The sequence below is a fragment of the Nitrospira sp. genome, from assembly GCA_024760525.1.
In the GTDB taxonomy this organism is placed as follows: Bacteria; Nitrospirota; Nitrospiria; order Nitrospirales; family Nitrospiraceae; genus Nitrospira_D.
Genome location: CP060499.1, coordinates 230,687 through 461,372, shown reverse-complemented (window position 1 = coordinate 461,372; position 230,686 = coordinate 230,687). Strand labels below are relative to the sequence as shown.

Sequence of the window (230,686 nt, the reverse complement as noted above, 5' to 3'; positions counted from 1 at the left end):
CCGGAGAGAACTGACCAGCGCCTACCCGCATTATGTGCGCCCTCGGAAGAACCGGTAGAAGCTCGACACACAAACTATACTGGGTCAGGCATCAAAACGGGATAAAAACCAATGCCGCGACTGTAAGGACGGCGTCAGGATCGGCCTCAGATCATTCTGTCCGGAGTCGATATCCAACTCCAAGCTCCGTGACAAGATAGCGGGGATGGGCGGGGGTCTTCTCCAGTTTGTTTCTCAACTGGCGCATATACACACGCAGATAATGACCTTCTTCCACATGGAGCGGGCCCCAGACTTCCTTCAACAGCTGACGGTGGGTCAGCACCTTACCGGCATACCGGATCAAGGTGGTGAGCAGCTTATATTCGATCGGGGTCAGATGAACTTCTTTCCCTGAAACAAACACCTGCCGACGCCCGAGATCTGCCTTCAGATCACCGAGGGTAAACACTGATTCACCGCTTTCGGCTGTTCGGGACGCATGGCGAAGCGCCGCCCGCATCCGCGCAAGGAGTTCGTTCACTCCAAACGGCTTAGTGATGTAGTCGTCCGCGCCCAGGTCGAGCGCCGCCACTTTCGCCTGTTCCTGGTCTCGAGCCGACAGCACGATAATGGGAATCTGCGTCCACTCCCGCAGTTGGCGAATCATCTCGGTTCCATCGAGATCCGGGAGCCCGAGATCCAGAAGGATGAGATCCGGGTTTCTCGCCTTGGTTTCGATGAGCCCATCCTTCCCCGTCGCGGCTTCGTGGAGTCGGAAACCATGCGCCGGTAAGGAAGTTCTAAGAAACCGCCGGATCTCCGGTTCATCCTCGATCAGGAGTATCGTTGCTTGTTGTGACATAAGACCTCACACTTCTCGCGTCACCCCTTCCCGGTCAACCTGCCGAATTTGCGTCGGCCTCTCGTTCGACAGCCGGTTGCTCGTCCGGCAGGGGGATCGAGAACCGAATCAGCGCACCCCCGCCCGGCCGATTTTGAGCCCAGATCCGTCCGCCATGCGCTTCAACGATGCCACGACAAATGGTCAGCCCCAGCCCGACTCCTCCCTCCCGAGCGGATTTTCCACGATAAAACTTATCAAAAATCAGTGCCTCTTCTCCGGCTGGAATGCCGGGTCCCCGATCAGCGACTTCCACGACGACCTGGTGGTCGGTCGTCGACGCCGTCAGACCAATTTCGGTTCCGACAGGCGCATACTTCACCGCATTCTCCACAAGATTGATAATCACTTGCTCCAGGAGTACCCCATCGGCCAACAGCAACGGCAGTTCGGCAGGCAAGTCAGTGTTGACGATATGTTCGGGGAATCGTCCCTCCAGCCTCGAGAGGGCGGCACCGATGATTTCATCCAACGGGTGCCACTCTTTGCTGAGCCGTACGGCTCCCGCTTCCAGCCGCATCATATTAAGAAGATTCCTCAGTAATCGGTCCAGTCGATCAGCCTCTCGATAGATGGATCGAGCGAGATCCTGCCGAGCTGCGACAGTGAGAGCTTCCTGCCCCGCCACCAAACTGCTGGCGGCACCGCTGATGGTCGCGAGCGGCGTTCGCAGGTCGTGGGACACGGAACTGAGAATCGCGCTACGCATGCGCTCGGTTTCGGCCGCCACGTGCGCTTGCTGAGCTTCTTCGGATAACCGAGTCCTTTCGATCGCCAAGGCCGTTTGATTCACAAGGGATTCCAGAAGATGAAGTTGTTCGGGATCGAGCAGGAGTGCAGAGTCCTTGGGCCGTACGGCAATGACGCCGATCGCTCCGCCTGAGCCGACCAACGGGAGATATAATGCGCTGGTCCCCGGCAGCGTATCGGTACCGAATCCGGCTCGCTCATTGTGGTCGAACACCCACTGCGCGACGCCTGACTCCTTCGGGTCCAGCTCAAAATACAACTGTTCGCCGCGCTGGAGCTGTACTCTCTTGTTGGCATCCGCCAGAAAGATAGCGATCTGTGCGTCGAATACCTCTCGGAGATGCGCGACCGCAAGCTGGGTCAGCATGTCCGTTCCCCGATGCGTGGCGAGATCTCGACTCATCGCGTACAGAACTCCGGTGCGTCTTTCCCTGTACCGAGACAAGGCCGCCTGATGATGCAACCGCACCGTGAGATTACTGATGACCAGCGCCACCACTAACATGACTCCGAGGGTCAACAGGTATTGAATGTCCGAGACGGAGAAGGAGTAATACGGCGGCACAAAGAAGAAGTCGAACGTTGCGACACTCAAGGCTGAGGCAAGCACCGATGGACCGCGGCCGCAACGAATCGCGATGGCGATCACGGCGATGAGATACATCATGATCAGGTTCTCAGCCGAGAAATACGGGAACATCAACCAGTCGATGGCCGTCGCGATCAGCACTCCGAACAACGCGTTGACATACCCGTCCGTTTTACTGGTTCTCGCGAGACTCCGTCGGGCAACCGGTTCGCCTTCGCCCGCTTCACCCGTGATGACGTATACGTCGATGTCCCCGCTCTGATGGACCAGTTCCGATACCACTGAGCCGAAAATCCATTCCTTCCAGAGAGGCCGCACCGGTTTTCCAACGATGATCTTGGTGGCATTACGGCTTCGCGCATAGCTCAGAATTTCCTGGGCGACATGTTCACCGGCTATCGTCACCGCTTCGGCCCCCAACTGCTCAGCCAACCGTAACGTCTGTACCAGACGATCCCGTTCGATTTGCGGTGAGCGCAGGTGCCGGGGAATCTGCACATACACCGCGATCCACTTGGCATGAAGATCCGTGGCCATCTGACGGGCGGCGCGGATCAAACGCGGACCGCGGGGTTTCATGTTCACGCACACCATGATGGTTTCTGCCGCCGGCCAGGTTCGCACCACCGCATGATCGCGTCGGTACACTTCCATCTGCTGATCAACCCGTTCGGCAGTGCGCCGCAGGGCGAGTTCACGAAGCGCGAGCAGATTGCCCTTCGCAAAAAAATTCTGAATGGCGTGCTGAATCTGTTCCGGAACATAGACCTTGCCGTCTTTGAGTCGTTGGAGGAGGTCATCCGGGGGAAGGTCAATCAACTCCACGTCATCCGCCCGCTCGAGCACAGAATCCGGGATGGTCTCCCGCACGCGCACACCCGTAATCTGCGCAACCACATCATTCAGGCTTTCCAAATGCTGTACGTTCACCGTGGTGTACACCGTGATGCCCGCTTTGAGGATCTCCAGCACATCCTGCCACCGTTTGGCGTGGCGTAAACCCGGTGCGTTGCTGTGTGCGAGTTCATCCATGAGGATAACGGTTGGACGGCGCGCCAGCGCCGCATCGAGATCGAATTCCAGAAGTGTCGTGCCGCGATACTCGACCGCGCGGCGCGGTATGACTTCCAGTCCGCTTACCAGCGTCTCGGTCTCCGTGCGACCATGTGTCTCGACGACACCGATGGCGACGTCCACGCCGTCGCGCCGCTGCTCATGAGCCGCCTCCAGCATGGCATAGGTTTTCCCCACGCCGGGGTTGGCGCCGAAGAACACTTTGAGCTTTCCTTGAAGCTGCCGGGCCTCTTCAGCCTGCACACGCTTGAGCAGCGCGTCGGGATCCGGACGTTGTGTATCCATCGCTGATGTCTAGTCCTGGTTGCCTGAGATATTCCGGCAACGTTCAAACCATTTGCCTGAGGAGTCGGGCGCCCTCCCGCCAATTTTACGTCACTTGGATAGACTTCGGAAATGCTTATGGTTTGGCGAAGGGATTTTGAGGGGGGCGGCGCACCCGACCGCTTGGTGGCAGCCATTTCCACAACAGCCAGATCAAGCAGGCCATCGCCCAAATGGTCAGTAGAAACAGGATGAACAATGACCACACAATAGATCCTCACTGTGTCGAAGAGTTCAACGAGGAATTGGTTCAACGGGGTAACGCATCGAGCGCAAGATTCAACAGTAGAACATTGATTCTGCGTTCACCCAGGAATCCGAATTGACGTTCCTCTATGTGTTGAGCCACGAGTGTTCCCACGATGATTTCATCCAGGCCTCTCACACGGGCCACACGCTTGATTTGGTAGAAGGCGGCAGCCGGGCTGATATGGGGGTCCAACCCGCTCCCCGAGGCGGTGACCAGCTCGACAGGAATGGGCACGTCGTTACCGGGATCTGCGACTCGTAAGGCGGCCACTCTGGCTGTGACCGTTTCGATCAGGGCCGGGTTGGTAGGTCCGAGGTTCGACCCTCCCGACGCTGCGGCGTTGTAAGGAAACGGCGCGGTCGCCGACGGACGGCTCCAAAAATACTCCGGTTTGTCAAAATACTGTCCGATCAGCCTGGACCCGATCACCGTGCCTTCATGCACGATCATGCTGCCGTTCGCCTGATCAGGGTGGAACACGCTGGCCAATCCTGTGATGGCCAGTGGATAGATAAGCCCCGTCAGGATAGTCAGCAGTAGCAGCATGGTCAGGGTGGGTCGTATGTGTTCCTTCATGCTTTTCCCTCTTTCTCGGCCACCCGGTCGACGTCCCGATTACACCAAATGCAGGGCCACCAAAATCATGTCGATCAGTTTGATGCCGCCGAATGGCACCACCATCCCGCCCAATCCATAGATCAAGAGATGCCGCCGAAGCAGCAACTCTGCTCCGATCGGTCGATACGTGATGCCTCGTAACGCGAGCGGAATCAGCGCGATGATGACCAGGGCATTGAAGATGACGGCGGACAGGACCGCGCTCTGAGGTGTTGCCAGCCGCATGACATTCAATGTGTTGAGTACCGGATACGTCGTGGCGAAGGCCGCAGGAATGATGGCAAAGTACTTGGCCACATCGTTGGCGATACTGAAGGTGGTCAACGCGCCGCGAGTCATCAGCAACTGTTTGCCGATTTCCACGATTTCAATGAGCTTGGTCGGATTGGAATCCAAATCGACCAGATTCCCGGCTTCCTTCGCCGCTTGCGTTCCCGTATTCATGGCGACCGCCACATCGGCCTGTGCCAGGGCCGGCGCGTCGTTCGTTCCGTCTCCTGTCATAGCCACGAGACGACCTTGAGATTGAAGGTCGCGGATCAGCTGCAGTTTGGCTTCCGGGGTTGCTTGCGCCAGAAAATCATCGACCCCGGCCTCTGCCGCCACGGCCGCGGCGGTTAGCGGGTTGTCGCCGGTGATCATGACCGTCTTGATACCCATTCGGCGCAACTCACCGAAGCGCTCCCTAATCCCCCCCTTCACGACATCCTGCAGCCGGATCACGCCGAGCACCTTGGCCTTCTCTGCCACCACGAGCGGTGTTCCACCTTGTTTGGCGATCGCTTCGACATGGAGCTGGACAACGTGGGGAAAGCGTCCTCCCTGGGACGTCACATAAGCCTCGATGGCATCCGCTGATCCCTTGCGTATGTGCCTTCCATCCAGGTTGACCCCGCTCATCCGCGTCTGGGCGGTGAAGGGAATGAATGTGGCACCCATCTCCTGGATGTCTCGCGCGCGCAATCCATACTTCTCCTTTGCGAGCACGACGATGCTGCGGCCTTCCGGCGTCTCATCCGCCAGCGACGAGAGCTGGGCTGCATCCGCCAGCGTGTGGGCGTCTATTCCTTCCGCCGGAAGAAAAGCGGTCGCCTGACGGTTGCCCAAGGTGATGGTCCCGGTCTTATCAAGCAACAGAACGTCCACGTCGCCGGCCGCTTCAACAGCTTTTCCCGACATCGCGATGACGTTGGCTTGCACCATGCGGTCCATTCCGGCAATCCCAATGGCTGAGAGAAGAGCCCCGATGGTCGTCGGAATCAGACAGACCAAGAGTGCGACCAACACGGTGACCGTAATGGGCGTCCCCTGTCCCATGGCCTGCACGCTGTACAGAGAGAACGGCAACAGGGTGACCGTAGCCAGCAGGAACATGATCGTAAGCGCTGCCAGCAGAATGGTCAGGGCGATTTCATTCGGCGTTTTCTGGCGCTTGGCTCCTTCGACCATCGCGATCATTCGATCCAGGAAGCTCTCTCCGGGGGTGGCCGTGACACGAACGATGAGCCAGTCGGACAGTACCTTCGTGCCCCCCGTCACAGCGCTCCGGTCACCGCCGCTTTCTCGAATGACGGGCGCGCTCTCACCCGTGATAGCGCTCTCGTTCACTGACGCCACCCCCACCACGACCTCGCCATCGGCGGGGATGAAATCTCCTGCCTCCACGAGGAACACATCTCCTTGCTTGAGTTGATTCGCTGACACGATGCTGAAGGTATCGCCTCGCTGAAACTGACGGTTCCGCACGGCACGATGCTCGCTGTCGAAATCAACCGAACCAAGTTTCTTGGCGCTGAGCTCCCGGCGCGCGCGCCGCAGCGAATCGGCCTGAGCCTTTCCTCGACCTTCCGCCATCGCTTCCGCAAAGTTTCCGAACAGGACCGTGAACCACAACCAGAGGGCGACGGCAAGAATGAACCGGGCCGGAGCTTCCCCCGCTCCGGCCATCGCTTGCAGAAACAGGAGGGTCGTCACGACACTTCCAACCCACACCACGAACATGACGGGGTTTTTAACCTGGTGGCGGGGATCAAGTTTAAGGACGGCGGCCTGCAACGCCTGACCGACGATCGAGGTATTGAACAATGAGCGGGACGCTTTGTGTGAGGCAGCCATGTTCATACCGATCATTGTTACCGTCCCCTCATCATCAACTCCTCAACGATCGGCCCCAAGGCCAAGGCCGGTAGAAACGTGAGGGCGCCGACCATCACCACGACGCTGATCAGGAGAACAGCAAACAACGGGGTGTGGGTCGGCACGGTCCCGGGACCAGTCGGAACCAGTTTCTTGCGGGCCAAAGAATTTGCAAGCGCCAGAGTCGGAATAGCGAGCCAGAACCGGGATGTCAGCATCGCGATCCCACCGGTGAGATTGTAAAAATGAGTATTGGCGTTGAGCCCTGCGAACGCGCTTCCGTTATTGTTGCCCTGGGACGTATAGGCATACAGCACTTCGGTGAATCCGTGAGGACCGGCATTCAAGATCGATGATCGACCTACTTCAGTGCTGACCGCGACTGCCGTGAGACCCAAGACGACAATGGGCATGATCAAAATCAGTAGTGCGGCCATCTTCATCTCGTAGGGCTCGATCTTCTTCCCCAGGTACTCCGGCGTCCGTCCAACCATCAATCCCGCAACGAACACTGCGATGATGGCGAAGACGATCATGCCGTACAGTCCCGAGCCGACTCCGCCGAAGACCACCTCGCCGAATTGCATGAGGAACAGCGGCACGAGTCCACCCAATGGAGTATACGAATCGTGCATGGAGTTCACCGCGCCATTGGACGCCGCCGTCGTCACGGCAGACCACAGGACCGAATCGGTAATGCCGAATCGCGTCTCTTTTCCCTCCATGTTGCCGCCGGCTTGGCCGGCTTGAGGCTGCTGATCCACACCGAGATCGGCAAGCAAGGGATTGCCGCTTTGTTCCGCCCACCACCCTAGGGGAACAAAACACAGCAGAAGAATGGTCATGACGGCGAGCAGGACCCAGCCTTGGCGGGTATCGTTCACCATCCGGCCGAACATATAGCAAAGCGCGGCAGGGATGAGGAGAATGGCCAAGAGTTCAATGAAGTTGGACAGAGGTGTGGCATTCTCGAACGGATGGGCGGAATTCACGTTGAAGAACCCACCGCCGTTCGTGCCGAGTTGTTTGATGGCGATCTGAGAAGCCGCCGGACCTACTGCAATGACTTGCTCGAGCAGAATCGTGTGTTCGACCTTCGGTTTCCCTTGCTCATCGAGAATCGCTTGGCCGTTCCCATCTATCACGGCTTTGTCGTAACCCGATGGCTGCAGCAAGGTCACCGTCCGATATGAATCGAAGGTCTGGACAACTCCCTGGGACACCAGGAGGAGGGATACGAGCAGAGCAAGCGGCAGAAGAATGTAGAGCGTGCTACGAACCAGATCGCACCAGAAATTTCCAAGCGTCGTTGATGTGTGACGTCTGAGGCCTCGGATCAATGCGACGAGTACCGCCATCCCGGTGGCTGCGGAGACGAAGTTTTGCACGGTCAGGCCAAGCATCTGGGTCAGGTATGTCAGGGTGGTTTCTCCGCCATACGCCTGCCAGTTGGTGTTGGTCACGAAACTCACGGCCGTATTAAAGGCCAGGTCGGGAGCGACGGCACCAAGGTGAGCCGGGTTGAGGGGTAAAACACTCTGCAGGCGCTGCAAGCCATACAGCAGCAAGAGCCCCCCTGCATTGAACAGCAACATGGCCGTCCCATAGCTTTTCCAATCCATTTCATCAGCCGGCCGAACGCCGCAAAGCCGATACATGGTTCGTTCAACGGGAGCGAGGAGATAGTCCAGGCCGCAGGGCGTGCCTTCATAAACTCTCGCCATGTACCAGCCGAGCGGTTTGACGAGAGCCAGCAGCACGGTAAAAAATACGAACACTTGCAGAATGGCATTCATCGTCATCAGAACCATTCAGCCTTCAGTAACGAGACCATGAGATAGACCAGAAGCCCCGCCGACACTACTCCGCCCAGTGCATACATCACATCCGTCTCTATTTCCCGTGCAGGCGATCCAACCCAGATATCAGCCAGGCGCAGAACAGAAAGAACCCGATCGACAGCCCGATGGTGACGATGTCCATGGCGGCGTGACTTCCTTTCACAATTACCCTACAAACTTCGCCGTAAAAATGGTGTCAAAATAGACGACCGGATCGCCAAGAAGGGATTAAGACTCGTGCAAAACAAGAAGGCATTGGCGGATGGCTCGCACTTTGACCACGAAAAGGAATGGTATCGGAGCAGTGAATGTGAGGCGAGTTAGGCGGACAGCCGGCTGTACTGGCGTAACAAGAGGACACCTCCCCAGAGGAAGGAACCGAGCATGAAGAGAATGCCCACGTTATACGTGAGATGAGCCAACCGGTGATCCCATTCCAATACGTCCAGCATCGTCAGAATATTGTTCCAATCGTGCCCGTCGGTTTCCTTGCCGGTCACTCCGCCGATGAGCATGAGGTCCAGCGCCCGCGCGTCGTTGATATAAGGAGCGATATCCATCATGCTCTCGGCCGTCCACCACAACGCGACAGAAGCGCCGAACGGGTCTCGGGTCTTGAGAAGAAATGTGGCGAGACAGATGACCGGCATAAGAATCTGCCCCAGAGTCCCTCCCAGAATCGTCATGAAATGACCGAATGGAATGAAGATCACATGTCCGGCTTCATGAAAGGGCAGATTGATCAGGTGGAGAAATGATTCACCGGTGTAGTTCGTTTCCAAGGGCGTCACGATGAACTTCCAACCCCACCAGAGCATGACCACAAACACGGCTGCCCGACCGTAGAATGTCATCGAATCGGTCGTCGTGTCCGATTCGATCAACCACTGTTTGGCCGTCAGAAGCCATTGAGAGCGATCGACCGATGGTGAGGATGCCGGAACACGAGCCCTCACCGGATTCGGCCGATACTTGGCGAAGATGATGCCGCAACGCACGCACTCCTCTGCCTTCAGACTCTGTTCCGCCTGACATTTCGGACACTGGGTCGTGGAAGTGCTTCCTGTGATCATGGACACACTCTAAGATCGTGAGGTGAATCGGACAAGGAAATCCGCAGAACGGGACGAAGTGTTGTTATGCCATTTCCCAATGCGGCAGAGCGAAGCTGGAGGGCTTTTTCAACAGCCTGTTAGTGGAAGGAAAAGGGGACTGGGGCAAAGGTCGTGACAAACACCGCGAGCGCAATCCATCCGACAATCGTCCGGTTGCGACCCAGCGGAACATGAGGATCCATGACCGGAGGATGGCCGACGCCCCACAGTCCCGCCATAAACGCCCACAAGAACCAACCCGACCAGCCGAAGAATCCCAGGATCAACAAAATTGGGAGAAAGGCGAGCGCCATTGTCCGCTGGCGCGAGCCCCATAACGCATATGCGACATGGCCGCCGTCAAGCTGACCGATCGGAATGAGATTGAGGGAGGTCACAAAAAGCCCGAACCAAGCGGCGAAGCCGATCGGATGCAGCACGACGTCAGCTTCAGGCGGTAACGGCCCGATCACCACCCACGACATGAACTGAAGCAGCAAGGGCTCACCCAAGTGCAAACCATACGTCGCCGTTCGCTCGACGACCGTGGACAAATTGAGCCCGACGATCAGCGCGATGACGGCGACCACGAAGCCCGCCAGGGGGCCGGCGACGCCGATGTCGAACAACGCACGACGACTGAGAATCGGTCCCCGCATGCGGATGATGGCCCCGAAGGTACCGATAAAATGAGGCGGCCCCGGAATGAACAAGGGCAAGGAAGCGGGCACCCGGTGGATCCTGGACAACAGATAATGCCCCAACTCGTGTGTGGTGAGAATAAAGAGCAACGCGCCGGCAAACGGAATTCCCCGCCAGAGCGTCTCAGGAGAGGTCAGAAGGAAATTCAGGGGGCCGCGCGCCGGTCCGTTGTAGACTTGATAGGCACCGGCCCACAGAGTCGTAAAGACGGTCAGGGTAAAGAGGACGATCGGCAAGGCCCACTGTGAAAAAAACGACGGCGCTACGTCGCCGCCGCTCTCCGCCTCCTCCACAGGCGGTAGCGCCGACTCTTCTCTCGTCTCAATGACGAGACCGTTATCCACATTCTGATGTTCATTCCGCCCGAGGCCGTCCATAACAATCTCGCTTACTGCATCATCGCAAACGGATTGTGATCGAGTTCTTCCTCCACGGTTGTGGCAGGGCCATGTCCGGGCAAGAGACGATAGTCCGGGGAGAGCGTCAGTACTCGGCGGCGCACTGAATCGAGATGAGTTGAATGCAACTCCTTGGGATTGGACCGGCCGATTGATCCGGCAAACAGCGTATCACCGACGAAACAGACCGGCAACTGTGCATCATCCACCCGATAGCAGATCCCGCCCGGTGTATGCCCCGGCGTCGTCATACATCGGACGACACGGCGCCCGACTTGGATCGACAAGCGATCGCCCGGCACAACCAGCAATTCCGTTCGTGGCCGCCAACTCAATAGGCTCACATCCTCCGGTCCCAGATACACCGGGACTTCATGTTGGGCCAGAATCTGCTCGATCCCGTCCGCATGGTCCGCGTGGCCATGGGTCAAACAAATGCCGATGAGACGCAATCGGTATCGACGAAGCAGATCCAGCATGGCCGGCGCGTTATAAGCCGTATCGACCAATACTGCCTCACCCTCATCATGCAAGAGGTACCCCTGCACACCATACCCGTTGACGGACCCGTGCACCATTTCCACCCACGGCGGCATGTGCTGCGCAACCGGTTCCCACTTATCGATCGCAATCTGTTCGAGCGACTCAGCTCGCAGGCCCAAGGCCTTCGCCAAGGCACGCACTTCCGAACGATCCCGCGGCTGATCTCCTCGTTCCAACGCGGTAATATCGCCACCGGGCAATCCCGTCACTCTCGAAACATCGCCGACCGAGAGGCCTTGCCCGGTGCGTGATTTTTTCAGAATGTCGCAGAATTCATCTTCGAGCGGCATACACGAGCCTTCTCCGATCAGCGTTCAAAATAGAGTTATCGAACCTCCTCAGTCACCGCTTCCCCAGTCGATCAATCCGATACAGAGTACCACGACTCTGTCCCTTACGTGAAACAACCGTCCCTCGTTGCATACACCCTTCACAGTACCGCGCCATGCGGCCGGTGATCAAGGTGATGAAGTGGTGATACGATATGACGTTCGTCGCGATGTCGCGGCGGTCCCGGAAGCGTGAGGGGAACGAGAGTCAAATGACTTTAAGCAGCAGTGCGCTCCGAGGAGGAAAGCCTATCTGCAAGGAGCGCGCGTTTAAGAGAGAAATCGTCTCGGCGGTCACGTGGCCGAATCGCATCAGGACAATGCCGAAGGTGGTCGCTTTTCGTCAGCCGAGCGGACGCTTAGCCCTCCGGCACCGGTTTGATTTCTTTCACGTCTCCAAACGTTGACAGCGCTTTCGGCAATGCCTCACCAGAGCCGACGGCAAGGATCTTCAAGCGATCGGGGCGCAAGTGTTTCTTGGCGGCCGCTAAGACATTCTCCTTGGTCAGCTTCACCACCTTGGCGCGCAGCTGTTGAAGAAAGTCCTTCGGCAACCCGTCGTATTCCAACTCTATCAACCGGCTGACGATGGCCGACGGGCTGGAAAATGAGAAGACAAACGAATTCACATACGCTTCCTTCGCTTCGGCAAGCTCGGTATCGGTCACCGGTTCGGCGCGTATGCGTTCGATGTTCGCCACGAACCGCTCGATCACTTCCTGCGTGGAGGTCATCTTGGTTTCCGCCCGCATCAGCCAGACCCCTTGATCGTGCATTCCCGTATTGAGCCGGCTGCCGACCGAGTAGGCCAGCCCCCGCTTGGTCCGCACGTCGTTGAACAGGCGGCTGCGAAACGAACTTCCGCCCAAAATATCGTTCGCAATGGCTAATGCGACATAATCGGGATCATTTTCCTTGATCGAGAGATGCCCCACTCGAAGATGCGTCTGAGAAGTGTCCTTATCGACGAACCGGACGATCGGGCGAGACGCACCCGATTCCTGTGCATCCGGAATCTTCAACTCGGGCACAGACCCTCGCTTCCAATCTCCGAACGTTTTTCTGAGCGAGGTCAGCATGTCGTCTCTCTTGAAGTCACCGGTCACACCGAGGATCATGCCGTTCGGGTGAATCGTATTGTGATGAAACGCGACAAGATCGTCCCGCGTGATGCGCGAGATCGAGTCCACTGAACTTTCTCGCGCGGTCGGATGGTCCGTTCCATAGAGCAACTTGGCAAATTCCCGACTGACGACGGAGCCAGGGTTATCTTGCCGGCGACGGATCCCCTCCATGGCCTGTAACTTGGCCAGCTCGACACGCGCAGGTTCGAACGCCGGGGTTCGGATAAGACCCGCGAAGATCTCCAACCCCCGATCCACATCCTTGCTCAGAACGTCCAGGGATGCTGATCCGGATTGTCTGCTGATTCCGATGCTGACATCGATCGCAAATTGTTCCAACTCTGCATCAACCTGCTCTGCCGAAAGACTTCCCCCGCCGCCGGTGCGCATCACCACCCCGGTCATGGCCGCCAGTCCGACCTTATCGGTTGGATCAAGCCAACTCCCTGTTCGCATGGTGGCCGTCACGGTGACCAGCGGTAATTCATGGTCTTCCAACAGGTAGACGACCATGCCATTGCCGAGGACAACCCGCTCCGGCTCGGGCGGGGAAAACTCCACCGGCTTGAACGTCATGGTTCTGGGATCGCCGAAGGGCTGGTCGGCCGCACAAGCGATAGCTCCATCCATCAGCAACACGGTCGCCATGCAGAGCAGCATTCTCAACCGGGAAAGACTCCCCGCTTCTACCCCTTGTCTCTTTGCCCTCTTCATGGTCTCACCTCACCGGCCGGCACCGCCGCAATCGCCTTCGTGTTTTCCTTCTTCACGAGGACTGCGACAGTCCGATTCGACTTTGTAAAGTATTGCGTGGCCACTCGCTGCACATCGGCGGCCGTGACGTTGGCGACCTTGTCACGTGAGGTCAGGATATAGCGCCAGTCACCGGCGACTGCCTGATGCAACGCCAGTTGAGATGCCAAGCCGCTATTCGATCGCAGGCCCCGCACCAAATCGGCATCCAAATTGTTGAGTACCTTTTCCAACTCTTGGGACGAGACCGGCTCTCGTTTCAGGCGCTCAATCTCTTCATAGATGGCGGTTTCTACTTCTGTCGTCGTATGGGGGGCCAGCGGCGTCGCGGTGACGACGAACAGATTCGGCGCGCGCACTCCCGGATGACTGGCATCAGACCCGACTGAGGCGGCCAGTCGCTTCTCTCGCACCAACTTCTGATGCAAGCGAGAGGTGAGTCCGTCGCTCAGCACCGCGTCGAGCACATCGAATACATCGTCATCCGGATGCCTCAACGTCGGCTTGTGATACCCGATGACGATGGCCGGTTCGGCATCAAACTCCACTTCGACTCGCCGTTCGCCTCGCTGTTCCGGCTCAACCGTCACCAACGGCGGAGGCGGGGGCGCGGCAGGAATCTTTCCGAACGTGTGTTCAATCAACGCGATGACTTCCTTCGGATTGATATCGCCGACCAGCGCAATGGTGGCGCGATTCGGGCCGTACTGGGCCTTGAAAAAGGATTCGGTGGCGGCGGGTGTCAATGCCAGGATATCAGACCCCCATCCGATGGTGGGAATCCCGTAGCCGTGAGCGCGGAACGCGGTAGAGGTGAAGGTTTCGAACAGCAGACCGTTCGGACTGTCGTCGTTGCGCAGGCGCCGTTCTTCCATCACGACGCCGCGTTCTTTATAAAATTCGCGCAACACCGGATTGGCCATCCGATCCGATTCAATCGCCGCCCACAAAGGCAGCCGGTTGGACGGCAAACTGATCATGTAGCGCGTCAAATCTTTTCCAGTCGACGCGTTGAGTCCGACTCCGCCATGACGCTGGTACAGGAGGGCCATTTCATTGCCGACGACATACTGCGCAGCCTGCGTCTGCAGATCCAGGAGGCGCTTCTGCAGCGATTCGATCGCCGTTCGCTCCTCTACTGTCTCGCTCCCGTTTTTTGCGGCCGCATCACGCTGACGCAGGTCGAGTTCCGTTCCGACCAGTGTGATTTCATCCAAGATCGGCTTTTCTTTTTCATAGTTTGTCGTGCCGACCACACGCGTGCCCTTGAAGGCCATGTGTTCATAGAGATGCGCGAGACCGGTTTGGCCGACCTGCTCATTGATGCCGCCCACTGCGAACGTGATGTTGATCGAAACGACAGGCGTCTGATGCCGCTCCACCATGAGTACGGTCAGCCCATTGGCAAGCCGGTGCTCGATGACTCGCTCGGCAAGACCCGACGTGGCGGCGTACGACAGGGTGATGAGTAAGTGGAGGCTCAGCGTACTGAGCACGCAAACCCTAAGGACAAGACGACCAAATGCATGAACCGAGGTCCTGCTGCCGCCGTGTACTCTCATCCTCAACCTCTCATGACAGGTTATGTAAACAGCTCCATGAGTTGTTCCGGTTTTTCGATGAACCAATCGGGCTGACACGCGGCCATCCTCTCTCGATTCCCCATGCCATACCCGACCGCGCAGACGCGAATACCTGCGTTATGACCTCCATTGATATCATTGGTGCTGTCTCCGACGAGAACGGTTCGCTCCTTCGAGGCCCCCACCGTTTCTATGATATGCAGCAACATGCCGGGTTCCGGCTTGAGTCCGAATCCATTGTCTCCACCGACCATATACCGGAAATGTTGCGGACCTAACCCGTTCAAGATGACGCGCGTATATTCGATCGACTTGTTGGTCGCAATCGCTTTGTACGTATGGGTAAAGTGTTGCAGCATCGGTTCGATGCCGGGATAGAAGGTCGTCCGGTCCAAACAATGTTCGAGATAATGGCCCCGAAATACTTTCAAGGCCTCTTCGAATCTGACCTGATTGCCCTCACCGACCGCCAAACGCAGCAGTCGCTTCACACCGTCGCCGACGAACCCGAAAATTTCTTCGATGGGGCGCTCCGGCAATCCCAACTCGGCAAGCGTAAAATTGACGGATTGCGCGATATCCCACTTGGATTCGATGAGCGTACCATCCAGATCAAAAATCAAGAGATCTACGGGGGTCTTGACCATCATTGAGCCTTTCTCAAGGAGTCGATAAGCGCCGCGAGCACCATGCGTTGCGCGTCATCCTGCTCATGGGCTGCCGCGTCTCTCGCGAAACTCATCATCCGTTTCAGTCCGACGTGGGGAGGGATGACCGGCGAGATGATACGCCAGTAGTTCCCCACCACTTTCACGTGGAAACGAACCTCCTCGGTGGTTTCTTCAGACACGAAAGTGGCCGTCTCCAAATAGACCGAGCCCCGTACTTGAAACTTGACCGGAATGACTACTTCCAGGTTGCTGAGAATTTCCCATTTTCGATAATCATCCGGAACGCTGGTGTCCTGGACGACCACCACACGACCCCATGCCGGCTCCTCCTTCCAATCGATATAAGGCGTCAACGTGTCGAACGAGGGGGCGTCCAAGCGCGCGCCCCTCTGATCTAGGAGAACGTAGCGCTTGACGACCTCCGCCGGAGATCGTTTGATCGAGCCGCTGGGAGTGAGCTGTGCATTCGATACCGCTGCCGGAGTGAGGGCAACCAGCACGAGAAAGACATGCGCCAGACACTTGCGCAAAGCATTCACGCGTCCGAGCGAGCCGCTTTCACCCACAGCGTGTAGACTCCGCGCACTGGTTCATACAAATGACTCGGGTTCCTTTTTCTTTTGATGCAGACATCAGCCGGGTCATTCTAGCAAACAGCGCTGGATACATCCAGGCAACGACGTGAATGCCCGCTAGGGTGTTTGACCTTCCTGAAAGGAGGATGCTACGGTCGGTTCTCTGCATGGTCACGAGAGGAACCTGTGCTCAACCATCAGCAACGGCGGAATCAGCTCATTGGGCTTCTCGCCATCCTGTTATGCGTGATCGGCATGGTGTCCGCCGTCTCAATTCCCGCTGCCGACACCGGCGATGGTCCGTTTTGGGGCGACACCTCAACCAATCTTCCTTCTCCAATCGACAACCCATTCTCCCTCACAACCCCTCCCCAGAAAGCATACGATCTGCTCAAGCAGTTGGAAAATCGACGCGGTGCGCCTCTCCCCGGGTACATCGGTGGGCGCGATTTCCAGAATCGAGAACGGCTTCTTCCACGAGGTCGCTACCGAGAGTATGATGTCAATCCAAAGATCCCGGGACACAGGCGCGATGCTGAACGGATCGTCATCGAGCAGCGGACCGGAAAGGCGTACTACACGGGCGATCACTACCGAACATTTGTCCCTTTGAATTGAGGAATGTCCAAACCGGCGGATTCTGTATGACAGGGAAACCGACACTGTACACGCATCTGAGCAACGCCACGCCGCCTTGGTCAGGACTGCTTATTGTTCCTCGAGGAGCCCCGATCACAACGTTGGTGAAGGTTCCACCGGAATTCGTCGTGCGCACGATCCAAGGGAAGAAATGCCGGACTTCACCCGGTCTCTTTGATGAGTTCGCGCGGGTGCTTGCCTTTCCGGAGTACTTCGGACACAACTGGGACGCACTGGAGGAATGTCTTGCCGATTTTGAGTGGCTTCCGGCCAAAGGCTACATTTTCCTGATTACCGACGCGCACGCTGTGCTTCCCGATGATGAAGAGGAGTATGAAACGTTGTTGGAAGTCCTGAGTGACGCCGGCGAAGCCTGGAGCAAGGGGCAAACGGCCGATGGCCGGCGCGCGCCATTCCATGTGTGCTTTTTGGTGACTGAACAGGACAAATCGAGTCGGAAGCGCTGGGAATTAGAAGAGTTCTCCTCCGCAGAGCGGAAGGCGCCTAAGACGAAAGCCCGCTCTAAACATTCGGCCAAACCCTCCCAGAAATAGACCGCCGTTCACGTGCTTCGGAAACAGGTCACAATAGGATTGGGACGCTAGAAGCGTGATTTCGAGGCGAAACCCTTAAGGCCAACATAGAATTGAACAGCCGACAACACCACCCGGCGGACACGCGAGGGTCGCGCTCTCATCCCAGTGATGGATGAGAAGGATCGACTTATACTCCGATGCGCCGTCCAGCGAATTCGCACCGCCTGCTCATGCTCAAGACAAATACTGTGGGTCTCACGCTGGTCGTCCAGCGGCGCCTTTTCTCCAACCCACCCGTCTCGACCTTCTCCGCGACACCAGGAACAGATGACCTTCATGTCTCTCACCCTCTTGATCACGCATGAACACAGCAAGAATTACGCCGTCATGCGTGAGTACCGATAGAGAAGAGAAATCAAAGGAATATTCGGCTTCCAATCGAAGCTCCCATCCGTCCGCTGTATCGAAATTGAGAGAAGTGTATCTCTTACGACATTTTTTGACTTTGATCGGTCGCCTCCCAACTCATGGCGCAATGATGCGTTTCTTGACCATCTCTCATACCACGTGATAGGGTGCGCCCCCGTTATGAACACATCCCGTTCCGCCAAGCTTTTCACCGAAGCGCAGCAACTCATCCCTGGTGGCGTCAATAGCCCTGTTCGGGCCTTTCGTTCGGTCGGTGGGCAGCCGCGATTCATCGCACGCGCAAAAGGATCACGGCTCTATGATGTGGACAAGAACGTCTACATTGACTATGTCCTTTCTTGGGGGCCGATGATTTTGGGGCATGCCCATTCGGCGGTGATTACCTCGATCAAGAACGCGGCTGGGCGAGGGACCAGTTACGGGGCTCCGACTGAATCGGAAGTCTCACTGGCCAAAGAAATCCGCAACGCCTTCCCTTCCATGGAAAAGATTCGGCTGGTCAGCTCCGGGACCGAGGCCGTGATGAGCGCGATCCGAGTGGCGCGGGGGTTTACCAAACGAACGGCCGTCATGAAGTTCGAAGGGTGCTACCACGGGCATGGCGATTACCTGCTGGCAAAGGCCGGATCAGGGTTGGCAACATTGGGGATTCCGGACTCACCGGGCGTACCTGAAGACTTTGCCAAGCATACTTTGACGGCTCCCTATAACGACATTCGGACAGTCCAGCAGCTTATTGCCGCCAACCGCGACCGGCTTGCCTGCATTATCGTTGAGCCGATCGCCGGCAACATGGGCGTCGTCCCTCCTGCTCCCGACTTCTTATCCACACTCAGACAACTGACCACCGACCACAACATTCTCTTGATTTTCGATGAAGTCATCTCCGGTTTCCGCGTCGGTTACGGAGGCGCGCAGGCGCTCTACGGCATCACGCCTGACCTCACGGTCCTTGGGAAAATTATCGGTGGTGGATTACCGGTCGGTGCTTATGGCGGGCGGAAAGAGATCATGGATCTCATCGCGCCGGTCGGACCGGTATATCAAGCCGGTACGCTCTCCGGTAATCCGCTGGCAGTCTCCGCGGGATTGGCGACGCTCAAACAGTTGCGGGCACGAGGCATTTACAGGCAACTTGAGGAGCGATCTGCCGCCCTGGATAAAGGGATCGGCGAGGCTGCAAAAAAATCAGGAATTCCCGTCACACAAACCCGGGTCGGATCGATGCTGACGACCTTCTTTACTCCGGGTCCGGTTGTGGATTGGAATACGGCGAAATTATCGGACACAAAGCGGTACGGCCAGTTTTTTCACCGCATGTTGGAGCAGGGAATCTATCTCGCGCCTTCTCAATTCGAAGCCGCCTTTCTCTCCACTGCCCATAGCGCGCAGGACATTGAGAAGACCATCAGAGCTGCCCACACCGCCTTCAAAAAACTCTAATCGAGTCCCTCCTGAAGCGCCGCTCGTATCTCGTAGGATACATAATCAATCTATTTGGATACAGTAGACGCTGGGAGTTCTTTCGCGCTTCACGTTCGCCTATTCGTCGTCATCGTCTTCTGCTTCCAGAGCCTCCTGCCTCTTCTGTTCTTCCATCGCGTTATGGAGCAACATACGGATAAACATTGAATACAGCGACCCTTTCTCCAACGTTCCGCCCGGCGGGATGGCGATTTTCCCTTCCTTGATCATGCGGTCCATCCAGACTTTTTGATCCGGGGCAATCAAGACAGGAATCTCAACCAGCCCCACACGTCCCATCATATCCATAGCTTCGACCTCCGTGATCTGTATCTCGTTCCTCGTGAAGCGTATCTCGTGGGACAGACTCGTTCCAAAAGCGAGATACGAACCCATTCCAGCATGCTGTTTTGAACATTGTCAATCGATCAAATTTGGCACGACACCTGCGTACGTACACAGGCTATGAACCCGCGCCCAATAACGATCCTAGCCAGGTTGCTCGTCTGCGGGATGTTGTGTGTCCCATCTCCACCTGACGCCCACGCACAGCGCCTACAGAAATCCGACATCGGTTCAACGCTGGAACCGCAGTGTGACCTCTGCTGGTATCCATCGCCGAACGAGCCACACTCGGATCGCCTCCCCACATACAGGCAGCGTCGGCCCCCACGTCCCCCGGACAGCCGACCACAACGCTATCCCAAAGGCCGTTACAAGCTAGGTCCCATACATAAGCAGTCTCGGCTCTCAACCCTTCGAGCGCGGTCTAGGCACGAGATGCGACTACTGAGTACCTTACACGTGCGGGCAGTCGATGGCGATACCATTCGCGTCGGAGCCGAGCGTATCAGACTTCGTGGGATTGACACGCCGGAAATGAGTGAGTTCGCCGGCCCGGCAGCCAAGCAACGACTGGAAGAGTTGCTTCGCCGAGGACCGATCCGCATCGTCCCCAAGGGCCGAGATGTCTACAATCGTCTCGTCGCCGACGTGTTCGTGAACGAACAGAATGTGGCGGAGACGTTAATCATAGAGGGATATGAAAAGCCACGGTCATAGGGAATCACATCGCATCATACTAGAGCACGACTAGCAAAGTTACGGGGCTGTACAAGCAACATGGCCCCCCGAGATTTAGTCCATTGTTCCTTAGTCTGAAGCAGAGTAGATGAATCCATGTCGCGCTGCTACTGTTCGCACCGTAAAATACCCTGCGAAGCGCTAATAGATGACCGTGTTCTGACGATAGTTCAGTCGATGAATGAGCAGGGGAAATAGGAAATGACGGTCGGAACAAGCAGAATTGGCCATTGGCAGCAGTCGAACGCATTCAGTCAGTTGTAATGACACTGTATTTCATTCTTTCGATCAACAAAGGGTTTCTGGCAACGTGACGCTCATAAACCGCTGCTGGTTGATTTTGCCTCGCTCGATTCAAAAGGATTCAACAGGGATGTTCTCCGATTCTCCGACATCCTCTGTACCTATTCCGATTCATGGTGGAATCAATTCAGATACAGGCGCATACTGTCCAACTTCGAAGCACATCGTTCAGGCTATTGAAATGCCTCGCTTTCTATGTGGCAACACACGTGGCGCAAGAAATGCTATGGCTGATTGCTTGTACACGCGCCGTGACGCGACATCACCGTACTTGAACTAGATCGAGCTTCCTTAACGTGAAAACATATCGGGAGTGAGTGTGTTCCTCCATATAGCCCTGCAAGAAGGATTCAAACAGGATGCGCTTGAGATCCGTGTCAATGGGAAAGAAGTATACAAAAAAGAGGGTGTAACCACGCGCCTACAGACAGGTTTCGCTGATGCCATGGAAACTGATGTGCGGACGCCTCACGTCACCATTGAAATCAACCTTTCAAACAAACAGATTTCTCAGATGCTTAATCTCGATATCGTCCAACCGACCTATCTCGGTATTTCTATGACGGCCGAAGGCCGGGTCGAGCATCGGATCTCATTTGAACCGTTTGGCTATCTGTAGCCCTCACGTGAATGTTTGTCGACCTGATGACCAGACAACTGAAACGGAGACTTCAGTGACAGAGTGTGTTTCCCGATAGCTGCAGACCCACGCATCATTCTAGCGGAAAGGAGATTCCCATGAATGAACATGAACAGTTCTATGAAGATGACGACGCAGTGTCGGCGGAGGCGGCACCCACTGCCGATACTCCACTTTTGCCGATCTTTCCTTGGCCGCCACGATTGAGAGTCAGCGGCCTCTATACCGCGCCACAAATCAAGTTCCCGCCGATCCCCATTCCCACGCCGATTCCGGTGAGTCCCATTCCGATACCGCAGCCATCGTCCGACGACCAATTTCCTGCCGGATTGAGCCACGAAGTCGATGCATTATCTTCCAAGATCTTCAGGCGCGAAGAGTTGCGTCTCGATGTGGATGGGAGATACCCGCAGATGACGGCCAGCGGAACAATTTCTGGTTCGTTGGCCAAACGGGTGCATTGGATCGCGAAATTGACTGCAACAGGGACGGGCGCATGGTCCGGATCCATCTGGTACAAGGACGGCGATGTGTCCACACTATTTCCTTACACAACGGTGGATATTAGTGCCAGCGGAAGTCTTCTCCCGACTGCCAAAACTGCAACTGTTCGCTTCTACGGCGGAGGAACGGCCGTTCGTACCAGAATCTTCAAGTACAAATCGCCCTACTTCCGACGAGTTGAGTTCGAGTTCGACTCTGCCACTGGAGTGACCGCAACAACGAGCATCAACACCCATGCCCATCCAAATCGGCCGGCCACGCTGCCGAATGAAACCTTGTCGATCGAAACCGTGTACCGACGGGCCGGATTCGACGTCAAGAGATCAGGAGATTCAATCGTACCCATCGCTGGAGCCGGTTCGAATGCACAATGGAGTGACAATGAAATGCACGATGCAATGCAGGTCTACTGGTCGCGCTTTTCAGCCAAGGCTCAGTGGTCGCTCTGGGTATTGTTCGCCTCGCAGCACGAGCAGGGGACGAGCCTTGGGGGCATCATGTTCGATGACATCGGCCCGAACCATCGGCAGGGAACGGCCATGTTCAACGATTCCTTCATCTCGACGCCACCTGCCGGCGACGCGGCTCCAGCGGCCTGGATCCAACGGATGCGATTCTGGACCGCGTGCCACGAAATGGGGCACGCTTTCAATCTCGCCCACTCCTGGCAGAAATCCCATCCCCCAGATTGGGGCACCCCGTGGATTCCTTTGTTGAATGAACCGGAAGCCCGCAGCTTCATGAATTATCCATACAATGTATCCGGAGGACAAACCGCATTCTTTGCTGATTTCGCCTATCAGTTCAGTGACAACGAGTTGCTGTTCATGCGGCATGCGCCTGAGCGGTTTGTCCAGATGGGAAATGCTAATTGGTTCGATCACCACGGATTTGAACAAGCAAATCGCTCTCCAGAACCTGCTCTGAAACTCAACCTTCGCGTGGATCGGGCGACCGCGATGTACCAATTCCTTGAGCCTGTCGTGCTGGAGTTGAAACTCACCAATATCTCATCACGCCCCGTTGTCATTGAGAAAGAATTACTCTCCATGACCGACCACATGACGGTTATCATCAAAAAGCGGGGCAAGGAAGCCCGGCAGTACATCCCCTTCGCATCGTACTGCTACGACCAGCAAGCTCGCGCTTTGATGCCTGGAGACTTCATGACGGATTCACTTTTTGTCTCCGTCGGAAGAAATGGGTGGGACATCGCCGAACCCGGCTATTACACCATTCAGATCGCCCTTCATATGGAGACGGAGGATATTGTGTCTGACCCGTTGACCATTCGCGTTGCACCTCCCCGTGGCTATGACGAAGAATTCCTGTCACAAGACTTCTTTTCAGAAGTTGTCGGGCGGATTCTCAACTTTGACGGTAGTCAGGCCCTCCGAAGCGGAAACGATACATTGCGCGAAGTCTGTGATCGACTCAGCGACCGTGCCGTCTCAACGCATGCGCGGATTGCACTGGCTGCCCCGCTCGCTCAAGAGTATAAAGCCCTGGATTTGGGAGATCGGACGGGACCGATCCTATCCGCCAAGGACGCTGGTGGCCGTATTCTCATGACGCCGGCAAAGCTTGAGGAAGCAAAACAGCTTTACTCGGACGCGTTGCTCGATAAGAAAGACCGCGCCATTTCAACCCTGGGGAGGACCGACTATGAGCATTACCTGGGGCGATTCAGCCGCTTCTTGGAAGGCCGCGGTGCCGTACCCAACAAGGACGCAAAGGACAGCAGGCGGGAATCCAAGAGAGAGAAAAGCAGCGACGTTGACCGCATCCTAAGGGTGGTCAAGGAAACCCTCTCGGAACTTAAGGAACACGTGCATTCTTCTTAGGAGTCGAAGCCTAACGCTCCACACGCAGGGCTGGCGCGAACACGCAGCCGGCCCTGCAACCTCAATTGAGGCAAGGAGAAGTTGCCCACACATGGAAGAACTTACATGCCTGGATTTTTTCTGGGGTTGAACTGTATACCTGGGTGTGCGAAGCAACCCTACCAACCCCGCAACACCGCATGGACATGCGTACGGGGTCCTAATCAGACGTCAGTCACATCCGTCGATGTCTATTTCGCGATGGAGTGCCGGCCGCGCAACTAATACGTCAGATAGCGTGAGCAGCATTCGTATCCTCTGCAACCGGTTCAGCCCTGAAAAACGCATGGGGCTGCATCGATGGACAGACTATTGAACAAGCAGCCGGCAATGAATACAATTCCACACCTATGTCCGTTCTCTATCTCATCGTCATCGGCGCATTCCTCATGGCACCATCTACCCACGCGGCAAGTCCTCTGGCCGCTCAAGTCTGTAGTCTGCTGTCATCTCCCTCGCTCGTATCCATCCAGGCCAGGATGGGTACCGGTGAGGGCTGCGCATGGCAGTGGCCAAACGCGCAGACGTTGTCGGTGTATGTGCACATCGATCAGCAACCCGAAACGGTGGCTATGATGAAAGAGACGATGGAGACGATTCTGAAGAACCCGGTGTTCAAAAAAACGGCGTTCCCAGTCTGCACGGAAGGTGACCTGGTGACCGGAGATTTTCGGAACGGGACCGGTCCGGGTGGGACAGGGTACACACAATGTTCCGGGTTCGTGCTGACTTTCAGCTTCCAGGGCGCTGTTGCACACAGCCACCTGGCTGAAGTCGCGAAGCAACTTTCCAGCAAACCTTTCGCCCGTTAATTTGCTCGATCCGACGACTGAGATACTCTTTCACGGTTGAGGTGAATGGGAAATACGGCGAGATGGCATAATCCTAGTACTGAAAGGGTGTGAGCATGAAGAATGTCGAGATGAGCGTTGAGGGATCTATGTTGACGATCAGGGTGGATCTCTCGAAGGAATTCGGTCCGTCCTCAACCGGCAAAACGATTATCATCGCTTCGACGGAAGGAAATGTGACAGTTCCGAATCGGCAAGAGAAAGTCGGGCTCAATGTGTATAGGAAAAAGTAGCTCTTCTCGCAGCCATTTGGCCCTATCTTCTTCACTACCAGGGTGCCTTCTTTTTTTAACCAGCCCTTGACAGATGCCAAACATCGCTCCTGGCCTATGGATTAGGCTGTGATCCCCAGAAAATTCAGGAGGCTGTGGATAGCGATCCAAATAGTTGCACTGATAACGACTCTGTTACGGTCAACTTTTCGGCACCAAGCACAGATTGCTAGGAATGCGGTGAAAACGTTTAGAAGGAACCCTTGGACCACTATTAGTTGTGCCTCAACTGTTCTGGTACAGACGCCTAAATAATAGGCAGTTTGATAAATAAATACGCCATTGGGGCACGCTTTTGTATCCCGTGTGAGTTATTCACACGGTTATCCACAGAAGGTGGGGACTAAATTTCGTGGCAATCACAGCTTGCCCAGGAACCGTGAGGATCAACCGTTCCGGAGATTTTCTTCTCGTTTCTTGACACATTCCTTGTGTTTCTCCGACAATCTCACAACTTTCATGAGCTCCGAACACGTCCCCTCACGGAAGTAGTCGGGCAGATGTGAGGGTGCGCCGCAGCTCAGACGAGGGAAGCTGTTTTTAAATGGGAAAGTTTGGCAGGCTCCCAACCCCACCAATCTCCCCAGACCTTGCCCCTTGAGGTCCATCATAGCCATCAGCCGGTAGTCACATGAACGATCGCTTGAGGTAACGGTGAAAACATTTCGTCTTATGGCACTTGGCATTGTCTCATCGCTATTCCTCGTCGCCTGCGCGTCACAGACGAAGCAACCGGTAGGAGATCCATCCGCAAGGATCACCGCAACCGGGTACTCACAGGATGGCTGTTTGCTCAATCTGAAACTGGAAGCGCGCCAGAGGAACCTGCGGTTGAATCCCGAGGATGTGGAAGTACACACCAATTGGGTCTCCTTTTTCTTCCCAATTTTGAATCATGAAGGCTATAAATGTTCGGCAAGTGGAATTGAACGGGACAAGCGGATTTTTGGCAAGGATCCTTTCTACCCTGTTGAGTGATACGGACCAAACGCCGACCGTTGCCCACCGTTATCCCGCTTGATTAAACCGAACAAAGCCGAAATGACGCGCTCCCGGAACGCGCGAAGACCTTGATTGAAAAGTGATTCTGGAAGGGAATAGGATAGGGCGAATGTTTTCGTTCGCTGTCTCACTGATGAAGAGGCGCATCGACGTTTTTCATGGTAGAACTCTGACTCTTCAACGGTTGTTGCAGTGCGGATTTCTCCTGAATAGCGTTCTGGAGCCCTGAGATCCGACGGAGATCCTCCCACTCTATCTTGCGATCACTGTACGTTATTATCCAAGGAAGTGAGATACAGCCATGAAGTTACTTGCGTTGGCCCTGGCATCGACCTTCACGCCGATCAACGGACACGTTCCGAGCATCGCAGCCGGCTTTCAGGCGACAAGTGGCACCTCGACATGGAGTCTGATCGCAACGCCTCTCTACAAGGTCCACGACGACCATTTCCCCCAGAATAAGTATTCGTTCCCGCCCCAAACCTCGAAAGGCCAAGCAGAGAAGGAGCCGTCGTTGGACAAGCTTCAGCAACAGCTCTCAGCGAAAGAGAAAGAACTGTCTCTACTGCGGGAGAAGGCAGGAGCGACCAATGATCTCCTGAATGTCGAAAAACAACGCGCCGGTGTTTTGGAGACACAGCTTGCCCAAAAAGAGCAGGAGATCAAAGCACTGCGTGACCGAGAAGATTCGCACAAGCAGCCGTCCCAAGAGCTGAGCATGACGAAAAGCGACCTGCAGCAAGCGAAACAACGCATCGACGATCTCGAGCGACAACTTGCGGTCAGCAGTCTCGAGAATGCAAAACGCCGAATCGGCGAACTCGAGCGTCAGCTCGATGCAGAAAAGAGAGAGACCACAGTCCCACGATCAACTTCCGACGACAATTCCACACTCAACGGGGATATGTCCGCACAGACGGAAGAGTTCACGCAAGCCAAGAACAGAGTGGTTGAGTTAGAACAACAACTTGCAGGAAAAGAGCAGGATCTGGCACGGGTCAAGGACAACCTCAGTCAAGTCACGCAAAAGCTGGCTGACCTTGACCCACAGCTCACGGCGAGAAATGCAGAACTCGCGCAGGCGAAGCAATTGCTCGCAGAGATGGAGCGTAATTCTGCGAAGCAAGGCGACGCGGCCCCTGCTCAAGATCCCCACCCAGTTCGTCCGGAGGATGCGAAAGCCATAGGAAGTGATCTCATCAAGGTCAGTGAAAGTCTCAGCAGCGCACTCCAGGATGAACTGAAGAAAGGTCGTGTGGGCTTACGACAGCGGGGCAATAAACTGACCTTGGCGTTGGCGACCGGCGAGTTATTCGGTTCAGGCGAAGTGACGATGACCCCGGGAGGCACCTCGTTGCTCGAACGGATCGGGGCGATCTTGCATGATTTCCGTTACCAGAGCATCGAAGTGGCCGGACATACCGACAGCAAGCCCGTCCGAAGCGACCCTCGCAGAACGTTTCGAGACAATATCGAACTCTCCCAGGCACGAGCGGAACACGCCGGTCAGGCTTTGATCGGCAGCGGGGTCGAAGCCGATCGAGTCAAATCGGTCGGATACGCGGCCACCAGACCCATCGCGACCAACGATACCGATAAAGGTCGGAGTAAAAACAGACGGGTGGAGATCATCGTCACTCAGTGGTCAGAACCCAGTATCTTGTCGGGCGAGAAAGACAAACACGTCGGCAAGAAATCCCGAGTGGCTTCCCGCCACCACAAGGGAGTCACTCAACGTGTGGTGAATCGTTGACGCGACAGAGGAGACTTCACACGGCCCTGTCGGGTGACCTGATCGCCACGCTCTAGAGTACCCATCATCCATGATCCGCGCCGATCTATCTGCTAGGCGCGAGGCAGCAAACGGTCATCCTCAATTTCGTAGCACCGGCATAGTCTGACGTCTGCGGCATGAGCTCCCCCCATCCGGGCAAACTCCGTGATGAAGCTCAGGAGGGATGCTGAGGGCCTCAAGTCTGGGATTGAGCGGGATCGACTCGCACGCGAACTGCGATGGATGAGCCGGGAACATCATGAACCTCACCGAAGTCCGCTCCGGTGAGGACCAGAATATCCCCGGACTCTACCTGTGTTTCGTTAGAAATCTCCGGCTTTCACGTAGGGATGGCTCCACAGCGTCACCTGAAGCAGGCAGGATTTCACCCATGCAGCATACATCTTCTCAACGTCCTCAGCGGAGTGACCTTTCTTGGCAAGAAACGGTTTGAGCGTAAAGGTCACCGGAAAGATGAGCGCGAAGAGATCGCGAAACGGGACGACTTCAGCCGATGCGGCCGCATTGTCCGTACGGTTCTTCTTGGTGCGATGATGCCGCAAGCCGATCTCGTGCTGATAATCGAGCCATTTCTGGTCGTATTCCGCACGGGCCGTGTCGAGAATCCATTGGCCGAACCGCTTGCGCACGCCGCCTAGATAATCACCGAGCGGCTTGCCGTCGCCCTTGCCCAAGAAGGACTTGAGCAGATGGGGCTGGGATCCGACGAACCCATACCAGACGTCGAGGATCGCCTCGACTTGATCCTTTACCACGTCGAGCGACAGACGCAAATACTTCACATCCTCGTCGCCGAACAAGGCGCTCTTTTTCATCAACTCGAAATCGGCAACTGTCACAGGGGACGTTGCAACCGCGGGGGTGCCGTACGTGTAACCGGGAATAGTTGTCTGGTGACTCATTACACGACTCCTTTCTTTTTTTCGAATGTACGTAGTAGGTAGTTTCAAGTCAAGGCACAAAGCTACGAGGCGTTGTTGTGGATACGCGATCGGCGGCGGCACTTGCCGAATGCGGGAGTTCCACGCGCTGTTTTCGCGTTAGGATCTGGCCGTGGATGAAGGATGGATCGCCGACTGAAGCGCAGCGACCATGGTTCTGTCCAGACGTTTGATTTTTCCGTTCCCGTCCGTCGCCGCCAACCGGGCCGAGCCTTTCACAACCACGCGGCCGCTCGCCTTCTCACACACGACATGCGAAAAGGTCAACGCAGCCCGGGTCACATCGCCCACTTCCGTTTCGACGACCAACGTTTCTCCGTATCGACCCGGCGAGCAATACGCCACTTCGGCGTGCACCACCACGAAGAGAATGCTCTGTTTCATCAATGCCGCAACCGAATACCCTCGCGCTTCAAGATACTCGGTACGGGCGCGCTCAAAATATTTCAGATAATTCGCGTAATAGACCACCCCGCCGCAGTCGGTGTCTTCGTAGTAGATCTTAATCTCCATGGGAGCAGATGGCCGAGAGCTGATTGCCAATTGGGCCAATAGGGATGGACAACCTATGAAGCTTTTAAAGACTCAGGACCGGAAACTTCGGTAACGACGACTCTGCAACCCCGGTGAGTCGGACGATCACATCGTACAACTGCTGCACTCGTTCCGATTTGATGGGCTCGAAGCCATGACCCAACACGGCATGGTTCGCTGCATCAAGCAGGGGTTTCATCTTCTGCCATTCCCTGAGGAAGGTTTGTCCCAGTTGATCACCCAACCCGGCCAGCACACGAAACTGTGCCTGCAGCGGCAGCTTGTACTTGCCGTCGATGTCTTCGAGATAACAGGTGCGACACATTTCCTGAAGCGCCTGCGGGAGTTGCTCGGGCGACACATCCCAGCTCTTCATCTTGTGCGCTTTGTGGAGTCGGACCTGGGCAAATGCCTCCAGAGCACGGACGAGTGCGACCATGGCCGCTTCGGGATCGCGTCCGGCAAGGAGCCTTCTGCCTGCATGCGCCAAGAGATCCAACGGCACGAATTCTTTGACCTCAGCGGAATCGAGGACGATCTTTTCAAGGAAGCCGGCATTAGCCTTGATGGGAGGCACGACCGACTTCAAGCCAGGCGGCCCCCCCCAGAGTGAAGCCATTTCTAAAGCCTTCGTCGCAGTTTTCAATTTGTCCCAAGCCTGACGATAGTGAAACCGCTCCCACAATTCATAGCCGTCAGCTAAATCCGTCAACGCTCGATACAGCGGCTTCTGCCCACCACTGACCCGCAGTTCCACATCATGAAAGAACTTGGCGGCAGCGTGGAAGAGTCCCCGGTTGAATAGCTCACATCCTTCACGTCGTGAGACCGTCGCGTGCTCATCCCACGGATTACTCTGCGTCCAGACGAGGGTCTTCGTGCCCAACTCAATGCGATCGCCATCCAGTCCTTCGCGAGCCGGGCTCAGTTCGACCAGCCGAGAAGTCCACGGCAGCGCCACCACAGTGAGCGCTCCCGCCATCGCCGGTGTCGCCCCAGTCAAGTCCACCACCAACTCACCAGGCTGTACCTCCCACGTCCGCAGCAGTTCAGGCAACGTCCGCGCAAGCGTCTGATAGGAGGCCGGGAACTCAGCGGTTTCCCCCATCACAATCCAATCCCACCGTTTCGGCATCTGCTGGATCTTCGGTTGTACGTCAGACTCCACCAAGGCCTTACTCGCTTCCGGCAACACAAAACACAAGGCCTCCGGCGTGAGTCGGTTGATCGAATAGACCGCCGACATCGCGTCCTCGACCAATGCGATTACGAGAGCCTTGATGGGTTGATCTTTTGCCATCGCGCGACGACTATACCATCGGCCTAACCTGCGTTCAATTTGACGCAGCAAGATCTTCTGAAGATAGCTCCCAACCTTGACAGCATAGACTCCCTTCCCTAGAATCCGACCATGCAAACACTTGTTTTGACGGCCTTTGCCGACAGTGCGAACGTCAAGCAGCAGTTTGCGCGCGAACATGCCGACCGAATCGTGGAGGTCGCCACGCTCATCGCGCAGGCCTTCCGGAACGGCAACAAGGTTCTGCTCTTCGGTAACGGAGGGAGTTCAACGGACGCCGCCCATATCGCGGCGGAATTTGTCGGACGGTACAAACGCGACCGGGTACCGCTGCCTGCGATCGCGCTGGCGACGGACATTGCCGCCATTACTTGCATCGCGAACGACTACGGCTATGAAGAACTGTTTGCCCGCCAGGTGCGGGCGCATGGCCGACCAGGCGACATCGCGATCGGCATCAGCACCAGCGGGAATTCTCCGAACGTGCTGAAGGGGATCGCCGCCGCCCGCGAATGTGGTTTGACCACGGTGGCGTGGACCGGAGCGACAGGCAGCCAACTGGCCGGCCTCGTCGACTATCCCTTTGTCGTGCCATCCACGGTCACCTCCCGAATTCAAGAAAGCCACATCACACTCGGCCATGTCTTGTGCGAACTGGTAGAGGATCATCTCCTTGGGAAAGCGTCCTGATCGGACTTCCCCGACTCGTCCTCCCGCCTTGATCCCTCCGATCAATGCGTCGGATCTCAAGACCTATCCGTTGAAGAAACGGCACAGCAAGGTACGGCTTTCGGACTTCGCCACACCGTGGAAACGCGGAGGATCGTTCGCGACATTCTACTCGCGCCTCCCGGACATCTTAGCGGTCAAGACGTTGCGGGCCGTCGCGAACGCCGTCGTGAAGGCGCATCGGAATCACCGTCCCGTGATCGTCGGGATCGGCGCCCATGTGATCAAGGTTGGGCTGGCCCCGGTCATCACGGATTTGATGGAGCGAGGCATCGTCACCGCAGTGGCGATGAACGGGGCAGGGATTATTCACGACTTCGAATTGGCTCTGATGGGTCACACGTCTGAAGAAGTCGATGCCGAGATCGACGATGGCCGGTTCGGCATGGCGGAGGAGACGGGACGGATTCTGAATGAGGCGATCACCCGTGGGGCGAAGGATGGCCACGGGTTGGGTGAAGCCATCGGGCGCTATCTGAATCATTCTAGCAATCAGTTTCCGAATCGAGCCGTCAGCATTTTAGCCACAGGCGCCCGGCTCGGTATTCCGGTGACGGTGCACGTGGCAGTCGGAACCGATATCATCCACATGCATCCCTCCGCGGACGGAGCAGCCATCGGAGCCACGTCGCTTCTCGACTTCAGGCGCCTGACCGCCGTTGTTGCGGGTATGGAAGGCGGAGTCTACCTGAATATCGGATCGGCCGTGATACTTCCCGAGGTGTTTCTAAAAACACTGTCGTTGGGGCGAAATCTCGGCCATCCGATTACGAACATCACCACGGTGAATATGGATTTCCTCTCTCATTACCGTCCGCAGACCAATGTCGTGCGACGTCCCACGAAAAAGGGCGGCCAGGGCTATTCCCTGACCGGTCACCACGAAATCATGCTGCCGCTGCTGGCCGCGGCGGTGCTGGAGCAATTGGGATGAGACCGGCCATGGCGGCCACGACTGCTTCAATCCTCCTGTCTTCCGAAGATCTGCAGGCTCATTGGCAGCGCCTGAACGCACGGTACTTTGCCGGTTCATTGCCGCCGATTGCGATGTGCTGGAGCCGGCGCCTCACCTCCTCAGTCGGCATGTTCGCCAGCCGTGGAGGGCCGAAAGCAGGATATCCCGCCGGCAACCGCAGCCGTCGAGAGATTCGCCTGTCGCTTCCTTTGTTCGAGCGGCTCGCCGAACGGACACCGTACGCGGAACAGGAACTCCTGAACACCCTCGTCCATGAGATGATCCATCAATGGCAGTTCGATGTGCTGAAGCGGCGGCCCGATCATGGACTGGAATTCTTGCGAAAAATGACGGAGATCAACCGGTCCGGCGAAGTGGCCGTCACGACCCATCACTCCTTGGAGAAAGAAGTCCTTGCGCTCTCGAGATTTGCCTGGCGCTGCAAAGACTGCGGGCGGGTCTATCGACGGCAACGAAAATCCATCCAGCCCAAGCATCACCACTGCGGTGCCTGTCGAGGCTCTTTGGAAGAGCTCATGTCACCAACCAGATCGATCGAGAATCGGCTTCTCCCCTACCTCGCTCGCGTATCAGACATCATGCACCCATCCGCCCGACCGGGCAGGCTCGTCGATGCGCCGGAGCAACTGACGCTGAAATTAGCGTGATCGTCCAAAGCGTGATAGAGGGAGGCGGATTACGCGGCTTCTTGGTTCTTGGGGGACTGGGAGCGTAAACGCTCCCGATTCGCGCGGTCCAGGGCCCCGGCCAACGCGTCGACAGAAATGGGCTTTGAGAGATAGTCATCCATTCCTGCCGCCAGACACCGTTCGCGATCCCCCTGCATCGCATTCGCCGTCATGGCAATGATCGGCACGTGATGGGAAGGTTCTAGTTTCTGGTTGCCGGTTTCTGGTTGGAGACGGGAATGCTCCTGCCTTGGACCCGCAACCCGTAATCCGGAACTCGAAACAGTTTTGGACGCTTCACGCTGCCTGATCTCCCTCGTGGCTTCGAAACCATCCATTTCCGGCATTTGGCAATCCATGAAGACCACGTCATAGTGAACATGAGAGAGCGCTTCGATGGCTTCGCGCCCATTGGCCACTACGTCGATTCGATAGCCCAACCGCTGGAAGAGACGAACGGCAACTTTCTGGTTGATAATGTTATCCTCGGCCAAGAGAATGCGAAGATCCGCTTTGGCATTGGTTTCTGCAAGTGTGTGCCGAGTAATAAGAGGGAGCGGTTCGTTCGTTGTCGGCACGTATGCCGAGAGCTGTGTCATGACTGCGGCAAGGCAATCGTGTAATTGCCGCTCACGGATCGGCTTTGTCAAGTAGGCTGCCAACCCAGCTTCCCTGGCGATCTTGGCGTCACCTCGCCGGCCCAGCGAGGTGAGCAACACAAGCCGGATCTCAGCTCCTTCAGGCCGGGTCTTTATCGCACGCACCAGTTCGATTCCCTCCATCGATCCCATATCCACATCCAACAGCGCGAGATCAAACCGTGACCGTCCGTGTCGACGGCTCAACACATCCAATGCCTCGGGGCCGCTACGGGCAAGCGTCGGCTCCATCCCCCATGATTTGGTCATCAGCTCAAGAATCTTTCGATTGATGGCCTTGTCGTCCACAATCAAGACACGGAGACCCTCCAACACGGCATTGGGCGGGTCAGCTCTGTGGAAGCCCTCAGCCTGTTTGCGCAGGTTCACCGTAAACCAGAAGCAACTCCCTTCTCCAACCCGGCTGGTCGCGCCAATCGTTCCACCCATCATCTCAACAAGTCGTTTGCAAATCGCCAGGCCGAGACCGGTCCCGCCGTACTTCCTCGTGGTGGACCCATCGGCTTGACTGAACGACCGAAAGAGCCTTTCGCGGGCTTCGCCGGAAATCCCGATGCCTGTGTCCGTGACTGCGACACGAATGGTCGAATCCTCCATCGATTGAGCCTCAACCGTCACTTCCACGATAACATCGCCGCTGTCGGTGAATTTGATCGCATTCGCCATCAAATTCATCACGACCTGCCGTAAGCGCCCGGGGTCACCGAGTAAATTGCGCGGCACATCGGCGTGAAAGAGACAGGCCAAATTGAGCCCCTTGGATGACGCTCGTTCTGCAACGAGGTCCAACGATTCGTCGATGGCGAGGCGAAGGTCGAACTCAATCACTTCCAAATCCAGTTTTCCCGCTTCAATCTTGGAAAAATCCAGGATGTCGTTGATGATCGTCAGCAGATGGTCCCCGCAGGTTCGAGCTGTTTCAGCATATTCTCTCTGTTCATCAGTCAATTTCGTATCGAGCAGGAGACCCGTCATCCCAATGACCCCGTTCATCGGGGTGCGGATCTCGTGACTCATCGTCGCCAAAAAAGACGATTTCGCTTCGGTGGCGGCTTTGGCTTCCCTCAAAGCGGCATCCAGCTGCTGATTGATGTGCTCCAACTGCTGGGCGTAATCTTTCAGCGCTTGCTCTGCTTCCTTCCGGCTCGTGATGTCTCGAATGAATGCGCTGAAGATGACGGAGCCCTCGACCGGCAACGGCGTCATGGCAATTTCAGCGGGGAATTCACGGCCGTCACGTCGAAGGGTGGTCATCTCGATCAACATGTTTGCGATGGATATGTCCTGAGGCTCAAGGAGACGCCGAACATACTCCTGGTAACTCAGACGATGGGACGGCGCAACGATGGTGGCGCCGAAATCGCGTCCAAGAACTTCAAACGCAGACCACCCGAAGATCTGCTCTGCCTGGGCGTTCCACTCCGTGATTCGACCGGCATGGTCCATCGTGATCACGGCATCGAGCGCTGTGTCGATGATCAGCCGCGTGCGGGTTTCGTTCTCATGGAGCGCCGCTTCCACTTCGGCCCGCTCAATGAAAAGACCGATCTGGCTTCCGATCGTCCCCAATGTTTTCAGGAGATCCCAATCCTGCGACTGCGCTTCTTGGCCGAAGAACTCCATGACGCCGTAGACGTGGGCTCTCAGCCAAACGGGAAACACACATGCCGCGTGCAACATACGAGTGGATTCAAGAGATCCGGGCGCGACTCCGGCGTCCTTTCCAATGTCCTCCACCCACAGGGGCTCACCGCGGGCCCAGCTACGCCCAGGGAGACCGGACCCGGACATGAACGTTTCCTGTTTTCGCAGCCTGACAAAATCCAACAGGTCGGTTCCATTGCCACACCAAGCCTGTACACAGCGAAGAGAGCGCCGGTCTTCTTGAACTCGCCAAAACAGCCCGGCGTGCCAGTCCGAGCTGACTGCAATCGCCCGGAGAAGCTCCGGAATCGCTTGCTCGACCGTAGAGGCTTCTGCAAGGACTTTCGCCACGGCATGCTGGAGGGCTTGACGGCGATCGCTACGCTTTTCCTCTGTCACATCCCGGAGCACGCTCAGAACCGATTGCACGGTGCCGTCTTCGGCCGGAAGCGGGACGGATGTGATCTCGATCCAGCGGGATTGCCCCGACAACCCGATGAGTCTACCTTTTCCACAGGTTTCCCGGCCTTCTCGAGCCGCCTTCAGCATTTCTTCGATCCGCACACAATCATTCGCGTGGATACAGTCTCGGAGGTCTTTGCCGACGATCTCTTCTGTAAAGCCCGCATCGAACAGGACACGCCCGGCCGGGTTGACCTGAAGCACACGGCAATCAAGCCCGAGCACCAAAATCCCTTGCGGTTCGGCTTCCAAGACACTCCGAAGCCTGTGTTCATTCTCCTGAAAGCGAATTCTCTCCGCTTCCGCGCGCAGCCAACCTGCCCGTGCGCGACGAGAAGTCTGTATGAGCAAGAAAATCAAGGGAGCAACGACCAACACATTGGCCGCCGCAATGATCCAGAAAACGCTCACCCCCTCCTCCATCATCATTCACGCTCCGGGCGCACCTATCGGTCCAGGCCCACGCCGACACCAGGCCTTAGAGTCCGTTATGTGCTGTATCGGTCCATTATGTGACGACTTGAGGATGAAATTTCATGGACTTACAGAGCGCTGAGAAGAAATAAAGCGCGGCCCAGCAGGGAATATGGGTAAGTTTGTCGCTCTTTCCCTGTGACTGACGGCACGGTATGATGGGGCTATGGTCGCGAAGGTTTTTCCGCGCAATCAACTCCTGTCCGAACTTTCCGCTGAACGAGCAAAGGGGAAACGGGTCGTCTTCACGAACGGTTGCTTCGACCTCATGCATATCGGTCATACGCGCTATCTGCAGGCAGCCAAGGCGTTGGGCGATCTCCTGGTCGTCGCGGTGAACAGTGACGCGTCTGTCCGCAAGTTGGACAAGGCGCCCGATCGACCGATCGTGCCGCAGGCACAACGGGCTGAAGTGGTGGCGGCCTTGGGCTGTGTGGATTTTGTCGTGATCTTCGATGAACCTGACCCACTCCAGCTCATCACCGCCGTCCAACCGGACGTCCTCGTGAAGGGCGGGGATTGGGCCATCGACCAGATCGTCGGCCGAGAGATCGTCGAGGCGCGCGGAGGCGTGGTCAAAACCATTCCTTTGGTTTCCGGCCTTTCCACAACCGGACTCCTTCAACGCATCCGGTCAACCACGAAGTGATGCGTGCCTGAGAACAATCTCCACTCCTCATCCTGGCTTGCTCCACTTCATTCGGCGCTCGGCCAAGACGGCGCTCGGCCCTGCCTGATTGGAACACACGGGTCTACGGCGGCCTGTGCTCTGACGCTGCTTGAATCTCCTCGTACACATGCGTCCGGCCATCCCCGACCATGGGTCGTTCTCACGGCAACCGACGAATCTGCCGAACGAATCTTCAATGACCTGTGCTTCTTCCACGAACTCATGGGCCGTCCGACCGACGGTCTGGCCTGGTTCCCGGAATGGGAAACGCTCCCCTATGAAGCAACAGCGCCGCACGTCGGGTTGATCGCGCGGCGGATGACGACGCTGCATCGGCTGCTGGTCACCCCGCCCACCCTCCTCGTCACCTCCGTCGCCGCCGCGATGCACCGTTTGCTCCCTCGCTCGACATTCGAGCAGGCGATTTTTCGTTTCGAGACGGCGGCGAGCGTTGAGCGGGAATTGCTCACCACCAATCTGCTGCGCCTGGGATACCGACGCGTGTCCGTTGTGGAAATTCCAGGAGAGTTCAGCATCCGGGGCGGCATTGTTGATATCTTTTCGACCGCGTATGCCAATCCCATTCGGGTAGAATTTCTTGGCGATCAGGTTGAATCCATTCGTTTGTTCGACCCGTCAACCCAGACCTCCATCACAAAACTGACCGACGCCTGGGTCTTACCGGCGCGGGAATTCATTCGTCCCGCAGACGCTCCGGATACGATCGCGCCGATTCAGGCCGACGCGGAGTGGCGAAGCCCCGACTTGTACGACTCCATGGACACATTATTCGACTATCTCACCGGGTTCCCTTTTCTGGCCCTCGATCAGCCGGCCATGCTGAACAAGACGTGTGAGACGGCGTGGGAAAAGATCGACGATGGATATCTTCGCCATGTCGATCGTGACGTGTCGTCCCCCTATCCTTCACCTGAGCGACTGTTTCTGACCTGGCACGATATCCAACAACGGATTGCGGGCTGGCCGATGTTGGCGCTCGAACCGTTGACGGCACCGGATTCAACGTGGAATCCGACGTTTTCATTTTCCTCTCAACTGCCCGGCAGCATAGGCCTCGGAGTCCGGGGGGCCGCATTCAGTCAAACCCTTCGTCTGTTGGAAGGCCTGCGGAATGAGCATCGTGTCGTGGTGGTGGCGCGGAGCCGCGGGCAGGTCGACCGATTGCTGGCGCTTTTCCGAGAGCACGATTTGCCGGCTGATCCATGGAAACCGTCGATCTGGTCAAGTCCGGTTACCGGAAAATTCCCATTTTATGTGTTGCACGGCGATCTCTCGACCGGGTTTCTCTCCGGAGATCTTCGGCTTGCGCTGTTGACCGAAGAGGAACTGTTCGCGAAGGGAGCCCGACATAAACCACAGCCAAAGAGCCGAACGGCAACTTTCCTCTCTTCCTTAGAAGACCTCAACGTGGGCGATTACGTCGTGCACGTGCAGCACGGGATCGCCAAGTATCGCGGACTGAAACGCCTGTTGGTGCAGGATTTCGAGAGCGACTTCCTGATTCTGGAGTTTTTCGGCGGAGATACGCTCTATGTCCCGCTCGATCGTTTGAATCAGATCCAACGCTACAGCGGAGCCGAAAGCCATGTCCCTCGACTGGATCGCCTTGGCGGAACCAGTTGGGCCAAAACCACCGCTCGGGTGAAGAAGGACATCGAAGAGATGGCTCAAGAACTGATCGATCTCTACGCAAACCGCGAATTGGTGAAACGGAATGCGTACGGCTCGACGACAACCCTCTATCACGAATTCGAAGCGGCCTTTGAGTACGAAGAAACATCGGATCAGCTGAAAGCCATCGAGGACATCGGTCGGGACATGGAATCGACAAAGCCGATGGACCGCCTGGTCTGCGGGGACGTCGGATACGGGAAGACGGAAGTGGCCATGCGCGCCGCCTTCAAAGCCGTGGAGCATGACCGACAAGTGGCCGTGTTGGTGCCGACCACCCTCCTGGCTCACCAACACTACGAGAACTTCGCCGAACGATTCGGACCGTTTCCCATGCGGGTGGCACTGCTTTCTCGGTTTCAGTCGCCCAAGGAAACCAAAGCTATTCTCAAAGAAGTCTCGGCCGGGACCATCGATGTCGTGATCGGCACGCACCGTCTTCTTCAGAAGGACGTGGCGTTCCGGCAACTCGGCTTGGTCATCATTGACGAGGAGCAGTGGTTCGGCGTCAAGCATAAGGAGAGACTGAAGCAACTGCGCACTCAGGTGGATGTGCTGACGTTGACCGCCACACCCATTCCGCGCACCCTTCAAATGGCCATGTCGAGTGTTCGGGATCTCTCTATCATCGATACCCCGCCCGCCGGGCGGTTGGCGATCAAGACGGAGGTGATCCGATCCAGCGACAAGGCGGTGCGAGACGCGATCCTGCGTGAGCTCGGACGGGGGGGACAAGTCTATTTCGTCCACAATCGGGTCGAAACCATGGAGCGGATCGGAGCGTGGCTGCACCAGTTGGTTCCCGAAGCCAGGATGGTCATGGCGCACGGCCAGATGGACGGCAGGCCGTTGGAGGCCGTCATGCTGAGATTCGTCAAGCGCGAAGCCGACGTCCTGATTGCCTCGGCCATCATCCAGTCCGGTCTCGACGTCCCGAACGCGAACACCATCATCGTCAATCGGGCCGACCTCTTCGGCCTCGCACAGCTATACCAGTTGCGTGGACGAGTCGGGCGCGGCGGAGAGCAGGCCTATGCGTACTTCCTCATCCCCGACGAAGGAACGCTCACGGGCGATGCTCAGAAACGATTGATCGCGATTCAGCAGTTCACGGAACTCGGATCGGGATTCCGAATCGCCGCGGCAGACCTTGAGATTCGAGGAGCCGGCAATCTCCTGGGGAAACAGCAATCCGGCCATATCGCCGCCATCGGCTTGGATCTCTACATGCAAATGGTGGAACAAGCAGTCCAGCGGTTGAAGGGCCAGGCTGTCGAGGAAGAGCCGGACCCGACCCTCCAGCTACCGGTTTCCGCCTTTATTCCCGAGCAGTATGTGGCCGATCCACATCAGCGTCTGTCGCTCTATAAACGACTGACAGCGTGTTGCCAAGTCGGCGAGCTGGCCCTGTTACACGGAGAAATTCAGGACCGGTACGGCCCTCTTCCGGAACCGATCGAACGACTTCTCGAAGTGATGCAACTTCGGACTCATGCCAAACGTCTTCGCATGGCTGCCATTGAGGTGCATGGCCGGTCGGCAAAGATCGTCTTCCAACCGAAAGCCGCAATCCCGGAGCGCGCAGTCCACCGCTTGATGGACCAGCTCAAAAAGCGGCTGCACTTCCTGACCCCTCTCTCCTTTGAAATCCAGATGACCCATGACGACTGGCCGTCACTCTTCCTGGAACTCAACGCAACCTTGCAAAGCCTCGATCTCTGTGATACCAAGTCCCTCCAAAAGGATGCGACTACCTTATGACCGAGACCCGCATGTGCCACAATATATGATGCCTTTCCGGTTCCCCATCCTCGGCAGCACATATCGCCTGTGTTTCCTTCTTGTTAGCCTATTGGCCGGGTGGGGTCCGGTGTTGTCGGGCTGCGCGGAGCGGCAGGAAGAGCCGGTTGTCGCTCTGGTCAATGGGCGAGCCATCACTCAAACCGAATTTGACCTGCGCTGGGGCGAACTCTCCCAGGCCACGCGTTCGCGCTACGAAAAGGAAGGCGGCAAGCGAAGGTTCCTGGATGAACTCATCACCCGAGAGCTGCTGATGCAGGAAGCCCGCCGTCGCGGACTTGATCAGAACGATGCCATACGGGACAAAACCCAGCGATATAAAGAACAGTTGATCCTTGACGAGCTCTTGAAGGACAAACTCCAATCCAAGGTCGAGCTCACACAGGGGGAACTCGCCTCCTACTACGAGAGCCATGCAAGCGAGCTGTTGGATCCTTTAAAAGCCAACGTCTCGCTGATGCTGCTGCCCAATGTGTATGCAGCCAGAGACCTCGAGGCGCAGGTCAATCGCGGTGGAAGCTTTGCGAAGTTCGCGCAGCGGTACTCGATCGATGAGAAGACAAAAGCAAAAGGGGGCGACCTCGGGCCGTACCGAAAGGGGCTGGTGCCTTCCGAAGTTGATTCCGTCATCCATACGCTCAAACTGGGGATGGTCAGTGCGCCCATTAAGGCTGAGAACGGCTATTATTTGGTCATGCTGAGCCCTCTTGACGAGACAATTATCCAGGCCGACCTGGCGACGCAGGAACGGCTTCGGCAAGAGTTACTGGCCGATAAGCGCCGCAAACGGTTCGATGAAGTCATAGCCGATATCCGGACCAACGCCGCTGTTCGCTTCGCCGAGGCTTCCCGCTATATCACCGAGGACACCGGGAAACGCTAGCCTGACCCGATTCCACAGACCTATCTTTTTCATGTAGAATTGTCGGCACACGCACTACCGGGTGAAAGGATCATGAAACTCGCCTCGCTCCGATCAGATTGGCTGATCCGATTCAAATTGCCGTTGGCCTTGTTGGTGGTGTCGACCTGGCCTGCAGCCTATTCAGCCGCTCATTTGCAGGATCGCATCGTGGCCATCGTGAATTCCGAATTGATCATGTTGTCGGATGTCACGCGAGAGTTCGGAACGGAGAAGGAGCGTCTTTCCCGCGAGCACCGTGGAAACGATCTCGCCCAGCGATTGAAGACAGCGGAATACATGACATTGACGAAGCTGATCGAGCGGAGGCTCCAACTGCAAGAAGCCAAGACCAGAAAGATCGAGGTGTCCGATCTCGAACTCAAGCAGGCCCTTGAGCAGGTGAAGCATGAAAACCGCACTCTCGATACCGCCAATTCGATGAACGTGCGGGACGTTCGTGATCAGCTGATCCTCATGAAAGTGATAGACCAGCACATTCGCGGCAACATTATGGTCGGAGACTCTGAAATTAGGCGGTACTACCAGGAACATCGCGAGCGATTCGCCTATCCCCAGGAATACCATCTAAGCCAGATCATCATCAGGCCGCGTTCCGCCGACGGACTGGCGGACGCCCTGACCAAGGCCCGGCGCGCCATGGACGACCTGAAGCACGGCGAGAAATTCGAAGATGTCGCCATGCAGTATTCCGACGGCGCCAATGCCCTGCAAGGCGGACGCCTCGGATTGGTCCGGCACGGAGAACTCCTACCGGTGATTGAACAGGCGATCGCCCACTTGGTGCCGGGGGGGATCTCCGACATTATTGAGAGCCCCGAGGGAATCCAAATCATCCGTCTGGATGACAAGAAACCCAAAGAGTTTCGTAAGTACGAGGATGTATGGCGCGAAATTCAGTCGTTGGTCTATCAGAAGAAGAGCGATGACATGTATCAATCCTGGCTGGTCGATTTAAAGAACAAAGCCTACATCGAGATCAAGTTTGACCAAGCCGCCGACAAACCTCAGCCGCAGCCGGTCAGCTCGATTCCTTAAGGATAGGTCAAGTGGCATCAGCGCGAAGTCTTCCGGCTGCGTCACGTATCGCTCCCCACACTCGATCCCGTCCGTCTCCGGTTACCGACGAATAAGGAATCAACATTTCTCCCTCGGCCAGTCCGAGGACCCGATGCGCCTGCCTCAGGGTACGCACCCGTTCGCTGGGCCTCAGTTTGTCGATCTTGGTCGCAACGACGAGCGGATTCCGGCGGATGGATCGGAGCCATGCGATGGTCTGGCGATCCTGGTCGGTCACGACCCTGCTGTCCACCAACAAGACGACCTCCAGCAGGGAGGTTCGACCGATGAGATAGTCTTCAATCAACGGGCCCCATTGGGTTCGGACGGACTTCGACACTCTGGCAAACCCATAGCCGGGTAAGTCCACGAGGTAGAAGCGCGACATGCCGGGATCAGAGGTTGAAATCAGAAATACGTTGACGGCTCTCGTTTTTCCCGGCGTCCGGCTGACTTTCGCCATGTCCCGACGATTGAGCAACGAATTGATTAACGACGATTTTCCCACATTGGAACGTCCCACAAAGGCAACTTCATGGAGGTCCCCGGAAGGAAATTGTTCTGGGGATACGCAACTTTTGATAAACTCAGCCGCGAAGATTTTCATGCCGTCAGGCTAGGTCATGGACTCAAGACGGAAACCAAGGCGCAGTCCTGTCTTTCTGCGTCACTACACATACGATCCTCCCCCACCCAAGTCAACCGGCCGTCGAACCGTGGCACGCGTTCTCCTATGGACCACGTTACTGGCGGGCATACCTTTGGGCCTCCTGGCATTGAGCTGGCTCGTAACCTTTCCCGATGTAGATTTGCTTGTGCGAACCAATCCGATCTCGACGGCCCTCATGGAACGTCGTCTGGCAAGCGCAACACAACAGGGGCGCACCGGCCGGCGGGAATGGACCTGGGTGCCGCTGAGCCGAATCTCGCCTGAGCTACAACGTGCCGTGATCGCCGCCGAAGACGCCGCATTCTTCGACCATGAAGGGTTTGATTGGGACGGCATTCGCGATGCCGCGCTGTATAACCTGGAAGCAGGAGAGATAAAACGGGGTGGGAGCACCATTACCCAGCAACTTGCAAAAAATCTCTACCTGTCGTCTGAGCGCTCGCTGTTCCGCAAAGCTCGCGAGGCGTTGATCACTCGATCACTGGAACACCGGTTGACGAAGGGGCGTATCCTTGAACTGTACTTGAATGTGGCGGAGTGGGGGCGCGGCGTGTACGGCGCCGAGGCCGCCGCTCGTCATCATTTTGCGAAATCGGCCTCGGACCTCACCGCCGACGAAGCGGCCTGGTTGGCGGCCATTCTCCCCAGTCCTCAACGATACGACCCCATCAGAAAAACCAATGCGCTGACGCGCCGGCACCAGCGCATTCTTCGCTGGATGGATCAAGTCTCCGTTTCCTCTCACAAACGTGCCCAGTAAAGACGCTGTTAGATTTCCCTCTCGTCACCCACCTGACTGTAATCTTGTTCGCCGAAGATGGCCGATTCGTTGGTGTAGTGTTTGAATTCGAGCAGATTATGCGAAGGGTCTTCGAGAAAGAACGTGCGGTGCTCGATGCGCGTCCCGGGGAATCGCACGCGCGGTTGCTGGTAGAACGCAAGGCCCTTCGCCTTGGCCCGATCGGCCAGCGCCTGCCACTCATCCAAGGAGAGAAACACCAACCCGAAATGACGGGGATAGATTCCTTTCTGTTTCGTGGATTGATCCGGCACGACATGCGCGACAAGTTGATGACCGGCTAGACCAAGCGTGACGGCATGCTTCGATCGCCGCCCGACGGTACAGCCGAGACCGTCCACATAAAACCGGTGCGTGGCGTCCACGTCGTGGATCGGAAAGGCGAGATGAAACACGCTATTGCTCATCAAAATCTGTCCCTCACGGTCGGTATTCGCTTACCATCCCACCATCCCGCCGCCATATACGGTGTCACATGCATGATGGCGAATTGTCCATTCGGCTTCAAGACTAAGGTCCCCGCAGAGCCATTGATCCGAGCGACCAGCTTCTTCAATACAAGTCGTGCTGCGGCCGCCGGTGTCTTTCCATGACCTAAACGAGTGCACATCTCTTTGGCGACGGCCAGACGAATGATGCCCTCGCCCAATCCCGTCATCGACACAGCGCCGGCTTCATTGTCAGCATACACCCCGCACCCGATCATGGGTGTATCCCCCACTCGTCCGGGCAACATGAGATCGATTCCGCCGGTCGACGCACCGGCAGCGACCGTCCCCGTTCGATCGAGTGCGACCGCACCGACCGTTCCATGCTGTTTCCGCGAGGATTTCTTCAGCTTCAGCATCGCGCCATAGGCGAGACGGCGGGGCGTCGCCCGAGTCCGGTGACGCTCTATCTTGAAATGCTCGGCGAACTTCGTCGCCAATGGGCCCACAAGCAGCACGTGATCCGTCTCATCTATTACAAGTCGGGCGGCGGTGATCGGATGGACGACTCCTTCAATGGATGCCACCGCTCCTGCGCGCAGATGATCCCCTTCCATGATGGATGCATCCATCCGCCGCACACCGTCCAGCTGCAGTCGTGATCCCTTTCCCGCGTTGAAAAGACCGCTACGCTCGAGAACGCGAATGGTCTGCTCGACGGCCACGAGCGCCGAACCACCGCGATCCAGCACATGGTAGCCGACCTGCAATGCGGCACGCAGGCAAGCGGTTTGTGGTGAGGTCATCGCACGAGGGCCGGCGCCTCCGTGCGCGAGGATGATGGGACGGACAGATTTCAATTCAAGAGCAGATCTCGGGTCTTCCGATAGGCAGGATTCTGCATGCGGTCCAGATCGGACCGCACAAAGCCCAGACCCGTTACGCAGAGTTCAAAGTTCTCGGATAATTTTTGAAACAACGGCAAGCTGGTTTCCGCATCATCCCGGCCGATCTGGGCCACGATCCCGTAGGACCGTTTGCCGGTCTTCACATAGTCCACCAGGAAATCCTTGTGATAGATGCGGCCGGCCGATTTAAGCCGTCGAAGATATTCGGGGAATAAACCGGCCATGAACAGGGTGAAATCACCGATGTGGCGGTGGACGTCTCCCTCACGATCCAGGGATTGCGCCTCCAACATCACTTCCGATTCAAAGAGTAGATCAACGACCGTATCGATCGGCTGATTCTGCCGATCTCTGATCTTATAGAGCTGATCCGTATGGGTGAAATCGACCAGCAGATTGGAAACGTACGAGGTGACCTTGGGGTCGGGCCAGCCGAGATGTTCCGTAAAACTCTTCTCGGTTAACGCGCCAAAGAGTTGCCGAAGCGGGTGTCGTGGAGGAACTTGAGTGCCCATCTCCACCTCCTGCGAAGGCCGATGAGACTTGAACTCAGTATACCAGATCGCGACTGAAAACCGACCTCCACTCTTATCGATTCTATCGGAACTCCATCGTCAGACCTTGAGTGAGAGTGAGTTCCGCTCTCGACTGTCCACCACAAATGTCACAGGTCCGTCGTTGACCAACGCCACCTGCATATGCGCCGCGAAGACTCCCGTTTCAACCGGCGTACCGGCTGTTCGCAAGCCGGCCGCGACTCGTTCGTAGAGCTGCTTGGCCTGTTCAGAAGGCGCGGCCTCGTCGAAACTGGGCCGGCGGCCGTTCGAGGTTCGGCCCAGCAGGGTGAACTGGGAGACCAACAAGACAGCCCCGCCCACGTCCGTCAGTGATCGATTCATCTTTCCCTGCTCATCAGCGAAAATTCGCAGGCTCCTGATTTTGTCGATCAGATACCCTGCGTCCGACTCGTCATCGCCTTTCGCCACTCCCAACAACACCATCAAGCCGTTTTGGATCCGGCCGACGATGTTCCCATCGACCTCCACCGACGCATGCGTGACGCGCTGAATGACCGCTCTCATGGCGTGAGGTCATCCTCCCTGCAACTGCGCCAATGTCCCTTCGAGGGACAGCAATTTGCGTTTCATGGAGAGTCCTCCCGAGAAGCCGCCCAGTGAGGCATCGTGGGCGACAATCCGGTGACAGGGGATGACGATCGGCAACGGATTCGCGCCGACCGCATTACCGACCGCGCGGGCATAGTGCCGTCCCCCTACGCGCGCCGCGATCCACTGATACGATCGAAGCTTCCCGTACGGCACCCGTTGTAGCGCCCGCCATACTTGTCGTTGAAACGATGTTCCCTGCGACAGATCGAGCGGCACATCAAAGGTATCCCGTTTCCCCTCTATATAGTCGAGCAGCTGCCGGCGCGCTGCCTCCAGTCGTGTCGATGCTTCTTGCTGCAACGGCCCGTCGGACTGTGCTCTGAGATCGGACTCGACAGCCCGCTTTGAGCGTTTCGGCAACACAATCGCTTGAATCCCTTTCTGGGATTCCGCTATGCCCATCCAACCCCATGATGAACGAAAGATCATCGCACGCAACATGAATCGCTCCTTGTTATCCCATCGCTCGTCCGAGCTTCCTGCGAACCATCCCCCACACCACTCCGAGTTCCTCAGACCGGAACAACACATGGACACCGAGATATCCACCGACACTCAACCCGATGGCGGCAAACAGCATCACGGATTTCATGACCCATTCGGCAGGGTGCGTCCAGACCTGTGCGCCGGCCACCCACCAGCAGGCAATGACCAGGGGAATACATGCCGCCAGTACCCGCAGGGAAGACCGTCCCACCGCTGCCCAGTCAACTCCGCCGAGTCTCCTGTTCAACACCGCTACGAGAATGATTCCATTAACCATAGCCGCCAATGCCGTAGCGAGCGCCAATCCTGCCGCGCCGAGAAAAGACATCAATGCTAACGAGAAGAGGACATTCGCTGCCAGCGCGACCGCCGCCGAGATGGCCGGCGTCTTGGTATCCTGCAGTGAATAGAATGCCGCGACGATGATGCGCACCCCTCCGAATGCCCACAAGCCGACCGCGTAACAGAGAACGGCCAACGCAGTCTCCGCCGTATCGTGGGCGGTGAACGTGCCATGCTCAAAGAACAGATGCACGATGGGAACGCGCAGCAGAATCAAGCCCACCATCGCCGGCACGATGATGAAAAGAATCATGCGCAGGCCGAACCCGAGTGTGGTGCGCAGTTCATCCAACGCGCCTCGCGCCGCTTGTGAGGATAACGTCGGGAGAATCGCCGTCGCCAATGCGACGCCGAAGATGCCCAGTGGAAATTGGATCAGCCGCATGCCGTAAAATAGATAGGTCGGTCCACCGGCGAAGAACGACGCCAACACCGTACTCACGGTCAGATTGATCTGCGTCACCGAAAGGCCAAGCAGCGTGGGCACCATCAGCGTGCCGATCCGTCTCAGGCCCGGATGGCCCGGCTCGAATCGAAATCCGAACAACAATCCTCGCAGTTTCAGGCTGGGAAGCTGCATGGCGAACTGAGCCGCTCCTCCCGCCACGACGCCGATCGCCACCCCGATAATCGGCTCCTCCAAATGCGGAGCCAGCCAAACAGCCCCGACAATGATGAAGACATTGAGGAAAAGCGGTGAGAAGGCCGGCGCGGCAAAGGCTCGCACCGAGTTCAAAATTCCCATCGCCAACGCCGCTAAGCTGATGAACAGAAGATAGGGAAACATGACACGGGCGAGCAGCGTCGTGAGCGCGAGTTTGTCGGGATTGTCCTGAAATCCCGGCGCGAGCAGCTGGACAAGCCAGGGAGCAGCCACAATCCCGACCATCGTGACCAGCGTGACGACGGTCAGGAGCGTCGTGAATACCGCGCTAGCCAATTCCCAGGCTTCCTGTTTACCCCGTGTCGTCCGGTACTCCGTATACACAGGGATGAAGGCCGACGACATCGAGCCTTCGGCAAACAGCTCGCGAAGAAGACTGGGAATGCGGAACGCGATGAAGAACGCGTCGGCCGCCGGCGTCGCGCCGAACAACCGCGCCAGGACCATGTCGCGGATGAAGCCGAGGATGCGGCTGGAAAACGTGGCGACGCCGATCACCCCGGCTGCTTTGACGACCGAACGATTCTCATCCTGAGGTTTGTCTGGAACGCCGGCCGGCACGGTGGGCTCTGACATGGACCGGATTCTAGCGGAACGATCGCAGGCCGTCTATCGATGGAGCAATTTCATGGCCGGTAGTGTGGTTGGTTCTGGCTGGCTCCAAGAGTCGATCGCTTTACCGATCAGGTGGAACGGCCACATCACTGATGGCAATCATTTCAGCACCACCTTCTCTCGTTTGACACGCTGCTCTACGATGGTATATTTTCTATACCAGAATGGATTTTGAGTTTGATCCGTCAAAGAGCGCCGCTAATCTGAGCAAGCATGGGATCGATTTTGTGGAAGCCCAAAAGCTTTGGGACGATGAGGATCGGCTTGAGATCTCCGCAAGGACAGAAGATGAGCCCCGATACGTTCTTATTTCCGTTCTCGATCAGAAGCTTTGGTCTGCCTTTTTTACCTATCGGAAGGAACGAATCCGGCTGATTTCCGTTCGACGAGCCAGAAAGGAAGAGAGGGAACTCTACTATGAAGGCAAAGAATCTTGAGAAGATGTTCGATGAGGGGAAGGACGTAACGCCTCATCTCGATCTCTCGAAGGCGCGCCGTCCAGGGCATGAACAGAGACGAGTCAATGTCGATTTTCCCAATTGGATCATCGACTCATTGGACATACAAGCCCGGCGTCTCGGCGTGACGAGGCAATCCGTCATCAAAATGTGGATTGCAGAGCGATTGAAGCAGGAAGTGAAGAAGGCGAGTTGAGTTTTTGAGTCTGGGTCCCTGGCGCTATCCGACGTGTTGCGCCAGGAGACCCGTTGTTCGCTCGATCACGCCGCGAGTCGCTGAACCGGTGGTCGGCTCGTGATGCTGACGACGTTTGCTCCCATCTCCTTTGACATTTCCGCCTTGGCCTGCGCCTTCATTTCCAATGTGCCGTTGAAGACGACACCTTCCTCCATCGATAGGACCGGAGTCGTCAAGCTGCCTTGCACAACGGCGGGAGCACGGAGCACGATCTGGTTCGTCGCTTGGATATCTCCCGTGATGGTTCCGTGGCACACCACGGTCCCAGCCGTGACCTTGGCCTTGATCACCGCCTCCGGACCCACAAGCAAGCCGCCGTCCGTATGGATTTCGCCATCGAGCGCGCCATCAATGCGTACCGTGCCGGAATAGGTGATGATCCCCTTGAACTCAACGTCTTTTCCGACGAAAGCGACCTCATCCGGAAGTGTCGGGCCGCTCTTGGACTGGCTGCGCCTGTCCTCCACCCAGCGTTCCCGCTCTCGTTCTCCCTCTCCCCCTTCCCCCTCTTCCTGCTTCCACATAATATGACTCCCTCCTTATCCATCCTTATTGGGCCATGGTCCATACCCAGCCGAACGGTCACGCCGAGTCTCTTCTCTATCGGTTGGTTACGGTTATTTGTTGAGAGCCCAAGGGAGGACAGGAGATTTCTTACGGCTCCTGGACCAATTCATTCGGTAATTCATTGGGATTGTCGTCTCGGTGGCTCGGGCTCACCTCAGCAAGAAGAAGGCCGCACGCCTCGATGCTCTGGCATAACCCGCCGACAACATCGCCTGTTTTCAATCGGCCGACAGCGGCTTGCGCGATCTGCGACCATCGTTCCATTGGAACGCGTTGAAATAATGGTTGATCCGGCAGCACGTAGATCTGATGCTCCAAGAGAGACACCATGATCAGTACGCCGGTGCGCTCACGCGTCTGAGACACGGCATGTTGGGCGAACGCACGCTCGGCTCTGAGCCTTACTTTATGTCGCATCCTCTCGCTCGAGGTCAGCAGGCGGATGATAGGCACGCGGGTGCCGAGCCATACTCCCGTGCCATAGGCGACGATTATAACCAGCATCAGCCAAGCCCCGTTGGAGGCATGCCAATCCCAGGGAAGCCAGAGCAGTTCGGTGGTCAGCAGAATCGTCAGGGCCGACAGCGCGAGGACCAGTCCAGCCCGATATTGCGCATCGCGATAGAGCCCGGACCGGCCAACGATCATTGGAACGATTTCAGCATTCGTGTGTCGCTCCGCCGTATGCACCGCCAGCCTGACCCGCTCCTGTTCTTCGGCTGTCAGTCGAAGCCCATTACCAGTTTCCACTGGCTCCACCTCCTCCAAAACTCCCGCCGCCACCGCTGAAGCCACCGCCTCCGCCGCCGAACGATCCTCCACCCCACCCGCCGCCACGGCTGCTGTACCAGACCCAATCATCTATCCCTCGGTGTCGCATTGATCTTCCCGCCACACCGGAGCCACTAATGACGAACAGCAGAAGCAGGGTCACACCGCTTGCCACGAGCGCCGGTACCAACCAGGGTGCCAGTAGCAGAGAGATCCCCGCTCCCGCAACCGGCCCGATGAATCGGTGTGCATTCATCAGCACCAGCCCGACGAATAATCCGACCATGACGGCAATCGCGACCTGCGCGAGGGTATCATTTTCCTGTCGAGGGACGGCTTTCTCAGATGCCTGATAGGTCCCCTCGATGGTCTTCAGAATGGCGTTGATCCCACCGGTCACTCCTCCCGGGAAATCACCGGCGCGAAAGCGAGGAACGATCTCCTGTCTGATGATTTGCGCCGATCGAATGTCGGTCAATGCGCCCTCTAAGCCGTACCCGACTTCAATTCGAACTTTTCGTTCTCCAATCGCCACTACCAGCAGGACGCCGTTGTCGGTGCCTTTCTGACCAAGTTTCCACGTGGTCGCCACGCGATGGGAGAACTCTTCGAGGGGTTCCCCTTCGAGGGCGGGAATGACAAGCACGGCGACCTGGTTGCTCGATTGTGCTTCATGCGTCGCAAGTTGAGCAGTGAGCGACTCAACCGTGGAGTTGGGTAAGACGTGAGCGAGATCGACAACTTGCCCCGTCAGTGGAGGAACATCGAGCGCGGAGGCATGCGTTGTTAAAAAGAAGGAGGCAGCGGCCAGATAACAGCAGAACGCGAGGCGGCTCATTCCGGGTACTTTCAACCCTCTCCTCGGTTTCTCCCTCGATTCAAAACTTCACGTCCGGCGGTTTCGACACGGCGTTCTCATCGGCGACCGTAAAATTAGGCCGCTCTTCCAGGTGCAGCAGAAACTTGGCCGTCAGGTTGGTCGGAAAATACCGGACCATCTTGTTGTACTCCGCGACACGATCGATATACCGTTTGCGCGCCACCGTGATCCGATTCTCCGTCCCTTCCAGCTGGCTCTGGAGATCTCTGAAATTTTGATCGGCCTTGAGGTTCGGATAATTTTCGGCGATGGCGATGAGCCGGCCGAGCGCCGATGTCAGACCGGCTTGGGCCTTTTGAAAGGCTTCAAATGCAGCCGGGTCTTTCAGCACCTCGGGCGTCACTTGCACCCCCGTCGCCTTGGCCCGGGCATTGACGACTCCTTCAAGCGTTTCCTTTTCGTGGGCCGCGTACCCTTTGACCGTCGCGACAAGATTGGGAATGAGGTCGGCACGGCGCTGATACTGATTGATCACTTCACTCCACGCAGCCTTGGTATCTTCATCCAAACCTTGGAGATCGTTGTAGCCGCAACCGGATACCGACAATGCCCCGATCATCGCCATGACGATCGCCGTCTCTTTCCACCAGGTGCGCTCCATCATCCCCTCCTTGGGCAATACTGATGCAGTGTTCTCCGATTTCACCTTCATGCTACCATGGGGATAATCATTTAGTCGTGTCGGTCAAGAGGTTCTATGCCGAGAAGGAACGATGAAGCCGGCGGGTTCCAAGTGCGACACCGGACCCTTGGCGTCTATCAAGGCAGCGCGATCGACCTCGCTTTCTGGCACCCGTCATCAGGCATGCCCGAACATGGCCTCTGCCGGTTTTCCACAACACACAAGGCACAAGCGTTGATCGATGTGCTCTGCTCTTCAGCCTGTCTGGAACCTCTGGATCGAAAGGATCTGACGATCGAGCCGTTCGATGTCGCCGAACACGACCGTCTGATCACGGACTATCCCCTGCCGTCTGCCTGGGAAACGCCGACGTAGGGAGAAAGAAAAGGGGCTACGTCGAGACCGTTGATTCAACGGCCTTGGAGAGCACGGAGGATGTGGAACCCGAATGTGACTGGATGAAATTGAGAAGCCGTTTGTTCTCTTGAGCCTTGCGAAGGAATTTGAACGCAATGCCGCGCGCACTGACGGAGCGCACCATGGCCGCCACCTCGACCGGGACCTCGTCTTCGGCAAGGACGATTTCCAAGTAAAAAATGTCGTCGATATGCACCTGCGTCTCACTCTTGATGATGCAACCCCCGAGTGAGAGGTCCATCACAGTGCCGTCGCCGCGTATTTTTCCACCGGAAAACGACAGACACAGACGCACGGGAATGCGGAGATGTTCCCGGCGATCTATAAGCTGTGACGATCCTTCCGTGCCTCGGCGACGAGCGAGAAACCGATGATCACAATGCCGGCAGTGAAACGGAGCCATCCAAATCAGCGCCACGACGAATTCACGCAGTGATTGCGGCCGTGCGGGAGCGGCACCGTCTTTTCGACATTGTGGGCAAATCACTTGACGACTCATGCGGCAGCCTCTCCGTCGGGTCCACACATAGACTCGTCTCTGATTGCAATATAAAGGCCTTTCCCCCACAGTCAAGTTGATTGCCATCTGGCGCAAATCGGCTTCCACCAGTCCCTCTCGCCATTGAGCGATCAGAAATGAGTAGTCTGCCGAGGTCGAGATCGGTCCTTCGTGTTTTCTCTAGGCAGACTCTGCGTGGGGGGCTTCGGGCTCACTGAGAAGACCGGATTCGACGACGCCGGCACGGAGGTATTCACGATTGAGGTTGGCGATGAACCGGACGCCGATGCTTTTGGGACAGACGGCTTCGCACTCATACTGGTTGCCGCAAGAACCAAATCCTTCCCGATCCATGGCTTCGAGCATCGCTCTCACGCGGTGCGTTCGCTCGGGCTTTCCTTGCGGCAAACTCGCCAGGTGCGACACCTTCGCCGCTACGAACAGCATGGCCGAGGCATTCTTGCACGCCGCCACACAGGCCCCGCAGCCGATACACGAGGCAGCATCCATCGCAGTTTCGGCTTGATCTTTCCCGATCAACAGGACGTTCCCATCCACCGCTCCACCGGTGTTGACGGAGATATAGCCGCCCGCTTGCATAATCCGATCCAGCGCGCGGCGATCGACCACCAGGTCCTTGATGATGGGGAAGGACCGTGCCCGCCACGGTTCGATCGTGATGACGGCCCCATCAGGAAACCGCCGCATGTATAGCTGACAGGTGGTAATGCCACGGTCCGGGCCGTGCGGAACGCCGTTGATCACCAACGAACAACTTCCGCAAATGCCTTCGCGGCAATCCTGTTCGAATGCAACCGGCTCTTCGCCATCGGCGATCAACCTTTGATTAACACTATCGAGCATTTCCAGGAACGACATGCCGGCGCTCACGTCGCGCGCTTCATACGTCACAAACCGGCCGCTGTCCTCCGGACCCTTCTGGCGCCAAATGTTCAACGTGAATGTCATGTTGCCGATCACTGATAGCTTCTCGTTGTCGGTTGTACGAACTCGAAGGCAAGGGGCTCCTTGTGCAAAATAGGCGGCGCCCCCTCTCGATACTCCCAGGCAGCCACGTGCGCGAAGCGGCTGTCATCGCGTTTCGGTTCACCGTCGTCCGTCTGATACTCCTCGCGGAAATGAGCCCCGCATGACTCTTCCCGATGCAACGCATCGTGACAGAGCAGTTCGGCGAATTCGAGATAGTCGGCCACCCGCCCCGCATATTCCAATTCTTGGTTGAACGCTTCTCCAGAGCCAGGGATCATCACATCTCGCCAAAATTCTTCCCGTAGCGCCGGGACCGATGCCAGCGCCAGCGTGAGTCCTGCCTGATTGCGAGACATCCCACAATGATTCCATAACAGCGTGCCGACATCACGATGAAAGGAGGCGGCCGTTCGACGCCCCTTCGCGTTCAGCAGGCGATCGATCCGATTCGTCACGCGCTGAAGCGCCGCGCGAGCGTCCTTGTGGTCCTCCCGGATCAGGGAAAGCTTCGCCGTCGCCAAGTAATGGCCGATCGTATACGGAAGAATGAAATAGCCGTCCGCGAGCCCTTGCATCAACGAACTGGCTCCAAGCCGGTTGGCGCCGTGGTCCGCAAAGTTCGCTTCGCCGATCACGAAAAGCCCCGGAACGGTACTCATAAGATTGTAATCGACCCAGAGACCTCCCATCGTATAGTGCGGCGCCGGATAAATCCGCATCGGCGCGTGATAGGCGTCTTCACCCGTGATTCGATGATACATGTCGAATAAGTTGCCGTAGCGCTCGCGAACCACATCCAGCCCTTCCTGTTCAATCACATCGGCGAAATCCAGGTACACACCATGACCACTGGGCCCGACACCACGACCCTCATCGCAAACGTCCTTCACGGCGCGGGATGCAATGTCTCGTGGCGCGAGATTGCCGAAGCGCGGATACCGGCGTTCCAGAAAGTAGTCACGTTCTGCAGCAGAAATGTCGCCGGGACACCGGTGATCCGCCGACATCTTCGGCACCCACAGTCGCCCGTCGTTGCGGAGCGATTCGGACATCAGGGTCAACTTGGCCTGATACGCGTCTCCCGGCGGGATCGCCGTTGGATGGATCTGCGTAAAGCAAGGATTTGCGAACCCCGCCCCCTGCTTCCATGCCCGGTACGTGGCTGTCACGTTGCTGCCGCTGGCATTGGTCGACAGGTAGTACACGTTGCTGTAGCCACCCGTGGCAAGCACCACGGCATGGGCCGTATGAACACTCAACCGTCCAGTGACCAGATCGCGCACCACAATACCCCGAGCCTGACCGTCGACCACAATAAGATCAAGCATCTCGGTACGCGGGCGCATGGTGACTTGTCCGCGCTCAATCTGCCAACAGAGCGCCGAATAGGCGCCTAAGAGAAGCTGTTGTCCGGTCTGCCCCCGACAATAGAACGTACGGGAGACTTGGACACCGCCGAATGACCGGTTTGCCAACTGCCCCCCGTATTCCCTGGCGAACGGAATGCCGAGCGCCACACATTGGTCGATGATTTGGGTGCTGACCTGAGCAAGCCGATAGACGTTCGCCTCTCGAGAGCGAAAATCTCCGCCTTTGATGGTGTCATAAAATAGCCGGCCCACACTGTCCCCGTCGTCCTGGTAATTCTTCGCCGCGTTGATGCCTCCCTGCGCCGCAATGCTGTGCGCACGGCGCGGGCTGTCCTGAAAACAAAAGCACTCCACCTGGTAGCCTAGCTGTCCCAACGTTGACGCCGCGCTGGCTCCGGCGAGACCGCTGCCGACGACAATGACCGTGAGCTTTCGTTTGTTGTTGGGGCTGATCAGCTTTTCGCTGAACCGGCGCCGGTCCCATTTCGTTTCCAACGGCCCGGAAGGAATTTTTGCATTGAGCATCGTCATGCGCGCACAATCCCCAGGAAGACGGCCAGAATGATGGCGACATTGCCAAGCACCACCAACAGCGCGACCGCAGGACCAGCGGACTTGAATAGACGATTGAACGCCGCATGTTCCAATCCGAGGGACTGTAAGCTGCTGGAGACGGCATGGCTCACATGCAAGCCCAGCCCCAACTGACCCGCTAGGTAGAGCCCTACGATGAGTGGATTCCGAAAGGCATGGATCAACCTGGCATAGACATCGCGATAGCCCTCCGCATCGACACGATCGGAAAATGATGGATCGACGACGCCCGCCGTCACATGCAGCAAATGGAACACGATGAAGAGCAACAGGACCACCCCGGAGACCGCCATCGTCCTTGAAGCCAATGAAGCTTGGCGATACTCACGGATCGCGTACGCGGTCGGGCGGGCGCGGCGGTTTCGCAAGGTCAGCTGGATGGCCAGCACGATGTGGACAACCGCGATACTCAGCAACCCTAGTCGGGCTGTCCATAAGAGGATCGGCATCTCGTGCAGTAACGCCGCGTAACTATTGAGCGCATGGGGTCCTTCGAATACCTGAAGATTCCCCAACATGTGGAAGACGACATAGACGATGAGCCCCAGTCCGGTCAGGGCCATCACGACTTTGCTGCCGACGGAGGACCGAAAATGACTAACCAGGCGTGTCATCCACCAGTATTATACACGTCTTGAATTCAAGAAAACGCACAGGAGTCTGAGGTGCGTCGTAGACGAGAGGGGAAACGGCGATGTGCCATCACATTCCCGGATCCGGTCATCCTTCCGACCAGGCTTGCCTATCGGGCATTCGATGAACTTGAGTGGGGGGTGATCCGCCTGACTTGACGTTCGAGCTGCTCGGAAGGTTTCAGCCATGGAACCAACAGATCGAGCGCCATCACACAGTTCCGCGTACCTTGCTTGGCGGCATAGAGAGCCTTGTCTGCTTGATCGATCAGCTCCAACGGAGTTCGCGCACCAAGAGCGGTTGTCGACACTCCGATACTCACCGTAAGGACCAGCCCGCGCGCCATGCGCACGCGTCCGCCGGCTTCTGTTTGAATCCGAATCCGCAGACGCTCCGCCAGGTCCGAAGCTTCCGCAAGCGTTGTACGTGGGAATATTAAGCAGAACTCCTCACCTCCATATCGCCCCACGATATCCGTCAAACGCAACCCCGCGGACAGACAATGTGCGACCGCTTGGATGGCTTGATCCCCGACGGCATGTCCGAGTTGATCGTTCACCCACTTGAACCTGTCGATATCGACCATCAAGCAACAGAGTTCGGTCCCGTGTTTGCCACTGTCTGCAAACACTGTTTCGAACAACGCGTAGAACGCGCGGCGGTTCAAGCAGCCGGTGAGCGGGTCTCGGGATGCGAGGCGTTCCAGCTCACCGTTTTGTCGTAGAATCTCCGCCTGCGCCGCTTCAAGGTCCGCCACGGTTCGCCTTAAGGTGCCATTGATCTGTGTGAGCTGGTGGTTGGCGCGTTGGAGCTCCACCGTGCGTTCATCGACGAGATGGCTCAATTCGTTCAGTCGCCATGCAGCCTTACTTCCCAAATCCCACTTCCGGCAGAGCGCAGCGGCGAGTTGCATGACTTCAATGCCGATAAACGGCTTCTGAAGGATCAATAACTTGTCAGTTCTTCCTATTTTCTCGCTGATTTCGTCCCAAGGTTGATCTGAATAGGCCGTGCAAATGACTATCTGCAGCCGCCCATCAGCCTCCCAAAGACGCTCGATGGTCTCCAACCCATCCCACCCGGGAGGCATCCGCATATCCACAAACGCCACGGCATACGGGCGCCCATCGTTGCCTGCCGCCTCCAATAAGGAAAGGGCCTTCTGTCCTTGTTCTGCGCAATCGACCTCGAACACTTCGGCAGACTGGACAGAGATAGGCTGCCCAAAAAGTGCCGCACGAGCCTGTTCCAGCGCTTTCTGTCCGGTCTCGGGTTGAAGAATTTTTCTAAAGTCATGATGAATCGACGAATTATCGTCTACGACCAGAATTCGGCGATTGAGAAGGTCCGTCGACACCGGTTAGACTTCCTTCATCGTTCTGCCAGACCGCAATCTACGCGACCTTTCCTTATCCACGAGCGCCATCGCATGCGACTGACTCTTTCGGCACGTATGCATACGAGAGCCAACCAGGATGTGAAGGTTTGTATTTCCCGCAGCCATGATCACTCAACCGGATCTATCCGAGGAATGGATCAGCATCGTCATTGACGATGCTCCACCTGAGTTTCTGGTCGCCGACCCGCCATGAATTCATGCAAGTCCCCGAGAAGCGTTCGCACATCTCGTGCGCATTTCTGTATCGTCGCCATCTGTTCCCGCTGCTCGGGATTGAGAGGGCTGTCGAGCAGCAGAGCGACTTTACTCATGAGCTCGTTCATAGGCACGGAGATTTCGTGACTCATAATCGCCAGGAACTCTTCCTTGTGCCGAAACGCGTCCGTGACGTCGCCTTGAGACTGACTCGTGACATGCTCCACCGCCTGACCGGCGGCATGATCGTGCAGCCGCTCATTCGCTTTCTGCAATTCCGCTGTGCGCTGAGTCACGCTGAGGGCAAGAATCTCGATCTGCAATGTCACCGCGCGCGCCAGGTTCCATCTTTTCGTCAGGTCCGAATCTTTCGGATGTGCCAACATTCTTCGGAAGTCCTCGTGGATGTTGACGTTATCGTCTATGACAAGAATTCGCCGATTGTCGGCGGCCTGATCGGCTGTCATGCGGCGGCCTCTGCGAGGACTAACGGAAGGGCAAGCGTGAAGGTAGCCCCACACCCTTCGCCCGCGCTTTCCGCTTGCAGCGTTCCGCCCAGATTCTTGGCCAGAATGGCGGCGCCATGCAGTCCAAGTCCATGGCCGGCCGTTCGCGTCGTAAACCCTTGGGCGAAGAGTTTCGGGATATGCTCCGCTTTGATCCCACCTCCAGTGTCAGTAACCGTAAAGCGAACGAACGGTTGGCGATCGGAATACACTTCAATGCGTAGCGTCAACTGCCGAGGGAGGCTCGAGTGTTCAACCATCGCGTTCTTGGCATTGGTGATCACATTCACCAACACCTGTAAGACCTGATGGCGATCCGTCAAGATCGTGGGGACCGGGCTGTATTCCCGCGCGACGTGGATGTGATACTTCTCCGGCTCGGGAATCGCCAGCAACAAGGCTTGTTCCATCAAGCATTCGACTGACGCGGGTTCTCGGATATTTGCCGCGCGGGCAATCTCCTGCTGCGACATAATCACGTGTTTGATGTGGTCGACCTTTTTCACGAGCGAGTCGAGCTCGCTTTGGAGTGTCTGATGGCTTTCACTCAGCGATTCGGCCACCAAATCGAGATAGGTAGGGATCTGCTTCCCCATTGAATCAGCCGTCAAGAATTCTTGTAAGTTGTTCTGATGCTCATGGAACAGTGACGCAATCCGGCGGACATCACCCGCCATCGGCCTCTTGAGCGTCCTCAGCAAGGTATCCGTCGATACGTTGATGCTGTTGAGCACGTTCCCGACATTATGCAAGACATTTGACGCCACATCGGCCATCCCAGCTTGCCGCGAGGCCTGCATGAGTTGCCTGTACAGTTTCTCTTTTTCTGCTTCCGCCTTTCTCCGTTCATTCATTTCCACGTGAAGATTGGTGTTCATCGCTTCGAGTTCCTGGTTCTTGCTGAGGATCTCACGGCGTGACGATTCCAATTCGCTGTTGGCTTCCTTGAGTTGGGCATTCGCCCGATCAAGCTCGGTCACATCATGGAAAGAGACCAACGCGCCTCTGACCATCGATTCGTCGTCCATAATCGGTACGGTGGTAACCAGAAATTTTCTCGGCTCGCCCTCAGGAAGGCTTAGGAGCAGAGGAGTTTTATCCACGGACTGTCTATCCATAATGCCTCGAGTCCACGGATGAACGGCCAGCGGATCCGATGAAACGGTTGATGCCCATTCGAGAGCCCCGAGATCGTGACCGATCAACGACGTCACAGATCTATCGACGGCGCGACCGAATGAGTCATTCGCCAGGACGATCAGGTCCTGAGTGTCGATCATGACCACGCCTTGTGTCAGCGCATCGAGCGCGGCTTTCACGCGTGTCGGAACGATGCCGGAGGGATCCAGTTGCCGGAGTGTGCGTTTCATGAACAAGAGGTACCCAATGAATCCCATGACACTCATGAACGCCAGGAACTGTACCCATGGATCGGTCAAAAAGCGTCCGACTCCGGAGCTCTCAGACTCGCGGAACGCAATCTGGAGCACTCCCCATGGCCGGTCCGCGGAAAAGATCGGGACTTGGAGAAATTGGAGCGTCGACTGGTCACCGGGTGGTTGAACCCAGACATGCGCATGATCGCCGACCTGCGCAACAACCACGCCTGCCCTTTGAAGTAGAGCCAACGACAGAATGTTTTGATTCCGCGTGGCGAGCGTCTTCATCGCAAATTGAATCGTTTCGATCTGATCGCGTTCAGCCAAGGCCGAGTATTGAACTGCAAGCGACTCGGCCAAATCTCGCCGATACTCGAATACTTGACGATCGTGGCTAGGCACCAAATCGACAAGCGAATAACCGGCCAGCATAAGGCTGATCGTCAAACTGACCAGACCACAACTGATCCAGACCAAAGGTTTGGCTTTCATGACTGAGTTCTGTTCATGGGCGTCGATTCTGTCTGTTTGGTCCGTGATTCGAAGATTTCAATACACGATCCAGGCCGCGGAATTGCCGCTTCTCGTGTTCTTCGGCCCCCGAGGGCGACAATGATCAGCGACCATAATGGCGAGACCAGGCGAGTGATATCACGCATTCGTTGGCTTGAAGAGTCCCGCTTATTGACTGAGTCGCTCATCTTCTGTTCGACCGGACCAATGCACACCGAGCGCGCGCTCATAGCATTATCGTGGCTATCAATTAGATTAGTTGGCTTACGTATCTTTGTAGAGAGTACCTAACTTTAATTGTTTGTCATCAATTTTCTTATTTTGGTACGTTCCACTAGTGGAGACAATGCAGCCTCTGACACTACGCAGGTTGTGGGGCGACGTAGCTGCGAATCGGAAACGTATAGAGACTAGTCCCACGTTTGGCTGAAAACCCTATGGCGTGGGATCCATAGGCCGCCAAGCGATTGGGGCGTCAAGTTGACCGGCGTCATGCGGCCGTGTGCGAATCATGACTCCTCGCATGACTCGACAAGCCAAACCGCAGTGCGGCGTGAGATAAGATCAGAATGGGTATGAGTGGATATGTAGTCGTCCCACCGATCCAGCAGAGAACAGCCGCATTCAAGCGGCAAGCCTTGCAGCCGCAACACTATAGCGATTCGGACCGACGTCGGCAGCAAAGTGGGTGGACATTCCTAGATTGTCTCCGTATGCCTCACATGTTATTTTTCACTTCTCAGACAGCTTCCTTTTTCTTCACACAGGAGCCACCTGTCCGTGTGTCAGGTTTTTGTAATACACAGTTGTGTCTTTTTAGATACAGTATGAATTCTGACAAATGGTCATATTTTATAGATAAGACAATACTTTATGATTTATTTAGATAGGCGCGCTAATTGCTTACCAAGCGATAACGCGAATCTTATAAATGGAGGACTTGTGCGGAATCAACAAACCTTGGCATCAACGGTCACATGCTCCGGCGTAGGGCTTCACTCTGGTCGATCCGCGTCTATTACGCTACGCCCTGCTCCCCCTGACACCGGTGTGGTGTTTGTCAATCGACAAGCAGACGTTGATGTCTATCTTTCCGCATCCGTTGAACACCGAGTCCCAACCGAATTATGCACAGCTATCAGCGGGAATGGGTTCCAGGTTCAAACCATTGAACATTTACTGGCGGCATTGTCAGGATTGCAGATCGACAATGTCTTTATCGATGTGACGGCAACCGAAATTCCGGTCATGGATGGAAGCGCTGCCCCGTTTGTCCGATTCATACAATCGGCCGGGGTCGTCTCGCAAGATCGAAAACAGCCTTTTCTTAAGATCATGGCGCCGATTGAAGTGGCCGAGGGGTCCAAGCGCGTACGGATTGAACCGTCCTCTACTTCTCGAATCACCTATTCGATCCATTATGAACATCCTCTGATCAAGACACAGACCTATACCTATGACTGCTCTGTGAGCGCGTTTGAGAACGAAATCGCCGAGGCCAGAACATTTGGGTTTTTGCACGAAGTCCAAGCCTTGTGGGCTCGTGGCCTTGGCAAGGGCGGAACATTGGACAACACCGTTGTGCTATCGGGAGACGGCATCGTCAATGAGTCCGGTCTCCGATTCGGCGATGAGTTTGTCCGCCACAAGATTCTCGATCTGATAGGCGACTTCTCTCTCCTGGGAGTATCCTTCATCGGCCACATCGTCGCAGACCGGTCGGGGCACGCACTCCACACTCGATTAGTTCAGCAGATCCTTCAGCAACCCGAAAAGTGGGTCCTTCTGAACGCAGAGCCGTCGGTTGAAAAAGCGCACCCAGTCACCCATGCGCGCCGCCTCCAATCAGCCGTCGCGCTCCAGGCTTCTTAAATAGCACTATTTCTCGATATTGTTGAGAGTAGCTTGTCTTACGGGCAGGGCGCTCTTCCGTCTTCAGCAATGAGACACATGGTACGCCGGGGGTAAGTGACCTCACCCCCGGCGCATCACATCATGGCGGGGATTACTTCTTCTTCTTCTTCGCTGCCTTCTTTGTTGCCAAGAGTCTCACCCCCCTTCGCAGTTTCAAGTTAGGCCCGATGACCAGTCCTATACAGCCTGAATCAGCATGTCATCCACGGCTTCGAACGTGTTGGGACCGACCTTTCTGAAGCGTTTATCCCGCTTGAGCGACGTCGCGATAGAAGTCAGCGGCGTTTTCCCTTTGATCTGCAACCCGCCTTCAATCAGACGTTGCACAAGTTCTTTCGCATGCATCGCCCGGTTGGACTCGCGTAGGATTTCATAGGCGGCTTGAGGAACACTCTTCCCGACATATTTACTCCGCCCAAGAAGAATTTCTCGAGATTGATCGGTCACGTCCATAACAGGCGCAGGCCTCATACCTTTGGAGTCATCTGTAGGAATGATCTGGTTTGAGAGGCTGGCCAGCTTGGCCTTGTCGGCCTCGACTCGGTAGAGGGTTTCAGCAAGTTCGAGGTATTTCTTAATGGTCGCGATTTCGTCGTCAAGTCGACGACGCTTTTTCTCCAGGTCCTGGAAGCGGCTCTTATACGCGTTGATTCGTTGTTCCAGCCCAACCAGAATGTCTGTTAATTCTTCCACAAGCACTCCGACTAAAGCATGCTTGCTTTATAGCATTGCTTGTAATCTGTGTCAAGACATATTATTTGAATAATATATCTCGTACTGAACATATACTTTTGCACGCAAGTAATACTTTTCTCATTACTGTGGATAAGCCTTGTTCTACTGAAAGGATCATGATTTTTTCATATGAACAGTTTGTGTCGTGCTAGAATGAGGGTGTGCCGATTCCTCACGAATCAGTTCCTGCGGAGCTCCTCCTAGACACAGCGGTTGCCGCCAGTCGAAAAGCCGGTGCCATTCTTCTCGAGTATGCCGGGGCCGGCTTCAATATCGAGTACAAGAACCCGATCAACTTGGTGACCGATGCAGACCATGCCGCGGAGCAGTGCGTGATCGATTCTATCCGGACTCGCTTTCCGACCCATCGGTTTTTGGCCGAAGAGCGTGGGCCTGTCGAAGAAACTCCGTCGCCCTATCTATGGATCATTGATCCACTGGACGGGACGACCAACTTCGCTCATGGCTATCCAGCCTACTGCGTGTCCATTGGCCTTGAGTACGATGGGCGATGCACCCTCGGAGTCATCTACGACCCCTCACGAAATGAACTGTTCACAGCCATCGAAAGCGGCGGTGCCCGGTTAAACGGCCGCTCCATTCACGTTTCCAACACGATCACGCTCGACAACAGCCTCTTGGTCACGGGATTCGCATATGACATCAGGGAATCGCCGCGAAACAACCTCGATCATTTTTCCAAGTTTGCCCTCAAGGCGCAGGGAATCAGAAGAACGGGTTCCGCCGCCCTAGATCTCTGCTATGTGGCAGCGGGACGTTTCGATGGTTTTTGGGAAGTCAGGCTTCATCCATGGGATATGGCAGCCGGGTCGGTGATTGTGCGGGAAGCCGGAGGGCGGCTGACCGATTTCCGCGGAAGAGACCTTTCCATCTATGGGCAGGAACTTGTGGCCAGCAATGGACCCATCCACTCGGCCATGCTTGAGGTTCTCGCGCAAGACGGATCGCGATAGGATACCTTGATCCACGTCAAGATATCCTTCGCCCGTGGATCTCTGGATATACAACCTGACTCTGAATACGGTATGCTACATGAACTTGCACGACCGAGGTCATCTCATGGCACGCGCGGTTCCTCCTTCCGGACAACCAAACATGACCCCTTCCAGCAATAAAGGTACCGACTCGGCGTGGGATGTGGAGCTGCTCCGCGTTCTCGTCAGCAGGACAGGGACGCAGGTTGAAGCTCAATGGGCCATCCATCCTCAATTGAAGCACGACTTACTGCCCAAAGAATGGCAAGAGGTAACGGATCTGATGGCGAAGGTCACCGACATCGTAGGCAATCGATTCTCCGAAACCCTTTCGAATGTCGATCCCATGCCTCCCGGTCATGCCTGATCGTTCCACCGCTCGCTTCTTTCCTGCTCCACTCCTGCGCGACCTGCGGCGGCGCCTCACTGGTTCATGGCATGCAGATGAGAAACGTGGTCGAGAAGTTGTCGATGTAGATCTCCTAACCGTCCCAGGCGTTCAGCCAACTAGGGAAGCTTTTCAGTTCGAGCGGAGATCTCGTCCTCTCCGTAGGAGTCAGCGACTCTTTGCTCTAATAGACTTGATCTTTTTTACGTCGACCTTCGCGGTGACTGAGCCGCCAAGGGAACCATCGTGCCTTTGCTCTTTGTATTCAATTTCAATGCTGGCGAAGTTGCACGATACCTGTTCGGCAGGTGCATCGCTAACCCCACTTGATCCGCCCTGTTGGTAGGAAGAGATCCCGACATCGGTCAATCTGATCCTCAAGTACTCCTGTTTTTCGTCTCCTGCTTTTCTTGCGAATAGCGTGACATCTCTCAAGCGCGTCCCTGTAGCGCATGCCTCAAAGAGCTTCGGTGAGGCCTTGCTGGCTTTCGCCGTAAACTGAAAGTCCTGCGCGTTGAATCTTCCGCTGGCGATACCCGGCCTTGTTGGTCCTGACGGCTTTCCTGCAACCGAGCCAGCCGTCCCTCCGAACGACCACGCATCCAGTGCGATTTCTCCCTTGTGTCGCGCATCCGTGCTCTCGCCTTCAATCCCGTCGATTTTGAGGAAATAGTCGTCAGCCATAATATCCTCCTATGAAAGTGGGTAGCTGTCCTGTCTTGAGTAGATCAATGAATTGTTACCGACCTCGCACGATCCTCCGTTCGTCGTGAGCCTGTCGAACCACGAACGGAATGACACGGAATCGGGGGCCCTTCGACAAGCTCAGGGCGAACAAAGGAATGCAAAAAAATTCAATACCCGGTCACATGCACCCCGCAGGCCATAGAAAATACAAGAGCCGGAGAAAAGGAAACGGAGTCAAAGAGTACAGGTTACTTCGGAATGTCCTGGGCACAACGGAACCCGATATTGCTCTTCCGATGCGCAGGTGTGCTCCAGAGGCGGTATGCAGAACGTAGGTAGACCAGTACAGTGGACCAGGCTCCACCGCGGAGCACACGATACTGGCCGTTAGAGGGCCCTGTCGGATTGCGAGCCGGGCTTTTGCTGTAATAGTTGGCGTCGTACCAGTCCGCCGTCCACTCCGCGACATTTCCAGTGATGTCATACAGCCCCCAGGGATTTGCCTCATAGGATCCGACGGGTGCGGTGCGCATCACACCATCGTCATAGCCGGTGATGATGCCTCTTAGGAGATCTCTAGCGGATTCGTCTGCAAGGTTTTCGACTCGTCTGGCCCCTGGATGTCCTTGCCCCCACCAGTACTCCGTCGTCGTGCCCGCCCGGGTCGCATATTCAAACTGCGCCTCTGTAGGTAGCTGTTTCCCGGCCCACCGACAATAGCCCTGTGCATCATCCCAAGACACAGATACCACAGGATGCTCCGCACGCTCTGAGGCAAAGACTATCTCGCTACCCTCCGGCTGCCTCCACGTTGCCCCATTCACTTCCTCCCACACTTTTCTCTCGCTAAAGGACATCGCGCTGCCTTTCTCCTCCGCTGTGGTCTGGTGGCCGGTTTGCTGAACGAACTGTTGGAAAAGTCGGTTAGTCACCTCGTACTTGTCCAGATAAAACTCGTCGATTCGGACTTGGTGCTGAGGGAGTTCGGGCTTGTACAAGCCGTCGCAGGTTTGCTGATCTTTCTTCAACTCATTGACACAAGATCGGATCGCCCGATCCACCTCGTCTTCCGTGCTGCCCATCAGAAAGTTCCCTGGCGGAATGAGCACCATCGGAGCACCATCTTTACCGGTGATTCTTGAAGGCGGTTTCCCAACCAGCTGCTCCTGTAATGGTTGCTTCATTACCAGTTGTTGGCTCTGAGAGTGTTCTTGAGTATTCGGTCCCGACTGCTGTTGCGCTGACCTGGAGAGGCCCGGTTCACGCACGCCGCTTTGCTTGATGTCCGTCGACGGTGCCGACTTTTCGGCTGATGTTGTCTCGTTGGACTGTGGGCGCTTCTTTTCATCAGCCGCCTGGAGCGCATCTCCGGCGGCTTTCTTCTTCGCAGCGGATTCAGCCTGCCGCTTGGCTTCCGCTATTTTCGCCTCCTTCACCTTGGCCCTCGCTTCGGCCTCGTCGGCCTTCGCTGCAGCAGATGCTTGTTCATCCGTCTTTCTCGCAATCTCCCGCTGACGCAAGCTCTCAAGCCCATTGAGTTTCACTAGGTCGGGAACGTCTGCGTGGACCACTACCAAGAATGCGTCGAAACCGGCCGGCCAATGCAGACTGGCTACCTGAGCCGCGGGCGCTGGTTCTCGTGCGAGTTCCCGTCCATCCTCATGCACGGTCACACGGAGCAGCCCCTCTTTCTCATAGGTCAGCTCGAACTCTTTCGTCGGATCAGCCACGCGAAGTTGCCCCATGGTGACCTTGTGCACGCGATCGGCGAGGGCTCCTTCCTCACCCGATTCCAGGAGAACCAACTCCGGGCCTTTCTGCCCCCAGCGTTCCACACGCCCGTTTTCACGCTTGAGGAACACTTCATTCGTCTCCGAAAGAAACCCCACATCTGCGATGGGTGACGGTAAGGGTACCGGTGCAGGATCCTCCGACCACCAGAGGCCGGTGGACACCAGGCATGCAGCCATCACGAGGAAAAGCGGTCGAAATCCTAGCCACGGTTGTCCCTTGGGAAACAGGAGTGTCAGCAACGCCTTGGGCGCATTAGCAGTGAGAGACTTCCCTTGTTTCCCGGACAGGTATTGCAGCATGACGTAGTCGCGCATGGGGCTCCCCGGCTCAGCAGCTCGCCCCATTTCTTGTATCGCCAATCTGCGACGGAGGTTCTGGAACCACGCGCTGCTCCCTCCACCGGCATCGGCTGATTGTTGTTTCGCGCCAGGCGGCAAGGCGATATGGAGTTGGAGTGCGGCGGCCCGTTCAGGGTTCAGGGCGCTGATTATTTCGCCGAGATCCTGACTGATCCGATCAGCCTCTTGCCCCGTCAACTGGTCATAGAGCGCATGACGGAACCAATCAGGCATGAAGGCTTGCCGAAACCAGACGAGTGGCATGAGCTTGGGCAGTAGCGCCTCCGCAGTAGGGCCGTGACCGAACAGACGGACGCCCCACTCCAGCGTCAGAGCCCAGTGAATTTCCGGGTAGGCGGCACAGGCTGCCAGCCAATGGATCCCGTCCGGCCCCAATTCTTTCCGGATGTCATTCATCAACCTTGCTATGACGTCCTGTGAAGGCGGATGCCGCTCCAGCCATCGTTGGGCTGTTCGATCATAGAGATCCCGCCGTTCTCGTGAGGCGACTTTGGTGGTCGTCACTGGAGGACTGCCCTGCTCCAAAAGCTGCGAAAATAGCCGCAGACCGAGAAGAGAGAGCGGTATGACCTGAAAGCCGCGCCGGCTCAGAATCCGTTCTGCTTGTCCCCATCGACCATACGTGCGGGTGGTAAACAGGAACCGTTCCTCCCAGGCTTCCAGCGTTTCGACCCATGGTCGGATTTTTCCAGTCAATGGATCAAAACAGGTCATGGGATCTGCAAAGCAGAGCAAGCGACTGGTGGGAAACTTGGCCGTTACCTCCCCTAATTCCATGAACTCTGTCATCGCCGCCACGGCCGCCGCGCCCATTCCATGCTTCGGTTCGCCACGGAGTGGATCTACCCTCCGCAGCATGGTCGGCTGTTCATCAAATTCATACTGACGAACCAAGACATACCCTTTGGCTAAATCCTTCACCAATTGGGCCGCGACATTGGCCTGGTGGTCGGCCACCGTTGCGCGGTCGATCAGGGCCACATAACCAGGCTCGCGTTTGGAGCCAAACACCGGCGTGAATAAGCCTCCACGATTCATCGTGCGGTGAATCGTGCTCCGGACGTCCAGTTCAGCAGACTCCTCAAAGCGCGTTTGACGGAGACGCTGTGTGACGTGCCTCAACGAAAGCGAAGGAAAAATTCGTCGGGTCCCGGCCTGGACCTGGATCTGTTTGAGTTGCGGACGAATCAGGCTCGACTGACGTTTGAGCACGGCGCGGCGGCTGAACCGGTAGAGGAGCCACACCAGCACGACTAACCCAGGTGTCACCACTGCCAGGGCAGTTGGATAGGAAAGCCTCGCCCACCAGGGAAGAATCGGAGGTCTGCGGCTTGGTATCCGCTCCAGACTCATTGTTGCGGGAGACGGCTGAAGCGCAGGCACATCAGGCACCCGCGGCAGGATGGGCGAGGGTGTTTCCCTGGCAAGTTGCACCTCACCGATCGGGAATTGGGTGTCCAGATCTATTGGATACAAGTAGAACAACTTTCGACTCGCCTTGATCGTTTGCCCGGCAAGAGATTGGCTCGAGAGATACTCCTTCGTTTCGATCAGCAATTGCAGCGGCATGTCATCATTTTTGAAGACAACTTTGAAGGTGCCTTGTGCATCCGTTGTAACCGTCTGTTCACCCAGTCGTACCGTCGCCTGAGCGACGGGCTGGTTGTCCGCCATGACTCGGCCCACTGCTTCACGTGAGCGAAGATCTTGCCAAAGAAACCACGCCGTGAGCGCCGGCAAGACGAGTAACCCCGCCGCCGCCAGCTTCATGCGCCAATGTGTGTGCTGTTTATCAGGAGGAGGCTGAGGGATTGGGATCACGGGTATCGTATAGGCGCGCCCGCTCCGATCCCGCAGCCATTCAAGGTAAATCTTCTCAAACCGTTCTTGCTCTTCGGGAGTGGAACAGAAGATCGGACGGAGGAGAGTTGTAAGCCGCACCAGGGATCCAAGGGCTACAGCCCTCCGTGATTCCTCGCGGACCGTCTCTTGCGCGGCCAGGACTTGATAGAGCGAGGGTCTATAGCCTTCTCCTCTAAGATGGTCTGCAAGGTCACCTATCTCCTCTGGATGCAACATCTCGTGCGTCAGGAATGCTTGGCAAATCGTTCCTGCACCCAGGTCATCAGCATATTCCTATCTTCCTGGGTTTTCGCGAGCGTGCTGATACTCTTTTTCAAAGGCTCTGGAGCATCGGTTACCTTCCTGTTCTTGTCAACGCCATAGTGTTCAAGCGTCTGCAGCCAATTGAGCAGTTCCGCCGTCGACGGAGGCTTCCTCAAATCCAATTCGCGTACCTCATGAAACAAATCCAGTGCCGAATCCAGCAGTAGAGAATTCTCCTGAGCCGGACTGACGCCCGAGAGTCGGCTTCGAACAATTTCAGCCAGCCTTGTCCGATCCGGTAAGGGAATGTGATAGTAAATACACCGACGCAGGAAGGCATCCGGCAGGTTCTGCTCCGAATTGCTGGTGAGCACGAGCACGGGCCGAAGCTCCGGATCCGCTTCGACCTCCTCGTTCAGCTCCGGAATGTGGAATCGCAGGGCATCGATCTCCAACAGCAGATCGTTGGGGAAATCCCGCGAGGCTTTGTCAATCTCATCAATCAGGACCACGCTGCGTTTCGGTCCTGTGTGCCGAAAGGTCCGCGGGAGAATCGCCTGCACGTCTCTTGGTTCGCGGGACAAGACAATGGCTTTCCCCAATCCTACGTAGGTCAGGTAATCCAAATTATTCTGGCTGCCCGAATTCGTATTGGCGGCATGAAAGCGGCTCAGTGTGTCATAGCGATAGAGCACATCTTTCGCGGTGCTCCCTGATTTCGTATCAAAGCGCAGCGGTTCTCCAAAACCCAACTCCCACGCCACACGGTAGGCCAATTGGGTTTTGCCTGTGCCGGGCTCGCCGGTCAGCAACAACGGCTGGCTTAGGAGCAACGCCACATTGACCGCATCCACCAACGGCTGATCCATGAGATAGCCGGCAGGATCCAGTTGTTTGGCTTTGGACGGTTGTGGCAAGTTCACCGGCTGGGCCGGCGGCTGTGAGGCTATTCCTGTGATAAACGGAAATGGCACGATATCTCCTCCTTGGAAAAGTTTTCCATTTGATGGCAAACCGACTGGATTTACCCCCTACGTTTTCCCAATAGGTCCGCTAACTTCGGATAGAGGTCGTCCATCGGCAGACTGTCGCGACCTTGAAATATCGCCTCAATTTCTCTCTCCCCTACCCTGAGGGCCGAGGACTTCACAAGCTCATGCTCCAACCATCGCCGCACATCAGCCACTTTCGGAGAAGTCAAGCGAGGCAACACCTTGACCAGGAGCTTCGAACCATCCCGATATCGTTCTTCTAAATCCTGGATACTCCTCTCAAACAGATCGGCCGATCTGTTTGAGCCTCCTCTGCCCCACAGCCGACTCAACCAGCCTTGCTTCTCATCCTCCTCCAGAGACACCACAACACCCACCAAGACACTTTCCCTGGTATCGGGAAAGGCGGCCAGATAGCTCGCGATGAGTTGCAAAGGCTTTTGAGGATTCCCCTCGCATTCAGAAGCCAGCAGCTGTATTTCGATCAAGAGCGCCTTTATCCGTGCTTGTTTGATATGGGCCACGATCACTCCGTCGTCTCCCGTCTCCTGCCCACGCAGCAGCCCCAGGATTTCCATCTGGAGATGAGCAGGAGTGGTCATCGCGCAGGGAGACTTCCGGAATCGGATGATTTTTTTCTCGCCCCGAATGCTGGCCTTAGCCAAATATTCACCCAAGGAACACAACTTGACCCTTTCTAGATAGAGCCCATGTTTTTCTTGAACTGGTCCGGGCAAAATCAGCAACAACGGTCGTGTGGAGCGCACTTGGAAATAGGAGACAACCTGCGTCTCCAATTGAATTTCCTGAAGGTCTCGATCACACAAAATCGGCAGGCTGTCTTTCAGATCGATTTGGTTTTCATCCCAATTCTCATGACCTACCAACCGATCTCTCCAGGCCCAGAGGTCGCGCTTGATTTGCGCAACCAGATCGTCTGTGGATTGAAAATAGTACAGCGTCGGTACGTCCGAAACTCCGCTTAGACCTTTCAAAAACTCCTTTAGCTCTTCGCTGCGTTCGTCATCACTCATCTGTTGAACATACAAATGACAGGCAACCCGCTGTGCCCGAGCCATTTCGTATTCTTCCTTCGTATACGTTCCACATGCTTTTCCAAACACCCCGATGTACACACTGGCTCCCCGCACCGCCGCCCGAAAGATTTCCTCCGGTGCTTGATCGGATGCACCCTCTCTTTCAAACACAAAATTGGGAATCTCCAGGGAATCCAGCTCGTGTTTTACAGCGGTTCTATGGGCACGAAATTCGCCCATACTGGAACTCAAGAATACCCTCAAGTTTCTTTTCTCAAACGACATGGAAGGCCGTGTCCTGTTCAAGAACTACATATCTGATTCCAGACGACAACCTCTGCAACGCATTTTTGAGTCCTTCAATTGGTCACCTATAGAGTGAAACTAGGAATAATGGTCGACGTAGCAGCGCAGGCACACAGTGTGGTGTGAGGAATAAACCCAGAACGGTCGGAGCAACCGTCATGGCCACCTCTCTAGACAGATCCGAGCGGCTCTTACGTAAAGACCCGGTTTGATGGGCGGGAGTGTAGCGTGGGGACTAAAAACTGTCTAGTACCAGGCACAATAGCAATCCGATCCCATTCAGCGGCTTTTCAAATCGAAGGCAAATCCCGTGGAGGCGATTGTCTCTACAGATAGGGATTCTCCGGAATGGCCAGTGTCAAGTACTTGCCGCGTTCTTGATACAAGACACGCTGTGCCGTGAGGTCGTTGAGGATTGGCAACAATGCTGCGTCATCGCATTCGGTTCGTCCCGCAACTGCTGTACGAATCTGCTCGATGCTCTTCGCCGATTCGTTGCAGATCTCGATCACCGACCCCGCCAAACCTTCATATCTCCGGCGAACCGGCTCCTTTGGATCCCTGCCGTCATAGACCGTCACATAGTTTGGCGCTTTTGAATAGTACAGGAACGGGCGCTCTCTCGACCGATGCATTCGCTGCCAGCCTTCAATCGCTGCAACGAGCTCTTGATACGCGTGAGGATCCACTGGCCAGTTGTCGAGTTCGTACTCGAAATCATAGGCGATCTTCCTCAGGTCGATCCTCTCTGCGTCATAGACATACTCGTACGCCATTCCCGGCCCGGTAATGCGCACTCCGTACTCGTGTGGTCTGGTGAAATAGGGGCTGAAACGCTGTAACCAGAACTTTCCCGTCGCCTCCGGCGGCTGGAGGTGGACCAGCGAAGGGATCAAGCTGAGCTGGCGTTGATAATCCTCGTTGGTCTCCCCTGGAAAACCAAGCAGGATATTCCAGAGCACCGTCACGTGATAATAGAGACTCCATTTGAGGCAGATGATGTTCTGCATCGGCGTGGCGCCCTTGTCCATGGCATGCAGCTGAGCAAGACTCAGACTTTCCAATCCGGGCTGCATACATTTCACCCCACCTGCCGCCAAGGTCTTGATCTGGCGCTTCTGCAAATTACTCTTGGTTTCGATAAATACATCCAGGTCGCAATGGTCCGCCGCGAGTCTTCCGAACAGCTCTTCGATATACGACATGTCGATGATGTTATCGACCATACGAAACCGTACCGCATCGTACCGATGTGAGAGATAAGCGATTTCCCGCATGACCTGCTGTGGCGCTTTCGCCCGAAACTTCATGCTCTGCGCATTGAGCCCACAGAATGTGCAGTGATGTTTCTCCCCCCACCAACAGCCGCGAGAGCCTTCATACAGAAGAATGCGATCCAGTCCTTGCGCGGTTTGGCCGAGTTCCGCGAGCAGGTGATAATAGTCGTCATAGTCGGGTGGTCCGGTCTTCGAAAAATCGGAGAAGAGCTCCGTATTCTCCGTGAACTCAATCTGCTCCCCTTGCCGATAGGCCACGCCGTTCGGATAGCCTTCTGTCTTGCCGGCCAGAATCTGTCGTACCAACGGAAGGAAGCTTTCTTCACCCTCACCGACTACGACATGATCGATAAAGGGAAACGCCCTGAAGTACTCATGGCCCATCTCGCCGTCGAAGTTCGCCCCCCCAAAGACGATCGTGACCTGCGGATAGAGATCCTTGATCAACTTGGCCATTGTCAGACTCGCCACGTTCTGGTCGAACGTCGAGGTAAATCCGACCACCTTGTACTGCCCCCAATTGATGGAGCGAAGCGCCCAGGTCAGAAACTGCGGGGCGATGCGCGTCGCCATTTCCTCAAAATATCCGATCGGCTTCCCACTCTCTTGAGCCAACTGCTCAAATACCGGCTTGAACACCCGCGGATACTCGGCACGTTTTGGGTTGGATCGGAACAGGAGGTAGGAAAACAGCCATTCACCGAAGAGCGCCCGTTTTTCACAAATCGCCTCGTGCAAATTCACCCCGATCAGGTGGGCGAAGCGCACGTTCAAATGATGGCAATCGACGGGAATCCCGTTGGACTTCAGAAGCGTAGAAAGCGTACCGAGTTGAATCGAGGGATACTTGGCGTAGCTGAACGGCATATTGACGAGCGCGATATGAGTCTGGTCGCTCATCTGCTGCCTCGTAACAGGACGTTGAGTACGCCTCCCAGCATAGTTCTCGCATCGCTCAGAAGCTCACCGTACCAGAAAGCGTACGCCTCACCTCTTCGCCCGCTGCGGCCTTGCCAGGTGAAAGTCGCGTCTCGGCGCGCCGGGGTGGGCGGATGAGAACGACGGCCTTCGTGAACATCGTGTGAGCTAGGTTCCTGTCCTGAACGGTTCGAATTCCCGGTCGGCCTTGGCTGCAAGATAGAAGTCGCTCTCAGTCAGGCCGCTGATCTTATGGGTCCAGATCTCAACCTTGGTTTTTCCCCAGGCCAGATAAAGATCGGGATGGTGACCTTCGGCTTCTGCGATCGCACTCACCTTGTTGACAAAGGCCAACGCCTGAGCAAAGTCTTTGAACGTGTACAACCGTTCAAGATGCCCCTGGCCATTGAGAGACCACCCGCGCCCCAGTTCTTTCAAGAACGCCTGAATCCGATCGTTCGGCAAGGGCGGCACACCGCCACGACAGGGAACACATTGGTTGTCGGCAAGACCCATAACCACCTCCTCAGGAACATGACCACGAAAGTATTGTAAAGGGGCCATCGGCATGGAAACAAGACTGAGTGATTACTCTGTCTCGTCCGGGCTTCCTCCGGACTTCGCCAGATCATCGATTTTGATCTTGTCCGGATTGAACTTCTCCGCAGCCTGCATCATCCGATCAAGCGCGTCCTCGAATGACAGGGGCGGGGCCTCTTTGGGCCTGAACCGAATCGGATTCACGCGGGCGACCACGAAGCTCTTGAGATAGGGGCTGGTCAGTCCTTTGACCTTGAGGGCTTCAACTTGTTTGACGATCACATCATCCAGAGCGAGCAAAGACCCCGCGCGCTGTTGCCGAACCTCCAAGGCTGCCCGTAGTGGTTTTAACAGAAATGCGTCGACTCGTTTCAAAACCGGATGATAGGCCCCACCGCTGAACCGAGGCCGTTCTTTGTAGCAGAGTCCCAGGGTGATCAGCGCCGGCTCCTCAAACTCCAGGGCATAACTGTCCTCCGTCGCCGAACCGATATGAACCAGTTCCTCGTACATGCGGATGACTTCCAACGCTTTTTCACGAAGGTTATGCGCCTTCTCGGTATTCAAGGCGAGAATCTGGTAGGCCGCCGATGGTTCCGGGACGACGATGGCGACGATACTCCTGGCTCCGAGCGTCCGCATGGCGGAAAGACGATGGTGTCCATTCGGCGTCCAGTACTTTGCTGCCTGGTCGGGCTTCGATATGCGCACGGCGATGATAGGATCAAGAAATTGCCCGATCTTGCCGATCGCCGCTTCTAACTTTTTCACGTGGGAGTCGGAGAGATTTCGTTGATACGGTGTCGGGGCAACGAGCTCGATCGGTAGGGCTGCCAGAACTACCCACCGCCCTCCGTACGGTTCGCGGTAAATTGAGAGGACTCGTCCTTCATCCTTCTCAATTTCTTGATGCAGCTCCACCACTGCGACAGGCGGTGCAGCCGCTTGTAGCTCCTGAGCGGCCAGTCCGGTAGAGAATCCGGCCGGCTTCCGGCGACGTTTCGTACCCTTGGGCAATGGTGTGTTTTTAGATTTCTTTTCTGCCACGCCGATATGGTAGGACAGTGGCATGCCAAAAGGAAGCCCCAACGGGAAGATCCTCCGCATCGGCCATCGCGGTGCCTGCGGTCACGCGCCTGAAAATACGTTGGCCTCCATCAAACGGGCGATTACGCTGCGATGTTCACTCACCGAAGTGGATATCAGACGAACCGCCGATGACGAACTGATCCTGGTACATGATGAGCGGATCCATCCCACAATAAACGGTCGCGGACTCGTCTCTGAGATCACACTGGAAGAAATACGGAAGGTGGACGCCGGGAGCGGTCAAATGGTTCCGACGCTGGAGGAAGCCCTTAGGATCAGCAGTGGACGCATCGGCCTGATTCTGGAACTGAAGACTGAAGGCCTGGCTTACGATGTTTGCGCGGTCGTCCGTGCCGGCGGCTTCACGAAGCCGGTGATCTACGCATCCTTTGTGCACGAGGAACTTCAACACATACGAAGAATCGATCCTGAGGCCAAGACGCTGGTGCTCTTTAAACGGCTGCCCAAGGATCCCGGTTCTGCCGCCGTCAGGCTGCAAGCGACTCATGTGGGCTTGCGCATCGATACGGTGACCAAAGCCCTCGTAACGGCTCTACACAAAGCACGTCTGATCGTGTTCGCCTACACGGTCAATACACCTGCCGAGATCAAGAAGATGAAAACGCTCGGTGTGGACGGCCTTATCTCGGACTTCCCGGATCGCATCTGATCGGAACATTGAGGAGAAAAGGAAGCAGAAACAGCGCGGGCGACCCTGCACTATGGTGGGAGGTCGCCCGCGATTTGGCGCTTGGGACGCCTGAATTCTGATTGTGAATGTCGCGGCCCGAAAGACCCGCACGATACTCGTGATGCAAGGTATCCAGTCGGGGGAGACCTCGTCAATCCCAGGCTCTTGTGTTCCTCTTGCTCTCCGGACATCCCCGCTTGAGACGGCTACCGCCCGATGAGGGCTGAAAGTGCCTCTATGGCACAGCCGACGGAGAATCGGTTAGCATGACCGACGAGAAACCCGCCCTCGCATCGGCGGGCCTAATGGGCCAGGTGGCGTCGTGTCGTCCATATCCACCCTCCTCTCGCGATGAAGTCACCGAGAGACCTGGATGATAGCCGCGCGGTCTACCCGATCTCTCGAACTTCGAATGATAGATGGGCCGCAGGTTCTTTCCCTACGCTCATTAAGAAACCTTGTCAAGGGGCGGGGACAGCATTATTTCCTATTTTTTACCTAATGGGCTCTGGCTTGCTCCAGACAGCCGACTACACGATCTTCAGCTTGCTGAAATCAACACCTTCCGGGGCAGGCGGCGTCTTAAGTTTCATGGTTTCCAACACATCCACAACACGGTCCGCCACGACGAGATTGCGGTACCACTTCCTGTTGGCCGGCACGATATACCAGGGAGCGCACTCGGTGCTCGTCGCCGCGATGACATCCTCAAACGCTTCCAGATAGTCATCCCACAACTTGCGTTCCTCAAGGTCGCCGGAACTCCACTTCCAACGCTTTTCCGGATCGGCGATGCGGGCTTCCAATCGCTCCTTCTGCTCCTCCTTCGAGATATGAAGAAAGAACTTGAGCACGGCCGTCCCGCTTTCGGTCAAGAGTTCCTCGAATTCTTTGATTTGATTGAAGCGGCGCTTGGCAACTTTATCGGATACCCATCCATGGACGCGGGTAATCAGCACGTCCTCATAGTGCGACCGGTTGAAGATGCCGATCTGTCCGTGGCGAGGAACTTCACGGTGAACCCGCCACAGAAAGTCGTGGGCCAATTCATCGTTGGACGGGGTCTTAAAGGCCACCACTTTGCAGCCTTGCGGGTTCACCCCGGACATCACGCTTTTGATCGTTCCATCCTTTCCGCTCGTATCCATCCCCTGCAGCACAATAAGAAGCGATCGCGTCGCATTGGCATACAGACGCTCCTGAAGCCCATCGAGCCGGGCAATGAGCCTGCCCAGCTCAACTTTTGCCTTTTCCTTGCCTTGCTCGCTCTTCTTGTACTCGCCGGTGCCGTCCGGATCGTACAGCTTCAGGGAGAGATGGGTTCCGGGTTTCACACGGTATCGTTTCACTGATTGCCTCCTGCGTGGCGCAGAAATGACTCCCTTGCGTGATGTTTGAAAGCCGTCTGAAAGTTCCCACGTATTGTTACGGAATCAGACGAAACCCGCGTCGAGATCAGCTTGCGGGCGACGCGAGACGAGGTTGGAACACCTTATCGGCATCCTGTTATGGCTGCTTCGGAACGTCTTGAGCGCAGCGGAACCCGACGTTCGGATCCTGCTCGTTCGGATCGCCCTTCGTGCGAAACGAAGACCGCAGCCGATACGGAGTGTTGATATATGATCCCCCTCTCTGTACCTTCGCGGTCCCCTCGCTGGGTCCCCTCGGATTGATCGCAGGGCTATTGATAAAGTGGGCGTAAAAATCGTCGCCATACCAATCCATGACCCATTCATAGAGATTGCCGGCCAGATCTTGCACGCCGTACGGGCTTTGTCCCTTTTGATGATCGCCGATGATCGATACGTTCTCCGCACCACCTTCCTTCAATCCATAGGTCGCATGCACCGAGGTCGGTGGATCATTGCCCCACGGGTACACCCGTTCGTCGGTCCCACGTGCGGCCTTTTCCCATTCTGCCTCCGTAGGAAGCCGCTTGCCGATCCAGAGGCAGTACCCCATGGCATCCATCCAGTTCACCCATCGAACCGGACGGTCGGCATGGATGACAGGCGTTTCTTTGTCCGCAAATCCCCATGGGGGTTCACTCTGAATGGCATCGACATATTTGGCAAACCGTCCGTTCGTCACCTCGAATTTATCGATGTAAAATGCGCTGAGGTGGACGCGATGCGTCGGAGCTTCATCTTCATCACCCTTATCGCTCCCCATCACAAACTCACCAGCCGGAATCAGCACCATCGGTGCGCCATCTTTTCCAATCATCTCGTGAGAAGGCGAGACCAGCAGGGCGAGCTGGTGCACCGTTCCACCGTTCGTCGCGGGCTTGATCTTGTCTCCGACCTTGAACTCTCCGTTGGATCCGGGCTGCTTGGTGGGAACGGAAAGAGTGTCAGCTCTCGGTAAGGTCGTCGAAGGCGATTCAGGTTTGGTCGTCCGGCTTTCAGTCGCGGCTGTTAAGCCACACGGCAGAGACAGAGTGAGAAACCCCATGATGAACCCGGCAAGAATTCGTCGGATACCCATACCTTTGCCCCGTGAGGTAAGGTACCGAAAACCGATGGCTAAATCCAGTCCACCGTGAGCGGCTCCCGCCCTGCCCGAATGGTGAGAACGCGTCGAACGGAAGGAGGATGATTGCGCATAAGGTCTCATGGAGTTGCACTTACACGTCGTCCGGTGTAGCGTAGGCATCAGCATGTCGGCTTCGATTTCGTCCGCGATCAACAACGGGCTTCCCACTATAGCGCGCGTCCTGCTTGTCGTCCTGGTGATCGGCCTCTCTGGATGTGGAGGTCCGTGGCGAGACACCTATCTCAAAAAAGGGGTCGGACGGCTGACACAGGAGGACGTGCGTGACCGACTAGGCCCCCCACACACAGCCAAGACCCCAGCCCTCGGCGGAGATAGCCTCTGGACCTATCGGTACGCGCTCAGTGAGCAGGAACTCACCACCTGGAATCCCACGTTTATCGCGGATGCTTCCAATTCGGTCACGAGCATGATGGGCAAAGGAGGAACTGACATCGCCAAACCGACATTGTATTGCTATCGGTACATGCTGACGTTCTCCGAAGAGAAGGTCCTCAAGCAATGGAAACGTGAGGAATGTGTTCCGGGCACCCGCGAAACGCTGACCACGAAGTAGAGGACGACCGTGACTCAAAACGAGTGGATTTCGATCGACAGCTCGTTTGCGCTGGATGGATTGAAGTCTCTGATCGTCTTGCTGTTTCTGGTCATCGTCAGAACCCTGGTCGTACGATGGATCGCCAACAACCCGACGCTCACCATGGAGTCAAAACGGCGCTGGGTCGTGACGACCAGAAATTCGGTCGTGTTCGCATTTCTCATCGGCTTGGTGATTATCTGGGCGCACGAGCTGCAAGCGTTTGCCGTCTCCATCATCGCCTTGGCGGCTGCGTTAGTCTTGGCGACGAAAGAGCTGATCCTGTGCTGGAGCGGAGCCGCGCTTCGAGTCGGCGGCAAAGTCTATGGTGTCGGTGATCGGATCCAGATCGCCGGCCACCGGGGAGTGGTCCTCGACCACGACGTGTTCGCAACGAAGTTATTGGAGATCGGCCCTGGGCAATCGGCTCATTTGTATACCGGTCGCGTGACCGTCTTCCCCAACAGCCTGCTGTTTACCAATCCCTTGATCAAAGAGAACCCACAACAGGAGTATGGCCTCTATACGCTGACGGTTCCAATCAAGAGCGACGGCGATTGGCAACGGGCGGAACGGATCCTACTGGAAGCAGCCAAACACGAATGCGCCCCGTTCATGGATGAAGCGGTGCGGCAGATGAAATTGCTGGAGCAGACCAATCTGTTGGAAGCCCCTTCTCCTGAACCACGCATCACGATTCAATTGCCGGAATTCGGCAAGATCCATCTGGTGCTTCGATTTCCGGCTCCGGACCGAGGACGATCGCGCATCGAACAAGCGATTCTGCATCGGTACCTGTCTCAATCCTTCACGCCATCTTTGCCTGGCTGAGAAATGAACGAGGGACTTCCTCGACCGATCGTCGATGGAAGTCCCTCTCTATGACCCGCCCGCTACGAATGTGCGATCACTTCGGAAATGTTTTCGGCGCAGAGACGTGTTGCCAGCCTTCGCCGTTGAGCGTCTGGAGAAACTCCAGCAGATCATGCTTTTCTTGATCTGTCAGCTCTAGCGGAATGACGAGGTTGTCCTGATGGGGATTCTTGACACCACCCTTGTTGTAGAAATCGACGACCTCTTTAAGCGTCTTGAAGCGGCCGTCGTGCATGTACGGAGCGCTTCGAGCGATCTCTCGTAAGGTCGGGGTCTTAAATGCGCCGAGTTCCTCAGGATTCTGAGTGACCATGTAACGGCCAAGATCTACTGTATTGTCGTCCCATCCGATGCCGAGGTTGTGAAATTTTTCGTCGGTGAAATTGAACCCGGAGTGGCACTTTGTACAACGTGCCTTTTCACGGAACAGGATGAGGCCTCTCTGAGCGGCTTCTGGGATGGCCCCTGTTTCTCCTCCCTGATCGAATCGGTCCGCCGGACTATTCCCGGACAGTACGGTACGCTGGAAACTGGCAATGGCCATGCCCACTCTCTCAGTCGTGATGGTGTCATCGCCGAAGACTTGCTTGAAGAGTTTCCGATAGCCTGGGATTTTCATCATCTTCGCGTTCATCACATCGTAGTTGGCAAAGCCGTGCTCGATCGGATTCGTAAACGGACCGACCGATTGAGCTTCCAATGTCGCGGCCCGGCCGTCCCAAAATTGTGCGCTGCTGAACACCCGGTTGAAGGACGCCGGTGCACTACGACCACCTTTCAGGCCACGGATTCCGGTAGAAACGCGCTTGCCATCCGTGAACGCGAATTTCGCCATATGACAATTCGCACAGGCGATGGTGTTGTCCTGCGACAACCGTTTGTCAAAAAACAGCAACCGGCCGAGTTCGACCTTCTCTTTCGTCAAAGGATTCTCCGTCGGAATAACCACAGCAGTCTCTTCGAGACCGTAAGGAATCTTGAGCGTGTACTCCTCGGCTTGTGCTTCGCCGAAAGAGAATCCCAACAGCAACCCCAATACCATACACATCCGCACAGATATCGACTTCGTCAGCTTCCGCCTCTTCATCTTTCTCTCCTCCCTTCCATTTACAGACTATACTCTGTAACGTTTCGCTCCTTCTGCGAACCCGCCGCTTCATCGTTCATTGCCTCTGGCCCCTTCTCAAGTGGCTCGACTGTGCCCGGAACCCATCTTCTCTCTCAGGTTACTCCAGCAGGCTTCGGAGCATCCAAGCAGTTTTCTCATGCACCTGCATGCGCTGAGTCAGCAGATCGATCGTCACCTGATCCGAGGCCTTTTCAGCCGTGATAAAGACGTTCCGCAACGTTCGCACCAACGATTCCTGTCCTTCGACCAACTGACGAATCATGTCTTCAGCCTTGGGGACAGCAGTCGCTTCGGAGATGGAGGACAGCTTCGAGAATTGCGCATAGCTCCCCGGAGCCGGATGCCCGAGCGCCCTAATGCGCTCGGCAACCAGATCCACCGCCAACGCCAGTTCGTTGTACTGTTGTTCGAACATCAGATGCAGCGTCTGGAACATCGGGCCCGTCACATTCCAATGAAAGTTATGCGTTTTGAGGTACAACGTATAGGTATCCGCCAGCACTTTCGCCAGCCCTTGGGCGATGGCTTTCCGCTGGGTCGGTTCGATCCCGAGATCGATCTGGGGGCCATTCCCGGCAACTCTCTTGGCGATGTTTTCTGATTTCTTCATGGCTTCCTTCCCCCGGCCGGGCCAAATTCGTGGGTGCCGACCGATCATTGGGAGGTTGTCTTATCATGAGTCGTGCCATTGACTCAATGCGCAGCCGATCGCGGGCTGGTTGTGAACCTGTCTCTCAGGCCGTGGCGGCCATGAATCCGGCGATCAACACAGCCCATTCCGTTGCAGGACACCCTCCCGGGCTTAAAACTGGAAGCGGGCTCATTCCCACTTGCCTGGATGCAAAATATCCGACCCCTGGTCATAAGTCCAATTGATATTGTATAAATAGAAGATTAAATTATTTTATATATAGAACGCGCTGAGATGACCCTGACGGAATTACAGTACATCGTTGCCGTGGCTCAGGAGCGCCATTTCGGGCGTGCCGCCGATCGTGTCTTCGTGACCCAACCCGCTCTGAGCCTCGCGATCAAGAAACTGGAGGACGAGTTAGGCACGGCGATTTTCGAGCGACGCCGGGAACGCATTCAACTGACATCGCTCGGAGAGCAAATCGTCCATCAGGCTCAGCGAGTCCTGGAAGAAGTGGAACGAATCAAGATTCTGGCGGCGCAAGGCAAAGACCAATTGAATGGGCTGTTGCGGTTCGGCGTCATTGCGACCGTCGGACCTTATATTCTTCCGGATTTGGTTCCATTGCTGAACGCTCGCGCCCCGAAGATGCCGCTGGAACTGGAAGAAAACCTTACACAGAACTTGGCCGGCATGCTGAAAAGTGGAAAACTGGATGTGATTATGATCGCCTTGCCTTTCGACGAGCCGGCGATTCTCACGACAGCCTTGTACGATGAACCGTTCAAGGCGTTGGTTCCAGTCGGACACCCGTGGCAGAAGAAGAAACTCGTCGATTCCCGCCAGCTGAGTTCCGAGAAGGTCCTTCTTCCTCATGCGGGACATTGTTTCCGGCAACAAGTCCTCGAGGCGTGTCCGGAGCTCAGTCGATCCGATACGGAGGGGTGGCAGGGGAATTCTCTCGAAACCATCCGGCAAATGGTAGCCTCAGGGCTGGGCATCACCGTACTGCCCTGCAGCGCCTTGACGCCAAAGTATGAGAACAAACGCTTGCTGGCGATCAAGTTGGCTGACCCAGTCCCCGGTCGTCGAATCGGACTTGCATGGCGACGCGGCTTCACGAGGCCCGAAGTCATCCAGGTCATTCGGGACGCCGTTCATGAGCTCAAGGTGCCGGGGCTCCGCATGATCGCAGGCTGACCCAAAACCGCCCGCCATAAATCTCGAAGCGCCTCTTTCCACACGCTTGTTGCCTTCCAGGGCTTTTGCTAGGATGCGCTGATTCAGTTTGGAGCACGCGTGGGATGAAAATCGCGACATTCAATGTCAATTCATTGCGCAAACGTTTGCCGATCGTGCTCGAATGGCTCGATCGGCACAAACCGGACGTCCTGTGCCTTCAAGAAACCAAAGTCCAGGACAGCGAGTTTCCATTGCTCGCTTTGGCACCCAGTGGGTATGAGGTGACCTTTCGTGGGATGAAGGCGTATAACGGCGTGGCGGTCCTGAGCAGAAAAAAACCGGACGGTATCTCGTATGGATTCGACGATGGAGGAGACCTGGATGAGGCTCGCTTGCTAAGCGTCATCGTCGATGGAATTCCCATCGTCAACACTTACGTGCCACAGGGGTTCGAAATCGATTCGCCGAAGTACGCCTACAAATTAGCCTGGTACGAACGACTACGGAACTACTTCGACAAACATCTGTCGCCGCGGGTTCCGGCTATTTGGTGTGGGGATATGAATGTGGCTCCGCGGCCTATGGACGTTCACAGCCCGGAGAAGCATCTGAAACATGTCTGCTACCATGAGGCTGCCCGCAAAGCGTATGAACAAACGGTGGCATGGGGATTCCAGGATGTCTTTGTGAAGCTCTACCCGACTCGTCAACAATATACGTTTTGGGACTACCGTGCGCCGAGTTCGCTGGCAGCCAACAAGGGATGGCGCATCGACCATATCATGGCGACGGCACCACTGGCGGAAAAGTGCGTCAAGGCGGATGTGGACGTCGAGCCGCGGCGAGCGAAAGAGTCTTCAGACCATACCTTTGTGTGGGCAGAATTTTCGGTCTGACTGCGTACGCGACGCCCACTCCAACCAAGCGGATGCATGCAGCTGTGCCTCATGCAAAGAGCAGCTTGTTCTAGGCTGCCTTCGCTCGTATGTGGTTACTGCGATTCTGTTCAATCAATGGGTCGATGATCAGACCGCAATTGAGACAACGCAGAATGATCGTGCTTGACGACACTGCCGGTTGCCGCTCTTGGATCATCAAGCCTTTGCATTTTTGACACGTCATTAGCATCCCTCCTTGGCGATATGAATCTCGAAAGGTGTTGTAGCATTCAAAGATTAACGTTGTGTTAACAGCTAGTTAGAATACGCTAATATCGGCGCTCTTCCTCTAGTCTGTTTTTGCTTAGGGCATGGTTGCCGCAATTTTGCTCAATCAATGGGTCGATCAGCAATCCGCAATTGAGACACCGCAGGATGACTGTATTGGACGATCCCGATGGCCGCTCTTGAACCATGAATCCTTTGCATTTTCGACAGGTCATTGGTGTCCCCTCTTATTGATATTCAATTAGGCTTCCGGCAAAACTTTCAACCCGCCTTCCGAAAATTTTTGCTCGATTGCAAAGCGTAACTCGCTGGCGATTCCATTCGGATCTATCTCGGGCGCAATTTCGAGCCAATAATTCATTGTAAAGACGCGGGCTTGCGACCCGAACTCATCCAGAAGCACTTGCGGTGGAGGCTGTTTCATGACTTGGGGGTGCTGCAAAGCAAGAGCGGAGAGCAGATCCGCCACCTGCTGAGCGGCAATGCCGTACGGAACACCGAGGCGAAGGGAAAATCGGCCCACCCGACTGGAATAATTCCAATTGGTGAGATACTTCTCGAGGAAACTGCTGTTCGGAATCAACGTCTCCGTTCCTTTGACGTCTCTGATAGTGGACGAACGAAGGCCGATCGACGTCACTCGACCTCGAATGTTATCGACTTCAATGAGATCGCCCACTCGCAACGGCCGTTCGATTAACACCAGAATGCCGCTGATGACGTTCTTGAGGAGCGTCTGTGCTCCGAATCCCACACCGATGGCAAAAGCCCCGCCTAGAAACGCGAAGATCGTCAGCGGAATCTTGACCCACGTGAAGCTCAACACGATCAAGAACGTAACCAGCAACGCCTGACTCCACTGGCGCATGAGATTGGCGACATCCTGCGCCATACCGAATTTCGTCGCGGCCACTCGGCCGATGGCCTGTGCCACATAGACGCAGACGACATAGCCGATCAAAAAGATTGCCAGCGCCGTCAGCGCTTTTCCGACTGTCACACTGCGGTAGCCGGTCATCGTCTTGCCGTCGACGTCTATCGTATCCTCCGCTGAAAAAAGCTCATACGTCCATGCGTCCTTCATCACGCTTCCGCTGCGGGCAAGCCATTCTTCGAGGCGGTCGAACAGCGGTAATTCCCTCTGTTGTTGCTTGAATTCAGTTCGCCACCGTTCCATGAACCTCGCCGCTTCATCCATTCGGTGCAAGGCGCGCGTATAGGCTTCCTGCCGCTCGTGGAATGCACGCAGCAGGTCTTGCAGTGTCGCACGTTGCGGCGCCGGGGAATGGCGCACCCGATTCTCCAATTCGCTGATCTGTCCGGAAACAATCCCACCCTGTTGACGTAAATAATTCCGGGATGCGTGAAAATTGTCGAAGAGCGGCATGAACCGTGTGTAGGCTTCCCGTGCTTTCCCTGGCTCGGACGTATGGGCGATGACGAAACGGCTCTCCCACAGCTGACGCTCTCCGGCCATGACGTTCATTGATTGCTGCAAGAGGTCAGCCTCTGTCAGGAGATTGTCCAGTCGGGCCTGAGCGAGCTCGACCTCCGCCTTCGCACGAGACATCGCCGGCGTCTCCTCCGCTGAAGCCTTTCCTGTCTGCTTGCGGCGAAGAAGATCCAGTCGACGCTCGGCATCCTGCACGGCCTGAGACTGCCGCTGACGCTCATCGAACGTCTCTTCCAGTTTTTCTTCCAATCGCAGGCGTTCTTTATCCGAACGGCTTCTGATCTGAGCGAGATCTGCTTCGCTGAACACGACATGAGCGGAGACTGCGTCAAGACGCCGCTGCTCGAACGCAAGCCGCGCTTTTGTGCCATCCAGCTCTTCTTCGACCCGCTTCCTTGAGAGCTGCGCCACTTCAAGGAGAACGGAAGCGGCCTGAGCGTGTAGAACGGCTGACCCGTGAAGGCGGCGTTCCCGAGCGATCTGCGCAGGATCTTTAACTGCTTCCAATCGTTCCGACGCCTGCCGCAGCCGCTCCTCAGCAGTTGCCAGCGCTTCGCGCGCCTGTTCAAATCGCAATGTGAGCAACTCCCGTTGAGACTGCAAACCCTCTACGGCTAATTCGAGGGAATACACGGCGTCCCACGACTGATCCGCAAGGAAAACCGAATAAGGCGGCGGTTCTGGAAGGCCTTTCCACTCCTCGGCGCTGCGGAGGGTTTCGGTACGGCGCTGACGCGCTTCGGTAAGCCGCTGAAGATCACTCAATTGCTCATCATACCCGCGCACGATTTGCTCCAGTAGCGCCTGCCGTTCCAGCTGCTCCTCTTGAAGAGCGCCGACAGCGCGCTTGGATGAAAGAGATGCCCGTACGGCGTCCAGTTCTGTTTGTGCTTCTTTGCGTCGATCGCCGAGGAGCGTAAGGTTGATTCCGTTGGGCATAGTCCCGCTGTCCCGATTTCCACTTTCATGAGAATCGGACATCGTGGCACTGGGCTCAGCGGCATGAACGAATTGCTCGAAGGGTCGATCGAGTCCCCCCAAGCCGAATGCGAGGATCAAAAGAAGTTGAAGCGTGACGGTTGGAAATCCGATAGAGATTGACACCACTCTACCTCGAATCGTGGTAAGTGCTTCCGACAGGACTCAGCCCGTAGGCACGCGGGATTCGACCTATGGTCATGTGTAAGCGTTTGAGACACAGGATGCTTTGTGATACGCAACTGTTCACTTTAGGGATTCATCCCCTCATTCGCCTACTAGGCAATCCACTAGTTCGGCTGGAATAACCCTGCTAAATAGTACCCGGAAGACAGGAGCGCGCATGGGATGGGAGAAGTAGAAGAACATCTGCGACGGGAATTCTCTCAGCAGGAAGTATGGAGATGACCGATGACCTCGTGAGCATTGTCGTGGTGGGAGCCGGCGCAGCCGGGCTGACCGCTGCCATCGCTGCGGCGGAAACCCTGACAAAGGCAGGGCATTCAGGACAGGTGTTGCTGCTTGATGGCGCCAAACAAATAGGCGCCAAGATTCTGATATCTGGCGGTGGACGCTGCAACGTCACGCATGATGTCGTGACGCCAAGGGATTTTTTCGGCAATCGTTACGTGATCCGAAATATTCTTGCGGGCTTTTCCGTTGAACGAACCATTGCCTGGTTTGCGTCGCTGGGTGTTGCATTGAAACGTGAACCGACGGGCAAGTTGTTTCCCACGACCGACAAGGCGCGCACCGTACTCCACGCATTGCTCGAGCGCTCCCGCCTCACGGGTGTCGCAATATGTCCCGAGCATCGTGTGAGTGGCATGTCTCGGGCAAACTCAGAATTTCTCGTGGATCATAGCCGTGGGTCAATACGCGCGGATCGAGTCATCTTCGCCACCGGCGGCCGGTCCTTGCCGAGAACGGGAAGCGATGGATTCGGGTATCGGCTGGTTCGATCCTTCGGCCATCGGGTGACACCGACAGTAGCGGCCTTGGTCCCTCTGGTCCTCGATGACTCTATGTTTCACACGACACTTTCAGGCCTGTCACATGACGTGGAGCTGATCACTCTGGTGAGCGGTCGAGAAGTGGATCGGCGCACAGGCAGCCTACTCTGGACTCACTTCGGGATCAGCGGGCCGGTGGTCATGGACGCCAGCCGCTTCTGGGTGCTGGCGACATCTCAAGGCATGCCCGTAGATCTCTATGCCAACTTCGCGCCGAGTCGCACAGCTGAGGAGTTGAAGGCTTGGTTGGCCGCTCAGGCAACGGAGCATCCAAAGCGTTCCTTGGTCCGAACCATGGCGTTGCTGGTTCCGGAGCGATTCGCCTATTCACTCTGCCACCACTGCTCTTGCGACCCGCTGAAAGCTGCGGCTCAGGTCTCACGCGTCGATCGGCATCGATTACTGAATGCCCTGACCCGGTTTCGATTTCCGATTGAGCGAGACCGAGGATGGAACTTTGCTGAAGTCACGGCCGGCGGGGTGCCGTTGGATGAAATTGACTATCGGAACATGGAATCAAAGCTGGTTTCTGGACTCTACCTTGCCGGGGAGATCCTCGATTGCGACGGCCGCATCGGCGGGTTCAATTTTCAATGGGCGTGGACGACAGGATGGCTGGCCGGGCAGTCGGCGGCGAGGAGCCTGCTTACTGCAAAGATCCCATCGCTCTGACCGTGATCGACGGGTCGATTCGCGCACTCGACGCCGGTTCTCCGGAGTTGAAGGTCACCACACGCCCGCTTCTGCTTCCGAACAGACCTTTGCCCGCGGAAGGATTCGATACGATGCATCTCCTTCCTTCGTGGTCGGCCCATCCGAAGACAACATCGTCACCTGGAGCTTTTCATCGGTGAAGGCATCGTCATTGGTTCGCAACACTCCCTCGCGATTCAACATTTTGACCGCATTTGTGCGCGAGACGATCGGAGGATACTGCCTGAATTGATCCGCCGACACATAGGGAGCCTGAATGGTCACCGGGCGGCGTTTGACATAGATAAACTCACGCAAGTTGTCATCGAGGGGAGTCTTCAAGCTGACAACCACCGAGCTCGCTGCCGGAATAGTCGCGATCGAAAGGACATACAAGGGCTTCACGTCCGGCGGCGCTTCCCGGTTACCCGAGGCCATCAAACTTGGAGCAGTCAACACCTGCGTCCCCTGATTGATGGCGGGAGACCTCAGACCGACCCGGAGATTCGTGATGTCACGATCAGCCACATTTTCGAGCAACAGCTTGATCAAGACCCAGGCCTGCGGATCGGGCGCCTTGGCGCGACCGTTCGGAACAGGTTGCTCGTCACGGCGGATGCTGCAGTTGGACACGAGGTTGCGCCTCTCGAAGAAATAGAGCGTATTCATCCCCTGCGATTGGGATCCTCGTTCATACGTGTAGAAGGACACGCCGACATGAATCATCGTCGGTCTGAACCAAGCTACGACCGTGGGGAGCACAAACGGCACAAATGCGGCGAAGAGGCCGAGGATGACGACCTTGTTGAGCACGCTTTGCCGCCAGAACCAATTCCAGCTCTTCTTCAGCCATTCCATGAACATCTCGTCAAGTGTTGTAACACTTAGCGCATTCTAAAACATAGGTCTCTTGTCAGAAGTCCCGGGGAAACTGAACACCGCAAGGCAATTGCCTATCGGGGAACAGATGCGGAAACCGCCCCTGCGGAACCCTCTGGATATAACATCGCTCCCACACCGATCCATAGCCCATGCTATGCTGAACCGCTGGTGAGACTGTCTATGGATAGGAAGTCTGAAGAAGGATCACAGCAGACGTTTCGGCGGATTTCGATTCGATGGAAGGTCTTGCAAGCGCTCGGCGCCATTCTCATCGCGCTCGGCCTTTTTATCGACTGGGCGCCTCCGCAGGAGGCAACTCTGCCGGACACTTCCTCGTTCCTGATCATCCTAGGCGGGCTGCTCGGCGCGGCGGGGCTCCTCGCTGCATTCCGACACGAATAGCGCACACGTACAAAATAATTCGCTCCGAGCCAGGGCATTGTCTAGTCCATTCCGCATCAGGAATCCTGCAAAATGCGGTTATGGTCTCAAAACTCCAACAATTCACTCCATTATTTTAGGAGGACAGCATGAACGCTGGCGCGGCCCTATTCATTCCAGTGCTCTTGATGGGCGGAGTTTCTTGTGGTCCGACCACCGACACCATTGTAGCCCCATTCGACCTGACCAGCGACTTTACGTCGAGCACGTCGCCGGGGAGTAACGCCCTGCCCGGTTCTGCCAAGGCCCGTCAGCAATTGGAACGGTTCGTGGTCTATGCCTATGATAGCGTGAGCGGCGACATCGCGCGGGGCAATGGAGAATACGTGACCTCGCTGGCGGTTCTGGCAGGTGTACCGGCCGTGTCGCAAACGGCGTTCCGCGCGGAGATGCAGAGCCGCTATGCCTCGATGTACGATCCTAGCTTGTCGCGCAAACAGACTTGGGCGCTGATCGTAAATCACGCCTGGTCGGCCGGCTACGGACGGACCGCCGAGGGGCACAACTCTTCCACGATGACTGACTCAACGCAGGTCAGCTCTGGACAGCCGGACCCCTTACTAGATCTCACAGGAGAATCTCGCAAGCGGCTTTGATAGTAGAGTTCAGGTTCGCGGAGGTCTCGATGTGACGATCGCTTCTTTGCGGGTCATAGTGATTGTCTAGCGAACTCCCACCTGGAGTTGAACCGCGCTCACGCCATATGGGCTCATGAAGGCAAGCACTTTGTCTCCCGGTTTAAACTGGGCGCCGAGTTGTGTTTGTTGTGTGAGACTCAGAATATGAAGCTGCCCTTTATCGTCTCGAACAACCATCGTTCCCGGAACACCGGCTGAAATCGATACCACTTCTCCTTGCACGGGCGGAGCTGCCGGTGTGGAATTGGGTAAGCTGGCCATTGTCGAGGCCAATAATATGAGACCGCTTAGCATTCTGCCTGTAAGTCGTGACATGGCGACCTTCCTCTCTGTGGTGACAGCCCGTCCCACGCAAGCAGCTTACGCGCTCTCGGGTTGAACACTCCCCGATGATTGTACCAGGATGTCTGTCACTCCGGCGCACGAGAGCATGAAGATGTCCGTGCTCGAATCCTTTCGATTCACTATAACAAACACCAAACCCGCAACAGACCCAATCGTGGAAGTTGACCGCTGAAGCATCTAGTTCATCGTCCGATTTGTACATATGGACGTTGAAACCGGCATAGGTCCCGGTGGACAATTGGCCGGACGGGGTTGTGCGTTAACGATCCGGATATGTACGGACGAGTCTTGTACAGACTCACATGATTACATCCACTTTTTGTTTGCTTCCGGGAATAGGGCGTACCAGCGAACGGCGACTGTGGCTGGAAGGGATCGGCACCTGGTCTCATTTTCTCGCGGCCTCCTCCATTCGAGGCATCAGCGCAGGCCGGAAGGCATTGTATGACAAAGGTGTCGCCGAAGCTCATGCTCACTATTCTCAAGACGATGCGCGCTACTTTGGCGTGGTCCTGCCTCAGCGGGAGCAGTGGCGGCTCTATGAATGGCTTCGAGAACGCGCCGTGTATTTGGATATCGAAACGGATTCGTTCGGACACATCACCGTCGTGGGGTTGTACGGCCATGGTCGCTTCACCTCATTCGTTCGAGGTGAATCGCTGGATCAGCGGCAACTTGGGGAAGCATTATCGCAATACGATCTTCTGGTAACGTTTTGCGGGACGACGTTTGATGTCCCGATGCTGCTCGCGCACTATCCCGGCCTTCCCCTGAACCAACCTCATATTGACCTTTGTTTTGTCGGCCGGCAGCTAGGATATCGAGGCGGACTAAAGGCAATTGAGGCGCAACTGGACATCGCTCGCGCGGCAGATCTGCACGGCTTGGATGGTCATGACGCGGTCCTGCTGTGGAATCGATGGCGGCACTCCCATGATGAGGCCGCCAAAGAGCGGCTGCTCGGCTATAATGAAGCGGATTGCGTGAATTTGGAGCGGCTGGCCGACGTCTTCTACTCCGAGATGGTCCGCCGGTTAAAAGGCTGTTGACCCTCGTTCCGGGTGGGTGCTGAACCAGCCAGGAGGGTTTGCAGGATGGTGGGGCCGATCACCGAGGTGAGCAGCGACATGGCAATAATGATCGCATAAATCGTCCCAGAAATGACTCCGGCCTGTTGACCGAGACTGGCCACAATGATCCCGACCTCTCCACGAGGAACCATCCCCATTCCGACGATCAAAGCCGATTTCCTTCCGAGGGACAGCGCTCCCCCTCCACACCCCACAAGTTTACTGACCACCGCCAGCACTGTGACGATGAGGAGTGAGCCAAGGGCGGACCAGCTTGCCAGCGCCCCCACATCTACCTGAGCGCCGGTCACCACAAAGAAGAATGGAACCAGGAACGCCATAATAGGAGACAGTTGGTGCTCCAGCGTATGACGCTGTTGGCTTTCGGCGATCACCATCCCGGCCAGAAACGCTCCAATGATCGCGGCCAGGCCGATCTTGGCCGCAATCGCAGCCAATCCCAGGCAGAGAGCGAGAGAAAGCGTCAGCGGCGACAGTGGATTGATCGGGACATCGAGGAGCGCGGATTGTTTCCGCATGAGTTTGGTGCCGACCAGCGCAATAACAGCCACAAAGCCGACCGCCTGTACAAGGACGAGGCCAAGGTTGGCCAGGTTGACGCCGCCATCCTGCAGCGACGTGACGACTCCGAGGATGAGCATGGCGAGAATATCGTCAATCACCGCTGCCCCGAGAATGATCCGGCTTTCCAGGCGGTCCAAAATCTTCATGTCCCGCAAGATCTTGGCGGTAATTCCGGTTGAGGTCGCCACGAACGCCGCCGCAATAAAGAGGGATTTTTGTGTCGTAAAGCCCTCGCTCAGGGCCCATGCGGCTCCCATGACAAATGGGACGATGACGCCGGAAACTCCCACCAGCCCCGCGACTTTCCCTACTTTGCGAAGGTCATCGACGCGAGTTTCGAGTCCCACTGAAAACAGCAGGAGCACGACCCCCATCTCTGCCAGCGCCGTCAGCGGCTCATTGATCTGGATCCAGCCCAGCGCCGAAGGGCCGATGAGGCAGCCGGCCGCAATCTCGCCGACCACAGCAGGGAGCGTGAGCCGCCCGGCGACTTCCGCACCGACCTGCGCAGCCACAAAGACAATGAAGAGGGTAAAGAGGATGTCCGTCAGGTCATGCATCAGACGCTCGAGGTCTGTTGAAGCCGAGCCATCATGACCCTGGCCCGAGTGTCGAGGCTGACAAGGATCTCATGGAGGCTAAAGAGCAGGATGGCGCCTTCGCACATCATCCGCCACACCAGATTCCCCACCAGTAACACCATGATCCCTCCAAAGCGGGTGAGGATCGGGTCCGCCTCATACCCCCCGCTCAACGTTTCGGGTGACAGGATCGATATGACTCCCGCCGCAGTGATGAAGCAGGCTCCCACGATATACACCACCTTAATGAGATGTGGAGTCACCAATTCGCGAAAGGCAAAATACCCCCCGTAGAAACTGGTGTACACCACAGGCCGAACCGGCTGTGGGGCAAATGGATGCGCACACACCGAACATTTCGTGGCAGAGACATCGTTTTCCGTCAAACAGTCGGGACATTTCATATCTCCTCCTTCCGGCCGGCAGTGGATGGATGCGCGGATCCTCGAATGAGGGCCGCCTCGCTAGACGCTTTCCACATACTCGCTCCCAGCCGGTTCTTTTGCAAACTCTTGATATCCAGCCGCTGGTTTTACTCGCCTCATGGAGTGGCTCACTGTCCAAGCCGTCCGAGATACCACTTCGAGAGTTTTGAAGGTTGCAACTCGCGAGGTCGCTCCCTAGCTGTGGCCGCCCTTGCACCCTGAATCCGGCGACAACTGTGCCCGCACGACATCCAGCAACGTCTGCCGACTGAATGGCTTTTGGAGCGTCATCTGGGCTCCCAGATACGCGGCGACTTGGAGATAGTTCCAGTCCCCGATTCCGCCGGACATGGCGATAATCTTGGCAGTAAGGCTGGTGCAGCGGAGTTGCCTGATCAGTTCCAAACCGTCCATCCCGGGCATAAGGAGATCGACGAGCACGAGATCGACAGGTTCTTCACGCAAGAGACGGAGCCCTTCGTATCCATCGGCGGCTGTCAGGACAGAATAGCCCTCAATTTCCAAGGCCTGTTGAACATGTCGTCGTACTTCTGGTTCGTCTTCAATCACGAGCAGTCTCTGCATGATAGACCCCTTTTCACGGTCTGAAGGCCGACCGGTCAATCCCTCGGCTGCAGCGGCAGATCGATCGCCGCTCGCGAAGCCCTCAATCTCGCACACATGAGAACACCGGACATGGCGGTACCCTCTCCGGCCAGAGGCCCGATGACCGATGCACATGGAGATCAGAGTGAGATTAGGTCAGGGGCGGATGGAAGACCGAGGTGGCCAATACAGGCAGGTGGGGAACTGGATGCCTATCGACACGGAGACGCAGGGCGCTGAATGGATGGAGTTCAGGTACTGGAGGAAGTACCGAGAAATCCTCCGAAACCGATCCGGCAAGCATGTCTGAGGTTGTCAACAGACTGAGCAGAGTCACCGGGGCACCGAGCATCTGCGCGAGCACACAGACACAGAGAAGGAGGATGAGGCACACGGCAATCCGTGAAGGATCGATGAAGTCTGTCGCGCCGCTGATGGTCCGTAACACGTCGTTTGTTTTTCTCGGTGGAGGGCTCTCGTGCAAGAGGGTCAATGCAGAGACAATATCAGCAGAGAGCACCCTGACAGGCTGTCGAAGATTCAATTGTTACGACGAATTACCGTTTATCTCATGAAGGATGGCAAGTCAAGAGGCGGCCATTCTGCCGCGATTCTGGCGACTCAATTCAATGTCGAACATGGGGAAGCCCGCAGTCACCGCAAAGAAGACGGCCTCGCCAAAATCACGACTCGTTCGGCATGGACCAATCATAATATGTACATCCAGACACCACGTGAGCACCAGCTGTCCTGTGACTGAACCTCAATCGCCACGTGACGTTGCTAGGGAGCAGCCATCACGGGAATCGATGGATCAACTGCCAGCCAGATGTCGACGTACTTCTCGGACAGCGCGAGAGCCAAATCGGACCGATACAGCGTGTGATCTAACTCCATCGAGATGACATGAAACATCGCAAGGTAGGCATATTTGAGTGCAAGCGGCACATCATGTGCGACGACCTCTTGGCGACTTCGAAGGAGTCGTGCCCGATACTCATCGACGGCCTTGATGGCCATGAGCAGCTCCCGCTTGAGTTCAATCAGTTGTCCAGTGTCGCGTGAAGAACCCTTTCCCCTCGCCGCTCGAAAGTCTTGAACCCGTTGCTTATGGTCGGCGTAGTCCGCCACGAGGCTGAGCAGTTTGTCCTGTTCACCCGCCATCGCGAAAACAGGGGAAGTCAGAATCACGAGCAGTGCGAGTAAGCATCTCATTCGTATCGTTTCTCCTCAACGTGGTTGCCTCTCACACCGACAGGACGCGATGACGCCAGTTGCGCGCGCACGACCTCCAAGAGTTCCTGTCGACTGAATGGTTTCTGGAGCGTCGCATGAGCGCCTTGATACACCGCGAGATGCTCCCAATCCCCGAGACCTCCGGCCATGGCGATAATCTTCGCCCTCAGATGGGTCTGGTGGAGCATTCGAATCAAATCCAATCCGTCCATACCCGGGGTGCGGAGTTCAACCAATACGAGATTCACGGGTTCCTCACGAAAAAGGCGGAGCCCTTCGCGTCCGTCAGCAACTGTCAGGACACGGTGGCCCGCACCTTCGAGCGCTTCTTGAACATGGCGCCGTACGTCGGGATCATCTTCAATCACGAGCACTCGCTGCATAATGCACCTCACTTGATAATTTGAAGCCCCGACCGTTGCCCGAGTGACGGCCTGTTGATCGCCGCTCGCAAGGCCCTTCATCTCGACCCTGAGCGCATCGAACATGGCGGGATCGTCACGGCCAGGAGCCCGGTCGCCGAGACACCTCTTGTGCGGAGTGAGATTAGGTCAAGGGCGGATGGAAGACGGACGCCGCCAACACCGGCAGATGGGGAATCGTATGTCCGTCGGCACGGAGGCCTAGGGCGCTGAAGGGACGGAGTTCAGGCACTTGGGGAAGCATCGAGGGATCTTCGGAACCTGATTCCGCGAGCACATCGGAGGTCGTCAACAGACTCAGGAGAGTCATCGGCATGCCGACCACCTGTGCCAGCACACAGACACAGAGAAAGAGTGCGATCCACCTTGAACTCGTTCTCTGACCAATCGACGTCAGGGTCTTCACACCTGATATATATCTGGATAGAAGAAAATATTCACCAAGAATATCCCGTTCACAGGCATTCTCAATGGAACGAGAGCGTAGGGGAGCGGCTTCCCGAGATGCGATGGGGCCATGTGTAGGGGAATCACCGATCAACAAATGTCGCGGTGATGTTCTCGGCCCTCATGGGCGGAGTCCGAACAGAATGAGGAGTCGATCACAACTTGACGAAAGCTAAGTGCGCCTCGCTTTCATCCGAGCGCATCTCCCATCATATTTTGATACGAGGGACAAAGCATTTGAGCACGCCCATGAACAGATGTGCCATCCTGATTCTCTCGCTGGTTCTGTCAGAGTAGAACCCTTGAGCCCCTGTGGACCTCTGTGGGTCGCAGTGCTGTCGTTGAGGGAATAGCTGCTTGACTGGTGCAATGGCCATCGAGACCTCCGCATGCTGAGCAGTAGGAGAGTACGACCGTCATTCTAGTCAATGATCTCTTAGTGTGAACCTAGTAACAATCCCAGTGAGTCACGGAGCAGGCTCTGGATCACCGCTCACTCTGGAAGGGCTCTGTGGCGCTGGTGCCTGCCCCCGCGCCCTGAACCGTACTTTTCCTTCAGGATTACGCTGTTCTCTCGACGGAGACACGACTGGGCTTTTGCGTAGGGCCTTAGAATTCACCTTTTCGAATACGTCTCCAGCTCCTTGCTGTTGAGTGTCCAGCCGGGACGAATCGTCGCTCGCCTGCTGAGGCATTTGTTTGTGATTGAGCTCGGCACCCTTCGCTTCGTATGGTCCCAGCGACCCTTCCGCACGTGAACTGAACCCCGCCACGCTGATCGCAAGCATGAGCACATAGAGAAGATGGTTCCGTCGTCGCATACTTGTCTCCTTGTGAAGGATTTTCAGCGAGCATAGTGGACCTCGCGGGCCGGCGTACTAGGAAAGGACATAGGGAGGAGAGCAGCGAGCCGTCATGCCATGTTGGATTATGGGAAAGGCACAGCGTGGTCAGAGTGACATCCGAATCCTATGGATTTATGAGAGGTGACCTGTGACGGGCGGCCCGGGAGGAGTCTGAGGGACTAAGAGACTATGAGCTCAGAAAGGTACACGGAGAAAATAACGAGATGGGTCCATCAATCATCCAGCCACTCTAGAAATGTCCGTTGCATCGAATGATCTCTTTGGTGAGAGGTCAGGAATGATGTCTGGTGACTCGCGACCGAACAGTTCGCAAGGGCAGAGAAGCGCTCACGGATATACCGCGCGTCAGTACGCGGGCGGTTGAGGCCCCCAGCGCAACCCCGCGAGATCCGGATCTTCCCCCTCGACCGTCGGGCTCCGGTTTACTTTGTTGGCCTGACGTTGCGCGCGCCGCTCCTCCTTCGTCCGCTGCTTCTGTTGACGTGCGCGTTCGCGTTCACGTTTGCCGCTGGTAGTTTTTCCTGGTCCTCCGATGATGTCCTCCTTCCGATACAGCGTCGTAAGCCACGAGGCGTTCTAGGAACGGGTCCCGCGCGTTCGAGATGCCCGAGTTGCCTTCGGAACTGATGTACGGAGAGAGTCGTTTGCCAGACCACGAGCGAGTGTATCGGGGCTCAGCCCATGGCTTGAGGCGGAGATAATTTGGCGGCGAACATCCTCAATCGACGGTACGGACGAGGTTCCGGCCGAATCCTGCAGTCCCAGAAGATCCCAGCGTATCCTCGTTCTACGAATGCGTGCTTTCCGTCGGTGCGAGGGCTTTGACCACCACGTGGTACTCATGACTTATCTCTCGTACGAAATGTATTACCTTGCACATGGTCAATCATGTTCTTAGCTACGATCTTCGCGTTCAGAGAGGCTTCTCCCAAGTTGCGTTCGTCGTGATGTGGCCTGCTGAGCTTGCATCCGATACTACAGTTCAATGCAGGACTCGATGACTGAGACAAAGGCCTTTGCCCGACCACTCTACTGCAACCAATTATTCGATCGCACAAGGACGACACGAGGAAGGAAAGAGCGCGAGGATCACTGCTCGACGGATGAAGTGTATCATACGGAAGCCGAGTTTGCGAATAAGGGACCTACCGCTGCTACAACGCGTGTTCGCGCAATTATCCGGGTCACAGAAGCCGCTGCATGACTTTATCCTAGAATGTCTGCAGCCCTTTTGAGCAGTGAAGAAGTCAGACGCAAATGGAGCCGGCGATGGTGCCCGCTATTTGCGCCAATTCGGGAGGAAGAACACTCTGCGCGGGACACTTGTGCCGAAGCAGACCAACGACTGCGCGAAGGAGGCAGTCAGTCTTTTCACCCTGACCCCGTATGCTCCCAGAAGCGAGCCGGATTCGGCCCATGAAACCTCTGCAGGGGGCTCGAGTGAATCGACGATAGGTTTCGCTTCCTTCAGGGCTGCATCTATGGCCTCTTCGCGGGAAGGGAATCCGCCTTCAGGGCGCCCTGCGTGATACCTCCAACAGGTTTGTCGGAATTCAATAATGCGATACTCGCAATGCCAAGTCCCATCTGTTTGACGCCTGGGAACCAACTGGATGCTGCGATCCTTATAGTCCGGCATTGTCGTTTCTCGAGTCTCCGCCCATCCCTTGAACATGAGCCTCCTTCCGTCCCGCCGGCAGTTGGTCAGTGCGCCTGTCTTGCACGGACACTGAGGCCGTCGGTCCCTGCTCGAATGATCTTTCCAGGACTCGCGCGGAGCGTGGGGAGCACTGTATGTTCCATATACTCCTTGAGGTTCTCCGGGGGGAGATCGTTGACGAATTCACGGTCGAGCGCGAGTTCTGAAGTCTGCGCGCCATCGTGATAGACGAAGCGCTCAGTGTATGTGCCCGGAATGACATCACGGAACCACCTTTCAAGATACTGCTGTATGATTCGAATGTTTCCCGATTCACTACCGCCAGGATTCGTCATAATCCCTCCTGCTGGTCGATGTCTGGAACGTGTTCACCTGAGACTCCCAAATTGCAGAAGTTATGCCACTCGCCAAAATGGAATGGTCACAGTAGTACGTGCGTAGAGATGCCCTTGTCGAACAGGCGGTGCGTTCGCAGCTGCTGGTTCAGCAGAGGATGCGGTGCCGCTGTTGATTGATCAACAGCGCAATCGTCCGTACACGCAGCCGACGATAGGTTGGCGCCGTGAATTCGTGCGTCCCACTGGTGTTCTACGAATCCTCTCATGGTATCTGCTCAGATACCTGTCGTATCTCAATGGATACCAGGTGATGGCTTGCAACGATCTTCAAGGAAAGTCCCCGTTGGATATTCTTGAATTCTCGGATTCCGATGCAGGCATACGACCTTATCGCTCTTAAAGCATTCCGGTCTGTTTCGCTGTACTACTCGACGCACGTCCAGGCAGCCATTCCAAAAAATAGCATGCTCATGGTCGTTGCACGACCGTCACGGTCCATGCTCCCTCGCTGATAACCTTGAGCGAGTACGTCCCGCCCTGTTCTTGTGAAGCGCTCCCGCCTCCGCCGTGCTCTGCATAGGCAATCGCTGCGATGCGATTGCCTTCGCGGTCGAACGTTAGGATAGAGAGCCCTTCGTCACCCTTCCAACGCACCTCCCAGTGATCCTTGGCGGTGAAGAGGCCCGACATTTGGGTGCCTTTCGCGGATAACCGCAGCAGGATCTGCTCGTCCTCAGCGAACGCGGTACCCACGAGTATCAGACCACCGCACAGCACTAGGCTGGCAAAAACTCGACGCATGAGACTCCTCGCCGCTGTATCCCAGATCACATCGAAGCGATTGTAGCGAGTAAACCGCACACTCCCTACTAGGAAGGACCTTAGGTGGGCCCTCTGCATACTCCTCACCACCCTACTCGCCCTCCGTCGAGATGGTGTGGAGAAGATGAATGCGAGGATGGCCTTGATCGCATTCGGCCAGGCTCTTACCGCATATCTACACGATCAACGATAAGAAACTGTCCGTCTTCATCGTGAAGATCGGAGGCCGAGAAGAAACCTAAAGTCGATCAACATCGCTGTCGTTGACACCGTCGGCATCAGACTGACCCAACCTAGTAACCTGCCGTCATCAGCGCGAATACCACAATCGCTATCATGACGATGGCAATGGCGATCAGCATGAGCGGAGGATGAGCGCCAAACATTCCGGCCATGGGCCTACTCCTCGTTTAGGGGTGTGGACTCTCAGATCACCCTAAGCCATTGAGCTACCCAGTGTCTAATGGGAGGGACTTTGGCCCAGGAACTGTCTTCGTCACGTTACCCTCTGTCCTGTTGTTGACGAGCGGATAAGCTGAGGTTGCAAGCCTGATCGATTGCCGAATCAACTGATGACACGCTTCGCCTTTTTCAAGGCAGCCGCGGTGGCCTCCGTGACTGTAGCGAAGGTGCCATCAGCCGATCCGCGCCTCTTGCCGGTTGGGAGTTTGCCAGGTTCAAGAAGCATATACTCGCACTGCCAGCTCCCATTCGCTAGTTGGACAGGCAGCAATTTGATCGTGCGGCCATCAGAGTGGTAGTCGCGATACTGAAGTCTCTGAGCCGTAGTTCCCTCTGTCTGGACATTAAAATTGAACAGCGGTATACCCGAATCAATAATGCACTTCGCAGCTTTCAATGCCGCTATTTCTGCGTCTATAGAACTAGAAAAGTCTGCTTCGACATGCCCCTCTTTCAAATTGGATTTTGGCTTTAGGGCTTCCACAATAATTGAATACCGGCATCCCCATTGCCCATCATCCTGTCGATCGGGAGTCAATTTGATCATGCACCCGGCATAGTAAAAGTCGTTCAGAGGAGTGAACATTGTCGGTTCGATGGATCTTCAATCATCATCTTTTCCATGACAGCGTCTTCACCTCCTCTCGGCGCTACTTCTTCACGACTTGTGTGACAAGTTTCTGAGCACTGCCGATCGCCTGGCCCAGGAATCCGCCGACGGCTCGACCGAGCTTCCCCGCCTGACGACTCGCGGCCGTGGATCTTATCTTCTTGACTCCTTTCTTCAGTCGCCGGCTCGCTGTGGATGCACCACCACCCACGGTCTTCTTGAGTTTTCGAGCCGCAGCTCCCGCCTTGCCTCGCAGAGTCTTCTTTCCCTTTTGCATAAGCTCTTTCGTGGCATTCACGACGGTTTTAGTACGTCTCTTTTTCATGTGACCTCCCAATTTTGATGAACTTGTCTAAGCGAGACCATAGTCAATTGTTGCGGTGCCGTCAGGTGCCAGCGCCGCAATGAACCCATCATCAACGGTCGAGCCCGTGACTCGGTTCGCCTTGTTCCGCGTTCCGATCATTGTTGCGTACAGCGTGTGGCATGCGTCGCAAATCGCTTCAGTGAAAACATAGCTGTCGGCTGGTTCGCCATGATATGCACGGTAATCATTCACTTTCACCCACAAGGATCGGTTCGGATCATAGACTTTTTCACACAAGTTACAGAGGGTGACGGATTTTAGTCGAGAGGCCATAGGCTCACCTCCATAGCGGGACCCCTACCAAGCAGGATCCGTAACGGAGGACATTTTGTCATGAGTGAATGCGGATACTTGCTGGTAGGATCCCTAGCTGGACGATGTCTTACATACATAAGATGAGCTTGTCCGGCATTCAGTCGACAGGGAGTCAAAGTGATGAGGCACCCACACTGAAAAAGCCGCGTCAGTATCGAAAAGAACATGAATGGCCGCTTAGTGCTGTGTCCTGGCGATAGTGATCCCACCGTCCGAGCCGACCTCTATTCGCCTATCTGGATTCTCCAGAATTGCTGGAAACACCTGGCTGTCCAGAAACAGCTGTAATTTCGCATCGGGGTGAATATCATCCAAGAAATCCCGATTGAATTTCAGCTGCCAATTCTGCTTGCCGTTGTGAAAGACAAACACCGTCGAGAACTCCCCGCCGAAACTTACTATCCTGTAAAATCGATTTTCCAGGCTGGCGAGGATGATCTGAAGTTTCTCCGGATCGATGTGCTTCTTGTAACTCATAGTGTCCTCCATCCGGTGAACATAAAACATGTTCGCGGTATGGACATCGGGTTCAGTTGATCCCTCCGCCGATCAGAGGCCGGGTGGCCGATGCACACTGTGGGTGGAGCGAGATTAGGTCAGGGGTGGATGGAAGACCGAGGTGGCCAACATAGGCAAGACTGGTGTTGAATATCCGACGACGCAGAGCCGCAGGACACCGGAAGGACGCAGTTCAGGCACTGGAGGCAGTACTGATGGATCTTCGGACTCCGATTCCATCAGCATGTCGGCGATGGTCAACTCGCTCAGCAGCGTAACGGGCCCACCAAGCATCTGCGCAAACACACACATGCACAGAAGTCCCACAACAGCGAGCGATCCATAGCTCCGATACGAATCAGACCCGATTCTCATGTTTGGTATCGTCAACCTTACACGGGTGCCTACATCTACTTCAACTCTAGAACCGTCTCAGGTGGGTCTTGTACGTTCAGAGGTCGGATATGAAGCGAATCTCGAAGGAGAGACTGTCGGCTGCGCGCCTCGTTCGTTATGGGAATGGGTCCGATTCACGAATGAGCTCGGGCGGAGTCGTGGGTCCGTAGTTCTCATCCACACTGTGTTCCCACACTCCATCATGTTCTGAGGACATGCCCCACCCGCGTGCATATATCAACTTCAAGAGTGGCTGGCCTTCCGGACCCACCCCGATGACACGACCGACGATGGTCATATCGGCCCAATGCCGGTAGGAACTGGGCAATGTGTGATGGTTTTTTACGACGATCCAATACCACCCGCCTTCGTGATCGGTTGGGCTGGGAGGAAGCTGTGGCCGGTAATTCTCATTGAGCGGGCGATTCTTGACGTGCAACCAAAGGTTTCCACCCCGGATTTCCTCCTTCACGATGACAGCCCCCCATACGACCAGCCGACGTTGATAACGCTCGGGCTCGGCCGCCAGCGATGACAACCTGAAACTCGGGTCCGCTTCCTTCAGATATTTTCGCGGCACAACGGTGCACCCGACGAGCACGCACAGGGCCGATAGAAAGAGAATCTGAGTCAATCTGTGCAAGGGAATCCGCATACTGTTGAGTTTCGCGCTCTGAGCAGTCATGGCGTTCGAAATTTGTACCGAGCCATTTGGTGTGAACTATCTTACGTTCTTGGCACCCCAGCATCGTCCCTTATCCATCAAACGAACGGCAAACACAACCCCTAAGGTCGGCGCTCATTCTGAAGAAGTTGGCGTTGCCGTGCTGTCGTGGCTAGTGCTGCAGTTCATACTGCACTGCGTATAGCAACGCCTCGAGGTCCAGAGGTTTTGGAAAGGTATGCCGAGCCCCGAGGAGCTTTGCCTTCTGGAGTTCATCTGCGGAGTGCCCGCTCATGGCAATGACCTTCACGTCCAAGAACGCCCGGGTCAACTCCAAGATGACTTCCAGGCCGTTCATCTCCGGCATCTCCAGATCCGTGATGACCAAATCTACGGGCTGCGCCCGAAACCGTTCGAGTCCCTGCCGGCCATCGGCGGCCTCACAAACCTGATAGCCGGCATCTTCAAGATTTAGTGCCAGCAGAGTCCGAACCGACGTGTGATCCTCAATGATCAGGATGGTGGCCGGTCTCATAGCTTGTCCTTTTTCCGTGCAGGAGACCTCTCAGAGCCGCCGGTCTCCTTAAGCGGCAAGCGGTTCAGCCGACTCCGATTCCCACGGCAGTTCCACGATCGCTTCGACCGTCACGGCCCGGGAACTGACCACGACCGACTGGGCGTGGAGCTGACGGGAATGCTGCAGGACGGCGTCATCCCGGTGGCCACAATTGACGCAGCGCCAGCTGTGGCTCCACATCTCTCCATACCCGGCTTCCATATCGATGAGGTGCTCTTCCAGCATCAATCCATGACAGCGTGTACAAGTCATCACGGTCCTCCTCTTGGTAAGTGCGTCGTGCTTGAGTCAACCGTATCAGGAATGAAGATTCGAGCCAGATTCGAACGAGGTACGTCGAAAGGGGGGGGAGGTCCGGCGGTGGCCTGGTCAGCACGTCATTCGCGTTGCCATGGGCCTAGACAGCAGATTGACAACTCTTTGAGCCGCTGCCGCCCACACAGCAGGCGTCGACGAAGGCGAAGTGAGCAAGGTCCGCTCGCAGTGAGTGACCGGAGGTGGGCCGAGATACGGTTGATTTAGTGAAGAAGGCGACGGAAGAGAAACGCCAAGCCCATTCTTAGCGAGCACAGCGCCTGCTAATAGCAGTTTGTGAAAATGGGACGTCCCAACTGAGGAGACATACAGTCAATGGGTGGTCTCGCGGGATCCAATCTTCGGCGTCCGACGGCTTGGCGCAACCCATTCTCCAGCGCATCATCGACAAGCGCATTGATTTCCGTATCGGTCAGACTGGGATTTTCCTGTCGAAATTGTTGCTGAAGTGCCGGACGGTTGGTCGCGATGTACCGTTCACGGGCCTGTCGCGCCCCCTCACGGGCCCGCTCGTACAAGGCTTTGCGTTCCTCTGTCCAATAACTGTCAGTTCGATCGATATCCTGATCAGGTCCGGATTCGGAAGAGATGGCCTTGTCTGGCCTGTACTGGGAACATCCGCTGAGAAGGAGAATGATTAGAACCAGCGCGACTCGCATGATGGACCTTTGTATTGCTGGTGAGTGTCTACCGTCTTGGACTACTCCCCCGCGCGATGGGGACGGTTCATGAGGAGGATGACGGGTTCACCCCAATGCCCATAATAATGGTGTTAGGGAATGAATGATTTCAAGGGATTTTAACACCCCTAGAGCCACCAGCTAACACCCTGGACACTTTTCGCGCACGATATGGTAACGTTGGTCAAATGGGGATGGGGTTCCCCCGATAAGCGCCAATGTCGGCTGATGACTCCTACTGATGCGGCTCGAACGCGCATGAGGGAGTTGCTATGGGAAGTCATCAGGCACTTGCGTTTCTGCTGGTATTTATTGGCGGTGGCATTGGTTCGACGCTGCGGCACGCAGCCAATCTGATTGGCGCGTCTTTGTTTGGCCTCAATATTCCTGCCGGTACACTGTTCGTCAATATCAGCGGGTCGCTCGTAATGGGATTACTTGCGGGTTGGTTTGCTTTCCGTGGACACAGTGACCAGTTGACGCGGCTGTTCTTGACGACAGGAATTATCGGCGGGTTCACCACGTTTTCAGCTTTTTCACTGGAAGCAGCGTTGCTGTTGGAGCGCGGTCAAACTGTAGGCGCAACGCTGTACGTCATAGGCTCTGTTGTCACCGCAATAGCCGGAGTTTTCGCTGGCATCGCGATCATTCGGGCCATAGTTGGTTGATGGCCTGAATGGTGTAAGTGGATGAAGAGGCCGGTCCCCTTATACCGGCCTTGACCCTTGTCTTCTTCAAGTCTCACGCGCTATTGTCATCGCCTAGGGCCTATGTCTCTCCTCCAAACCACTGGGTTGTTCATCCTCACCGCTCTCGCCGAGATCGTAGGCTGCTTTCTCCCATATCTCTGGTAACGGAAGGGAGGATCAATTTGGCTCTTGGTTCCGGCAGCGCTCAGCCTTGCGGTATTTTCATGGTTGCTCACACTCCATCCTGCCGCAAGTAGGCGGGTATATGCCGCGTATGGGGTGTCTATATGGCAACGGCTCTAGTCTGGTTACGAGTCGTGGATGACGAGAGGCTGTTCAGTCTTCGACTGGACAGGAGCCGGAATCGACTTACTAGGCATGGCGGTTATCGTGTTTGGCTGGTCTGCCAAAGAGTAAGAACGCAGCTTATATAACCCACGTTCCCTATAGTAAGGGTGTTAAGGAATGAATGATTCCAATGACCTTTAACACCCTGGAGTCTGCAGCTAACACCCCTGGACAATTTTCGTCACCATCCATAAAAGCTACATCAATCGACAAGAATTTTACATATTGTTATTTGGTAAATATATGACTATATTGTATTTTGTATCAACAACTGCATGAATCTTTAATAAAATATTTGACATGATTGATCGGCGTAGTTATTATTAAGCTCAAGGAGGTTAAGTCCTTTATGAGCACGACCACTGTAGGAGAGCTGAAAAAACACCTGCGAGCCGGTAAGACGTATCGCCGAGCCGAACTTGCCCAATGGTCGAAAAGCTTGGACCGGCATTTAAAATTCCTGGTAGACGAAGGTTCGCTGAAAAAACTGCGAACCAGTCTCTACTACTGTCCTAAGCAATCCGTCTTCGGAGAAGTACCTGCAAGTGATCACGATTTGGTCCGCACCTTTCTCAAGGATGATCGCTTCCTCCTTACGTCTCCGAACACCTACAATGTCTTGGGTCTCGGTACAACTCAGCTCTACAATCGACGCGTAGTGTACAACCACAAACGGCATGGAGAATTTGAACTTGGTGGCCAAACCTACGATTTTCGGCGGAAGCACCATTTTCCTAAGAAAAATGTGACCGAAGAGTTTTTGCTCGTGGACATGATGAATAACCTGAACGAGCTTGCAGAAGACCAAGGGGAGCTACGCGCACGTACCCGTGAGAAAGCACAGAGTATGAACCCTGTGCGGCTCAAGCGAGCTGTACTCCAGTTTGCCGGTGCATCGACAAAGAAGTTCTTCTCGGAATTCCTTGATGTCCGCTGAACCCTTCCTACACGACCATAAAGACTTCAAAGACCTGCTCAGTATCGTCTCCAGGAAACACAACATCGTTCCTCAGCTTGTCGAGAAAGACTATTGGATCATGCACTGCCTATGGGGTATACAGAAGCAAGATCTAAGCTTTGAACTCAAAGGAGGGACTTCTCTTTCAAAAGGATTCGGAGTGATTGAGCGGTTCTCTGAAGACATCGACATCCGTATAAACCCACCAGCAGGGATGGATGTAAAGTGCGGGAGGAACCACGACAAGGATATCCATGTCGAATCGCGCCTGAGGTTTTTCGAGTGGGTTAAGGACACCCTTAAGATACCGGGCATCGTGTCCATCGAACGTGATACTGCTCACGACGATAAAATACAGTGCCGTAATGGCGGCATTCGCATGCGTTACACCAGCCATTTCACCCCTCTATCCGATACGAAGGATGGAATCCTGCTGGAAGTCGGTTTTGACGATACAACCCCCAATCAACCTATGACCATCTCGTCTTGGGCGTATGACCATGCGAGCGCAATGGTGCCCTGCCATGACACCCGCGCCATTGATGTAAAGTGTTACTGCATCGAATATACCTTTGTCGAAAAGCTGCAAGCTGTGTCGACAAAATTTCGCCAGCAACAACAAAATGGTGGCTTCCCAACGAACTTCATGCGCCATTACTACGACATATATCAACTATTGGCGCGATCTGAAGTACAGAGGTTCATAGGAACCTCAGAATATGAAGTCCGTAAGGAACAACGCTTCCGGCCAGGTGATAACAGGAAGATCAGCGAGAACGAGGCATTCTTATTGAGAAATCCTGTAACGAGGGAATTTTACACCAAGCAGTACCAAACGACACAATCCTTGTATTACAAGGGCCAAGTACCGTTCGATGATATCTTGGCGAGGATTGCGCAACATATTGATCGCCTATAAGTCGCATCAGCTATCTTGCCTGCGCCTCGACATCTTCGACAGTGACAAGCCGACAGCTCAGTGTGATCATCATGGTGGTGGCCGCTTGATGACTACGGTTATCATGACCCGCTTACAGCATCTCCACCAATCCTTGAACCGTCTTCGGCGCATTCCCTTCACTCCGATTGTTCACCGACCATCAGTCGAACTTTCCTCTGCAACTGCTCCAGAAAACGACCGCTTCGTTCATTGAAGTAACTTGATGCCAACTCCCGTGACTCCTCGATTGGAAGCTCTCTCAGGGCGCATCCTCTGGCTTCCGCCATGATGGTCGTGAACGCTTCGTCGATGACTTCAAGGAGGCTCCTCTGGGAAGTGAGTCCGAGATCCGGGAGATTTCTCAGCATATGAGCCACAAATTCATACAGGACCGTTTCGGCGCTCAAACAATAGGTCAAGGAGATGAGCTTTATCGCTGCTCCACTCCCTAACATGCCGGTGGAGGCCAGATCGGACTTGATTTGGTCTACGAGTGCGTGCGGTGGAAAATTATGTCGGTACTTTGAGGCATTCAGAATATCGGAGTAAAGCGGTTCCATGGATGTCAGAAGCTAAGACAATTGCCAGTTTAGCTGACACCCACACGCACAGCTTACCTTAAGGAATCACCTCACTTCAAGGAGTTGGGCATCGAGCCTCCTGTCCACATGTTACTGATACGAGAGATATGTTGGCTTTTCTAAAAAAGGCGGTGCGAGACGAACTCGTAGTTTTTAGTGAAGCAGCGACAGCGGCAAGAGCTTGGGAAATAGCGGAAGTGGGAGAGACCAAGACGGTTTGATGGTTCTCAAGGCTGAGAAACAGAAGTCGGGTTCTCGGGGCAATGAGCAGCGGAAGCACTACAGTGAGATGCTATCTGTTTATGAAGTTCTTCAACGTAGTATTCCAGAACTTGACACTCCTCAGGTGTGAGCTGTCCGCTCTCATGGGTGAAGCCAAACAAGTGTTCGCACGAACGGAGGAACTTCCCAACTTCCGGTCGGATGTTTTCCATGCGCGACCTTGTACCATAGGCATAGACAATGCGTAAACTGCTAAATCAGAACCGTTGAAAATACTTGTTCTCATCCCTTCAGATCTATGGCCTGCATCACCGTGAGATCATGGAGTTCGTCGTGATGTCGGCCTGAGCCGTCTCTGCAAACATCCTAGCGAATGCGACGGCCATGGAATCCGATCACATGTTGAGACGCGATGAGAGGCTGGAAGTTTGCCCTACATGGCGGGCGCTGCATGGAACACCCCTACTTCACAAACGGATTGGCAGCCTTTTGCCATTCGTCTAGGCTCATCACCACGGCAGTGACGTCGGTAAAACCCAGTTCCCTAAGGGATTTCGCCGCGAGAGCGGCACGGTTGCCACTCGAGCATTGAAGATACAGCGGCTTGTCGAGTTCACTCTTGGCAGGAAAGCCGACCTGTTTCCAAATCTGGAATTCGAGCATGCCGCGCGGAATGTTAATTGCGCCCGGCACATGCCCCGCTGCGTACTCGTCGGGCTCACGAACATCGATGATCAGCGCATTGGCAGGATTATCAACGATCTTTCGGTACTCAGGCATACCGATGGTCCTCACGTCCCGTTGCGCGGAAAGTACCTTCTGAGTGACACTTGAAGGATAGTTTTGCGCAAACCCGAGGACATGAACAAATGGGACCACAACGACCCCAATAACGGCGAGTGACCAACAGATTTTTCTCATCGCGTTCCTCCTTAGCCGCATTCACGGTGCCGGCATCGTCAGATCAGCTGAGCTATTCAGCGGTTGCCGGAAGGGCAAGTGGGGTGGATGACGGGTTTCGAACCCGCGACCTCCGGATCCACAATCCGGCGCTCTAACCAGCTGAGCTACACCCACCACGAGGGCTTGAGGAAGGATGATATTAACAAAGCGCGGATTGCCGTCGCAACCAAGACTCGTTACTGTCGTGCATCGAACGCCGCTTGCATTTCGGCCAGAACGGCGTCGACGGTTGCCGGTGGGTCTGCCGCATCACGAATCGGCCGACCGATCACCAGATAGTCTGCGCCGGACGCAATCGTTTGCGTGGGGGTCGTCGCTCTCGCATGATCGTCCACCCCCTTGCCGGTCGGCCGGACTCCCGGCGTGACGATCGCAAAACGAGGTCCGACTTTCTGCCTGATGGCTGACGCTTCTTCACCGGACGCCACGACACCGTCACAGCCGACTTCCGAGGCGAGCAATGCCCTCGCCGTGACCAGGTCCTGAACCGTCCGTTGTATCCCCATCTCCCGCAGATCCTGGCCGTCGAAGTTGGTCAACACGGTCACGGCCAGCAGCTTCAGCGATGAACCTTCCCGCCCTTGCACGGCCGCGGTGAGCGCTTTGCGATTGGCATGGACGGTGAGGAAATCCACGCCCATCCCCGCAACCCGGCTCGTCGCGCGACGGACCGTTTCTTCGATATCCAGAAACTTCAGGTCGAGGAACACCCGCATTCCTCGTTCCACAATCCGCTTCACCATCTCAGGGCCTGCCGCCGTATAGAGCTCAAGGCCGACTTTCACGAAAGAAATGTGCCCGTGGAGTCGATCCAAGAGTCGATCGGCGTCTGCCGCTGAAGGCACATCCAACGCAAAGATGAGTCGGTCGCGCGCTGCAATTTTCACCATGCCTTTGCTCCTTCTGCAGGACCGATCCTTGACGATCGGCGATGCCCTATGATAGAAGTCATTTTCTTTTCTACAGGAGTACTCGATGCCTCAGACTCACAAATCGACTATTCGACGAGCTCGCCAAGCCGAGCGGCGTCATGAGCGGAATCGTGCCACCATCAACACGGTCAAGACGCTGATCAAGAAAGTGCAGTCCGCCGTGGCCGGAAAGAAGGCGGATGAGGCCAAGACCAGCTTGCTGGAAGCCACCTCGGCGATCGGAAAAGCCGTTTCGAAAGGTGTCCTTCATCCTAACACTGCCTCCCGCCGTGTGTCGCGTCTGGCGCTTCGTGTCAACGCTCTGTCCGGTTCCGGCTCTTAATCGTTCGCACGTTCGACACTACCCGCGCAGGGACTCGTTTCGGTGACACAGGGGGACGGCGAGGCGGTTCCACGCGTTTTCCGGCGGTCTCCTCACACAGCTTCAACAGCAGGTGCTCCAACACCATCCGTGGACGGCTGCCGCTTCCCCCTTTGAGCTTCCCATCCGCATCCAAAAAAAGACGCAGGGCCGCGTGAAGATGTGGCTCAGAAAACCGATCGAGAAAAGAGCGGACTTTCCAGGGGTCCATGCGCAAACTTCTGGCGGCCTCCCCTTCACGGCCGCCATTGGCCAACAGCTCTTTGAGCTTCCACAGGCGGCGATACTGCCAGGCGAGAGAACCAAGAATCCGCAGCGGAGCCTCCCCTGCTTCAAGGTTGCGCGCCAAGATCGCAAGGGCTCGCCCACGACGGCCCTCTGCGACGGCCAACGTCAAATCGAACACGGACGCGCCGGGCTCCATGCCACGGAGCAGATAGACATCGGCCGCGGTGACCGGACGATCGGGCGGCACATACGAAGCCAGCTTTTCCAATTCTTGGCGCACACCATAGAGGGATGAGCCGCAGGCCTCTTGCAGTGATTGCGCCGCTTCTTCTTCCAACTGAAGCCCCACCCGTTTCGCTTCACGGGCAATCCACGGAGGCAGCTGAGCATCCCGGAGCGGGGAGCAATCGACCACCACGGCCGCTCTGGTCAGGGCTTGGGAAAATTTCAGCCGACCGTCCAGTTTTGGGCTGACGAACACCAGGGTCGTGGAGTCTACCGGACTTTTCACACAGTCGAGGAGAAGGTCGCTTTCCCGAGCGGACATTTTTTCCGCCGTCTTCACCACGACCAAGCGGCGCTCCGCGAAGACCGGCACTGCCGCCACGCTGTTCCGAATATCGCTCCCGCTCGCCTCATCGCCGTAGAACAACTCATAATTGAATTCATCCCCATCACCGCCCAGGACCGCGCGCTTGATCGCGGCGAGCGCATAATCTCTCAGCAGGTCTTCTTCCCCGACGACCAGATACAAAGCCGCCGGCGCCTGCTGCTTGAGCACTGATTCCAACTGCGCATGAGTCACGGCCGATGACATTGCTTTACTCGTTGTTCGAATGAGGCCCGGGAGCGGGTATGGACACCGGCTTAGCCAGTGCACCGGTTTCAACTTGCAGTAGAAACCGCGCCGCCAAGTCGGCCGCCACAACGCGACCCGCCTGCTCCATCGCCCGATTCTGCAACGCCCGATTAAATTGGAGATCGGGCGTGATGAAGAACTCCGACGCGCCCTTTGCAAGCTGCGACCATACCATCTTTTTCGACCGCATATCTTCCACCCGAACCGTCACGACGACTTCAGCCCTGCTTTCCAACGTCGCCGTCTGTGAAAAACTGAGCGTCGGCACGCTCACCCACAGAATTTGCCCGGTCAGCACGAGATCCGCCGCGTCGGACTCAGGAACCACCTGTGCCCCGCTGCCGACAGAAAACTCTTGGCGAAGGTAATTGGTGTATCGGGTTTCCAGATTCGGCTCGAAGCTGTTGTTGATCAACGTCCGGATGATGAGTCGTGGCGGCGGCTCGTTCGAGGTGGGAGCGGCAGCTCCTCCGATGGTGGGTCCGGCTCCCTCGACGCGAAATTGATAGCCGCAGGCGACGAGACTCGATGCGAGCACAACTGCGACAAGAGCGCCGAGTTCCGACCGGAGGTTCCGCCGGCCCTCGTGACCCATGCCTCTTGTGACCTCAACACCCGGCACGCCGCATCTCCCTAGACCACGAAGTTGATCAGCTTCTTTTCGACGTAGATGACTTTTTTCGGCTCTTTCCCTTGCAACCACTCCGCCACCGCCTCGCGGGCGAGTCGCTCAACATCTTCGCGTGCCGCGTCGGCCTGCGCATCGATCTTGGCCCTGAGCCGCCCGTTGATTTGAACGGGAATGGTCATGCGCTCGCTCACCGTCATGGCCGGATCGAAGATCGGCCACGGTTGCTGCGAGACGCTGGGCTGGTGTCCCAGGCAGCTCCAGAGCTCTTCGGCCACATGCGGCGCGAACGGAGCGAGGAGCAGGACAAACGGCTCGATCACGGATCGCGGCCGTTGCTGGGCCTTCGTCATCTCGTTGGTGAAGATCATCATTTGCGAGATCGCCGTATTGAACCGAAGCGCCTCGATATCCTCCGTGACCTTTTTGATCGTCTGATGAAGCAGGCGCTGATGGTCAAGGCTCGGGGTTGTTGAGACGACGGCGCTGGACAATCGGCCGTCTTCGTCGACCATCAGCCGCCAGACCCGTTCCAAGAATCGCGTCACTCCTTCCACGCCCCTGGTGCTCCACGGTTTCATCGCTTCGAGCGGTCCCATGAACATCTCATAGAGCCGCACGGCATCCGCCCCGAACTGATCGATCATGTCATCGGGATTGACGACGTTCCCCCTCGATTTCGACATCTTCTGATTGTCTTCTCCCAACACGATCCCCTGGTGAACCAATTTCATGAACGGCTCACGCGTGCTGGCCACCCCGACATCAAACAGGACTTTGTGCCAGAATCGTGCATAGAGGAGATGCAACACGGCATGCTCGCTTCCCCCGATATAGAGATCCACGGGCATCCAATATCGTTCCTTCACCGGGTCGACCAACTGGGCCGTGTTCTTGGTATCGATGAATCTGAGGTAATACCAGCAAGAGCCGGCCCATTGCGGCATGGTATTGGTTTCGCGCCGAGCCGGTCTCTTCGTGGTGGGATCCGTCGTGGCCAACCACTCGCCTAAGTTCGCCAAGGGACTCTCGCCGGTACCCGACGGCTTGAAATTGTTGGCCTCCGGCAACACGAGGGGAAGGTGCTCCTCCGGGAGCGGGTGCGCTTCTCCGTCAACCCACACGATCGGAAACGGTTCACCCCAATACCGCTGGCGGGCAAAGAGCCAATCGCGCAGTTTGTAATTGACCGCTCGTGTTCCCTTTCCCTGCTTCGCCAGCCAGTCGGTCACCTTCGGAATCGCTTCAGAAGGCGTGAGTCCGTTGATCGAGAAACCACCATCCTGAGTCGATGAATTCACGACGGTCCCGCGATCCGTGTCGGTGAACGCCTCCTCCTCAATGTGTCCCCCTGAGATAACCTCTCGAATAGGAAGATGGTATTGCCGGGCGAACGCCCAGTCGCGCTCATCATGCGCCGGCACGGCCATGATCGCGCCGGTCCCATAACTCATCAGCACATAATCCGCGACCCACACGGGCAGCCGCTCGTTGTTCACGGGATTGACGGCATAGCCGCCGGTGAATACGCCGGTCTTCTCCTTGTCGAGTTCCTGCCGTTGCAGATCGCTCTTCTTCGCCGAAGCTTCGCGGTAGGCCTTAATCGCGTCTTTTTGCCCCTCGCTCGTGATTACATCGACGAGCGGGTGTTCAGGTGCGAGAACCATATAGGTCGCCCCGAACAGCGTATCCGGTCTGGTCGTAAATACCCGGATTACGCCCTTCTGATCCGCCAGTGCAAAATCGACTTCCGCGCCGATCGAACGCCCGATCCAGTTTTTTTGCATCTCCAACGTGCTGGCAGGCCAATCCACGAGTTTCAGATCTTCGAGCAATCGATCGGCATAGGCGGTGATCTTCAGCACCCACTGGCGCATCGGCTTGCGGATCACGTCGAACCCGCCTACCTCGCTCTTCCCGTCGATGATTTCTTCGTTGGCCAGCACCGTCCCGAGCGCCGGGCACCAATTCACAGGTACTTCCGCGACGTAGGCCAGCCCCCGCTCGAAGAGCTTCAGGAAGATCCATTGCGTCCAGCGATAATACTCAGGGTCGGTCGTGCTGAGTTCCCGTTCCCAATCATATGAGAGCCCCACTCGCTTCATCTGCCGCTTGAACGTGGCGATGTTTTCGGCCGTCGTCTTCGCCGGATGAATTCCGGTTTTCACGGCGTACTGTTCGGCCGGTAAACCGAATGCATCCCACCCCATCGGATGCAGCACGTTGAAACCTCTCATCCGCTTGTACCGAGAAACGATGTCGGTGGCGGTGTACCCTTCGAGATGGCCGACGTGGAGCCCGGACCCGGATGGATAGGGGAACATATCGAGGCAGTAAAATTTGGGCTTTGCCGGATCATGCTGAGCTTGAAAGGGGCGGTGTTCGTCCCAATAGGCCTGCCACTTCGCTTCGATGGCGTGGTGATCGAACCCTTTGCTCATGGCCGTCAAAGTCCCTTCAAAAAGGAAGAACTCTAACATAGACCGGCGGAGGCAACAACAATGCCAGGACGCTGAGCGGCGGCGTGTTGCCAATCCCTGGCCGTTCCACGTCAATGGAACTTAGAGTAAGGTGAGGCAAAGGAGACATCCGGAGACGAAAGCTATTCATATGGGTTGGTACGGCGCCTACATTTTTCCACGCTTGATGGACCACGTGATGAACGGAGCTACTTTTCAGCAGCTTCGGCAAGACTTACTGCGGACAGCGCAGGGTGAGGTTTTGGAAATCGGCCTTGGGACCGGCTTAAACCTGGCGCAGTACCCGGCCGGAGTGGCTCGGTTGCAAGCGGTTGAACCGGTGACGATGCTCCCTGTGCGGCTAGCCCAACGCTGCGCCTCAGCGGGATTTCCCGTTGATATCACGCAGCAGAGCGCGGAGACCTTACCCTTCCCGGAGCACACCTTCGACTGCGCCGTGAGTACCTGGACGCTGTGTACGATTCCCGATCCGGTGAAAGCTCTGCGGGAAATTCGTCGGGTATTGAAGCCGAGCGGGCGCTTCTTGTTTCTCGAACATGGCCGCAGTGACGACGCCCGTGTGGCCCGGTGGCAGGATCGACTGAATCCGCTTCAGAATCTGATCGGTTGCGGCTGTCACTTGAATCGCCGAATCGACCGGCTCATTGCTGATGCCGGTCTGGTGGTTCGACAACTCGACCGTTTCGTCATGGAGGGGATCCCGCGCATCGAGGGAGAAATGTATCGGGGAACTGCCTCGCGAGAAGAAAGAGACAACGTCATCGCATAGAGTGGCCATTGAGCAACATCGTCATGCGTTCGACAGACGGAAAGGTTGCTGAGGCCTGGGCGGGCGACTGTGAACTCGACTTGGCGCTATGGACCAGATGCCGGATGCCGAACCGATGCGCGGCCTGAAGACAGCCTTCATCATCGTCGACGTAGAGCGACCGCTCCGGGTCGAATCCCACCAATCGACGGCAAACCGGCCAATAGTCCGTCCGCATTTTCAGATAGCCCACCTCAAAGGCATCGACGATCCGATCGACGTATCGATCCAGACCTGTCTTGGCCGTTTTGACAGAGACGCCGGAAGCATGGGCATTGGTCAGGATAATGATCCGCTTCCCGCGTTCACGTAGGCCCCGCAAGAACGGCTCGGCGCCGGGTAGAAACCCGATCATATGATCGAGTTCCTTGTGCATGGCCACCACATCGATCCCGACCCGCTTCGTCCAGTAATGCAGATCTGTCCAGGCCAACTCACCTTCCACGGACCGATACATCGCCATGAGCCGATCGCGGGCCTCCTCAAACGAGAGGGTGTGAAGCGTCGCGTATCGACGCGGTAGTTCCTCTTCGAAGAAGAAGTTGTCGAAATGGCGATCCAGCAACGTCCCGTCCATATCGAGCAGCACATCGTCAATGTGAGTCCAGTCGAGGACGCGTTGAGCGTGGGGAACCGAGCCGTGAGTCATAGCGGAAAGTATACCCGAAGGAGGCGGGTTGTCTTTGAGAAAAATCCTATGCTAGGGTCCGGCAACTCTCTTTTTGGATCCTGACTGTTTCTTATGTCCTTACACCCGGCACTCAGCACCGAATCCTCAGCCCCGCTTCCTCTCGTCGCCATCATCGGCCGGCCGAACGTGGGAAAGTCGACGCTGTTCAATAAGATCTTGGGCGCAAAAATCGCCATTGTGGACGATGTCCCCGGCGTCACACGCGACCGCAACTATGCCGACGCCACATACCGCAACCGGAAGTTTCGGCTGGTCGACACGGGAGGACTGGATCTCTCCTCGTCGAACAGCATGCTGAACCTGATCCGACGGCAATCGGAAATGGCCATTGCCGAGGCGGATATCCTCATCGTGCTGCTGGACGGTCGATCGGGATTGACACCACCGGATCATGAAGTCGTGCGGCTGTTGCGCGGAGTGACGAAACCCCTTTTCTATGCGATCAACAAGATTGATACACCGAAATCCGACCCGCTACTCGCCGACTTCTACCGATTGGGGACCGACCAGCTCTATGCCGTATCCGCCGAGCACGGCCTCGGTGTCGCTGAGCTCTTGGATGCGATCTATCCCTTGCTTCCATCGGCTGACGAATCCGGCGAACTGGAACAACTGCCCCGCGTTGCCGTTGTGGGGCGCCCGAACGTCGGCAAGTCTACCCTCGTCAACGCGCTGCTTGGGGAAGAACGAGTCGTCGTCAGCGATGTGCCGGGCACGACACGTGATCCGGTCGACTCGCTGGTCACGCACGATGATCAACGCTACATCTTTACCGACACGGCGGGTATTCGACGGCGCGGCAAGGTCGATCGTGGAGTGGAAGGGTACAGTGTGCTGCGGTCGCTCCGTGCCATCGGTCGTTCCAACATTGCCGTCCTTCTCTTGGATGGGGTGGAAGGAGTCACGGAACAAGACACCAAAATTGCCGGGGCCATTCTGAAGCAGTGGCGTGCCTGCATTCTTTTGATCAACAAGTGGGACTTACGAGCCGGAGATGCGAAGGCGAAGCAGGAATATGATCTCGAGCTTCGCCGCCGATTTCCCTTCCTCACCTGGGCTCCGATCCTGTATGGATCGGCCCTTAAGCCGGAGTCCACCGTTCGTCGCCTCTTCCCGCTCCTCAAGGACGTGCACACCATGTTTACCAAGCGCGTGTCCACCGGCGTGCTGAATACCTGGTTACAGAAGATTCTCGTCACCCATCCGTTGCCGGCACGGAAACACAAACCCTCGGCCGTGACGAAATCGGCGTTCATCACGCAAGTGGCGACCAAACCGCCGGTCTTTGCGTTGTTCGTCGGCCATCCGGAAGACCTTACCCCTGCATATCTGAAGTATCTGGAGAACCAACTGCGCGAAACATATCAATTTACCGGCACACCGCTTCGCCTCCTCGTTCGAAAAAAATAGGCGATCCTTTTCCCCCGTTCGGGATATCAGGTAACTCGCTTTCAGGTTGACTCCGATAGGAGCCCATGTTATTCGCATAATTGATTGCCATGGCCACAGCTCAAGAGGAGCCGGCCATTCAGATCAACCAGGGCCTTTTTGCGCCATCCCCCAATCGAATACTTCGATGCCGATGACTCGATTCTTCCAGACCTCCCGAGCATTTCGCACCCTGTTCCTTATTGGTATTGTCAGTCTCGGTATGACCGGATTGTGCCTGGCGGTGGAAGAGGAGGGGCAGCCTTCGTCCGATACGGCGCCTGCCGAGGACGAGGCGCCGGTTGAATCAGAGGAGTCGGGTCAGCCCGAGACCGCCACAGAACCTCCGACCAGTAGCCCTGCTGCCGTCAGCGAGGTGAACCCGTCCATCACACTCAAAGGCCGGGTCTGGCGAGCCAAACCGGGCATTGTCTTTCTAAGGACACCGATTGGGCTGCTTTCACTCAGTTCGAAGACCACCCTCAAAGCCCTCCCGGCCTCGCAGGAAGTCTCCTTTTGGGTCCATGAAAACCATCTTGCGATCGATATCGTGAAGCGAACCGATGGGATGCTTGTCCACCGCTATCTGAGCGGACCGTTTAAACGAAGCGATGAGGATGAAAAGAAATTGCTGTGGTGGACGCCTGACGGTGAAAAGGCATTCCACATGGGCGGCCACGAACGGGCATTCGCGACCCGTAAAGAAGGCGATCCCGTCACGGTTGAAGTTGATGAGACAAACACCGTCATCGGCGTCCATGACCTTCAATTCGACCTTCAGATTGGTCAGATCGGCGCAAGCGGATCCGGTGCACACGTGTTGCTGACCGGCACCGTCTCAAAACTGAAATCCAACTTCATTTTCTTCCGAACTCCCATCGGCATCATCAATGTCAACGCCAACATCGGCATCAAAAATCCCAAGGTCGGACAGACCATGACGTTGCATATGCATGACCATCACGTCGTGACGGATCTCTCCGCGCCCAGCGATCCTGCTCCGGTCCGTCGTTTTGTAACCGGTCCGTTGGCATTTGCCGCTCCAGACCGAACCAGCGTCAGACTCTGGACTCCGAGCGGAGAACAGACCTTCCCCACCGATCCAGGAAAGACCGCACTGGACGGGCTAAGGGAAGGGACCCCCATCACGGTGGAGCTCGACGCACACGGCAGCGTCGTAGAATTTCACCGACTGAAGTAGTTCTTCCGTGTCTCGTCTTCGTCTTGACTCTCTTTTCCATCCCCCCGTAGACTGCGCTGCTTATGGGCGCATCTTCCACCACTCGCCGTCCGCCGGCCTCATCCTCGCTTCCTTCCCGAAATGCAAAGACTTTTGATACTCTATACAGAGATCATGTAGACCTGATATATCGCTTCGCTCACCGATTGTGCGGCGAGCCGGAAGCCGCAAAGGATTTGGTGCAGGAGACGTTTTTAAGTGCCTATCGAGGCTTCGACAGATTCCGTGGTGAGGCGCAGATTTCGACATGGCTGTATACCATCGCCTCACGGGCGTGCTTGCGCATGCGGCGAAAACGAAAAGGGGCTCCGGAACGGGAGCTGTCGCTCGAGGAATTCATCCCCACATCCGATGGTGAGTTTCGTCTGCAGATCCCGATCGATGGGTTCAGTCCCGAAGAAGCGCTCCAGAATAAGCAATTACGGCAGGCCCTTAATGCCGCGATCAGCCAGTTGCCGAAGAAGTACAAAATGGTCTTGGTGCTGCGTGATATGGAAGGGCTGAGCGCAAAAGAAGTAGGGACCATCATGGGCTTGAATGAACGCGCGGTCAAATCACGCCTGCACCGAGCGCGACTGTTTGTGCGCCGTCAACTCAGCGCGCGGGGTCTTGATCAGGCGTTCACCGACCATGAACACGACTGACGTAGCTTGTGGAGGACTCGCTCTCGATGGCCAAACGTAGCGCGTATGGGAGGCAACAGCTTTCCGCAGCGACTCGGCACCGGCACGATCACGGGAAAAGCCGATGCTCGAATATCCTTCGCAAGCTGTCAGCCTATATCGATGACGAACTTTCCGGAAGTATTGGCCGGGAAATTCGCCGGCACCTGGGGGCCTGTCCGAATTGTGAGACCTTTGTTGCGTCGTTGCGTCAGATCGTGTCGCTCTGTCGCCGGAGCCAGGTACCAACGTTATCCACGGCCGAGCGGGCGTTCATGCGCCGAAAGATCCTTCAAACCGCCCAAACACGGTAATCTATAACACCTCATTTCTTTTTTCGTCATGAATATGCGCACACTCTATGGAATCTTGATCCTCTCGGGACTGCTCACGGTTCTCGGTGCAGCTGCGCCGGATCTTGCCGCTGCCGTATCCAATGCTCCTCCAAAGACGAAGGAGAACAGGGCCGCCCACAAGGCCGCCATAGACACGGCCCTTCGTTATACCGAGGCCATCGCCAAAGGCGACAGGATCACGGCCGGGCAACTGGACTTCGCATGCCAGTATAAACTCGTGACGGTTCCGGCGGCCGGCCCCAAGCATTCCCCTGCAGCCGATCCCTCGTACGACGGTTGTTGGCAGACGCTGACTGCCGGCCATGCGCCGCTCTTGAAGCGGTCGGATGTCGGATTGAACGTCCTCTGGCCAAGTACGGGTCCTCTGGCATTTTACGGAGACGAGTTGCCCCGCACTCAAGCCTCTGCCTTTGTGATGGATGTTCTTGGGGTCTCGCCTCCCGGAACGGGTCTTCATCTCACCGTGACGAACAGCCGCTCGATCCCAAACGGATCCTTCCGACTGAAGCCGAATGGGAAAGTCATCAGCGTCCCGACCACTGCGGTTGATCTGACCGTCCACTATCACGACGCACTGGCATCGCCGGTTACGTACGGGCCGGGCATCGTCCACTGGACGAACACGATTAAACGGGAGCGACGCGCAGTGAAATCCATCACGACTCGATGGGTGGTTTTCACTGGACTCAGAAAACACGGTTTCCCGCAAGACACCGCCGTCTCCCATCTTCCCCTGGACTCCAGGCCCGAAGCGCCGGGCATGGTTGCCGAGAAGATCCCGTTCACGACCGAACTGAGCCGCCCCCTTCCCGAGTCCATCGCCTGGTGGGGCCCCGACGATCAGCCCGGAACGCTGACGGCAGCGGCAGCTCGTGCGGCAACGTTTCCCGAGTTGCGCGATCGAGTCGCCATGCTCAATCGCATCCTGATTATCGACCCGAATCAGATGGACGCCCTGATGGTCCTGACCAAAAATCTCTATGCCGTCTTGCTTCGCGAGGCCGCCCAGAATCACAAACTGATCGTTAAGGATCCGGCGCTCTCCCTGACCGTGGGCGAGTTTTATTGGAATATCTATGCAGCCGCCGGCCGCCTGGATCTCTCGAACGCGATGGAGATGGGTGGATTCTCGCAACCGACCCCGGCAGACTTTCTCTACCGGTTGTTGCCCGCGTTGGAAACCCTCGCTCGAACCCATCCTGAACAGCTGGATAACCGCTTCCGGCTCGGCATGGCCTATCGGTGGAACAACGATCAAGGTCCGATGATCGAAACGTTTGAGGCACTGGTCAAGGATATTCCGGCCGACCGAATGACACCCAAAGCCGAGGCGCTTGTGCAGCTCGCTTGGTCGCGTATCAACAAAGTGGCCTGGAATCGGAATGTGCACGATCCCGACAGCCAGCGGGCTTACGAAGATGCGCGCGCGTCGTCGGCCATCGCCGAGTTGCCGATCGATAAGTTTCTCTCGGAATACACGATGGCCTACAGCATGATTTTTATGCCGGACTATGGGGACAAGGGACAGATGTTACGGCACCTGACCGAGGCCAAGCATTGGTTTGATGCAATCCCTGGGAAAGACGACGAGGTCTGGCGTTATTTCCTCCACAGCGAATTATTGAAGGCGGTGCTCGATGCGGATCCGATGTTCCGCCCCATCCTGGCGGCGGCCGAGAAGCCGCAAGAGTGATTGCCCGATTCATCTTGCTTCTGACAGAGCCGTCTTGCCTCGCTTGGCGTATCGTACGTGACGATGTTCCGCTTGAAACAGCACGATCTTCGTTTTCCATCGGTCAATCAGGCATCGCCCGAAGGCCTGCTGGCTGTGGGGGGTGATCTCCGCCCTGCCCGGCTCCTCGAAGCGTATCGGCAGGGTATTTTCCCCTGGTACAACCAAGATGAACCGATTCTGTGGTGGTCGCCGGACCCCCGCGCCGTGTTATTCCCCGCACATCTTCATGTCCCACGCAGTCTCAACCGAAGCCTTCGTCGGAACGTCTTTACGGTCACCCTCGATACCAGCTTTCGGAGGGTTATGGAACAGTGCGCAGGACCACGCCCTCAATCACCCGGTGGTGGGACGTGGATTACCGGTGCCATGCTGGACGCCTACACGCAGCTGCACGAACTCGGCTTCGCCCATTCCGTTGAAACATGGCACGGTGAATGTTTGGTCGGCGGCCTCTACGGTGTGGCGCTGGGTGGCGCCTTCTTTGCCGAGTCGATGTTCACCGTCGTCGACGATGCGTCAAAGGTGGCGCTGGTCAGGCTCGTACAACAGCTCCGGGACTGGGATTTTCAGCTCATCGACTGCCAGCAATCTTCCCCTCATGTCACCCGGTTCGGCGCGGAGGAAATTCCACGGGCAGACTTCATCAGCCATCTCGATCAGGCGCTCGCGCTTCCCGATCGACGAGGGCGATGGGAATTTGATATTCCCTGACTATTGGATTCATGTTCTGTATGGAGGAGTTGGTGGACACTGCTCATGTGACAACGAGAGGCAGGATCGTAATTCTGGCTCGCCTCCGCGAAAAACTCGGTATCAAGCTCGGCACGAGAGTGCGCTTCATCGAGCACGGAAGCGAAATACTGCTTCTGCCTCTTACTAAAGAATACATCCCCGGCGTATGCGGTATGCCTAAGGGCATGTCGTCTGGGACTGACGACTTGTTGATCGAGCGAAGGAAGGATAACAAACGGGAAGAAATCAAGTGCCGAAGGATCGTCGTTCCTTGATACAAGCCCTAAATTGGTCTTCGTTGTCCTTCTGCTACCATTGCGCTTTTCTTTTTGAAACAGTCAGAATTGAATGTCTTTTTAGCGGATCGCCGAGGTAACAAGCGCTCTAGGGCTTTCTTCTGGTTGTAACCTCTCTACCTTTGGCATTTGGTCCCAGGTTCGGCCGTCAAGCGTCCTGCCAGTCTTACTCTTGAATACTCCTCCCCATTGCTTGAAGAAGAAAGGGACTTTGGCTTCAATGCATTGGGCTCGTATTTGACGAACCCACTGTGGTTTCATGGAACGTGCATAAGGGCCGGACTCTCCCCCAACTATCACCCAGTCAATGCCTTTCAACTCAAGATGTGATAAGGGGCCCAATAGAGGCTCAAGAGAGAGAAACTTAATTCTTGCCCTTGTTTGTTTCAGATGCTCAATGCGTCGAACGTAATCTTCGCTCTCGACGCTCACACCCATCCACACATTGTCAGACCACGGAAGTTCTCGGTCTAATTCCGCAAGCCGATCTGCCCGTTTTGTGAGGATCTGAAACTGATGTTGTGGTGCGGCCCGCATCACGTCAAAGACTTCTCTGATGAACTCAATGGGAACATTCCTATGAAACAAATCGCTCATCGAATTCACAAAGATAACTCTTGGCTTTTTCCACCCAAGGGGCACGTCCAAAGATTCAGGGTGAAGCGTGAGAGCAAACCCATCTTTATATTGCCTTGTGCCCGCTGCTTGTAGACGAAGAGCTAGACGCTCGGCATAGCAGTTCTTGCACCCTGGACTGATTTTGTCGCAACCAGTCACCGGATTCCACGTCGCCTCCGTCCATTCAATTTTTGAGAGACCTGCCATTTTTATCCCTAAAGCCTTCTTTCATGTTTCTTGAAGATATCCCTGACAATCTCAAGAGCAACCGGCTTGGGCGAAGCAAAGAAAAGATAATAAACAACCGCGTCTCGTGAGTTTCGCATGGCAAGAGGCTTAGAAACATGTTTGAAACCAGCCACGCTGAGCAACCGTTCTCTGAAGGCATTTGTCACATCTTCATTGTCCGTCTTTTCTTCATACCCAAAAAGATTGCCGGTTGTTGAGTATCCGGCCAGTTTCCAGCTTTCATCACCCCAGAATCGAGTCATCCTTTCGACCTGTTCAGATGGAACAGATTCTGAATCGCGCTTGAGCACGTTCATATTCATATCCATGATCGGAAAGTTCAGAAATATTTCGACCGATTTCATCTGCCCGGCAGTATAGATCACCTGCCAATCAAGATGCAGCCCATACGGATCGAGCAAACAAAGTCCGCGGCGGTAATCTTTAAACTGCACTTTGGGAAAAACCTTTTCCAGAAGAACTTGGTTGCAGTCGCCTTCATATACAAACACATTCCGCCGTTGCCGAGCCACTTGTTGCAGCGATCCAACACGCGCTTGGTTGATATCGATAAAATGATATTCTGCAAATGACGGGTCTACGTTAAGAGCATTGAGAGGCGAACCTGGCACGAATTCTTTGGTTGAGCGAGACAGATGAACCCCAGCTCCTGCAAAGGCATCGATATACACATGATGGAGTCGCGGGCTTTTTTGAGCCGCAAGTATTTGGGAATAGGCCTGCGCGTACTCGCGTACGATGTCGAGCTTTACTTCAGACCAAGGACCTATCTCGTCGAGATCGGGACCAGCCATGGGAGAAAGCTACCTGCTCCAGAGTAAGGCGTCAAGTAGCACTTAGCTAATTCATCTTAGTTTACAAGAGTAATCAATCGGCGTAATCGCATGAGAAGCTTCACCTTCTTGGAACACAAGCGACGGTTCGGCCTGCAAGAAAGTCCACGACAGACTTCATGACACATCTCACTGACACACTTACCATTCCGCATTTGACAGCCTTTTCTCCGGTCGCTTATGATCGCTCCAGCCATGAGGAGGACGTGACATGAACTTTGCCATTACCCCCCAGGAATTGAAGGCCCGAATCGATAATGGAGATAAGCTGATACTCTTGGATGTCCGAGAGCCTTGGGAGAATCAGCTCGCCAAGCTGGACAATTCCATCCTGATTCCACTTGGGACCTTGCCCAACTCAATGTCAAAATTGGACAAGAATGCCGAAATTATCGCGTACTGCCACCACGGGATGAGGAGCGGCGACGCGACAGGCTTTCTTCTTCAGCAGGGATTTGCCAACGTCAAGAACTTGGTCGGTGGGATCGATGCCTGGTCTGTTCAAGTCGATGGGTCGGTTCCTCGATACTGATTCAGCCGGATCCTGGCACAGTTAAAGTCAGCGCCCGACGGCCTCCTCACTCTCCCGAGACGGAGGTGACGGGTGGCAGAAGCGCCGCCTACTTTTTCCCCAGGAAGAATTCGACTGTCTGCTTGAGCCCGTCGGCGAGATCCACTTTGACCTCCCATCCTAATTCCTGTTTGATCCTGGAGGGATCGATCACGCTTCGGAGCTGCTCACCCGGCTTGGCCGGCCCATGGACTTCCTTGGCGCCGGAACCGGTGAGATCGGCAAGCACGCGGAACAGCTCGTTCACGGATGTCTCGGTCCCTGTGCCGACATTGTAGACTCCATGCGCGTCCTGACCCATGGCGGCCAGGTTCGCTTCAGCGATATCATCGACGAACACGAAGTCTCGCGTTTGACGGCCATTTCCATTAATGATGGGTTGCTCATTGTTCAACATCTTCTGAATGAAGATGGCAACGACGCCGGCTTCTCCCTCGGGATCCTGCCGCGGTCCATACACATTGGCGTACCGTAAACTGACCACTGGAATGCCGCTTGTGCGTTGAAAGTAGGACAGATAATGCTCACCGCACAGTTTGCTGATCCCATAGGGTGACAGCGGGTTATTCACGTGGGACTCAGCGGCTGGGAATGTTTCCTGTTCACCATAGATCGCACCGCCGGACGAGGAGAACACGACCTTTCGGCATCCGTACCGAACGGCTTGCTGCAACACGTTCATGGTTCCCAGGACATTGACCTGTGCATCGAACACCGGATCGGCCACCGAGTTGCGCACACTGATCTGGGCGGCGAGATGCAGCACAATGTTGGGCCGTTCGTTGCGAAAGACCCGTTCAAGACGCCCGCTGGTAATGTCGGTCTTATACAGACTCGCCGCGCGGTTGACGTTCTTGCGTTTTCCGGTGGACAAATTGTCGACGATGACGACTTGATGTCCCTCTTCGACCAGTCGATCCACCACATGAGACCCGATAAACCCTGCGCCGCCCGTCACGAGTACTTTCATTGGCCCTCCTGATTGATCTGTCTCGGCAATTGCGACACACCTTACATACCATGAAACGGGGCGTTGTACTCAAAGATTGCTAATATTTCCTGGTTTCCCTTTTTCCCCTTGATCGGAGACGCCATGGTCCCCACCGGCCGTAATCCCATTTCCATCGCGAACCGTACGACTCTCTGAGCGGCCTCCGTTCGCTGGATCTCATCGCGTACGACGCCGCCTCGACCCACCTGGCCCTTCCCCACTTCAAACTGCGGTTTGATCAAGGCGATGATTCTGGCTTGCGATCGCAGAAATTGAGTGATGGGCGGAAGGACTTTCGTCAGAGAGATAAAGGAAACATCCACGACGACTAGGTCAACCGGTTCCGCTATGGCAGAGCGCGCGATATAGCGAATGTTGGTTCGCTCAATCAGCACGACGCGCGGGTCTTGCCGAAGTCGCCAATCGAACTGACCATAGCCGACATCGACGGCATACACCCTTGCAGCCCCTCTCTGCAGCAAGCAGTCGGTGAACCCGCCGGTCGAGCATCCGACATCGAGACAGATCATGCCCCGGGGGACGATCGAATAGGAATCCAGCGCTGCCGTCAGTTTTTCACCGCCTCGGCTGACAAACGGCGTACTCTCTCCGGTAATCTCAATGGACGCATCGACAGGAATCATCCTGGACGGCTTATCGACGATCACGCCGTTGCTTTTGACTTTTCCGGCAAGAATGAGGCGGGCTGCGGCATCCCGGCTCTGCACCAATCCCTGGGCCGCCAGCACATGGTCACAACGATCTTTCTCGAGTCGTGCTTTCGTACCCATCGAATTGAACAGGGGAGCGAATGAGAACCAAACGGTGATCAGACGATCGACCGGTTATGAATCCTCTGCGGAACTCTGTAGGTCGAGGTCATCGGACGTGAAGGCGCGCAACTGCTTCTTTCCATTCTTGTCCTGAACGAGAACCTCTACTTTCCGTTCGGCGTCTTCCAATACTTTCAGACAATTCTTGGACAGCCGGATGCCTTCCTCAAAAATCCTCAGCGATTCATCCAGCGGCAGATCTCCCTTCTCTAATTCCCCCACGATGGCTTCCAGTCTGGCCATCGCTTGTTCAAATTTCACTCCAGCCACAATGCTCTCCTTTACGCAGCAACGAGGGCCATTATAACGAGGTCTTGGTTCGCTTTTAAACCGACGGGTCCGGCGTCACTTCCTCGACGGTACAGCGTAGCCGGCCCCTTGCCAAACGTGCCAGGATCTCTTCTCCGACAGAGACTTGCCGGGCATCCCGAATGACCCGGCGCCCCTGCGCCGTCTCGAGGATCCCATAGCCTCGATCTAGGATGGCAAGCGGACTCGAACCGTTCAATCTGCCGAGATAGGCATGGACCTGCTGCGCCCTCCATTTCAGTCCGTGGCTCACCGCCCCCATCAACCGTGATCGTAGTTGTGGAATGATCACCATATCCCGGCGCACTTGGATGGCAGGGCTCTTCGACATCAGCACGTGGGTCCATGCTTGCGCGCTCGCCATCGCTTCCTTCAGCTGGGCACGCACGGCTTCTCGCATGCCCGCCACCGCACCATCCACACGTTGGGCTTCCTTGAGAATTCTGAACCGGATATTCACCAGATGGGCGAGCAGAAGGTCAAGGCGCTGATTGTGTTCCAGGCACTGCGAGCTGATAGCCTGCCGACATTGGGTGGTGAGCCTGCTTAGGCAGGCTACGACCTCAGCTAACACGGGAGCAACCGTTTCAGCCGCAGCCGATGGCGTCGGCGCCCGTACGTCTGCCGCAAAATCCGCTAGCGTGACGTCCGTCTCATGACCAACCGCCGACACGATCGGAATCCGCGACGCGGCAATGGCTCGCACGACGACTTCTTCGTTGAAGCTCCACAGATCTTCCATCGAACCACCGCCTCGCCCCACAATCATCACATCGATAAAGCCCAGTTTGTTCAACGCATGAATGGCTGAGGCGATTTGCTCAGCCGATCCGGCACCCTGTACCTGCACAGGCGCGATGACGATCCTCAAGACGGGACACCGACGGTGCAACACGGTGATCAAGTCTCGAACCGCCGCTCCGGTCAAGGAGGTCACGATTCCGACCGTCCAAGGAAACACCGGTAATGCTCGTTTGCGCTTCCCATCGAAGAGCCCTTCCGACTCAAGACGATGCTTCAGCTGTTCAAACGCCAGCTGGAGAGCGCCACGCCCTTTGGGTTCAAGGTGATCCAGAATGACCTGGTACTCACCGCGCGGCTCGTAGACAGAGAGCCGCCCCCGCACGACGACATGCAATCCATCCTCCAAATCGAATCGCAGACGAAGCGCGACCGAACGAAAGAGCACCGCTCGAACCTGACTCGATTGATCCTTCAGTGTACAGTACACATGCCCGGAGCCCGGCGCGCGAAGATTCGAGATTTCCCCTTCGAGCCACACCTCGGGAAAGTCAGCTTCGAGGGAAGCCCGAACCATGGCGTTCAGTTCCGAGACGGTGAGGACCTGCCTCGAGGGGATATCGGGAGATGATAGAGATGAGCGAGAATAGGTGTTCGTGAGTCCTCTCCTTTGACGCTTGCGAGGTACTCAATGATCACAGCTGAGCCACCGCAGACATGCAGACCCCAGCCTATTTGCGTGTTCCACCCTAATCCATGAGGCGGATTCGTTCAAACGCGATCGCCTTGCCCAAGCGGGGATCGAGATCGAGCAACACCGCGCAAAACACCGACGGTCCAGAGGCCACTTCAAAGCGTCTCGGCATGCCGGTCAAGAACTTTTCGATCGCCAATTCTTTCTTGACTCCGATCACCGAATGGAGAGGTCCCGTCATTCCGATGTCCGTCATATATGCGGTGCCCTTCGGAAGGATTTGCTCATCGGCCGTTTGCACGTGCGTATGCGTGCCGACGACCGCCGCGACCTCCCCGTCCAAATAATGCCCCATGGCCATTTTTTCAGACGTGGCTTCCGCATGCATATCGACGATGATCGCCGATGTCTCTCGCTTCAACCGCGAGAGCTCACGTTTCGCCACCTGAAACGGGCAATCGATCGTCGGCATGTAGACCCGGCCCATCAACTGCAGCACCGCCAGCCGTTCCCCGCCGGCAGTTTCAATGACGACGTGACCGTTTCCCGGGACTCCCGCCGGATAGTTGGCGGGACGCAAGACGCGGGGTTCGCGAGAGAAGTAATCGACCGCTTCTTTCTTATCCCAGGCGTGGTTTCCGGTCGTGATGACCGAAATGCCCACTTCAAAGAGTTCCTCGGCCAGATCCGGCGTGATCCCGAAACCTCCCGCAACGTTCTCACCGTTGGCGATGACCGCATCGATCTGGCGCTGCGCAATCAGGCGGGGCACCACCCGGGCGACAGACCGGCGGCCCGGCTCTCCCATAATGTCCCCGATACATAGAACCTTCATTTGGCGTATTCCACGTATCGGCTTTCCCGAATCACAGTGACTTTAATCTGCCCTGGATAGGTCAACTCCTGTTCGATCTTCTTCGCGAGTTCACGCGACAGTTGAAACGACTCGGCATCGGTGATGTCTTCCTGTCGCACGATCACGCGAATTTCGCGCCCGGCCTGGATCGCATAGGCTTTCTGCACTCCCTTGTGGCCGGTTGCCAGTGATTCCAGTTTTTCCAAACGCTTCACGTAGGATTCGAGCGCTTCCCGCCTGGCCCCTGGGCGAGCCGCCGACAAGGCCTCTGCAGCCGCCACGAGCACGCTCTCCGGACAGATCGGATCCACCTGCTCGTGATGCGCGGCGATCGCATTGACGATCTGGGGGGATTCTCCGTATTTCTTGGCGATCTCGGCCCCCAACATGGCATGCGGTCCCTCTTCTTCATGGCTGACCGCCTTGCCGATATCATGAAGCAAGGCTCCACGCCGAGCCAACCTGACATCGAGGCCCAACTCCGAGGCCATGATCCCGCAAATGTAGGAGGCTTCGCGGGCATGATAGAGGTTGTTTTGCCCGTAGCTCGTTCGATACTTCAGGCGACCCAATACTTTGATCAACTCCGGGTGAAAATCCGAGAGCCCCAGCTCAAAAATGATCTTCTCCGCCTCCTCGTACATGAGCTTGTCGATGTCGACCTTGACCTTTTCGACGATCTCCTCGATTCGCGTGGGGTGGATACGCCCATCGTGCATCAGCCGTTCCAGCGACACTTTCGCAATCTCGCGCCGCAATGGGTCAAACCCTGAAATGATCACCGCCTCAGGGGTTTCATCGATGATCAGATCAATGCCCGTCGCCGCCTCAAGCGCACGGATATTCCGCCCTTCCCGACCGATGATCCGACCTTTCATGGCATCATTCGGAATGGGAACCACCGAGATCGTGGACTCCGACACATAGTCGCGCACGACACGCTGAATCGACGTGGTAATGATTTCCCGGGCTTCCCGTTCGGAATTCTCACGGGCTTCTTCGATCGTTCGTTTAGCAATCCCGACAGCATCCAGCTTCGCCTGCGACTCCATCTCGACAATCAATTGTTTTTTAGCCTCTTCCGCCGTCATGCCGGCCACCCGTTCCAACGCGTCGCGATGCTCGCGTTCAGCCTTGGCACAGGAAGACTCCTTGGCCACGAGCCCCTCTTCTCGTTTCGTAAAATCCGCTTCGCGCTTGCGCGCATCATTTTCGCGCTTTTCCAAGGCGGCGAGCTTTCTATCGAACCCTTCCTCTCGTTGAATGACACGCTTTTCCATCGCCGAGAGTTCACCAAGCTTCGCCTTCTGCTCTTGCTCGAATTCGGACTTCGCTTGAAACACGAGGTCCTTGGCCTCAAATTTGGCTTCCTTGAGCACAGTCTCCGCCTCGCGTTGCGCATTCTGCACAACCTGCTTGGCCAACTCGTCCGCCTCAGCTTGTTTGGCCCCCGTCATGCGGCGCCGCAGAAGCTCAAATATCCCTGCACCAATCAATGCGCCGATGATTCCTGAGAGTATGACGTAGACGACTATTGAGGTTGAAATGGGAGTCACCCCCTTCTTAGAAGCGCCAGGCGAAATCTAGTAAACCCGGCATGGCACACACGAACAGATCCAGCATAAGTGGGCACGAATCACAATGTGGGGTGAGGATGGAAGGGACTTAGGAGACTGCGAACCGTTGCGTCTGGAAACATAAGAGATTGTCAGGGCACGATACCATACCCGACACACTTCTCTGTCCGCTTCTCCACGGCTGTCGATGTTGATCTCTCAGTCGTTGAGGAGGGCCAGTTACTGAACCAGGCATGGACGGTAGGTACTCACTTCGCCCGGCTTGCAGCTGCCGGTTATCCGTATTTTGGGCAAGTGGTCGGCGCGCAGCACTTAGGAACCCGTGACCAAACACCCCCACGACCATGAGCATCCACCGTACTGACTCTTCGTACCCCATCAGTAAAACGTTCTCTCTTATATTCACTACGCTCATTTCCAAATAATCAACGATCCTACGATGTCATCCTTTTCCTACCCATCGATACACCCACCTATCTATACGATAACAAAGGGACTCTCGGAAAGCAAGGCGAATCCCCTATCGAAAGAGTGACGTCGGCATCTGCTCATCAATGGACTCCATCAACGTGACCATCCGTCGTTCGACATCGGCTTCCCCTTGCGTTCGTTTCTTCTCAGATTCAAAAAGCTGATGGGTAAGATTGATGGCTGTCAGCACCGCGAGTTTCGTCGGGGTCGTCGTTTTCATCCCTTCGGCCAAATGTTTCATATGATCGTCGACAAAGTGGGCCAGCCGTCGGATATAAGCATCATCGCCATCACCCGTGATTGCGTACCGTTGACCATAAATTTCGACATCGATAGTCTTAGTCAATGGCCACCTCCTTGGGCTCCTCGACACATTCAAGCAACTCGATCTCATTCATGACTTTCTCAATTCGCGCTTTGATATCGATCCGTTCTTTTTCCCATCGTTGATTCACATCGTCTTGAGCGACCAACCGCTGGCGAGCCGTCTTGATCTCATCTTCCAATAGCGCATTCTTTCGTTTGAGCTCTTGAACCAGCTTCACCAAGTCACGAATCCGAGTTTCCAGGGCATCAAGTCGATCCAACGACATTGCAACTCCTCTTTGTTTAGGCCCTATAAATTGTGGTGCACTATAAAAACTTCACAATATCTTGTCAAGAAATGGATCGTTGAATCCCAGCGAGACGCAGATATTCCTTGTAGCTGCGAAGCACCCGTTTGACGTACTGGCGGGTCTCTTGATACTGGATCAACTCAACAAACTCATCCTCGCTCCGCCCGCGATAGGTCGCCGCCCAATTTCCCACGACGATCGGTCCGGCATTGTACGCAGCGATCGTTTGGACGACATTGCCGGAAAACTGCGTGAGCAGTTGCTCCACATACCGGACTCCGATCCGGATGTTGATTTCTTGATCGAACAGATCTTCCCTCGATAGGCTCGGAAGGCGATGCTGTTGAGCCACCGCATTGGCGGTGGCCGGCATGACTTGCATCAATCCGATGGCGCCGACACGAGACACAGCTCTCCAATCATACTGACTTTCCTCTCGAATGATCGCCGCAACAAGCAGCGGGTCAACCCCGTTCGCTCCCAACATTTTGATCGTAGGGAGCAATCCGGTCGGATAGGCCGCACTCCAGAGACCGTCGGCAATCACTCCGCCGGTTCGCTCCAACTTTTCTCGGAACCGAGAACGTACCAGGCGCAACGCATGATGGTACGCGCCGACCTCGTTCAACATCATCGATAAGGCGGCCAATACATCGGGGTCACGACTATATCGATCCGTCAACGCGGCGAGCTCTCGCGCGGCATCTTGATCGAGACCAAGTGTCCTGAGTTCGACGGCCCGCCGGTATGCCGACTGCAGCTCGATTTGCGCCCGACTATGCGTCTGAGTATCTTGAACCGACGTTGAAGATATCTCCGATGCGGACTGGGTGGATGCGGCTGAGATCGGGGAGGGCTCCGTTTCCGCCTTACCGGCGGTCGACAAGCCCGATTGTTCACGCGCCAACTGGCAATAGTAGGTGAAGGGAAACCGCTGACAAAGCTGCGCGAACACTTCCTTTGCTTTCGCATCCTCGACACGGCCGTAGGAACGGGCGATCCAGTACAGCGCCTGCGGCTCAAAGTCGCTGTCCTTCTGATCGACGATCTGCTGCCATACACGGATCGCGTCACGATGGCGGTCCGTTCGGTAGAGCACCCACCCTTCCCGCCATTGTGCTTCCGTCCGTTGCGACAGCGGGTCTCCCGACTTGGCAACGAGTCGATACTTCGCAATCGATTCATCGAACCGTGCTTGGTCCTCCAGCCAGATCCCCGCAAATATGTTGATCTGCCCTTTTTGTTCCGGAGTCAGCGTTCGCTTCGGCAGCGTGCGGCAAAGATCCAACAGCTTGTCTCCCAGTCCCAGCCGTAGATAGACCCTCCCCAACCATACAGTGGCTTCGTCGGCCCGAGGGCCTTGCTCCTCGGTCAGTGCATAAAACGTGTCGCGCGCCTGATCGTACAGCTTGAGCCGAACCTGGGCGATACCCAATTTGAGTTTGGCGTCCCAGCGATTTGGAGAGGAGGGTTCCCGCGCGATATACTTTTTCAACTCATCGATCGCCTCCACATGGAGCGACTGTGCCAAGAATGCCTGCGCCCGCGCATAATGCGTGTCGGCTGGAGCTGTCCAAGACTCGCCCCCGATGTTGGTTGCCAGTAGAGTTTCGGCTTCCTTGGCCTCCTTGGTCTGGGGATACTTGACCCAGAGTTGCTTCAGCGTTTCCCGCCCCTCGGTCAGTTGATTTTCTCGAAGATAACACGTGGCCAACCGTAACCACGCCTGAGCGATCTGTGGATCCTTGTCGTTCCCATTGACTGCTTTCACAAGCCAGGCCACGGCTGCAGAGCAGTTGGAAGCGTGGTACCACGCTTCCCCGGCACGAAGCGCGACTTGGTTGAGCAGGTTGGAATCGGGAACCGCTAGCGGCACGCCTTCAAACATATCGGCTGCTTCCTTGGCATCACCCGCATGCAGCAAGGCCTCGCCGATCCAGAATCGAATATAATCGTCGAGCACAGGAAAGTCCCGTTGGGCCGCCCGAAGGTAAGAGAGTGCGCTTGCAGGGTTCCGTTCTACCAGAATGACACCGGACAGCAACCCGGCACGTTTGGCCCACTGCGAAGCAGGAAATCCCTCCATCACCTTTCGGAGACGTTCCAGCCTCAAGGCCACAACTTGATCCTTCGTCAAGCTATTGCCGAGTCGTTCCTTCGGCCAGACCGCAGCCAGAAAACAGTCCTCTGCCGAAAGACAGGTATCGGTATTTGATTGTTCCGGTGTGGCGACCTGCGCGGTATGCGCGTCGCGTGAGAACAAACCGCTGAACGCAATTGCCAGCCCTACAGCCAACACCAGGCCGACACCGACTATGGGATGAACCTTAGTATAGGCTCTCATGAAGACTCACCGACATTCACACGCGTTCATTATATACAGGGCCGTCCGCAATGGAAGAAGTTTCGAGCCCGGTGATGCCTAAGGCCGTATGCGGCTCAGCTCCCGCTATGGTAGGCTCCTGTGATCGAGGACGCGATGCCCGACATGCCGACGACCCATTCGAATACATCGACAACTCTCTTGGGTTTCACCGAGCTTCAGATGGAGAAGTTTGTCTGCGGGCAGCGCTGGCCGGCGTATCGTGCCAAGCAAATCTTGCGCTGGCTCTATCAACGTCGGGTACGGGCTATCACCGATATGACCGACCTCGCTATGCCCGATCGGTTGATGTTGTCTCGCTCTGCCGCCATCGGTCGCTCAGCTCACGTCACAGTCCTGCGGTCCCAGGATGGAACGCGGAAATTGCTGTTGGGGCTCGAGGATGGAATGACGATCGAGGCCGTCCTGATCCCGGATGAAGAACGGCTGACGCTGTGTGTGTCGACGCAGGTCGGCTGTATGTTGGACTGCGGATTCTGTCTGACAGGAAGAATGGGGCTGAAACGAAACCTCAAGCTTCACGAAATCATCGACCAAATCCTGAGCGCCCAGGATGTACTGGCTTCCGATGAACGCATCACGAATCTCGTCTTCATGGGAATGGGAGAACCTCTCGCCAATCTGGAAACGCTCAAGGCTGCAGTCACCGGTCTGACCAATAAGCCGTGGGGCCTTGGGTGGTCGCGCAGACGCATCACGGTTTCAACGGCGGGACTGGCGTCCCGCCTGAAGGAAGTCGCGGCGCTCGGTGTGAATCTTGCCGTCTCGCTCAATGCCACGACTGAAGAACAGCGGCGAGAACTGATGCCTGCCGCAAGCGAGATCGCCTCGCTGAGGTCACTCTTGGCGGCGTGTCGTCGCTATCCGCTCGCTTCCCATCAGCGACTGACGTTCGAGTATGTTCTCCTGGCAGGCGTAAATGATCACTCGGCTGATGCCCGTCGCCTGGTACAGTTGCTGAGATCCATACGGTGCAAGGTCAATCTGATTCCGTTCAATGAATTTCCAGGCAGTCCTTTTCATCGCCCATCGGAACAGGACATCCTTCGTTTTCAGTCCGTCCTCCGCGACGCCGGACTCGATGCGTTCGTTCGCAAGAGCCGAGGACGTGACGTATTCGGCGCCTGCGGACAACTCGGAGATCTCTCCGGCAACCGAACCTCCCTTACCTTGACACCCATTGAAACTCGTTGCTAGCATGGTTTTTTCGACAAACATCATGATCAGACAATCTTCCAAACGCTATTGGTTTACCCGTATTCTTGGGGCCCTGCTCGTCTTGGGCTCGACCTCCTTGTCGATGGGAGCTGAACCAAACGAATATCAACTCTCAAACGGCATGAAAGTACTGCTGATTGAGGTCCCCAAGGCTCCGGTGGCCACGGTGCAAGTGTGGTACAGAGTCGGCTCTCGAAATGAGGTCATGGGCCGGGCCGGACTCTCCCACATGCTCGAGCACATGATGTTCAAAGGCACGGCAAAGTATCCCAAAGGGTCATTTTCCCGCATCGTCCGAAAAAACGGCGGGATCGACAACGCGTTTACCAGCCAAGACTTCACCGCTTACTTCGAGAATGTGGCGGCTGATCGTGTCGGGTTGGCCTTGGAACTGGAGGCCGATCGGATGCAGGGCCTCCTTCTCGACAACGGCGAATTCCAGACCGAGCGTGAAGTCGTCAAAGAAGAGCGCCGGCTCAGGTCCGAGGACGACCCGCAGGGGGCGCTGGTTGAAGCCCTGTTTGCCCAAGCCTTCCTCAGCCATCCATATCATTGGCCTGTGATCGGCTGGTTCGCCGATATCGACGCGATGTCCCTTGAAGACCTACAGCGCCACTACGACACGTTCTACTCCCCTAACAACGCAACCCTGATCGTCGTGGGCGATATCAAGGCCGACGCCTTGCTTCCGACGATCAAGCATCTGTTTGAGCCGATCCCCAGAGGCCCCTCGCCTAAGCAAGCCCTGCCGCAGGAACCGGACCAACGAGGTGAGCGCCGTTTCATCCTCAAACGGGAAGCGCAGGTGCCGTTTGTCATGATGGGATTTCGTGTGCCCAACTATTCGAGCGAGGACTCCTATGCCCTCGACATCCTCGAATCGATCCTTTCGCATGGGAAAAGCTCCCGTCTGTACCAGAGCTTGGTCTATGAGCAGAAAAACTCCTTGGCGGTCGGGGCTGAGTACAGCTTGTTGCAGACAGATCCCGGCCTGTTCTACTTCTACTCATTGGTGAACCCCGGTGCGAAGGTTGAAGCGGTCGAAGAAGCCTTGCAGCGCGAGATCGTGCGGCTTCAGAATGAGCCGCCGTCTGATCTGGAGCTTCAGCGGGCCAAGAATCAGGTGGAAGCGTCGCGCGTCTTCGAGCAGGATTCGAATTTCCGCCATGCCATGTTGATGGGGCAAGCGGAGTCCGTCGGCGCCGGGTGGAGGCGGATCGATCAATTCGTGGAGCGCATTCGCGCCGTGAGCGCAAAGGATATCCAGCGCGTCGCCAAGCAATACCTCACCCAGGACAATCGGACCGTCGGCATTCTCGTTCCCACGCCGTCCAAGCCCCCCGAATCGAATCCCACAGCGGTCAACGAAGGAAAGTCTTAGTCGACCATGGGTAACGATTCTAGAACCAAAACGCGCTGCTCTCCCGATCAGTCATCTGTCCGAGGAAGCGCTGGAAGAGGTGCGTTAGGATGGGTCTTGTGTGCCGCGTTGTTGACCTGCGTCACGACGACAGGGTTTGCGGCGGACATTTCCCCGGCGAGATTCGTCACCCCGAACGGGATGACCGTGTTGGTGTTGGAACAGCATTTTCTCCCGATCGTTGAAATTCATGCCCTCATCAAGGCCGGCTCCGCGCAAGATCCACCGGACAAAGCAGGTGTGGCGAATTTAGTCGCCAGCCTCCTGGACGAAGGGACAGGAACGAGATCTTCTAAACAGCTGGCTGAGCAGATTGATTTTGTCGGCGGCTCGCTGGGAGCCCAAGCGGGCGAAGATTTCACGACGGCATCGGCACGCACCCTCAAAAAGGACATCGACCTCGGCTTCATCCTCCTTGCCGACATCCTTCAGCATCCGGCATTTCCCAAGCAGGAATTTGAACGGGTTCGCTCACAAATCCTTGGGGAAATTGTCAGCGACAATGACGATCCCGGGCACGTCGCCATTAAGGCGTTCAATCAGTTGGTCTTCCAGAATCATCCCTATCGTTGGCCGGTGAACGGGACCGAGGAGACACTGAACAAGATCACGTTAGCGGATGTCCAAAGCTTTTACGCTAAAGAGTATCTCCCCAACCAAGTCATCCTCACGATCGTCGGTGACGTGACGGTCGAACAAGCGACCGCGCTCGTTCAGACGCATTTCGGATCCTGGAAGAAAGGTCCCGGGCCGACCAGGTCGGTCAGGAAACCGGCCGCCATCGACAAGAAGGCCGTGCAGCTCATTGAGAAGGATTTGACGCAATCCACGATAGTGCTGGGTCACCCCGGAATCAGTCGAACCAACCCGGACTTTTACGCCGTGACCGTGATGAATCATATCTTGGGTGCCGGTGGATTTTCCTCGCGTCTCATGGATTCCATTCGGGACAAGCAGGGGCTCGCGTACGGCATTATGAGCCATTACGACGCTCGGGCGATGCCAGGCTCTTTCTGGATCAATCTTCAGACTCGAACCGAGACCACAAACCAAGCCATCAGCGGTGTCTTAGCTGAAATGAAGGCTATTCGGGAGGCCCCGGTCAGCGATCAGGAATTGGCTGAGGCCAAATCCTTCTTGATGGGCAGCTTCCCGTTGCGGCTGGATTCCACTGCCAAGTTGGCGCAGGTCGTGGCGCAAGTGGAGTTTTTTGGGCTGGGGTTCGACTATTTCAGTCAGTACACAAAGTGGATCGAACGAGTGACAAAGGACGATGTACTGCGCGTGGCGAAACAGTATCTGGATCCTCAACACTACGCGCTTGTTGTCGTCGGCAACATCACAAAGGCGAAAGTCCGCCACTAGACGGCCTGAAGTCCACTCCATGCCATCGGCTGTTCTCCAGCGCAAACTTGATCGGCTCCGAACCCTCCTGACAGAGATGGGCTCGGTGGTGGTCGCGTATTCCGGTGGAATCGACAGCACCTTCGTCCTGAAGGTCGCTCACGAGCAGCTCCATGAGAAGGCAGTCGGTATCACGGCCGTCTCTCCGACGTTCCCGTCGATCGAGTTGGAAACTGCCGAGCGGGTCGCCCAGGAAATCGGTGCCCGTTATGAAACGGTCCAAACCGATCAGCTGGCCATCGACGACTTCGTCAAGAATGACGCGAATCGCTGTTTTCACTGTAAGACGGATCTGTACCAACTTCTGGGAAGTCTGCGAGAGTCCAAGGCAGCCGCGTATGTCGTGGACGGAACCAACCTTGATGATCTCGGTGACGACCGTCCCGGCATCAACGCCGCCCGGCAATGGGGAGTCCGAAGCCCGCTCGTCGAGGCTGAACTGTCGAAGCCCGACATCCGCATCCTGGCCAAGGAACTTGGGCTTTCAAATTGGGATAAACCCGCCGCAGCCTGTCTTTCGTCGAGAATCCCGCGAGGGATCGTGATTACCAGCGAACACTTGAACCGAGTCGAAAGAGCCGAAGCTGTGCTCCAACACGAGGGATTCCGTCATGTTCGAGTCCGAAACCACGGTGAAATCGCCAGAATTGAAGTAGCGAAAGACGAACTGCCGCGGTTCATGGAAGCAGCCCGATGCGCCAGAATCAGCGCACGATTGAAGGAATTGGGGTTTAAATTCGTGACCGTCGATTTGGAAGGGTATCGGGCGGGTGGAGTCACGCTGAGCTGACTCCACCCTCAAGTTACGTGACGTTATCGCCCATAGGATTTGGAAAGCGCGTCAAGCGCTTCGTCTGCGAACTTTTTCTGATCGGCCTCAGTCAAGCTCCGCTGCACCACTTTCTCGGCTACCATCAATGCAAGCTCGGTCGTTTGGGTCCGAATGTCTTGAAGCGCCTTGCGCCGTTCCTGCTCGATCTCACGCGTGGCTTCCCCTTTGATTCGTTCCGCCTCTGCCGTCAGCCGTTGCTCGTTTTCATCGAGAAGCCGTTGGGCTCGTTCCTTCGCGGTGGCAAGGATGGCTTCCGCCTCTTTCCCCGCCGCGCTGAGTTTGGCTTCATATTCCTTCAACCGGCGCTCGGCTTCTGTTCGATGAAGCTCGGCTTGATCCAAGCTGTCCTTGATTTTCTTTTCGCGCTCTTCAAGAACGCTCAGGATGCCCGGAAAGGCATACTTGTAGAGCACAAAAAACAAAATCGCGAACGACACGATTTCCCAGAAGATCAGGGAAGAGAAAAAATGCGATTCAAACTGAGGCATAATTTAACCTAAGTGCTGTGTGCTGAGTCCTGAGCGCCGAGTGCTCTTCAGCACCGGGCATTCACCGCTCGGCACGGTTATTTGCGGAAGCCCATGATGATGAAGGCAATGACCAAGCCGTACAAGGCAATGGCTTCCACCAACGCGAAGCCGATCCACATATACTTCGTGACGCGAGCCTCTGCTTCAGGCTGACGGGCCACCACTTCGATCATCTTCCCGAAAATGTAGCCGATCCCCACACCGGCCCCGGCAAACCCTGCCGCCGCACATCCCATACCGATCAACCCTGCTGCTGCTGAATCCATTATGGCTTACTCCTCCCTTGTCTAAACGCGCACGCGCTAATGCGCGTGCTCATCATGTCCGTGCAAATGAAATGCGTCGCCCAAGTAGACACAGGTCAATATCGTAAAAATATAGGCTTGAATGAACGCGATACCACATTCCAATACGTAGATCGCCACCGTAAAGGTAAAGGGCAACCATCCGATCAACAACCCGCCACCGATCGTCAGGCCAAACAGAACCGCAAGCATGACGTGGCCCGCCGTCATATTCGCAAAGAGCCGGACGGCCAGTGACACAGGTCGTGCCAATTGACTGATTATCTCGATCGGGATCATCAAGGGCACGAGCCATCCCGGCGTGCCGGGCGGAACAAGGATGCCAAGGAACTTCGCCCCATGTAAATAAAATCCGATGGCCAAGCTGAGCCCATAGACCACGCAGGAAAACACCGCGGTTACGACGACCTGACTCGTGACGGTGTAACTGCCGGGGATCAGCCCAATGAGGTTACTGAAAAGAATAAAGATGAACAGTGTGGCAATGAGAGGGAAAAACCGCATCCCGTCTTTACCCATCGTATCCATAATCATGCTGCGAATGAAATCCGCCATCATCTCCGCCAGGCTTTGCAGCTTTCCGGGCACCAGCTTACGAGCCGATCCTGCCATCACCATCAGCACCGCCGCCACCGCAACGACGATCCACATGAAGACGACGGCTTTATTAATGGAAATGTCCAATCCGCCTAGCGAAATCGGAATCCAGTTCTGAAGTTCGAATTGATGGAGCGGGCTTTCTTCCATGATGCTTTGTGTTTTCCTTACTGATCGATACTATGTCTTCCACCGCTGGGCCGATCGATATGCATTCCTCATCCCTGTCCCAAGGCCTAACACCAGACCTCCGATCATCCCCCAAGGGGTAGAATTGAAGAGGTATGTGTCGCAGACCCACCCCAACGCACCCCCGACAATGAGCGCAGCGAGCAGATCAGTTGCGATCCGGACCGCTTGGCCGAGCCCCGCGTAAAGGGGATCTTGTGAAGGGGCCATCTAAGACCCATGGGAGGCGAGAGCACGTGAGCAGAACTCTGCCGTTGATGGGCGTGCAATTTAAGCAAAACTCCGTGAGGAATGTCAAGCCGTTACAGCCCTATCCCACCAGAAATCTCTGCGGTATAGTGAGCTCGCATTCCTGACAGAAGGAAGTCATTGAACATGCGGCGGACCGCCCCATCGTCGATCTCATTTTTGCAAGGACCTCCGTCGCCTCTCATCGTGACGCGCCCCAGCCCTTCGGCCAGCCCCTTCGAGCTGTACGCCAAAACCGCCTCGACTCGGCACCCGTCATTTCTGTTTGAGAGCGGCAACGGCAGCGGGGTCATGGGGCGATATTCCTACTTCGCCAGCGATCCCTATCTCAGGTTGTCCGGAACAGCTGAACAGTTCGTGGAACGCTCAACCCAGGGCCACATGAAAACGGGACTGGGCGCGTTTGAACGTCTGGCTCATCTTATACGGAGTCAGCAGATCGTTCGCCCTCCTGAAGGTCCGCCGTTCTTCGGCGGAGCGGTCGGTTACTTGAGCTATGATCTTGCCCGCCAGTTCGAGAAGTTGCCCTCGTTGGCCTTCGATGACTTTGCCTGTCCGGACCTGGAATTCGCGTTTTTCGATCTGGTCGCAGCCGTGGACCATGAACTCGGCCATCTGGTGCTGATGTTCTGCCCGCCGCTGGAACGGTTTTTGGGCGAGCCTCGGGAAAAGCTTCTTCGTGAAGGGAAGGATCGCCTCGCCGCTTTCGAAGCCCAGTTAACCGGACCCAACCGTGTCGAGGCGCATGATGGCGACCTCGGCAACCTCACGTTCACACCTGAGCAGCATCAGTCGGCTTATATGAGGAGTGTCCGCCGCTGCCAGGAGTACATCGCAGCCGGGGACATATACCAGGCCAACCTCTCACACCGTTTCAACGTGAGCTGTGAAGCGCTTTCTCAGGGAGACATAAAAGCCGATTTGTCGGCGTACAGCCGTCTGCGGACTTTGAACCCTTCTCCCTTCTCAGGGTTGCTCCGGTTCGATGCGGTTCGCCTCATCAGTTCCTCCCCCGAGCGGCTTGTGCGCCTCGACGGTCGTCGAGCCGACACCAGGCCGATCGCAGGGACCAGACCACGCGGGAGAGACGTCACCGACGATCACCGATTGGTTGACGAGCTGCGAGCCAATGAAAAGGAACGCGCAGAACATGTCATGCTGGTAGATCTTGAGCGAAATGACCTCGGCCGGGTCTGCCGTTTTGGAAGCGTGCACGTGGACGAACTGATGACGTTGGAGCAGTATTCACATGTCAACCACCTAGTCTCACATGTAGAGGGTGCCTTGAAGGATCACGCGACGGGTTTCGACCTGCTGAAATCCATGTTCCCGGGAGGAACGATTACCGGCGTTCCCAAGATTCGCTGCATGGAGATCATCGAGGAGTTGGAACCGGTCCGCCGCGGTCCGTACACCGGATCGATGGGATACCTCAGCTGGAGCGGTGATCTTGATTTCAATATCCTCATTCGCACGCTCGTCATGCAGCAGGGGAAAGGCTATCTGCAGGTGGGAGCGGGGATTGTGGCTGATTCCGACCCGACCCATGAGTACGAGGAGACCATCCATAAAGCTCAAGCCTTTTTCAGCGCGTTTTCATAACCCGATGTGGATCTATTTGAATAACAAGTTTGTGAGAGACGAAGAGGCCGTGATCTCCGTGTTCGACCACGGATTCCTCTATGGAGACGGGGTCTATGAGACGCTTCGTTCGTACGGCCCCCGTATCTTCATGCGAGAGCAACATCTGTCACGGTTGTTCCGGTCCGCTGAGGCAATCGGATTGACGATCCCGATTCCCCTGAAGGAGTGGGCCGATATTCTGCATGAAGCGATGGCACGCAACGAAGTCGGGACTGACCAGCGCGATGCCTACCTAAGGATCACGGTTTCGAGAGGAGCGGGAGACATTGGGTTAGACCCGTCTCTGTGCCCATCACCGACCGTTGTCGTGATGGCCAAGCCACTTGTGCCTCCGGCGGCCCATCTTTATGGAGCGGGTGTCAACGTCATCATCGCTTCCACGAAGCGGAACCTGCCGAGTGCATTGTCGCCGCAGATCAAGGCCATCAATTTCTTGAACAATATCCTGGCAAAACGCGAAGCCATTGCCGCCGGCGCATTCGATAGTATTTTGCTTAATTGGGAGGAGCATCTGACCGAGTGCACGATCAGCAATCTGTTCTTAGTGATGAACGGCATATTGCGAACACCCGCGTTGGAGTGCGGCCTGCTTGACGGCATCACCAGAGGGATCGTGATTCAGCTGGCCGGGGAACTCCAAATCCCCGTCGAAGAAGGACACTATCCTGCCGATCAGTTGCACCGGGCCGACGAGTGTTTTTTGACGAACACCAGCATGGAAATTATGCCGGTGACCCGGATAGCTCACACACCGGTTGGAGGAGGAACACCGGGTGGGATGACCCGAAAACTCAGAGAGCAATTCATTGCCGCACGAGAGCGTTTTTTGGAACCAGCCGGTTCGACATGATTTTCTGATCCTCCTGTTTTTCCAGCATCTTCCAGATCCCCATAAAGGCATAAGAACTGCATTTCCTTGACTGTCTGTTACAGGCTGCTATCGTTTGACGATGCCAATGCTCAGACGCCAAACTCACGCAATCCACAGGTGGCCCCGTATGGCGGCCTCCGGCATTCTCTGCAGCGGCTTTATCCTGATGATGGCGACCCCCAGTGTCCACTCTGAAATTTACCAATATATCGATGCCAAGGGGACCATATCTCTCACCAATGTTCCATCGGATGCTCGGTACCGCCGGGTCGACCTCCAACCGAATCGGCTGCACCCCATCATCTCGGAACAACAGTTGGAACCGATGATCAGCCGATTCTCACAGCAACATCAGCTGCACCCAGCCTTGATCCGTGCCGTCATCAAGGCCGAATCGGATTTTGATCCCCAGGCGGTATCCCGGGCAGGCGCCATCGGATTGATGCAATTGATGCCGCAGACTGCGTTGAGGTTGGATGTGCGGGATCTCTACGATCCGGAAGATAATATCGGTGGAGGAACCAAGTATTTGCGACAACTGCTTGATCGATTCCGCGGAAATCTCCCACTGGCACTTGCCGCGTATAATGCGGGGGAACATGTGGTAGACCGTTACCGAACGCTTCCGCCGATCGACGAAACCCGTCAATATGTCCGCAAGGTGTTGCGGTACTACCGAACCTTTCTTGCACGTGACCTTGCTTCAGCCGGACACGTCATCCCCTCTTCGGGATACGCAGTGCCACTATCTGCCCCTGTTTCCTCGACTCCGCCTGATCAGTAGCGCATTCGATCACACGCAATCGGCTATGCAGCTTCCACCCCGGGCGGCGAGCTCCAGGAAAATCGGAGCGATAATGGGCGCCGACGCTGTTCTCTCGCCATAATGCCGCTTCCACTACACAGTGCGCCACCTGCACCATGTTCTTGACCTCCAAGTCGGCCCGCGTCGCAAAGGTTCGGGACACCATGCGTTCCCATCGGGCAAGCTGAGCCGTGGCCCGGATCAACGACTCCCGAGAACGGACCAGCCCCACCTGCCCCCACATCGTTCGGCGCAACGAACTTCGGACTTTTTCCGCGTCCTCCAATCGGTCAACGTGGCCGCGATTCAAGCGCTCGGGGTGAGCCGTCATAGTCGGCATCGAACAGCGAGCCGCCCACGCGACAGCGGCAACACCGGCCCGCATCCCAAACACGAGCCCCTCCAATAGAGAATTGCTGGCCAGCCGGTTGGCGCCATGCACACCACTGCATGCCACCTCGCCGGCCGCGAACAGTCCCGGCAGCGTCGTGGCCCCATTGATGTCGGTCGCCACCCCACCCATCATGTAATGGGCGCTTGGAGAAACCGGGATCCATTCTTCCGTGATGTCGATATCATGCCGAAGACAGGTCGCATAGATCGTCGGGAAACGCCGTTTCACGAAATCTGCGCCTAGATGAGTCACATCGAGGTAGACATGTCGCGCCCGCGTCGCCGCCATCTCCGCCCAAATGGCCCGCGCCACGATATCCCTCGGAGCCAAGACACCAAGCGGATGATACCGTTGCATGAACAGCTCCCCCTTATTATTGCGCAACTGGCCACCCTCTCCCCGCATGGCCTCAGACAACAAGAACGGCGGGCTCGACGGCAGATACAACGACGTTGGGTGAAACTGGACGAATTCCATATCCTGTAGTTCCGCTCCCGCACGAAATGCCATGGCCATCCCGTCGCCGGTCGCATTGGGCGGATTCGTAGTCCGAGCAAAAATTTGCCCGGCTCCACCGGTCGACAGGACGACCGCTTTTGCGGGAATCGTGAATTGCTGCCCTGAATTCTCATCGAGCACGAGCGCTCCACAGCAGCGGCCTCCCTCGACCACAAGATCGACGGTGAAGTGGTAGTCCAATCGGACAATTCGCCTGTGTCTGGCGGCCTGCGCCATCAAGACACGGACCATCTCGTTTCCCGTGGCATCGCCTCGAGCCCTTAGGATTCGGCTGCGGCTGTGAGCGGCTTCTCGAGCAAAGGCAAATTTCCCTCCGGTCTTGTCGAACTTCGCTCCCCACCGGATAAGCTCTTGAATCCGATCCGGTCCCTCCTCGACCAGAACGCGCACCGCTTCACGACGGCACAACCCATGTCCCGCTTTCACCGTATCCGTCAAATGGATGGCCACATCGTCTTCTTCACTCAGCGCGACGGCGACACCGCCCTGCGCAAAGATCGAATTGCTTTGTAGAGGATGGCCTTTGGTGAGCATGATCACCCGACCCACGCGGCAGAGCTCCAATGCGGCGCGGAGCCCGGCGACTCCACTGCCGATCACGAGAAAATCCGCTTCTCGGGTGTTCGGAGGCATCGTTATCGCGGAACGTTCTGCGGCGAGAGAGGCTCGGAGGACAGCATCTGTTTCGTCTTCATCCCGAACGGTAGATCTCCCTCTACCCGGCGCAAGAGAATCGACTGTGTCCCGACCCACTGCAATCGCGCGTGGCCGCGCTGCCGCATACCGGGGTCGTTGGCATCTTTCATCCACGTCCCTTGCCAATGGACAAAGACGTCGATGTCGTCCTTTTCGATGACGACCCGTTCGATCATGAACTCAAGCGCAATGGAGTGAAACGCCTCGAAGTCCATCTCCGCCTGGCGTTGAAGGTCTTCCATCTGATCCGACGGCAACATCACGACTTGAAACCCCGGCCGATCTTTTCGTTGATAGGCGCTCCGCAGGGAGTCCACGGCCTGATCGATGCGAAGGAGCCGCTCGTGCTCCGCAGGGTACTGAATGGTTTTTGACGGGCATCCACCTACGGCCATCGCCAGCAGGATAAGCCACCCAAGAAACAAGGACGCCGACGAATGGGATCTCCAGGTATGCATGAAGGGTCAGTATACCATAGGGGCGAAAGGCGCTGTGAGCTTGCATTTTGAGCGGAAAGCTTTTAGACTCGGCCACCCTAAGGAGACACACAGCATGTCCAGCGTGTTGAAAAAACGCCGAAAGAAGATGCGCAAGCATAAGTACAAAAAGTTGCGCCAACGTCAGAAATTTCTGCGCCGAAAAAGCTAAACTCAGCCTGCATGGCGGGAGGAAGAGACCGTGGCCGAGGGCAAGAAAGTCCGCATCCGCGTACGGACGGTCAATTGCACCTACGTGGGAGACTTCTTGGTCCCTCCAATGCGGAATCGTGTCTCGGACGCGATCAACGAAGAAGCACGTCTCTTCATCAGCCTAACCGACGTCGTCATCAACGATAAGGACCGGTCGGATTTCGTGGCGATCAACAAGAACCTCATTGAGTCGATCGCGCAACTTTAGGCCTTCCGTCTCACCTCCTGTCACTCCGATAGCGTTCAACGTCGCCGTGAGCGAGAATACGATTTCGTTGCGGATCATGCCTTCTGACCAGCGATGTTGATCTTCAAGCGATTTTTGCCCGTTATTCGACCCTACCTGCCGCGTCTGATCCTGGCAGGGCTGCTGGTATCGGGCGTCGCACTCATCAATCTTACCTTGGTTCGGCTTGCGGGCATTCTCTGGGATCTCATCACCGTTCAGCGAGACGCCGACAAGATGACGCAGTCGATCGCCCTTTTCTTGGGCTTGGTCCTTCTCCAAGGAATGTGCTCGATGGGCCATAGTTACCTGTCCGCATGGGTCTCGCAGCACGTCGTCGCCGATTTTCGCAAACATCTCTTCGGCCACTTACAAACGTTGACCGTCAGCTTTTTTGCACGGCGCCGCACCGGAGAATTGCTGTCCCGATTGATGAACGACGTGACGGTCATCCAATCCATCGTCACAGAAACTCCCATCGACGGCGTCAAACAACTCGTGACCTTGGTCGGCGGCATTACCTTCCTCCTTATGATGAATTGGCGGCTGTGCCTCTTGATCTTGATCCTCCTCCCCGTACTGGTTCTGGTCGCCAAAGTCTTCGGCCGCAGATTGAAATCCCTTTCGACCTCGATTCAAGATCAGACGGCCTCGGTCAGCACCCTGGTCGAAGAGGTGATCTCCGGTATTCGTATCGTCAAATCGTTCGTCCAGACACATCGGGAAAAGGCTCGCTTTGCCGAACAGGTTGATCAAACGCTTGGTCTCACACTCCGCCGAGCAAGTATCATGGCCGTTTTCATCCCGGTAATCAGCCTCCTGACATTCTCATCGGCTGCGGCGGTCCTTTGGTACGGGGGCCGACAGGTCATCGAGGGCGTCGTCACACCGGGCGATCTTTTCGCCTTCGTCTTATTCGCCGGCATCTTGATCGGTCCATTCAGCTCGGGCGCCCGCGTGTTTGCGCAAATCAAAGAGGCACAGGGAGCGATGCAGCGGGTCTTTGAAATTCTGGATGCGCGGCCGGACATTGATGATCGAGCAGACGCTCAATCACTCGTGACAGTCGCCGGCCATGTCCGGGTGGAAGGCGTCGCGTTCAGCTACGATCCACGCCATCCCGTATTGTCCAACCTCTCGTTTGAGGCGAAGGCCGGCGAACTCGTCGCCTTGGTAGGACCGACCGGCGCAGGTAAGACCACCGTGATCAACCTGCTTCACCGGTTCTACGATCCGGCGGAAGGTCGCCTCACCATTGACGGCAGAGACCTGCGGGATGTGACGCTCGAGAGTTGGTACCGACAAATCGCGCTGGTCCCGCAGGAAACCATCCTCTTTGGGGGAACGATCCTCGACAATATTCGTTATGGCAACATGACAGCGAGCGACGCCGTGGTCTGGGAGGCCAGCAACGCCGCGCACGCGCATGATTTCATTACCGCCCTGCCCGATGGGTACCAAACCGTGGTGGGTGAAAAGGGGATCAACCTCTCAGGCGGCCAACGTCAACGAATCGCGATCGCGCGGGCCATCCTGAAAAATCCTCGCATTTTATTACTGGACGAAGCCACGTCATCGCTCGATACGGAATCTGAGCGGTTGGTCCAAGAAGCACTCCAGCATCTTATGGAAGGGCGCACGACCTTCGTGGTCGCTCACAGACTGTCGACCATTCAGCGGGCCGACCGCATATTGGTGTTGGACAAGGGCAAACTGGTGGAGGAAGGGACCCATGCGCAATTGATGGCACGTAAGGGTTTATATCACTATCTCTACACCATCCGTTTGAATGAACCGAGTCCTCCGAGTCCTTGAGGCTAAAGCCTTCCCTCGAAAAACAACTCACGTCTCGACCTTCCAGAGCACTCTCCTCACGGGACTCCAACACGTTGCGTCACGAGATCTCGATGGTGATCCGTATGTTATACGGCTCTCGCAGGCCATGCGGCCTATTCCGTCCTTCTCTAGTTCTTCGCTCGATGATGTGTCATTGAGGACTGGTACGCTTGCGACTGCTTGCTATATAGGTTCTGCAAGCCGAGCCAGAACCGAGTGGTCGTTCTGAACCTCATGGCCAATCTGGCGGCAAGGGGTGGGGTCACCGGCCGTATCCCTCCTATGAAGTTCGCGAGTTCCTGGAGTGGGACGTCGATCGAATCTGCCAAGTCGTACACAGTCACCGGAGACTGCGCCGGTTTCATGTAGACTTCCGCCAGAACTTCACCGGGATGGATCGGTTTCTCGGACAAACTCGTCATAGATCCCTTTGACCCTATACCGATACATATCGATCATTTAATTGCCTTTTGCAACCAGGAATAGTTCCTGAATCCTCTAGACGCAGCACTAAGATGACCTATAGGGGGGTTAGGCTCAACTGAAGGAGGTACCGTGTTGCAGGGCACGCTCAGTGTTCGAAATGGAACTGGCCCAGCACGGCGTGGTGCAGTTCATGGCCGCAGACTTCGAAATCCATCTTAGGACAATAGATGGTACGCGTGCGGAAGTCATAGAACCCGAGCACGACTTCCTCCCGCCGCTGCGTTTCGAGAGCGAGGCGAGGCGTCATCATGAGGGCAGATTTTCCGGTGACCTCTTGCCACTTGGCCCGTATCTGTGGCGCATCAAGAAAGACGACTCGGAGAGAGGACAGCTCGTATTCTTCACCGGATGGAGGCTGGCCCGTCATACAACCGGAGAGGGCCAGCAGAACGATGACGCTCCCGAGAATTGGCAACCCCCATCGCTGAATCGGATTGTAAACTTCCAGCATTATGGCACGCACTCCAAGCGCTCGGATCCCAAGCCCGAACCAGCAGACAGCCGGCCGTGACGGACCTGCGCTGTCTGAGAATATTAAGCGTAGCAGGGGTTTGCGCACCGTCAAGTGAACGTGTGGAGTATCACGAGCTTGTCCGCCACCATTCCCCGTCGGCAGGATCTGCAAATACTTGTTGTTAACAAAGAATTTACTCGACCACTCTTGAGTCATTGCCACCGAGGCGACTATCCTCAACCTAGGCAGCGAGATCACAGCTGCTTCGGCGGACGGTCGGCGTTAGGTTGGAGCAGGCACATGGACCTCGCAGATTCCTCTCTTTATATCAATCGTGAATTGAGTTGGCTGCGTTTCAACGAACGAGTCTTAGAAGAAGCCCTGGACACCCGGCATCCTCTTCTGGAGCGGATAAAATTCCTCTCCATCTTCAGCCGGAATCTGGACGAGTTTTTCATGATCCGGATGTCCGGTCTCTATTGGCAATTGCACACCGGATCGGTCGACGCCCCGCCCGATGGACTGACACCGAAACAGCAACTTGAATCGGTCCAGCGTGAGCTCGATCTCTTGTTGACGAGACACCTGAACTGCTGGGAAGGGGATCTCTTGCCGAAACTTCGGGAGGCCGGAGTTCACCTTGTGAGCCATTCAGATCTCGGGACGGATGCGACAAAGCGCCTTCGTGACTACTTTACAACCGCAGTCCTTCCCGTTCTGACCCCTCTCGCCTTCGATGCCGCTCATCCGTTTCCCCATATTTCCAACCTCTCCATGAACCTTGCGATCGTCATCCGTCACACCGACGGTCAGGAGCGGTTCGCGCGGTTGAAAGTTCCACCTCTGTTCCCGCGCTTGCTCAACATCCCGGAGTTCTCGGCAGGGGTCGGTCCTGAGCCGGCGCCCAGTGGGTTTGTGTGGATCGAGGACGTGATCGCCGCGAATTTGGACCTGTTGTTTCCCGGCTGCGCGGTGATCGCGGCCTATCCGTTCCGGGTCACGCGCGATGCGGACCCCGACATCGAAGAGGATGAAGCCGCCGATTTGCTTGAGGCGATCCAAGAAAGTCTTCGCCTGCGGCATTTTGGAACGGCCGTCCGCCTAGAAGTCAGCGGAAAGATGCCGGACCGAATACGTGAGATGCTCGCGCACAACCTTGAACTGGCCTCGGATCAGATCCAGGCAGTTCCCGGTCCGCTCGGCATGGCCGACTTGATCGAATTGACGCAACTCGACCGACCCGATCTGAAAGATCCTCCGGCAGCCCATAAGCCGACCCCAATCCTGACCAGGCCGGATATGTTTGCCTCGATTCGAGACCGGGACGTACTGGTGTACCACCCGTACGACAGCTTCATGCCCATCGTTGAGTGGCTGCGCCTCGCGGCCACCGATCCGGATGTCGTGGCGATCAAGCAGACGCTGTACCGCGTGGGACGCCAGTCGCCTGTCGTGGAGGCCTTGATGCAAGCGCGCGAAAACGGCAAAGAAGTCACGGCTCTCGTGGAACTGAAGGCGCGCTTCGACGAAGAACACAATATTCAGTGGGCTCAGGAAATGGAACGGGCCGGTGTTCACGTGGTCTATGGTCTGGTCGGCTTCAAGACCCACGCAAAAATGTGTCTCATCATAAGACGAGAAGGAGACCGCCTTGCCCGTTACGCCCACCTCAGCACTGGGAACTACAACCCAGCAACGGCCCGGGTCTATACCGACCTGGCGCTGTTGACCTGCAATCCGGCCATTACGTCTGATGTCGTCATGCTGTTCAACGCGCTGACCGGATACGCCGGCTCGATTCACTATCACCGCCTGATGGTCGCGCCGGACGGAGTCAGAGAAGGGATCATCCAACGGATCGACCGCGTGTCGGCCCGGCACCATGAGGGCAGCGAAGGTTACATCGCGCTGAAGTTGAACGCGCTGACGGACCCGGCCTGCATCCAGGCGCTGTATCGGGCCTCTCAGGCAGGAGTGCAGATCGACTTGCAGGTACGGGGAATATGCAGCCTTCGTCCGGGAGTCCCGGGTGTCAGTGAGCGGATCACGGTGACCTCGCTGGTCGGACGGTTTCTCGAACACAGCCGCATCTTTTACTTCCGATCAGGCCATGAAGAGGAACTGTGGCTCGGCAGCGCCGACCTCATGCCTCGAAACCTCGATGGCAGAATTGAAGTGGTCTTTCCCGTGGAATCACCCGATCTCCGCCGGGCGATTCGCGACGACATTCTACTTCCGCATCTACGAGATACGGTCCAACTCCGCCGAATGACCCGAGACGGCACCTATGAGCGGGTGGCCCCAAGCCCCGGAGAACCGCCGTTCGATTCCCAACAGCGGATGCTCGAACAAGCAGGGAACTGGATGCGGCAGTCATAGGATCACGTGTGCCGGATTCGACTAAGCGTTTCGACCTCCACGCAGTTAATTTGGAACGGCATTCACTAAATCAAGCGGCAGTCGACCGCGCCTCACCGGCCAACCGGTTTCGCTCGCTCCACCTGTCCGGTCTCATGACCATGCTCAGTGTGAAAATGGCGGTGATCATCAAGAGGAACGCCAGCGACGCAAAGAGAAGAAAACCCGCTCGTAGCTCACCTATCATGATGTTTTCCTCCTTTCCTCAACCTCATTCATTGCCGAAAGAATCATACGACGCCCTCATCACCGCCTCGTTGCCGAATCATTAACGCCGAGTAAAACTGTGTCGTCCGATTCCCCTTGATTTTTACCAGTTTGTAATTCAGGCCTGACGCCGATGCAACGCTCCGTTGGTATCCTCATAACCAAATCAACTCATAAAGGAGGAGCCAGCATGGTGACAGTCGGCAACTTGATGCGGAAAGACTTGGTGACGGTGGATGAGGGCACCACGGTGCTCGAAGCGGCGAAGTTGATGAAGGCATGCAACGTCGAAAGTGTGCTGGTGGCCCGTCAAGCGCAGATCATCGGCATTGTGACGGAATCGGACATCGTCAAGAAGTTCGTGGGGGCCGAACACACGGCGTACTTTCTCCCCGTGGAGAAGATCATGAACAGTCCGGTGCCGCGCATCGAAGAGCGGCAGCCGTTGACGGAGGCCGCCGACCTCATGAACAGGCATCGCACACTCCATCTGGGTGTCACCAAAGGCGGCGCACTGATCGGGCTGGTGTCGATGCGGGACTTTCTCCGACCGGTTTCCGCCGACGATTTCTGATCCCCTACTCCACCTTCTGTTTGAAAATCCGGACATCGCTCTGTTCCCTACCGGCGCACTGTCGGGAGGGGCTTTGGGGGCAGCGGCGCAGATTCGAAGTCAACGAGGAGAGTTACGCGCGAAGCTTGTAGCCGACCCCACGCACGGTCATAATCAGACTCGGTTCGGTCGGCTCAATTTCGATCTTTTGGCGGAGCGAGTGGATGTGGACGTCCAAGGCGTGCTCTTCCAGCGCGTAGCCCTCCCCCCACACTCGATTGAGCATTTCCTGCCGGGAGAAGACCCGGCCCGGCGCCTCAATGAATTGATGGAGGATCTTAAACTCTTTCGGAGTCAGCTCGATGACCTGCCCACCGACGGTGACCTCGTGACGATCGAGGTCCATCCGGATATTTCCTGCACGGTAGTGCCGGTGAGCCTGTTCAGCCGTCGGAGTGCATCGCCGCAAGATCGCGCGCACGCGTGCGACCAGTTCGCGCGGAGTCTGGCTCGACACCACAAGATCGATTTCTTGATCATAATCTTGCAGGCATTCGTCATCCGGGCAGGGTTTGTCTCCGACCGATAGAGCGACGATGGGCACAGCGGTGGACATTCGCAGCTGTCGCAAATAAACGGAATGCCCCTGTTGTCGTTCGACAATGATAAGGGAAGGTACCGCCTCTTTCGCGGCCGTAAATACGGCAGCCTCCGTCGCTACCACCATGGTCTGAAATCCGTTGGCGGTGAAGGCCTTGTCAAGCGATCGCGCCAGCTGTTCGGATTTCACGAAGAGGAGGATCGATCCCTGTCTGCCTGTCATGGATGGTGAGGTCAGCATCGGAGGGGGATGATAAGGCAGTGTCGGAAAGAAGGTCGTTAGGATAATGTAAATTGTGAGTAAACTCCCCCGACTTGTCGACCGAGAGAAGACCCGCATACAGTTAACCCGGAGTTTACACTGCCTTGATCTCCTGGAAATGGCCCCTCTCTATCGTATCCATGCTAAGGAAAGAACGACATGTCTGTTCGGGAATGAGAGTGGGCTCAATGCGATTGTCTCACCTGGTCATTGGTTGTTACTTGATCTCGACCGCCGGGCTGGCCTCGCTCCCTTCCACGGCGGTGGCGCAAAGTCGCCCCACACTGGATCCCAAGATCCCGGCCTACATCCCACAGCAATCCGCTTCCGGCACATTGAGCATTTCCGGCTCCGCAATAGTGAAGCCTTTGGTTCAGGCCTGGGTAAACGATCTGATGCGACGACATCCCCGCCTGAAAATCACTCTGGCGGCAGATGGCTCGGAAACCGGCCTCGCGGCGCTCCTGGCGCATCGGACAGGGATGGCTGCCATATCGCGCCGCCTCACGGCCTCCGAGATTGCCGAATTTGTCGGAGAGTATGGCTATGAGCCGACTGAAGTTCCGGTGGCCGGTGATGCCTTGGCCATCTTCGTGAATAAGGACAACCCCGTGACCGGGTTGTCGCTCGATGAACTTGATGCCATGTTCTGTCGCGAACGGCGACGGGGATTGGGCTATGTCATCGACTCGTGGGGATTGGTTGGAGTGATGGATGAATGGTTTGAGGCTCCCGTCCAGTTGTACGGCAGGAACGGCAAGTCCGGTCTCGGCTATTTTTTTCGAGAAGAGGTGTGCAAGGACGGGACGTTTCATCCTCAGCTCGTCGATGCGGATGGATCGGCGTCAGTCGTGCTGGATGTCGGCAGGGATCAACACGGCATCGGGTTCAGCGCGATCAGCTACGGAACTTCCATGGTGAGACCGGTGCCGATCGCCTTGTCGTTCATTCCGCCTGTCGAGCAAACACACTTTGCCGACCCCTCCGACCAAGCATCCAATGAATTTGAGCAGAATCTGTCCTACCAGGTCAGGATGCGGGTGATCATGAAACTGAAGCGCATTGAGCGCGCTCTACTCCTGCTTCGAACCAAGAACTATGGATACTGTCGCCGGTGCCGTAAGGCGATTCCCGACGAGCGGCTTGTCGTTCAACCGGATACGCTCTTCTGCGTGCCTTGTCTTGCACTGGCCGAGCGAAGAGCCTCGCGAAACTAGGGTATGTGGCACCTCTCGACCGCGGAACTCATGCAAAGGATCACTCACCGGGGTTTGGCAAGACGGCAAGGAGGGACATGACATGCAATGTGTACGTTGTGCCGGCACGCGAGTGCCTGAGGTCATCGCCGAGGGGGGGAGCAGGGTCTTAGCGTTCCGTTGCATTCACTGTGGAGACATCACTGATCGTGTGATCGCCAAGAATCGCCAACAGCCTCGGTTGATACAGCAGGGACGGCCTCGAACACCGATCTACGTCCCCAATTCCTCCAAATGGAACGGACCCACGTTCGGCTAGAGGAGAAGTCGGACTCGAGCTTACCCAGGCTGGACAATCTCCACGAAATCTAACCCGTCATATCCTTCGAATCCATCTGTCCATATGTGATGATTTACAGCTCCGCCCTCCGGCGTTGCTCCACCTCATTACATTCCCAACCGCTTGTTACGACTGCGTCTGGTAATTCTTAACAATACGTAACACGTCGAATCAGTACAGAGATGGTACAATGAGTGTCCTATGTTGCAAGACCTCACCATCACGAAAGGGATCTGTTTCGCTCTCTTTGCCTACGATGTGGGGCACTCCATCGACTTGACTGATGCGGAGCGGCATATCATCGCCGGAGCCGAACGAGGGCGTCTTCGTCATAAGACCAGAGCCCCTCAGTACTTCGAGTATCGACCGGCTCCCCTGCGGCTGGTTCAGGAAGGGAGTGTTTTCGACGTCAGTCAATATCAGGCCAGTCCGACGGTCGAGGTCATGGTGTACGATTTCGGAGCCGTCACGATTACCTATCGTTTTCCCCTCGAAGGACCGTTTGATCGGTTATTGGATCTGAGCGAGTCGCTCTATGAGAACGACCGGTTGCTGACCGAATCACGCAGCCGCGTGGAGCAATTGGTCCACGCGCTCGGTTCTGCAATCGAGCGGCCATCCATTGCAAAGGATGTGGAAGATTACATCATCTTTTTAATTGAATCCTCGGTGCCGGAGAAACCTCCGCTGTGGTCGAGTAACGAACCAGATTTGGCCCATCTCTTGCGAGCGGAACGGACCCCGTTTTCAGACCAGGAAGTGGCCGACGCCGTCTCCTGCCGGATCTCGTTCGGGCGAGAGGACGCCGCAATGATCGACTGGCACTCGGCAGTGTTGTTCGGCAAAGACATGGATGACGTGCGCGCCGTGCTGGAATTCGCCAACGTCGAGTTGCTGGAGATGCGAATCCTCGACGAACAACTCGATCGGGCGCTGGACGAGGCCTACGAGGCCTTGTCTCGCAAGCCGCGTCTCCTGTCGCTGCCCGGCTCTCATGAAAAAGACACGATGCACATTGCGCAGCTGCAGGTCGATAACGCCTTGCTCTTCGAACGTGTCACCAACACCTTGAAACTGCTGGGTGATCAGTACCTCGCGCGCGTGTATCGACTCGTCGCCCAACGGTTCCATCTGGAAGCCTGGGACGCGAGCATCCTCCGCAAACTGCAGACGCTGGAAAGTATCTACGGCAAGATGTCGGACCGGGCCGGTACCAGGCGGATGGAGGTCCTCGAATGGATCATCATTGTCTTGATCGCGCTCTCCATCAGTTTGTCGTTCGTTCCACTGAGTGGCGGGCGCTAAGCACTTAGCTGGAGTTTGTCCTCCGGTAACGAAGCGTGCGACTGGTGGACAAGTAACATGGGGAATTCATCCAATCCACTATGCACGTAGCCGAACACTCTTTCCGGCTGGGCCGCATGCCATTAGCTGTCTCTTGTGCTCTGTTCTGGGTCTTTGCTCAAGAGGTCACGCAGGCTGAACTTCAGTCTGACGTCACCGTGCGGGTAGAGTCCGGCCTTGCCGTAGCTACCAGTCTCTTGAGCGGCCGGAGGGAGATACCTTTAGATGCGCAGGAGGTCGTGATCGGTTCTGACGCGAACGGGATCAATGGCATTGTGGTGACCTCTCGCCGCCTCCTAGGGTTTTCAAGCCGTGCCCTGACCTGGAGCAAAAAAGAACTGGATCTCAACGAAAAGGTCCTCGAGCGGAAGATCCTTCCGACCTTCAGCATCGTGAGAACGGATCGCCATGTGTATGGATTTCGCGGAGTCAACGGCTTATGGCTTGAAGAGCCGTTGGCCATGCGTGAAAAGATCCGTCGCTTCCATAGCAACGACTATGGAGCCGTCTTCATTACCAATGAACGATTGGTGGGATTCACCCCATTGCTCGGTGGTTTTGCATCAAAACCCTTGGACGTACACGAACAAATCCTGGGAGTGGATAACGACCAAGGTCTTATCCTCGTTTCCACCACGCGACGAACCCTGGTGCTCGGCAGCCGATTGAGTGGATGGGAGGAATTTGAATAGCGAGGCTCGCCGTCCGCCCCCTCTACTCCCGGTTGACTTGAACCGCCATTAGCGAAACTCCATCCCATTCTTTCCCCCTTCTGACGCACCGCGCTCGTTCATCACCTGAAAACGCATTCCTAACTAAGACTTAACCGCGCTTCACACCGAATTAGCATAGCCTTAACCAGTCAGAAACAGTCTCCCGATAAGCTTGTTCCGTATTGAGCAGCAAAGATCGCACTCGACGACAGACTGTTGTGGAACCGTCAAGACGGGAAAGGAGGTGAAAGAGATGGGAACACTGATTATCGAAGCGTTGTTGCTGGGGGCCGTGTTGGCAGTCATGTACAAAGCGTTCTCTGCAGAGGGCGAATAAGTCAACTGCCTTATCGATTCCCAGTAGAAGGAGACTCAATCGTGAACGCGAAGAGGGGTGACGAGAGCCGGAACGGGACGCGAGGATCCCACCGGCTCTCGTCCGAGAAAATATCGTCTTCATCAAGTCGGACAGAAAGGGGTTTCTCACGGCAACCCTCTCCGTTCTGTCTTGACGATATGCCCTGAGCGGCCCTCGCAGTTGCAATCTCGCAGCGCACTCACCCCGCCACTCGGTCTTTCAGCCGACTTCTTTCGGCCTCATCTACATCACCGCCTCATGACCGAATCCCAGAGACCGTGTGAGCCGTCCTTTGTTGCATCCTCAAATTTTACCGCCGTGTAATGCCTGCCTAACGCATACGCAACAGGTCATTGGTAACCTGGAAGCACTACTAAAATAACAAAGGAGGATCAGATGGTTACAGTTGGTAATTTGATGAGAAAAGAGCTGGTGACGGTCGAAACAGGCACGTCGGTCGTGGAAGCCGTAAAGGTGATGAAGGCTTGTAATGTCGAAAGTGTCTTGGTGGCCCGTCAAGCGCAGATCATCGGCATTGTGACGGAATCGGATGTCGTTAAGAAATTCGTCGGGGCCGAAAAAGCGGCGTACTTCGTGCCGGTGGAAGAGATCATGAGTAGTCCGGTTCCCGGCATTGAAGAGCGGCGACCGTTGACCGAGGCAGCCGACCTCATGGACAAGCATCGCACCCTCCATCTGGGAGTGACAAAAGGAGGAGCCCTTGTAGGCCTCGTATCCGTGCGCGATTTTCTCCGACCTGTTTCGGTCGACGACTTCTAATTCCTTTCCTCTCCTTGAACCTTCTGCCTCCCCGCTGAGGCACTTTCGGCTCTCCCTACCACCTCATCAGCCGCTCGGGTGACCTCCCTTGGTCTTCGCTGAAGACCCACCGCGACTTGCATCTCCCATCTCGAGCGTTCACACTTACACACACCCATCTGACACACAGGTTTTGCAATGACTCGATCGGACAAACGTTCGGCTTCTCAGCACCACTCTTCCCCTATCTCCTCACAGCCTGAGCGTGAGCTCAAGCTGGCCGTTGATCCAGACTTCCGACTCCCTCGGCTTCCCGGCACTCTGCTCCCTCGGCGGCAGCTGATCTCCACCTATTACGACACTGCCGCCTATGACTTGGCCCATGCGCAGATTACCCTTCGCTATCGAATCGAACGGGGCAAAAAGGCGTGGCAGCTTAAAGTACCGCTGGGCGACGATCGGCAGGAAGTGGAAACGGCCAGTGATCAAGCCGAGCCCCCCACCTCACTACGCTGCCTGTTGATTCTCCATCTGGGTCATCGGAAGGTAACGCCGATGGTCACCCTGCGAGTCCGGCGAACCGGCTTCCTGGTACGTCATGGCCGAATTCCGATCGCCGAGCTCGCCCTCGACACAGTGTCGGTGGTCAAGAACGGCCGTACCATCCAGCGTTTTCGCGAGCTCGAAATCGAACAGCGCCAAGGCGATGAAACTTCGCTTCGTTCACTCGAACAGCGGATGCGCGAAGCCGGTGCTTCCGATCACGACGGGCGGCCTAAATTCTTTCGGGCTCTCTCGCTCCCAACCCCCACTCTTCCGAACCCGCCTGAAGCCGAGGCACCGGTGGTCGAACACCTGAAGTGGGCGCTCGCTCAGCACGTCCGATGGCTCATCGCTCATGATCCCGGGACGAGGCTTGGAACCGAGAGCGAAAGCCTCCATCAGATGCGTGTCGCGACGAGACGCCTGCGGGCGGTGCTCCGCACGGCTCGGCCGATCCTGCTTCCGGCATGGGTGACATCATTGCAACAGGAGCTCGATTGGCTCAGTGAGCTGCTGGGTCCGGCCCGGGATCTCGATGTACAAATTTCGTATTTTACGGATGAATCCGCCGGGTTCGACACGCGAGATCGCAAGCTGCTGGCGCAATTCATCTCTCACCTTCGCGCTCAACGGGATGCCGTTCAGCAGATGATCCTCAGCGAACTCACGAGCGCCCGATATTTCGAACTCATCCGTCGGCTTCAACAAGCTGCGCAGGATCCTTCGGTGGTGGACTCTCCCCTGACTGTCCAGCAGCTGGCCAAGCGGGCATTCAAGAAACTACGCAAGGGGATCTGCCGGCTCCGTCATTCTCCGTCGGATGCCGCACTCCACAACATCCGCATCAAGACCAAACGTGCACGCTACGCATCAGAACTCGCTCGCAGCTCGGTGGGCAAACCCGCAACCCGTTTTATCAAGTCCGCTCGGGCGGTCCAAGATCTGTTGGGTACGCACCAGGACGCGATTCAGGCGGAAGCTCACATCCGACAGTTTCTCAAGTACTCGACTAGCGTCCGCGCCGGATTCGTTGCAGGACGCATGGTCGAGCGTCAGCGGCACCGCCGCCAACACGTTCGCACGGACATGAAACCACTCTTCAGGACGTTGTTGAAACGGGGGAAGAAGGCGTGGGGATAACCGGCTTATTTCACTTTGGATAAGTCGGCGGGAATCCTGATCTCTTTTCCATCTTGCAGATTGACCACGAAGACCGACGTTTCGTTGGGGTCGAACTGCTCATAGGCGAAGAGCGCCGTGAACCGGGACCGGAAGGCCGGACCGTTGCCTTCGTTCTTGCGCCCGCGTTCTGCCTTGCCAACGTCGACGGGCTTGATCCGCTTCGAACCCTGGTGCAACTCGATCAACGCCCCTTCGGCAAAATACTCGTCATCGCCGCACAATTGCACTTCCATCTCCATGTTGGGCATGTCCATCACTTTATTGATGAACTCTTCCGGCATGCGCACTTCGGTTTTTCGTTTTTTCGATTCCGCGGCTTCTTGACGACCGAAGGCTTCCAATCTATACCGCTTCGTACGAAGCACGGCGCTCGCTCCGCAGGGATCTTTCTCCGGATCGGCGCCGACCCGAGTGGCCACGGACGCTTGCTGAAGGACTTTCTTCACGTCCTCGGGCGAATTGGCTTTTTCCATCGGAAGTCGACCGGTTTCGAGTGCTTTGTGGGCCTCTTCTGAGGACAGAGTGACATCGATCGCCCACAACGATCCATTCCCTACCGCCAAGACTCCGATCAGCCCGAAAACCGGCACGAGGGTCATATGTTTGCGAAGAGTCATGCCTTCCCTTTGTTGTTCAGACGCGACGGCGTACCGATGCGCGCGGCAAGAGATGAATGGCGGGCATTGTAGGGGAACGGCCCCCCTCTTTGCAATTAGCCGACGAACCGGCTCCAGTTCGCATACGGCTTACGTTCATACAGAACATCGACGCACACAGGAACAGGATAGCCGATCGACCGAAGAAGCCGGGTGACGAGTTTCAAGGGCAAGCCCACCACCGTCGTATAATCGCCGTCGACCCGCTCCACGAGGTCCCCGCCGAGTCCTTGAATCGCATAGGCTCCCGCTTTGCCCAACGATTCCTCCGTTGCGAGATATCGTTCATAAAGATACTCGACGTCCGCTTTCATTTCCACCGTCGCCGTGGCGACATCCATCGATTCGATGCCTCGTTCACAGTGGCATACCACGACGGCCGTATGAACCCGATGTGAACGGCCGGCTAGACGTCCAAGCATCGCACGTGCGTCCTGAAGATCGACGGGTTTCCCCAAGAGTTCCCCATCGAGATCGATCACGGTATCACCGCCGAGCACAAGAACCTGTGGCTGCCCACGAGCCACGGATCGTGCTTTTTCAAGGGCGAAATGTCTGACCTGTTGAATGGGGGACCACCCGGCAATGGGTCGCTCGTGGAAGCTCGACGGGCAGACCTCAAAGGAAAGACCCAGCAATGCGAGGAGTTCTTGACGGCGCGGGGAATTTGATGCCAGGACTAGCTGCATCGTGACGCTGGAAGACTCAACTCATCGAGCGATTCAGCTTGCGGGGCTCCGATTTCAGCCTGGGCCCTGTCCTGAAAGTCCACGAGAACCTCGTTCAATTCTTCGACGGAAGACACCCGCACCATTCGTGCGCGAAGGGCGGCCGCATACGCAAAGCCTTTGCAATACCAGCCCAAATGTTTGCGCATACGATAGAACTGTTGTCGGCCATAGAGCGCTTGGAACTGATGGGCATGATCCACCAGGATGGCGAAACGTTCGTCCAGCGAGACCGCCGGCCCGAGATCGGAAGCGCCTTGGACACCATTCGATTCACGAATCCGCTGCCTGACCTGGGCTTTGGACCGAAAGAACCATGGCGCGCCCAGCACGGCGCGCCCAACCAGCACTCCATCGACACCGGTCTCGATGACCCGTGACACGGCGTCTTCGGGGCTTTGTACATCGCCGTTCCCCAACAGCAGCGTTCCGGTTGCCTTCGCCAAGGCGGCTGCCCGTGCAATGGCCGACCAATCCGCTGCCCCTCGGTACATCTGTGTGAGGGTTCGTCCGTGAAGCGAGATCACTACCGGCTGTTCCATCAAAAGCTGTTCGAGCCACGTTTCGACCGTGACTGAATCGTATCCAAGTCTGGTCTTGACGGAAAGCGGCAGTCGCCGTCGTTGGACCGATGCTCCACTGTTGCGTTGTCGATTCAGACGTTCAAACGCGTCGACGCGGGCCGACTTGAAACCTGCTTGTTCGAGCGTTTGCCCACGTGCCCAGTCGTCGATGCCATGTTTGGCCGCCTGAATGATGGCGCGAGCCAGTTCGGGGGTGCGGATGAGCCCCGCGCCTGAACCGGAAGATGCCACGCTCTTCGAGGGACATCCCATGTTGATATCCAGCCCGTCGAAGCCCAATTCACACACCGCGTGCGCGGCCATATAAAAGAGGTCCGGATCCTTGCCGTAGAGCTGCGCAATGACCGGTCGCTCGATCTCGCTATACAGCAGCGTCTCCAGATGGATCTCCGGCCCGCGGCAGACGTCATGCACGTGCGTGAATTCGGTAAAGATGACATCCGGCCTGCTCTGACGCGCGACCACGGAACGGAAGCAGGCATCGGTCACTCCGTCCATCGGCGACAGTCCGATGATCGGACGTGGGAGATTCAGCCAAAAGCTCATGTCAGCTCGTGTGCACCGAAAGACCAGGATCGTTGGCAAACCGGTAGGCTCGCCGAAGCTCCTCGGCTTCTTTTTCGACAATGCTCAGCAACTCGGGCGCCATCTCATGAACAAACTCCACAAACCGCTCCACTTTCAAGAGGAAAAAATCATAGGTCTCGCAGAGCGGCCGTGGCTCGCGGAACCAGAATGTCACAAATCCGTCGAATGACACCCCTCGTTCTCTGAGCCGACGACAGGACTCCACGAACATGTCTTCCAGATCACCTCCCCAATGGAGGATCTCATGGGGAAGATACACGGACCGATAGAGGTCCAAATCTTGGAGGCGGGTTAAGTCTTGGCCCCACTCCGCTCCAGACGGCTCAGCCTTCCTTGCCAGCACATTCGCGTAATGATCATAGCCTTCTTCGAGAGACCGAGTAGTGGTTGCCGTCCTTGCCTGGTTCTTAAATGAGAATTCGTCGCGCTCAAGCGCGCCCTCTTCGATCATGCTCCTCCGTTCGAAGAAATGCGCATAACGTCTGGAAAATTCGGCAAATTCATCGACGATCAATTCTACCGGTTTCGTGTCCACCTCCAAGGCAAGCCCCTTCAGGCTGGTGAGCCGTGGATGCGCCAGAATCTGATCGAGCATCTCGAATAAGACACATGGAATGGGCGCCGCATGCGCATCGATCCATGCAGGCAGGGTCCCCTCGCTTGTCAACCCTGACGGTCGTGAGGCGAGAGCTCCGCTTGATTCGTGAACGGCCAAACCCGCGACGTGAATCTCCACAACACGGTGCAAGGGGAACTCGCTGAGAAAGGTGTCGACAAATTTTGTAAGCGACACGGCTCGATACGCTCCGGAATAGCGAAACACCGTCCAGAGATGGCCGACATCCAAGACCAGGCCACATGGTGATTGATCGGTGACGACCCGAAAAAACTCCGGGATAGATAGGGTCCCGGCGACAAAGTATGTGAGGGGCGGCATTTCCAGCAACATCAATGGTGTGCCGCCATTCGTCAGACAGCATTGTTGATCGAGAAGACTTTGTGTCAGTCGTGTATTATCAGCGACCACTTCGGCGCTTGTTTGAGTATAGAGAGGGGGAACATAGGTGCCGTAGTAATAGCCGGCAAGGAATTTGGTTGCACATTCGTGATTGAGCCACGCACTCTGCAATACTTGAAGGTGGTCAACCGCTTCGCTGACGGCTTGTCTAAAGGCCTGAGACTTCGTCACCCCAGGCTGGGTGACCCACAACCCTTCGCCATGGTAGGCCAGCAAGCCGTTGCCGATCTCCTTCTTGGCAGAGATCAAGGCCTTCGTGGTGGTGCGGAATACTTCAAGATAAACAGGTGACACTTGACGTTCTTGCAGTCTTCGCCGCAAGCTAGTGAGGTCGGGGGAATGGATATCGACGGAAAGCCCTAGCCCATGCACCGGAATTGCCCCGAGCCGACGAAGGAATTCTCTATGGCAGAGCGCTGTGACAGTCATTTTTTCTCTTTCGGAGGCAGTCAAAATTTGCACTTAGTGTATGCCGTAAAACCATTGAATGACAAGGCTTTCAACCTATCATGGGGCCGAGAAACCTTCTGCTATACTTGGCATACGTTGCAGCCGCCAGGAGGGCAGATTCGTGAGAAAAAAGGGCTTGGCTGAGACATGGCGGACAAAGACGATCAACAGCCGAAGACGTCGCATTACGAGGTTACTCTGGTTTCACATATGATGACACCCGGCGTAGTTCAGATTCCAGGGGACGTATCCGTCACTGAAGCGGCATCGTTGCTGGAACGTGAACGGATGCCCTGTCTCCTCGTCAAGGATACGGAGTCGCGTTTCGGACTTATGACGCCGACCGATATCGTGAAGAAAGTCGTTGCGCAGGGCCTTGAACCTGATGACATCGAAGTCCGAACGATAATGACACGCCCAGTTCAATTCATCGAGTACGATCGGGCGATGGAGGAAGCATCGACGCTCATGATGTCGACAGGCACACCGATCCTCATCGTCACCAAACAAGATCAGCCGGTCGGCGTCCTCACTGCGCGTGACCTTGTGCTTTTACCGAAACGATGCGTGACAAGCATTTCGGCGATGATCAGCATCATGGATGGAGAACACGTGGGAGCTGAGCATCAAGTCGCCATCACACAACTCAGTCATGCCGGAGCTTCCGTGGAGTCTCCCGCATTACTGTTGCCTGGCACCAAAGTCATCTTGAGCTTTTGCCTCTCTGAGACGATGAGTCCCCTGACAATCCGCGGGACTGTGCTGAATAATACAACTCTCGAGCCCTTGCCCAGCACAACCCGTTCCATCCCGGACGCACGTCCGGGCGTAGAGATCCAATTTATTGATCTCTCTCCCGCCGATCAGTCCAGGATCAAAGCCTGGGTGCTGACGAACCTGCCTCAATCGTCCAGTCTGTCCTAATAACTCAATATCTCATCAATCTTTGACCAACGCCTGATCCATTGGTAGAATTTTCGGTGTCACTCACAATAAAGGATGGCTATGAATACAACCGGTAAGCCTTCGCAGGTTCGATCTCGTCCCGCGTTATCGCGAGATGAGATCCTTCATCAAATCAGCGCCCTTCTGGAACGTCCGGATGACGATTTGCATGCTGCCCTTATGAGAGAGCTCCTGACCGGACTGTTGAAACTCCATGATGCACACTTAGACCTCCTGGACGTAAAAATCGTGAACCGCGCGGTCAAGGAATTGCGTCATGCATTTGGCGTCTTCCACAACTATCGGAATCGGCAGAAAGTCAGCATTTTCGGCTCGGCACGGACCCACGCCGACGATCCCAATTACCAACTCGCGCACCAGTTTGCCCAGGCCATTGTGCGAGAAGGCTTCATGGTCATCACGGGAGGAGCGGATGGAATCATGCGCGCCGCTCAGGAAGGTGCCGGACGTGAAAACAGCTTTGGCGTCAACATCATGTTGCCGTTTGAGCAAGGTCCCAATTCCACCATCGCCGATGATCCGAAGTTGATCACGTTCAAATACTTTTTTACCCGCAAGTTGATGTTCCAAAAGGAAGCAAACGCCATCGCGCTTTTCCCCGGGGGATTCGGGACGCATGATGAAGGCTTTGAAATCCTGACGCTGGCCCAAACCGGCAAGAGCGATCCTCAGCCGATCGTCTGTCTTCAGGCTCCCGGCTGCGATTACTGGGATGATTGGGCGGCATTTGTGACGAAGCAATTGCTGAAGCGTAACCTGATCAATGAAGAAGACATGTATCTTTTTACAATCGTGACTTCAGCGGAAGCGGCTGTCGGTCACATTCTCCGGTTCTATCGGTGCTACCACTCGTTGCGCTTTGTGGGGCGACAGCTTGTGATCCGACTGAGGCAAACCATCTCTCTTGAGCAACTCGAACAGATCCGGAGCCAATTCACCGATCTCCTATCCGACGGCACATTTGAACTGCGAGGCGCTCTTGAGGAAGAGCTCGATGAACCGGCCCTGCGCGACCTTCAACGACTCGTGTTCAATTTTAACCGACGTAGCGCCGGCCGACTTCGGCAGCTGATCAATCATCTGAACGAACTGTGATCCTGTCTGTTCCGGGAGTCGGACCTGAAACACGCCTTTTAGTCCTGGCCTGGGCATGCTATCCTCTCCCATCTCTATGGGTAATGTATCTTCTGCCCTTCCATTCCATGACTCTCCGGACATTGTCCTATATCATGCCGATTGCTCGGACGGATTCGGTGCGGCTTGGGCTCTCTGGAAAAAATTTCCGAGTGCCAGCTTCTTGCCCGTCAAACACGGCCACCCTCCCCCACCCGATCTGAAGGATCGCCGGGTCGTGATTGTTGACTTCAGCTATGCTCGATCGATTCTCGAGGCCATGGCCTCCGAAACGAAAGAACTGTTGATTCTAGACCACCATATCACCGCGGAGAGGATCTTGGACGGCTTTCCGCATGCGTATTTCGATCAGACAAAGTCCGGCGCCGTCCTGAGTTGGGAATGGGCTCATGGCACGACCGCTCCATGGCTGCTTCAATATATTCAAGACAAAGATCTATGGGCGTGGGCCTTGCCGGGGAGTCGCGAAATCAACGCCGCGCTGGCTTCCTATCCGTTCGACTTCAATGTGTGGGACCGCTTTTCCCAGTCGACGCTGGAGCAGGAGGGTCGAGCCATTTTGCGCTATGAATCTGAGTTGGTCGGCAAACTTGCCGCACAGGCGGCTATGGTGGAATTCCAAGGTGTCGTCGTTCCCTCTGTGCAAAGCGCGATCCTGACAAGCCAGATCGGCGAACGGCTTTCGCCACACCATCCCTTTTGCTTGATCTGGCATGATCGCGACGGTCGTCGCTATTTCAGCATGCGTTCCAGAGCCGAAGGCACGGATGTGGGTACCATCGCCGCATCATTCGGAGGCGGGGGTCATACCCATGCAGCCGGATTCTCCGTTCCACTACAAATCGACGGAAGCCCTCCGGCCGATCTTAAATTGCCTCGTCTCATCACTGATCACCGCCGAACTCCATAACCACGGACCACCGTGATTCCGCTTCACGACGATAATCCGACCCAAATCACTCCCATTGTCACGATGACCTTCATCGGTATCTGTGTCGCCGTGTTTCTCTATCAAGTGAATCTTCCCCAAGAACCGGCCGAACTGTTCGCATTTCAATACGGCGCCATCCCATCCATCATCTTCGGCCACGCTTCACTCCCGGAGGAAGCCAGAGTCGGTTTTCCGGCAACCCTAACCCTGGTGACCAGCATGTTTCTTCACGGAGGCTGGATGCATTTGCTGGGAAACATGCTTTACCTTTGGATTTTCGGCAATAACATCGAAGACGTGATGGGTCACGCGAAATTTGTGGTCTTTTACCTCCTGTCCGGAATCCTTGCCGCTCTGAGCCATGCGCTCACCGATCCTTCCTCCCAAATTCCGATGGTCGGAGCCAGTGGAGCGATCTCCGCGGTGCTCGGCGCCTATCTCTTGTTATTTCCACGCGCTCACGTGCTGGTCTTGTTGCCGGGGATTGGCATGACCCGCGTGGCCGCGGGCATCGTCCTCGGGATGTGGTTCCTTACGCAACTGATCAGTGGAGGAATGAGTGTCGGCGCCAGTGGAGGTGGAGTCGCCTTCTTTGCCCACATCGGCGGCTTTATCGCGGGCATGGCCCTCATCGGCCTTTTCAAGCGGAGAGACGTGCGATTTTTCTCACCGGGTCGATCAATGTGGCGCGAATAGCGAGAGCTTCAGCAGCGGCGAATACATTCAAGCCGCATCCAACACGTCCCTGACCTTTTCCACGAGCCCTGACTGGCGATAGGGATGCTGCAGGACAAACCGCTGGTTGATGCGGTGATGCAGAATCGTTTCATCATCATAACTGGAGACAAACAACGCCTTCATCGTCGGATGCTGGTTCAAGAGGCGGCGAGCCAGTTCACGCCCGCCGATTTCCCGCATCACTAATGGGCTCACCGTGAGGTGAACGATCCCTTTGTACCGTTGCGTGAGCATCAGCGCCTCGACCGACGAGGCCGCTTCCAAGACACGGTAGCCATGCCGTTGTAAAACCGACAGCGCCAGCTTACGTTCAATTTCATTCTCCTCGACGACCAGAACCGTTTCATTTCCTTTGGCTAACATAGTTTTCGGAATCGGTTCTTCATGCGTCGAAGGCGGTGCGGCGGCGGGGAGAAAAACCCGGACGATCGTCCCTTGCCCAGGTCGACTTTCCACCTCCAGCGTGCCTCCGTTCTTTTTGACAATTCCGAAGACTGCGGTGAGACCGAGGCCAATGTTGTTTTCCTTCGTCGAGAAAAACGGTTCGAACATGTGAGCCTGAGTATCCAGATTCATCCCGGTTCCAGTATCGCTGATCTGAATCAGCACCTGCGGATATACGACGCTGGTCGGCAGCGGTCGGCTCGATGTAGAGACCTTCTCGATCACCTTCACCTCGATCGACAGACGACCTCCCTGCGACATTGCATCCCGCGCATTCACAATCAACTGAAACAGTACGGTTTCTAACCCTTCACGATCCACCTCGGCATAGGCTACCCGCTTGTCCAATTCGACAGTCAATTTAATATGATCAGGTAACAGACTCGTGATCATGCTATGCATATCCGCTAGCACAACATGGGCAGACACTGTGTTTCGAACCTGCCGGCTATCCAGATTCAGGGCAATCAGCTGTGCCGTAAGCGTGGCAGCCTTTTCCCCCACCTTAAAAACCTCATCAGCGGAAGACCTGAGAGGATCGCTCGGCTGCAGACGCGACAACATAACGCCGGTCTGTTTTCCAATGACTGAAAACAACGCCCCAAACTCACCTGCAATTCTCGTGGCGACTCGTCCGACCGCTTCCATTTTCTGTGCTTCATGAAGTTGTCGCTCGAGTCCTTGACGAACCACTTGCCCATTGCGGAGCTCGGCATTCGCCGTTGCGAGGCTGTCCTTTAAAGCCTTCAGCCGTTCTTCCAATTTCGCTTTTTCCGCCTCCAGCTCACCTTCCGTCTTCTTCAAGGCCTCAACGTCTTTTTGAAGCGAGGCCTTCTCCTCTTGCGCCACGGCCGTGCCTTCCAGTGCGATTCCGTAGAACACCGCCATCACAAGAAGAACCGGGATCCCCAGCATCTGTCCAGTGGCCATGACACCTGTTTCCAGCATCCCTTCATACAGGACCACTCCATATCCGACACTCAGGAGTAGGGAAAGACCCAGCACATGGCTCAGCCGCCTGACTGATGCCGCCACCAGCATGACAACAAAATAAGCAATGTACAGGTCGGATCGGGCATTTCCGGAAAGGTAGATGACGGCGGTCACGAGGACTGTATCGACTGCGACAAGCCCGGCGCTGAACCAGGCCGCTCCCAACACTCCTTGGGGCAATATCGCCATCGTGGCCATTCCCAACCATAACCCCGTCACCAGGCCGTTGCTCATGACCCGACTGATGACGGAGTCGACACCAAAGAGCAACTCATAGGACAAAATGATGCTGACGAGACCTTGGAGAACGAGATAGCGGGAGCTTGGTTTCGTGAGTGACCGGCAGAGCCTTTCAGACGATTCGCGGCTGCCGGTTGGAGCCAAATTTTGCACCATGTATCTCCTCCCCCATTTAGAACAACACGCGAACCTGAGCAAACTTCATACCTCAAGCACCCCTAACTAACCATTGCGTTTGTAAGGTTTTCTGTCAACCTTCCGATCTCTTGCGAACTAAGTGGTGACAAAATAGAACGGCTGCAAACTCAGGCTGGAACGGAAGCTGGGCGGTATTAAGAAACCAAAGCTAAGCGGGCTTTCTGACGCGTGTGATAAACCGTTGGGCTCGTTCTACTGCGTCCTCACTCTGGGGAGCAGTGAAGGTCACATGACCCATTTTTCTACCAGGGCGAACCATTCCTTTGCCATAGAGATGAAGCACGGCTCCTGCGATCGAATGGAGGGCATAGCAACCTTCGCCAGACATCACGGATGCCACTTCCTCACCGATGAGATTCACCATGACCGCTGGGCTCAAGAGTCTTGTTTCTCCCAACGGCAGACCACAGGTCACTCGTACTTGCTGCTCGAACTGGGATACGGTGCAAACATCTAACGTATAATGACCTGAGTTGTGCGGGCGCGGAGCGATCTCATTAATAAGCAGGTTGCCCTCTTGGGTGTGAAAGAGTTCTACACAGAACACTCCCACACCCTGTAACGCAGTTACGGCCTGGGTTGAGAGCTGCCTCGCTTTTTCAGCTATATCAGGAGAAACAGGTGCGGGTACAGTGGTGTCACGCAAGATACCCTTCTCATGCCGATTCTCGACGACCGGATAAACCTGACACTCGCCAGTACTGTTTCGTACGACCAGAACTGAGAGCTCTCTTACGAACTGAATGAACTGTTCAAGGATCCATCGATGGCCGGACTTGGCTGTTGCCAAGACTTGCTCAACTTGTACCACATCAGAAGGTCCTCTCAGTAGCCACTGACCTTTTCCATCGTAGCCGCTCCGCGCTGTTTTGCAAATGGCGGGAAGGCCCAGACGCCCGACTGCTTGCGTCAGCTGGCCGGCCGATTCGACGACGGCGAAGGGGGGAACAAAGAGGTGTCGAGACGATAAGAACTGCTTCTGTTCAATCCGATCTTGAAGGGTCCGTAGGACAGCACTGGACGGTCGCATTGGGCGGCACCCTTCTAGCCATTCACAAAGCTCGGCCGGCACGTTTTCCCATTCCAGAGTAGTGGCTTGGGCAACGCTCGCGAATCGTTCGCGGACCGTAACATCGGAGAAGGAGGCTGTGAACGAGTGAGCGGCTAACCGATGTGCGGGAGCGTCTGGGTCCGGATCCCAGACAGCGACGCGGTAGCCCATGCGACGCGCAGCCCCGGCAAACATTGCGCCCAATTGTCCACCACCCAGCACACCGAGAACAGACCCGGGCTCAAGGACTTGTTTGCTCACGGCCGCCGACTCGCCTCATCGGCTCCGAGATTGCCAAGGCTCTTGCCCTTGGCCTCAGGGGAATTGAGCACGCTCTCCGTTTGAGCCGTCCGATAGTCTTTGATCCGTTCAGCAATTTCGGGATAACTACCGGCAAGAATTTGCGCCGCTAGAATCCCAGCATTCTCAGCACCGCCGATTGCGACAGTGGCGACGGGGATCCCTTTGGGCATCTGGACAATCGACAGCAAGGAATCGAGACCTCGTAGATTCTCGGTTGGGATGGGTACGCCAATTACCGGGAGATAAGTTTTCGCCGCCAACATACCCGGGAGGTGAGCCGCTCCACCGGCGCCTGCGATAATGACCTTGATTCCACGACCGGGAGCTGTTGTGGCATACTCAAATAGGCGATCCGGTGTTCGATGAGCAGAGACGACTAAGAGTTCATACGGAATACCAAACTGTTCCAAGATCGCTGCCGCTTTTTCTAAAACAGGGAAATCAGATTTGCTCCCTCCCAGCACCCCGACAACCGGATTTCCGTTCTGAAACGTTCGGCTAGCCTTGTGCCGGGAGCGGCCTGGTACGCGTCCCGTCTTGGTCATAAGGTACTTCTCCTTCAATCCTGATCAACTCAGCAGTGGCTGAAGCACATTAGCGAGTCTTTGTGGTGTGGTCAAGGAGGTACGCCGAACGGGAACGAAGATCCGTGTCACTAGTCTCATTCTTCGCTGTTCGTGAATTCCCGAGCGCTGGCTTGCGCCAAAACCAAATTGAAAAAGCGAAAGGTTTATGTGATAGCGATCGCAGGACCTTCCACTATGAATAGATCTACATGGAGGAAATGATGTTGGAGCGGAAGCGAGAAATGGAAAACTACACTACCCACCCCCCAAATGCGAAGATGGCTCAGGTTCTACCCTGAGCCATCTTCTTGAGAGGGACTACGACGCCGCACAAGGCGTACGACGCATTCTAATTACTTGACGCCCTGCCCAGCCGCCCTGGGAGCGAACATCTCAAACACACTGGGCGACCGTTCAATATAGTCCGGTGGGAAGAAGTTGAACCGCCGCCACAGTTCGTACCAGAGTGGCACACGATTCATAATCACCCAGCCCAACACTCTCGTACCCTGGCGCACCTTGGCCTGTTCCGGCCAGGGCTGAGGATCATCCGGATCGGGAACCACCCAGAAGCGATAGTTTCCCTTTCCATCGTCGATTTGATCGACCACTTTGATGACGCCGCCTCGGGTACCCGCCATCAACGAAGGCCAGGCTGGTAACGGAATGGCCGGCACGCCGAAGAATAGGATCCTCACTTTTCGGCCTGGGGTCAAGAGCGGAGCATCCAGCCCTTCAGCTGTCATTTCGATGGCCGGATCGGAAGCGAGTGGAGAAATGGTGACCAGATTCTCTCCCTGCTTGACCGTTTCATTGATTCCAACCTTGGCCATCTTGACAACGGTCCCATCCATCGGCGCTATGAGTTTCGCGGCCTCGATACGTTGCTGGACGCCCTGTTGCCGGTAAGAAATGTCTGCCAAACTCTCTGTCGCCTTGGCAGCTTCAGCCACAGCAGCATCTCGAGACGCTATGGCATCCATGAGCTTTTGCTGCACGTCTGCCGTGATCTGATCGCGACCGAAGCTTAGAGCGGACCGAGCTTGTTCAGCAGCCAAGAGGTTGGCCTGCGCCGCCTGGAGGCCGGCCTTGGTCCCTATTTCAGTTTGAATCGTCAACTCAAGTTCACGTTGAGAGACCAATCCATCACGGACAAGTTGTCTATGCCGGTCGACATTGAGTTGTGCCGTATGCACATCGATTTTAAGTTGCTCGACCTTCTGTTGAGCCTCACGAACTTTGTTGTCAGCTTCCACCACCCGGGCTTCTGCCGAGGGGACGGCGGCTTGGACCAACTTCTTCATCTCTCCAATTCTCTTGGTGAGCTGATCCGCCCGGGCCAGCGCCGCTTGGCGTGTTTGCTCCAGAGCCACCCTCCGTTGTTCGAACAATGGAAGGATCTCAGGCGCCATGAAGGTTGGATCGTAGTCCTCAAGCTCGCCGACGAGCTCACCCTTTTTCACCTTGACGCCTTCATAAATATGCCAAGCCTTGACACGGCCTGTGATTCTAGACTCAAGCTGTTGAGGGCGATCATAGGGAGTATAAGCGGAAACCTTCCCGGACGCCTGGATGGTCTGAGTCCAGGGCACGAACTCAAGGATAATCAGAAACACCAGAAGAATCGTGAGAATCGCGCGTGAAGCCGTGAACATACCCCGTGGAATTTGTACGGCTTCCCAGCATGGCAACTTGGCCAATGCAGGTCCCTGTTCAATAGTAATCGCCTCTAACCCGACCCCGCGCTTAATCAGCGCACGTCCCCCACTGTTTTCGAGACCACCACTTAGGCTAGCCATGGAGCCTCCATTAATTTACCGGCGTTGATCGGCCATTCCAAACGCTTATGCATTGGCATGATGAAGCATAATACGACGATCAGCATGATCCGTCAGGTTTGGATCCGTTGATACAAAGATAACCGACCATGCTTCATCCTTGGAGCACAACCGGCGTAGCACTCTTTCGCGTAACGATGGTTCGAGTGAGTGAATCAAGCCATCGAATATCAGAACTTGGGGACGTCCGAGGATGGCGCGAGCTAAGAGAATCTGCACGATGTGAGTCGGCGAAAGGGACTCGCCCAACGCTGATATATCCGATTTAGCCGCGCGTGGCAGAGTTTCGACATCTTCCTCAAGCTCCGTGAAGCGGAGGGCCCAGTTGAGATCATCATAGGTGACATACGAGCGGCCCATGACTATATTTTCTTCGATCGTTCCCTCGATCAAAGACAACTGTGAATCGATCATGACGCTACGGCATTGATTGATCGCATTTGGCTCGATGTACCGGAGATCGACTCCATTGTACTGAACAACACCCGTGGTCGGGGTTTCGAGACCACCCAATACTCTGGCCAAAGCGGTTTTTGCAGCTGTCGTCCGAGCATAGATTCCAAGTTTTTCCCCAGGTGCCACATCCAAGTTGAAACCGTCAAACACAGATGCGCCACCGTGGGTGAGACTGACGCCTTTGCAGGTAACACGGACTCCTTGATTCAAATGCTTCGGCAGTGCCACAGCCGATTCGGTCGAAACGAAATCTTGCTCCTGCGTAAAGACCTCATCAAGGTGAGTGAGGGAGGCGAAGAAATAGTACACATGGCCCATGTTCTTGATCAGGGAGTCAAAATTGATCACCAGCGCACTGACGACCGCTTGGACGGCTACTAATTGTCCAAGTGTCAACTGCCCCTGGGCCATGAGATAGCCGGCGATACCAAGCGCACCTGCATGCGCTATCGCCTGCCCTCCCACAGAACCGATGTATTGACGCACCAGGACGGCAAACCGTGCTTTCCGTGTTTCAACATACCGATTGACCAGGTCATTTGTCCGCTGCATCACAAACGGACGGCTATCGGTGGCCTTCAACTGCAAGGCATTGTGTGAAATCTCCTGGATCCAATTGAATACGTCGTACTTGGCGTGAGACATATCGAGTGTCGTTTTCAGTGCCCCGCGGGAGAGTACAAAGAATGTGACCAGGAATCCGGCCATGAGCAGCAGGTTGTACGTGAGAAAATAGGGATGGTAGACCATCAGCAAGATCATGCCGACCGTTCCGCCCACTACGACATTTACCAGATCGATGAGCAACGTGGACAACGCCCGCTGCATAAAGACCGTTTCAATGAAGAAGTTTGAAAGGTCTCCCCGGGACCCTCTGAATCGGTTCCTAGGGATCTGTTCAACCATCGCGACCGAGACTCTCGCGAAGAGACGGCGTTGCACGACGTCCACGGCATAAAAGTGGAACGTCTTGAACAAGCCGACAAATAACAGCACCAGCAACATGACACCGGTCAAAGTCCAAATCATGACCGGCTGAATCGCATATGAAAACGTGCTGACCAACTCCTGCACGGTCAACGGAATGATGAGAGAAAAGAACGCGACGGCCAGAGCATAAGAAAGGATCAAATGCATGATCCTTTTCTCAGCCCGCATGGCCACGGAGAGCTGTTTCATCAGCGCGTCGAACAGGCCCGGATAACTACTTTTGCCCTGAGGTTCTTTCATGAGCACCCCCAGTAATAAGTCAGGATGTGATTGATCGGCACCTTGCTAAACTTAATGACGGCTGAACTTAATCACGTTTGGGAACCTACTTCCAAGCCCATCGAATGAACTATATGTCAGTACCAAACCCCTCCCGGAACATTTAGTCACGTCCAGGTAGTTTACGACCGGATGAGCCTGCGGCATATAATGGATCACCGTATTTGGCAAGCACACTTTCAGCCAGTGGTTTTGACAACGCCCCCCTCGCCCACAGCATCCCTCCTCGGGACACTACATAGTCGGCTTGGGCACGGTAGAGCTCGTAAGCCAATTCGACCACCGCACGCTCTCGTAGGTTGACGAACAGTACACTCGTCGCTCCCATATTGAACCGAACCCGTTCGCCCTCCTCCAACGTCTTGGCCAATCGCAGAGCCTCTGTCGAGGCTTTCACTCGGTCTCGGGCCCGCACAATCGCTGAGAGCCAGTTATCAACGTCGATCTGCACCTGTCGCTCCGTATAGGCTTGTTTCCAGGCCAATCGTTCCTGCTGTGCTTCCGCGTGAAGAACCTTCCCTCGGGCAGCCCGATTGAACAACGGCATACTGAAGAAAGTAGCCATTCGGTAGCCGACCCCTCCAACCCAATAGATAGAGCCGATCGCCGGCCCTCCCTCAACTGTGAGCTTTGGAAGCAGATTATTCTTCGCCAGTTTCAGTTCGATATTGTTCAATTTGGCTTCAATGTAGAGATCGCGCACTTCCGGCCGGTCCTCTGTGGCTGCCACCTTGAAGGCCGCTACCTCTTCCTCACTCGGCAAAGGCGTTTCCCCTTGAAAATCAGGCGCCCATTCAGGCCGAGGTGTCACAGGTTGGCCGTTCTCCCAGAGAAAGAGCGCCAGCTTATATTGCTCATACTCGACCTTCCGTTGCGCGGCAATAGCAGCCTCTCGACGCCGCTGAACTTCTTCTCGGGCTTCGACCACGTCGATCGGAGCGACCGCGCCGGCTTTGGACCTCCCCTCAACCATGCGATAACGCTCTTCCGCGACGGCTAGCGCACGCTTCACCACATCAGCTTGTTTGACGGCGACCTGCCAATCCCAGTATTGAATGGCCCCGGCGAGATAGAGATCTTGCCGTTTCTGAGCCACCTTCACCTCGGCCTGCGGCCCGGCGACCTCCGCCTGTTGAAACTGGGCAAACTCATCGTTGACCATGAATCCCCGCAGAAGATTAAACTTTCCACCGATGAGCATCATTTGCTGCGGATAGAAAAGTTGCAAGTCTTGAGGGATCGCAATCGCAGGACTCTGTACGTTACGGTCGGACGGATCCAGGGTGTTCTGGCCACTGAGCGTAGCATGGTCCCCAAAGACGTTACGGATACCGCCGAAGATTTCCCACCCCCAGGGGTGCCCGATCTTGAGAAAGGTATCGCTATAGCCGGAACTCAAGTGATTCGGTGCACCACTGGCGTTCGTCAGGTTATACGTTTGATACCGGTCGTACTCGAGCTCGTGTCGAAGTTTCGGCTCCCACACACCCAATGCTTTCAAGACCTTCGCCCGAGCCTGCGCCCGCTCCAGCCCGGTTGCCTGGAGCAGCGGATGGGTCAACTCAATCCTGGCCAGCACCTCTTCAATGGTTAGGGGAACAGTGCGAGTCGACTGAGCCTGCACAACGCTCGAGTCGATCACCGGTTCCGCCAGTGCGGTCGCTGGCACCATCATCAACGAAAACAGCAAGAGAAGGATCAAGGAAGGATGCTCCTTATGTTGCTGAATTAATCGCGTCCCGGTCGTTTGAATCCGTTCATACCCGCCGCCGTCAATGGGTTCCCGTACTTGGCCAACTCGCTTTGAGGCCACGGCTTCGACAGAGCGCCCCTCGCCCACAGCATGCCTCCACGCGACACGGCGTAGTCGGCTTGCGCCCGATACAGCTGGTAGGCCTGTTCCACCACGTTACGCTCACGGAGGTTCACAAAGAGGACGGTGGTCGAACCCATATTGAATCGGGTCCGTTCGCCCTCCTCCAGCGTTTTAGCCAACCGCAGCGCTTCGGTCGCCGCCTTCACCCGGTCTCTGGCCCGCACTTGAGCTGAGAGCCAGTTATCCACGTCGATGCTGACTTGTTGCTCGGTGTACAGCTGCTTGAAGGCCAATTGTTGCTGATCCGCTTCCGCGTACAGGACCTTCCCGCGCCCTTCTCTCTGGAACACCGGCAACGCAAACCACGATTCCATCCGATATCCGACTCCCACATTCCAGTCCGCACCGGCGTCCATTTGCCCCCCCTTAAAGTCAAACTTCGGAAGCAAATAGTTCTTGGCGAGCTTGATATCGATATTGTTTATCTTGGCATCGATGTAGAGCTCCCGCACTTCCGGCCGGTCTTCTTTGGCCTCCACTTTATAAGCCGCGACTTCCTCTTTGGTCGGGAGGGGCGTTTCTCCTTGGAATTCCGGTGCCCATTCCGGTCGCGGTGACACCGGCTCGCCGTTCTCCCAGAGATAGAGTGACAGTTTGTACTGCTCATACTCCACCTTCCGTTGGGCGGCGATGGCGGCCTCTCGCCGTCGCTGGACTTCTTGAGTGGCTTCGATCACATCGAGCGGCGACGACAGTCCCCTCTTCGCCTGACCCTCTATCTGCGTGAACCGCTCTTCGGCCACGGCCAGAGTCCGCTGCTGGACTTCATTCTGCTTCACAGCCACTTGCCAATCCCAGTACTGCACGGCGCCGGCGAGATAGAGGTCTTGCCGTTTCTGCGCCACTGCGATCTCAGCCTGCGGCCCCGCGAGTTCGGCCTTCTGGAAGTCGGCGTACTCGTCGTTCATCATGAAGCCGCGCAGCAGGTGGGCCTCCCCACCGACGATCATTTGCTGGTTATGCCAGAACAACAGGCCATCATTAGGGAGAAGGGCATGGGCGCCTTGGTTGGTGCGATCCCCAAAACCGTTGCGGATCCCGCCTTCAATCCTGAAACCCCAGGGATGCCCCATCGCGATCGTGCTGTCGTTAAATCCCCCCGTAGTCTCGTTCACGAAGGCGAGGAAATTCCAAGTCTGATACCGATCGGCCTCTGTCCTGTTGTTGAACTTCGGTTCCCAGGCCCCGAGCGCCTTCAGGATCTTCGCCCGGGCCTCTATCCGATCAACTCCAGTCGCCCGAAGCAGCGGATGAGTCAACTCAATGCGGGCGAGCACTTCACTGATGGTGAGAGGCTCCGTACGGGCGGACTGCGCTTTCAACGCGCTGGAATCGTGCACCGGTTCCGCCAGTGTCGCCACGGGAAGCAAGATCAGAATCACGAGCAATAGAGCGGCCATCGACGGATACTCCTTATGCCGGATTAATCGCGGCCCGGTTGTTTGTAGCCGTTCATCCCCGCCGCCGTCAGCGGGTTCCCGTACTTACTCAACTCGCTTTCGGCCCACGGCTTCGACAAAGCTCCCCTGGCCCACAGCATCCCTCCACGCGACACGGCGTAGTCGGCCTGCGCCCGATACAGCTGGTACGCCGATTCCACCACGTGGCGCTCACGGAGGTTCACGAATAACACGGTGGTGGCCCCCATGTTGAACCTTGTGCGCTCACCTTCTTCCAATGTCTTGGCCAACCGCAGGGCTTCCGTCGCCGCCGTCACCCGGTCTCTGGCGCGCACTTGAGCCGAGAGCCAGTTATCCACGTCGAAGCTGACTTGCTGCTCGGTATATAGCTGTTTCAACGCCAATTGTTGCTGGCTCACTTCCGCGGCCATGATCTTCCCACGCGCTTCCCGCAGGAACAGCGGCATCTCAGTGTGAATGCCGACCCGATACCCGAGTCCCACAATCCAGTCCGCGACGCCCTTGGTCGGCCCCCCCTCAAGATCCAACGTCGGGAGCAGTTTGTTCTTGGCGAGCTTGATGTCGATATTGTTTATCTTGGCCTCGATGTAGAGGTCCCGCACTTCCGGCCGTGATTCTTTCGCTTCGACTTTATAGGCCGCGACCTCGTCGTTGGTCGGGAGCGGCGTTTCGCTCTGGAATTCCGGCGCCCATTCTGGTCGCGGGGTCACCGGCTCGCCGTTCTCCCAGAGGAAGAGGGACAGCTTGTACTGCTCATACTCCACCTTCCGTTGCGCGGCAATCGCAGCCTGTTGCCGCTTCTGAACCTCTTGGTTCGCTTCGACGACATCGAGCGGCGCGACCTTCCCGCCCTTGGCCAACCCTTCGACCTGGACCAAGCGCTCTTCGGCAACGCCCAAGGCGCGCTTCACCACATCCGCTTGCTTGACGGCCACCTGCCAATCCCAGTACTGCACCGCTCCGGCTAGATAGAGATCTTGCCGCTTCTGCGCCACTTTGATCTCCGCTTGCGGCCCCGCGAGTTCGGCCTGTTGAAACTGGGCGTTCTCTTCGTTGACCATGAAGCCTCGAAGCATATGGACCGACCCACCGTAGTAGAAATGCTGCTGTTGATAGCCGGCCAGCAGATCAGGGGGATAAGCAATCCTGGAGTTGCCGCGATCGCCGAAACCGCTGCGGAGCCCGCCTTCGACCGTGATACCCCAGGGATGCCCGACCTGAACCGTGCTGTCGGCATATCCCGCATTATGTTGACTCGGAATGTCGAACGCCGTCGTGAGGTTCCAGGTGCTATAGCGTTCGTTCTGTGTATAGTTCTTGACCAACGGCTCCCAGGCCCCGAGCGCCTTGAGGATTTTCGCCCGGGCCTTCGAGCGCTCAGCTCCCATCGCCTGAAGCAGCGGATGCGTCAACTCGATGCGAGCCAGCACTTCTCCGATAGTCAGTGGAGCGGTGCGAGTCGACTGCGCTTGCACGGCACTCGAGTCGATCACCGGTTCCGCCAGTGCGGTCGTTGGCAGAAGAGTCACAATGGCCAACACCAGAGCGATCATGAGGGATGCTCCTTTCACATCAGGTGGCGGACGGCGCCCACAGTAACAATCTCCCGCTTATTTTTCAAAATAGATAAAACGGATTGGAGTTATCGGCTAATCCGATGTATAGTATCTTCCCTAATTCGAGGCCTAGGGCCATATGGATTGGCTGAACTATCACCACCTGCTGTATTTCTGGTCTGTCGCTAAGCACGGGACCGTGACCAAAGCTTGCGAGGAACTCCGCCTGGCGCAGCCCACGATCAGCGGACAGATCCATCTCTTGGAAAATACGTTGGGAGAGAAGTTATTCATCCGGTCCGGCCGCCAGCTGGCGCTGACGGAGATGGGCCAGCTCGTGTTCAAGTACGCGGAGGACATCTTCGCGACCGGTCAAGAGCTGATGAACACGGTGAAGGGGCAGGGCAATGGACATCCGACACGGCTGGTCGTCGGCATTGCGGACGCGGTGCCGAAACCGTTGGCGACTCAGCTCCTCAAATCGGCTTTGAAGCTGTATCGGCCGACGCGGTTGATCTGCAACGAGGATAAATTGCGCCAACTCCTGACCGATCTGGCCGCCCATCGTTCGGATCTGGTGATCGCCGACACACCGGCCCCGCCGGGCATCAAAGAGCACACGTACAACCACCCCTTGGGCGAATCGGGAGTCACACTGTTTGCCACGGCAAAGCTGGCCTCGCAGTATCGCCGTGGGTTTCCCCAATCGCTTCGCGACGCGCCATTACTCCTTCCTACCTCCAACGCCATGCTTCGGCGGCTATTGGACCAATGGCTGGTCAACTACGGAATGCAACCCAACATTGTGGGAGAGTTCGACGACAGCGCGACATTGAAAGCGTTCGGACAGGACGGGCATGGGATCTTTCCCGGCGCATCGGTGATCGAGAAGGAAATCTGTCGCCAATATCGAGTGCAGGTGGTCGGCCAAGCGGACGGGCTCAAACAGCACTTCTACGCCATCACCGTGGAGCGGCGGCTGAAACACCCGATTGTTCTCGCCCTTGTCCGAACCGCCCGTCGCGAATTGCTCAGTTAGCCGTCAATTGGGCTTCCACGAGAAGAAACGTGTCAGACCTGAGGCCGGCCTACCGCTCTCAGGAGTTCCTCCCGCTCCGGACTCGTGAGTTCTTTCCAACTCCCGGCACTCAGCCCGTCGACAGTAATATGCATGATCCTCGTTCGGTGCAACGTCATTACTCGATAACCTAGTGTCCGGCACATGCGCCTGATCTGCCGATTGCGTCCCTCCGTCAGAATAATGCGAAACTGATCACGCTCCACGCGCCTCGTCCGGCAGGGCTTCGTCCTGCTTCCAAGAATGACCACGCCACGCGACAGATGATCCAAGAAGGATTGGTCGAACGGACGATCGACCTGCACGAGGTACTCTCGTTCGTGTCCGAATTCGGCACGAAGAATCTCATTCACGATGTCGCCGTCGTTCGTCAGCAAGATGAGACCGGATGAATCCTTGTCCAACCGCCCGATCGGAAAAATCCGCTCCGGATGACCGATTTCAGCAATGATGTTCCGAGGAATGTGCGACTCACTTGTTGTCGTGACGCCGACCGGCTTATGGTACTTGATGTAAATACTTGCTTTGCCCCAGAGAATCACCCTGCCTTCACGAGCAATGATGTCGCCAGGCGCTACCTGGTCGCCGAGTTTGGCGACCCTGCCGTTAATCGTGATGGCGCCTGACTCGATCAATCGGTCAGCTTCGCGCCGGGAACAGATCCCGTGCTCGGTAAAGAACTTATTGATGCGGATGGTGTGATCCACGAGACGACAGGATGAATGACAAGTGATCGGATCGTTAGTGCACGCGACGTCCGGCCCTGACTCGACCCAGGATGCGATAGATCAGACGCGCGATGGAAAACTGTGGCGCCACAAACCCTTCGATTGGAGCGATCTCGCTGACATCCATCCCCACGATGCCCGGCCCGTTGGCAAGCGCCGTGACGAGATTGAGGGTATCGTACCATCCGAGACCGCCTGGTTCCGGAGTTCCAAGCGCAGGAACGATCGACGCATCCAATCCGTCGCAGTCGAACGTCAAATAGACCGGCGTTCGACAGGCGGCGACCACGTCAGGAATCCACTTTCCCGCCTTGCCTTCATACGAACCCGAAGGGTCAAGGATTGTTGCAGCAAAAAATGTCTTGATCCGGTCCGTGGCGTCAATACGTGCGATCTCTTCCTGACTGATCGATCGGATTCCCACCTGCACCAATGCTAAGCCATCTTCGACGACCCGCGCCATGACACTGGCGTGGCTGAACGGGTTACCTTGATAGGCATTCCGCAGATCGCCGTGCGCATCGATCTGGACGACCGTCATGTTAGGGTATCGTTTCGCGTGGGCTCGAATGGCTCCCAGCGCACCAGTGTGTTCACCCGTCAGCGTGACCAAAAACCGCCCGGCTCCAACGTGCGGTGAGACAAACGCTTCGATCGCATCGACGGCGGCACGATCGACCTTCCCCTTGAGATCCAAGGGCGACGCCGTCGCGATCCCGCCCCATTCTTGATAGGGCTCAAACCGCAGCTGTTCGTCGTAGAATTCAACCTGACTCGAAGCTTCCAGGATGGCGGATGGGCCGCGGTCTGATCCCTGAATGTAACTGGAGGTGTGTTCGTAGGGAGCCGGCAGCACGTAGACGCCGGCTTGGTCCGGATGACACCAGGGTTCGTCGATCCCCAGGAAATTGTGCTCCGGCCCCTCCCAACCCGAGGGAAGCGTCATGCGTTCTTCTCTTCCCTTACCCGGCGGCTACGGCTGACCAATACAGCCAAGACCGACAGGTCGTTACTTGCGAGAGCGGTTGGGCACATTCTCAGCCGGAATGAAGACCGCCAGCGCGATGACCGTTGTCCACTTCCCCTTCTTGCCGACTGCCGACTGGGTGATATTCAGCGTTCGCACGATTTTTCCGCCCATCTTGAACACCTGTTCGCGCTCTTTCCAGGCGACATTCGGATCGAATTCAACTCCTAACGTCGTCGCCAGCATTTGTGCGGCGAGATCTTCCGTATACTCCCCGGTTTCCTCATCCGTCTCACCGTGAGCATGATGCTCTGAGAGATACCCATAGGTACCTCGATCAGTGGGTTTGGCGAGGCCGACCGAAGCCGAAACCAGTTGGTTTCGTTCGTTGGTCTCGGAGCGGGCCATGACGCAAAACGTAATCTCTCCGGGTTTCAACAGCTTTTCACCGCGCTTTCGGGGGATGATTTTACAATTCGGTGGAAGGATGGAAGAGACGCTGACGAGGTTGCAATAGGCCACACCGGCGCTACGCAACGCTTCTTCGAAGGAGGCCAATTTTTCTTTGTGGACCCCCACCCCTCTCGTTAAAAACATATGCGTAGGTACCATCATCTCCCCTTTCGTCTGGTAAGCGAGCGTTCTGGTTGTTCGGAGGTTGTTTGGTGACGTGTTGCAAAGCGGCCAGCCAGACAAACAAACCGGACCAGATCATCACAGTATCGGGCGCCTGTTGTAGCAAGATTGGACTGGCTTCGCAATATCTTCTAGACACTTTTTTCGGGTTGGCCCGACGGCTCTTTGAGGTTCATGATCAACAACCGCGGCTCCGTCATATCTTCAATCGCCGCGCGAACACCCTCTCGCCCTAATCCGGAATCTTTGACGCCTCCATAGGGCATATGATCCGCTCGAAACGTGGGAATTTCATTCGCCAAGACGGCGCCGACTTCCACATGACGGAAGGCGTAAAAAACCTTGTTGATGTCCTGCGTGAAAATGCCGGCCTGCAACCCGAAATCGGATTGATTCAGCAGTGCCACGGCTTCGCTCAATTGACGATACGGAGTGACGGTGACGACCGGTCCAAACACCTCGTTGCACGAGACCTTCATGTCGAGCTTCACATTCGACAGTACCGTCGCCTCCATCAAGGAGCCCATCCGCTTGCCTCCCAACAGGACGCGCGCCCCTTCTGTCACAGCTTCGCCGATCCAACTTTCCACCCGTTGGGCGGCCGCGTGGTCGATGAGAGGGCCGATGCTCGTCGTCTCGTCGTTCGGATCTCCGGTCTTTAACCGGGCGACATGCATGAGGAGCTTGGTCGTAAACAAATCGGCGATCGAATGGTGAACGAAGATTCGTTGCACCGAAATACACGTCTGGCCGGCGTACCCAAATCCTCCGGCGGCGCAACGCTGTGCCGCAAGTTCAATGTCGGCATCCGGCTCGATCACAACGCCGGCGTTGCCGCCGAGCTCCAGTGTTATTTTTTTCTTCCCGCACTTTGCCTTCAACATCCATCCGACCGAGGCGCTTCCCGTGAAACTGAGCAACTTGAACCGCGGATCCACGACCATCCGCTCGGCAAGAACATTGTCGCACGGCACCACATTGAGCCCGCCCGCAGGAAGTCCCGCCTCCATCGCAACCTCGCCAAGGAGGAGGGCGGTTAAAGGAGTTTGCGGAGCCGGTTTGATCAGAATTGAATTGCCGGAAGCCAGCGCCGGCGCCACTTTGTGCGCCACAAGATTCAGCGGAAAGTTGAACGGAGTAATGCCGAGAACGGGACCAATCGGAAAACGGCGCAGCACACCCAAATGCGTATCGAAGCCGGGCGTCCAATCCAGGGGCACAACCTCACCCGCGATACGCCTCGCTTCTTCGGCTGCGACGGTAAAAGTCTGCACCGCCCGGCTGACTTCACGCTTGGCATCGGAGATCGGCTTGCCCGCCTCCATGGTGATCGTCCGGGCAAACTCGTCTCGGCGTCGATAAATCAGCGCGGCGATCTGTTGGAGAATATGATATCGGGCATGCGACGGGAGTTGCCCCATGGTCGCAGCCGCACTGTAGGTGGATGCAATGGCCTGGTCCACATCGGCCTCCGTCGCCTGGGCGACCTCGGCGATGAGCTGTCCGGTGAACGGATCAACGACAGAGGCCGCGGCCTCGCCGTGCTTCCATTGACCGTGAACCAGAAACGGACGTGATTCCTGCACTGGAAGACTCGCTGGAGTCCATGACAGATGTTAGTATTAATCCGCCGCTTCGACCGGAGCAGCGGATTGAACGGTAGGCTGGGAAGAGGCGGCCGTCTCTTGCGCGGTCACGGCCTTCGCAATCAGCTCCTCTGTGCCCCAATCACGAATGGCTTCCAAGGTAAACCCTTCGTAGGTTGAAACGCCGTGACAGGACGGACAATCCGGCATCGGAACTTTTCTGTAGAAGACTTCCGTCAGGCACGACATACACACCCAGAAGTCATCGTCGCGATGGGAGACGGGCCAGAACGATTGCGTCGAAGTCATAAGCCACCTTACCTTTGATTACGAACAGGACTCAGGACCGAGGGACTTCTACCTACCTTATCATTAATACCCACCCATTTACCCGTCGCCGGCGCCATCTTCCTACTGCTGAACACTTGCCAGAAGCCGGTCAATCTCTTCCGCGAACATCTCGAATGGAAACGCTCCGGGGATCGCGACGGCCGGCTCTTTGTCCGTCGGCTCACTGGCCGTTTTCATGAGAATGAAGCCCGGAGTTCCATGAAACCCCCACCGATTGGCCTCCTGCCGATCTTCAAAGATCGATTTGCTGTATCGCCCGTCCTTCACGCACCGTTCAAACGCGGACTGATCAAGACCGAGTGCCGCTGTATGCCGGAGATAGACGTCCTTGTCGAGTCGGCCTCTTTCGGCAAACAAGCGGTCGTGCATCGCCCAGTATTTTCCCTGCGCGCCGGCACAGCGCGCCGCCGTGGCGGCGTCAACACCCGGGCCCTGATCCGCACGAGGGAAATCTCGATAGACGAATCGCACTTTCCCGGTATCCACATAGCGGGCCTGGATGCGCGGCCACGTATCCTTGAAAAATTTCAAGCAATATCCGCATGTGAAGTCTGAGTATTCGATCAACGTCACAGGCGCATTCGCTTGTCCCCTCATCCGAACATCGGCCTCAAGCGAATCCCCGGCAAAGACAACGGAGCACCACAAGAGGCCACCGCAAATGATAGACTGAATCAATCGTCGCCCCATCATCGATCGCCCACCCGATCCACAGCCCCGGCTTTCTTTTTCTCCAAAATCCCCATCATCAACAGGGGCCATACCACCGTCGCATCGCTCAACACTTCAGCGAATCGTCCCCCGTCATTCGGTGTGACGAATTTTCCCCAAGAAAGCCCTTCTTGATACGTGCAGCCGCTGAGACCACCCCAATAGTCCGGCTCTGGACAAATTCTCACTCCGTAATGGAATCGCGGGGGTTTCACGGTGAGCCCCAAACGAAGATTGCCGATTTCGATGTAGGGTCCGACCTGTTGAGCCCAGTTCCGTGGGACGCCCCCTCCGATCGTAAAAATTCCGAGTCGTTTGGCCGAAAGAACATGGTCCGCATAGCTATTGAGATCGAGATAGGGATTGAACGACGGGCAAGATTGATGAATGGCTCGCAAGACGGCCAAGTCACCTCCTTGTCCTGCACGTGATCGTGCCCGATCAACTTCCCGCGCCATCGCCCACGTTCCCACGTCGAGTCCTACCTCTGAATCGGTGAACGCAGGAATAAACACGGGCACCTTTTTCAGGTAAGCGCTTTTCAGGATTCCGTCGCCGCCGAATTCCTCCGCCAACGTCTTGCCGAGTTCCCTTGTCAGGGTTTCTGATGAAAGCGGCCGATCGTGATCGAGACGTTTCAACGTCTGGGTCACCACCTGCTCGACATAATTCAGGTTCGCTTCCATTTCCAGCGTATCGTAGACGCGATTGTACCCCTTCCTAAAGAGCTCTTCGTCACTCATCGACGGGTCATGCCGGTAATGCGTCTTGCCGACCGATTCACTGAGGCCGTGAGCCATCAGCGCTCCGGTCGAGATGATGCATTGCACCATTCCTTCATCGATCATCTTCGTGATGATCTTCCCCATCTTGGCGATCGTCATCGCACCGGACAACGTCATGACGACGTGGCAGTCAGGGTCCTCGATCATTGCCCGGAGTACGTCGAACGCTTTGCCGAGATGCCGTCCCCCGAAGGCGGTCTTGCCCATGGCTTCGAGCAAATCGGTGAACGAGGTGATCTTGTCGGGATCAAGCGGTTCAAGCGCTTCCAACCCGTCACTGGCACCATCATGAAACTCGCGCGTTGCCATACCTCTGCCCTCGGAAAGGAACCGCTTACTAACCGCTTTTGTTTATACACAACCGTGAATAGAGGCGTCAATGAAAGGTTCGCTCGTCCGGCGGCTTGCATACGCGCACGGAAGTTGAGTGCGCAGTCTCTTCCGAATTGAAACTTAGTTGTCGTCATGTAGTAGCAAGCAATGGCTCGATGGTCGGTATGACGTGTGCGGCCAAGAATTCTTACCCTGGCCTTTCTCTAGCCTTTCTGATGGGCGAGACCTATAATCCGGTTTCCCCTCAGTAGAGACAGCCCTGACAAGGCTGCGAACGTTCGCATCGTCCTGCATGCAATGGAGCCATTGAGCAGCACCGATGCACCACGACCACCGATCCCCGATTCTTTCCGAACTCCAACATCGACGGATTCCGAGCCGGCGATCGTCAGGACACTTTTTGCGATGTCGACGCCAAGCGCATACCACACCATCACGCGCACGCCACAGGTGCGGCGCAATGTGAGGAGGAGGCGACTATGACCGCGAGCAAGCCTGCCATCTGGGTACCCGGAGACTGGAACGCCTTGTTCGGATTCGGCACCAATATCTTGCTCAATCTGCTGGTCCTCACCGGCCTGCTGCGATTTGTGCTGAAGATGCCGGACAACCTCGTCTTCGGCCGCATTCTTCCGGCCTGCGGTCTAATGCTGTTCATGAGTACCATGTACTACGCATGGCTCGCGTATCAACTAGCCAAGACAACCGGACGCAACGATGTCACCGCCCTCCCCTCAGGCACCAGTGTGCCACATATGTTCGTGGTGGTATTCGTGATCATGCTGCCGATTGCCCTGCAAACCGGCGATCCGATCAAGGGATGGGAAGCAGGCCTGACCTGGGTGTTCGTTCAGAGCTTCGTGCTCATGATCGGCGGCTTCATTGCACCATGGATCCGCAAAGTCACACCCCGCGCAGCACTGCTCGGGACACTGGCCGGTGTTTCCATTGCGTTCATTTCCATGCGTCCGGCTCTGGAAATGTTCATGACGCCGCTGATCGGGCTTATCTGCTTCGCAATCATCCTCGTCAGCTGGCTGGGCGGAGTGCGTTACTTCAAGGGCATCCCGGCGGGGCTGGTGGCCATTGCTTTCGGCACCCTGATTGCGTGGGGCTCCACTGCGTTGGGTCTGAACTATGGCGGGATGACCCTAGACAAGTTGGTCGGCTCCTTCTCGAATTTTGGTTTTTCGGTTCCAATACCCTCACTCGGTCACGTATTTGCCGGTTTTGAATATCTGGGCATCATCTTGGTCACCGCCATCCCGTTCGGGATCTACGATCTGGTGGAAGCCGTCGACAATGTCGAAAGTGCCGCCGCAGCCGGCGACAGTTTTCCGACCACGCGCGTACTCACCGCCGACGGCATCATCAGCCTGATCGGCTGCCTGATGGGCAATCCGTTCATCCTCGCCGTCTACATCGGCCAGCCGGGCTGGAAAGCGATCGGCGGTCGCATCGGCTATTCAGCAGCAACCGGCATGCTGGTCATCGTGTTGGCATGGTTCGGCATCATTTCAGTCATGATGGCACTCATCCCGGTTGTAGCTATCGCGCCGATCCTGCTCTACATCGGCATGCTGATCGGCTCGCAAGCCTTCCTGGAAACGCCGCGCACTCACGCGCCGGCCATCATCCTCGGGCTGGTCCCGCATGTCGCCGCATGGGGCAAACTGCAGATTGAAGGCGCGCTGGGTGCCGCCGGTACCAATGTTGCCGCCGTCGGACTCGACAAACTCGGTCAGGTCGGCGTCCTCTACCACGGGCTACAGGTCATCGGCGGTGGCGCGATTCTCGGCGGGCTGGTGCTGACATCGATCGCCGTGTTCGTGATCGACCGATCATTTCACAAGGCAGGCGTGTTTGCCCTCGTTGGTGCCGTGTTCACATTCTTCGGATTCATGCATGGGGAGGCGATCGGCTTCGCTCAATCACCGGTTGTCGCCCTCGCCTATTTGGGTGTCGCAGGCGTCATGTTCGGGTGTGCACAATACGCGACCACCGAACCACCGGCCGTCGAAGCGCATCCGCACAGCGCCGTTGTTCAAGCTGGTTGAGAAGATTCCATCAAGAGACGCACGGCACGAGCAAGTTTGGTGTGGAACATGTAGCCGGTGGGTTGAAGACTCTATCCGGCGCCGTCAATTACGATACGTCGGGAATTAGGCGCCGGCTCAACTGAAGTGCTGTGTGGAAGGAGAAAACACTAGATGAGTTTATCCGCGGCAGCCAAGTTCGATAAAGCCATAAAGAGGACGCGGCACGAGCGAGCTTGGTTGGGTCCACAACGGGATTCGAACCTGTACTGACCTCGACGAGGACTTCGCCAGTTTGTTATCGCTGGTTTCGCCAATTTTCCCCACGTCGGGACCCGGTTCTTCATTTTCTAGTCTGCAACTCCACGTTGACGAGTTGTATTTCTGAGAGATCCGAGAGCCGGGGACACCAACGTGTGCCGGCGCGCCACAAGGCCGAGTCCAGTTGGTCGTAGATCGTCCCTGGGTGCTCATAGTGGATGCCATAGGCATGTGTGGCCGCCTTACGACACGGAAATACGAACGACTTATCCGCGTCGTTCAGGTCGACCTCGAACCGGGTCACCATCAGATCAAATGTGAGCTTAATCTTGAACCAACAATGCGCATGATGGTCGTCGACCTGCATCGATTGCTGATAGCACTGCAACACATCACGGACGGTCGCCATGGTCAACGACGCGTTTCCCGAGAAGACCTCGGCTCGCTTGTCGAGCACCAAGGCCTTGGCCAGGGACAAGGCATGTCCGACTTGAATCGGGTTCATGAGGTCGAAAGCCGACTCATAAATGATGATGTTGGGATGCACCTTGAATTCGCGTAGGGTTCCCCGCTTGGCCAACTCGAGGTTCCAATAAAAGTCCACGGCCTGGGACTGGCGGAAGCGAAAGGTCACGAGGTTCATCATTCAACCCCCGTCACTAAGATTAACGATACCTGGAACCTTCAGGAAGGTACTCGGTCACGGTTAACCTACACCACCTTCTGCAACATTTTCAGCTCCCTCTTTGAGGGAAGCCTGACCCTTGCCAGGTCTTCGGGGAAAGGAAAGGGTGGTGGTCCCAACGGGATTCGAACCCGTGTTTAAATTCGACGACGACTTCGCCCTTTATTATCGACCGGTTCAACGAATTTATTCAAGTCAGAAACGGGTGCGACTAAAACATGAAGAGCTTGTCTAGAACAGCCGAAAAGATGCACCCTCACGGGGACACCTTATTACCATTCCGTACAGTTCATGATTGGGGAAGTCGTTTATCCAGATCTCGAAACGCACCGGCTTCACGCCATAACTGTCGGTTACCAACGACATAGATGACTTCCTTTGCACGAGTAACAGCCACATTTAGCAGGTTTGGCCGTCCGCCAGCCCAGCCGCGGGCCCCGGTTTGTGCCGGATAGGGAGCACCCAAAACGAGAATTACCGCCTCAGCTTCTCGACCCTGCACCGTATGTACTGTACCGATTCGCTCGTTTATCCAATGCCAAGGGTCCTCTTCAACCCAGCCGTTGAGCAATCCGCTATCATGTACTGTTTGACGCAAACGATCCGCAACAATACGGAAAGGCGTAATGAGATAGAGATCTGGCTTCACGCGAACTGCAGCTATTTCACGCAGCAGGCGCAGCACCTCGTCGCCCTCTTCTCGACACCATTTGTCCTCACCACTCCCTTCGACGTGAATCCATCTGGAAGGGCCAAGCACATCTCTGATGGGAGATGGTTTGGGCGATTTCGCGGACACCATCATGCCAGAATAGGCTACCGCGTTAGAGATCCCAAACATTGGTTCGGAGCATCGCCGATGTACCAGCAACGGCACACCTACACTTCGACTGCTGATTCTGGTGGCAAACTCACTCGTGTACGTGGATGCAGCGTCAGCAAGAGTCTGCACCGAAGCTGCTGGAGCAGCATACAGGTCTGGGTCCACACCAAAACGAAGGCATATAGCCTCCGTTAACGTTCTAGGCAACATGACCACCGGCTCAATCTGTACGGGATCACCCACAATGACAGCTCGGCGACTTCGCAAGAGCGCGCCCACAGCTGCTTGTGGTAAAGCCTGACCTGCCTCGTCCACAAGTAGCCATCCGAGGCTTTCAAGAGGCAGTTTGCCCAGCATTCGGTTGACGGAAGCAAAGGTCGTCGAGATCAACGGCACCACGAGGAAGAGAGAGGCCCATAAGTCCGGCAACAACGCTTGTTTTCCGACACCCGGCAACATCTGCTTCGTGAACGCGTTCATCAGGGCACCGAGGTTGTGACGCAAAGGCTTCGCTGCTGCATCGATGAAAGCGCGGTGCAGTGCTATAGCGGCTATGAAGACCTCGTCGCGTAGCCGTTGGGCCTCAGGTGGGAACCATGGTGTCATCTGGTGCTGCCTATCGCGATCCAATTTAAAGAATGCATCATCCGTGAAAACGACCCCGTACTTCTGATGAGCATCAGCGAGCCGCTGTTTTGCTTGCCGATGCTGGGCGCAGGCGGCTTGCCATACGGTTTCGGTTTTCTCCCGATCGAGTACTGCGCGCTCAAGTTCATTCTCAACGCGACGGCGGTCTGTCGAGGCTTTGGTACGCTGCGCCTCTGCCCTTCGATGATTGGAACGGAGAGCATCTTGCGTGTGCACCCATTCCCGCGCAGTGCGGGTTCGGAACAACCGCGCCCAGAATCCGGGCCTTACTAAGCCATGTGCCTGAAGTTCTAGATCCGAATGTTGAAGTTCGCGCGATGTTTCTGCTTCTGCCTGCCGCGCAATGAGCAATGCTGACTCCAGTCGTCTGGCATTTTCTATGGCAAGGTCGCGCCTAGCCACTGCATCAGCTTCGGCCTGCGCAAGAACTGGCAGTCGCCCTAAGTCGCTACGAAGTTCCTCTAACCATGTTTGCCACTTTCGGCTCTTATCCAGCGCACTCATGAATTGCTTTCGTGCGCTCCTCCATCGTTCAAGTGCTTCCTCACGAGTCGATGGCGGCTTTTCCACTTTGACTATGTGGGGTGCTCGTCGCTCAACGAGCCCTGTGTCCTCATTGGTTACTTCCACCTCTCTGATCGAACCGGCTGCAGCGCACAGGTAGCTATTTAGTCCATTATCATCGTCCCACCAGAATGTTTGTTTGAATCGACTGCGATTGTGCGCATTACCCAGTACCGCAGCGATAGTCCCCCATGTCTCAGTTTGATGGAGTGTGTCAGACAGCGTCTTAAAGTAGCGCAGATCTAGAGCGTCACTAGCGATAGCTTTAAGTCCAGGAATCTCTGCACTCACATTTTCCACAGCTTTATTGTTCGATGATGCGATTACCATTTCGAAGCCGCACAGAGATTGATTCAAACGATATAGGTGAATCCAGCCGTCACCCGCTCTGAGCTTTTCGCCGGAATGCTCGAACGCCTCCTCAGGGTCGTTGAACTTCGCCATCATCTCTGCTCTCTCGGTTACTACGCAGGCGACTAGGTCTCGAAGTAACGTGGTTTTTCCAGTTCCAGGCGGTCCATTGACGCCAAGGAGTTTTCCAGTCTTCGCTTCATTAAATGCCAAGTTCACAGCAGCTTGCTGGAGTAAGACGAGGGGATAGCGGTCAGGTCCAGGCCAGCGCGCCAATGGGGTGAGTTTAGGACTCACAGCCTCTGCCAAGGCAGTGGTGTTACACAACAAATCCCGCCGGTTTTGCGGACGCTCAATACCGAGATAGCACCGGAGGTTCCGTGTTGCCTTACCTTCTGAGAATAGCTGCCGAGCAAGCGCAAGATCTTCGAGGAAGAAGCTATTCAACAGCAGTGGTTCTGGAGGATTCGGGTCCTTGAAATAGGCATAGGAACGAACAGCAAATTCCGGTGGCTCGACCCATTCACGCGGTAATCCAAACTCCTGGACAAGCGCATTATAAACGGAAAACAATACCGCTCGCGTAACTGGACGCTTTCTCAGTTCGTCTTCGTCTTCGTCTTCATCCCTCACTCCCACGCCGAGAAGCATCTTTTCAATCTTCGCCACCAGCTTTGGTTCAAGATCTGGCCACCCTGCCAGATCTGCCAACTCGCCCTTCAACGCAGACATTACGCCCCAACCGAAACTCGAAATACTGACAGCAGGCGACTCAACTAGTTGTCCTTGACGGTTAACCACGACGACGGCGAGTACGGCCTTGCCCGTTGCGCTTTTCTTCTCCAGATCCGCGTCGGCATATCGCTCAACGAGACGCTCCACCGCAGGCTCCATTTTTACAGAACCAAGGACGACCTGATAATAAAGACGGTAGTTTGGTCGTGACTTTTCGCCTCGTTCCCACGGAAGCGGAGAGTCGTTCAGCAATGTGACACGCCTTCGATCACCGCTGGCCAAGTCTTCAGGTCGGATATAGGACGGCGGTGATAGGACTTCTAAAGCCGTCCATGCCGAAAGAACTTCCTCTGGTCGGTTAGTAATAGGCAGCAGGGGTGGTTGTTTCTCCATCCTCGGCTCTGTTCGTGAAGTTACGCTCGCAGAAATAGTTCTGTCAGGTTGTATCTGCGGGGAAGGCAATGCCTGTTCCTCATACATGCGAGAGACTGGAGGGGGTTGGTGTGATGGAACACGTGGGGGCTCCTGTGAGGTTACTTTCTGTGCCCCCTTCCTCAAGACCGCAAGTCGGTCCGCGACCCGATTCCGTAACCTAGCTGCACGATCCGTTGTTCTATGATTCAGCTCGTCCTGTAATGCCTGAAGGATGTCGATGCTGTCGTTCTGATCCTTGAACAACACCTCTAATTCTTGTATTGAGGACCGAAAATATTTTCTTGCCATAAATCAGTGGGCTACAGCTTGAGCGCGAAGCGAATGGCATCTTTGACCTTCGCCATGGTTGCAGCGGGTGGCTGGCCCTGTTTTCGTTCAAGCCTCGGATTCTAACTCGGCTGCTTAAATTCGACGATGCCCTAAACTCCTCATTGATAACGTACGATTTCCCGTCGAAATCCTACCCTACAATTCCAGGAATGGCGATCGATTTTTAGAGCAAATTGACATATCCTCGGGCCGTTACAAAAACAAATGGTTCTAAATCAGAGAACGACAGCTACGGATGAAAGATTGGATCATACAAGAATTCTTAAATAATCCATGACTAATAGCGAGCATCTCTTTGATTTGGACGTATTCATTCGCGAAGTGAGAGAGCTACTTCCATCCGCACTCCTTGACAAAGAAGGTGGTGTCTTAAATAGCACGGCTGAGACTCTACGACCCGGTAACTTATACATCCTCGGCCTAAACCCTGGCGGTAAATTGGGAGGTGGGGTGACCATACGCCAAGATCTTGAAGATCTTAGAAGAAAGACCAGGAATGATTATTTTGAGCAATGGGGAAACTATGCGGCTGGCAATATGGCGAACAATGAACCAGGGAGACACCCCATTCAACGAGGGCTCTGGTGGCTTACCAAAGAACTAGGTTATGATTTGAGGAAAATATGCGCTAGCAACCTAATCTTTGCACGAAGCCATGCAGCCGGGTTCTACCCCGTTTCCACGGACAGGTGAGTTAAGCGTTTCTCCCCTTGGCGCTGCTGTTCGAGACGCCGCCGCTGGCGGGGATTATGCCAGCGCTCGATGTACTCAACGATATCTGCTCTCGCCTCGGCCCTGGTTCGGTACGGCCGCCGGTTCACCCGCTCTCGCTTGAGGACGCCAAAGAAACTTTCGGCTGCCGCGTTGTCGGCACAACTGCCCACGGCACTCATGCTACAGATAATGTGGTGGGCAGCGAGAAACTGTTGATACTCCTCCGAGGTAAACTGACAGCCCCGATCGGAGTGGAGAATGACTGGCGTGTGGAGGGGGCGCTGCCATATCGCCATCAACACCGCCTGGACGACGAGTTGGCGATCCTGCCGGGGACTCATCGACCAGCCCCCCACGAGGCCGGAATACAGATCCAGCACCACACCGAGATACAACCAGTGCTCGGCCGTGCAAATGTATGTGATGTCCGTGACCCATTTGGTGTTGGGGGCCGGAGCAGTACAGTCCCGTGCCACATGATTCTGCGTCCCGACCGGCGGGACACCTGAGGCCTTCCGCCTCCAGCGTCGCCGCTGGGGTATGCCCTGCAAACCAGCCTGGCGCATGAAGCGCGCCACCCGGTGCCGGCCACACCGCTCGCCCGCATAGCGGAGTTCCTCCCACATCCGTGGACTCCCGATCACCCCATCATGCTGGGTGTGCACGTCCCGCATGTGCGCCAGGAGCCGGGCGTTCTCCTGAGCGCGGGGACTCGCTGGGCGTGTCACCCAGCTATAATACCCACTGGTCGACACCTGTAAACAGCGACACATCAATCGGATGGGAAAGGTCTTGCGGCACCGCTCAATCAACCGGTACTTCATCGCGACGCGCTCGCGAAGAACGTGGCCGCTTCGCGCAAACAATCCCGCTCCTTCGTCACCCGCGCCAACTCGCGCCGGAGCTGGCTGACCTCCTCATCGCGGGATCGCCCGTTGCCCGTGAAGGCCTGCGACGAATGCTGGCGCAACTCCCGTCGCCAGCGCCCTAAGACCGTCGATCCGATGCCGAGCTCCGCAGCAATCTGGTTGACCGTCACGCCCGGTGTCTCCAGCATCGCCACGGCTTCTCGCTTGTACTCCGTTGAGAATCTCCGCCTCTGTGTCATGACACCCTCCTGACTCATTCTGAGCCTTATCTAGGTGTCCGTCAAAATGGGGCAGAACCCTACCTGCTATTGAGGTGCCTCTAAAACCCGTTCCAGCTCACCGCAATCCCTTTCCACCCTTTGCCCTATTAACCAGCAACACCTGCGCCGACGTTCGCTTATAACTTCATTAGTCCAGTTTGAAGGCAGGTATCTTCCTTAACTCGAGGCCCAGAAATCTGTGGGGGGAATGCCCACTGAGGGCTTCACGGATGATTTTTCTTGGGAAGAAGGGTATTCTTCGGCGCACAATAGGCACCACGAAGAACCTTTCCAAGGATTTCAAGTGACCTTCGAACGATTACCTATTTCCCTAGTTCGCCTCCGACTGAACAAAGAAAACGATCGGCACGGTCCCCTTCCATCAGAACCCGATTGCATCAGATGGATGCTAGAAAATCTAAACGACGAGATACTCAGTCTCGCCAAGAACATATCTGAACACAACCTCAGCCCTATTGATGGGGTATTGGTCTTGCCAAGCCCTGAGACCACTGGTGACTACATCGTTTGGGAAGGCAACCGTCGCGTCGTCGCTCTTAAGCTTTTAGATGACCCTAATCGTTGTCCAGATCCAATCTTGCGTCGAAAGTTTGCTGAAATTGCGCACAAAGCCAGAATCCCGCTCCCACAGGAAATTGAATGTACTGTTGCACCATCAATGGAGGAAGCGGATCGACTGATTGAATTGAGACATCAAGGCCCTCAAGAAGGTATCGGCACGCTTCCTTGGGACGGGCAACAAAAGAGCCGGCACCTTCAACGACTTGGGAAGAAGGGCCGTTACGCTTTCTCTCACCAAGTAATTGATGCGTTTTCTGACAAGTTCGATCAGGAACTCCGAGGCAAAGTTGCTGGAACTGGGTTCGCCATATCGACACTAGATCGTTTACTCACAAATCCTGAAGTCAGAGATTTTCTCGGTATCAGAAATGAAGACGGAATTCCTAGGCGCTTCCTTCATGAGAAAGAGATTGTGAAAGGGCTAACCAGAGTCTTGGAAGATATCGCAGATGGGATGCCTGTTAAGAACGTGTACACCACGAAGCAGCAAAGAAAATATATTCGTGGGTTCCCTCCTGCCAATACTCCGGACCAAAGGCAGATTCTCCGAGATTCTGTTGCATTAACGCCCCCGATGAGTTCCCGACAGCATCTAACGAACTCCCGCAGCAGGCCGCTTTCCTACCAACGACCTCACTTGATTCCAATAAATGTGCGTTACGCGATTAGAGATAAACGCCTAAATGCCATATATCGTGAGCTTCGTGACATCAACCTTAAGGACCACCGAAATGCTGTTGCCGTACTATTTCGGGTGTTCGTAGAACTCAGCATTGAGCTATACCTCGAGAGGCATGGGGTTACCTTTCATGACGGCGACAAGCTGGCTAAAAAGGCAGAGGCTGCCATAACTCACATGAAGCAAAACGCTTGGGCGAATACGGACATCGTGAAAGGAATCCAGACTGGCATATCAAGCCAACACAATCCACTCTCCTTTAATACGTTCAATGCTTATGTTCACAACCGCCACTTTCACCCATCGCCCCAGGAGCTGGCAACGTCCTGGGACAACGCACAACCCTTCTTAGATGTCCTGTTCAACCATTTGCACTAAGAGAAGACGGGTTTCGAGAAACCAAATTAGCAGAGGGTCAGAATGCGCTATTACTCACCACTAAGGTATCCAGGAGGAAAAGGCAGACTTGCCCCATTCATTAGGCAAGTGTTCATCGATAATGCCATCTGTGAAGGCACCTACATTGAACCGTACGCTGGAGGGGCAGCTATCGCACTTGAATTAGTCATGACAGAGTACGCAAAAGAGGCCTGGATAAATGACATCGACCCAGCTATCTATGCTTTCTGGCATTCTGCCTTAAATGAATCCTCCGACCTTATTAAGAGGGTTAAACACGTCCCCCTCACAATTTCCGAATGGTATCGACAACGCCAGATTTATATAGGGCCAAAACCTCAGGACAGCATCTCCTTGGGTTTTGCAACGTTGTTCCTCAACCGAGTTAATCGGTCTGGCATACTTAACGCTGGTGTCATCGGCGGATTTTCTCAAACGGGCAACTGGCTAATTGACGCAAGGTTTAATCGCGATGAATTAATTGACCGGCTTTATCGATTGGCTCAATACAGACATCGCATTCACCTATTCAATCTCGATGCAGAGCAATTTCTGAAAGAGACTCCAATTCCCAAACGATCGCTTGTCTATATGGACCCTCCGTACTTCCACAAAGCACAACGTCTGTACCGAAACCACTATGCAGAAGCAGACCATTCACGAATCGCCGAGTTAGCTCTACGGATGCGGAGTACTCACTGGATTGTGTCCTATGATGACGCACCTGAAATCCTCAGACTCTACCCCAAGAAAAGGTTTATCCGTTACGCGCTAAACTATAGCGCACAAGACAAGCGTAGTGGCGCAGAGCTGATGTTTTTCAGCAACAGACTTAAGTATCCTGACACAAACAACCCTGCACTGTTTCAAAAGCGGGCATGAGGAGAGATAGCCAGCTCCGTGTTTGTCGTCTTGCTGTAGCGTGCTATTTGTTCTTACAGGGACCAAATCCAAACAGTTAATCTCGAAATTGTTTCTTTCGACAGTCATGGACCACGTAATCAAGATCCCAAACCACTACAGTTTCATGGACCACGAGGTCTATGATTTTGACAGGGCTCTATCCATTTACGAATGGAATATAAAGTCTTCAGCGGTAGCCATAGATATGAGCCAATGCCTTACTGCCAATTACCAGGCGCTTTCTCTGGTAGTACTGTATCTGTGGCATCTACGAGCCAATAACTGCCACATCACAGTGCGCTTTCGAGATGATAAAAAAGGCGCTTCTCAGATGTGGCGATGGATGGGAGCTACAGGCTGGTCTCAAGTGCTAAATAGCGAACAACAGAACTTTCGAAGCACAGATATGAAGCCTCTTATAGCCCTTAGAAACAAGCCTGACTTTGAGGTGGCGCTAGCAAAGCTTGACGCTTACACGAAAGGCTTCAATGTCGAATACGAGAAAACATTGCGCTATGTCTTATCAGAGCTGATGTACAACACCCTCGAGCACGGTAAAAAATTTGCAAAACTCTCGCACCAGGACAAACGGATTCCATCGATCATAGAATTCACCTGGTACAAACTTAGAAATGAGCTTCATTTTGTCGTCGCTGATATTGGAATGGGCATTAAGAAGCATCTTGAGCAATCATTTGGGCCTTTCGAAACTGACGAAGAGGCAATTCGAATGGCCCTTCGCCCACAGGTTTCTGGAACCTTCGCCGTGAAGGATCCTTACCTTAATAAAGACAACGCTGGCGTTGGTCTTTTCATTTCTAGCAACATCATCAAGAGACTAAATGCTGACATGCATATCGTTTCAGGGCATGGTGTAGTACATGTATCACCCGTCGATGTGACAGGACAAACTCTCAACTATTTCTGGCCAGGGACGTTTGTACTTATCAAAGTGAAGCTTGAGCAAGAGATGAATCTGAATCTTCATTCTATTATGGCTGAGTTAAGAGAAGTAGCCGACGAAGAGATCTCTAGGGCCGAAACAGCAGAATCCTCTAATCGGCAACTCGTGGTTGTGGAAAACTACTTCGGCAAACATGCAGAAGATAAGGAGGCTGCAATTGCTCATCGCAATCGCTATCTGCTTCCAGCCATAGCTGATGGTCGTTCAATCTTAATTGACTTCAATAACGTTGTTAATGCACCTCATAGCTTTCTCAGCGCTCTGCTCGCTACTCCTATAAAACGATTAGGCATGGAGGCTTACAAGAGGATCAAGATCGTAAATGCGAGTCCAGAGATCAGAGAAACCATCGATTTTATATTAGATGAGAATACTTCAGATAATTAGTGGGGCTCTGCTTCTTTGGGAGAGAACAATCCGAGACGCATATCTGACGTCGACCACTCCCGGAAGATCCTTTAGATCTGCATCACCCGTGACCACCTCGGCCTCCTGATTTATGGCAGTCCCGTACATAATAGCATCAGCCATAGCCAAACCGTGCCGGAGATTCACATACGCTGTCTCCCCACCTCGTTACCGATTGACCTCTCTACCAATCGATGCTCAATAGCTTCACCTCAGACAGGACCCCAACGCTACAGTTCAAGCGCGAAGCGCAGGGCGTCTTTGACCTTGGACGTTGACCGGATGCTTGATGCAAAAAGGAAAGGTCGCCGAGTTGAATTTCGTACTGACTGCCACGATGTTGCGTGGTCAGTGGAACGTACGTGAGGAGTGCGCGAGGGGCGTCAGGATCGAAGCGAGAGACGGTAAGAACGGGGCGGGTCTTAGCAGCCAACCCAAGATCGGCTAGCCAGATGTCCCGGCTTGGCGTTCTTCGAGGGTATCGAGCACTTCTTGCACGACAGCTCGTGAAGGCTGCAGATCCAAGGTGTCGGTGTCGGCCAGTTCGATCACGTCGGTGACGATTTGCTCCACTGAGCGGCCACCTCAGGCCTCCAGGAGGCGAGCTTTTTGTCGAGTTTCTGGGCAAGCTGCGTCATGCGGTGACGGTACCACGTTGCACCCTCCCTCGCAAGATTTGGCCCTCTGAAATCGAGTCCGAGACTCGGTTAGGACCAAACGCCCTCAAGCGATCGCAGGACCCACCCACATGCTTCATGATTTTTTTCAGGCCGGTATCGAAATTCCTCCTTGTTCATCCCCGTTCGGGCTCACTGTGTCAGCGAACAGCCACGCCAGGAGAGGCTCTTCGGCGTTTCCCGGAGCATTCTGTGAGTCGAATCCTTACGAACGAGGTGACCATTCCTGACCCCTGGTGACCTCTCCTGTCCCTTCCTGCCTAATTTTCTTTCTTCGCTCAGTCCGCTACGCTCGCCACTGGCGACAACTCAGGCCTCGCTGTTCCATGAGGCCTGGTTATGGAGGGAGAACATGAAGGGGACATCCCACGATCACCGTGTGTCGGTTCGAGAATTGGCTGCACTACTGCAGGTCAGTACCGATACCATTCGACGGGCCTACCGAAGAGGAGACCTCCCCGCGATCCGCGTGAAGACCGCGCTCCGGTTCGACCTGGAGGAAGTCCGTCGCCTGATGCAACGACAGGCCGAGGCCTACTGGAGCGCCCGGCGATGCGCCGCGAGCGGCGCACGCCGGATGCCTATCGAGGCCCAGCCCCCCGCTTAGTAAAACGGGGGCGCAATTTCTAGGCAAGGAATCATGAGCCTTTCCAAGCGATTAGACAGAAATACTGCTCGCTCGAGAGTACTCTTATCGGGAAGTGAACCGTCTGCCGGACTCGAGCAGCAACACTGTCAGCGCTGCGGCAAGATATGGTGGCCCCGCCAACCACACACGCCGATCCGTTGTCCCGGTTGCAAGAGCCCGTATTGGGACAAGCCTCGGCGACTGAGGCGCGCCGTCACACCCTCGAACGAATTGGTGAACAAAGAGGCGCTCGCTAACAGCCTCGGCCAGACGCTCACCAAGGCCTTTGGAAGAGAAAACGACCACCCAAGAGACATCAAGGACCGTTCCTTGGCACACGCACTGACCATGCTCAAGGAGATGAAAGCTGCCGGACGAACCTGGCAGGAGATGGCCGACCGAGTGGAACAGGAATTCGGGACCACACTGGAGAAGGACCAACTGAAGGCGCTGGTCCGATAAACATCAAGTTCCCTGCCCCTACCGCCAGTCCGGGCAGGGAACCACCATCCCGGTCGCTGAGCGCAGCTGCTTGCAGGAGGCAAACCTGGATGCGGCAGGAGGGTTGGCCCGCTGCTCCCGGCGAAGCTCAGCCGCCAATGAACGGCTGGCGTTCCGACGCGAGCACAGAACGGGGGAGCGGGGGTGTTGGAAGACTCCCCCGATTTTCGACATACAGAACGATGACAGACTCAAGCGTGCCCATAGACGTAGCCACAGAACTGCTCTCCTCTTCGCTTGACGGGTGGGTTGTCCCTCCGCATACTGCCGCTCGGCGAAGTCGTAGTCGTGGCAGGGACCGGAAAGGGGCTGTCATGACCCGACCGTTAGTGGAATTGGTGGAGCAGTTTTGTCAGTACCAACTCAAACAGCGAGGGAAGACAGAAGGAGGGGTGCAGACCTATCGCTGGAATTTGGAGCAGTTTCTCCTCTTCGGACGCGCACGCTTCGGACGAGTCTCAAGACTCTCAGACTTGTCCAAGGCGGTGATTCAGGACTGGATGGATGAGATGGCTGCACGGGATCTCACACTGGGCACAATCCGAAGTCGACAGTCGACGTTATCCAGCTTGTGTTCCTGGCTGGTGAAGCGCGAGGTCATACCAGCGAATCCGATCGCCGGGATGGATCGACCTCCGCATCGGATCGAGCCGCCCAAGCAGGTGCCGACGCCGGCCCTGATGGATGCGTTGATCGAAGCGGCCAGAAAACGGCAGCGGCCTCGTGATGTCGCGATCTTCCTGATTCTGCGTTTCTCAGGCATGCGTCGAGAATCCGTCGCAACTCTCCAAGCCAGACACTTGGATGCGCTCTGGGGATTGCGGCGTGTGCGGGTGAAGGGCGGAAAGACGCGAGACATTCCGTTACCCGAACCCGTGATGCGGTACCTGCATGCGTATGTTGCGCAAGTTCTCACGCCGTCCGTCACAACGGTCGCACCGGAGACACCGTTATTCTGGTCCGTGTGGGGTCGCCGGTCCATCGGGAAGCATCGTGCTCCGATGACTGGGAAAAACATCTGGCGGTTGTGCAAACTCTATGGACGGATGATCGGCTATCCCATGTTGAAGCCGCATGATCTGCGCCATGGCGTCGCCATGGAAGTGTTGGAGCAGCGACATGACTTAGAGCAGGTACGCGCTCTACTTGGGCATTCGCGCATCGATACCACGCAGATCTACACCATGATTCGTCCGGCGCAACTGAAGCAAGCGGTGTCGTTTTATGAGGAGCCTGCGCGGCAAATGCTGGAGAGTTTTCGGAGTGACCATGACTCCATGTTCGAGGAACATTTGCATGTTCCTCAAACACGGAGTCTAAAACTTCAATAAAATCAAGATGGTGGTCCCAACGGGATTCGAACCCGTGTTTAAGCCTTGAGAGGGCTCCGTCCTAGGCCAGGCTAGACGATGGGACCATCCTGGAGATGTATTGAAGCGTGAACCGTAGCATAAGCGGTTTTCGGTTTGCAACGAAGGGCGTTCCACCGTGGAAGGAGCCTCTTTGAAAACCTCCTCTCAGGCCTTTTGCCTCGGGCCAAAATTCACGACGATTCGCCCACTAGGTGCTCTTGACAGGATGGAGCAGAAAGCCTAGCCTTCCCAAGAACATTGTACGAAGCTCCCTATACCTTGCATCAGTTCCACACGACCTAAGAACATCATGGTTCGAGGTTGTTCATGGATGAATCGATAGCGTTTCGCAGGACTGACCCTGTTGGTCATGCGACAACCGCTGAAGTGCTTCCAAAGTCTGGGCTTGAACTTCGCATTGGATCCAACATTTTTCGCAACACCAGTGGTGTGGTCACGATTCAGGGTAAAGAGCAACTCGTTATTGAGGCGAAACCCGAGTACAGACTGCTGTTTGCAACCGCGGATTTCTATGATGAGCATGGAGCACGCATCGCCCACCTGCGCAGGAACGCCTTCGTACTGAACGAAGGGGGGCGATTCGCCGTCGATGTTCAGTTCGGTCAAAACCTGTCGTCGGTCGTGATTCCTTCCGTTCGCGTAACGGATCTGCAGTCCAGCGAGACCATTCTCGAAGCGCGGATGGCTTCGGAGAACCGGGTTCATATCACATGCGGGAAATTTCGCTCACACAAAGGAGCACTGGTAGAGATTACCTCTCACTACTGTCGAATTAGCTCCGTCACCACGCGGTTTGGGGACATCCTGGAAACTCGAGGCGGGCCCGTCGTCTTGGGCTGAACGTGCGGTTCGTACGGACTGCTAGGGTTCCTCCATCCTTATCGCCTCATTAATCATGCCGTGGCTGTGCCGTCGAGCTTGTTCGCGGACACGGCATCGTCTGTTCATCCTGCAGGAAAACGAGAACCTTTTTGCGGTTCCCCCGACTATTCCCTAGAATAGCGAGTATGAGCGATATCCCCAAACCCACCGTCCAAGCGTTTCTCGTCTGTGATCAAGTCATCGAGGATAGCCTGACGAAAAAGAAAAGCCTGATCGGAATATTCACTCATCTCCAGGCCGCCTCATTTCCCTTTCAGCACCAACAGATGGGCCTCTACTTCTGCTTAACCGACGCCGAAGGTCTCTATCACTTTGATATCGACTTGATCTACCTCAACTCCGAGCAACTCGTCTGCCGAGCCACGCTGCCCAACATTGAAATCAGCGATCGCCTGCAGATTTCAGACTTCGGCATCAACATTCCCTTGTTGATCTTTCCTGCACCTGGTCGGTATGAATTTCGGCTGCGCATGGAGGGCCATCTTATTGCGCAAAAAGATTTCAACGTCATGGCGAGGCCGAGCCCTCCCTCCACAGAACCGTCTGCCTAGCTATTCCCCATTCCTCCCATTAGCCACTCTATGATAGAACAGCCTCGTGGAGGTGGCCTCCGCACATGACTATGCAGAGACTTTCCCACAAGACCTCATGACCACTTCAGCATCTACCACCCCCTCGGATTTCATTCGGGATATCGTCGCGGCCGACCGTGCAGCCGGCAAACACGGCGGCCGTGTCGTGACGCGATTTCCTCCCGAACCCAACGGATACCTCCACATCGGGCACGCCAAATCCATGGTCCTCAACTTTGGGATCGCCAACGAAACTCCGGACGGCGCCTGTCATCTTCGATTCGACGATACGAATCCCACGACCGAGGATCCTGAGTATGTGCAGGCGATTCAGGAGGATGTCCGATGGTTGGGATTTGATTGGCGAGAAAAGAAGTTTTATGCATCCGATTATTTCGAGCAGCTGTACGCGTTCGCCATTGTGCTGATCAAGAATGGGAAGGCCTATGTCGACAGCCTCCCGGCTGATCAAATCCGTGAATACCGGGGCACCCTGACGGACCCTGGCCGCAACAGTCCCTTTCGAGCTCGATCCATCGATGAAAATCTGGATCTCTTCGCGCGCATGCGAGCCGGTGAGTTTACGGACGGAGCCCATGTGTTACGCGCCAAGATTGATATGGGGTCTCCCAACATCAACCTCAGAGACCCGATCCTCTATCGGATCCGACATGCAACCCATTACCGAACAGAGACCGCGTGGTGCATCTACCCTTCGTATGATTTTGCGCATCCGCTCTCCGATGCCATCGAAGGGATTACGCATTCGTTGTGCACGCTGGAATTTGAGGATCACCGTCCCTTGTACGATTGGGTCGTCGCGGAGGTCCATGCTCCGCATCACCCACAGCAGATCGAATTCGCGAGACTCAATCTGACCTCCACGGTGATGAGCAAGCGCAAACTGCTGGAACTGGTCGAAAAGAAACTGGTGGCCGGTTGGGATGATCCACGCCTTCCCACGCTCAAAGGCCTCCGCCGCCGAGGCGTGACTCCGGAAGCGATTCGTGCTTTTTGCGAACACATCGGGGTCGCGAAGCGCGATGCGATCGTCGAGATGCAGCTGCTCGAACATTTCATTCGGGAAGACTTGAACAAACGCTCACCTCGCGTGATGGCGGTACTCCGGCCGTTGAAAGTCGTGATCGATAACTATCCGGACGGTGTCGTTGAAGAGCTCGACGCTGTGAATAATCCGGAGGATGCCACAGCAGGAACTCGAAGAGTGCCGTTTTCGCGGACACTCTACATCGAGCAGGACGATTTCCGGGAGGATCCGCCGAAACAGTTCTACCGCCTCGCGCCGGGCCGGGAGGTCCGGCTTCGCTATGGGTACATCATCAAGTGTGTGAATGCGACGAAAGATCCTCAGACCGGTCTGGTCACCGAACTCCACTGCACATACGACCCGGAAACCAGAAGCGGATCAGCACACGAACAACGCAAGGTGAAAGCCACCATTCACTGGGTGTCGGCCACCCATGCAGCCAATGCGACCATTCGTCTGTATCATTCGCTTCTGCTCCCTGACCAGGCCAAGCCCTCGGCCGACCAGGACTGGACTCACTCATTGAACCCTCAGTCGCTCGAACAGCTGAGCGGCTGCTTAGTTGAGCCGAGCCTCCGTTCAGCCACGCCCGGTTCTCGATTCCAATTCGAGCGGCAGGGGTACTTCTGCGTCGATCCCGATTCATCATCCGAGACCCTTCTTTTCAACCGCACCGTGTCTCTCAAAGATGCGTGGGCCAAGCTGGAGAAGAGCCAGCAAACACCACGAAACTGACGATCGTTGAGGCTTGGCGATCGGAAGCCGCTGGGCATGCTGATTCTCGCCCAACGCGTGCCACCGAGAGCCGGAGGGTTTATACTATTTCCAATGATCGCCAATCTCGCCGGAAGGCACTTGGTTGCTCTCGGTTGTGGAGGTCACGATGATCGAATGTCGGGAACATCCGCGAATCCCTGTTGACTTGCAGGTCTTCTTTTCCACGACCAATCAGACGGAAGTCCTCCAAGGTACCATGTTCGATATTTCCGCCGGTGGTTGCGCAGTGACCAGCACCGCTCCGATTGCGACGGGGGCCGGTGTCAAATTGTTGATCCAGGCCACCGATTTGGCCGTCCCGATCACCGTCCATTCCGCTGCTGTTCGATGGGTCAACCAGGGCGAATTCGGTGTCGAGTTCGTGCGTCTCACTGATGTGGATCGAAACCGGTTGCAACGGCTCCTTCACATTGCGACACCGCGGTCCGTGCCTCAGGATTGACCAGCCTGTCTACGCCTTTTCTTCTTCCGGCACCGACATTACACTAGACCCATGACATGTCCCCTGTGCAGCCAACCCGCACCATGGGAAGGGAACCCGTGGCGCCCTTTCTGTTCTGAACGGTGCCAGCTCATCGACTTGGGGACGTGGGCGGCGGAACAGTACCGTATTCCAGGTCCCACCTCCGGCCAAGGAAACGCTGACCCCCACAAGGATGAACAGTAAGACTGGAGGTGAAGGCGAAGGATAGCCAGATGGGTCCGTCGCCTGCTGATCGAGCATGGATTGCCTGAAACCACGGCCATATCATTCCCCTTGGGCTAAATCTTGGCGGAAGCACTCTACACGAGCGATCAGTCCCCTCGATGGCAAACACTCGTGAATTGCCTGTTGGCAAGTTTGGACGAACTTGCTAAGGTCTTGTTCTCTACTCATCTGTCGAAGGGAACTATTCTATGCTGGAGACGAAAGGCTATGCGGCATTGGCCGCCAAGGAGAGACTACAACCTTTTTCCTTTGAGCGACGCGACGTCGGTCCGCACGATGTTCTGATCACCATCTCACATTGCGGCATCTGCCACTCCGACATCCACCAAGCCCGCAACGAGTGGGGCATCTCCCTTTATCCAATGGTGCCCGGACATGAAATCGTGGGGGCTGTGTCGCAGGTGGGATCGGCCGTTCAAGCCTTCAAGGTCGGTGATCGAGCCGGCGTCGGTTGCTTCGTGGATTCGTGCCGAACATGCACAGCTTGCCGCGAGGGCCTCGAACAATATTGTGACGGCGGTGCACTCTGGACTTACGCCGGACAGGACAAGTCCGGTGGGATTACCCAAGGCGGCTACTCGACTCAAATTGTCGTGGACGAGAACTACGTCTTGCATATTCCCTCGACACTTTCACCAGCGGGAGCGGCGCCATTGCTCTGCGCAGGGATTACGACCTACTCGCCCCTGCGCCAGTGGGGCGTCGGTCGCTATCATAAATTGGCGGTTGTCGGACTCGGCGGCCTCGGCCACATGGCGGTGAAGCTGGCCAAGGCGATGGGAACCGAGGTGACGGTGTTAAGCACGTCGGAGAAGAAACGGGAAGACGCGAAGCGCTTGGGTGCCACGAGCTTCGCTGTGACCTCTAATCCCCAGACCTTTACCAAGCTGCATAAGTATTTCGACTACATCCTCGACACCGTATCGGCCCCGCACGATTACAACGCCTATTTGAACCTCCTCAAAACCGACGGCACCATGATCCTCGTGGGGGCGCCTGAGAGGCCAACCCCGGTCCAGGCCTTCTCGCTCATTTCCAAACGTCGGCGCCTCGCCGGCTCTCTCATCGGCGGGATCAAAGAAACACAGGAAATGCTCAATTTCTGCGCACAACATCACATTCAGTCGGATATCGAGCTGATCCCCATTCAGCAGGTCAATGAGGCCTATGAGCGGGTCATGCGAGGCGATGTACAATACCGGTTCGTCATCGACATGCAATCATTGTTGAAGTAGCGGGGATGCAACCGAATGGAGGATATGGCTGGGGGACTAGGAATCGAACCTAGGTAGCCAGCTCCAAAGGCTGGCGTCCTACCGCTAGACGATCCCCCAGCGCGGTACTGAAGCGACACGCGGTTGGGAAGGCAGAGAAAAGATATTGGCTGGGGGACTAGGAATCGAACCTAGGTAGTCAGATCCAGAGACTGACGTCCTACCGCTAGACGATCCCCCAACCGGCGTTCAACGTAATACACGACTACTCGGTCCGTCAAGCCTGGTTGGCTTTTGCGCGTTCGATTCCCTCGCGGAGCCGAAAGAGGGTCCGTTCTCGACCCAGGATCTCCATCACCTCAAACAGTCCGGGGCTTGCCGTTCGTCCGGTCAAGGCGACGCGGACCGGCTGGGCGAGCTGGCCCATCTTCATGCCTTCTTCCTCAACCACCTGCTTGAAGCTGTGCTCCCATTCCAATTTGGAGAAGGTGGGGAACGCATCCAAGCGTGTGGTCAGCTTGCTCAGGGTCGGAGCGATGGCCGATGTCAGAAACTTTCTTGCCGCTTCCGCTTCGAAGACAACGGATTGCCCGAAATACGGCTTGACCCACTCCACCATTTCGAGCAGCGTCTTGGCTCGTTCCTTCACCAAAACCACCAGCTGGGCAAGCCATTCATCAGAGACGGACCCGACCTCCGTCTTGAACCCGGCTTGCTCCAACAATGGCACGAGCGCTTGCACAACCTGGTGCGGAGGGCTGGTTTTGATGTATTCGGCATTCATCCAGAGCAGCTTGTCCGGATTGAAGACGGCGGGCGACTTCTGCACATGATCCCACGAGAACTTTTCAATCAGCTCCTGCCGGGTAAAGAGTTCTTGGTCACCGTGCGACCAGCCGAGTCGGACCAGGTAATTGACCATGGCATCGGGGAGATAGCCCATGTCTTTGTACGCCATAATCGAGGTGGCACCATGGCGTTTGGAGAGCCGGGTTTTGTCCGATCCTAAAATCATCGGCAGGTGTCCAAAGCGGGGAATGGTAAACCCCAGCGCCTCAAAAATTGGAACCTGCCGCGGTGTGTTGGTGAGATGGTCGTCTCCTCGCACGACGTGCGTGATGCGCATCAGCGCATCGTCGACCACGACAGAAAAATTATAGGTCGGATATCCGTTGGACCTCAGGATGATGAGATCATCCAGCACGGTATTGTCGAACACAATTTTGCCCTTGATCAAATCATCGATGACCGTCTGACCCTCTTGTGGAGCCTTGAATCGAAGCGCCGCATCCCCCGCTTGGCCAGTAATTCCCAAATTGCGGCAGCGGCCGTCATAACGAGGCGACAACCCTTTGGCTTCGGCTTCTTTTCGTCGTGCCTCCAGCTCTTCCGCCTTACATACGCACCAGTACGCCTGCCCTGTCTCAAGCAACTTCATGGCATGGTCACGATACAAATCCATGCGCTCCGTTTGACGGTACGGACCTTCATTCCAATCGAGCTCGACCCACTCCATCCCCTTGATGATGGCCTGAATCGATTCATCGGTCGACCGGCTTTGATCGGTATCCTCGATACGAAGAATGAAGGTCCCCTGTTGTTGGCGCGCAAAGAGCCAATTGAAGAGGGCTGTGCGCACACCCCCAATATGGAGAAATCCCGTCGGACTCGGAGCGAACCGGACACGGACCTGGTTCATGATCGCGTCATCCCTTCATGGCATGTCATCGACGCCGACATCTATATCACGCTGTGAAAATCCTTGCACTTGGCCCCGGCGCTTCCATCTCAGAACCGCTTCTGATATGACCATGCCAGGAGGTCGGGATGGCGGAAATCTCTCAGCCTGCCACAGTGCTTTCGGTCACTGATCTCACGCCCCAAGTCCGTCAACTGGTGATCAAACCCAAGACTACCAAGATTTCTTTTCAGCCGGGACAATGGGTGTCTCTCAAATTGCCGGTCGGACCAAAGCCACCGCTCAATCGCGCCTATTCCATGGCCGACCCTTCCTCGCCTTATGGAGAGCTGACGCTGGTCTTCGATCGTGTTCCCGGTGGACTCGGCTCCAATTATCTGTGCCAGCTGAAGTCCGGTGATGAAATTTCCTTGTCCGGCCCGTACGGAAATTTCGCCCTTCCCCAACCCCTCGATCGTGAACTCGTGTTGATCGCTCGCTACACGGGTCTTGTTCCGATGCGCTGCCTGTTGAAACAGATATTTTTCGCCAAACTCCAGACTCCTGTCTTATTGATTGCGGTGTCACCCAGCGAGAAAGAGATATTGTTTCATCAGGAATGGCTCACGATGGCAGTGCAGTGTTCATCTTTCCGCTACCTCCCTTTAGTCGCGGAGAATGGTGAGAGGGAGGCCGTGGAGAAAACCTTGTCCGTCCTTACTCCATTGATTCAGGGACAGCCGAAAGTGGTTCCCATGCTCTGTGGAACCAAAGCCTTCGTCCGTCCCTTACGCGCGTACTTTAAGGAAAAAGGTTACGACCGGAAGGAAGTGAAAATAGAAACCTACGACTAAATCAGTGTCCCTCTCTGACGAGATTCTTATTCACGGCTGGGATTTCAACAACGATATCCTTCGTTCCATTCGGCACACATTGGCATCCCAGACGAGACTGTAGTGTCGTCATAGGGGCTTCATCCAACTGATCATACTCATCGTCCGTGCCCTCGTTGCAGGTTTCCAGCCCCTGCTTCACCATGACATGACAGGTCGAGCAGGCGCACACCCCGCCACAGACATGTTCCAAATCAATTCCGTGACCCATCGCAATATCTAAAATGCTCCCCGGTAACCCGGTGGCGCCGTAGGGGATTTTTTCAGGATCGACGGCAACGGTGGTCGAGGTTCCATTCGGCTGAATGAATGTGACGGTATAGGAGACTTTGGGAAGTTCGTAATCTGCCTTCTCAATATACGGGTTCGTCCCGCCCATATGCCTATTCCTTTCCGAGATAGCGTTAGACTCTAGCTGCGTATTGACACTCGAGAAACATGCGTGCTAGTCTTAGTCCGACCAGAATGATCGGAGACCATTATAGTCTCCGATCTAACCGATCGGCAATAGCGATGTTAAAGATTTCAAAAAAAGCTGATTACGCACTCATGGCGCTCCAACACATCGCTTCGGTGCAATTCGGGGATCTTACTCCGGGCAGAGTTGTGAACACGAAAGAGATCGCCGAGGAATACAACATTCCGTTGGAATTGTTGGCGAAGGTTCTCCAAGTCCTCTCAAAGAACGGCATGATCGAAAGTCACAATGGCCCAAAGGGTGGCTACCTTCTGGCACGTAGCGCCGGACAAATCACGATCGCACAGATTCTCGAAAGCATCGAAGGCCCTCTAGGCATCACCGACTGCTCGCATGAGAAAGAGGGCGAATTCTGTATGCAGCGCGAGCATTGCAACATCCGCACACCGTTGCTGAAGATCCAAGGCAGTATCTACCAGTTACTGAACAATATGACGTTGGAAGATATGATGGGCGGCACACCCCTGATCACGATCCAGTCTCCCTCAGCACAAGGAGTTGAACGATGAAGTTTCCTATTTTCCTCGATAATCATTCCACCACTCCCATGGATCCCCGAGTCCTGGAAGCTATGCTGCCGTATTTCACCGAGAAGTTCGGCAATGCCGCCAGCCGTAATCATGCCTTTGGCTGGGCAGCGGAAGAAGCCGTGGAACAGGCCCGCAAACAGATTGCGCGGCTCATCAAGGCCGACTCAAAAGAAATCGTCTTCACCAGCGGGGCCACTGAATCGGACAATCTGGCGTTGAAGGGTGTCTTGGAGATGTACAAGGAAAAGGGCACCCATATCATCACCGCGACCACGGAACATCGGGCGGTGCTCGACACGGCCAAGTCCTTGGAGGCCAAGGGGCTGGCGACCGCAACCTATCTGTCCGTCGACAAAAACGGCATGGTCAATCCGCAAGACGTCGAAAAGGCCATTACTGATAAGACGATCCTGATCTCGGTCATGCTCGCCAATAACGAGATCGGCACGATCAATCCCATCCAGGAAATCGGCAAGATCGCGAAAGCGAGGGGAGTCCTGTTTCATTGCGATGCCACACAGGGCGTCGGCAAAATTCCCGTCGATGTACAAGCCATGGGCATTGATCTCATGTCGTTCTCAGCCCACAAGATTTATGGTCCTAAGGGAATCGGTGCGCTCTACGTCAGAAAGAGGAATCCCCGCGTACGGATCGCGGCCCAGATGGATGGAGGGGGACATGAGCGCGGTATGCGGTCCGGGACTTTGGCGGTACCGCTGATCGTCGGATTCGGAAAGGCCTGTGAAGTCTGCGAACAAGAGATGACATCGGAAGCGGCCAGGTTGTCAAAAATGCGCGACCGCCTTCAGACCGATATTATGGCGGCTCTGGAAGACAGTTATCTCAACGGCCATCCGACAAACCGTTTGCCGGGCAACCTCAACATTTCGTTCGCCTACGTCGAAGGGGAGTCGCTGCTCATGGGCATGAAGGACATCGCACTCTCGTCCGGTTCGGCCTGCACGTCGGCCACATTGGAACCGTCCTATGTCTTGCGCGCACTCGGCGTCGGAACCGAGCTCGCGCACTCCTCAATCCGCTTCGGTTTGGGCCGCTTCAATACCGATGACGAGATTGACTATACGATCAAGAAGGTTATTGAGGTAGTGACGAAGTTGCGGGAAATGTCCCCGCTCTATGAAATGGCAAAAGAAGGTGTGGACCTGAAATCCGTCCAGTGGGCGGCGCATTAACTGACATAACAACGCGAATTTCGGAGGATACTATGTCCTACAGCGATAAAGTCGTCGATCATTTCAACAACCCTCGCAACATGGGAAGCTTTAAGAAGGACGAAGAGGGGGTGGGCACCGGCATGGTGGGGGCCCCGGAGTGCGGGGACGTCATGAAGCTGCAGATCAAGGTGCAAGACGATACCATCGTCGATGCGAAGTTCAAGACCTTCGGTTGCGGCTCGGCGATCGCCAGTTCCAGCTTGGCCACCGAATGGCTCAAGGGAAAGACGATCGAGGAAGCCCAGAAGATCAAGAATACGGATATTGTGCAGGAGCTGAATCTTCCTCCCGTGAAAATTCATTGCTCGGTCCTGGCGGAAGATGCGATCAAAGCCGCGTTGGCCGATTATCAGAAGAAGACTGACACGCAGCCGGCCGGCACTAAGTAACTACCACGAAGGGAGCGCCACATGGACACCACGAACGTAGAGACTCAGGCTCCGATCATCTCGCTCACCGATGCGGCCTTGAAAGAAGTCAAGCGACTGATCAATGTGCAAGGGATCGAGGAAGGTGGACTTCGCCTGGGCGTCAAAGGTGGCGGCTGTTCGGGTTTGAGTTACACGATCAATTTTGACGACAAGATCGGGCAGTACGACCAAATATATGAGTTCGACGGTGTCAAGGTGATCGTCGACGCCAAGAGCGCTATCTATCTCCAGGGCACACAATTGGACTACCAAAAAGATCTCATGGGCGGAAACTTCAAGTTTATCAATCCGAACGCCAACAAGACCTGCGGCTGCGGAGAATCGTTCTCAGCTTGATTCGAAACGAGTAGGAGAAACCACCGGGCATGGCGCATGCGCCATGCCCGTTTTTACTCATGGATAACCATCAACCACCGCCCCGTCCCGAGACACGTCGCCAGCTGCAGATGGCACGGAGCATGTGCTGGCATTGCCAATCCGAGATGTCGGGAGAATACTTTTGTGAACGGTGCGTAAAGGTCCAACCCGTTTCGAAGGATACCGATTACTTTAGCTGTTTGGGGGTTCCACGGCGTCTCTCGCTGGATCCACAGCAGTTGGAAGCCAAATTCTACGAACTGAGCCGGGCCTTTCATCCTGATTTTTATCAGACTAAGAGTCCGACGGAACAGACGATCAGCCTTAGCAACGCCGCCGTTCTCAATACGGCCTATCGCACACTCCGTGACCCTATCCAACGCGCTGAATATCTTTTAGGTCTTGAAGCCGGCTCGGTCAAAGACATACGAACCTCTCCTCCTGCCGATCTCTTCGAGGAAATTCTGGAATTGCAGGACACCCTGGAGGAATACCGGGCATCGGATCGCGACTCCGATAATAGCCATCGTCTCCGCACCACGCTCCAAACTGAACAACAGGCATTGGAGCAGCGCAAGGGAGAAATGGAGTCTCAACTTCGGCAGCTGTTTACGGACTGGGATGCCCTGCAGGACCGTGGAGAAGCCACAAGCCAGGCGAGGGTCGAACGGGACCGAATCTTGAAGCAGATGCGTGATCTCCTCTCGCACCGGACCTACATCGACAACATCGTCAACGATCTGGCAGCAACCATCGAATAGGAAACTCTTTTTCAGCGTCTTTGATATGGCACGCATAGTCGGCATTGACCTCGGTACTACGAATTCATTGGTCGCCTACATGAAGGATGGCCAGCCCTGCGTCGTTCCCGACCGTCACGGTCGGACGATGGTGCCTTCAGTTGTCGCCTTGACGGACAACGGCTTGATCGTTGGGAATCCTGCGAAAGAACATCTGACGCGCAACCCGGAGCGGACGGTGTACTCCGTGAAGCGATTCATGGGTAGGGGCTTGGTTGATGTTCAGAACGAGTTGGCGTATTTCCCCTACAATTTGACCGAGACGGGCGGGGTCATTCGGATCCGTCTCGGCCAGAAGAGCTATTCCCCGCCGCAGATCTCCGCCATGATCCTCAAGGAATTGAAGCTGCGCGCGGAGGCCCATCTCAACGAAAGCATCACGAAAGCCGTCATCACCGTTCCTGCCTACTTCAACGACAGCCAGCGACAGGCGACGAAAGACGCCGGCCTCATTGCCGGGCTGGAGGTGTTGCGCATCATCAATGAGCCGACTGCCGCTTCGCTCGCCTATGGACTTCAGAAAAAAACGCAGGGCACGATCGCGGTCTATGATTTCGGCGGCGGCACGTTCGACATATCCATATTGAAGTTAAAAGACGGTATTTTTGAGGTTCTGGCGACCAATGGTGACACACACCTCGGCGGAGACGATCTCGATCGTCTGCTGGTCGATCTTTTCGTCATAGAGATCCGAGACCGGCACGGAATCGACGTCGGCAACCACCCCGATCACATGCAGGCGATTCGGTTGGAGGCGGAGCGGGCCAAGGTCCGCTTGTCCGATGAGTTGAAGACCGACGTCACGATTGAGCTACCGGAAGACAAGGGACGTTTCACCAGGGAGCTGACGCGTGATCAGCTCGAATCCCTAGCGATGCGTGTCATCGAACGCACATTGGCTCCCTGTCGCATGGCGTTAAAAGACGCCGGGCTCGCTCCAAAAGATATCGACGAGGTTGTACTGGTGGGGGGCTCAACGCGTATGCCGCTGGTTCGGCAACGTGTGGAAGCGCTGTTCGGAAAGACGCCGCATTGCCACTTGAATCCGGACGAAGTCGTCGCACTTGGGGCGGCCGTTCAAGCCGATATTCTGAGCGGCGGGACGACAGACATGTTGCTGTTGGACGTAACGCCCTTGTCTCTCGGCATCGAAACGATGGGCGGGGTCATGAGCAGCTTGATCCGCAGGAACACGACCATTCCGGCGAGCGCCAAAGAAATGTTCACGACTTATGTCGACGGTCAGACCGGAGTGGATATCCATATTCTGCAGGGTGAGCGCGAACTCGTCAAAGACAATCGGAGCCTCGCGCGATTTCGGCTCAAAGTGCCGCCCCTCCCGGCAGGAGTGCCGCGCATCGAAGTGACCTTTTTGATCGATGCCAACGGAATCTTGAACGTGACGGCAAAGGACATGCGAACAGGCCAAAGTCAGTCGATCGACGTCAAGCCGTCGTACGGACTCTCGGACACGGAAGTTGAGCGGATGATCGAAGACTCGTTCAAGTTTGCCACGGAGGATATCAACGCCCGGAAGCTGATCGAAGCTCGACTGGACGCCGAAGCGTTGATGAAAACGACTGAGAAATCGCTCGTCGACGCCGGCCATCTGATCGCGCCGGAAGAAGCCGAGGGCATACGTGCGGCACTCTCTCAGTTGACTAATGCGAAGGACGGCCCCGACCCTCGCGCCATCCGTGCACACATGGCAGCGCTCGAACAGGCCGCGAAGCGCTTGAACGTCGTGATGCTGGACGATTCTCTCAAGAAAAGTCTGCAAGGGAAGAAAGTGTTCGAGGTGTCGTAGAAAGACCTTCCGCCATCACCACCCGCCTCACGGACGACGAAAGACGAGGAGACCATGGATCTCAAGTGGCAAGACAGACAAGATATCGCCATACGGCTGGTGGAAGAACACCCCGAGACGGACCCGCTGACCGTGCGTTTCACGGACATGCACGCCTGGATCGTTGCCCTGCCGGAGTTTAAGGACGACCCGAAGAAATCGAACGAGAAAATCTTAGAAGCGATTCAAATGGCCTGGCATGAGGAATATCAGGATTCGAAGTCGTAGCCTGAGAGGCTAGAAACCGCCCTCTCCTGCCGGTTGTCCCTCTGGAATCTGATCAAGTTTATAAAAGTCCGTGGGATCCAATCGACGTTGAGCCGCTTGGGTGGGCTCACTGCCTTTCGCAAAGAGTTCCACTGTTCCTTTTTGACCTTCTCCTTCCTGTTCCGACTCCAGAAGTCCCGTCGAGGAATCGACCTTTACAAAGGTCACACCGTCTGGGATTTCGAACGGCACCACGGGAAGCTGTTTGAGGGCCTCTTTCATGAAGGCGATCCAGATCGGCAAGGCCAAACGAGCCCCCGTTTCGCTTTCCCCGAGCGAACGGCGGTCGTCGAACCCGACGTACACTCCGGTGACCAGGTTCGGCGTGCCGCCGATGAACCAGGCATTGATGTAGTCGTTCGTCGTGCCGGTTTTCCCGGCGATTGGACGATCCAGACTTTTTGCAGCCTGCCCGGTTCCCTTCTGCACGACATCTTCCATCATGTTTGTGATCAGGTAGGCGGTCTCTTTGGCGATGACCTCATGGGGCTCGGGTTCAACCACTTCGAGCGTGTTACCGGTGTTATCTTTTACTAATTTGACGGCAAACGGGTCGACTCGACTCCCCTGGTTCAAAAATACGCCATAGACCGAGGTCAGCTCCATCAAGCCGACCGATGATGAACCAAGACCCAAGGACAGATCGGCAGGGAGCGGACTCGTCACTCCGACTGATCGCGAAAATTCGATCACGTTCTTCACCCCGACCTTGTCCAATAACCGGACCGTCGCAAGATTGTGCGAGTGCGCCAACGCATCCCGAAGACTCACCATGCCGTGAAACTTTCGTCCGTAGTTTTCAGGTTTCCAAATTTTGTCGTCCTCTTCCTGCTCATACACGACCGGGGCGTCAAGAATCTGGGTCGCCGGACTCAACCCCTGGCTCATTGCCGTGGCATAAATGAGCGGCTTAAACGCCGATCCGGGTTGCCGATGCGCCTGGACTGCACGATTGTACTCGCTACGGGAGAAATCATAGCCTCCGACCATCGCCCGTATTGCGCCTACTTTCGGATCGATCGCAATCAACCCGCCTTCGACCACGGGTGTCTGCTCCAGAGTGAGGAGGATGCCCTCCTTCGTGATCTTTTTGATCGCGATCTCGATGACATCTCCCGGCTTCAGGAGTTGCTTCAGATTCGGATTGACGACGAAGTCGACCGTGGGATCCGGTCCCTTAAGAATCCGCTTCGCCCAGGCCATGTCGTCGAACGCCAGCTTTGCGGTAAATGCCCCGACCTGAACCACATAGTGATCCTTGGCCACCCTCAAGACGACTCCCTCGCCCAAACTCCCGGACTTCAGCGGTTGATCCGACGACGCCTGCTGGGAAGGCTGAAAAGTCGCCAAGTCTACGGTTCGTCGAGATCCTCGCCACCCCTCACGTTTGTCGAGTTCGCGAATCCCTGACAAGAACGCTGTTTCCGCCGCCTTTTGCATCTCCAAATTCAAGGTCGTGTAGATTTGGAGGCCGCCCTTGTACACCATCGACTCACCGTACTTTGCGACGAGCAATTGGCGAACATACTCGACGAAGTACGGTGCAAGGTGCTCGCTCCCTGGCCGGTGGAAATTCAATTTCTCTTGCGCGGCCGTTTCCCGCTCGGCTGCAGTAATAAACCCGACCTCTTCCATGCGGCTGAGAACATGCTCTTGCCGCTTTTTCGCGAGCTCATAAGCGGTGAAAGGGGAAAACCGGCTGGGAGACTTCGGCAGTCCGGCCAAGAATGCGGATTCCGCCAGGGTCAGTGTTCTGATGTCTTTCCCGAAATAGGATTGAGCAGCCGAGGCTACCCCATAGGCTCCCTGTCCGAAGTAGATCTGGTTCAAGTAGGTTTCAAGAATCTGTTCCTTGCCGGAGACCACCTCCATTTTATAGGCGAGAATCAGCTCGCGAATCTTGCGTTCATAGGACCGCTCGGACGAAAGAAACAGCGAACGAGCCAACTGTTGGGTGATCGTGCTCGCGCCTTCGACTTTTTTGCCCCCATGCCGAATGTTCGTCCAAGCCGCCCGCAGCATTCCGATCGCATCCAACCCCGGATGTTCGAAAAACCGCGCGTCTTCCGTCGCGATCACCGCTTGCGTCAGCGCTTTGGGAATCTCAGGGAGCGGAGTCAGAATGCGGCGTTCGATAAAGAATTGGCCGATTGGCCGGCGATCATCCGAGTAGACGGTCGTGACCAGACTGGGTTGATAGTTTTGGAGCAGGTCGAGCGAAGGCAGATCTTGCGCAAAATGCCAGATGACTCCCGCGACCGTCGTCGCGCCGACGATAGCGAAGGCCACCAAACTGATCAAGACAATCGGCCACCGGCGCCGACGGCGTGGCCGTTGCAAAGCTCTCTCTACGAATCGACCGTCGTCCGGCATCGGGTATGGAGTCCTGTAGACGTGAACCTGCGGTTACCAAAACCTTACAATGCGTCATCCCAAAACTCAAGCTTCCGCCGTCTAATGTCACCTGAATGATCGCTTGTGGGACGGCTGGTGCTCATGTATACTTCCGCCGACGCCTCACGAATGGGGCGTCTTTTTTTTGTCATTACGGAAGTACCCTCATCATGACGACCTTACGCGCACCTCATGACCGCCGGAGCGATATCCGTAACATCGCCATTATCGCCCACGTAGATCACGGCAAAACCACGCTGGTCGATGCGGTGCTCCGCCAAACGCACGTCCATCGCAAGATCGACGATATGGGCGAACGCATCATGGACTCAATGGACCAGGAACGGGAACGTGGGATCACGATCCGGGCCAAAAATGCCAGCGTCATCTACAACGGGGTGAAAATCAATATTGTCGATACTCCGGGCCATGCCGATTTCGGCGGTGAAGTGGAACGCACGCTCCGGATGGTGGACGGTGTATTGATTTTAGTCGATGCGAAAGAAGGCCCCATGCCGCAAACGACCTTCGTGTTGCGGAAAGCCTTGGCGCTTGGGCACAAAGCCATTGTCGTCATCAACAAAATTGACCGGCCGGATGCCGTCATCGACGACGTGGTCAACCGAACCTTCGACCTGTTCGTTCATCTGGGAGCCACCGACGAACAGCTCGATTTTCCGATCGTCTATACGTCGGCGATTAAAGGGATCGCCACACTCGATGCCAACAAGCCCGGTACCGATATCATGCCGCTCCTCGATACGGTGCTGGAGAAGATTCCTGCCCCAGCCATTACCGTCGAAGCCCCGCTCCAGATTCTTGTGCTGGCCCTTGTGCAAGATTCCTACAAAGGGAAGATGGGTATCGGCAAGATCCAGTCCGGTTCCATTGCCCGCCGGCAGAATGTCATGGTCCTCGGCAAGAACGGCGCTCAGATTCCCGGAAGAGTATCCGATCTCGCGGTTTATTCAGGCCTCGAACGAGCCGACACCGAACAGGCCGCCGCCGGAGAGATCGTCGCAGTCGCCGGGCTAGATGATGTGAGCATTGGCGATACCATTGCGGATGCCGATCGTCCGGTCGCCCTCCCGCGCGTCTCCATCGATGAGCCGACGGTTCAGATGACCTTCTCGGTGAATAACAGTCCCTTCGCCGGACGTGAAGGCAAGTTTCTGACGTCACGTCATCTGCGTGAGCGCCTGTTCAAGGAACTGGAAACTAATGTGTCGCTCCGTGTCAATGAGACGGACAGCGCCGATCGCTTTCTCGTGGCCGGCCGAGGCGAACTCCATCTCTCCGTGTTGATCGAACAGATGCGACGGGAGGGGTACGAGCTTCAAGTGTCGCAACCGGAGGTCATTCTCCACCGTGAGGGCGGGGCCGTCATGGAACCGTACGAAGAACTGACCATCCAAGTGCCGGAAACCTATCAGGGCACGGTGATCGAGGAGATCGGAAAACGCCGAGGCGAAATGCGGCACATGCGGCTCATTCATTCCGATGTGGGCACCAGTGAAATGCATCTGGAATACCACATCCCGACACGGGGCATCATGGGGCTCAAGAACGTGCTGCTGGCAAAGACCCGTGGGACCGTCATCATGCATCACGTGTTTGCGGCATATGAACCGGCGGAAGAGCGGGATCTAATCGTGGCACCGCATGGCTCACTGGTCGGCTTCGAAGACGGAGTCAGTACCGGCTATGCCATCTTCATGACTCAGGAACGCGGTGCGATGTTCATCGGACCAGGAGTAGAGGTTTATCGGGGGATGGTGGTGGGCCAAAACAGCCGAGACGAAGACCTCGATGTGAATGTGTGCAAGGAGAAGCATCTATCCAACATGCGGGCGTCCGGCTCCGACGAAGCTTTGGTCCTCACTCCCCCACGCGAAATGACACTGGAGTTCGCCTTGGAGTACATCGGAGCGGATGAGCTGGTCGAAGTGACCCCGCAGAACCTGCGCTTGCGAAAGCGTCTGTTGAACCCGGACGATCGCCGCAAGGCGAAAAAAGCCGGGAAATGAAGCGTCGTTTGTTTGCGAGATACGCTTTTCGGACGACGAGACGCGGACTTTGATATGAGAATTCGTAAGAAGACGCCTAAGCCTTCCGCCAAACGGCCGCCGTTGTACTTCATCGGCTATCGCGGCACCGCACCAGCGACCGATGAGCTCAAGATGCTGTATGAGCGGGAGTATGGCGTGCCGTTGGCCATCCGCCATGAAGAGGGTTCGGCTGAATCCTGGCAGGCCACCCATGGCCCCTGGTCCGCTCATGTGGTGATGCCGTTGCCGAAGAGCCATGTCGCCGAGGTCATGAAGCAACTATCCTGGGAACACGACCTCATGGGTGCCGTCGCACCCTCCATGGCCTCCCCTCGAGACATGCCCGATACCGTCCTGCTGGCCGCGCGCCTGGCCCGTTGCTTGACTCTCCTGACACAGGGCACCGCCCATGATGTGATCACGCAGGCCTACGTCAATCCCTCGGACTGGCAGCAACGGACCCTCACGAGTTTTGTCCTGGATGATCACTGTTCGATCATCCACGACGACACTTTGCGACCAGACCAGGTATGGTCCTACTCCTTGGGCTTGAGCAAATTCGGGCTGGATGAGATTGAGCTATTCAGGGGTAAGGGACTGTCCGACACTCCCGCCAAGGAGATCTTGTCCGAATCAGCCGGTGAACTGCTGCGGGTGGGCCATTCGCTCAAAGTCGGAACAGCGCTCGACCTTCCTCTGCTTGGTCGTACCATCCATATCAAGAATTACCGGACCGCCGCACCAGCTGGACGGATGCTGGGATTTCGCGAACTTCAAAGCTCATAAATCCTTTGATCGCTCAATACGTTATCGATTCTTTGCCTGCGCGTAGGCCTTTCGGGCCGTTGACATCACTTTAAACCACAGGTTACAAAGTTTAGGGCTACAGATAGTGGGGTCCTTCCAATTCGAGACCTCAGTACACCAACTCACCCATACAGACAGTCTTAAGGAGGTTTGCGATGAGCGACGTGGCACCGGAAATTAAGGCAGGCGATACGGCACCGGACTTCAATCTAAAGGATCAAGACCAGAAGGACGTGAAGTTGAGCGACTACAAAGGTAAGAAGAACGTCGTGCTCTGCTTCTACCCGCTGGATTGGAGTCCCGTCTGCCATGGAGAGAACAAGTGTTTGTCCGATGACTTCCCCAAGTTCCAGTCCGCGAACGCGGAGTTGTTCGGCGTCAGCTGCGACAGCTTCTTCTCCCACAAAGCCTGGGCAGATTCGCTGGACCTGAAGCACCGCCTCCTGTCTGACGTGCATCGGACGACGGCGAAGTCCTATGGTCTCTATTTCGAACCGCTGAACTGCTCCAAGCGCGCGACCGTGATCGTCGATAAGAACGGCAAGGTCGCCTATGTGAAAGTGCAGGAGATCAAAACTGCGCGCGAGGACAAGGAAATCCTTGATGCGCTCTCCAAGTTGAACTAATTCGGTGCTGAGCGTTGGGTGCTGAGTTGGGAGATTCATCTCTTAAGCTCAGCACTTAGCGCTCTGGGTTCGGCACCGCTGGAGCGGTCTTGAGGCCCCTATACTCATGAGCAACGTCCTCGACGTCAGTGACGCCAATTATGCAGAATTCACCCACGCGCCGGCGGCGATTGTCGCATACGGGTTGGCGACCTGTGAGCCATGCAAGCTCTATGATCCAATCCTGGAAGCGGTGGCCGCCAAGTTTCCCGATCTGAAGGTCGGCAAGGCCAAGATGCACGTGCCCGGCCGATGCCGTGAGATCAAAAAAACCCACACATTCGAAACCTATCCCACCACCCATTTCTTCGCTCATGGTAAACTGCTGCTCGCGCGCGAAGGAGTCGTCGAGCAGGCCGAACTTGCCGCACTCGTTTCAGACTATCTGCTCAAGTAGAGCCCATGCGCACTGAGCAGTTGAACCAGAAGAGATCTTGCCACTTCGCCGAAAGCGCTGAATGGTCGGCAAGTTAGGAGGCGAGCGAAGCATGAAGCACACCGTTGCGTATCTGGTCATCGGCGCCATGCTGACGCTCTCGGTCTCAGCCGGAGCCCATACCGATGAGTTTTTTGAATCCGTCGAGGCCCCGCATGGCGGGCAATTGCGCATGACCGGGCCGTTTCATATGGAACTGGTCGCCAAAGATGGGAACCTCACAGTATACGTCACCGACCACGCGGACAATACCATCAGCGTAGACGGAGGTCTGGCCAAAGCAACCATTGAGACGGGATCGACAAGAACACAAGTACATCTCCACCCCGTGGGAAACAACATGCTCAAGGGCTCCGGCACCTTTTCCCTCACGCCGAGTACCGTGGTCATCGTCTTCATGAAACTCCCGAATCAAGACGGGTATGCCGCCCGCTTTATGCCGCTGAAGCCCAAGCCAGACCCAAGCGAAAAAGCTCACGAGGGAACGCCAAAAGGCGACGGCGAGCATCATCACCACCATGCGCCGAAGCATTGACGATCGACATCTGCTTTATCGATAGACGTGGAATTCGCTTTCTGGGAGAACCTACCATGAGACATCTGCTGGGAACCTTCGCTCTGTGCGCAATGCTGCTCGGTTCAGTGCCGGTCGGAGCTCACACGGCGAAACACTCCGACCCCGTGAAGGCCCTCCACGGCGGGCAATCGCTTAGCGCAGGCCCATATCATCTAGAATTGATCGCCGAGGACGGAGAACTGGTGCTGTACGTCACTGATCATTCGGATCAGGCCATCCCCACTGATGGAGCCAAAGCCAAGGCCACCATCCAACAGGGGTTCGAGAAGGCCAAAATCCAGGTGGAATTGGAGCCCTCGGGTGAGAACATGCTGAAGGGGACCGGTGCATTCACAATAAACCCGGATACCGGGATCATCGTCTTCCTCAGGTTACCGGAACAGGAGGCTTATGCAGCCCGCTTTACTCCGCGCGGAACCAAGAGCGGCACCGAACGAACAGACGGTGAGCGCCATTCACAGAAGCATTCGCCGAAACACTGATCGATCCTGGCTCATGAACGCGTTCAGAAGCGGCCTTCCCGTGCTCGTCCCCTACGGCAACAAATTCGCCGACGGCTTGTCCATATAAGTCAACAGCGCGATCAATCCCGCGCCAACCAGCAGCCAGACGAGGCCGCCCTTCCAATTCCTCTGACTGAATGCAAAAACGCTGATCAGAAACAGCAGCGATCCTACAATCCCGATAAACAACGAACCCGTCGCACTCATCGTTCCTCACAAGTTTGAGTCTCTGTGTAGCATGTCCGGATGAACGAACTCCAGAGCAGCGTCAACGACGATCAGCACCAGCTTCGACCTCTCAACGAAGTTAGAGAGGGTTGCCCTTCATTTCTCGCGAGCGCTGGTATGAGCTTGAAGGGACGTGACCGTCCACGATTATCGGAGGCAATGATGAGACACAAGGGCATCCATCTAACTAGATGACGAATGACCGTGTCGAGTGGCCCGAGAGAAGGATTTGCACAGCGTGGCAACTCGGTTATCCACCCGCGTAGTCGAACGAGAGGTCGCGGGTTTGGACGAGGCGGACGTTGCGGAGTGTTCCACCTGAGACACGCCCGGCGAGACGGTCCCAGATCCCCTTGGCGAGAGTTTCCCCCCTCACGGTTTCGGATCCAAGCGCCCGGCGGAGATCCTGCCGATCGAATGATTTGATGACGGTGTCTTGCACCAGCCGGTCCAACGCGCCGATGTCGGTTACCATGCCCGTCACCGGATCGATCGTCCCGCAAACCGTCACGTAGAAGTCCCAGTCCCGTCCTTGATGGCTCTCCTGGATCGCATTGAACGAATACCGCTTGGCGACAGCGGCAACTTCCGGGCCGTCGGCTGCAGTGACTTCGGCATACAGATCTTCATCCTCGCAGAGCCGAAGGGTATGCAGCGTGCCGATATCCCGTTGGGTGGCCAATTTCGACCAGAGCACATGTGCGAAATTCTCTGAGGTCGGGATGCGGTCGGTGAAGTACGGCATGTCGAGGTTCAGGTTCTTGTGATCAAATTCTTCGATGACGGCAAGGAGCACACGCTTGAGATCGAACAGATTGACGACCATGCCGGTCTTCGGATCGATCTCGCCGGAGACGGTGACTTCCAGCAGGTAGTTATGTCCGTGGGCGGGAGCATTGTAGCAGCGCCCGAACGCCGCGCGATTCTTCGCCTCATCCCATTCGGTCCGGAGATAGCGATGCGCGGCGGCGAATTCGATGCGCTTGTTCAATAGAACAGACGGCATAGTGCTCCAGTGAGTCCCGGATGCTGAGTTAGGCGCGTAAATCGGCGAGCCATTCTTCCCTCATGCTGCCCGAGACGGGTACCTCCTGATGGTACCCGCCATGGTTCACTCGAATCGTCACCGGCTGAGTGAGATCCGCAAAGGCCACTCTCATCGAGGCAGTCGGTTGAAACCTGACGAAATGAACCGCGCTGATCTTCGTCTCATGGCTCCGGCCACCTTCGAATTCTCCGAAGGCTTCTTCCCCGCCAGCAGTGATCGCCACTGTCTCTCCGTGATCCAGTCCCATGAATTGATCGAGCTTTTCTTTTATCGTGGCTTCGTCAGTGATTTCGATCAAGAGGGTCGCGCTCAGTTCGTTCGGATGCGGCAGCAAAGCGTTGTATACATCCAGCTCATCTTGCACTTTCAGCGGGTCGACAATGCGCTCGGTTCGGATCATTTCTTGAATCTGAAATTGCAGCGTCTCACGATTCTCGAAGACGACGGTGATCAACGGGCCGATCGAGAGTCGGCGCCGCCGCTTCAATTCGATGATTTTCGCGCGGAAGGCTTCTCGCTGCCGTTCATACTCATCGTGCGGGATGACATCGCCGAATGTGATCGTTTTCACTGTTGATCCCCTAACTAACCCTTCGACAAACGTGAATAACTGTATTTCCACCCAGGCCCCTCACTGTTGTGAGGATAGCCCATACGCGTCACGGACGATCTGAATCGGATGCAGGACGGCTTTTTCTCTCGCATTGGCCGATGCGCCGCCCTGTTCCAACTGTAAACCCGCCAACGGGCAGTCCGACGCGACGAGGTCGGCCGGCGTTTGCTCGATCGCGCGTACGGCCTTGCCGGCGATCTTCATCGACAATGGGAAAAACTCCGTTTTGACGGACCAGGCGCCATCGTGTCCCGAGCACTGTTCGATCAGCTCGACTTGAGCGCCCGCACATTCCATCAGTTCCTTGGACTTAAACCCGATATTTTGATCCCTGAGGTGACAGGGGATCTGATACGCGACACGCCCCGGCTTCTTGGTGAAATCGGTCGCCAAATGGCCGGCCTTTTTCATCGCCATCAAATACTCGCAGACGTCGAAGGTTCGCTCGGCCACCTGTTTGGTCTGCTCATCGCGATGAAGCTCCGGATATTCCCGCTTCAGCATCAAACTGCAACTGGCGGTCGGGACAACTACATCGTACCCCTTCAGGACCCATGGGTACAATGACGCGACATTGCTCCGAGCAGCCACTTGAATGGCCTCGGTATCACCGATGTCGAAACTCGGCATCCCGCAGCAGCGTTGCTCCGGTACCACGACGTGGATGCCGTTTTTTTCCAGCACCTGCACCGTCGCCTTGCCGACATCGGTTGCCTGATAATTCACGAGGCAACTGGAAAACAACGCGACTTTACGGGTGGGGGGATCAGCCGCTGCCGTCTTCGTTCGACGGTCGAACCAGCGGGGAAACGTTTCGCGAGAGAAGGGCAACAGACGGCGGTCTTGATGAATCCCCACGACCTTTTCAAGAACGCGGCGCACCAGTCGGTTGCCCAACAACGCATTCGTGATTGAAGCCGTCACGCTGCCCAGTCGTCCAATAGTATCCGTCATGATCAACAGACGGTCCCGCCACCGGACACCGCGTTCTGCGGCGAGACGCTTCTTCCACGCGACCATCAGATGCGGGAAATCGATTTGGTAGTGATGTGGCGGAGTATAGGGGCAATGGTTGAAACAGAGTTTGCAGTAATAGCACTCGTCGACAACTCGATGATGATCGGCTGGAGTCAGCTTGGCCACATCACCTTCGTACACGTCAATTCGATCCAGCAGGGTGTTGAAGGATGGACAGAGATTGAAGCAACGCCGACACCCATCACAGACCTCGTAGATTCGTAGCGTTTCCTTCTCCAATTGCTTCGGATCGACCGGTGCGATGAGGCTGAGACCTTTCATGCTTCGCTTCTCCAAAAACGTTCAGCGGCCAGCTTTCGCCGACGAATTCACGCCACGTCGCCGAAAACTGACCGCTGAAGGTGAGCACATACGCCGGCTGTTAGCTCTTCAGAGTATCCAATCCCTTCTGAAACCGATTGGCATGGGACCGTTCGGCCTTCGCCAAGGTTTCAAACCATTCGGCCAATTCAGGAAACCCTTCCTCCCGTGCGGTCTTGGACATTCCCGGATACATTTGCGTGTATTCGTACGTTTCGCCCTCGATGGCGGACTTGAGGTTCGCGTCCGTGTTGCCCATCGGCACACCCGTCGCCGGGTCTCCGACCTCTTTCAAGAAATCCAGGTGCCCGAAGGCATGGCCGGTTTCAGCCTCCGAGGTGTCTCGAAAGAGCCCGCCGACGTCCGGATAGCCCTCAATGTCCGCACGCCGGGCAAAATAGAGATACCGGCGGTTGGCCTGTGATTCCCCTGCAAACGCATGTTTGAGATTGTCGTGACTCTTCGTCCCCTTTAAGCTTTTTCCCATGTCGTTCTCCTCCTTATTCGAAGGCCCATCCCTATGCCTGCAAAATTCTAGTCTATGGAAACCGGGCACTAAGATAGCTCAGCCCTTGCCAGAGGTTCAAGGGGCTTCCTCGCTCCCTCAGCTTTCACCACAGCGCCTTTCGAGAATCCCCACCGATTGGGTTAGTGTTCGCATGGATGGGCGTATGTTAGACTCCACCGGTTACCTGATCCAGGGCTCACATTCACGAGGACCCATGACGCATTCCGATCGCTACTTCTTGCCACACACGGCCGGTCTCATCGCCCTGTTCGTCCTCATCTTCTCCGGTTGCGCGCAAGACTCGTATCAGCGGCGAGCAGACGTCATCAAGAATCACGTCGAAGACTTCTACAGTCACCTCAAAGCCAACCGAGTGGGCGCAGCGGTTCACGAGAATGAACAGATCGAAGTCATGGCGGATCAGATGGCGGACACCGTCAGGAAGCGGAGCCAAGTACATGGAACGACACAGGTGGAGCGAGAGTTCGCTCTGATGAAAACGGCTCGAGAAACGGCTGCCCAAAACTGGATTGCCTTAGGGCAATATTTTGCGATCAAGCAGCAACCGGAGAAAGCCCGTGCATCGTATCAGCGTGTGGTCGACACCTACACCGACCCGACAGAACGCTCCTACCGGGAACAGGCCGCTCGGGCATTGAAAGACTTGGAGATCGTGTCAGGCTCCTCTCCGGGCTCAATTCGCTAATCCGGCAGATCAGAGCCCTGATATGAAGGAAGACTGTCTGCCATTCTTTTGCCGACTATGGCTTTACTGACCAAGTGCCTTATCCTCCTGCTGCCCGTCTGTCTGACATGTGCGGGATGCGTTCACCGAATTCATGTGGCACCTCTACAGGCCACCTCTTCGTCCACCACCATCCCTCGAAGCCTTCAGGCTCTCGTGAAACCGATTTCAACGGAGGGCGCAGATCATAGACCAGGCATTACGATGCTGGAATGGCCGAATCGCGATGTCAGGCAGGCGATTTTTGGATTTCTTCAGCAACGAGCCACGTTCACGTCGGTCTCTTCCGACCCTGCCGACCTCACGCTTCTCATCGCCACGAAACTGTCCCTGTCGTCCCGGCAAGGTCTCTATCATTATCGGATTTCATTACAAGCCGAGATGAGCAAGGCCGCCAAGCCCATGAAATCGTATCTCGTCGAACAGACTGCGGTGGGATCATCGGTACGGTGGGTGACCGCTTCCGACCGTGCCCCCATCGCTGCCGCTTTACAGTTAGCCTTAGAGGATTTGATGGGGAAACTTGAGGCGGACCGATTACTCTACATCGATCCAACAGACCGGCCGTAACAGTTCCTGTGACCTGCCGTCAGTCCACGCTCATATCTGAGCAGCTTGGTTGACCCTCGCATCATTGTGAGAGTCGGCGCCATTGTTTGAAGTTTCTGCCGCTGACGATTCCACGTACTCGGGACAATCGAGGCGGAACGCCTGATCTCCAAACGCAACGTTGTAGAAGTCACAGTGATGAGGTTGGGCCGATTCCGCATAGAGATGCGGGCGAAAGTGTTCGCAAGAAACGCACATACGCGCGACCGGGATTTCTCCCTGCAGTTGGAGCGCGCGAATCAGTTTCACGAGCGTGGTGAGAAGAGCGACCTGCTCTTGCGGCGACAGATTCCCGGCGGCAGACGCAAGAATCTCTGGCCATCGGTTTTCCACGTGACCTGCTTTTGCCCCGAGCGCAGTCAAGTGAACGGTCACGATACGGTTGTCGATTTCCCGGCGACGCCGACGAACCAACCGCTTGTGTTCAAGCGTTCGAATGACTTCTGAAGCGGTGGGCAGCTTGACGGAGAGTTCTCGGGCAATCGTCGAGACGGTCGCCGAATGATTCGGTCGAGATCGGAGAAACGTCAGCACTTGAATTTGCAACGGGCCAATACCCTGCCGTCCCTTCCGTCTCCAGGTTCGGCTCTTCATCGCCAAACCGATTTTCGAAAGCCCAGTCACCAAACGATCAGGGAGTGAGTCTTGATCGATCTTTATCAATGCCGTCATGGCTGCCATACTTCCCCCTCTCCCTGCTGTCGGTAGGAGTCAGTCTATTGCGCTTTCCTCTTTCCCGTCAAGTCTGTTTCGTCGGACGTTCCTGCATCTCCTACATCCGGTGTCAGCGGACCACAAGCACCCCACAGTGGGCATGTTGAACCACACGAGTGGATACGCTGCCGAGCACCACGCGGCGAATTGCGCCCAACCCCTTGGCTCCGGTGACAATGAGGTCGGCCTTGTTCTTGGTGGCCACTGTCAGAATCTCGTCCGCCGGCTTCCCAAGTCTCAAGACTTCGTGTATCTGGAAGCCTGTTTTCGCGAGCTTATCTCCACAGCGCCGCACCAGAGCTTTCCCGGCCTCTTTTACTTCTGGATACCTCAAATAGGCTATCGCGTGCACAACAGTCACCAGAACCGGTTCCCGATCCGGGCCATCGGGCATCGGATTGACATG

Annotated in this window: 229 protein-coding genes, 4 tRNA genes and 2 pseudogenes (2 of these 235 cut by a window edge); 99 read left to right on the top strand and 136 right to left on the bottom strand. The window is 55.9% G+C overall.

Annotated elements, in window-relative coordinates:
• From H8K04_02210 to H8K04_02145, 14 genes are all read right to left on the bottom strand, one after another.
• Window positions 1–31, bottom strand: the 5' portion of a protein-coding gene (locus H8K04_02210) for a porin (GenBank protein ID UVT16398.1). The gene continues 1,235 nt to the left of window position 1, outside the view; 31 of the gene's 1,266 nt are visible here — the first part of the coding sequence; the start codon lies at window positions 29–31; its stop codon lies beyond the left edge, outside the window.
• 120 nt (window positions 32–151) lie between these two features.
• Entirely contained in the window at window positions 152–844 is a 693-nt protein-coding gene (locus H8K04_02205; GenBank protein ID UVT16397.1) for a response regulator, read from the bottom strand.
• 34 nt (window positions 845–878) lie between these two features.
• Entirely contained in the window at window positions 879–3,581 is a 2,703-nt protein-coding gene (locus tag H8K04_02200) for a sensor histidine kinase KdpD (GenBank protein UVT16396.1), read from the bottom strand.
• Window positions 3,582–3,870: 289 nt separating this feature from the next.
• Complete coding sequence (gene kdpC, locus H8K04_02195) at window positions 3,871–4,446, bottom strand: potassium-transporting ATPase subunit KdpC (GenBank protein UVT16395.1); 576 nt, start codon at window positions 4,444–4,446, stop codon at window positions 3,871–3,873.
• A 39-nt stretch (window positions 4,447–4,485) separates the two neighbouring features.
• On the bottom strand, window positions 4,486–6,603 hold the full coding sequence (kdpB, locus tag H8K04_02190) for a potassium-transporting ATPase subunit KdpB (protein ID UVT16394.1): 2,118 nt from the start codon (window positions 6,601–6,603) through the stop codon (window positions 4,486–4,488).
• A 17-nt stretch (window positions 6,604–6,620) separates the two neighbouring features.
• Window positions 6,621–8,426 carry a potassium-transporting ATPase subunit KdpA gene (gene kdpA / locus H8K04_02185; protein ID UVT17836.1) on the bottom strand — a complete coding sequence of 602 codons (1,806 nt, stop codon included), beginning with the start codon at window positions 8,424–8,426 and terminating at the stop codon, window positions 6,621–6,623.
• Window positions 8,426–8,506 (bottom strand): K(+)-transporting ATPase subunit F, encoded by an 81-nt coding sequence (kdpF, locus tag H8K04_02180; GenBank protein UVT17835.1) that lies wholly within the window; start codon window positions 8,504–8,506, stop codon window positions 8,426–8,428. Before kdpF ends, kdpA begins: the two co-directional genes overlap by 1 nt.
• Before the next feature lie 279 nt (window positions 8,507–8,785).
• Window positions 8,786–9,538: a zinc ribbon domain-containing protein gene (locus tag H8K04_02175; GenBank protein UVT16393.1), complete on the bottom strand. Its 753-nt coding sequence runs from the start codon at window positions 9,536–9,538 to the stop codon at window positions 8,786–8,788.
• A gap of 119 nt (window positions 9,539–9,657) precedes the next feature.
• Window positions 9,658–10,638 carry a site-2 protease family protein gene (locus H8K04_02170; protein UVT16392.1) on the bottom strand — a complete coding sequence of 327 codons (981 nt, stop codon included), beginning with the start codon at window positions 10,636–10,638 and terminating at the stop codon, window positions 9,658–9,660.
• A gap of 11 nt (window positions 10,639–10,649) precedes the next feature.
• Window positions 10,650–11,492 carry an MBL fold metallo-hydrolase gene (locus H8K04_02165; GenBank protein UVT16391.1) on the bottom strand — a complete coding sequence of 281 codons (843 nt, stop codon included), beginning with the start codon at window positions 11,490–11,492 and terminating at the stop codon, window positions 10,650–10,652.
• Window positions 11,493–11,890: 398 nt separating this feature from the next.
• A complete protein-coding gene (locus H8K04_02160) occupies window positions 11,891–13,369 on the bottom strand; it encodes an insulinase family protein (protein ID UVT16390.1) in 1,479 nt (492 codons plus the stop codon).
• Window positions 13,366–14,970 carry an insulinase family protein gene (locus H8K04_02155; protein UVT16389.1) on the bottom strand — a complete coding sequence of 535 codons (1,605 nt, stop codon included), beginning with the start codon at window positions 14,968–14,970 and terminating at the stop codon, window positions 13,366–13,368. Before H8K04_02155 ends, H8K04_02160 begins: the two co-directional genes overlap by 4 nt.
• 20 nt (window positions 14,971–14,990) lie before the next feature.
• Window positions 14,991–15,641 carry an HAD-IA family hydrolase gene (locus H8K04_02150; GenBank protein ID UVT16388.1) on the bottom strand — a complete coding sequence of 217 codons (651 nt, stop codon included), beginning with the start codon at window positions 15,639–15,641 and terminating at the stop codon, window positions 14,991–14,993.
• Window positions 15,638–16,228 (bottom strand): hypothetical protein, encoded by a 591-nt coding sequence (locus H8K04_02145; GenBank protein ID UVT16387.1) that lies wholly within the window; start codon window positions 16,226–16,228, stop codon window positions 15,638–15,640. Before H8K04_02145 ends, H8K04_02150 begins: the two co-directional genes overlap by 4 nt.
• Before the next feature lie 264 nt (window positions 16,229–16,492).
• Here H8K04_02145 and H8K04_02140 point away from each other — a divergent pair, with 264 nt between their 5' ends.
• The 3 genes from H8K04_02140 (at window position 16,493) to hemL (ending at window position 19,284) form a co-directional block, all read left to right on the top strand.
• A complete protein-coding gene (locus H8K04_02140) occupies window positions 16,493–16,855 on the top strand; it encodes a hypothetical protein (protein UVT17834.1) in 363 nt (120 codons plus the stop codon).
• 26 nt (window positions 16,856–16,881) lie between these two features.
• Window positions 16,882–17,430: a barstar family protein gene (locus H8K04_02135; GenBank protein UVT16386.1), complete on the top strand. Its 549-nt coding sequence runs from the start codon at window positions 16,882–16,884 to the stop codon at window positions 17,428–17,430.
• Window positions 17,431–18,000: 570 nt separating this feature from the next.
• Window positions 18,001–19,284 carry a glutamate-1-semialdehyde 2,1-aminomutase gene (hemL, locus tag H8K04_02130; protein UVT16385.1) on the top strand — a complete coding sequence of 428 codons (1,284 nt, stop codon included), beginning with the start codon at window positions 18,001–18,003 and terminating at the stop codon, window positions 19,282–19,284.
• A 99-nt stretch (window positions 19,285–19,383) separates the two neighbouring features.
• Here the strand turns inward: hemL and H8K04_02125 are convergent, their stop codons facing one another.
• The gene (locus H8K04_02125) at window positions 19,384–19,701 is read right to left on the bottom strand and encodes a hypothetical protein (protein UVT16384.1); all 318 of its coding nucleotides are present in this window, start codon (window positions 19,699–19,701) and stop codon (window positions 19,384–19,386) included.
• 384 nt (window positions 19,702–20,085) lie between these two features.
• On the opposite strand from H8K04_02125, the gene H8K04_02120 reads away from it, so the two are divergent.
• From H8K04_02120 to H8K04_02090, 7 genes are all read left to right on the top strand, one after another.
• Window positions 20,086–20,367, top strand: a complete 282-nt coding sequence (locus tag H8K04_02120) for a thermonuclease family protein (protein UVT16383.1) — start codon at window positions 20,086–20,088, stop codon at window positions 20,365–20,367.
• Window positions 20,368–21,010: 643 nt separating this feature from the next.
• The gene (locus tag H8K04_02115; GenBank protein UVT16382.1) at window positions 21,011–21,310 is read left to right on the top strand and encodes a hypothetical protein; all 300 of its coding nucleotides are present in this window, start codon (window positions 21,011–21,013) and stop codon (window positions 21,308–21,310) included.
• Between the two features lie 119 nt (window positions 21,311–21,429).
• Window positions 21,430–23,679, top strand: coding sequence for a hypothetical protein (locus H8K04_02110; GenBank protein UVT16381.1), 2,250 nt, complete (start codon window positions 21,430–21,432; stop codon window positions 23,677–23,679).
• A 389-nt stretch (window positions 23,680–24,068) separates the two neighbouring features.
• Window positions 24,069–24,530, top strand: coding sequence for a hypothetical protein (locus tag H8K04_02105; GenBank protein ID UVT16380.1), 462 nt, complete (start codon window positions 24,069–24,071; stop codon window positions 24,528–24,530).
• A 95-nt stretch (window positions 24,531–24,625) separates the two neighbouring features.
• Entirely contained in the window at window positions 24,626–24,802 is a 177-nt protein-coding gene (locus H8K04_02100) for a hypothetical protein (GenBank protein UVT16379.1), read from the top strand.
• 828 nt (window positions 24,803–25,630) lie between these two features.
• Window positions 25,631–25,819 carry a hypothetical protein gene (locus H8K04_02095; GenBank protein ID UVT16378.1) on the top strand — a complete coding sequence of 63 codons (189 nt, stop codon included), beginning with the start codon at window positions 25,631–25,633 and terminating at the stop codon, window positions 25,817–25,819.
• A gap of 325 nt (window positions 25,820–26,144) precedes the next feature.
• Complete coding sequence (locus H8K04_02090) at window positions 26,145–27,596, top strand: OmpA family protein (protein ID UVT16377.1); 1,452 nt, start codon at window positions 26,145–26,147, stop codon at window positions 27,594–27,596.
• 344 nt (window positions 27,597–27,940) lie between these two features.
• Here the strand turns inward: H8K04_02090 and H8K04_02085 are convergent, their stop codons facing one another.
• From H8K04_02085 to H8K04_02075, 3 genes are all read right to left on the bottom strand, one after another.
• Window positions 27,941–28,540, bottom strand: coding sequence for a protogloblin ApPgb (locus tag H8K04_02085; GenBank protein UVT16376.1), 600 nt, complete (start codon window positions 28,538–28,540; stop codon window positions 27,941–27,943).
• Window positions 28,541–28,678: 138 nt separating this feature from the next.
• Window positions 28,679–29,092: a YbgC/FadM family acyl-CoA thioesterase gene (locus H8K04_02080; GenBank protein UVT16375.1), complete on the bottom strand. Its 414-nt coding sequence runs from the start codon at window positions 29,090–29,092 to the stop codon at window positions 28,679–28,681.
• Window positions 29,093–29,156: 64 nt separating this feature from the next.
• Window positions 29,157–30,413: a TIGR02710 family CRISPR-associated protein gene (locus H8K04_02075; protein ID UVT16374.1), complete on the bottom strand. Its 1,257-nt coding sequence runs from the start codon at window positions 30,411–30,413 to the stop codon at window positions 29,157–29,159.
• Between the two features lie 111 nt (window positions 30,414–30,524).
• On the opposite strand from H8K04_02075, the gene H8K04_02070 reads away from it, so the two are divergent.
• The 3 genes from H8K04_02070 to H8K04_02060 are packed head-to-tail and all read left to right on the top strand — an operon-like array spanning window position 30,525 to window position 32,765.
• Window positions 30,525–31,103 (top strand): D-sedoheptulose 7-phosphate isomerase, encoded by a 579-nt coding sequence (locus H8K04_02070; GenBank protein ID UVT16373.1) that lies wholly within the window; start codon window positions 30,525–30,527, stop codon window positions 31,101–31,103.
• Between the two features lie 28 nt (window positions 31,104–31,131).
• Complete coding sequence (locus tag H8K04_02065) at window positions 31,132–32,076, top strand: hypothetical protein (protein UVT17833.1); 945 nt, start codon at window positions 31,132–31,134, stop codon at window positions 32,074–32,076.
• An 8-nt stretch (window positions 32,077–32,084) separates the two neighbouring features.
• Window positions 32,085–32,765 carry a SprT-like domain-containing protein gene (locus H8K04_02060; protein ID UVT16372.1) on the top strand — a complete coding sequence of 227 codons (681 nt, stop codon included), beginning with the start codon at window positions 32,085–32,087 and terminating at the stop codon, window positions 32,763–32,765.
• Between the two features lie 29 nt (window positions 32,766–32,794).
• On the opposite strand, the gene H8K04_02055 is transcribed toward H8K04_02060, so the two are convergent.
• Window positions 32,795–35,962: a response regulator gene (locus H8K04_02055; GenBank protein UVT16371.1), complete on the bottom strand. Its 3,168-nt coding sequence runs from the start codon at window positions 35,960–35,962 to the stop codon at window positions 32,795–32,797.
• A gap of 229 nt (window positions 35,963–36,191) precedes the next feature.
• Between H8K04_02055 and rfaE2 the strand changes: the two genes are divergently transcribed.
• The 4 genes from rfaE2 to H8K04_02035 all read left to right on the top strand — a co-directional run bounded on the left by rfaE2 (window position 36,192) and on the right by H8K04_02035 (window position 42,147).
• Window positions 36,192–36,674, top strand: a complete 483-nt coding sequence (gene rfaE2 / locus H8K04_02050) for a D-glycero-beta-D-manno-heptose 1-phosphate adenylyltransferase (GenBank protein UVT16370.1) — start codon at window positions 36,192–36,194, stop codon at window positions 36,672–36,674.
• A gap of 3 nt (window positions 36,675–36,677) precedes the next feature.
• A complete protein-coding gene (gene mfd / locus H8K04_02045; GenBank protein UVT16369.1) occupies window positions 36,678–40,148 on the top strand; it encodes a transcription-repair coupling factor in 3,471 nt (1,156 codons plus the stop codon).
• 25 nt (window positions 40,149–40,173) lie between these two features.
• Entirely contained in the window at window positions 40,174–41,070 is an 897-nt protein-coding gene (locus tag H8K04_02040; protein ID UVT16368.1) for a peptidylprolyl isomerase, read from the top strand.
• A 72-nt stretch (window positions 41,071–41,142) separates the two neighbouring features.
• Window positions 41,143–42,147: a peptidyl-prolyl cis-trans isomerase gene (locus tag H8K04_02035; protein ID UVT16367.1), complete on the top strand. Its 1,005-nt coding sequence runs from the start codon at window positions 41,143–41,145 to the stop codon at window positions 42,145–42,147.
• A gap of 7 nt (window positions 42,148–42,154) precedes the next feature.
• On the opposite strand, the gene H8K04_02030 is transcribed toward H8K04_02035, so the two are convergent.
• The gene (locus H8K04_02030; protein ID UVT16366.1) at window positions 42,155–42,775 is read right to left on the bottom strand and encodes a YihA family ribosome biogenesis GTP-binding protein; all 621 of its coding nucleotides are present in this window, start codon (window positions 42,773–42,775) and stop codon (window positions 42,155–42,157) included.
• Window positions 42,776–42,791: 16 nt separating this feature from the next.
• Here H8K04_02030 and mtgA point away from each other — a divergent pair, with 16 nt between their 5' ends.
• Window positions 42,792–43,598 carry a monofunctional biosynthetic peptidoglycan transglycosylase gene (gene mtgA / locus H8K04_02025; protein ID UVT16365.1) on the top strand — a complete coding sequence of 269 codons (807 nt, stop codon included), beginning with the start codon at window positions 42,792–42,794 and terminating at the stop codon, window positions 43,596–43,598.
• Between the two features lie 8 nt (window positions 43,599–43,606).
• Here mtgA and H8K04_02020 read toward each other — a convergent pair whose 3' ends face one another.
• The 6 genes from H8K04_02020 to murJ form a co-directional block, all read right to left on the bottom strand.
• Entirely contained in the window at window positions 43,607–44,044 is a 438-nt protein-coding gene (locus H8K04_02020; protein UVT16364.1) for a VOC family protein, read from the bottom strand.
• Window positions 44,044–44,871, bottom strand: a complete 828-nt coding sequence (locus H8K04_02015; protein ID UVT16363.1) for an isoaspartyl peptidase/L-asparaginase — start codon at window positions 44,869–44,871, stop codon at window positions 44,044–44,046. Before H8K04_02015 ends, H8K04_02020 begins: the two co-directional genes overlap by 1 nt.
• A 50-nt stretch (window positions 44,872–44,921) precedes the next feature.
• Window positions 44,922–45,488 (bottom strand): hypothetical protein, encoded by a 567-nt coding sequence (locus H8K04_02010; GenBank protein UVT16362.1) that lies wholly within the window; start codon window positions 45,486–45,488, stop codon window positions 44,922–44,924.
• A 99-nt stretch (window positions 45,489–45,587) separates the two neighbouring features.
• Window positions 45,588–46,055: a D-tyrosyl-tRNA(Tyr) deacylase gene (locus H8K04_02005; GenBank protein UVT16361.1), complete on the bottom strand. Its 468-nt coding sequence runs from the start codon at window positions 46,053–46,055 to the stop codon at window positions 45,588–45,590.
• Between the two features lie 9 nt (window positions 46,056–46,064).
• Complete coding sequence (locus tag H8K04_02000) at window positions 46,065–46,583, bottom strand: methylated-DNA--[protein]-cysteine S-methyltransferase (GenBank protein ID UVT16360.1); 519 nt, start codon at window positions 46,581–46,583, stop codon at window positions 46,065–46,067.
• A gap of 13 nt (window positions 46,584–46,596) precedes the next feature.
• Window positions 46,597–48,210 carry a murein biosynthesis integral membrane protein MurJ gene (murJ, locus tag H8K04_01995; protein ID UVT16359.1) on the bottom strand — a complete coding sequence of 538 codons (1,614 nt, stop codon included), beginning with the start codon at window positions 48,208–48,210 and terminating at the stop codon, window positions 46,597–46,599.
• Between the two features lie 203 nt (window positions 48,211–48,413).
• Here murJ and H8K04_01990 point away from each other — a divergent pair, with 203 nt between their 5' ends.
• Together H8K04_01990 and H8K04_01985 are read left to right on the top strand one after the other, a co-directional pair.
• Window positions 48,414–48,686 (top strand): BrnT family toxin, encoded by a 273-nt coding sequence (locus H8K04_01990; protein UVT16358.1) that lies wholly within the window; start codon window positions 48,414–48,416, stop codon window positions 48,684–48,686.
• On the top strand, window positions 48,667–48,903 hold the full coding sequence (locus H8K04_01985) for a CopG family transcriptional regulator (protein UVT16357.1): 237 nt from the start codon (window positions 48,667–48,669) through the stop codon (window positions 48,901–48,903). Before H8K04_01990 ends, H8K04_01985 begins: the two co-directional genes overlap by 20 nt.
• Window positions 48,904–48,968: 65 nt before the next feature.
• Here the strand turns inward: H8K04_01985 and H8K04_01980 are convergent, their stop codons facing one another.
• The 4 genes from H8K04_01980 to H8K04_01965 form a co-directional block, all read right to left on the bottom strand.
• Entirely contained in the window at window positions 48,969–49,469 is a 501-nt protein-coding gene (locus H8K04_01980) for a polymer-forming cytoskeletal protein (protein ID UVT16356.1), read from the bottom strand.
• Between the two features lie 130 nt (window positions 49,470–49,599).
• On the bottom strand, window positions 49,600–50,262 hold the full coding sequence (locus H8K04_01975; GenBank protein UVT16355.1) for a TPM domain-containing protein: 663 nt from the start codon (window positions 50,260–50,262) through the stop codon (window positions 49,600–49,602).
• A complete protein-coding gene (locus tag H8K04_01970; GenBank protein UVT16354.1) occupies window positions 50,249–51,121 on the bottom strand; it encodes a TPM domain-containing protein in 873 nt (290 codons plus the stop codon). The genes H8K04_01975 and H8K04_01970 overlap by 14 nt, the downstream gene beginning before the upstream one ends.
• Before the next feature lie 40 nt (window positions 51,122–51,161).
• The gene (locus tag H8K04_01965; protein UVT17832.1) at window positions 51,162–51,764 is read right to left on the bottom strand and encodes a LemA family protein; all 603 of its coding nucleotides are present in this window, start codon (window positions 51,762–51,764) and stop codon (window positions 51,162–51,164) included.
• Window positions 51,765–51,860: 96 nt separating this feature from the next.
• On the opposite strand from H8K04_01965, the gene H8K04_01960 reads away from it, so the two are divergent.
• Window positions 51,861–52,160, top strand: coding sequence for a hypothetical protein (locus H8K04_01960; GenBank protein UVT16353.1), 300 nt, complete (start codon window positions 51,861–51,863; stop codon window positions 52,158–52,160).
• Between the two features lie 16 nt (window positions 52,161–52,176).
• On the opposite strand, the gene H8K04_01955 is transcribed toward H8K04_01960, so the two are convergent.
• The 7 genes from H8K04_01955 to H8K04_01925 form a co-directional block, all read right to left on the bottom strand.
• Window positions 52,177–52,701 (bottom strand): PilZ domain-containing protein, encoded by a 525-nt coding sequence (locus H8K04_01955; protein UVT16352.1) that lies wholly within the window; start codon window positions 52,699–52,701, stop codon window positions 52,177–52,179.
• Window positions 52,702–52,881: 180 nt separating this feature from the next.
• Window positions 52,882–53,670 (bottom strand): succinate dehydrogenase/fumarate reductase iron-sulfur subunit, encoded by a 789-nt coding sequence (locus H8K04_01950; protein UVT16351.1) that lies wholly within the window; start codon window positions 53,668–53,670, stop codon window positions 52,882–52,884.
• Between the two features lie 8 nt (window positions 53,671–53,678).
• The gene (locus tag H8K04_01945) at window positions 53,679–55,592 is read right to left on the bottom strand and encodes a fumarate reductase/succinate dehydrogenase flavoprotein subunit (protein ID UVT16350.1); all 1,914 of its coding nucleotides are present in this window, start codon (window positions 55,590–55,592) and stop codon (window positions 53,679–53,681) included.
• Window positions 55,589–56,269 carry a succinate dehydrogenase cytochrome b subunit gene (locus H8K04_01940; protein ID UVT16349.1) on the bottom strand — a complete coding sequence of 227 codons (681 nt, stop codon included), beginning with the start codon at window positions 56,267–56,269 and terminating at the stop codon, window positions 55,589–55,591. The genes H8K04_01945 and H8K04_01940 overlap by 4 nt, the downstream gene beginning before the upstream one ends.
• Window positions 56,270–56,397: 128 nt before the next feature.
• Window positions 56,398–57,645, bottom strand: coding sequence for a diguanylate cyclase (locus H8K04_01935; GenBank protein UVT16348.1), 1,248 nt, complete (start codon window positions 57,643–57,645; stop codon window positions 56,398–56,400).
• A gap of 188 nt (window positions 57,646–57,833) precedes the next feature.
• Window positions 57,834–58,349 (bottom strand): hypothetical protein, encoded by a 516-nt coding sequence (locus tag H8K04_01930; protein UVT16347.1) that lies wholly within the window; start codon window positions 58,347–58,349, stop codon window positions 57,834–57,836.
• Window positions 58,346–60,259 (bottom strand): PAS domain-containing protein, encoded by a 1,914-nt coding sequence (locus H8K04_01925; protein ID UVT16346.1) that lies wholly within the window; start codon window positions 60,257–60,259, stop codon window positions 58,346–58,348. Before H8K04_01925 ends, H8K04_01930 begins: the two co-directional genes overlap by 4 nt.
• 963 nt (window positions 60,260–61,222) lie before the next feature.
• Between H8K04_01925 and H8K04_01920 the strand changes: the two genes are divergently transcribed.
• Window positions 61,223–62,152: a UDP-3-O-acyl-N-acetylglucosamine deacetylase gene (locus H8K04_01920; GenBank protein ID UVT16345.1), complete on the top strand. Its 930-nt coding sequence runs from the start codon at window positions 61,223–61,225 to the stop codon at window positions 62,150–62,152.
• 219 nt (window positions 62,153–62,371) lie between these two features.
• Here H8K04_01920 and H8K04_01915 read toward each other — a convergent pair whose 3' ends face one another.
• Complete coding sequence (locus H8K04_01915) at window positions 62,372–62,887, bottom strand: hypothetical protein (protein UVT16344.1); 516 nt, start codon at window positions 62,885–62,887, stop codon at window positions 62,372–62,374.
• A 209-nt stretch (window positions 62,888–63,096) separates the two neighbouring features.
• Here H8K04_01915 and H8K04_01910 point away from each other — a divergent pair, with 209 nt between their 5' ends.
• Together H8K04_01910 and H8K04_01905 are read left to right on the top strand one after the other, a co-directional pair.
• The gene (locus H8K04_01910; GenBank protein UVT17831.1) at window positions 63,097–63,903 is read left to right on the top strand and encodes an inositol monophosphatase; all 807 of its coding nucleotides are present in this window, start codon (window positions 63,097–63,099) and stop codon (window positions 63,901–63,903) included.
• Window positions 63,904–64,009: 106 nt separating this feature from the next.
• Window positions 64,010–64,291 carry a hypothetical protein gene (locus H8K04_01905; protein UVT16343.1) on the top strand — a complete coding sequence of 94 codons (282 nt, stop codon included), beginning with the start codon at window positions 64,010–64,012 and terminating at the stop codon, window positions 64,289–64,291.
• Between the two features lie 189 nt (window positions 64,292–64,480).
• Here H8K04_01905 and H8K04_01900 read toward each other — a convergent pair whose 3' ends face one another.
• The 7 genes from H8K04_01900 to H8K04_01870 form a co-directional block, all read right to left on the bottom strand.
• Window positions 64,481–64,996 (bottom strand): type VI secretion system tube protein Hcp, encoded by a 516-nt coding sequence (locus H8K04_01900; protein ID UVT16342.1) that lies wholly within the window; start codon window positions 64,994–64,996, stop codon window positions 64,481–64,483.
• Between the two features lie 251 nt (window positions 64,997–65,247).
• Window positions 65,248–69,231: a formylglycine-generating enzyme family protein gene (locus H8K04_01895; GenBank protein ID UVT16341.1), complete on the bottom strand. Its 3,984-nt coding sequence runs from the start codon at window positions 69,229–69,231 to the stop codon at window positions 65,248–65,250.
• 8 nt (window positions 69,232–69,239) lie between these two features.
• Complete coding sequence (locus H8K04_01890) at window positions 69,240–70,127, bottom strand: AAA family ATPase (GenBank protein UVT17830.1); 888 nt, start codon at window positions 70,125–70,127, stop codon at window positions 69,240–69,242.
• A 155-nt stretch (window positions 70,128–70,282) separates the two neighbouring features.
• Complete coding sequence (locus H8K04_01885; protein UVT16340.1) at window positions 70,283–71,527, bottom strand: hypothetical protein; 1,245 nt, start codon at window positions 71,525–71,527, stop codon at window positions 70,283–70,285.
• A gap of 392 nt (window positions 71,528–71,919) precedes the next feature.
• Window positions 71,920–73,770 (bottom strand): RiPP maturation radical SAM protein 1, encoded by a 1,851-nt coding sequence (locus tag H8K04_01880; GenBank protein UVT16339.1) that lies wholly within the window; start codon window positions 73,768–73,770, stop codon window positions 71,920–71,922.
• Window positions 73,771–73,956: 186 nt separating this feature from the next.
• On the bottom strand, window positions 73,957–74,304 hold the full coding sequence (locus H8K04_01875; protein ID UVT16338.1) for a 4a-hydroxytetrahydrobiopterin dehydratase: 348 nt from the start codon (window positions 74,302–74,304) through the stop codon (window positions 73,957–73,959).
• Window positions 74,305–74,376: 72 nt separating this feature from the next.
• Entirely contained in the window at window positions 74,377–75,375 is a 999-nt protein-coding gene (locus H8K04_01870) for a ParB N-terminal domain-containing protein (protein UVT17829.1), read from the bottom strand.
• 22 nt (window positions 75,376–75,397) lie between these two features.
• Between H8K04_01870 and H8K04_01865 the strand changes: the two genes are divergently transcribed.
• Complete coding sequence (locus tag H8K04_01865; GenBank protein ID UVT16337.1) at window positions 75,398–76,087, top strand: hypothetical protein; 690 nt, start codon at window positions 75,398–75,400, stop codon at window positions 76,085–76,087.
• Window positions 76,088–76,638: 551 nt separating this feature from the next.
• Here the strand turns inward: H8K04_01865 and H8K04_01860 are convergent.
• Both H8K04_01860 and H8K04_01855 read right to left on the bottom strand, forming a co-directional pair.
• A complete protein-coding gene (locus H8K04_01860; protein UVT16336.1) occupies window positions 76,639–77,457 on the bottom strand; it encodes a polyphosphate kinase 2 family protein in 819 nt (272 codons plus the stop codon).
• Window positions 77,458–77,614: 157 nt separating this feature from the next.
• Entirely contained in the window at window positions 77,615–78,595 is a 981-nt protein-coding gene (locus H8K04_01855) for a formylglycine-generating enzyme family protein (GenBank protein UVT16335.1), read from the bottom strand.
• Window positions 78,596–78,767: 172 nt separating this feature from the next.
• On the opposite strand from H8K04_01855, the gene H8K04_01850 reads away from it, so the two are divergent.
• Together H8K04_01850 and H8K04_01845 are read left to right on the top strand one after the other, a co-directional pair.
• Window positions 78,768–79,217 carry a hypothetical protein gene (locus H8K04_01850; GenBank protein ID UVT16334.1) on the top strand — a complete coding sequence of 150 codons (450 nt, stop codon included), beginning with the start codon at window positions 78,768–78,770 and terminating at the stop codon, window positions 79,215–79,217.
• Between the two features lie 9 nt (window positions 79,218–79,226).
• Window positions 79,227–80,069, top strand: a complete 843-nt coding sequence (locus H8K04_01845) for a mechanosensitive ion channel family protein (protein UVT16333.1) — start codon at window positions 79,227–79,229, stop codon at window positions 80,067–80,069.
• A 76-nt stretch (window positions 80,070–80,145) separates the two neighbouring features.
• Here H8K04_01845 and H8K04_01840 read toward each other — a convergent pair whose 3' ends face one another.
• The gene (locus tag H8K04_01840; protein ID UVT16332.1) at window positions 80,146–81,198 is read right to left on the bottom strand and encodes a c-type cytochrome; all 1,053 of its coding nucleotides are present in this window, start codon (window positions 81,196–81,198) and stop codon (window positions 80,146–80,148) included.
• A gap of 139 nt (window positions 81,199–81,337) precedes the next feature.
• Window positions 81,338–81,832 carry a DNA starvation/stationary phase protection protein gene (locus H8K04_01835; protein ID UVT17828.1) on the bottom strand — a complete coding sequence of 165 codons (495 nt, stop codon included), beginning with the start codon at window positions 81,830–81,832 and terminating at the stop codon, window positions 81,338–81,340.
• A gap of 333 nt (window positions 81,833–82,165) precedes the next feature.
• Between H8K04_01835 and H8K04_01830 the strand changes: the two genes are divergently transcribed.
• Together H8K04_01830 and xth are read left to right on the top strand one after the other, a co-directional pair.
• Window positions 82,166–83,074, top strand: coding sequence for a LysR family transcriptional regulator (locus H8K04_01830; GenBank protein UVT16331.1), 909 nt, complete (start codon window positions 82,166–82,168; stop codon window positions 83,072–83,074).
• A gap of 104 nt (window positions 83,075–83,178) precedes the next feature.
• Window positions 83,179–83,952: an exodeoxyribonuclease III gene (gene xth / locus H8K04_01825; GenBank protein UVT16330.1), complete on the top strand. Its 774-nt coding sequence runs from the start codon at window positions 83,179–83,181 to the stop codon at window positions 83,950–83,952.
• Window positions 83,953–84,022: 70 nt separating this feature from the next.
• Here xth and H8K04_01820 read toward each other — a convergent pair whose 3' ends face one another.
• Complete coding sequence (locus tag H8K04_01820) at window positions 84,023–84,178, bottom strand: hypothetical protein (GenBank protein ID UVT16329.1); 156 nt, start codon at window positions 84,176–84,178, stop codon at window positions 84,023–84,025.
• Between the two features lie 285 nt (window positions 84,179–84,463).
• A complete protein-coding gene (locus tag H8K04_01815) occupies window positions 84,464–86,779 on the bottom strand; it encodes a mechanosensitive ion channel (GenBank protein UVT16328.1) in 2,316 nt (771 codons plus the stop codon).
• Between the two features lie 278 nt (window positions 86,780–87,057).
• Here H8K04_01815 and H8K04_01810 point away from each other — a divergent pair, with 278 nt between their 5' ends.
• Window positions 87,058–88,338 (top strand): NAD(P)/FAD-dependent oxidoreductase, encoded by a 1,281-nt coding sequence (locus H8K04_01810; protein UVT16327.1) that lies wholly within the window; start codon window positions 87,058–87,060, stop codon window positions 88,336–88,338.
• 54 nt (window positions 88,339–88,392) lie between these two features.
• Here H8K04_01810 and H8K04_01805 read toward each other — a convergent pair whose 3' ends face one another.
• A complete protein-coding gene (locus H8K04_01805) occupies window positions 88,393–89,217 on the bottom strand; it encodes a hypothetical protein (protein ID UVT16326.1) in 825 nt (274 codons plus the stop codon).
• Between the two features lie 204 nt (window positions 89,218–89,421).
• On the opposite strand from H8K04_01805, the gene H8K04_01800 reads away from it, so the two are divergent.
• Window positions 89,422–89,643: a hypothetical protein gene (locus H8K04_01800; protein UVT16325.1), complete on the top strand. Its 222-nt coding sequence runs from the start codon at window positions 89,422–89,424 to the stop codon at window positions 89,641–89,643.
• A 128-nt stretch (window positions 89,644–89,771) separates the two neighbouring features.
• Window positions 89,772–90,278, top strand: coding sequence for a DUF3015 family protein (locus tag H8K04_01795; protein ID UVT16324.1), 507 nt, complete (start codon window positions 89,772–89,774; stop codon window positions 90,276–90,278).
• A gap of 66 nt (window positions 90,279–90,344) precedes the next feature.
• Here H8K04_01795 and H8K04_01790 read toward each other — a convergent pair whose 3' ends face one another.
• A complete protein-coding gene (locus H8K04_01790; protein ID UVT16323.1) occupies window positions 90,345–90,635 on the bottom strand; it encodes a hypothetical protein in 291 nt (96 codons plus the stop codon).
• A 332-nt stretch (window positions 90,636–90,967) separates the two neighbouring features.
• Here H8K04_01790 and H8K04_01785 point away from each other — a divergent pair, with 332 nt between their 5' ends.
• A complete protein-coding gene (locus tag H8K04_01785; protein ID UVT16322.1) occupies window positions 90,968–91,714 on the top strand; it encodes a ribonuclease H-like domain-containing protein in 747 nt (248 codons plus the stop codon).
• Here H8K04_01785 and H8K04_01780 read toward each other — a convergent pair.
• The 18 genes from H8K04_01780 to H8K04_01695 all read right to left on the bottom strand — a co-directional run bounded on the left by H8K04_01780 (window position 91,678) and on the right by H8K04_01695 (window position 104,586).
• On the bottom strand, window positions 91,678–92,880 hold the full coding sequence (locus H8K04_01780; GenBank protein UVT16321.1) for a cation:proton antiporter: 1,203 nt from the start codon (window positions 92,878–92,880) through the stop codon (window positions 91,678–91,680). The two genes, H8K04_01785 and H8K04_01780, sit on opposite strands and share 37 nt — an antisense overlap.
• Window positions 92,880–93,305 (bottom strand): DUF4282 domain-containing protein, encoded by a 426-nt coding sequence (locus H8K04_01775; protein UVT16320.1) that lies wholly within the window; start codon window positions 93,303–93,305, stop codon window positions 92,880–92,882. Before H8K04_01775 ends, H8K04_01780 begins: the two co-directional genes overlap by 1 nt.
• 216 nt (window positions 93,306–93,521) lie before the next feature.
• Entirely contained in the window at window positions 93,522–93,911 is a 390-nt protein-coding gene (locus H8K04_01770) for a response regulator (GenBank protein ID UVT16319.1), read from the bottom strand.
• An 804-nt stretch (window positions 93,912–94,715) separates the two neighbouring features.
• Window positions 94,716–95,147: a hypothetical protein gene (locus tag H8K04_01765; GenBank protein UVT16318.1), complete on the bottom strand. Its 432-nt coding sequence runs from the start codon at window positions 95,145–95,147 to the stop codon at window positions 94,716–94,718.
• Complete coding sequence (locus tag H8K04_01760) at window positions 95,144–95,656, bottom strand: response regulator (protein UVT16317.1); 513 nt, start codon at window positions 95,654–95,656, stop codon at window positions 95,144–95,146. The genes H8K04_01765 and H8K04_01760 overlap by 4 nt, the downstream gene beginning before the upstream one ends.
• 58 nt (window positions 95,657–95,714) lie before the next feature.
• Window positions 95,715–95,906: a hypothetical protein gene (locus H8K04_01755; protein ID UVT16316.1), complete on the bottom strand. Its 192-nt coding sequence runs from the start codon at window positions 95,904–95,906 to the stop codon at window positions 95,715–95,717.
• A gap of 598 nt (window positions 95,907–96,504) precedes the next feature.
• Window positions 96,505–96,858, bottom strand: coding sequence for a hypothetical protein (locus tag H8K04_01750; GenBank protein UVT16315.1), 354 nt, complete (start codon window positions 96,856–96,858; stop codon window positions 96,505–96,507).
• Window positions 96,859–98,607: 1,749 nt separating this feature from the next.
• On the bottom strand, window positions 98,608–98,898 hold the full coding sequence (locus tag H8K04_01745) for a hypothetical protein (protein ID UVT16314.1): 291 nt from the start codon (window positions 98,896–98,898) through the stop codon (window positions 98,608–98,610).
• Window positions 98,899–99,369: 471 nt separating this feature from the next.
• The gene (locus tag H8K04_01740) at window positions 99,370–99,702 is read right to left on the bottom strand and encodes a hypothetical protein (protein ID UVT16313.1); all 333 of its coding nucleotides are present in this window, start codon (window positions 99,700–99,702) and stop codon (window positions 99,370–99,372) included.
• A gap of 586 nt (window positions 99,703–100,288) precedes the next feature.
• Window positions 100,289–100,771, bottom strand: coding sequence for a hypothetical protein (locus tag H8K04_01735; protein UVT16312.1), 483 nt, complete (start codon window positions 100,769–100,771; stop codon window positions 100,289–100,291).
• 64 nt (window positions 100,772–100,835) lie between these two features.
• Window positions 100,836–101,120, bottom strand: coding sequence for a hypothetical protein (locus H8K04_01730; GenBank protein ID UVT16311.1), 285 nt, complete (start codon window positions 101,118–101,120; stop codon window positions 100,836–100,838).
• A gap of 27 nt (window positions 101,121–101,147) precedes the next feature.
• Window positions 101,148–101,435, bottom strand: coding sequence for a hypothetical protein (locus H8K04_01725; GenBank protein UVT16310.1), 288 nt, complete (start codon window positions 101,433–101,435; stop codon window positions 101,148–101,150).
• A gap of 219 nt (window positions 101,436–101,654) precedes the next feature.
• Entirely contained in the window at window positions 101,655–101,954 is a 300-nt protein-coding gene (locus tag H8K04_01720) for a hypothetical protein (protein ID UVT16309.1), read from the bottom strand.
• A 114-nt stretch (window positions 101,955–102,068) separates the two neighbouring features.
• Window positions 102,069–102,350: a hypothetical protein gene (locus H8K04_01715; protein UVT16308.1), complete on the bottom strand. Its 282-nt coding sequence runs from the start codon at window positions 102,348–102,350 to the stop codon at window positions 102,069–102,071.
• A 136-nt stretch (window positions 102,351–102,486) separates the two neighbouring features.
• Window positions 102,487–103,056 (bottom strand): Slp family lipoprotein, encoded by a 570-nt coding sequence (locus H8K04_01710; GenBank protein ID UVT16307.1) that lies wholly within the window; start codon window positions 103,054–103,056, stop codon window positions 102,487–102,489.
• A gap of 151 nt (window positions 103,057–103,207) precedes the next feature.
• Window positions 103,208–103,570, bottom strand: coding sequence for a response regulator (locus H8K04_01705; GenBank protein ID UVT16306.1), 363 nt, complete (start codon window positions 103,568–103,570; stop codon window positions 103,208–103,210).
• A gap of 48 nt (window positions 103,571–103,618) precedes the next feature.
• A complete protein-coding gene (locus H8K04_01700; GenBank protein UVT16305.1) occupies window positions 103,619–103,864 on the bottom strand; it encodes a hypothetical protein in 246 nt (81 codons plus the stop codon).
• 326 nt (window positions 103,865–104,190) lie between these two features.
• Entirely contained in the window at window positions 104,191–104,586 is a 396-nt protein-coding gene (locus H8K04_01695; GenBank protein ID UVT16304.1) for a hypothetical protein, read from the bottom strand.
• A gap of 293 nt (window positions 104,587–104,879) precedes the next feature.
• Between H8K04_01695 and crcB the strand changes: the two genes are divergently transcribed.
• The 4 genes and pseudogenes from crcB to H8K04_01675 all read left to right on the top strand — a co-directional run bounded on the left by crcB (window position 104,880) and on the right by H8K04_01675 (window position 107,521).
• On the top strand, window positions 104,880–105,275 hold the full coding sequence (gene crcB / locus H8K04_01690) for a fluoride efflux transporter CrcB (protein UVT16303.1): 396 nt from the start codon (window positions 104,880–104,882) through the stop codon (window positions 105,273–105,275).
• Window positions 105,276–105,377: 102 nt separating this feature from the next.
• A pseudogene (locus H8K04_01685) lies at window positions 105,378–105,713 on the top strand (YnfA family protein).
• Between the two features lie 280 nt (window positions 105,714–105,993).
• Window positions 105,994–106,581, top strand: a complete 588-nt coding sequence (locus H8K04_01680) for a hypothetical protein (protein UVT16302.1) — start codon at window positions 105,994–105,996, stop codon at window positions 106,579–106,581.
• Window positions 106,571–107,521 (top strand): nucleotidyl transferase AbiEii/AbiGii toxin family protein, encoded by a 951-nt coding sequence (locus H8K04_01675; GenBank protein ID UVT16301.1) that lies wholly within the window; start codon window positions 106,571–106,573, stop codon window positions 107,519–107,521. Before H8K04_01680 ends, H8K04_01675 begins: the two co-directional genes overlap by 11 nt.
• A 158-nt stretch (window positions 107,522–107,679) precedes the next feature.
• Here H8K04_01675 and H8K04_01670 read toward each other — a convergent pair whose 3' ends face one another.
• The 4 genes from H8K04_01670 to pyrF form a co-directional block, all read right to left on the bottom strand.
• Entirely contained in the window at window positions 107,680–108,102 is a 423-nt protein-coding gene (locus H8K04_01670) for a hypothetical protein (GenBank protein UVT16300.1), read from the bottom strand.
• Window positions 108,103–108,807: 705 nt separating this feature from the next.
• Window positions 108,808–109,266, bottom strand: a complete 459-nt coding sequence (locus H8K04_01665; protein UVT16299.1) for a sulfurtransferase — start codon at window positions 109,264–109,266, stop codon at window positions 108,808–108,810.
• 79 nt (window positions 109,267–109,345) lie between these two features.
• Window positions 109,346–109,422 (bottom strand) — tRNA-His (locus tag H8K04_01660).
• Window positions 109,423–109,484: 62 nt separating this feature from the next.
• The gene (pyrF, locus tag H8K04_01655; GenBank protein UVT16298.1) at window positions 109,485–110,198 is read right to left on the bottom strand and encodes an orotidine-5'-phosphate decarboxylase; all 714 of its coding nucleotides are present in this window, start codon (window positions 110,196–110,198) and stop codon (window positions 109,485–109,487) included.
• 85 nt (window positions 110,199–110,283) lie between these two features.
• Here pyrF and rpsT point away from each other — a divergent pair, with 85 nt between their 5' ends.
• Window positions 110,284–110,562, top strand: coding sequence for a 30S ribosomal protein S20 (gene rpsT / locus H8K04_01650; protein UVT16297.1), 279 nt, complete (start codon window positions 110,284–110,286; stop codon window positions 110,560–110,562).
• On the opposite strand, the gene holA is transcribed toward rpsT, so the two are convergent.
• From holA to H8K04_01635, 3 genes are read right to left on the bottom strand one after another with little or no spacing between them, the layout of a single operon-like run.
• Window positions 110,534–111,646 (bottom strand): DNA polymerase III subunit delta, encoded by a 1,113-nt coding sequence (holA, locus tag H8K04_01645; GenBank protein UVT16296.1) that lies wholly within the window; start codon window positions 111,644–111,646, stop codon window positions 110,534–110,536. The genes rpsT and holA overlap by 29 nt on opposite strands.
• Before the next feature lie 4 nt (window positions 111,647–111,650).
• Window positions 111,651–112,310: an LptE family protein gene (locus tag H8K04_01640; GenBank protein ID UVT16295.1), complete on the bottom strand. Its 660-nt coding sequence runs from the start codon at window positions 112,308–112,310 to the stop codon at window positions 111,651–111,653.
• A gap of 11 nt (window positions 112,311–112,321) precedes the next feature.
• Window positions 112,322–114,757 (bottom strand): leucine--tRNA ligase, encoded by a 2,436-nt coding sequence (locus tag H8K04_01635; GenBank protein ID UVT16294.1) that lies wholly within the window; start codon window positions 114,755–114,757, stop codon window positions 112,322–112,324.
• A 169-nt stretch (window positions 114,758–114,926) separates the two neighbouring features.
• Between H8K04_01635 and H8K04_01630 the strand changes: the two genes are divergently transcribed.
• Window positions 114,927–115,565, top strand: a complete 639-nt coding sequence (locus H8K04_01630) for a class I SAM-dependent methyltransferase (protein UVT16293.1) — start codon at window positions 114,927–114,929, stop codon at window positions 115,563–115,565.
• Here the strand turns inward: H8K04_01630 and H8K04_01625 are convergent.
• A complete protein-coding gene (locus tag H8K04_01625; protein UVT16292.1) occupies window positions 115,555–116,253 on the bottom strand; it encodes an HAD hydrolase-like protein in 699 nt (232 codons plus the stop codon). The two genes, H8K04_01630 and H8K04_01625, sit on opposite strands and share 11 nt — an antisense overlap.
• Window positions 116,254–116,346: 93 nt before the next feature.
• Between H8K04_01625 and der the strand changes: the two genes are divergently transcribed.
• The 7 genes from der (at window position 116,347) to H8K04_01590 (ending at window position 122,723) form a co-directional block, all read left to right on the top strand.
• Entirely contained in the window at window positions 116,347–117,705 is a 1,359-nt protein-coding gene (gene der / locus H8K04_01620) for a ribosome biogenesis GTPase Der (GenBank protein UVT16291.1), read from the top strand.
• 241 nt (window positions 117,706–117,946) lie between these two features.
• Window positions 117,947–118,924 carry a hypothetical protein gene (locus tag H8K04_01615; protein UVT16290.1) on the top strand — a complete coding sequence of 326 codons (978 nt, stop codon included), beginning with the start codon at window positions 117,947–117,949 and terminating at the stop codon, window positions 118,922–118,924.
• 62 nt (window positions 118,925–118,986) lie between these two features.
• Window positions 118,987–119,607 (top strand): sigma-70 family RNA polymerase sigma factor, encoded by a 621-nt coding sequence (locus tag H8K04_01610; GenBank protein ID UVT16289.1) that lies wholly within the window; start codon window positions 118,987–118,989, stop codon window positions 119,605–119,607.
• Window positions 119,608–119,633: 26 nt separating this feature from the next.
• Window positions 119,634–119,939: a zf-HC2 domain-containing protein gene (locus H8K04_01605; protein UVT16288.1), complete on the top strand. Its 306-nt coding sequence runs from the start codon at window positions 119,634–119,636 to the stop codon at window positions 119,937–119,939.
• Window positions 119,940–119,967: 28 nt separating this feature from the next.
• A complete protein-coding gene (locus H8K04_01600) occupies window positions 119,968–121,674 on the top strand; it encodes a hypothetical protein (protein ID UVT16287.1) in 1,707 nt (568 codons plus the stop codon).
• 63 nt (window positions 121,675–121,737) lie between these two features.
• Window positions 121,738–122,427: a leucyl/phenylalanyl-tRNA--protein transferase gene (locus tag H8K04_01595; GenBank protein UVT17827.1), complete on the top strand. Its 690-nt coding sequence runs from the start codon at window positions 121,738–121,740 to the stop codon at window positions 122,425–122,427.
• A 32-nt stretch (window positions 122,428–122,459) separates the two neighbouring features.
• The gene (locus H8K04_01590) at window positions 122,460–122,723 is read left to right on the top strand and encodes an AbrB/MazE/SpoVT family DNA-binding domain-containing protein (GenBank protein ID UVT16286.1); all 264 of its coding nucleotides are present in this window, start codon (window positions 122,460–122,462) and stop codon (window positions 122,721–122,723) included.
• Between the two features lie 81 nt (window positions 122,724–122,804).
• On the opposite strand, the gene H8K04_01585 is transcribed toward H8K04_01590, so the two are convergent.
• Together H8K04_01585 and tcmP are read right to left on the bottom strand one after the other, a co-directional pair.
• Window positions 122,805–123,569: a phage Gp37/Gp68 family protein gene (locus H8K04_01585; protein ID UVT16285.1), complete on the bottom strand. Its 765-nt coding sequence runs from the start codon at window positions 123,567–123,569 to the stop codon at window positions 122,805–122,807.
• 8 nt (window positions 123,570–123,577) lie between these two features.
• Window positions 123,578–124,405 (bottom strand): three-Cys-motif partner protein TcmP, encoded by an 828-nt coding sequence (tcmP, locus tag H8K04_01580; protein UVT16284.1) that lies wholly within the window; start codon window positions 124,403–124,405, stop codon window positions 123,578–123,580.
• Window positions 124,406–124,655: 250 nt separating this feature from the next.
• Between tcmP and H8K04_01575 the strand changes: the two genes are divergently transcribed.
• A complete protein-coding gene (locus tag H8K04_01575) occupies window positions 124,656–124,976 on the top strand; it encodes a rhodanese (GenBank protein UVT16283.1) in 321 nt (106 codons plus the stop codon).
• Window positions 124,977–125,064: 88 nt separating this feature from the next.
• On the opposite strand, the gene H8K04_01570 is transcribed toward H8K04_01575, so the two are convergent.
• From H8K04_01570 to H8K04_01530, 9 genes are all read right to left on the bottom strand, one after another.
• Window positions 125,065–125,985, bottom strand: coding sequence for an SDR family oxidoreductase (locus H8K04_01570; GenBank protein ID UVT16282.1), 921 nt, complete (start codon window positions 125,983–125,985; stop codon window positions 125,065–125,067).
• A 41-nt stretch (window positions 125,986–126,026) separates the two neighbouring features.
• Window positions 126,027–126,797, bottom strand: a complete 771-nt coding sequence (locus H8K04_01565; GenBank protein UVT16281.1) for a TlyA family RNA methyltransferase — start codon at window positions 126,795–126,797, stop codon at window positions 126,027–126,029.
• A 54-nt stretch (window positions 126,798–126,851) separates the two neighbouring features.
• Entirely contained in the window at window positions 126,852–127,109 is a 258-nt protein-coding gene (gene xseB, locus H8K04_01560; GenBank protein UVT16280.1) for an exodeoxyribonuclease VII small subunit, read from the bottom strand.
• A gap of 55 nt (window positions 127,110–127,164) precedes the next feature.
• Window positions 127,165–128,466 carry an exodeoxyribonuclease VII large subunit gene (xseA, locus tag H8K04_01555; GenBank protein ID UVT16279.1) on the bottom strand — a complete coding sequence of 434 codons (1,302 nt, stop codon included), beginning with the start codon at window positions 128,464–128,466 and terminating at the stop codon, window positions 127,165–127,167.
• Window positions 128,467–128,638: 172 nt separating this feature from the next.
• Window positions 128,639–129,418, bottom strand: a complete 780-nt coding sequence (locus tag H8K04_01550) for a TIGR00282 family metallophosphoesterase (GenBank protein UVT16278.1) — start codon at window positions 129,416–129,418, stop codon at window positions 128,639–128,641.
• Complete coding sequence (gene rny, locus H8K04_01545; GenBank protein UVT16277.1) at window positions 129,415–130,995, bottom strand: ribonuclease Y; 1,581 nt, start codon at window positions 130,993–130,995, stop codon at window positions 129,415–129,417. Before rny ends, H8K04_01550 begins: the two co-directional genes overlap by 4 nt.
• 541 nt (window positions 130,996–131,536) lie before the next feature.
• A complete protein-coding gene (locus H8K04_01540; protein UVT16276.1) occupies window positions 131,537–131,833 on the bottom strand; it encodes a cell division protein ZapA in 297 nt (98 codons plus the stop codon).
• Window positions 131,826–132,080 carry a hypothetical protein gene (locus H8K04_01535; protein UVT16275.1) on the bottom strand — a complete coding sequence of 85 codons (255 nt, stop codon included), beginning with the start codon at window positions 132,078–132,080 and terminating at the stop codon, window positions 131,826–131,828. The genes H8K04_01540 and H8K04_01535 overlap by 8 nt, the downstream gene beginning before the upstream one ends.
• 64 nt (window positions 132,081–132,144) lie before the next feature.
• Window positions 132,145–134,448, bottom strand: a complete 2,304-nt coding sequence (locus H8K04_01530; GenBank protein UVT16274.1) for a transglycosylase SLT domain-containing protein — start codon at window positions 134,446–134,448, stop codon at window positions 132,145–132,147.
• A gap of 135 nt (window positions 134,449–134,583) precedes the next feature.
• On the opposite strand from H8K04_01530, the gene rlmN reads away from it, so the two are divergent.
• The 4 genes from rlmN to larE all read left to right on the top strand — a co-directional run bounded on the left by rlmN (window position 134,584) and on the right by larE (window position 139,319).
• On the top strand, window positions 134,584–135,684 hold the full coding sequence (gene rlmN, locus H8K04_01525) for a 23S rRNA (adenine(2503)-C(2))-methyltransferase RlmN (protein ID UVT16273.1): 1,101 nt from the start codon (window positions 134,584–134,586) through the stop codon (window positions 135,682–135,684).
• A 103-nt stretch (window positions 135,685–135,787) separates the two neighbouring features.
• A complete protein-coding gene (locus tag H8K04_01520; GenBank protein ID UVT17826.1) occupies window positions 135,788–137,086 on the top strand; it encodes an insulinase family protein in 1,299 nt (432 codons plus the stop codon).
• A gap of 6 nt (window positions 137,087–137,092) precedes the next feature.
• The gene (locus H8K04_01515) at window positions 137,093–138,490 is read left to right on the top strand and encodes an insulinase family protein (protein UVT16272.1); all 1,398 of its coding nucleotides are present in this window, start codon (window positions 137,093–137,095) and stop codon (window positions 138,488–138,490) included.
• A gap of 19 nt (window positions 138,491–138,509) precedes the next feature.
• Window positions 138,510–139,319 (top strand): ATP-dependent sacrificial sulfur transferase LarE, encoded by an 810-nt coding sequence (gene larE, locus H8K04_01510; protein UVT16271.1) that lies wholly within the window; start codon window positions 138,510–138,512, stop codon window positions 139,317–139,319.
• 23 nt (window positions 139,320–139,342) lie between these two features.
• Here larE and atpF read toward each other — a convergent pair whose 3' ends face one another.
• The 4 genes from atpF to H8K04_01490 all read right to left on the bottom strand — a co-directional run bounded on the left by atpF (window position 139,343) and on the right by H8K04_01490 (window position 141,192).
• On the bottom strand, window positions 139,343–139,849 hold the full coding sequence (gene atpF, locus H8K04_01505; GenBank protein UVT16270.1) for a F0F1 ATP synthase subunit B: 507 nt from the start codon (window positions 139,847–139,849) through the stop codon (window positions 139,343–139,345).
• Window positions 139,850–139,926: 77 nt separating this feature from the next.
• Window positions 139,927–140,157, bottom strand: coding sequence for an ATP synthase F0 subunit C (atpE, locus tag H8K04_01500; GenBank protein UVT16269.1), 231 nt, complete (start codon window positions 140,155–140,157; stop codon window positions 139,927–139,929).
• A gap of 36 nt (window positions 140,158–140,193) precedes the next feature.
• Entirely contained in the window at window positions 140,194–140,943 is a 750-nt protein-coding gene (locus tag H8K04_01495) for a F0F1 ATP synthase subunit A (protein ID UVT16268.1), read from the bottom strand.
• A 30-nt stretch (window positions 140,944–140,973) separates the two neighbouring features.
• A complete protein-coding gene (locus tag H8K04_01490) occupies window positions 140,974–141,192 on the bottom strand; it encodes an AtpZ/AtpI family protein (protein UVT16267.1) in 219 nt (72 codons plus the stop codon).
• 165 nt (window positions 141,193–141,357) lie between these two features.
• Here H8K04_01490 and H8K04_01485 point away from each other — a divergent pair, with 165 nt between their 5' ends.
• The 3 genes from H8K04_01485 (at window position 141,358) to H8K04_01475 (ending at window position 144,530) form a co-directional block, all read left to right on the top strand.
• Entirely contained in the window at window positions 141,358–142,833 is a 1,476-nt protein-coding gene (locus tag H8K04_01485; GenBank protein ID UVT16266.1) for an anthranilate synthase component I family protein, read from the top strand.
• 16 nt (window positions 142,834–142,849) lie between these two features.
• Window positions 142,850–143,725: an aminotransferase class IV gene (locus tag H8K04_01480; GenBank protein UVT16265.1), complete on the top strand. Its 876-nt coding sequence runs from the start codon at window positions 142,850–142,852 to the stop codon at window positions 143,723–143,725.
• 187 nt (window positions 143,726–143,912) lie between these two features.
• Complete coding sequence (locus H8K04_01475) at window positions 143,913–144,530, top strand: lytic transglycosylase domain-containing protein (GenBank protein ID UVT17825.1); 618 nt, start codon at window positions 143,913–143,915, stop codon at window positions 144,528–144,530.
• Here H8K04_01475 and nadB read toward each other — a convergent pair.
• Both nadB and H8K04_01465 read right to left on the bottom strand, forming a co-directional pair.
• Window positions 144,463–146,097, bottom strand: coding sequence for an L-aspartate oxidase (gene nadB / locus H8K04_01470; protein UVT16264.1), 1,635 nt, complete (start codon window positions 146,095–146,097; stop codon window positions 144,463–144,465). The two genes, H8K04_01475 and nadB, sit on opposite strands and share 68 nt — an antisense overlap.
• 2 nt (window positions 146,098–146,099) lie before the next feature.
• The gene (locus H8K04_01465; protein UVT16263.1) at window positions 146,100–146,618 is read right to left on the bottom strand and encodes a hypothetical protein; all 519 of its coding nucleotides are present in this window, start codon (window positions 146,616–146,618) and stop codon (window positions 146,100–146,102) included.
• 94 nt (window positions 146,619–146,712) lie between these two features.
• Between H8K04_01465 and H8K04_01460 the strand changes: the two genes are divergently transcribed.
• The 3 genes from H8K04_01460 (at window position 146,713) to H8K04_01450 (ending at window position 148,890) form a co-directional block, all read left to right on the top strand.
• Window positions 146,713–146,808: an AURKAIP1/COX24 domain-containing protein gene (locus tag H8K04_01460; GenBank protein UVT16262.1), complete on the top strand. Its 96-nt coding sequence runs from the start codon at window positions 146,713–146,715 to the stop codon at window positions 146,806–146,808.
• 30 nt (window positions 146,809–146,838) lie between these two features.
• Window positions 146,839–147,057 carry a hypothetical protein gene (locus tag H8K04_01455; GenBank protein ID UVT16261.1) on the top strand — a complete coding sequence of 73 codons (219 nt, stop codon included), beginning with the start codon at window positions 146,839–146,841 and terminating at the stop codon, window positions 147,055–147,057.
• 93 nt (window positions 147,058–147,150) lie between these two features.
• Complete coding sequence (locus tag H8K04_01450; GenBank protein ID UVT16260.1) at window positions 147,151–148,890, top strand: ABC transporter ATP-binding protein; 1,740 nt, start codon at window positions 147,151–147,153, stop codon at window positions 148,888–148,890.
• A 149-nt stretch (window positions 148,891–149,039) separates the two neighbouring features.
• Here H8K04_01450 and H8K04_01445 read toward each other — a convergent pair whose 3' ends face one another.
• A complete protein-coding gene (locus H8K04_01445) occupies window positions 149,040–149,333 on the bottom strand; it encodes a HigA family addiction module antidote protein (protein UVT16259.1) in 294 nt (97 codons plus the stop codon).
• A 149-nt stretch (window positions 149,334–149,482) separates the two neighbouring features.
• Window positions 149,483–149,848 (bottom strand): hypothetical protein, encoded by a 366-nt coding sequence (locus H8K04_01440; protein UVT16258.1) that lies wholly within the window; start codon window positions 149,846–149,848, stop codon window positions 149,483–149,485.
• 303 nt (window positions 149,849–150,151) lie between these two features.
• Between H8K04_01440 and ppk1 the strand changes: the two genes are divergently transcribed.
• Window positions 150,152–152,230, top strand: coding sequence for a polyphosphate kinase 1 (gene ppk1 / locus H8K04_01435; GenBank protein UVT16257.1), 2,079 nt, complete (start codon window positions 150,152–150,154; stop codon window positions 152,228–152,230).
• Between the two features lie 70 nt (window positions 152,231–152,300).
• Here the strand turns inward: ppk1 and H8K04_01430 are convergent, their stop codons facing one another.
• Window positions 152,301–152,456 (bottom strand): hypothetical protein, encoded by a 156-nt coding sequence (locus H8K04_01430; protein ID UVT16256.1) that lies wholly within the window; start codon window positions 152,454–152,456, stop codon window positions 152,301–152,303.
• 210 nt (window positions 152,457–152,666) lie between these two features.
• On the opposite strand from H8K04_01430, the gene H8K04_01425 reads away from it, so the two are divergent.
• The gene (locus tag H8K04_01425; GenBank protein UVT16255.1) at window positions 152,667–153,050 is read left to right on the top strand and encodes a CBS domain-containing protein; all 384 of its coding nucleotides are present in this window, start codon (window positions 152,667–152,669) and stop codon (window positions 153,048–153,050) included.
• Window positions 153,051–153,162: 112 nt separating this feature from the next.
• On the opposite strand, the gene H8K04_01420 is transcribed toward H8K04_01425, so the two are convergent.
• Complete coding sequence (locus H8K04_01420) at window positions 153,163–153,852, bottom strand: response regulator transcription factor (GenBank protein ID UVT16254.1); 690 nt, start codon at window positions 153,850–153,852, stop codon at window positions 153,163–153,165.
• A 227-nt stretch (window positions 153,853–154,079) separates the two neighbouring features.
• Between H8K04_01420 and H8K04_01415 the strand changes: the two genes are divergently transcribed.
• The 6 genes from H8K04_01415 to H8K04_01390 all read left to right on the top strand — a co-directional run bounded on the left by H8K04_01415 (window position 154,080) and on the right by H8K04_01390 (window position 160,284).
• On the top strand, window positions 154,080–155,108 hold the full coding sequence (locus H8K04_01415; protein ID UVT16253.1) for a substrate-binding domain-containing protein: 1,029 nt from the start codon (window positions 154,080–154,082) through the stop codon (window positions 155,106–155,108).
• Between the two features lie 82 nt (window positions 155,109–155,190).
• Complete coding sequence (locus H8K04_01410) at window positions 155,191–155,406, top strand: hypothetical protein (GenBank protein UVT16252.1); 216 nt, start codon at window positions 155,191–155,193, stop codon at window positions 155,404–155,406.
• A 222-nt stretch (window positions 155,407–155,628) separates the two neighbouring features.
• Window positions 155,629–156,732, top strand: coding sequence for a hypothetical protein (locus tag H8K04_01405; protein UVT16251.1), 1,104 nt, complete (start codon window positions 155,629–155,631; stop codon window positions 156,730–156,732).
• Window positions 156,733–156,848: 116 nt separating this feature from the next.
• Window positions 156,849–157,463 carry a hypothetical protein gene (locus H8K04_01400; GenBank protein ID UVT16250.1) on the top strand — a complete coding sequence of 205 codons (615 nt, stop codon included), beginning with the start codon at window positions 156,849–156,851 and terminating at the stop codon, window positions 157,461–157,463.
• A gap of 775 nt (window positions 157,464–158,238) precedes the next feature.
• Window positions 158,239–158,622 carry a CBS domain-containing protein gene (locus tag H8K04_01395; protein UVT16249.1) on the top strand — a complete coding sequence of 128 codons (384 nt, stop codon included), beginning with the start codon at window positions 158,239–158,241 and terminating at the stop codon, window positions 158,620–158,622.
• 177 nt (window positions 158,623–158,799) lie between these two features.
• Complete coding sequence (locus H8K04_01390) at window positions 158,800–160,284, top strand: CYTH and CHAD domain-containing protein (GenBank protein ID UVT16248.1); 1,485 nt, start codon at window positions 158,800–158,802, stop codon at window positions 160,282–160,284.
• A 5-nt stretch (window positions 160,285–160,289) separates the two neighbouring features.
• Here the strand turns inward: H8K04_01390 and H8K04_01385 are convergent, their stop codons facing one another.
• The 4 genes from H8K04_01385 to H8K04_01370 form a co-directional block, all read right to left on the bottom strand.
• Window positions 160,290–160,943 (bottom strand): hypothetical protein, encoded by a 654-nt coding sequence (locus H8K04_01385; GenBank protein UVT16247.1) that lies wholly within the window; start codon window positions 160,941–160,943, stop codon window positions 160,290–160,292.
• A gap of 95 nt (window positions 160,944–161,038) precedes the next feature.
• On the bottom strand, window positions 161,039–161,671 hold the full coding sequence (gene maf, locus H8K04_01380) for a septum formation protein Maf (GenBank protein UVT16246.1): 633 nt from the start codon (window positions 161,669–161,671) through the stop codon (window positions 161,039–161,041).
• On the bottom strand, window positions 161,662–162,840 hold the full coding sequence (locus H8K04_01375; GenBank protein ID UVT16245.1) for a tRNA-dihydrouridine synthase: 1,179 nt from the start codon (window positions 162,838–162,840) through the stop codon (window positions 161,662–161,664). Before H8K04_01375 ends, maf begins: the two co-directional genes overlap by 10 nt.
• A 1-nt stretch (window position 162,841) precedes the next feature.
• On the bottom strand, window positions 162,842–164,329 hold the full coding sequence (locus H8K04_01370) for a DUF692 family protein (GenBank protein UVT16244.1): 1,488 nt from the start codon (window positions 164,327–164,329) through the stop codon (window positions 162,842–162,844).
• A gap of 168 nt (window positions 164,330–164,497) precedes the next feature.
• Between H8K04_01370 and H8K04_01365 the strand changes: the two genes are divergently transcribed.
• The 4 genes from H8K04_01365 (at window position 164,498) to H8K04_01350 (ending at window position 168,077) form a co-directional block, all read left to right on the top strand.
• The gene (locus H8K04_01365) at window positions 164,498–165,274 is read left to right on the top strand and encodes a CBS domain-containing protein (protein ID UVT16243.1); all 777 of its coding nucleotides are present in this window, start codon (window positions 164,498–164,500) and stop codon (window positions 165,272–165,274) included.
• Between the two features lie 81 nt (window positions 165,275–165,355).
• Window positions 165,356–166,411 carry an LOG family protein gene (locus H8K04_01360; GenBank protein ID UVT16242.1) on the top strand — a complete coding sequence of 352 codons (1,056 nt, stop codon included), beginning with the start codon at window positions 165,356–165,358 and terminating at the stop codon, window positions 166,409–166,411.
• A 256-nt stretch (window positions 166,412–166,667) separates the two neighbouring features.
• Window positions 166,668–167,360, top strand: coding sequence for a phosphoesterase (locus H8K04_01355; protein UVT16241.1), 693 nt, complete (start codon window positions 166,668–166,670; stop codon window positions 167,358–167,360).
• Window positions 167,361–167,372: 12 nt separating this feature from the next.
• Window positions 167,373–168,077 (top strand): rhomboid family intramembrane serine protease, encoded by a 705-nt coding sequence (locus tag H8K04_01350; GenBank protein UVT16240.1) that lies wholly within the window; start codon window positions 167,373–167,375, stop codon window positions 168,075–168,077.
• Window positions 168,078–168,104: 27 nt separating this feature from the next.
• Here the strand turns inward: H8K04_01350 and H8K04_01345 are convergent, their stop codons facing one another.
• From H8K04_01345 to H8K04_01310, 8 genes are all read right to left on the bottom strand, one after another.
• Entirely contained in the window at window positions 168,105–169,952 is a 1,848-nt protein-coding gene (locus H8K04_01345; protein ID UVT16239.1) for a response regulator, read from the bottom strand.
• 190 nt (window positions 169,953–170,142) lie between these two features.
• Window positions 170,143–171,306, bottom strand: coding sequence for a 5-(carboxyamino)imidazole ribonucleotide synthase (locus H8K04_01340; GenBank protein ID UVT16238.1), 1,164 nt, complete (start codon window positions 171,304–171,306; stop codon window positions 170,143–170,145).
• Window positions 171,303–171,893, bottom strand: a complete 591-nt coding sequence (purE, locus tag H8K04_01335) for a 5-(carboxyamino)imidazole ribonucleotide mutase (protein UVT16237.1) — start codon at window positions 171,891–171,893, stop codon at window positions 171,303–171,305. Before purE ends, H8K04_01340 begins: the two co-directional genes overlap by 4 nt.
• Before the next feature lie 374 nt (window positions 171,894–172,267).
• A complete protein-coding gene (locus H8K04_01330; GenBank protein ID UVT16236.1) occupies window positions 172,268–173,713 on the bottom strand; it encodes an ABC transporter permease in 1,446 nt (481 codons plus the stop codon).
• Between the two features lie 45 nt (window positions 173,714–173,758).
• Window positions 173,759–175,438 (bottom strand): ATP-binding cassette domain-containing protein, encoded by a 1,680-nt coding sequence (locus H8K04_01325; GenBank protein ID UVT16235.1) that lies wholly within the window; start codon window positions 175,436–175,438, stop codon window positions 173,759–173,761.
• Window positions 175,439–175,580: 142 nt separating this feature from the next.
• Window positions 175,581–177,317 (bottom strand): TolC family protein, encoded by a 1,737-nt coding sequence (locus tag H8K04_01320; GenBank protein UVT16234.1) that lies wholly within the window; start codon window positions 177,315–177,317, stop codon window positions 175,581–175,583.
• The gene (locus tag H8K04_01315) at window positions 177,206–178,753 is read right to left on the bottom strand and encodes a TolC family protein (GenBank protein UVT16233.1); all 1,548 of its coding nucleotides are present in this window, start codon (window positions 178,751–178,753) and stop codon (window positions 177,206–177,208) included. The genes H8K04_01320 and H8K04_01315 overlap by 112 nt, the downstream gene beginning before the upstream one ends.
• Window positions 178,754–178,776: 23 nt before the next feature.
• Window positions 178,777–180,327, bottom strand: coding sequence for a TolC family protein (locus H8K04_01310; protein UVT16232.1), 1,551 nt, complete (start codon window positions 180,325–180,327; stop codon window positions 178,777–178,779).
• A gap of 142 nt (window positions 180,328–180,469) precedes the next feature.
• Here H8K04_01310 and nhaR point away from each other — a divergent pair, with 142 nt between their 5' ends.
• Entirely contained in the window at window positions 180,470–181,369 is a 900-nt protein-coding gene (gene nhaR, locus H8K04_01305; GenBank protein ID UVT16231.1) for a transcriptional activator NhaR, read from the top strand.
• A gap of 32 nt (window positions 181,370–181,401) precedes the next feature.
• On the opposite strand, the gene H8K04_01300 is transcribed toward nhaR, so the two are convergent.
• The 7 genes from H8K04_01300 to H8K04_01270 form a co-directional block, all read right to left on the bottom strand.
• Window positions 181,402–182,103, bottom strand: coding sequence for a pseudouridine synthase (locus H8K04_01300; GenBank protein UVT17824.1), 702 nt, complete (start codon window positions 182,101–182,103; stop codon window positions 181,402–181,404).
• 46 nt (window positions 182,104–182,149) lie between these two features.
• On the bottom strand, window positions 182,150–183,082 hold the full coding sequence (gene speB / locus H8K04_01295; protein UVT16230.1) for an agmatinase: 933 nt from the start codon (window positions 183,080–183,082) through the stop codon (window positions 182,150–182,152).
• Between the two features lie 63 nt (window positions 183,083–183,145).
• Window positions 183,146–183,718, bottom strand: coding sequence for an arginine decarboxylase, pyruvoyl-dependent (locus H8K04_01290; GenBank protein ID UVT16229.1), 573 nt, complete (start codon window positions 183,716–183,718; stop codon window positions 183,146–183,148).
• Window positions 183,719–183,870: 152 nt separating this feature from the next.
• Window positions 183,871–185,325, bottom strand: coding sequence for an aldehyde dehydrogenase family protein (locus H8K04_01285; protein ID UVT16228.1), 1,455 nt, complete (start codon window positions 185,323–185,325; stop codon window positions 183,871–183,873).
• 36 nt (window positions 185,326–185,361) lie between these two features.
• Window positions 185,362–185,634: a hypothetical protein gene (locus H8K04_01280; protein ID UVT16227.1), complete on the bottom strand. Its 273-nt coding sequence runs from the start codon at window positions 185,632–185,634 to the stop codon at window positions 185,362–185,364.
• A gap of 102 nt (window positions 185,635–185,736) precedes the next feature.
• A complete protein-coding gene (locus tag H8K04_01275) occupies window positions 185,737–186,369 on the bottom strand; it encodes a thioredoxin domain-containing protein (protein ID UVT16226.1) in 633 nt (210 codons plus the stop codon).
• Window positions 186,366–187,481 carry a deoxyhypusine synthase family protein gene (locus tag H8K04_01270; protein UVT16225.1) on the bottom strand — a complete coding sequence of 372 codons (1,116 nt, stop codon included), beginning with the start codon at window positions 187,479–187,481 and terminating at the stop codon, window positions 186,366–186,368. The genes H8K04_01275 and H8K04_01270 overlap by 4 nt, the downstream gene beginning before the upstream one ends.
• A 503-nt stretch (window positions 187,482–187,984) precedes the next feature.
• Between H8K04_01270 and H8K04_01265 the strand changes: the two genes are divergently transcribed.
• Entirely contained in the window at window positions 187,985–189,562 is a 1,578-nt protein-coding gene (locus tag H8K04_01265) for a regulator (protein UVT16224.1), read from the top strand.
• A gap of 322 nt (window positions 189,563–189,884) precedes the next feature.
• Here the strand turns inward: H8K04_01265 and H8K04_01260 are convergent, their stop codons facing one another.
• The 3 genes from H8K04_01260 to H8K04_01250 form a co-directional block, all read right to left on the bottom strand.
• Window positions 189,885–190,448 carry a hypothetical protein gene (locus tag H8K04_01260; protein UVT16223.1) on the bottom strand — a complete coding sequence of 188 codons (564 nt, stop codon included), beginning with the start codon at window positions 190,446–190,448 and terminating at the stop codon, window positions 189,885–189,887.
• A gap of 328 nt (window positions 190,449–190,776) precedes the next feature.
• Window positions 190,777–194,001, bottom strand: coding sequence for a hypothetical protein (locus tag H8K04_01255; GenBank protein ID UVT16222.1), 3,225 nt, complete (start codon window positions 193,999–194,001; stop codon window positions 190,777–190,779).
• A gap of 1,040 nt (window positions 194,002–195,041) precedes the next feature.
• Window positions 195,042–196,195 (bottom strand): IS3 family transposase gene (locus H8K04_01250; GenBank protein ID UVT16221.1). Its coding sequence is split into 2 segments (ribosomal slippage): window positions 195,042–195,952 and window positions 195,952–196,195, totalling 1,155 coding nucleotides; the frame shifts between segments, so codons are not numbered across the junction.
• A gap of 229 nt (window positions 196,196–196,424) precedes the next feature.
• Between H8K04_01250 and H8K04_01245 the strand changes: the two genes are divergently transcribed.
• The 3 genes from H8K04_01245 (at window position 196,425) to H8K04_01235 (ending at window position 200,130) form a co-directional block, all read left to right on the top strand.
• Window positions 196,425–197,855 carry a hypothetical protein gene (locus tag H8K04_01245; GenBank protein ID UVT16220.1) on the top strand — a complete coding sequence of 477 codons (1,431 nt, stop codon included), beginning with the start codon at window positions 196,425–196,427 and terminating at the stop codon, window positions 197,853–197,855.
• Window positions 197,856–197,897: 42 nt separating this feature from the next.
• On the top strand, window positions 197,898–198,758 hold the full coding sequence (locus H8K04_01240; GenBank protein UVT16219.1) for a DNA adenine methylase: 861 nt from the start codon (window positions 197,898–197,900) through the stop codon (window positions 198,756–198,758).
• A gap of 106 nt (window positions 198,759–198,864) precedes the next feature.
• Window positions 198,865–200,130, top strand: coding sequence for a DUF4325 domain-containing protein (locus H8K04_01235; GenBank protein ID UVT16218.1), 1,266 nt, complete (start codon window positions 198,865–198,867; stop codon window positions 200,128–200,130).
• 465 nt (window positions 200,131–200,595) lie between these two features.
• On the opposite strand, the pseudogene H8K04_01230 reads toward H8K04_01235, so the two are convergent.
• Window positions 200,596–200,789, bottom strand: a pseudogene (locus H8K04_01230) (hypothetical protein).
• Window positions 200,790–201,180: 391 nt separating this feature from the next.
• Here H8K04_01230 and H8K04_01225 point away from each other — a divergent pair.
• The 3 genes from H8K04_01225 (at window position 201,181) to H8K04_01215 (ending at window position 203,288) form a co-directional block, all read left to right on the top strand.
• Entirely contained in the window at window positions 201,181–201,435 is a 255-nt protein-coding gene (locus H8K04_01225; protein UVT16217.1) for a helix-turn-helix domain-containing protein, read from the top strand.
• A 33-nt stretch (window positions 201,436–201,468) separates the two neighbouring features.
• On the top strand, window positions 201,469–201,918 hold the full coding sequence (locus H8K04_01220) for a hypothetical protein (protein UVT16216.1): 450 nt from the start codon (window positions 201,469–201,471) through the stop codon (window positions 201,916–201,918).
• Window positions 201,919–202,271: 353 nt separating this feature from the next.
• Entirely contained in the window at window positions 202,272–203,288 is a 1,017-nt protein-coding gene (locus tag H8K04_01215; GenBank protein ID UVT16215.1) for a tyrosine-type recombinase/integrase, read from the top strand.
• 8 nt (window positions 203,289–203,296) lie between these two features.
• Here H8K04_01215 and H8K04_01210 read toward each other — a convergent pair.
• A tRNA-Glu gene (locus H8K04_01210) sits at window positions 203,297–203,374 on the bottom strand.
• A gap of 262 nt (window positions 203,375–203,636) precedes the next feature.
• Between H8K04_01210 and H8K04_01205 the strand changes: the two genes are divergently transcribed.
• The 6 genes from H8K04_01205 to H8K04_01180 all read left to right on the top strand — a co-directional run bounded on the left by H8K04_01205 (window position 203,637) and on the right by H8K04_01180 (window position 208,553).
• Window positions 203,637–204,170 (top strand): hypothetical protein, encoded by a 534-nt coding sequence (locus tag H8K04_01205; GenBank protein UVT16214.1) that lies wholly within the window; start codon window positions 203,637–203,639, stop codon window positions 204,168–204,170.
• A gap of 167 nt (window positions 204,171–204,337) precedes the next feature.
• A complete protein-coding gene (locus tag H8K04_01200; GenBank protein UVT16213.1) occupies window positions 204,338–204,763 on the top strand; it encodes a hypothetical protein in 426 nt (141 codons plus the stop codon).
• Between the two features lie 97 nt (window positions 204,764–204,860).
• Window positions 204,861–206,567 (top strand): glutamine--tRNA ligase/YqeY domain fusion protein, encoded by a 1,707-nt coding sequence (locus H8K04_01195; protein ID UVT16212.1) that lies wholly within the window; start codon window positions 204,861–204,863, stop codon window positions 206,565–206,567.
• Window positions 206,568–206,715: 148 nt separating this feature from the next.
• Entirely contained in the window at window positions 206,716–207,051 is a 336-nt protein-coding gene (locus H8K04_01190) for a PilZ domain-containing protein (GenBank protein UVT16211.1), read from the top strand.
• Between the two features lie 51 nt (window positions 207,052–207,102).
• Window positions 207,103–207,276, top strand: a complete 174-nt coding sequence (locus tag H8K04_01185; protein UVT16210.1) for a DNA gyrase inhibitor YacG — start codon at window positions 207,103–207,105, stop codon at window positions 207,274–207,276.
• A gap of 230 nt (window positions 207,277–207,506) precedes the next feature.
• Entirely contained in the window at window positions 207,507–208,553 is a 1,047-nt protein-coding gene (locus H8K04_01180; GenBank protein ID UVT16209.1) for an NAD(P)-dependent alcohol dehydrogenase, read from the top strand.
• A gap of 25 nt (window positions 208,554–208,578) precedes the next feature.
• Here H8K04_01180 and H8K04_01175 read toward each other — a convergent pair.
• From H8K04_01175 to gltX, 3 genes are all read right to left on the bottom strand, one after another.
• Window positions 208,579–208,652: transfer RNA gene (locus tag H8K04_01175), tRNA-Gln, on the bottom strand.
• A 47-nt stretch (window positions 208,653–208,699) separates the two neighbouring features.
• Window positions 208,700–208,773: transfer RNA gene (locus H8K04_01170), tRNA-Gln, on the bottom strand.
• A gap of 36 nt (window positions 208,774–208,809) precedes the next feature.
• Complete coding sequence (gene gltX, locus H8K04_01165) at window positions 208,810–210,231, bottom strand: glutamate--tRNA ligase (protein UVT16208.1); 1,422 nt, start codon at window positions 210,229–210,231, stop codon at window positions 208,810–208,812.
• Window positions 210,232–210,359: 128 nt separating this feature from the next.
• Between gltX and H8K04_01160 the strand changes: the two genes are divergently transcribed.
• Window positions 210,360–211,064 carry an FAD-dependent oxidoreductase gene (locus H8K04_01160; GenBank protein UVT16207.1) on the top strand — a complete coding sequence of 235 codons (705 nt, stop codon included), beginning with the start codon at window positions 210,360–210,362 and terminating at the stop codon, window positions 211,062–211,064.
• Between the two features lies 1 nt (window position 211,065).
• Here the strand turns inward: H8K04_01160 and H8K04_01155 are convergent, their stop codons facing one another.
• The gene (locus tag H8K04_01155) at window positions 211,066–211,482 is read right to left on the bottom strand and encodes a 2Fe-2S iron-sulfur cluster binding domain-containing protein (protein UVT16206.1); all 417 of its coding nucleotides are present in this window, start codon (window positions 211,480–211,482) and stop codon (window positions 211,066–211,068) included.
• Window positions 211,483–211,616: 134 nt separating this feature from the next.
• Here H8K04_01155 and H8K04_01150 point away from each other — a divergent pair, with 134 nt between their 5' ends.
• Genes H8K04_01150 through iscX form a run of 7 tightly spaced genes read left to right on the top strand, consistent with a single transcriptional unit; the run spans window position 211,617 to window position 217,008 of the window.
• The gene (locus H8K04_01150) at window positions 211,617–212,090 is read left to right on the top strand and encodes an Rrf2 family transcriptional regulator (protein UVT16205.1); all 474 of its coding nucleotides are present in this window, start codon (window positions 211,617–211,619) and stop codon (window positions 212,088–212,090) included.
• The gene (locus tag H8K04_01145) at window positions 212,087–213,304 is read left to right on the top strand and encodes an IscS subfamily cysteine desulfurase (protein ID UVT16204.1); all 1,218 of its coding nucleotides are present in this window, start codon (window positions 212,087–212,089) and stop codon (window positions 213,302–213,304) included. The genes H8K04_01150 and H8K04_01145 overlap by 4 nt, the downstream gene beginning before the upstream one ends.
• Window positions 213,305–213,336: 32 nt before the next feature.
• Window positions 213,337–213,735 carry a Fe-S cluster assembly scaffold IscU gene (gene iscU, locus H8K04_01140; protein UVT16203.1) on the top strand — a complete coding sequence of 133 codons (399 nt, stop codon included), beginning with the start codon at window positions 213,337–213,339 and terminating at the stop codon, window positions 213,733–213,735.
• A 21-nt stretch (window positions 213,736–213,756) separates the two neighbouring features.
• Window positions 213,757–214,113, top strand: a complete 357-nt coding sequence (locus tag H8K04_01135; GenBank protein UVT16202.1) for an iron-sulfur cluster assembly accessory protein — start codon at window positions 213,757–213,759, stop codon at window positions 214,111–214,113.
• Window positions 214,114–214,142: 29 nt separating this feature from the next.
• Window positions 214,143–214,895, top strand: coding sequence for a Fe-S protein assembly co-chaperone HscB (gene hscB, locus H8K04_01130; protein ID UVT16201.1), 753 nt, complete (start codon window positions 214,143–214,145; stop codon window positions 214,893–214,895).
• A 25-nt stretch (window positions 214,896–214,920) separates the two neighbouring features.
• Window positions 214,921–216,741 carry a molecular chaperone DnaK gene (dnaK, locus tag H8K04_01125; GenBank protein ID UVT16200.1) on the top strand — a complete coding sequence of 607 codons (1,821 nt, stop codon included), beginning with the start codon at window positions 214,921–214,923 and terminating at the stop codon, window positions 216,739–216,741.
• A 54-nt stretch (window positions 216,742–216,795) separates the two neighbouring features.
• Window positions 216,796–217,008: a Fe-S cluster assembly protein IscX gene (gene iscX, locus H8K04_01120; GenBank protein ID UVT16199.1), complete on the top strand. Its 213-nt coding sequence runs from the start codon at window positions 216,796–216,798 to the stop codon at window positions 217,006–217,008.
• 9 nt (window positions 217,009–217,017) lie between these two features.
• Here iscX and H8K04_01115 read toward each other — a convergent pair whose 3' ends face one another.
• Window positions 217,018–219,420, bottom strand: a complete 2,403-nt coding sequence (locus H8K04_01115; GenBank protein ID UVT16198.1) for a PBP1A family penicillin-binding protein — start codon at window positions 219,418–219,420, stop codon at window positions 217,018–217,020.
• 191 nt (window positions 219,421–219,611) lie between these two features.
• Between H8K04_01115 and typA the strand changes: the two genes are divergently transcribed.
• From typA to H8K04_01085, 6 genes are all read left to right on the top strand, one after another.
• Window positions 219,612–221,468, top strand: coding sequence for a translational GTPase TypA (gene typA, locus H8K04_01110; protein ID UVT16197.1), 1,857 nt, complete (start codon window positions 219,612–219,614; stop codon window positions 221,466–221,468).
• Between the two features lie 54 nt (window positions 221,469–221,522).
• A complete protein-coding gene (locus tag H8K04_01105) occupies window positions 221,523–222,275 on the top strand; it encodes a hypothetical protein (protein UVT16196.1) in 753 nt (250 codons plus the stop codon).
• 176 nt (window positions 222,276–222,451) lie between these two features.
• A complete protein-coding gene (locus tag H8K04_01100; GenBank protein UVT16195.1) occupies window positions 222,452–222,922 on the top strand; it encodes a redoxin domain-containing protein in 471 nt (156 codons plus the stop codon).
• A gap of 106 nt (window positions 222,923–223,028) precedes the next feature.
• The gene (locus H8K04_01095) at window positions 223,029–223,358 is read left to right on the top strand and encodes a thioredoxin family protein (GenBank protein ID UVT16194.1); all 330 of its coding nucleotides are present in this window, start codon (window positions 223,029–223,031) and stop codon (window positions 223,356–223,358) included.
• 91 nt (window positions 223,359–223,449) lie between these two features.
• The gene (locus H8K04_01090; protein ID UVT16193.1) at window positions 223,450–223,932 is read left to right on the top strand and encodes a hypothetical protein; all 483 of its coding nucleotides are present in this window, start codon (window positions 223,450–223,452) and stop codon (window positions 223,930–223,932) included.
• Window positions 223,933–223,988: 56 nt separating this feature from the next.
• Entirely contained in the window at window positions 223,989–224,456 is a 468-nt protein-coding gene (locus H8K04_01085; GenBank protein UVT16192.1) for a hypothetical protein, read from the top strand.
• A 51-nt stretch (window positions 224,457–224,507) separates the two neighbouring features.
• Here H8K04_01085 and H8K04_01080 read toward each other — a convergent pair whose 3' ends face one another.
• The 5 genes from H8K04_01080 to H8K04_01060 form a co-directional block, all read right to left on the bottom strand.
• On the bottom strand, window positions 224,508–224,684 hold the full coding sequence (locus H8K04_01080) for a hypothetical protein (protein ID UVT16191.1): 177 nt from the start codon (window positions 224,682–224,684) through the stop codon (window positions 224,508–224,510).
• Between the two features lie 271 nt (window positions 224,685–224,955).
• A complete protein-coding gene (locus tag H8K04_01075; protein ID UVT16190.1) occupies window positions 224,956–225,711 on the bottom strand; it encodes a 6-carboxytetrahydropterin synthase in 756 nt (251 codons plus the stop codon).
• Between the two features lie 28 nt (window positions 225,712–225,739).
• On the bottom strand, window positions 225,740–226,324 hold the full coding sequence (locus tag H8K04_01070; GenBank protein ID UVT16189.1) for a DUF3501 family protein: 585 nt from the start codon (window positions 226,322–226,324) through the stop codon (window positions 225,740–225,742).
• Between the two features lie 60 nt (window positions 226,325–226,384).
• Window positions 226,385–227,665 carry a Fe-S oxidoreductase gene (locus H8K04_01065; GenBank protein UVT16188.1) on the bottom strand — a complete coding sequence of 427 codons (1,281 nt, stop codon included), beginning with the start codon at window positions 227,663–227,665 and terminating at the stop codon, window positions 226,385–226,387.
• A gap of 100 nt (window positions 227,666–227,765) precedes the next feature.
• The gene (locus tag H8K04_01060; GenBank protein ID UVT16187.1) at window positions 227,766–228,191 is read right to left on the bottom strand and encodes a rubrerythrin; all 426 of its coding nucleotides are present in this window, start codon (window positions 228,189–228,191) and stop codon (window positions 227,766–227,768) included.
• A gap of 235 nt (window positions 228,192–228,426) precedes the next feature.
• Between H8K04_01060 and H8K04_01055 the strand changes: the two genes are divergently transcribed.
• Together H8K04_01055 and H8K04_01050 are read left to right on the top strand one after the other, a co-directional pair.
• The gene (locus H8K04_01055; protein UVT16186.1) at window positions 228,427–228,918 is read left to right on the top strand and encodes a hypothetical protein; all 492 of its coding nucleotides are present in this window, start codon (window positions 228,427–228,429) and stop codon (window positions 228,916–228,918) included.
• A 195-nt stretch (window positions 228,919–229,113) separates the two neighbouring features.
• Window positions 229,114–229,527 (top strand): hypothetical protein, encoded by a 414-nt coding sequence (locus tag H8K04_01050; GenBank protein UVT16185.1) that lies wholly within the window; start codon window positions 229,114–229,116, stop codon window positions 229,525–229,527.
• Window positions 229,528–229,557: 30 nt separating this feature from the next.
• Here H8K04_01050 and H8K04_01045 read toward each other — a convergent pair whose 3' ends face one another.
• Window positions 229,558–230,247: a winged helix-turn-helix transcriptional regulator gene (locus tag H8K04_01045; GenBank protein UVT16184.1), complete on the bottom strand. Its 690-nt coding sequence runs from the start codon at window positions 230,245–230,247 to the stop codon at window positions 229,558–229,560.
• A 103-nt stretch (window positions 230,248–230,350) separates the two neighbouring features.
• Window positions 230,351–230,686, bottom strand: the 3' portion of a protein-coding gene (locus H8K04_01040) for a universal stress protein (GenBank protein ID UVT16183.1). The gene runs 522 nt beyond the window's last position; the window shows 336 of its 858 coding nt (coding positions 523–858); its start codon lies beyond the right edge, outside the window — the gene reads right to left on this strand; the stop codon is at window positions 230,351–230,353.

Bases quoted from the DNA above. Each gene is read 5' to 3' on its own strand.
- H8K04_01680 (UVT16302.1), top strand. From the start codon at position 105,994: ATGAGCACGACCACTGTAGGAGAGCTGAAAAAACACCTGCGAGCCGGT.
- hemL (UVT16385.1), top strand. From the start codon at position 18,001: ATGAACACATCCCGTTCCGCCAAGCTTTTCACCGAAGCGCAGCAACTC.
- H8K04_01955 (UVT16352.1), bottom strand. From the start codon at position 52,701: ATGAGTCGTCAAGTGATTTGCCCACAATGTCGAAAAGACGGTGCCGCT.
- kdpC (UVT16395.1), bottom strand. From the start codon at position 4,446: ATGAAGGAACACATACGACCCACCCTGACCATGCTGCTACTGCTGACT.
- H8K04_01195 (UVT16212.1), top strand. From the start codon at position 204,861: ATGACCACTTCAGCATCTACCACCCCCTCGGATTTCATTCGGGATATC.
- H8K04_01245 (UVT16220.1), top strand. From the start codon at position 196,425: ATGCCCACTGAGGGCTTCACGGATGATTTTTCTTGGGAAGAAGGGTAT.
- H8K04_01585 (UVT16285.1), bottom strand. From the start codon at position 123,569: ATGGCAGGTCTCTCAAAAATTGAATGGACGGAGGCGACGTGGAATCCG.
- H8K04_01850 (UVT16334.1), top strand. From the start codon at position 78,768: ATGTCGGCTTCGATTTCGTCCGCGATCAACAACGGGCTTCCCACTATA.
- H8K04_01390 (UVT16248.1), top strand. From the start codon at position 158,800: ATGACTCGATCGGACAAACGTTCGGCTTCTCAGCACCACTCTTCCCCT.
- H8K04_01925 (UVT16346.1), bottom strand. From the start codon at position 60,259: ATGAAAGCCAAACCTTTGGTCTGGATCAGTTGTGGTCTGGTCAGTTTG.
- H8K04_02125 (UVT16384.1), bottom strand. From the start codon at position 19,701: ATGGGTTCGTATCTCGCTTTTGGAACGAGTCTGTCCCACGAGATACGC.
- H8K04_01150 (UVT16205.1), top strand. From the start codon at position 211,617: ATGTTAAAGATTTCAAAAAAAGCTGATTACGCACTCATGGCGCTCCAA.
- atpE (UVT16269.1), bottom strand. From the start codon at position 140,157: ATGGATTCAGCAGCAGCAGGGTTGATCGGTATGGGATGTGCGGCGGCA.
- H8K04_01365 (UVT16243.1), top strand. From the start codon at position 164,498: ATGGCGGACAAAGACGATCAACAGCCGAAGACGTCGCATTACGAGGTT.
- H8K04_01065 (UVT16188.1), bottom strand. From the start codon at position 227,665: ATGAAAGGTCTCAGCCTCATCGCACCGGTCGATCCGAAGCAATTGGAG.
- H8K04_02005 (UVT16361.1), bottom strand. From the start codon at position 46,055: ATGAGAGCGGTCATTCAGCGCGTCACGCATGCGTCGGTGGAGGTCGAT.
- H8K04_01735 (UVT16312.1), bottom strand. From the start codon at position 100,771: ATGTTCACTCCTCTGAACGACTTTTACTATGCCGGGTGCATGATCAAA.
- H8K04_01400 (UVT16250.1), top strand. From the start codon at position 156,849: ATGCCATTAGCTGTCTCTTGTGCTCTGTTCTGGGTCTTTGCTCAAGAG.
- maf (UVT16246.1), bottom strand. From the start codon at position 161,671: ATGCAGCTAGTCCTGGCATCAAATTCCCCGCGCCGTCAAGAACTCCTC.
- H8K04_01765 (UVT16318.1), bottom strand. From the start codon at position 95,147: ATGAGATGCTTACTCGCACTGCTCGTGATTCTGACTTCCCCTGTTTTC.
- H8K04_01460 (UVT16262.1), top strand. From the start codon at position 146,713: ATGTCCAGCGTGTTGAAAAAACGCCGAAAGAAGATGCGCAAGCATAAG.
- H8K04_01290 (UVT16229.1), bottom strand. From the start codon at position 183,718: ATGATGGTACCTACGCATATGTTTTTAACGAGAGGGGTGGGGGTCCAC.
- H8K04_01160 (UVT16207.1), top strand. From the start codon at position 210,360: ATGGCGGAAATCTCTCAGCCTGCCACAGTGCTTTCGGTCACTGATCTC.
- H8K04_01330 (UVT16236.1), bottom strand. From the start codon at position 173,713: ATGGCTAGCCTAAGTGGTGGTCTCGAAAACAGTGGGGGACGTGCGCTG.
- H8K04_01725 (UVT16310.1), bottom strand. From the start codon at position 101,435: ATGGCCTCTCGACTAAAATCCGTCACCCTCTGTAACTTGTGTGAAAAA.
- H8K04_01630 (UVT16293.1), top strand. From the start codon at position 114,927: ATGGGTTGGTACGGCGCCTACATTTTTCCACGCTTGATGGACCACGTG.
- H8K04_01615 (UVT16290.1), top strand. From the start codon at position 117,947: ATGACCGGATTGTGCCTGGCGGTGGAAGAGGAGGGGCAGCCTTCGTCC.
- H8K04_02205 (UVT16397.1), bottom strand. From the start codon at position 844: ATGTCACAACAAGCAACGATACTCCTGATCGAGGATGAACCGGAGATC.
- H8K04_01705 (UVT16306.1), bottom strand. From the start codon at position 103,570: ATGAGACCGGCCACCATCCTGATCATTGAGGATCACACGTCGGTTCGG.
- H8K04_01530 (UVT16274.1), bottom strand. From the start codon at position 134,448: ATGAGAGCCTATACTAAGGTTCATCCCATAGTCGGTGTCGGCCTGGTG.
- H8K04_01675 (UVT16301.1), top strand. From the start codon at position 106,571: ATGTCCGCTGAACCCTTCCTACACGACCATAAAGACTTCAAAGACCTG.
- H8K04_01265 (UVT16224.1), top strand. From the start codon at position 187,985: ATGACCGCGAGCAAGCCTGCCATCTGGGTACCCGGAGACTGGAACGCC.
- der (UVT16291.1), top strand. From the start codon at position 116,347: ATGTCCTTACACCCGGCACTCAGCACCGAATCCTCAGCCCCGCTTCCT.
- H8K04_01885 (UVT16340.1), bottom strand. From the start codon at position 71,527: ATGGGCGAATTTCGTGCCCATAGAACCGCTGTAAAACACGAGCTGGAT.
- H8K04_01060 (UVT16187.1), bottom strand. From the start codon at position 228,191: ATGGGAAAAAGCTTAAAGGGGACGAAGAGTCACGACAATCTCAAACAT.
- H8K04_01490 (UVT16267.1), bottom strand. From the start codon at position 141,192: ATGGCCCCTTCACAAGATCCCCTTTACGCGGGGCTCGGCCAAGCGGTC.
- H8K04_01715 (UVT16308.1), bottom strand. From the start codon at position 102,350: ATGAGAATCGGGTCTGATTCGTATCGGAGCTATGGATCGCTCGCTGTT.
- H8K04_01930 (UVT16347.1), bottom strand. From the start codon at position 58,349: ATGACAGCCGATCAGGCCGCCGACAATCGGCGAATTCTTGTCATAGAC.
- H8K04_01940 (UVT16349.1), bottom strand. From the start codon at position 56,269: ATGACACGCCTGGTTAGTCATTTTCGGTCCTCCGTCGGCAGCAAAGTC.
- H8K04_01075 (UVT16190.1), bottom strand. From the start codon at position 225,711: ATGCCGTCTGTTCTATTGAACAAGCGCATCGAATTCGCCGCCGCGCAT.
- H8K04_01710 (UVT16307.1), bottom strand. From the start codon at position 103,056: ATGACTGCTCAGAGCGCGAAACTCAACAGTATGCGGATTCCCTTGCAC.
- H8K04_01840 (UVT16332.1), bottom strand. From the start codon at position 81,198: ATGAAGAGGCGGAAGCTGACGAAGTCGATATCTGTGCGGATGTGTATG.
- H8K04_01135 (UVT16202.1), top strand. From the start codon at position 213,757: ATGGACACCACGAACGTAGAGACTCAGGCTCCGATCATCTCGCTCACC.
- H8K04_01670 (UVT16300.1), bottom strand. From the start codon at position 108,102: ATGGAACCGCTTTACTCCGATATTCTGAATGCCTCAAAGTACCGACAT.
- H8K04_02140 (UVT17834.1), top strand. From the start codon at position 16,493: ATGGTGTCCGCCGTCTCAATTCCCGCTGCCGACACCGGCGATGGTCCG.
- nhaR (UVT16231.1), top strand. From the start codon at position 180,470: ATGGATTGGCTGAACTATCACCACCTGCTGTATTTCTGGTCTGTCGCT.
- H8K04_02200 (UVT16396.1), bottom strand. From the start codon at position 3,581: ATGGATACACAACGTCCGGATCCCGACGCGCTGCTCAAGCGTGTGCAG.
- H8K04_02040 (UVT16368.1), top strand. From the start codon at position 40,174: ATGATGCCTTTCCGGTTCCCCATCCTCGGCAGCACATATCGCCTGTGT.
- H8K04_01200 (UVT16213.1), top strand. From the start codon at position 204,338: ATGAGCGATATCCCCAAACCCACCGTCCAAGCGTTTCTCGTCTGTGAT.
- H8K04_01415 (UVT16253.1), top strand. From the start codon at position 154,080: ATGCGATTGTCTCACCTGGTCATTGGTTGTTACTTGATCTCGACCGCC.
- H8K04_01105 (UVT16196.1), top strand. From the start codon at position 221,523: ATGAGAATTCGTAAGAAGACGCCTAAGCCTTCCGCCAAACGGCCGCCG.
- H8K04_02075 (UVT16374.1), bottom strand. From the start codon at position 30,413: ATGGCAAAAGATCAACCCATCAAGGCTCTCGTAATCGCATTGGTCGAG.
- H8K04_01090 (UVT16193.1), top strand. From the start codon at position 223,450: ATGAAGCACACCGTTGCGTATCTGGTCATCGGCGCCATGCTGACGCTC.
- H8K04_01430 (UVT16256.1), bottom strand. From the start codon at position 152,456: ATGATAGGTGAGCTACGAGCGGGTTTTCTTCTCTTTGCGTCGCTGGCG.
- H8K04_01750 (UVT16315.1), bottom strand. From the start codon at position 96,858: ATGCGACGACGGAACCATCTTCTCTATGTGCTCATGCTTGCGATCAGC.
- H8K04_01080 (UVT16191.1), bottom strand. From the start codon at position 224,684: ATGAGTGCGACGGGTTCGTTGTTTATCGGGATTGTAGGATCGCTGCTG.
- H8K04_02000 (UVT16360.1), bottom strand. From the start codon at position 46,583: ATGTTGCGTGCGATGATCTTTCGTTCATCATGGGGTTGGATGGGCATA.
- H8K04_01895 (UVT16341.1), bottom strand. From the start codon at position 69,231: ATGTTGCATCCAGAGGAGATAGGTGACCTTGCAGACCATCTTAGAGGA.
- H8K04_01205 (UVT16214.1), top strand. From the start codon at position 203,637: ATGGATGAATCGATAGCGTTTCGCAGGACTGACCCTGTTGGTCATGCG.
- H8K04_02080 (UVT16375.1), bottom strand. From the start codon at position 29,092: ATGGAGATTAAGATCTACTACGAAGACACCGACTGCGGCGGGGTGGTC.
- H8K04_01595 (UVT17827.1), top strand. From the start codon at position 121,738: ATGTTCCGCTTGAAACAGCACGATCTTCGTTTTCCATCGGTCAATCAG.
- H8K04_02015 (UVT16363.1), bottom strand. From the start codon at position 44,871: ATGACCTCACCACAAACCGCTTGCCTGCGTGCCGCATTGCAGGTCGGC.
- H8K04_01515 (UVT16272.1), top strand. From the start codon at position 137,093: ATGGGTAACGATTCTAGAACCAAAACGCGCTGCTCTCCCGATCAGTCA.
- H8K04_01045 (UVT16184.1), bottom strand. From the start codon at position 230,247: ATGGCAGCCATGACGGCATTGATAAAGATCGATCAAGACTCACTCCCT.
- H8K04_01475 (UVT17825.1), top strand. From the start codon at position 143,913: ATGATGGCGACCCCCAGTGTCCACTCTGAAATTTACCAATATATCGAT.
- H8K04_01185 (UVT16210.1), top strand. From the start codon at position 207,103: ATGACATGTCCCCTGTGCAGCCAACCCGCACCATGGGAAGGGAACCCG.
- H8K04_01875 (UVT16338.1), bottom strand. From the start codon at position 74,304: ATGGGTCTTGCCGACAACCAATGTGTTCCCTGTCGTGGCGGTGTGCCG.
- speB (UVT16230.1), bottom strand. From the start codon at position 183,082: ATGACGCTTCCCTCGGGTTGGGAGGGGCCGGAGCACAATTTCCTGGGG.
- xseA (UVT16279.1), bottom strand. From the start codon at position 128,466: ATGGTTCGGGCTTCCCTCGAAGCTGACTTTCCCGAGGTGTGGCTCGAA.
- H8K04_01085 (UVT16192.1), top strand. From the start codon at position 223,989: ATGAGACATCTGCTGGGAACCTTCGCTCTGTGCGCAATGCTGCTCGGT.
- tcmP (UVT16284.1), bottom strand. From the start codon at position 124,405: ATGGCTGGTCCCGATCTCGACGAGATAGGTCCTTGGTCTGAAGTAAAG.
- rlmN (UVT16273.1), top strand. From the start codon at position 134,584: ATGCCCGACATGCCGACGACCCATTCGAATACATCGACAACTCTCTTG.
- H8K04_01985 (UVT16357.1), top strand. From the start codon at position 48,667: ATGAAGGCAAAGAATCTTGAGAAGATGTTCGATGAGGGGAAGGACGTA.
- H8K04_01905 (UVT16343.1), top strand. From the start codon at position 64,010: ATGGCACGCGCGGTTCCTCCTTCCGGACAACCAAACATGACCCCTTCC.
- H8K04_01785 (UVT16322.1), top strand. From the start codon at position 90,968: ATGATTACATCCACTTTTTGTTTGCTTCCGGGAATAGGGCGTACCAGC.
- H8K04_01225 (UVT16217.1), top strand. From the start codon at position 201,181: ATGAAGGGGACATCCCACGATCACCGTGTGTCGGTTCGAGAATTGGCT.
- H8K04_02070 (UVT16373.1), top strand. From the start codon at position 30,525: ATGCAAACACTTGTTTTGACGGCCTTTGCCGACAGTGCGAACGTCAAG.
- H8K04_02120 (UVT16383.1), top strand. From the start codon at position 20,086: ATGCGACTACTGAGTACCTTACACGTGCGGGCAGTCGATGGCGATACC.
- H8K04_01235 (UVT16218.1), top strand. From the start codon at position 198,865: ATGGACCACGTAATCAAGATCCCAAACCACTACAGTTTCATGGACCAC.
- H8K04_01865 (UVT16337.1), top strand. From the start codon at position 75,398: ATGCCAAAAGGAAGCCCCAACGGGAAGATCCTCCGCATCGGCCATCGC.
- H8K04_01960 (UVT16353.1), top strand. From the start codon at position 51,861: ATGCCGAGAAGGAACGATGAAGCCGGCGGGTTCCAAGTGCGACACCGG.
- H8K04_01385 (UVT16247.1), bottom strand. From the start codon at position 160,943: ATGACTCTTCGCAAACATATGACCCTCGTGCCGGTTTTCGGGCTGATC.
- H8K04_01180 (UVT16209.1), top strand. From the start codon at position 207,507: ATGCTGGAGACGAAAGGCTATGCGGCATTGGCCGCCAAGGAGAGACTA.
- H8K04_01550 (UVT16278.1), bottom strand. From the start codon at position 129,418: ATGAAGGTTCTATGTATCGGGGACATTATGGGAGAGCCGGGCCGCCGG.
- iscX (UVT16199.1), top strand. From the start codon at position 216,796: ATGGATCTCAAGTGGCAAGACAGACAAGATATCGCCATACGGCTGGTG.
- hscB (UVT16201.1), top strand. From the start codon at position 214,143: ATGGCGCATGCGCCATGCCCGTTTTTACTCATGGATAACCATCAACCA.
- xth (UVT16330.1), top strand. From the start codon at position 83,179: ATGAAAATCGCGACATTCAATGTCAATTCATTGCGCAAACGTTTGCCG.
- purE (UVT16237.1), bottom strand. From the start codon at position 171,893: ATGACCAAGACGGGACGCGTACCAGGCCGCTCCCGGCACAAGGCTAGC.
- H8K04_01795 (UVT16324.1), top strand. From the start codon at position 89,772: ATGAACGCTGGCGCGGCCCTATTCATTCCAGTGCTCTTGATGGGCGGA.
- H8K04_01315 (UVT16233.1), bottom strand. From the start codon at position 178,753: ATGGCCGCTCTATTGCTCGTGATTCTGATCTTGCTTCCCGTGGCGACA.
- atpF (UVT16270.1), bottom strand. From the start codon at position 139,849: ATGCCTCAGTTTGAATCGCATTTTTTCTCTTCCCTGATCTTCTGGGAA.
- H8K04_01880 (UVT16339.1), bottom strand. From the start codon at position 73,770: ATGAGCGACCAGACTCATATCGCGCTCGTCAATATGCCGTTCAGCTAC.
- H8K04_01345 (UVT16239.1), bottom strand. From the start codon at position 169,952: ATGGTGCAAAATTTGGCTCCAACCGGCAGCCGCGAATCGTCTGAAAGG.
- H8K04_01810 (UVT16327.1), top strand. From the start codon at position 87,058: ATGACCGATGACCTCGTGAGCATTGTCGTGGTGGGAGCCGGCGCAGCC.
- H8K04_01395 (UVT16249.1), top strand. From the start codon at position 158,239: ATGGTTACAGTTGGTAATTTGATGAGAAAAGAGCTGGTGACGGTCGAA.
- H8K04_01270 (UVT16225.1), bottom strand. From the start codon at position 187,481: ATGGCAACGCGCGAGTTTCATGATGGTGCCAGTGACGGGTTGGAAGCG.
- H8K04_01855 (UVT16335.1), bottom strand. From the start codon at position 78,595: ATGGGTATCCGACGAATTCTTGCCGGGTTCATCATGGGGTTTCTCACT.
- H8K04_02090 (UVT16377.1), top strand. From the start codon at position 26,145: ATGAAGTTACTTGCGTTGGCCCTGGCATCGACCTTCACGCCGATCAAC.
- H8K04_01820 (UVT16329.1), bottom strand. From the start codon at position 84,178: ATGACGTGTCAAAAATGCAAAGGCTTGATGATCCAAGAGCGGCAACCG.
- H8K04_01970 (UVT16354.1), bottom strand. From the start codon at position 51,121: ATGAGCCGCCTCGCGTTCTGCTGTTATCTGGCCGCTGCCTCCTTCTTT.
- H8K04_01760 (UVT16317.1), bottom strand. From the start codon at position 95,656: ATGTTCGATGCGCTCAGGGTCGAGATGAAGGGCCTTGCGAGCGGCGAT.
- H8K04_01665 (UVT16299.1), bottom strand. From the start codon at position 109,266: ATGAGAAAAATCTGTTGGTCACTCGCCGTTATTGGGGTCGTTGTGGTC.
- H8K04_01420 (UVT16254.1), bottom strand. From the start codon at position 153,852: ATGACAGGCAGACAGGGATCGATCCTCCTCTTCGTGAAATCCGAACAG.
- H8K04_01145 (UVT16204.1), top strand. From the start codon at position 212,087: ATGAAGTTTCCTATTTTCCTCGATAATCATTCCACCACTCCCATGGAT.
- H8K04_01945 (UVT16350.1), bottom strand. From the start codon at position 55,592: ATGACGATGCTCAATGCAAAAATTCCTTCCGGGCCGTTGGAAACGAAA.
- mtgA (UVT16365.1), top strand. From the start codon at position 42,792: ATGGACTCAAGACGGAAACCAAGGCGCAGTCCTGTCTTTCTGCGTCAC.
- crcB (UVT16303.1), top strand. From the start codon at position 104,880: ATGGGAAGTCATCAGGCACTTGCGTTTCTGCTGGTATTTATTGGCGGT.
- H8K04_01115 (UVT16198.1), bottom strand. From the start codon at position 219,420: ATGCCGGACGACGGTCGATTCGTAGAGAGAGCTTTGCAACGGCCACGC.
- H8K04_01535 (UVT16275.1), bottom strand. From the start codon at position 132,080: ATGTCGTTGGATCGACTTGATGCCCTGGAAACTCGGATTCGTGACTTG.
- H8K04_01410 (UVT16252.1), top strand. From the start codon at position 155,191: ATGCAATGTGTACGTTGTGCCGGCACGCGAGTGCCTGAGGTCATCGCC.
- H8K04_01800 (UVT16325.1), top strand. From the start codon at position 89,422: ATGGATAGGAAGTCTGAAGAAGGATCACAGCAGACGTTTCGGCGGATT.
- H8K04_01370 (UVT16244.1), bottom strand. From the start codon at position 164,329: ATGACTGTCACAGCGCTCTGCCATAGAGAATTCCTTCGTCGGCTCGGG.
- dnaK (UVT16200.1), top strand. From the start codon at position 214,921: ATGGCACGCATAGTCGGCATTGACCTCGGTACTACGAATTCATTGGTC.
- H8K04_01625 (UVT16292.1), bottom strand. From the start codon at position 116,253: ATGACTCACGGCTCGGTTCCCCACGCTCAACGCGTCCTCGACTGGACT.
- larE (UVT16271.1), top strand. From the start codon at position 138,510: ATGCCATCGGCTGTTCTCCAGCGCAAACTTGATCGGCTCCGAACCCTC.
- H8K04_01275 (UVT16226.1), bottom strand. From the start codon at position 186,369: ATGATGGGGCGACGATTGATTCAGTCTATCATTTGCGGTGGCCTCTTG.
- H8K04_01220 (UVT16216.1), top strand. From the start codon at position 201,469: ATGAGCCTTTCCAAGCGATTAGACAGAAATACTGCTCGCTCGAGAGTA.
- H8K04_02030 (UVT16366.1), bottom strand. From the start codon at position 42,775: ATGAAAATCTTCGCGGCTGAGTTTATCAAAAGTTGCGTATCCCCAGAA.
- H8K04_01155 (UVT16206.1), bottom strand. From the start codon at position 211,482: ATGGGCGGGACGAACCCGTATATTGAGAAGGCAGATTACGAACTTCCC.
- H8K04_02160 (UVT16390.1), bottom strand. From the start codon at position 13,369: ATGAAGAGGGCAAAGAGACAAGGGGTAGAAGCGGGGAGTCTTTCCCGG.
- H8K04_02155 (UVT16389.1), bottom strand. From the start codon at position 14,970: ATGAGAGTACACGGCGGCAGCAGGACCTCGGTTCATGCATTTGGTCGT.
- H8K04_01360 (UVT16242.1), top strand. From the start codon at position 165,356: ATGAATACAACCGGTAAGCCTTCGCAGGTTCGATCTCGTCCCGCGTTA.
- H8K04_01310 (UVT16232.1), bottom strand. From the start codon at position 180,327: ATGATCGCTCTGGTGTTGGCCATTGTGACTCTTCTGCCAACGACCGCA.
- kdpA (UVT17836.1), bottom strand. From the start codon at position 8,426: ATGACGATGAATGCCATTCTGCAAGTGTTCGTATTTTTTACCGTGCTG.
- murJ (UVT16359.1), bottom strand. From the start codon at position 48,210: ATGTCAGAGCCCACCGTGCCGGCCGGCGTTCCAGACAAACCTCAGGAT.
- H8K04_01465 (UVT16263.1), bottom strand. From the start codon at position 146,618: ATGCATACCTGGAGATCCCATTCGTCGGCGTCCTTGTTTCTTGGGTGG.
- H8K04_02135 (UVT16386.1), top strand. From the start codon at position 16,882: ATGACAGGGAAACCGACACTGTACACGCATCTGAGCAACGCCACGCCG.
- H8K04_01635 (UVT16294.1), bottom strand. From the start codon at position 114,757: ATGAGCAAAGGGTTCGATCACCACGCCATCGAAGCGAAGTGGCAGGCC.
- H8K04_01775 (UVT16320.1), bottom strand. From the start codon at position 93,305: ATGAAATGTCCCGACTGTTTGACGGAAAACGATGTCTCTGCCACGAAA.
- holA (UVT16296.1), bottom strand. From the start codon at position 111,646: ATGTCATCGGCCGTGACTCATGCGCAGTTGGAATCAGTGCTCAAGCAG.
- H8K04_01610 (UVT16289.1), top strand. From the start codon at position 118,987: ATGGGCGCATCTTCCACCACTCGCCGTCCGCCGGCCTCATCCTCGCTT.
- H8K04_01405 (UVT16251.1), top strand. From the start codon at position 155,629: ATGTTGCAAGACCTCACCATCACGAAAGGGATCTGTTTCGCTCTCTTT.
- H8K04_01240 (UVT16219.1), top strand. From the start codon at position 197,898: ATGCGCTATTACTCACCACTAAGGTATCCAGGAGGAAAAGGCAGACTT.
- H8K04_01755 (UVT16316.1), bottom strand. From the start codon at position 95,906: ATGCCGATGACTCTCCTGAGTCTGTTGACGACCTCCGATGTGCTCGCG.
- H8K04_01605 (UVT16288.1), top strand. From the start codon at position 119,634: ATGGCCAAACGTAGCGCGTATGGGAGGCAACAGCTTTCCGCAGCGACT.
- H8K04_01720 (UVT16309.1), bottom strand. From the start codon at position 101,954: ATGAGTTACAAGAAGCACATCGATCCGGAGAAACTTCAGATCATCCTC.
- rpsT (UVT16297.1), top strand. From the start codon at position 110,284: ATGCCTCAGACTCACAAATCGACTATTCGACGAGCTCGCCAAGCCGAG.
- H8K04_01325 (UVT16235.1), bottom strand. From the start codon at position 175,438: ATGAAAGAACCTCAGGGCAAAAGTAGTTATCCGGGCCTGTTCGACGCG.
- H8K04_01890 (UVT17830.1), bottom strand. From the start codon at position 70,127: ATGGATCAGCCGTTGGTGGATGCGGTCAATGTGGCGTTGCTCCTAAGC.
- H8K04_01830 (UVT16331.1), top strand. From the start codon at position 82,166: ATGACCCTGACGGAATTACAGTACATCGTTGCCGTGGCTCAGGAGCGC.
- H8K04_01740 (UVT16313.1), bottom strand. From the start codon at position 99,702: ATGCGTCGAGTTTTTGCCAGCCTAGTGCTGTGCGGTGGTCTGATACTC.
- H8K04_01780 (UVT16321.1), bottom strand. From the start codon at position 92,880: ATGCATGACCTGACGGACATCCTCTTTACCCTCTTCATTGTCTTTGTG.
- rfaE2 (UVT16370.1), top strand. From the start codon at position 36,192: ATGGTCGCGAAGGTTTTTCCGCGCAATCAACTCCTGTCCGAACTTTCC.
- H8K04_01805 (UVT16326.1), bottom strand. From the start codon at position 89,217: ATGGAATGGCTGAAGAAGAGCTGGAATTGGTTCTGGCGGCAAAGCGTG.
- H8K04_01745 (UVT16314.1), bottom strand. From the start codon at position 98,898: ATGACGAATCCTGGCGGTAGTGAATCGGGAAACATTCGAATCATACAG.
- H8K04_01965 (UVT17832.1), bottom strand. From the start codon at position 51,764: ATGGAGCGCACCTGGTGGAAAGAGACGGCGATCGTCATGGCGATGATC.
- H8K04_02020 (UVT16364.1), bottom strand. From the start codon at position 44,044: ATGAGCAATAGCGTGTTTCATCTCGCCTTTCCGATCCACGACGTGGAC.
- H8K04_01485 (UVT16266.1), top strand. From the start codon at position 141,358: ATGCGGCGGACCGCCCCATCGTCGATCTCATTTTTGCAAGGACCTCCG.
- gltX (UVT16208.1), bottom strand. From the start codon at position 210,231: ATGAACCAGGTCCGTGTCCGGTTCGCTCCGAGTCCGACGGGATTTCTC.
- typA (UVT16197.1), top strand. From the start codon at position 219,612: ATGACGACCTTACGCGCACCTCATGACCGCCGGAGCGATATCCGTAAC.
- H8K04_01770 (UVT16319.1), bottom strand. From the start codon at position 93,911: ATGCAGAGACTGCTCGTGATTGAAGACGAACCAGAAGTACGACGACAT.
- H8K04_02105 (UVT16380.1), top strand. From the start codon at position 24,069: ATGTCCGTTCTCTATCTCATCGTCATCGGCGCATTCCTCATGGCACCA.
- H8K04_01695 (UVT16304.1), bottom strand. From the start codon at position 104,586: ATGCGAGTCGCGCTGGTTCTAATCATTCTCCTTCTCAGCGGATGTTCC.
- H8K04_01215 (UVT16215.1), top strand. From the start codon at position 202,272: ATGACCCGACCGTTAGTGGAATTGGTGGAGCAGTTTTGTCAGTACCAA.
- H8K04_01990 (UVT16358.1), top strand. From the start codon at position 48,414: ATGGATTTTGAGTTTGATCCGTCAAAGAGCGCCGCTAATCTGAGCAAG.
- H8K04_01600 (UVT16287.1), top strand. From the start codon at position 119,968: ATGAATATGCGCACACTCTATGGAATCTTGATCCTCTCGGGACTGCTC.
- H8K04_01570 (UVT16282.1), bottom strand. From the start codon at position 125,985: ATGAAAGTACTCGTGACGGGCGGCGCAGGGTTTATCGGGTCTCATGTG.
- H8K04_01425 (UVT16255.1), top strand. From the start codon at position 152,667: ATGGTGACAGTCGGCAACTTGATGCGGAAAGACTTGGTGACGGTGGAT.
- H8K04_01700 (UVT16305.1), bottom strand. From the start codon at position 103,864: ATGACTTGTACACGCTGTCATGGATTGATGCTGGAAGAGCACCTCATC.
- H8K04_02165 (UVT16391.1), bottom strand. From the start codon at position 11,492: ATGCCGCTCGAAGATGAATTCTGCGACATTCTGAAAAAATCACGCACC.
- H8K04_01440 (UVT16258.1), bottom strand. From the start codon at position 149,848: ATGCTGGAAGTTTACAATCCGATTCAGCGATGGGGGTTGCCAATTCTC.
- H8K04_01375 (UVT16245.1), bottom strand. From the start codon at position 162,840: ATGAGCTTTTGGCTGAATCTCCCACGTCCGATCATCGGACTGTCGCCG.
- ppk1 (UVT16257.1), top strand. From the start codon at position 150,152: ATGGACCTCGCAGATTCCTCTCTTTATATCAATCGTGAATTGAGTTGG.
- H8K04_01495 (UVT16268.1), bottom strand. From the start codon at position 140,943: ATGGAAGAAAGCCCGCTCCATCAATTCGAACTTCAGAACTGGATTCCG.
- H8K04_02150 (UVT16388.1), bottom strand. From the start codon at position 15,641: ATGATGGTCAAGACCCCCGTAGATCTCTTGATTTTTGATCTGGATGGT.
- pyrF (UVT16298.1), bottom strand. From the start codon at position 110,198: ATGGTGAAAATTGCAGCGCGCGACCGACTCATCTTTGCGTTGGATGTG.
- H8K04_01575 (UVT16283.1), top strand. From the start codon at position 124,656: ATGAACTTTGCCATTACCCCCCAGGAATTGAAGGCCCGAATCGATAAT.
- H8K04_01900 (UVT16342.1), bottom strand. From the start codon at position 64,996: ATGGCTGACGACTATTTCCTCAAAATCGACGGGATTGAAGGCGAGAGC.
- H8K04_02010 (UVT16362.1), bottom strand. From the start codon at position 45,488: ATGGGCACTCAAGTTCCTCCACGACACCCGCTTCGGCAACTCTTTGGC.
- H8K04_02170 (UVT16392.1), bottom strand. From the start codon at position 10,638: ATGGACGGCCTCGGGCGGAATGAACATCAGAATGTGGATAACGGTCTC.
- H8K04_01450 (UVT16260.1), top strand. From the start codon at position 147,151: ATGTTGATCTTCAAGCGATTTTTGCCCGTTATTCGACCCTACCTGCCG.
- H8K04_01190 (UVT16211.1), top strand. From the start codon at position 206,716: ATGATCGAATGTCGGGAACATCCGCGAATCCCTGTTGACTTGCAGGTC.
- H8K04_01980 (UVT16356.1), bottom strand. From the start codon at position 49,469: ATGTGGAAGCAGGAAGAGGGGGAAGGGGGAGAGGGAGAACGAGAGCGG.
- H8K04_01255 (UVT16222.1), bottom strand. From the start codon at position 194,001: ATGGAGAAACAACCACCCCTGCTGCCTATTACTAACCGACCAGAGGAA.
- H8K04_02035 (UVT16367.1), top strand. From the start codon at position 41,143: ATGAAACTCGCCTCGCTCCGATCAGATTGGCTGATCCGATTCAAATTG.
- H8K04_01520 (UVT17826.1), top strand. From the start codon at position 135,788: ATGGGAGCTGAACCAAACGAATATCAACTCTCAAACGGCATGAAAGTA.
- H8K04_01565 (UVT16281.1), bottom strand. From the start codon at position 126,797: ATGGGTACGAAAGCACGACTCGAGAAAGATCGTTGTGACCATGTGCTG.
- H8K04_01260 (UVT16223.1), bottom strand. From the start codon at position 190,448: ATGATGAACCTCGTGACCTTTCGCTTCCGCCAGTCCCAGGCCGTGGAC.
- H8K04_01095 (UVT16194.1), top strand. From the start codon at position 223,029: ATGAGCAACGTCCTCGACGTCAGTGACGCCAATTATGCAGAATTCACC.
- H8K04_01445 (UVT16259.1), bottom strand. From the start codon at position 149,333: ATGACGAGTTTGTCCGAGAAACCGATCCATCCCGGTGAAGTTCTGGCG.
- H8K04_01950 (UVT16351.1), bottom strand. From the start codon at position 53,670: ATGACATTCACGTTGAACATTTGGCGCCAGAAGGGTCCGGAGGACAGC.
- kdpF (UVT17835.1), bottom strand. From the start codon at position 8,506: ATGTATGCACTGGGCGGAGTAGTGTCGGCGGGGCTTCTGGTCTATCTC.
- H8K04_02110 (UVT16381.1), top strand. From the start codon at position 21,430: ATGAATGAACATGAACAGTTCTATGAAGATGACGACGCAGTGTCGGCG.
- H8K04_02085 (UVT16376.1), bottom strand. From the start codon at position 28,540: ATGAGTCACCAGACAACTATTCCCGGTTACACGTACGGCACCCCCGCG.
- H8K04_01730 (UVT16311.1), bottom strand. From the start codon at position 101,120: ATGAAAAAGAGACGTACTAAAACCGTCGTGAATGCCACGAAAGAGCTT.
- H8K04_01055 (UVT16186.1), top strand. From the start codon at position 228,427: ATGACGCATTCCGATCGCTACTTCTTGCCACACACGGCCGGTCTCATC.
- H8K04_02060 (UVT16372.1), top strand. From the start codon at position 32,085: ATGGCGGCCACGACTGCTTCAATCCTCCTGTCTTCCGAAGATCTGCAG.
- H8K04_01790 (UVT16323.1), bottom strand. From the start codon at position 90,635: ATGTCACGACTTACAGGCAGAATGCTAAGCGGTCTCATATTATTGGCC.
- H8K04_02100 (UVT16379.1), top strand. From the start codon at position 24,626: ATGAAGAATGTCGAGATGAGCGTTGAGGGATCTATGTTGACGATCAGG.
- H8K04_01100 (UVT16195.1), top strand. From the start codon at position 222,452: ATGAGCGACGTGGCACCGGAAATTAAGGCAGGCGATACGGCACCGGAC.
- kdpB (UVT16394.1), bottom strand. From the start codon at position 6,603: ATGGCTGCCTCACACAAAGCGTCCCGCTCATTGTTCAATACCTCGATC.
- H8K04_01280 (UVT16227.1), bottom strand. From the start codon at position 185,634: ATGACTTCGACGCAATCGTTCTGGCCCGTCTCCCATCGCGACGATGAC.
- H8K04_02175 (UVT16393.1), bottom strand. From the start codon at position 9,538: ATGATCACAGGAAGCACTTCCACGACCCAGTGTCCGAAATGTCAGGCG.
- iscU (UVT16203.1), top strand. From the start codon at position 213,337: ATGTCCTACAGCGATAAAGTCGTCGATCATTTCAACAACCCTCGCAAC.
- nadB (UVT16264.1), bottom strand. From the start codon at position 146,097: ATGCCTCCGAACACCCGAGAAGCGGATTTTCTCGTGATCGGCAGTGGA.